The following is a 230686-nucleotide window of genomic DNA, read 5'->3' on the forward strand; positions in this document are numbered from 1 at the left end:
GGGACGGCAGCAAGGTCGTCGGTATGCAGCAGGTCCGCGCGTCGAACAGCAGCGTCGTCGTCATCCCGGTCAAAAAGGCCAAGCTCTGGAGTCCCGAAGACCCGTTCCTCTACGACCTGACCTATGAAGTGATCGCCCCCGACGGGAAGGTGCTCGACGCAGTGAAATCCTATGCCGGGATGCGCAAGGTCCACGTTGAAGGCAACAAGGTCTACCTGAATAACGAACCGTATTACCAGCGGCTGGTGCTCGACCAGGGATTTTACCCCGACGGCATCTGGACCGCACCGTCGGACGATGCCCTGCGCCGTGACATCGAACTGGGACTGGCTGCCGGATTCAACGGCGCTCGCCTGCACCAGAAGGTTTTCGAGGAGCGTTACTATTATTGGGCCGACAAACTCGGTTACATCACCTGGGGCGAAAGTCCCAGTTGGGGAATGGATGCCAACGATGTGGAGACGGCCCGTAACTTCCTCGCCGAATGGGCCGAGTGTGTAGTCCGCGACCGGAACCACCCCTCGCTGCTGACCTGGACCCCGATGAACGAAGAGTGGTGGCCCGACAACACGCAGTACCCGCGCTTCGCCGCCGATGTCTACGACCTGACCAAACGCCTCGATCCGACGCGTCCGGTCAACACCGCCAGCGGAGGCTCAGTCGTCAAGACCGACATCTGGGCCGTGCATAACTACGAACAGGACCCTGTCAAACTGAAAGAGAAAATCTACAATGAAGGATCGTTCTTCCATCCCCGTCTGCGGACTACCAAGGATCAGACACGCAACATCGGGTTCAACGATGTGAAAGCGACCGCAAATTACACTTGGCCGCAGTACGACGGTTCGTGCCCTTACCTGCTCGACGAATTCGGCGGCATCAAGTGGGTGAAGGATCAGGAGAAGCAGACCACCGACTCCCGGACCGAATCGTGGGGCTACGGACAGGCGCCCCGCACGCTCGAAGAGTTCTACACCCGGCTCGAAGGTCAGGTGGATGCGCTACTCTCGTTGTCTGAGCAGGTCTGGGGCTATTGCTACACCCAACTTACGGATGTGGAACAGGAGCAGAACGGTATCTATTTCTACGACCGTTCGGCCAAGTTCGACATGGACAGAATCAAGGCGATTTTCAGCAAACAGCCCGGGAATTCCGATAGATAAAATGACAACGATTCCTTTACTATAATCTACACCCCGGAACCAGCAAAAAGTTTCGGGGTGTATTCCAATTTAAAACAGGGATTTATCAGGGATTTGGAATACAATACATTTTGGGCTATAAATCAAGTTGTTGGTTTTGTTAAATCTGCATATGGCAACTTTGTATTACAACAGAAGGGGTTGCTTTTCTAATCTATTCCGTCCTGCCGAGACTCAATACCATACCGGAGCGCCGTCCTCATAAAGGAACACACGGTCCTGCTCTCCCCGGGAGAGTCCCTTTATATAATACAGGCCGCCAAGGGGAACCTGGTCGAAGTCGATGTAAATTCGTTCGGCCCTTTTACGCTCAAGCAGTTTCCAACCGCCATCCTGCCAATAATACAACCCATATTCGTCGCCGGGACAAATCGCATTGCCGTCGCCGCGCCTGATATAGGCAATCTTTTCCAGGGCAACCGGCTTCCTGAAATCAAAGCCTACCCATCTTGTCGAATCCTGTACCGCAAAATAGGTCAGCGGATCGTTATCGTTGATGTGCCCGGGGGTATCGTAATTCGGATTACGGATCGGCACAGAGGGAGAAAAGAGCGCACCGGTTATCCGTTGCCCGGTCTCTTTTTCGTAAAAATACAGTTCGGCAAAATCGGTCGATTTGTTCGAAGACGACATAAGCCGCCAATAACGGCGAGGCAACGTGTCGGACGGGGCTATTTCGCCCGAGAGGAGATTCCATTCGGGGAGTTCCGCGACCGTTTCAGCCCGCCTGAAACCGGGGTTATCAGCCGCCTGTATCCGCCCCTTCTGCAAATACCGTTTAATGGAATAGATGTGGGAAAACGCCGGAAACTTGCGATCCAGCCGAATGGTCCCCAACCGGGTCGTATCCGCATGCGGGAAAGCGATGTCGCCGCGCGAATCGACGATAAACGGTTCCGATATCGGGATAATCGTCCCGTCACGGAATCCGACGACCAGGTAGAGGATATCCCGCCCGACGCTGGTAAACGACGCCCGGTTGCGCCGGATTCGGCCGATATCGACAGGAACCCACTGGCTGTTGTCGAAGACGGCGAGGTAAGCATATTTCGTCCCGGCACGCTTGCCGGACAACGGAACGGAGATATCAACGGTCCGGCCGTATTCATCGGTAACATCTTTCATAAACAGGCGGGACAGCGACTTCGGGATGCTGCCTTCGCGTTCGAGCGCCTCCAGAAGAAGCGGATGCGGGGCGTATGTCTCGCGGAAGACCTTCGCCAGCCCGTTATCGGTATAATGATAACTCCCGGGATAGGATCGGAACGGTTCGTAATCGATATTCCGCCGTTTGGTAGCGAGGATATTGTTCCAGTAATGCCCGCCCGAACGGTCGGGCCAGTTCGGCGTGAAGTCGAACGCCACCGGAATCCCCTTGCTCCGGCAATTCAGCAGCCCGAAACGGGAACGGTCGAAGCAATCGCCATAGGGTTGTTTGGCCAGGGTGTTCAGACGCAGGACTTCGATAAGTTTTACGTCCTTCACCCGCTGCATTTTCACGCTATCTTCAAAATGCGCATTGACGGCCTCTGCGGCACGCCGCGCATTGAATTTGTAGTCCTTGATCTGGCCGATATAATCCAACTCTCCGCGTCCGAAATCGACCCAGTCCCGTTTCCAGGTGTCGAGCGGTTGTTTCTCCGCGCATTTATACGGCAGTATGTATTCGCAGAAATCCTCAAACCGGAGATGCCGCAGGTAATCCAACGTCTGCCACTGGGTAAACGAATAGTCGATGTTCCAGATCAGGTAATCGGCTTCGATTACCTGTATATCGAAGGACAGGTTGAGCAAAGGCTTGAACTCTGCGGCAATCGCGTTCGTTTTCGCCAGGAGTTCATCGCCGTCGGTATCGCTTGAAAACAGGGAATCCAACGCATCGCAATAGGCATAATAGGATTCCGCAGAATAGGATGTATGATAAGGCATGTGACGGATCAGGTATTCCGCGGCACGGTATTTCTGGCTGTCGGCCGGATTCTGCCGGTAATGGTCCAGTACTTTCTCCAGCTCCGCACGGTTATCGCCGGCGTAACGCAGTGCCTTGTCGACAGACGCACCGTAGCGACTGCAGGCGCAGACCGCCGCAACGGACAGGACGGCGAGGGTCCGCCGGAATGCTAATCTCAACATCTCGGTTTTTTTAATGCCAGTGTACACGGTCGTTTTCCCAGGTAAAAATCCGCTGCGAATAACCCCGGTCACCGCGGATAAAATAGAGGCCGTCGGCAGGCAGCCGGTCTGTTTCGAGCATCACATCGGCAGCCGTCTGCGTATCGGAAAGCACCCATTTGCGGTTATCCCAATAGTAAATGTCATACCTGTCGCCGACACAGATCGCATTGCCGTCCCCGCGGCGTATGTAGGAAATCCGGTCCAGGCCGACCGGCTCGCCGAAGTCGAATCCGACCCAGTAATCCGTCCCTTTCACCCGGCAATAGGTCTCCGGATCGTTATCGGCGATATGCTCCACCCGGTGCTCCCGGTCGAGCGATTTGCCGGAGTCGATCAGGCGTCCCTTTACGGGCTGTTCGTCCCCTTTCCTGTAAAAATAAATCTCGGCCATGTTGTATTCATCCTTGCCGACAGTCCTCAGCCGCCAGTAACGATAGGGACGGCAGGACAAGGATTCCGTTCCCGAGGTCATCTTCCAACGGGAAATCGAAGCCACGATGTCGGCATCGCGGAAATCCGGACGATCCGAGGCCTCGATCAATCCGTTGCCGAGGTATTCCGTTTTGTAGAATACATGCTGGTACATCGGGTTTTTCCGGTCCAGCACGACCCGCTGCCGGCGGGTCGTATCGGCCTCGATATATCGGGTTTCACCCAGGGCGCTGAGCGTAAAAGGCAGGCTGGCCGGTTCCAGGTTCTTGTTGCGGTACACCATAGCCATATACGTTATATCACGCCCCATGTTCCTGAACAAGGCATATCCCCGGCGAACTTCGCCCCAGTAGACCGGAACCCACTTATTGTTGTCGAAGGTGGCGATGTAGGCCAGTTTCTCATGCTTGTATTCCGGGAACAGGCGGATTTTCAGATCCGAAGTCCGCTCGTATTCGTGCGTTACATCCTCCGCACACAGGTGGATTACCGACTCGGGCATCTCGACGCCCTGCGACAGCAAACGATACAACTCCCCGTTGACTTTATACGTCTGGCGGAAAATTTTCGAATACCGGGCATAGACGTAATGCGGATAGTTCGGATTACTGGCGAACGGATTGAACATCAGGTTGATTCCGCGCGTCGTATGGACCGAGCACCAACCGTGCCCGTAAATCCGGTCGGGCCACTGGGGCGTGAAGTCGATAGCCACGGGCAGGCCCTTGCTGCGCATGAGCTGGATGGCCGAGGTCGCATAGTCCCAGCAGGTCCCGCCGCTCATCTTCATAAAGGTCGTAGGCCGGGTTATCGGCATGAATTTCAGGTCATGGAGCCAGATTTGCGGAGAAATGCCCGACTTCATCGTACCGTTCACCCGGGAAACGGGCGCAAGCGGATTGAACTCATAATCGTAATTCTGCTGTATCTGGTCGTAAGATTCCGACCGGCAGACGTTTTTCATCGCTTCGCGCCAATTGTCCAAAGGCTGCGTGTCGATACATTTGTAGGGCAGCAGGTATTCGCAGAACTGATCGAAGTTCAGGTGACCGGCCCATCCGGTATGCTTCCAGTCCTCGAAAGCCGCTTCGATATTGCGGATCAGATAATCGGCAGAGACCACCTGGATATCCCGCTGGGTGTAGACCTGCGGTTTGAGCGAGTCCGACACCCGTTCTATCTGTTTCATCACCCCCGTCCGGTCGGGAAGCGACAACAACGAATCCACTATATCATAATAGGCTTCGTACGCCCCGCCGACGGAGGTATGGAACGGCATGTAACGAATCAGGTATTCCGCCGCGCGGTATTTCTGGCTGTCGGCCGGATTCTGCCGGTAATGGTCCAATACTTTCTCCAGTTCCGCACGGTTCTCCCCGGCTTGCTGCAAAGCCTGGTCCAACGTCGGCGCATTATGCCGGCAGGAAACAGATAATAACAGGATCAGGCTGAAAAAACGGATAAATCTTGTCATACGCTTGAAATTTTATTTACTCTACCCTCTTCCACCAGCGGCCCGAGCGCCGATTGCGGGTATAGGGGTCCTCGGAATAGCTGATGCGGCGGACTACGCCGATGATAAATTCCTCAGGGACAAATCCCAGGTAGCGGCTGTCCTTCGAATCGGAGACGTTATCGCCGCAAAAGAAGTAATAGTTATTGCAGAACGTATACGCCGGAAGGGGCTGGCCGTCGAGCAACGCCCGGTCTTCGGTGTATTTCAACTGCCCGCCGGTTTCATATTCGATCACCGGTTTATAGAGTTTGCAGTTACGCCAATCGAGGTCGATACGGGTCCCTGCCTGCGGAACATACAGCGGACCGAAATTCTTGATCGTCCAGCCGAAACGACGGTCGTCGTAGGGCATCGCCCGGAGTACTTTGGGATGGATCAGCGAATCGGGCGTTTCAGCGAGACGGCGCTGCTGTTCGAGATTCCCGATCGGATGAGGATAACGGTTGTTGCAGAAATAGCTGTCCCGGACAGATACGGAGTCCCCCGGGGTCCCGATACACCGTTTGGAATAGACGTAATTGATCCGGAACTCGATCCGGTTACGGTCGTACCCGCGCGGAGCGTTGAACACGACCACATCGTTGACCCGGACCTCCCTGATCCCGGGTATCCGGAAGGAGCGGAGCGGAATATCCTTCCCGAATTCGAACTTTTTGTAGATGCGCGCCCCGGCGATCAGTTTGTCGACCAGGATGCGGTCCCCGACGATCAGCGTCGGCGTCATCGAATCGGAAGGGACGACGAACTGGTCGCAAACGAAAATCCGCAACAACAGCCAGCCTGCAAACAACAGACATCCCACACTGAGGGTCCAGAACAGGTATTTCAGAATTCGCTGCATATTAATCCTTTATTTCGGAAGAATCCGGACAATCCGACAACTCACGCAATTCGGCCTGCATCTCCCGCGTTTGAACGGACTCGACCTTGGGCTTATAAGCGGCCGCGCGGCAGGCGGTCACCCGGGCTTTCTCCGTTTGTCCGGTCGAGAAGTAGAGTTTTGCGAGGAGGTATAACGGATAGACACGATCCGGAATCATAGAATGGGCATGCAGATATGCTTGCTCCGCCGCCCCCTGGTTTCCCAGGACTTCGTAGTTCTTACCCGCTATATTCCAGAACATCGGATCGCTGCTGATCTGCATGCCGAGTCCGAGGATTTCGTTGCTCCGCCAGTAATCGCCCGCCTTGTGCAACGCATAGCCATAGTCGTAAAGAAACCGGAAATCCCACTGCATGGCGGTCAGGAAACGGGCTCCGTCCTCAACGATATAATCATACCGTCCGGAAGAGGCCCAGATGCGGACATCGCTCCATTGCCGGCTGGCATTCACCCGCAACTTGCTGCGGCCGTACAACCCCGGCCAGCAGGCAAAGCATCCCGCAAACAACAGCACGCCGAGTGCAAACAGCGCCCCTTTCCGGAAATGGAATACCGGCTTGCCGCCAACAGCTGCCAGCAGCAGAACGAAAAGCAGGCGCAGGGGCAGCACGCTCCACGGATAGGAGAAGCAGGCAAACAGCGCAGCCGTCAGCAGTCCGTAGCCGAGCGGATTCCCCTGCCGGATCAGGTTCAGAAAGGCCGTTAGCGTCAACAGGATCAGCAGAATAAACCCGCCGACTCCGGTCTCGGCCCCGAACTGGAGGTATTCATTGAATCCCGATTCGGGACATCCCGCAACCTGTATCTCTTTTTCAGAGCGTTCTTCTGCGGCAAAATAGGCGGCCTGTTCCTCACCGAACGCCCCGGCAAAGTTCCCGAGTCCGACGCCGCAAAGCGGATGGCGAAGCATAATACGGGTGTCGATCTTCCACATCAGCAGACGCCCGTCCGCCGAAGGGCGTTTCAGCAGGTATGCCCCCGTGGCGCCCCCTCCCAGCAGAAGCAGTCCGAGCCCCGAAAACAGGGCCACACGCAGCGGATTCGCCTGCCAGGCCCGGCGGAAACGGCCGATAAACCCGAGTTCGCAGAGGATCAGCGCCACACATCCGACCGCCGCGGCGATAAGTCCGGCCCGGCTCATCGTGGCCGGGAGCACGACCACTGCCAGAATCGCCGCTCCCCAACCCAGCAGGTAAGGGGCGACGCCCAGGATCAGGACGGCCGGACGCTGTCGGCGGAACCGGGCCCACGAACTGAATACGCGGGTTGCAAGACGTTGCCAACGGGCGACACAGGCGATACCGCAGACACCGGCGACAGCGACAAATCCGGCATAAGGACCCGGATTGAAGAACGTGCCGGTGATTTTGAACAGGCCGTGGTTCGAATAGGCAAAACCGTAAATCTGGCGTATGCCGATCCATGCCTCGTACATTCCGAAACCGCACAGCAACATCAGCAGCACGGTCATGGTCCGCCGCTCGGCCATATAAACGATGCGCAATGCAATGTAGAGCATCGCAAGCTGCAACAGGTCGTCGTACTTCACGGGGGCCGACAGCCCGGCACAGCAAAACCGGCTGATCGTGACCCCGGCAAAAAGGAGGGCGGCCAAAAGGTCCGTGCGGTTGAGCCGCAGGGCCGGGCGGAAAATCGGGCAGAAACAAACGGCCAGCACCAACAAAGCGAGCGTCGCATGGAGCGTCGAAAGCACATTGTCCTGCAAATCCTGGGTCGGCACGTCGATGGCCGCAGCCAGCAGACACCAACAGACGGCTCCGAAAAGGAACAGCGCCAAGTAACGGGGCAACCTATTTACATGCTTGATCATCGTGTTTTTCGGGTTTTATTCGTACGCATCGGAAGGAAAATCGGCAGGTAGACGACCAGCGCCACTATCGAAAACAGCGTTCCGCTGATGGCGGCGACGGCGAATGCGAACCAGAAAACTTCCTCGGGACCATCGTAAAGGAACGGAACCAGCCCCAACACGGTAGAAACGACGGTCAGCATAATGGGGACGATTTTGTGGTTGTAAGCTTTCAGGTAGAGCGGGATTCCCCGTTTCAGGGAGGTTTCGGCCCAGTTGTCTTCCTCGTTGATCAGGTAGATACCGGCATTGACGACAATGCCGCACAGCAGGACGAAGGCGGCGAATCCACCCTGATCGAACACGAAATCCGACCAGCCGAACGTCAGGAAAACCCCGATGAACGAGATCGGGATCATCAGAATGATGACGACCGGTTTGCGCAGCGATTCGAAGATGACGGCGCACATCGTATAGATGATGGCGATAACCAACAAGATCAGCCACACCTGCTGTTGTTTCTGCTTCTGCCCGAAGTTGTGCGAGGGAGAATCCGCGCGGAATCCGATCGGCAGCACCTCCTCGTTGAGTCGTTTCACCGTGCGTTCGATCAGGCGCTTCCCGAGTTCGTAAGAACCGATGAAGTCGAATCCGACAAGGATTTCGTAGGATTGTTTGTAACGGCGGATTGAAACGCCTGTACGTTGTTTCTCGATCGTCCCGACAGCCGAGAGCTTCGTGCGCAGCGAGTCGATCCGTACCTGCGCATTGGTTATGTGCCAGCGGTCGAAACGATCTCGGTCGCCCGATTCGAGCACGACCTGTTGCAGTTCGTGGCCGTCGTAAACCGGCGTCAGGCGCGATTTATAGAGCATCGTACTGAGAATGCGGTAATAATCGGTCACATCGAGCCCGGCCACGGCGATGCGTTCATCGTCATAGCGGATGTTAAACTCGTTGTGAGGCAGCGTCCAGGCATTGCCGTCCATGATCTCGGGCTCCGCGACACGGCGGTTGAGCGACAGGGAGTCAATCAACGCATCGGCATAGGCCGACAGTTGGTCGTAATTGTAACCCCGGAGCCGGATCTGGTTGGGACGGTAACTGCTTACGACGTTGTTGTTGAACGAATTATCGTCGATGCCCCAGACGCGCCACGTCGCACCGCCGAAATTGATCGCCGCCGCCGTGAGTTCCTGCTTGAGCATCAGGGGAAAAGACGTATAGACAAATTCGGGTTTAAACGTAATTTCTATCCGGGCGTTGTCGTACGAATAGACGCGCGTGCGAAACATCTCCACCTCGTCGAAACGGCTGATGTAATTTTCCATATGCCGCACGACTTCGTTGAGTTGCTGCACGGTGCACCCTTCGGCCATGCCGGCATTGACATACAACACCTTCTGTTCCGGTTCGCGGAAATTGTTGTAACGTCCCGTCGCGGTATTGAACAGGTGGAGCGACGAGCCGAAAACCTTGTCGATGGTCGAGCGATGGTCCGACACGAACCGGCTCTGCATGACGCTGTTATACCATTCGGAGCGTTTCGGGAGCGGTTTTCCGCCCTTCGCTTCGATCTTGTCGGGCAACAGGAAAACGGGGATGCCGAAGCCCCAGACCAGGATTACGATGAAAATCCAGCGGTGGCGGCGTCCCCAGGCGATAAAGCGTCCGTAGAGGTGCGAAAACCGCACGGCGAACCGTCTCCGGCGAACGGAGGAAACCGTCATGCTACGCCCCAGCGGGAATTTGTCGAGCAATGCGGGGATGAAGAGCAGCGCCACGAGCAGGGAAACGACAAGGTTGATAACGATCACCAGCGAGAAATCGGTCAGATTGGCCTGTTGTTTCTCGGGCAGCAGCCAGACGATTCCCAGCGCCCCGATCGTGGTAAGCAGGGCTCCGAGGATCGAGACGAAAACCCGCCGGTCGCGGTAGTAGCTGTAATGATCGACCATGATGATCGACGTATCGATGATGATGCCGAGCGATACGGTGATGCCTGCCAGCGTATAGATGTGAATGTCCAGCCGGAACAGGTTGTAGAAGACCACGGCCACGAGGATATTCACGACGAGCGTCGCCGTGATGATCAGCAGGTAGCGCAGATCGCGGCTGACAAGGTAAACGAACAACAGCAGGATGGCCACGCACAGCAGCGTACGGAGGTATATCTTCTGCAACTCCCCCGTTACATATTCGGAAGCGTCGTAGGTCAGCGTCGCCGAAAGTTCCGGCGGGAAAGCCGCCTGCAGGCGGTCCATCTCCTCCCTTACCGCCGCAGCGACGCGCAGCATGTTCGTATGGCCTTCGCAGGAGATGGCAAGGTTGATGGTGTTCAGTCCGTTGATCCGGAAATAACTCGTCGGCAAGGCTTCGCTCCAGCGCACCGACGCAAAATCGCGCAGGTAGTAAATCCGGTCGCTGCGGCGCAGGATGGGGATTTCCCCGAAATCGAGCGACGCGCGGTTACGCAGCTTCAGGACGATACTGTGATCGCTCCCGTCCTCCCCGGGAAGGGTCGTGAGGCCGACTACCTCGCTGCGGAAATAGTCCCTGAAAGCGGATGCGAGGTTCGAGGCCGTGATCCCGGTCGCCTCCATGGCCTTGGGATCGAAGGTTATCACCCATTCGAAGGGCGTAACTCCCGAAAGGGAGACCTTCCCGACCCCTTCGATCCGCGAAAGCGGTGCGGAAACATAATTGGAAACATACTCCTCGATGCGTTCGGACGGAAGGTCGGCCTTGATGGTGTAGATCAGGGTTTCGGACTCCCGACTGCCCGACGTAGCAAGCGAAATAGCGGGATAGCTGACCTCTTCGGGGAGCTTGGCGTAGAGGTTACGGATTGCCGAAGCCACCTCGAAACGAGCCGCCGACATATCCGTACCTTTGCGGAACCACACCGTGACGCTTCCCCGCCCTTTCGACGAACGCGACGAAACGCTTTCACAGCCGGCGACCGTCGAAAGCGTCCCCTCGATGCGCGAAGTGGCGCCCTGCTCGACCAGCCGCGCCGAGGCGTCGGGCCACGAGAACGAGACATCGATCTTCCGTTCGGAAACAGTCGGCGTGTACTGGATATTGAGCATAGGAAGCATCGCGACGCCGATAACCGTCAGCGCCGCCATGATCAGCAGCACCGAGAAGGCCGGAATTCCGCGGCGCGGGGAGGATATGTTCCGCGGGGCATTCATCGGCGGGGTCTGTAAATCTCGTAGTAAGCCAGCGGAATGAAGAAGACACTGACCAGCGTACCGACGATCATACCGCCGATAATGACCAGCGACATCGGGAATTGCAGGTCGGAGCCCATGTCTCCCCGGGAAAGGAAGGGCACTTCGGCCAAAATCGTCGTAAGCGATGTCATCACGATCGCCTTCAGACGCCGTTTACCGGCCTCCATGATGGCATGTTTGAGTTCCAACCCCTGCCGCCGCAGCGTATTGATCGTATCGATCTTGAGGATCGAGTCGTTGATGACGATACCCGACACCACGATAAGGCCAATCATCGACATCAGGTTGAGCGTCTGGCCGAACAGCCACAATATGACCAACGCCCCGAACAGGTCGATGATGATCTCCGAGAGGATGACCCACGGCTGCACCAGCGACTCGAACTGCGCTGCCAAAATAAAAAACAGCAACAGCAGGGCTACGACCAGCACGCCGACGAGTTGCCCGACCATGCCGCGGTTGGAGAAATAACTGCCGCTGAAACTCACTTCGAAATGCTCGTCCCCGGCAACGCACTGCCGGATTGCGGCGATGACGGCCGGCACATCCTTGGCCCGGGGCGCCAGATCCAACGGATAATAGTTGCCCTCAGCCCCTGCGACGACACTTTTCAGGTCACGGGTCATCGTCTGCCGCATCAGGATGCTCACCGGGATTTCAGCCTTGGAGGTATGGATAAAAGTGTTGCCGAGCAGGTCGTCGAGATTGCGCAGGTTGTTGCCGATCACGACCGGAAGCGACTCGTCGCCCGTCGTCACCGTGAAGAGCATATTCTCGTTCAGGGCGTTACGCAGCGTCGTGAGCAAATCCCCGAACGAAACCCCGTAAAGCGCCATCTGCTCGGGCTGTGCGACATAGAGAATGTCTTCCTGCATCGGAACGGGAGGTATCTCCAGGCCGGGCAATGCGTCCCGGATGCGGTCGATCAGCCGCTGCAACTGGTCCGGATCGGCGCTGCGGCCCGTCGTCGAGCGTAGCCGCGCCGTGAGGACAGCCTCCCTGTCGGCAAAGATCATGTCGAAGATATTACCCGACACCCCGAACGAACAGCGGGCTTCGGGCGCATGGGCCGCAAGGTAATCGCTCACCGACTGCTGCACGGGTTTCACATCGGCGGCATCGTGGCATTTCAGATAAATGGTAGCCTCGGCCACTCCGTTCTCCTCGGTGTGCGAAAGAATGAACTGCTGGATACCGGCCATGGTCGTGGATTGCAGAATCCGGTCGCCCAGCGACGCGACGAGCGCCTGTGTGCGCCGGCCGTTCTCCTCGGCCGAAATCCGGTCGTTCCAGTCGATGCGCACCAGCATATCGCTGTAAGTCATCTGCGGCAGGCGCTCCTTGTCGATGTCCCAGAAAAGGGCCGCCAGTCCCACGATGGAAACGGCGTAGATCGCCCACATCAGCCAGCGGCGGCGGAAGAACCATTTAAGCCCGGTCTCGTAATATCCGACGATCCGGTCGAACGAAAAACGCTGGAGCCACGGGGTAGGCCGGAATGTCTCCTGGCGGTTGTACCACCAGCGGTAATAGACCGGCAGCAAGGTGATGGCGACCCCGTAGGCCACGAAAAGCGTGATAGCGACGGCCATCGCCTGGTCGTAGAAAAGCGCCCCGGCCATACCGTTGATGAAAATCAGCGGAACAAACACCGCACAGGTCGTGAGTACGGACGAAAGCATCGGGGCGACGACCTCTTTCGTTCCCCGGGTAACGGCCCGGGTCAGCCCTTCGCCCCGCTGCCACCGGGCGGTAATATTGTCGATGACGACGATCGAGTTGTCGACCATCATACCGATTCCGAGGATGAGCCCCGAAAGTGAAACGATGTTGATCGAAATGCCCAGCAGGTAGAAGACCAGCAGCGAAACGATCAGCGTCACGGGGATGGTCAGCACCACGAGCGTCGGCGACTTGAGGTCGCACATGAAAAAAAAGATGATCAGACAGGCGAGCAGCGTTCCGAAGAGGATGTTGTTCACCAGGTTCGAGATCGAATAGTCGAGCAGTTCGGTCTGGTCGCGCGTAACCGTAAATTCGATATTCGGATAATCGCGGCGGAACTGCCTCAACTGCTTGTTCAACTCCTCCTTGAGCTTCGACATCCGGGCGTCGGCCTGTTTGATGACTGCCAGGGAAACCGCATCCCGGCCGTCGGAGAGGACCATCCCCTGCCGTTTGCGGGAATGTTCGACAACGTCGGCCAGTTCCTTGAGACGGAACAGGCGTCCGTTGATCTTCAGAAAGATGTTCTCAATGTCGCCGCGACCGCTCACTACCGAACGAAACTTCACGCTGTACTGGTACTCGCCGTCGCGGATCGTGAGGCTGCCCAGCGTCACGTCGGCCTTCTTAAGGGCGCTTTCGATCGTCCCCATCGTAATCCCCGCCTGCCGCAGTTTTGCTTCGTCGGGGATAATCAGCAGTTCGGGGGCCACCGTGCCGCTCAGGTCCACCATCGCCACTTCGGGCAGTTGCTCGATGCGCTTGGTGATCACCTGCGAGGCAAAACGGCTCAGGGCCGAAAATTCGTCCGACACCGGATGCAGTTCATCCCTCGCTCCGGCCGGACGCTCGCCCCGCACCGTCAGGTTGATATAGAAGGCCGGAATGTCCGTAACGCTGGCCTTGATCACCTTGGGGCGTTCCAGATCGCGCGGCAGGGAGGAGACCGAACGGTCGATCTTTTCGTTGACCTCGATAAACAGGTAGTCGATATCCGCCCCCTGCTCGAACGTGAGGCGGATGATGCCGCTGCCTTCGCGGGCCTCGCTGCGAAGATCGGTCAGTTGCGAGAGCTGGATCAACTGCTGGCGCAGCGGCGTGATGACCGTCTCGTCCAACTGCCGCGCCGGAGTACCCTGCGCCGGAATCTGGATCGTGATATAGGGCGCGTCGACATCCGGGACGAGGGAAACCGGCAGCAGACGGGTGCTCACGACGCCCAGGATGATCAGGACAACGGTGATCATCGTTACGGCAATGGGCCGGTCGAGAAGTTTGCGCAACATAAGCGTTCCCGTTTAGCGATTGCCGCCGAGCGTGACTTCCGAACCGTCGGCCAGATTCAGGTTTCCCGAAACGATCACCAGGTCGCCCGGATTGAGTTCGGCCCCGCGATCGGTATTTGCCTCGACGACGTATTCGCGGCTGTTGGCCAGCGAGGTGTGGACGTAGGTCCACTGCGCCTTACCGTCCTTATAGCGGAACAGGACTTCCAGGTTGTCGCGGATGACCACCGCGTTCTTCGGCACGACCAACCGGCCGGGAACGCGCTGCCGCACGGCGACACGCACGTTCATACCGTCGGCCAGCGTCCCGTCGTTGCCGACCTCGGCGTCGACCTGCACCTGTCCGTGTTCGTCGATCGAGGGATTGACGGCCAGAATGCGGCCCCGAACCTCTTTGCGCAGATCGGCGAACGGACTCACGGCGACCTCCATGCCCGGACGCAGCAATCCGTATTCGGATTCGAGTACCGTAAACCGAACGTTGAAACGACTGTCGTCGAGCAGGGTGCAGAACTCCCCTTTCGATTTTTCATAGACCTGCTGTTCCACGTCGGCTACTTTCCCCGCAAAAGGAGCCCGCAGCGAACACTGCTCCAGACTCCGGAGGGCGCTCCGGAGCGAAGCCGTAGCATCGGCGTAGCCCGAGCGGATACGCGCCAACTGTACGACTTCGGCCGGAGGAGTGATGGTGTCGCCGAGCGGATAGCCCTGCCCCACGAGCACGTCGAAAAATCCCAGCCGGGCTTTGTCCAGGGCCAGTTGCGCCTTGTGCAACTGAAGGGCGTATTCCGTCGTATCGAGCCGGGCGATCAAACTGCCCTGCCCCACCCGGGCGCCGTTTTTCGCATCGATAACGGCGATAACTCCCGAAACCGGAAACGACAGCGTACTGCGCCGCGAGGCGATCAGGCGACCGTTGCTGATCAACTCGCGCTGGAAATCGCGCCGCTGCAACGTGTCGACCGTCACCTGGTTGTATTCGATCCGGTGCTGCATCCGGTCGACCGAAGCATCCGTTTTCTCTTTTTTCGTCTTGCCGCAGCTCCCGAGGAGCGCGGCACAGAGCATCCACAGCGTGTATTGTTTCATAGCAGGGGTTATTCTTTGATGAGTTTGTCGAATTCAGCGTTGATGTCGGTATGCGACAGGAAGTCGTAGAGTGTCTTGCGTCGCAGCGAATAGTAGTAACTCCAGAAATCGGCCAGCGCCGAAACATAAGTCTGATTGGCCTGATCCTTCTCGGTCTGGGCCGTATTCATCTCCGTCACGGAAACCGTTCCCCGGCGGAAATTCTCCATCGCGATCGTATAGCGGCGTTCGGCAACCTCCCGGGCCCGGGCGGCCACAGCACACTGGTTGCGCTGGTTGTGGAATTGCTCGATCAGCGTATAAACCGTATGCCGGAAGTCGATTTCGTTCTGCTCGATCTGGTTGCGGACCATCTCGGCCTTGGCTTTGGCCATACGGACACGGCCTTTGCCCATACCCCAGTCGAAAATCGGGATCGAGAATTGCAGCCCGACGACCTCCTGGTCCAGCAGGTTCGAATAAGCCGTCCGGAACGTCTCCCCGGTCTGCGACAGGCCGAAGCGGGCGTTTATCGTCGCCGACGCACCCCGTTCGGCCTTGGCCTGGGCCACACCGGCCTCGGCATTGAGCGACTTGATCTCATTGCTGATATCGAACGATGAATTTTCGAGCGCCTTGTTCAGGACGAGGACGTAATCGATCTCGATAGCCGGAATCCGGTCGTCGAGCACAGGATCGACATCGACATTCTCGTTATAACGCAGGTAAGAGTTGAGTTTCATCTGCTGCTCGCGGACTGCCAGCGCCGTGTCGTTGATCGACAGGCTGTCGTTGAGCATGCGCAGTTGGAGTTGCAACAGCTCGTCCTGCGTAATGCTGCCCAACCGGAGCCGCTGTTCGGCAATCGCATGCAGCGCCGTGGTGTTGGCGTAGTTCTTAACGGCAATGGCGTGCTTGGTTTTGGTGAGCAGCAGGTTGAAATAATAGTTCACGGCCTGGGTCGTGACATCTTCCATCGACTCGATGTAAGTACGCTTCGCCAGTTCGTACTCCTTCGGGGCGATTTTCTTGTTCCATTTGAATTTGTTGTAGGCAAAAAGCGGCTGCGTATAGGAAAGCGTGATCGGTTGGGAATAGTAGGACTTGGTTTCTTTGGGGGCAAACTGGTCCAGCCGGTTCAGCGACGAATAGAGTTGCAGGGTTCCGCCCGTCAGTGCGATGTTCTGACGGATGGAGATTCCCAGCGTATTTTGCAGGTTGTAGTTGTCCAGATAACGCAATTCGCCCGTATCGTAATCCTGCAACAGGCGCAGCGAACGGTCGAAACTCAGCACTTCGCCCGACAGGTTCAGCGACGGAAGCCGGCTGGCCTGAAACGACCGAAACGACCAATAGGACGAAAGGAACGTATATTTGGCGACCATCGCCGCAATGGACTGGTTCTGGGCGGCATAGATCGCTTCGTCGAGCGTCAGCCGGACGCGGATCGCCTCCGGCTGCGAAGGACGCGCTGCCGAAGAAAGCGGTTGCTGAGCCACAACCGACAAACTAATCCCTATTCCAATCACCAAGGCAGCCGCCTTTCGCAAATGACTTGTTTTCATAAGTGTCCAATTAATACCAAACAATTATTCCATTCTGATAAAGAAAAGGTCGGCTTTCTCTCCCCTTTGCATCACAAGCCAAATATAACAAGGCATCCTCCGGAACATTTTTAAAGTCTATCCAGGTGTGAAGGCCTGCACATTGGCGTCCGATAACCGTCCAATCCCGGTTGCTCCAATAATATAGCGTATAATCATATCCCGGATAAATGTCATTGCCGTCGCCTCGGCGGACCCAGATAATTTTCGACACATTAACCGGGCGATGGAAATCGAACCAGATATAATTATCAGGGCCCCGTAACGAAGCATAGGTCAAGGCATCGTCATCATCGATCCGGCCGACAACAGAACAGGATTTTTCATCTACTGCCGTTGTAAACAGTTCTGCATCGAGCTTTTGGTCTCCATCATAAAAATGCAATTCTGCCATATCCAGCAATCCTCCATTCGTAGAACGAATCCGCCAATAGCGGAAAGCATCGGTACACGTTACCATTTCCGTTCCTGCAAAAACGAGTGTGTCCTTTGGTAATTCCAGAATTGTCCTGACGTTCCGAAATTCAGGATCGGCGGCAGCTTCTATAGCACCCCCAGAAAGATTCGGCTTAATATCAGCAAAATATTCATATATAGGATATTTACGATTCATTCGAATTGCCCGTCGATGAAGTGTATCGGGATGCATATACTTCACCTCACCATTATTTTGCAGAAAAAATGGCTCTCCGACAGGATGCATAGATCGCCACTCATCATATGCAATCGGCATATATAACGCATCCCGGCCCACCCGTTCAAAGCATACCGTATTACCTTTACGCGTTCCCCAGCATACAGGAACCCAATTCTGATCGTCAAATACGGCAAGATATATCGTCCCGTCCAGATCAAGGTCGTCATACAGCCGGCAAGACACGTCGTCAGTCCTCAGATAGGTTTCAGTCACATCCCGTGTAAAAAGACACGGCAATGCGTCTGGCATCCACCGATCCTTCTTTAGAATACGAACCACCTCTGGATTCGGAGAATAGGTTACCCGGAAAACTTTACTGACAGCCCGATCAATACAATGCGGAATACCGGGATTCGACCCATAAGCAGAAAATACCTCGTGTTGATGCCGATGGTTAACGACAGTCATCCAATAATGATTTTTAGACCGGGCGGCCCAATTAGGTGTAAAGTCAATACAAACAGGAATACCTTTACTGCGCATAACCTGGACTGCGGCAATACAAGTTTCAGGACAAAGTCCCGTAGGCAGGTTCGTCACCGTAGAAGCTCGAAAAATCGGGCATGGATTTGGTTGGGCATAAAAATAAGGTTTACTGGCCTGCAGCACCGTGTTAACATCAGATGCTGCTATACGAGGGTTATCCTGCCACAACACACACTCATGTGTCCCCAACTTTCCGTCATAACGATCAGCCAAATCCGAACGCCAGTCAGTCAAAGGCTGCATGTCATAACATTTATACGGGAGGAGATATTCGCAGAACTCGTCGAAATCAAGCAATCCGGCCCAAGGTTTATTCCTCCATAAATCAAACGCCTGCTCAATATTACGGATCAAATAATCCGAGGAAACAGTTTGTATATCGAAATGAGTTCCGATCTGCGATTTGACCCGTAAATATTCGTCGGCAATAGCTGCTGTTAACGAATCGGGATCTCCATAGCAGGGAATCATCGAATCGATGCGGTCGTACATCGCTTCGATCGCTGCGTCGTAGGACCTGTGCAGCGGCATGTACCGAATCAGGTATTTCGCCGCACGCAGTTTCAGGGAATCCGCGCCGCTTCGATAATGGTCCAGCACTGCCTCCAATTCCGGTCGGTTATCCCCGGCAGCCCGGAGCGCCAGTCTCAACTCCCGCCGCTCGGTGTCGCAGGCGACAAAAAGTAGGATCCAACAGAAACAAGGCAAAAGACGGCGCATCGTCCGGGATGGGTTAAGGGTTTCTAATTTTCGGTTCGGGGGCTGTTCGCGACAACACCCTGGATGGCAAAAGTTACGGGATTGGGATTGGCGCTGTGACGCACGGCGATTTTTTTGAAGAACGTTCCCGGCTGCTCGGCGGAAAACTGGATTTTGAATACGGTTTTTCCGCCGGGCGGAACGGGCTTTTTATCCCACACGACCTTAGTGCAATGGCACGACGTATAAGCGTCGAGCAGCACGAGCGGCTTGTCCGACCGGTTCACGGCTTCCAGCGACAACTCGCGGCTTTCGCCGACAGGAATCTCGCCCAGGTCGACGACCGACTGACCGAATTTCAGCACATCGTCCGTTTCGACCGTGTTATTCTCCATATCCACAGTCTGCTCCAATGCAGCCATATTGGCTGCCGCCAACGTATCGGAAGGCTTCGGGGCGGTTCCGCAGGAGACGATGAAAAGCAAAGGTGCAAAAGTGCAGAAATGTTTCATTTTGCAATTATTTTTCGGGAACATAGACTCCGTCGTGAGCCAGCATGTTGTCTAAAGTCGATTTAAACAAGGACCACATCGCATTGCTGGCCAAAGGATTGCCGACTAAAACGATATGATTATCTTTATCCAATAAAAAAATATGGTAACGCGTATCTTCCGGTAGCTTCGTATTTAACTGCTGAAATTCATCGTGCTTATCGATGTATATGGGATATGGCAAAGATTGAAGTTTCAAGTCTGTAATCAATGCCTTGTATTCCTGCGCTCTATCCCTAGGAGAGAAAATAATTATTGGTGAAAACTGATTTTCTACTTTTAACGCAAAGATTTTGTCATAATCTCGAAGTCCCTTTATAACACACGATGTACATCTGTTTGCGGAAAAATACAATATCAACTTAACCGGATTCGTCAAGGTCTGTTTAAGAGAATCCGGCAATACAACACCATCCTGCACTATTTCCAAATCAGTTGGCAGACGTATAGCCTCTTTGCTAAAAGATTCTATTTCATTTTTTATTCGCCATTGCGAACAACTGGCAATCAATATTACGAAGTTCAGTAATAGTATTTTTCGATATATAGGCTCAAATAATTTATGCATATATCTAACCGTTATTTAAATATCCCCGCTATTTTTCGGACCCATATAGTATCTTCCAATACTGGATTTTTTAAGATCAACAGCAAACAAAATATTATCATATATACAAATACTAGAATATAGGCTACCAGGTAATTGTAATATATTACAAAATACAATATCGCTGTTTATAAAAGAAAAAACGGCGACTTTATTTACAGTATATTTTACATTATTATTTTTTTCTGCTAATAATATATATATATAATTGTCATATATATATACATCTTTTACCATTATAAAGAAACTCTTTTCTTTATTAATTTTTTCTTCTGCATATTTAAATTGGCGACCTACAAAATCAATATAACTATAATTTAACTCATTAACTTTTTCTAAGTTTCTATTGTATACCGATATTGTCGGATCGTTATTTGATACTGATATTATTTTATTCTTATAATTGAAATTAAAATAACTATTCCTATGCATCGTTTGAAGTATCGAACCATATTCTTTCTGAGCACCTTTCTGGATAAAATAACCTTTGCGATTATCCATATATAATATGGCAAATAAACTATCGCGAGAACAATCTATTATGGAGTTATTACAATACGCAAATTTGTCAGATACTCCGATAGGGCATTTACTGTAAGGTAATGTATGTATTGCGTGCCCGAACTTATTATACATTAAGAATCGTTCTTTTCCAGAATCTTTAATAACAATCGTATCGTTATTAATCACAAATGATGATGGGAATAAGAATTCATTATAAGCTTTTCCTGATCGCCCAATGGTTTTAAGGTATTTTAAGTTTAAATCACTGACAATAATAGTCCCGTGATGATTTTCTAAGATATATAAACTGTCATTATCGATATTCATATCTAAAACATCTGAAAAGAATAAACTATCATTATAGTTATCTATTGAAATGTCTTCTATTAAATTTACGATCTCATATTTTGATATTTTTCCACAACTAAAATTTAGGAAAAATATACTTATCAATATAATCAAATTAGACTTTTTCATACATATTTCCTTAAGTAATTTGGTTAAAGCCATAACTATCAAGCCTTAGATCAACCCCATTACATCTATTTAATTATCAATACATTACAATACAAAAGATGAACTTAAAGGGAGATGTTTCACGAGAATCTCTGATTTAAAATCCCTTTAAGCCCATCTTCAGTACGAATTAACGAGTATTAGCAATAAGATTTTGTCCCATCACACTCAACCCATCTTTCAGCCGCATTTCTACGGCATGATGACGACCCTGTACAACTAATATAATTCTGTGCAGGGCTTGCCATTGAACAAGCTAATGAAGCCGTGCAGCTATAGCCATCACCCTCAAACATCGCCAATGCCTCGACATTGGCACTCAGCAAATCAGATACATTTGTTTTGCTGTAAGCCGAATACCCGGTTACAGCAACGGCGGCCATCAATGCGACAGCCCCCGCGAGAAGAATTTTTTTCTTCATTTTTGTAAATTTTAAAAGGTTAACTAATAAATAAGGCCATGCGTTATGGCTTCTCTATCCCAAACCGTAGTCACCGGTTCAAATCCAACCTGTAAATTAAAGAACGAGACGGGGTATGCGCCAATCCATACAACAGACCTTGACTGTTGTCGAACCGAATCGCACTAAGGGCCTGCGAAACGTGGAAAGCTTCGATATAGTTGCCCGACCAATCGAAAGTGACCAGATAGTCACAACTTTCCAACCCTAACCCCGCCTCGTTATATGTTTTTCCCGAGTAAATCGTATATATATATTCATCGCTGCACGTCACACCAAAGAACCCGTTGACATTCGATTTCCGGATTGCCGCGACATGCATTTTCCCATCTGTCACTGGTGCAATATCCGGATAATGATATGCGATTCGGGCAATGCCAGCGATCGAATCCCCCTCTATCGCATTAATCTCGATAACCCCACAGTTGCTATTTACGCAGACAAAACGGGAACAATCCGGCTTCATAACTAATTTGCTATTGATATATGCCGTAGGCAATAATTCGTTCTCGATCTTGCGGTCCCCCTGCGGATACTCCCCGAAAAAACCTACCTGTCCGGATTTGAGGTTTACAAGCCGGTAGCGTCCTTCGGGATAAATTCCGGTAGAGATAACCCGGTCTCCATCGGTAATGCAGGTAACCAATCCTCCGGAAGGAAGTTGCCGCTGCGAAATGACATCCTGAACTACCGCCACCATCATATTCGTGTTACAATCCGCAACTACGATATGTCCGTTATCATCCAAAGCCGTAGCCGTAATCATTTCCCCGGGGCCCCGGCCACGCTTTATAATACTGGTGTAAGAATCGTCGTTCAATCCGTAACGAACCAGCAGGTCTTCGCTGCCAGGACGCTGGGACAAAAGCCACAGGATACTGTCGGTCACGGCAAAGTCGGTTACACCGAATGCTTCAATCGAATCGAGGCACAAGAACTCCTCCATTGCGGCTTCGGGAGCCTTATCCAGATTCGCCAATGGATTTTCATCCGAAGAGCCTCCTCTGCATGCTACAAAACACAACAATATTATAAATAGGCTGGATTTCATAGAGGATTACTCAAAATATCTCATCCCGACGTGTATATAGCCATTTTTTGGACAAAACCCCGGAGCATACACACACTCTAAACGTCCCGATTCATCTTGCCCTAAAGCATCTACATTCAAAAGTAGTAATTCCGATGTAGATTTTTTTTGCGTTACAATCAGATAACTCAATACAGATAATCCAATCAACAAACCACAAAATAAAATTTTAATCTTCTTCATAGTATCGCCCATGTTTGGTTTGATGAGTCCAAAGTTACCTGCTCCCCGCGAAAGTTATGTTATTTATAAGTTATAAATATTTTTTTCAGTCGTTTTTTTGCTACTTTTGAAAGCGCTTTCCCCATGCAAAATGAATAAACGAGTAAGAATAGCCATTCTGATAGCCCTTATTGGGATAATTGCCATCCTTGCATTGCAGGTACTATGGGTATCAACATCATACAAGCAGGAACAAAAGAAACTCGTCCAACGAACAATGCCCTTGACCAAAGATGTAAGAGATGAAGTTGTCTTGAGAAATTCAACTCTTTGGTATAAATTTATTCAAGACAAATTTGGAAATGATATTATACCATACATAGGTGGAGCCGGTTATGACGATAGTTTAGCCGTAATAAAAGTCTATAATCCGGAAACAGGGCTCTACAATAGATATGAGAAAAAATGTAAAAACGGAATGGAGCTTCTCAAATGCGCGACAGATATGCTTTATCATGTATGCGGATTAGATATGAACCAATTCAATCAACAGTTGGACAGTATATTTCGGGCAAACGACATCCAAATTCCTTATATCATCGAAAAAGTAAATACCCAGACCGGACGGGTTGAAAAAAGTACGAACGACGAGTTGGACGATGGCGTTTTTACGGTTGTCTGCGACACTCTGCACCTGGGGATAACTCAAACGGACGGCGTGGTTGTGAAATTCGACGGCTCCTATTCGGGAATGTTCGCCCAGATTCGTTTTATCCTTCTGTCGTCGTTTGCCATCACGCTGTTGGTGGCAGTGATTCTGTTCGGCATTATCCGGATCATCGTTTACCAACAAAAGCTGTCGGATTTTCGCGAAAATTTCGTCCGGCATATGATTCACGAAATAAGGAATCCGATCGGTTACCTGAAACGGGTTCTGAATCTTTCCTCCCGGACCAACGATGACAAGAACCTGCAAACGGCATCGAAAAAGATCGGCCATATCAACCTGCTGATCGAAAAGCTGCTTTCGACAACCTCGAACAGCCTGAAAATCCAAACCCAGAAGATCGACATCCGATCCGTTCTGGAAAACATCCGGGAATCCTATCCCGATGCCGATATAAGATTGGAAATCGCACCGGACATCTCAACGTTCAAAGCCGATCCCTTACACTACGGCAACGCTTTGCTGAACCTGGTCGACAACGCCATTAAGTATTCGCCCGACGAAAAACGGGTTCTGATCCATTGCTATAAAGAAAAAAGGAGTGTCTGCGTCCTGGTTCAGGACTGGGGAATAGGCATCCCTCTGGAATTCCAGTTGATGATTTTCGACCGGTATTTCCGGGTTCCACTCAAAAAATCGGTCAATGTCTCGGGATTCGGCCTGGGGCTCGGCTATGTCAAAATGGTCGCCGAGGCGCATGGCGGAACGATCGCTTTTTCAAGCATCTATAAACAAGGCAGCGAATTTATAATATGTATTCCGTATGACAGCGAATAAATGTACCATTTTATACGTCGAGGACGATGTCGATTTTGCAGAACTCAACATCCGATGGTTCGAACAGCAGGGATACGAAATAGTATATGCCCCGAACGGAGCCGAAGCGATCAAAGCATTCAAAGAAACGGCTCCGGACATCGTCCTGCTGGACATCATGCTTCCCGATATGATGGGATTCGAAGTATGCAAACAAATACAGGAGATCGACGAAAATATCCCGGTCATTTTCCTGACATCGTTATCCGACACCAAGAATGCAATCAAGGGGCTTGAGTCAGGGGCTTACGATTATATTCGCAAGGACACGGACCTGGAGGAAATAGAGGTGCGCATCAAGGCGATCCTGGCCCGTACAGGATACAACAACATAGTTCCCATTACGGACACCTGCCACATCGACAACCGAAAACTGGCGGTTGTCATCCAGGGCAACGAGTATCCCCTCAACAATCGAAGCATCCGGCTGCTGCAACTGCTCCTGCAACAGAAAAACCACATCTGCGAACGGGACTTCCTGACGGCGAAGATATGGGGCGACAACAAGATCAACGCTGATATTTACCTCAATCAGTCGATAGGTACTTTGCGGCGTATATTATCCGCCGACAACCGGATAACGTTGAAGTCGTTCCGGAATACCGGCGTCATGCTGGAAATCGACAAATAAACGGGACCCGCCGTCCTGAATGCGAAACGACGCGGCGACCTCCCGCAAAGCCCGGTTCGCCGGAAAGGAAATCCGGACGGCGGAAACGAAATAATTTACGCTATTTTTGCGTTATCAGACGTACGCCCCGATGTCCCAACGCAAGATTATCCATATCGACATGGATGCTTTCTACGCATCCGTAGAACAGCGCGACTGCCCCCGATACCGGGGCCGTCCGATTGCGGTCGGACACGACGGGCCGCGCGGAGTCGTCGCCACGGCAAGCTACGAAGCCCGTCCCTATGGAGTACACTCGGCCCTCTCTTCCGCATTGGCCAGGCGGCTATGCCCGGAACTGATCTTCGTCCCGGCACGGTTCGATGTCTACAAAGCCGTTTCGCAGCAGATTCGCGCCATCTTCCGTGAATATACCGAACTCGTAGAACCCCTTTCGCTCGACGAAGCGTTCCTGGACGTAACCCATGCCCGCTCGGCGACGCTGGTCGCCCGCGAGATCAAAACGCGAATCCTCGCTGAAACCGGATTGACGGCTTCGGCCGGGATCTCGGTCAACAAGATGCTGGCAAAGATCGCCTCCGACTACCGGAAACCCGACGGATTGTTTACGATTCCGCCGGACCGGATCGAGGAATTCGTAGCCGGGCTGCCCATCGAGCGCTTCTTCGGCATCGGCGAGGTAACGGCCGAGAAGATGCACCGGCTCGGCATCCGTACCGGAGCCGACCTGCGTCTCTGGAACGAGGCGGCACTCGTGCAGCATTTCGGGAAAGCCGGACACAGCTATTACGGCTATGCCCGGGGTATCGACGAACGGGAAGTTACGCCGAACCGCATCCGCAAATCGCTCGGCGCAGAAACGACCTTCGAGGAGGACACGGACGACCGGGAACAGTTGCGCCTCGATCTGTCGGCCGTACGCGAGGAGGTCTGGAACCGCTTGATGCGGCATGAATTCAAGGGTAAGACCGTGGTCCTGAAAATCAAGTTCGACAATTTCAGGCAGATAACCCGCTCGAAAACCCTTTTCGCACCGGTCGATTCTTCCGAAACGCTCCGGCAGGTATCGGAAGAACTGCTGGCGGCGGTGGATTTTCACGGGCGCAAAATCCGGCTGATAGGCCTTACCGTCGGCAATTCACCGGAAGCCTGCGCAGAGTGCGTGCAACTCCGTTTCGACTTCGATAATCCGGAACCGTAACAAGCCCTGTCATCATCGGAAACGGTACGACCTTTGCACCGCTTCGGCCAAAACGAAACGATGAAACATACCGACGACCAAAAAGCAAAACGACGTGCGGCCGACCTGCCGCAGGAAACCACCGTAACGCAAATCACCCCCGATGACATACTCGCCGACGGCGGCCCGATTGCGCCCGTAACCGACGACGGCACTCCGACCGAACGGCAGTTGGAGGAGGACGTGGTAACGGTCAACCCCTCTATCGACAGCATGGAAAGCCGGGGATAGGCCGCAAAAGGGACCAAACGCCCAACAAAAAATAACAGGCAGAGAGCCTATTGCAGTTTCAATCCGACATCCGCCCTCCATAAACAATCCGCGGGGAACAGCCGAAATTGTCTGTCCCCCGCGGAAGAATTAAGCTCTGGTCCTTACTTATTATATCGGATACAGAGATAGTTGATCGCATTGTTCTGCCCCGGAACGATCTCCCCGCCGCTATAAGCGGTCGCGGTTCCGGCATTGTTCTCCACAGCCTTCAACCGAATATACACCTTCTCTATTCCCAGCATATCGAGCGGCAGCGGCATGGAAAGATTTTTCCAACCCGGCAGTTGTGTCAGCAGCGTATTGCCCCAAACCGGCAGGTCCGGAACTGTGTAACGGCCGATTTCGGTCCATGCACCCAACATGTCGCCGTGCGTCGACCATTCCGCCACCCAATAACGGGGAGCACCGGGACTCCAACAGTTCATAACCCCCAACTGCATGGATAGCTGCGTAGTTTGCACATCGGCCGTCGAGAAGGAGATAATCCACGCCTGGCTACGGTCGTTATCCTCATCCCACCATTTGGAAGCGACCAACGCCGCATTCGCCAGCGCACCTTTATTATCCGCATTGGGATCGTCTTTCTCGATGCCTGTAATGGGACCGAGGAGCGAATACGAGGTGGTCTTTCCGATCGTATTCGCACCATTCTCACCCTGTAAAGAATAAGTCAACGAACCTTCGCCTACGGTAGGCGCTACGGCATTGTTCTCGATTTTGGCCTCAGGCATGTTCGACCACTCGGCGATCACGGCCGAGAACCCGTTTTCGAACAAGGGATCGACCGCAATATCCTCCCGCACGAGTGGACGGATCTGGTAACGGCCGATATTCCCGTCCTCTTCGAAACGCAGGAATTCATCGTGTACGACGACACCCGATATATCACCCGAGCCATGGGGAATTTCGCTGCCGTCGCGGCGCCACGGACAGCTCAGGTTAACCATCATGTAGAGACTGTTTCCATGGATATCGCGAACCACCTGCGGGTAGGTGTCGATGCGCTGCTGGTTATAGGCGGAACCATAGCCCTCATTGAGCGGCGTGAACGAACCCGCGCCGATAGGCAGCTCGCACTGCCGGAGCGTAACAAAAGTATATATATCTTCGTCGGTAAGTTCGGCGATGGTCTTCTCTTTTTTCGGAAGGACATCGGCCGTTCCCGCAACGGAAGTCAGTACCTTAGCGGAGGTTACGCCCGTAATCTTATAGCGGGCCGGACCGGGTACGATATCGTCGGTATGTTCGCTGTTTACGGTCGTACCTTTCAGCAATACCTGTACTTTGCTGTAACGGGCGAAAATATTGTCCTCCTTGGTCGAAGTAACGAGTTTGATTCCATATCGACCGTCAAGACTTTCGATGTACACCGTTTTTTCATTGACGCTGTAATCGATCTTGGTCGTGGTCGTCTGCGGATTGGATGCGATATTGGGATTTCCCTTATCGCTGACGACATAACCTTCCAGGATGATATCGTCATAAATCACGCTGCCCGACATACCGTAAAGTTCCGGAATCGAAACCTTCTGACCGAGTTCATTCAAGGCATTGGCCTGCGTCAGATAGAGGGTAGACGCAATTTTCTGATCCCAGCCGTCGACGTACGAAAGCGTAATCCGGGCGTTACGAAGTTTGGTTTCGGACAGATTTCCCTGGGCTTCGAAAACGAATTTACCGTCGACAATATCCATCTGCGAAATCCATTCAACACCCTCTTCGCTGGTATACTCGATGGCTACGGCCATCTCTTCGAAATCGATGTTCGTTTGGATATCGGCCTCAACCATGCCTCCCTCCCCTTTTACAATGATGTTCTGATTGGGGAATTTCAACTCAGGAGTCGTCAGGCCGCGCTGTTTCAGATAGACGGTATCGGCATTGCCCGGTCCCTGGATAAAGATGGTAGCCATACGGGGAAATCCGGGGTTGGCATCATAGTCCACATCGAAAGAGCCGTCCCCGCTCATGCGGAAGGCTTTCAGTGTGGCCCAGTCGACCGTATTCGCAAAACTCAAATCATAGGATTTGTTGGAGAGCACCTCGACCGAAATCACTCCGGCTTCGGTATCTACGATGTACGTATTCTCTTTCGCACCGAGCTCTTCCAGGGAGAAATAATCCCCTTTTTCGGTACATGACGCAAAGCAGACAGCAACGGCCGCCAGCATTCCGGCCAGAAGCGCCCTGCTGCGGGCTATTGATTTTAACTGTTTCATAATTGCACGATTGAGTAAATTTATTGCTTGTTATAGCGCACGGAAACACATCCCAGCCGAACATTCATGTTGCCTGTCGACGGTGTGACGTTACCCCCTTCGGGATCGGACGCTCCGGCGTTGGCGCAAACCGTACTTTGGGCGACCATCCGGATATAGACTTTCGGCTGTCCGAGCAGGGAAACCGGCAGGTTGAACGCGTAGTCGATATTTCCGGGGCAAACCCAGGTAGGCAGGGAGTTGTTCCACCACACCAGCGGACGGACCACGAACGTCGAATTGGGAAGGGTTGTAAAGTTCGATCCGTCCACCGAATACTGCACTTCCCAGTAGGCCGGGGCCAGTGAAGAGGCTGCACTGCCCGATCCCGAACCGATCGAGAACATCAGAGCGAGGTTATCGCTGCTGATTCCCGCCGTAGAGAATTCGATCTGGAAGCCCTCGCCGCGATTTTCATCGAAATTCCACCAACGCGAACCGGCGTAGATCGCGCAGTTGCCGGCCAATCCTTTGGTTGCAGTGGTATTATCCTTGTTGTTGAAGTCGTTCGTACCGCCCATATTCTTGTTTTCGGTCTGTCTCAGCACACCATCGCCAATCTCGGAAACCAGGGCCGTTCCGCTAACACCGACACCTGCATTCCAGGTCCACTCGACCAGCACTTCGCTGAAACCATTGGCACGATTCTTTTCCAAAGCAACGTCACCCTCTTCCAAAGGCCGAATCGAGTAAGTTCCTATCTGCCCATCCTTGCCGTAACGCGGCAGTTCGGTATGCACCAGGATACCCGAGAAAGTGCCCGAACCCCTCGGAACACCGGCATTCTTCACCCGGCGCCATTTCACCATACCATTGAACAGCGCATACATCGAATTTCCCCGTTTGTCGCGGATATTCAGCGGATAGCAATCGAAGAACGACGGATTGACGCCATTGGGATTCCAGTCCGACTTGATCTGATAGCCGTCGTTCACGTTACTGTACGCGCCATCGGATATACTGATCTCCACATTACGCAGTTTGACGTAGGTATATACGTCGTCGTCGGTCAGCTCGTCCATGTATTTGCGCTTATTGGCCAAATTGCCGAGGCTTCCGTCCACAACTTCCATTACGTGATCCGCCGTCAGGCCCTTCAGCGTATAGCGGGTAGGATTGGCCTCTTTTACCAGGGTCAGTCCATTGAGCGAAAGCGTGACCGCACTGTAACGTTTCAGTATATTATCGCTTTCTGCGACCGTATTGATCCGAAGCCCGTATTTTCCGTCGGCGCTCTGAATATAAGCAGTCCGGTTATTGACGGTAAAATCGATCTTACGCGTTTCTGTATTGGGATTGGTCTCCATGTTGGGATTATCCTTGTCGCTGATGACGATACCTTCGAGCACGATCACCGGATCGTCGATCGTTTTTTCACCCGCAGCTTCGGTAATCATGGCACGCACGTCTCCGAATGTCACGCGGCGAATATCCGCATTCGCCTGTACCAGATCGACGGACGCCGAAGCGACCTGATCGAGCCCGTCGGTAAAAGAGAGCTGCACTTTGACCGAACGAGAGATTCCCGTATCGTTGGTAAGCGGCGTAAAGAACAGCGAATCGGCGGTCAATTCGAGCTCAGTCAGCCACTCTTCGGCATATTCGTCTTCATAGATACATTCGACCGAGATTTCACCAAGATTGTGTTTCAGGTTAGTCCGGACAGGAATACCGATTCGTTCGCCGGTCTTGTTCAACGTCACCGAAGAACTCGAAAAGGCCAGCGACGGATTGACACCCAACTGAACCATCTTCACCGTGTCGACCTGACTGCCCCGCGAGACGAGAACATTCGCACGGCGGGCCGCACCATAGTTCTGCGAATAGGCAAAATTGAAATCGCCGTTACCCTCACCCGCAATCCGGCTCAAAGAGGCCCAATTAACAGGATATTCCAACTTTACATGCCACTTCCCGGTCGAATAGACCATGACATTGGTGTTGCCCCCGATCGCATCGAGCTGGTAACCTCCGGCATTGAGCGCCAGCGGCAGGTCCAGGTCCGAATCGATTTCGCATCCGGAAAGCGCCAGTGCGGAAAAGGCCAATACGACTGACAGCCTCCGGCAAACACTTTTCAAAATATTATTTTTCAATTTCATAAACTATCTTCTTAATGATTAGTTACTCATAAATCTCCGGGAACGTCGCCCCGACAGCAGCCGGAACAGCTATAACCCCCATTCCGCATAAGCGTCATTGTCGAGCGCATTACCCGAATAGGTCACCTCCTGGTCGGGAATAGGATAATATTCATGACAGGGAAGAATATTATCCTGCAGAGACTTGTAATCCGTATAGTCAAACGTCTGCCGATACCAACTGCCCCAGCGTACCAAGTCGTACTTACGCTGGAATTCACCGAAGAGTTCGCGGGCGCGCTCGCGCTCGATCTCTTCATGCAGGTGATCGTAGTTCTTGAAAGTCTCGTAACGGGCTATCTGAGCCCGATCCTTAACCATATTGAGGTATTTCATCGCATTGTCCGTATCATCCAGTTCGAGATAGCACTCGGCCATCATTAGAATAGCGTCGGCATAACGGAACACTTTCGTATTGTTATGGTCGGCAATGTTCACCATATCAGGACACCAGAATTTCGGCCCCATCCAGGGACGCGCCCCGGCCGCAGCAGTCGAGTTGAACGGCAAACCGTCATACTCCCACGCCAGGTTGTATTTGGTGCGGATGTCTGTTCCGTCCTTGGGTTGAAGCGACGCAAAATAATAGGTATTCGGCCGCAGCGAAGTCCATGTCGTCGCCTGCTTACCCAATTCCGGGATCCGGAGCCCATCGTAGATATCGTCCTTATCGCGTTTAGGCATGCAAATGGCGGCAATGGAACTCGTATACTTGAGTCCCGTGACAGAATAGGTGTGCTGAATCTCGAAGATCGACTCCGGAGTATTCTTGTTGCGGAACATCACGTCGGCGTAATCGTACTGCGAAAGGTCTCCGTAAATCTTCTCCAGTTCGAGAATGGCGTCACGGGCCGTCTCCCACTGTTTGTTCCACATGGCCATCTTCGCGATCAGCATCCATCCCATCGCAGCCCCGCAACGATTGTTTTCAACGTCGCAGGACCGAATCTGGGCCATACGGGGTACATACTCCTGCAATTCCCGGATCAGATAGTCCCGGGTATCTTTAGCCGGCATGCGCCCCAGGCGGGAAACGCGTTCGAGGACAACTTCGTCCTCCACATCGTCGGTATAAAACGGCACATCGCCGAACGTCGAGGTGAGGAAATAATAGTAAAAGGCCCGCATCACCATTCCTTCGGCCAGCATCGGCAGCTTCACGCCGTCTTCCAGCGGAGCGCGCTGAATGCCGGCGATGACGGAATTCGCATACATCACGCCCTTATAACCCTGGGTCCACATCGTCGAACCGAAAAGCGGATTGGCGGGAGAGATCGCCAACTGGGCGTCGTGTGTACCGCTGGCCACGTACATCAAATCGGTACAACCCTCCATCGCAATCAGATAGGTATAGTTGAAGATGGGATTCAAGGGAATATAGCAGGCATTCAAACCGGCTTCACACTGTTCTTTCGACTGATAATAGTCTTTCGGCTCAACAAATGAGGTAGGAATCTCGTTCAAGTCGCACGACGGCGCCAGGAGCGACATAAACAATACGGTCAGCAACAAATAGCTGGATTTCAATTTTATCGTTTTCATAGTACCCAGGTCTTAGATTAATAGCGAAGTTGAAGGCTGAAAATAATCGTCCTCGGTTTGGGGTACGCACCCACATCCAGACGCCGCAGCGCAGAATTGCTGCTCTCAGAAGAAACTTCGGGATCGAAACCGTTGTATTTTTTCCACAGACAGAGGTTGTCGCCGCTGGCGCTGAGCGTAAGGGATTTCAGCACATTGTTCGTCGCCTTCCTCAAATCGAACGTATAGGATATCGAAACGTTTTTCAGGCGAAGGAAGGTCGCATCGTGAACCAACCGGTCGCTGGCCAGGCCGTCACCGGAATATGCGCGGGGAATATCCGAATCGGGATTGCGGAGCGGATGCCATGCTTTGAGCATGTAACGATACTGGTTGGTCGACGGCGAGTTGTTACCCATCCACTGCTCCGAAACATTGTAAATCTTACCGCCGATCGAGTAGTTGAGATAGACCCCGATGGTGAATCCATGAATCTTAAACGTGTTCTGCAAGCCTCCGTAAATATCGGGATCGGCCTGGCCCAGATAAACCAGATCCTGCTTATTCAGGATACCGTCGTGGTTGATGTCCAAATAGCGCGGAGCGCCGGGAGAATAGAAGTTATTACCGGCCGAGACATAACCTTTGGCGGTCTTGTTACGTTCGATTTCAGCATTGTTTTTCCATGTACCGGCATACTTGAAGCCCCACAGTGCGTTAAGCGGATAATTGGATACATATCCATACATCATGTACTTCGGATTGTAGGATTCGTAGGTCACCACGAAATCCTCCGATCCGATATTATCCACCATCTGGGAGTTGTGCGACAGGGTGAAACTCGTCGACCACGTAAACTTGGGCTTGGAGATGTTGTAGCTTTCGATCGCAATCTCAATACCTTTATTGCTCGTTTTGCCAACATTCATAAACCGATTGGAATAACCGCTCTGCGTAGGACGCTGTACGGTCAGCAGCAGGTCCTTCGTTTTGGACATATAAGCCTCGACGGTGAATTTGATCCGGTTGTCGAGCACCGCGAAATCGAGCGCGGCATTGTACATGTCGGTAGTTTCCCAGGTAAGTTTAGGACTTCCGATCCGCGACGGGAAGAATGCCACGGGCTGCGATCCGCCGAAGAGGTAGCCCGTCGTCGAGGAGCCCATCGAGGGCAGCGAACGGTAGGCGCTGATAGCATCGTTACCCGTCCGTCCTGCGCTCAGGCGAATCGCCATTTCACTGATCCACGAAACGGATTTCACAAAGGGTTCGTTATGAATGTTCCATTTAAATGCCCCCGAGGGGAAGAAACCCCATTTATGGTCGGAAGCGAAGTTGGAGGAGCCGTCGGCACGCGCCGTGAAGGTCAGGTAGTATTTCTGCCGATAGTTGTAGTTGGCACGGAACAACCCGGACATACGGACCTTTCTCGTATTGGATGTACCGACCGACAGATTCTCCTTATCGGGAATAGCCCCCATATTGTTCCACAGCAACGGATCGAGCAGGTAACCGTTACCGCCCGTAGTCATGTTGTTCGATTCCCACGTCTGTGCCGTAAAACCGACCATTGCATCGAAATGGTGGCGTTTGTCGAAATCTTTATTATAAGTCAGCGTATTTTCGCTCAGGATACTGGTTTCGTTATACTCGCCCCGATAGGCGTAGGCTCCCTGTCCTTCAACTTTGGCCGGCAACGTACTGGGCTGAAACTTGTAGGAATGGTGCACATAGGAATAATAGGAGGCCTGACTACGCAGTTTCAGCCCCTTGACCAGTTCCGCTTCACCGTAGATAGCGGCATTGAAGGTCTGGCGGGTAATATCGTCCGTATTGAGGTAAACAGTCGCCAACGGAGAGTTGAACTTCTGACCGGATCCCCACAGGTCGTTGAAATCGCTGTTCGCCTTAATCAGCGGAGACAGATAGATACCACCCTGCCACCAACTGGTTCCGCCCAGATTGGCCAGGTTGTTATTGTTGTCGCGGTGGGTGAAGGTGAGGCGCATGCCCACTTTCAGCCAGTCGGTAAACTGGTTGTCGATATTGAACCGGGCCGTATAGCGCCGCATACCGCTGTTCTTAATAATACCTCGCGTATCGTTGAAGCTGACAGACCCGAAATAGGTGGTCTTCTTGGTTCCCCCGTTAACCGAAAGGCTGTAATTCTGGTAAGGAGCCGTCCGCGTGAGTTCACCGAGCCAGTCAGTCCCTTTGCCCAGCGAATAGGGATCAGGGAAAGGATATTTGGAAATCGGGGTTCCGTCGACGATCTCACCGTACTCGTCGTCCGTCGAAAAATAGGCCAAGTCATTGCGGTAGAGGGCGAATTGAGTGGCGTCCATCAGGTCCAGCTTCTTGGGCAGTTGCGAGAAACCGAGATCGGTGCGGAATTGCAGGCTGAGCCGGCCGGCTTCTCCTTTTTTCGTTGTTACGATAATAACGCCGTTGCTGCCGCGCGCACCGTAGATAGCAGTCGACGAGGCATCCTTGAGCACATTGATCGACTCGATATCGCCGGGGCTGATATCGTTCAGGTCGTGCACGGCATCGATCATGCCGTCGACCACAATCAACGGCTCGTTACTGGCCGAAATGGAGCGCGTACCCCGGATACGGATCGAAGTCGTAGCGCCCGGCTCTCCGGTGGTAGACATAATGTCGGCTCCGGCAATACGGCCCTGCAACGCCTGGTCGACACTGATGACCGGGACATTTTCGATATCGGCCATCTTCACGTTGGCCACCGATCCGGTAAGGTCATTTTTCTTCACGGCTCCATAGCCGATCACGACCACTTCGTCCATTTCCTGCTGATTCTCGTTCAGCACCATGTCAATGACCGTACGCGACCCGACCGTAATGTTCTGGGTAATAAATCCCAGGTAGCTGTAAACAAGGACACTGTTGGCAGAAGGCACTTCGAGCCGGTACTTGCCGTCGGCATCGGCGATCGCCCCCTTCACACCGCCCTTCACATACACGGTAGCGCCGGGAAGCGGAAGGCCCTTTTTGTCCCGGATCACTCCCTGTACGACAATCCCGGAGCTGCTGACCGCCGGGCCTGTTCTTTTCAGCGTAACCGTCCTATCGGCATCGGAAATCGTATAGGACAACCCGGCCGCTTTGGCAATGGTCGCCACGACATCCCGCAAGCCGACGTTGGCAGCCTGCAACGTGATTTTCTTGTTATTCACATCACCCGGCTCATACGCAAACTTATAGCCGGATTGACTTTCGATCTGTTTCAGCACGGCAGTCAATGGTTCACCCTTTGCGTTCAGCGAGATTTTCCCGAATTGGGCATACGCAGGGATGACCATCAGACACACAACCAACATTACAACGATCTGCCGCAGGCAGCGGAATGCCGGGAAGTCCTTATTCGTCAATTTTTCTTTCATTTGGATTCAGTAATTTTAGATTCAACACCATTTCGTCAAGCCCGGAGCCACAGTTCTTTTCCGGAGACGGGCCGTTCTGCAACGGACGGGCGCAGTTTTCGCCCATGCGTTTTTTTCTGTTTCGGGTCGTTCATAAAATTCGGGGTTTAAGGGTTTTATATCAAAATCAATGAAATTATTCGGTTGTATACACCCGGAATTCCGTCATCAGCGGATAATGATCGGAACGGGTATCGGTAAAGTCGTCCCGGAGCGTCTCCACGCAGGTCATGTCGGAAAGCATCGCGCTACTGCCGTAAATGAAATCGATACGGGTATCGTTCCCTCCGGCAAATGCTGCGGTGGGACACGACGGAATAAAATATCCGCGGTAGGAACGCATCAGGTCATGATAGCCGCTACCCAGTATCTTGTTGTGCACGTCGTAGTTGAGCCCAACGCCTCCGGGCAGGTCATCGACATCCAGCGGGGAAACCGAATTAAAGTCTCCCATCATCAGCCACCGGGTCTCCCCGGGATGAGCCTTCAGCGTACCGTCGAGAAAAGCCGTTATCTCACCCATCCGGTAGGAATTGCCGTCGGGATAGCCGTTCGAACCGGTCGCATGAGGCCAGAGGTGCAGCACCACGATATTCACGCCTTTGATTCGGACGTGGATAGCTCCATGAGACACGCCTTCGGTTATTTTTGCGACCACTTCGACCGGATATTTCGAAGTCAGCGCCACCGGATAGTTGTCGCCTTTCTTGATATTGGTAACGACATAGGAATGGCCGTAACTTGCAGCAAGCCGTTCCAACGACTCCTGCGTGAATTTGTTTGCCTCCTGCAACGCCAAAATATCGGGATTCATCGAACGCACCCAGGCTGCCAGTTCGGTCTTTCCGGCTGTCTGGTCCAACTTCATCCCTTCCAGAATATTGTAACTGACCAGACGCAGCGTATCGACCGCAAGGTTCTCCTCGGGTTCGGCGGACAGGTATTCGCCCTGTCCCCCGTCATCTGCGCAGGAAGCTGCTATGCAGACCGCCAGCACCAACCACGACAAGCGAAGGAAGCATATGGAATTTCGGTAAAAATTCATGGTTTCGTTTTTTATGGATTCGTTCGCACGTTGTCGTACCGGACCGCCAGATAGGAGAGCGTATTGGCCGCTCCGTTCACAATGGTACTGCCGTCATAGGAACTAGCGGTTCCTGCGCTGTTGCGCGCAGCCCGCAGACGCACATAAACCGCATCCTTGCCGAGCATCTCCGACGGCAAGTCAATATTCACGTTCTTATGTCCCGGAAGCTGAGTCAAAAGCGTATTGGACCACTGTGCAATATCGGGAACCGTATACTCCCGGACAGCGTTCCACACGCCCGATTTCGAACCGTGATCCGACCATTCGGCCACCCAGTAGCGCGGGGCGCCGACGGACAGGTTAACCGTCGCGAACTGCAGCGACAACCGACCGGCCGTAATACCGCGGGTGGAAAAACCGATCACCCAGCCTTCACCGCAGTCGTTGACCCGATCCCACCAGTTCGCATTAGAGAAACCGCCTTCCGGGACACTGCCCTTGTTATCAAGCTCTACTTTCCCCGTGATCGGGCCGGGCAGGCTGTAATCCGACGACGCATAAACAGCCTTTCCCGACGTGTGGGAAATCGTTCCCGCACCGAAAACCGGGGAAACGACATTGTTCGTAATCCGGGGAACGCTCCATTCGGCGATCAACTGTGAAAACCCGTCGCCAGAATTGCCGCTCAACGCAATGTCATCCCGTTCGAGCGGGCGTATCTGGTAGCGGCCGATATTGCCGTCCTTCTCAAACCGGCAGAACTTCTCGTGCACGATGACACCGGAAATAGTCCCCGAACCTGCGGGCAGGCCGACGCCGTCGCGGCGGAATCCGCAGCCCACATTAGTCATCAGGAACATACTGCCGCCTTTTTCGTCCCGGATCAGGCGCGGATAACAATCGATACGGCCTGCGCCGTACACGGAAGCATATCCTTCGTTGATCGGAGTCAGTCCTCCTTCGCGGACGGGAATTTCGCACGCCTTCAGCGTGACATACGTGTAAAGGTCCGCATCGGTCAAATCGGCAATGGCACGCTCTTTCCGCACAGCGTCGGAAGCGCTGCCCCCGGTTACCTCCATCAAATGGCTGTAACCGACACCGGTCAGCGTATATCGCTCGGGATCGGACTCTTTCCGGAGCGTCAACCCCTTGAGCCAGAGTTCCAGACGGTCGTACCGCCGCAGCGTATTAACCTCTTCCGATTTGGTTTTCAAGCAAATGCCGCATGCGCCATCCTCGCTTTGGAGGTAAGCCGTCCTTGCATTCTCTCCATAATCGATCTTTATAGCCGTCAGGTTCGGATTGGCGGCGACATTGGCGCTGCCACAGTCGCTTACAACGACACCTTCCAGCGCAATATCCTCCTCGATAAGGAGCGAGCCCTCAGCGCCGGCAAGCATTCCCCTCAAATCGGCAAAGGTAATCTTCCGGGTCCGGGAACTTCCCCCAATGCCGGCCTGCGAAATAAGGCATTCAGAATCGTAGACCGCGCCCCAATCGTCTGTGAACGAGATAGCGAGGGTCGCCTGACGGGGCGCTTCGGAACAGGATTCACCAATGTGGCAACTCAACGTTTTCAGGTCGTTTTCGATTTTGCAGTCCGTAATCCAGTCTGCCGGTTTTCCGTTTTCCGTCATCGAGAATTTCACCTTTCCGGCAAGCGACAACGGCAGGTTAGTGGTGATTGCCAGCTCTTTCCGTCCTTCGATTCCTGCGACTTCAGTTTCTGCCGTCACGAATTCGAGTACAGGGGTCTTCCCGTATTGTTTCAGAAAGATCGTATCGCGGAGCGATCCCGAGCTTATTACGAGCGCGGCCATCCGGGGGAAAACACCGTTTGCCTTATATCCGACCGTGATTCGGCCCTCGCCCTGCCCCGAATCGGGACCATCGATCCAGATCCATTTCGAATCGGGGGAGACAAAGGCCGACCAACTGTCGCCGGCGGCAACGCGGATCGTTCTGACGCCCTTGTCTATACCCAACAATACTTCCCGGTTTCCACATGACCCGACAGGTTCGGCCGCATCATCCTTGCCGCACCCGCACCAAAGAGTCAGAATTACCAGCATCGCAAGCAATTGCGTCCACGACCCGATATATCGGCAAATCCGTTCCATGAAGTTCATTCCGGTCTGTTTTATGATCATCATTGTCAGCACGGCTCGGAACTACGGGCGTTCTTTCGGTTTCTCTTCCGGGTTGAGCAGGTAATACGTCTCCGCATCCAGTGCGTACAACTGGACATTATCGAGGAAGACACGGTTCTTCCGGCCTCCTGTCAACTCGGCATCACCCCCGGCGAACCGGATCTGCGTATGGCCGGTAAAAGGATTGGTTTCGGTATTGACCAGGTAAAGCACATAATCGGAATCGTCCCACATCGAAGAGACGACATCGGGATCAGCCGGATCGTAATAGCCCAGTTCGAGCACCTGGGTCGTTTTGCCGCCCTTGAAAGCGCCGCCGCCGATCACACTCACCTGCAACTGATTGGCATCTTTCGTTCCGTCTTTCTCGCAGAAACCTACGGCCCGGAAGCGCAGCATGACGAGCGAATCGACGATGATGCTCGTCACGTTGGGAGTTATCAGGTCGCCGCCGTTTTTCGTATCGCCGAGTTTTACGCAGCCGATGCGTCCATACAGCGCCGGATACCCGGTGCTTTCGAGTTCGGTGGAGGTCCATCCGTAATTCTTCTGCGTGGTGGTCCAGTTGTCGATACGGCGTTCGTCCTCGGCATCCCAAGGATAGTCGTAGCCGTAGTTCAGCCAATTAAACTCTTCGCACAGCAGCGTTCCGAACCCCTGGCTGACCGTCACAAATGCACCCAGATACTTATCCGACGAGGTAAAACTCAACGTCCCGGAACGGCGCTTGTAAAATTCCCCCATCGGCTTATAGTGAAGGACGATCATATCGGCCTGGGCCTCAGCATCGAATCCCTTGTTTTCATACCTGAGCCAGTCGGACTCCTCGTCCGCAGTCTGGAAAAAAATCTCATAAGGGACATTGGAATGGACATAGAGCGTGTCCCGGCCCTCGTCGACCCGGCAGTTGACGGCGGAAACCGCCTCCCTGGTCAGCGAATCCGACACGATCAGAAAATCCTTACGGAGCAAGTCGTCGTCGTCCTTGCAGGACGGCACGGCCGTAAGCACAGCGCAGAACAGCAAAAGCCACAAGCCTTTGACATTCCACAGCGGAAAATTCAATCGGATAATTTTTCGATCCATAACAATAAAATTAGCAGTTGGTATTTTGATTTGATGGCTATTTCATAAAGACCTTGACGAACATGATTTCACGGCCGGAAGTGTTAATCACCCGGTAGGAGCCGGCCGCCGCCGATACGACCAACGTTTCGGCATAGTGAAGATGGAAACACGAGCCTCCGGCGGTCTGCACATCGGCGGATTCGCCTTCAACCAGATTCAGCACATGGCATTTCCCCTCCGTACACACCTCCACCGTCGATTGCAGTTTGTATCGATAGACATCATACGAATGGTCCGGATGTGTCTGCAAATGCCACTCTTCCCAATCCGGGCCCGATTCAACCAGGCGGGGATGCGCGACAAGATCCCGCTCCACAGCATCGCCTTTTCGGTCAAAACAAAGATTCTCCATCGCCCGGCGAATATTGAGCGGACGCGGGCGGCCATCGAGATCAAGGGACAACCAGTCGTACATTTTGAAGGTGAAAATATAAGGCGTGGTACTGATCTCCAACACCAGGTTGTTACGGCCCGAACTGTGGAGCGTTCCCGGAGGAATCAGATACAGGGCATGCTGTGCGGACGGCTCGGCATGGACGTAGCGCGCCACATCGAGTTCGGTCCCCGAGCGGTGACTCTCGGTTAGCGCCTGCTCGAACGCTTCCGGATCGACATCGTCCTGAAAACCAAGGTAAACCACAGCATCGTCCTTCTTATCAAGGATGTAATAGGTCTCTTCCTGGGTCAGGACCTCTCCGAAGTTTTTCCGGATATATTCCCGTCGGGGATGACACTGGATGGAGAGGTTTCGCCCGTCGAAATTATCCAGGTAATCCATCCGGATCGGGAACTCATCGCCGTACAACGCATGGCATTCGGCTCCGACCACATCACGCCCCGCCCAGAACATCAGCATATCGAACGACACTTCGAGCATCTTACCGTCGCTGCTGAAGATAATTCCGTTTTCAGGAACGATGAGTTCGAATGACCAGGCATAATTCGGCACATCGTGCGGCAGCATATGGATATGCTCCCGGATCCACTGTCCGCCCCATACCCCCGGCTCAAACCAGGGCCGCACACGAAAAGCGTTGCACGCAAGGCGGTCAAGCCCGGCACGCAGTTCATCGCCCGTAGTCCAGGTTATCTCGCCGTCCCGCTGCCCGTCCACGATCACATCGATCCGGGGAAGGATACTCCGCTTATGACGGCCCAGAACGACCCAGTCTACAAAATAGAACCGTTTGTACATTTTTTTGGGCGCGTCTGGAGCCTGTGCGCCGAAATTCGTAACACTGCCGGCACGAGCGCGAAACTGGATTTCGTTCTTCGGGATGTCGATGTAGATGAGCGTACCGTCCCAACCGGCCAGCGAAGCTCCTATTCCTGTCAGGATATTCATTTCCGCTTCGTCGTCGGGCACGATTCGGCCGAGTTTCTCCGGGTCCAGAAAATCGGAAAGTTCCAGCGACGTACGAAATCCGAAAACCGGGTCGTCTCCGCCCAAAAAAGGAGCCACCAACGCTTCGATCTCCCCGGGCGAACGCATGGCAGCGCTCATGCTCCACCAGTTGGCGTGCACGCCGATAGCCACAAGGGCCTTGTTCAGCTCGCGGGCAAAGCAGGCGAAGTCAACTCCGACGAATCCGTCCACTGCCACCCGCTTCGCCCCGGCAATCTTCCGTGCCAGCGATGCGTAATCGCAATATATTTTTCCCGGAGCCAAATCATGGACCGGATAAATGTCATAACCCTCCTCTGCTACCCCGGGTTTCTCGACGGGAAGCAGGCGTTGCATAGTTTGTCTCAACTCGTTCATATCAAATTCAATTCCCAGAAAACAATGATGCGGCTCCGACCATGGCCGCCCGGTCCAACAACGATGACAGCCGGATATCGAGCTTTCGCCCTTCATCGGCCAACCGCCCCTCGAGAGCCGGACCGAAAAGCGGATATGCCCGGGCAATATTGCCACCCAATACAAGCACATCGCCTCGGAAACGGTCGAAGACAGGAAGGATAAATTCACCCAACCGCCGACCGTATTCTTCGAAAACCTGCCGGGCTTCGGTCTCCGTACCGGCACGCCCAGCCACTTCCTTGACCCCGGCGACTTCCCGGCCAGTCAAGGCCTTATAGCGACGGCAGAACCAACGTGTAGAAAAAGCATCGTCGGCAATCCCGCCCTCAAACGGCAGGCAATAGACCCATCCGTCGGCGGGAACCTCGGGCGCATCTGTCAAAAGCCGGCCCGCAGCCACGAACCCAGAGCCGAAGCCCGTCCCCAGCGTCAGGGCCATCACGCGGCCGGCTCCGCTTGCCGCCCCGCAGAAACACTCCCCGAGGGCAAACGCGGCCGCATCGTTGACGTAAAGACACTTTTCGACTCCCGTCCCGTCCAAACGGGCCAATAGCGATTCCGTAACATCGAGACCATAAAGCCGATCGAACTTGCGGACTCCCTGGATCAGGGAAACACCTCGTCCATAATCGAACGGTCCCGGGAAAGCCAGCCCCACGTTGCGCACCGTCCCCAGCCCGCTCGCATCGATCGCCCGGCGGATATTCTCCGCCCAGGCCGCCAGGACGGCCGAAGCGCCGGCCCTGCAATCGACAGGGGTCTCTATCGCCGGATATTCACTGCCGTTCGGGACAGTCAGATCGACAACACGCGAACACACATGGCTGCCTCCAATGTCCACACCCACGGCATAATTGGCTATCATATTCATAATCGGTTAGAGATTTTCCTTACAATTGGATCCGGACAAACCGGTTTCCGTACGGTTCGAATGCGAGCTGCGAAACACGCTCCCCGGTTCCTTCTTCGACGACGTTCACGACCTCGAACGGGATCGGCCTGCCGTCTTCCCCCGTCAGGATCAACCGGGCCGGAACACCATTCACCTCCCGGATATTCAACAATACGGAACCGTCCGCTGCTGCCGGAGAACACGAGGTCATAACCAGATTCGGGTCCTCGATCCGGAAATTCGACCGTTCCCACGACTTTCCGTTCTCCTTGCCGGCCGGGACGACACGGGCATACAGCGGCACACGTCCACCCATTCCGAAGCGCAGAGCGGTGGAATTGGAAACATCCTCCCCGGAGGTCATGTAATAACTCCATCGGAATTCGCCTTCCTGGGAAGCGCGGAAATTCGTAGTCCAGTAGTTATTCATTACCCAGGAGAAAACATGGGGTTTATCGTAGGTTTTGTGAATCTGATAGGGATCGTCGAGCAGGCTTCCGAGCTGGAAAAGCGGAACCTGATCGCACCCCACCAGGAACTGCGCCTTACCGTTACGCGCCGCAACGACATGTTGTACCGTATTCCAGCCGGCCGAAGTCCCCGGAATCTGGTTTTCACCCGAGCTGACCATTCCGCCCGGAACGTCAAACAGCAGTTTCGCACCCTCCAACCGAAACGGGAAAGCAACGTAGATGCCCGACGGCTCGGTTTCCGGGAGCCGCCTCATCGAATAGGCCAGCTCGATCCGCTTGGTATGGTTATATAACCGGAGTTCCGTCTTGACCCCGGATTTCGTTTCGCACCCGAGCGACTTCCCGACAAAACTAACGGATTGATAAATCGGGCCGGCAGTCGCCGAGACGAACCGGACATCAGTCAGTCCGGAACGCTTGCAATGCTCAAAACGATGGCGCTCCATCTGCTTGCGATCATTCTCCAGCGACTCGTAAACGAATGCCCCCAGTTGCCACGGCGATTCGGGATCGACCATTTCGAGTTCCAAATCCTTATCCACCAGGCTGCTTATGGCTCCGGTCCGGGGATCGAACGTAATCCGATAATAATCGTTCTCAACGACATGGTCCGTCCTGTCGATCCGCCCGGGTTCGGGCGCTGTCCCTTCGTCCAGCACGATCTCATAAGTGCGATAGCCCAGTGCCGGAATGTCCTCGGCATAAATGGCATAATAACGACCCTCACGGCGCGAGCGCACCGGCTGAACATCCAACGCCTGCCCGTGCTCGTCGACGATCCGGAAAGCCCGGTCGATCGGTACGATCTCGTAATCGATATAGACCTGAACCAGTCCCGAACGCTGCCAGCCGAGCGAATTGAAAAAAGTGATCGTCGGACGTGCCGAGCGACGCAACTCGGGTTGCAGCAACCCGACGGACGCCTCGTAAAGCATCTGCGCGCTTTTCAGCCCCTCCCAGGCATAGGAGCCTTTCTGCGCCCACTGCACCTGGCTGTTCTCCGACATCGGATCGCGAATACTCTCCGACGCGCCAAACGTATGTTCATCATAAAACAGCAGGTTTTCATGAATGCGCCGAACCTCCTCTTTCACGCCGGAGAAAAGCTTCCGGCCCTGGAATACCGCCATCGAAAGCATGCCTTCGATGGTAAGCAGATCGGACTGGGTACGGCGGGAAACACCGGTCTCCCGGGCAGCCGACCCGAAACCGTCCGTCCACCAATCGGGATAGGCGGCACGGTACACGGGCAGATCATCGGCATAACGCGAAGCAACATCGTCAAGGAACTCCCGGATCAGGGCGCTCCGCAGTTTCGGCCATGCATATTTTTCATTCCAGGCACGAATCAGTTCGCACTCCTTGGCCGAAGGGGGCGAGTTGTCGGTAAAATAGCCCGAATACTGCACAGAAACGACATCGAAAGGATATCGCTGACGTTTCAGTTTGGCGATATAACCAAACACGCCTTCGGAAAAAGTTCCCATATCGCCACGTTCGATTCCCCAGTGGTTGCCGGTATTGTAATGGTCGGAACGATAGGAAATCAACGACTTGCCCGACGGCGACTCCCATTTGTAGACGGTCGGGCCCTCGAACGGAATAAGCGCCCGATGGTTGTTCGAACCCATGGTCAGGTAACGAACGCCTAAATCGGGCAGGTAATCGGCCAGACACCACGCCACCCCGTTCACATCGTTCTGCATAGCCGTTGAAACGGGAAGACCATGCTGTTTGAACATGCCCACCGGGGCGAGAAAGGTCTTATAAGCATTTTCACCGGAGAGCTCCGACATATTGAAAAACATGGCCGTCACTTCGATCTGTCCATTCTGTACGTATTTCATGAACTTGCGCACCTGCTCCTCCGGACGGATCCGCAGCCACTCCTTTACAGCCCATGCGGTTTCGCATGTCCACCGGAATTTCGAGTCGTCGGGATAGTTTTCCGTCATTTCACAATATTCGACAGCATAGTCGATATACCTGAGGTGTTCCGTCAGAATCTCCGTCTGCGGTTTGGTATATCCGATATCGGTATGGGTATGCTGCACAAGGTAAATAGTCCATTTGCCGACCGTATCCAACAAGACGGGGACGGAGCCGGCCGGTTTGTTTCCAGCCTGCACGGCCACGGTTACCTCCCGGCCCGAGAAACTTTCGGGAATTCCGGCTTCAACCTGGTTCAGGCCGCGTTTCAGGCGGATCGCCCCGCCTTTCCGGCCATCGAAACTCCACTCAGCCTCACGAGCCGCACCCCAGTTGGCAATCTGCATGCGCACCGGCTGCAACAGTTCCCGGTCCTTTCCGTACATCAGGGCAGGGGAAGATTTCACCCCGAGCAATTCCACCCTGTCACGCAATTTCACGGTAGTCACATTCGCATTTGCCGTGAGGGTCAGGGCATCCCAGACGACCCAACTCCCCGACTCGTTGCGGATCGACAGCCTGTTTTCTCCGGCCTGCAACGTACCTTCCGGCAGTTCCACACTGACTGCGAGGTTCTGCGAATCGGTAGTCCAACTCTGGAAATAGCTGGAATTTTTTCCGGCAGGAGTTTCAACTTTCGTCCGAAACCCGTTTACCGATATCTCCAGCACGGGAGGCGAATAGGGATGCACCTCCACAAAATCCAGCATCAGCCGCACCCGGGTCTGCGGGGCGATCCGGCCGACGCCGAAACGAATCAGCAATTCACCGCCCTGCCTTCCGGCCCACACGTCTTTCGGCCCGGGAAACGCACAAGGAATACTCCGGCTGTCATCCGCACCGATTTGGCAGATCGTAGTTACACATGCATAACGTTTCGAGAAATCCGAATAGGCAACATCACTCAAGGCGAATTCCCGGCAGGAAGCATCTTTCCCGCCAAGTCGCCACACGACGTAATCCTTCGAAAAAGCAATATGCAAGCAACTGAATACAAACACAATGCACAACAGAAAATGCCGGTAGGAAATCTTCATTTTTTAACTGTTTTCGTTTTACACCTGAAATGGATGCGACACTCCGCCTCAATTGCGGCGCAATATCCGCCATACATATAGCAATATGTTCATACAAAGATATGCATATAATTTTTAATAACAAAAAAAAGAGCCGGTTTGTGATTATTTTTTTACCATTAAAAGGACAAAATATTTTATCACAGATCAATAACAGCCTCAAAAGTTGCATTTAGACAGCAAAGGCCCGGTTGGAGTTTCCTCCAACCGGGCCTTTGTATATACATATATTAATATATCAGCGAACCGGCTTCAGCAACAGGGAACAGAAAATCAAGTAAATAACACACCCTAAAATCACGGCCAGCGATCCGACCTGGCTGCCAACAGCATCTGCGACGGCCCCCATCAGCGGCGGAATCACGGCGCCGCCAAAAACCCCGGTAATCATCAGACCTGAAATCTCATTAGCCTTATCAGGCCGAATACGCAGGGCCACCGAATAGATAACCGGAAAAATACTCGAACAGGCAAACCCAATCAAGCCGACCAGCGACAGAATCGCCACCGTTCCCTCCATAAAAGAAAGCACAATCATGGCGACAAATGCCAAGAGGATGTTAATCCGGTAATAAGCGATATCCGACAGTCGGGCCAGCAACACCGATCCAATCAGCGCACCGGCAGTCCTGCAAAGAAAATAGACACTCGAACCGTATCCGGCATCCTGCACGGCAAAACCACAGCGCTCGATCAGCAGTTTGGGCGCCACGGTATTCATCCCGACATCGGTCCCCACAATAAAGACAATACCCAGAAAAAGCAAAAAAACGGTGCGGTCTTTCAGCAGGCCGAATGTCTCTCCGAAAGTGGAAGCCTTTCCGGCCATAGGCCCCTCATCGATGGATGTCACCTGAAGCCACAGTGCAGACAGCAGGGTGATTCCTGCGAAAATCGGAAATAAATACTGCCAGTTCCCGAGCACCGAAGCAGAGAACGCCGCAATGAAGGGCCCTAAAAACGAAGATACGGCCTTGACAACCTGCCCCACAGTCAGCGAACTGGTAAGGGCATCGCCCCTGACGACGTTGGCCAGCAGCGGATTGAGCGCAACCTGAATGATCGTATTGCCGATTCCCAACAGCGCGAAAGCCACCATACAGGTAACCAGTCCATACGATACAAACGGAATGAGCATACCTACGATCGTTATTACATTACTGATCTGCACCATAACCTTCTGCCCCAGACGATTCATCACCATAGCCGTCGGCACGGAAAGCAACAGGAACCACAGGAATACCATGGACGGGATAAACCCGGCCAGCGTTTCACTAAGGCCGAAATCCGCTTTGACATAACTGGTAGAGATACCTACCACGTCACAGAAACCCATCACGAAAAAGCCGAAAAGTACGGGCAGTACTTTTCCGATCGATTTATTCATTGGAACTATTTTAAGCTAATGAAATGAAACTACTCCTTGGTAAATTCGATGGAATAGGTAAAACTGTCGGCACGGTAATACCCCACATTATATTCCACAGGCACATCATACATATCGAATACATATCGTTCGCGTACCAGAATGGGATCACCTTCCTGAATATCGAGTTTCCGGGCGATATCAGCATTCGCGCTGCGGGCACTGATCATTTCGCGCGAAGTTTTCACCACGACACCGTAACTCTTTTCCAGCGTTTCATACAGCGGCCGGGACATATCCTCGTCCCCGCTAAGGCCAATGCCGGGATTGAAAAACGAAACAAAATAGACGAAGGCCAAGTCAGTCCGCCCACGCAGACGTTCCAAACACAGCAATTTCTGCTCTTCGCCCGATTTGAAAAATTCGCAAACCCGTCCGGGAGGCAACTGCCAACTGACATGCAACTCGAAATTCTTGACAGTCATTCCCATAGAATACATTTCCTGCGAAAAACTCAGCCAATTGCGGCCATTGCTCATCACATTCTGGGGTGCAACCGTCGTCCCATAACCTTTTTTGCGAACAAGCAGCCCCTCAAAAACCAACTTATTGATAGCCTGCCGAAGCGTATTGCGCGATATATTCATCTCGCGCGAAAGTTCAACTTCATTGGGAAGCAATTTCCCGTTCCGGTATTCCTCCTGTGAAATTAATTTCCGCAATAACTCCTCAGCCTGCAAATGGAGCGGCTTGGACGACGTGGGATCGAGTTGCAGTTTCATCTTGTCGAGCATCCTTCTGTTTATTACAAATATAGTAAAAAAATCACGGACGGCAATTCTTATCGTTCCGGCCGCGCCTTTTTCAGATAAAACACGATCTCAGCACCCCGGGCTATGTCGGCATGGCGCAGCCAGGGATGCTCCAGCCTCCGGCCGTCGAGCGTGATATAATCCACTTCGTTGCGCTCCGCGGACAAACCGGGAGCTTTCACGATCAGTTTTTTCCCATTTTCCATCGTCAAGACCGCCTCGGGAATACCGGGTGTGAAGAGGTAATAGAAATCCTGACCGGCATTCGGGAAAAGCCCCATCGAAGTAAATACATACCACGCCCCCATGGCTCCGCTATCTTCGTTATCGGGATAACCCCGCGTCAGCGAAAAATCCTTTTCACGCAGCCGGTGCACGTAACGGGCCGTCAAGTCAGGACGCCCGCAATGATGGAAAATGAAAGGCGACAAAAAGCCCGGCTCGTTCGTCAGGTTAATCAAGCGGTTGTCAAACCCGCAGCAAAGCCGCTTCACCATCCGCTCACGACCGCCGCACAGCGAAACAAGGCGTTCGAAATCATGCGGGACGAAAAGCGTATAGATCCAAGAGTTTCCCTCATAGATATATTCCAGCCAGGAACCATAGTGTTTCGCGGGGTCGATATCGATCCATTCGCCGTTTTCACGCCTCGGAGCGATAAACCCCTTGAAGCCCCGGCTTTCCAGTTCCGGATTGAAAATCTTATCCCAGTTACGCGAACGCTTCCGAAGCAATTCCGCACGCTCGGTATCGCCGATTATCGCCGCTACTTCCGCTGCGCAGAAATCATTATAAGCATATTCCATTTCGTAGCTGCAGCTCATAATCGCCCCTGTCTCGGGCTGCCAGCCCAAACGCAGGTAATCATCGCTCCGTTCTTCGAAAGCATGGTATTTGATCAGTTCATATGCCTGAAGCGGATCGAACCCCTTCACTCCTTTAACCATCGCATCGGCGATAATATTGTCCACGTCATCACCACCCTGTTTTTTCGGACCATCCCACGAACTGGTGAACGTCGGCTGACACATTCCGTTATGCGCGTAACGGTCGATGAACGAATTGATCGTACGAGCCACATAACTCTCTTCGAGGAGGATCATCAGCGGATATTTGGTCCGCCAGGTATCCCAAACGCAGTAATGGTCATCCAGATGAGGCATATCGCTCTCCCAACGGGGATTATCCCCCGTTCGGTCGCGCGGCATGACATGGCTGTGGTAAAGGGCCGTATAAAACAACGCCTCCTGCTCGGGGGAAGCGCCTTTGATGCGTATCTTTCCAAGCGTGCGGTTCCAACTGTTTTCAGCGTCGGTACGAATCGCATCGAAACTGCGGCCATCGGTCTCTTTTTCCAGAAAAGCAAGCGCATTATCGGTGCTTTTAAGCGAAATCCCGACATCCAACCGAACGCGCTTCTCTCCATCAGGCAGACTGATCTGTGCATACAACGACTTCGCCCCGTCGTCAAAAATCTTCACCTCCCGCGGCGCGACATCCAGTTTTACGGCAAAATAGACCTCGTAAGGAAGTTTGCTGCCGAATCCGCCGTAATAGCGGCCGAATCCCGTCAACAGGGATTTTCCGGCATCATAGCGAATCTCCCCGCCCTGGAAACGCCCGCCGACAAAAGGCACGATATGCTGGGTAAGATTATGGGCGATATCGAGCAAAATATGCTGGTCGTCCCGTCCCGGAAAAGTCATGCGATAAACCGCGCAATGATGGGTCGGGGTAATTTCGGTCCGGATTCCATACCGGTCGAGCGTTACGCCGTAATAATAAGGTGTCGCCTTTTCGTCCGACTTCGGAGAATCGTGCCCCTCTTCCGAGGGGTCGAATCCCACCTGGGGAGAAATAAACACCTGCCCATAACGCCCCCAACCGGTTCCCGAAACATGCAATTGTCCGAATCCCCGGACCGGTTGCGCAGGATCGTAACCATCATGCCCGCCTTTCGGGGTCTGCGGGGAGGGGTTTACCGACCCGTGGGGAAGCTGCGGCCCGATCACGCAACTACTCCGCCCGTACACACCCATAAACATATCGACCCGGTCCGCCGGAGCGACTGCATAACACAACGTATTGAAACAGAATAAAAAGAATACCAGACAAGATACTTTAATCAGCGTTCGTAAAAATCCCATTGCACTAATATGTATTGATAAACTCCAATATGTTCATGCAAATAAACGCAAAATATTCGAAAAATCAAACGATATGTTCAAAATATAAAAAAATAAGACTTAAGAACACACCTAAACTTTTCCCGGAAAAAATTGCCGGACAAGCCCGCGTCCCGGGCGGCAAGGTCGCAGACAATCATACGGCATGCAACTCGCTTCTCGCTGGGCAATAATGCCATCCGAATAAAAAAACTACCCGGCTGCTCCTGCGAGCAGCCGGGTAGTTTTACTGTTGAAAACGATTATTCGACCAACTGGAAGGGAGCATCTGCATCGCCGGTCCACCGATAAAGGCAGACGGTGCTGCTCTGCTGTTTGGTCTCCTTCGACCGGGCGTTCTGCGAGATGTAGAAATAACCTCCCCCGAGCGGACACAGGCCGGTCGTTCCCCATTTGAAATCCCAGCCGTAGATGCCGTCGACCGATTTTCCGGCAGGAAGCAACGAGAGCACCTCGCCTTCGGTAGGCGTATCGAAACCCTGCAAAAGTTCCTTTCGGGCAGGTTTGCCGCCGTCGATCACAAAGAGCGAATAATTGGGGTATTGGGATTTTTTACCTTTGTAAACCGCGGCATAGCAGTTTCCCGACGCCGGATCGTAAGCCAGGTTCTGGATTCCCCACGAGGTGTTGCCCGTGCGGACGAAATACTTGCGGTCGGGCGTCGCAGGACCGCTTTTATGGAGATTGTTCTGCGAAAGCGGCTGCTCGAAGCGCTTCCAATCCTTCGTATCGTAAGCGAGCAGCACCTGGTAATCGTTGTCCGTACGCAGCGTGTCGCCGTAAACGCCGTAAGCCACATAAAGATAATCGCCGCCCTCCTTGCTGCCGAAGCGGGGTGCGAACGTCACGCCGTCGATACCCGAGCAGCCGAACCGGTGCTCGACCGTCCGACCGCCGTTCTCCGCCGTTGCGAAATAATCGTCTACGGCCTCCTTGATATAGACGGTCGTCATCACGTGATCCTTCTCGGCATCCATATCGGGACGATCGATGCGGTCTACATCGAAAATAGCAACGTAGAAACCCGTCTGGTCCTTTTCATCTTCCGGAGCGACCTGGCCGGCGTCGAGCGTCCTGCGGATACCCTTGCCGATCACATCGTCCTTGTATTCGAGCGAACCGTAAACACGTCCGTCGGCAGGATTCATCGTCAAACAGCCCAAATGGCCCGTCACACCGTCCACACTGCCGATCAAATTACCTTCGAGGTCCATCTTCAGCAGTTTGGTCGTAAAAGAGAAATAAATGTAGCCGCGTTCGAGGTCGACGGCAATGCCCTGCACATGGAACGGACCTTGCTCGCCCGAGCGGATTTCACGCGGAAGTTTACTCAGGTCGGGGGCGTTTTTCGCACGATTAGCGCCGGACGGGCAGGCCGTCAGCAACAACGGAACGATCAGCAACGGAAGCAGACGTTTGAAGTTCATCGGAAGTTTTTTTACGTTAGGAAACAGTTTGTTTGCTTTTTCGCAACAAATATAAACAAAAGCAACCTAAAATACAACCCGAAACGAAATAAAAAGAAAGAACCCCCGACTTGAAGAAGTCGGGGGTTCTTTCTTCTCAGACGTTTGCAACGAACTCCTCGAGGGCGGCAAGGTCGACCGCCAGCGGTTCGGAGGACTGGGGCCGTTGCGTGAGTCGTTCCAACCGCTCCGGAAGCGGAACCCGGGTTCCGGTCACCGACTCGATGACCTCGCCGAACTTGGCGGGATGCGCCGTAGAAAGGTAGAAACCCGGCTTATTCAAAGCCATCGAGGCCGCATAGCCGACAGCGCTGTGCGGGTCGGAGAAATAGCCGTAACGCTCGTACAACTCGTCGATCGTGCGGCGGATGCACGCATCGTCGCAGCGGAATCCCGCCAGTTCGGCGCGCAGCATCTCCGGATCTCCGGCGCAGAGCCACAGCATCCGTTCGAAATTGCTCGGCGCACCGACATCCATCGCATTGGCCGGGGTCCGCACCGAAGGCCGCGGGCGGTAGATACCCGTGCGGATAAACTCGGGTACGACATCGTTGACGTTCGACGCGGCGACGAAGCCCCCGACAGGCAGCCCCATGCGCTGGGCCAGCATACCTGCGGCGAGGTTGCCGTAGTTGCCGCTCGGCACTACGACAACAGGGCGGTCGCCGCCCGTGGCCTGCCGCCACTGGCAATAACCGTAGAAATAGTAAAACGCCTGCGGAATCCAGCGCAGCAGGTTGATCGAATTGGCCGACGTTACCCGCCGCCGGGAGCGGAACGCCGCATCGGCGAAGAGTTCCTTCACGAGCCGCTGGCAGTCGTCGAACGTTCCGGCGACGCGCAGCGGATGGATGTTGCCGCCGAGTGCGGTCATCTGGCACTCCTGCAGGCGGCTGATTTTCCCTTCGGGATAGAGCACCACGACCTCGACGCCCGGCACGTTGTAGAATCCGTGCGCCACGGCACTGCCCGTATCGCCCGACGTGGCGGTGAGGATCACCAGTTTTTCATCGGCGGCGCCCAGCAGACCGATCATCCGGCCCATAAACCCGGCGCCGAAATCCTTGAAAGCACAGGTCGGACCGTGGAACAGTTCCAGCGTATAACGCCCCCGCCCGACTACGCGCAGGGGTACGGGAAAGTCGTAAAGGCCATCCAGTTCCCGCTGCATGACCTGCGAATCGAAATCGTCGCCGAAGAACAGCCCGGCCAGATAGCCCGCCAATGCGGGATACGATTCAGCGGCCAGACGCTCCACCTCCGCCATGTCGGCCTGTGGAATCCGTTCCGGAACAAACAGTCCTCCGTCGGGAGCCAGTCCCATCAGCGCGGCCTCGCGCAGCGAACAGCCGTGTGCATATTCGGTATCTCTCGTACTGTAAAATTTCATCGTCGTCCGTTTTTGTTATACGATAACCCGCGCCCCGGCATTCGACACACGGCCCGCATAGATATTACAACCGATTCCCTGCCCTTCGAAATGCCGCTTCATCGCTTCGGAAATCCGCACGGCGATCTCGTAATTGGATGCCAGGGCAAAAACCGAGGGACCCGATCCGGCGATATTCATGGCCAGCGCGCCTCCGGCCAGCACCTGCTCCTTCAACGCATCGTAACCGGGAATGAATCCCTTGCGGTAAGGCTCCGCAACGACATCGTGCATCGAACGGCCGATCAGCGCCACGTCCCTCAATGCAAACCCGGCGACCAGTCCGCCGACGTTGCCCCACTGCGTAATGGCATTCGACAGGGGGATCTGCTTGGGCAGAACCTCGCGCGCGTCCTTGGTGCTGACCACGATGCCGGGATGCGCCACGGCATAGAAGAAGTTATCGGGCACAGGCAGTCTTACGATGTCGAAAGGTTCGTAACCGCGGACCAGCACCACACCGCCCAACAGGGCCGGACCGACATTGTCGGCATGGGGCGTGCCGCCGTTCAGCGCTTCGCCCATCATGGCGAACTCCACCAACTGCTTGCCCGAAAACGGACGGCCCAGCAGTTCGTTGATACCATAGACCGCCGCAGCCGACGACGCGGCGCTCGACCCGATACCGCTGCCGGGAGCGATCTTCTCGACCAGTTCGATTTCGACACGCACGGGACGGCCGTACGCTTCGAGCATGGCCCGCACCGCGGGCGTAATGACGTTACTCTCGATATCCTCGGGGAGCTCCACCCCACTGCGGTTGCGGATTTCAAATCCTTCGGCATTCTCCTCGACACCTACTTCCAGCACATCGCCCACTCCGTCGAGCGTAAGGCCCATTACGTCGAAACCGCATCCCAGATTCGCAACCGTTCCCGGCGCGAAAACCTTAATATATTTCATAACATTTTTTTTGATGAATTAAACTACCGTTGTCTGATTTCCTGCTTCCGCTCCCGGCAGCCTCGGCCGGAATATGCATACATGTATGCGACGGATATTGACTACTGAACCCCCACGGGGGTCGTGGTAGTCGTCGTGGTAGTTGTGGTGGTCGTGAAGATACCGGTATAAACACAGCCTACGGGATTGCCGATAAATCCGCAACCTCGTCCTGTCGTCGTTATATGCCGTTTGGTAACCATCATCGGCAAATATAAAACAAATATTTTAATAATCCAAATCATTGTAACAATTTGTAAGCACCACGCGACCGCACAGACGGCCCTTTATATATATAGGAGTAGCACAAAAGGGCCGTAAAAGACGCTTCGGGAACAAAAAATGAAAGCCATTCAGTGCGTCCCAGCCGGAATAGATCGCAAAAAGCCCCTAAAACCGCACTCGGAGGCCAAAAACCAGCTTTCGGATTGTAAGTAAATACGATATATCACAGACAGTTACAAACCCAAGGAAACGATATGCTTCCGGACTGTTACAATATTAAATTTTTTTAGGAAATTATTTGTTCAAATAATTTAATATCCATACCTTTGGTCCAGACAAAGAAGAAAAACCGGCAATGAACGCCCTGAATCATTCGAATATTATCGTCATTACCCTGCTGCTCGTCGTCCTTAGAAGATAACGGGAGAAAGGTGGCGTATATATTTGATCGACAAAATAAAGCCTTTCTCCCAACCGGGGAAAGGCTTTTTTATTACAGGGCCGCAGTCCGGCGGGAGACTGAAACGAAAACGGAAAGATGAAACACACACTCAGAAGCGCCGTCACGACGACGGGCCGCCGGATGGCGGGAGCCAGGAGCCTCTGGCGCGCCAACGGCATGCGCGAAGAACAATTCGGCCGGCCGGTCATCGGCATCGCCAATTCGTTCACCCAGCTCGTACCGGGGCATGTGCACCTGCACGAGATCGGACAATATGTCAAACAACGCATCGAAGCCCTCGGGTGCTTCGCTGCGGAGTTCAACACCATCGCCATCGACGACGGCATCGCCATGGGCCACGACGGTATGCTCTACTCGCTGCCTTCGCGCGAAATCATCGCCGACAGCGTCGAATACATGGCCAATGCCCACAAGGTCGATGCACTGGTCTGCATCTCCAACTGCGACAAAATCACGCCCGGCATGCTGATGGCCGCCATGCGGCTCAACATCCCCACGGTCTTCGTCTCGGGAGGACCGATGGAGGCCGGAAAATTCGGCGACCGCAGCGTCGACCTGATCGACGCCATGGTGATGGGCGCCGACGACACGTGCAGCGACGAGGACATCGCGCGCATCGAACGCTGCGCCTGCCCCGGCTGCGGATCGTGCTCGGGCATGTTCACCGCCAACTCGATGAACTGCCTCACCGAAGCGCTGGGACTTTCGCTGCCGGGCAACGGCACGATCGTCGCCACACATGCTTCCCGCCGCCGCCTGTTCGAGGACGCCGCGGCGCTCATCGTCCGCAATGCCGAACGTTACTACTTCAACGACGACGATTCGGTGCTCCCGCGCTCGATCGCCACAAAGGCGGCTTTCAACAACGCCATGTCGCTCGACATCGCCATGGGCGGTTCGACCAACACGGTCCTGCACCTGCTGGCCGTGGCCCACGAAGCCGGAGTGGATTTCACGATGCAGGACATCGACCGCCTCTCGCGCCGGGTTCCCGTGCTCTGCAAGGTCGCACCCAACTCGCACTACCACATCCAGGATGTCAACCGTGCCGGAGGCATTTTCGCCATCCTGGGCGAACTCGACCGCGCCGGACTGCTCGACACCTCGGCGCAGCGCGTCGACGGGCGCACGCTCGGCGAGGCCATAGCGGCCTGCGACATCCTCAGCCCCACGGCTTCCGATGCAGCCCGGCGCCGTTCGCTGAGCGCCCCGGCAGGTCATTACAGCCGCGAACTGGGCGTCCAGCACTCCTATTACGAAGAGCCGGACACCGACCGCACGGCGGGCTGTATCCGCGATGCAGAGCACGCCTATTTCCGCGACGGAGGACTGGCCGTACTGACGGGCAACATCGCCCGTTCGGGCTGCGTGGTCAAAACCGCAGGCGTCGACGAAAAACTGTTCGTCTTCCGCGGACCGGCACGCGTCTACGAGTCGCAGGAACAGGCCATGAACGGCATCCTCGCCGACGAGGTGCAGGCCGGCGAAGTGGTCGTCATCCGTTACGAAGGCCCCAAAGGCGGGCCGGGCATGCAGGAGATGCTCTACCCCACGTCGTACCTCAAATCGAAGAAACTCGACAAGGCCTGCGCACTGATCACCGACGGGCGTTTTTCGGGCGGCACGTCGGGCCTTTCGATCGGCCACGTCTCGCCGGAAGCCGCCTCGGGCGGGGAGATCGCCATCCTGCGTACGGGCGACGAGATCGAGATCGACATCCCCGCCCGCACGATCCGCCTCGTAGCGGACGACGCAGAGATAGCCGCCCGCATGGCCGCACAGAAACAGTTCCGCCCCGTAAACCGCAACCGCCACGTACCGACCTCGCTGCGCGCCTATGCGCAACTGGTCAGCTCGGCCGACAAAGGCGCAGTACGCATCATCGACGAAGACGAAGAATAAAACCGCATCGACTATGAATACTCCCCAATCCTCCCGCCCCGAAGAGCGACGCACGGCCTCCGACCCCGTGATCACAGGATCGAAGGCCCTGATCGAATCCTTTTTACACGAAGGTGTAGACATTCTCTTCGGCTACCCCGGAGGCGCGATCATCCCCGTTTACGACGCGCTTTACGACTACCGCGACCAGTTGCGGCACATCCTCGTCCGCCACGAGCAGGGCGCCGTCCACGCCGCACAGGGCTATGCCCGCGTCAGCGGCCGCGTCGGGGTCTGCCTCGTAACCTCCGGCCCCGGGGCCACGAACACCGTGACAGGACTCGCCGACGCGCTGATGGACTCCACGCCGCTGGTGCTCGTCACCGGGCAGGTAGGCTCGTCACTGCTGGGAACCGACGCTTTCCAGGAGACCAATTTCGTCGGCATCACGCAGGCCGTTACCAAATGGAACTGCCAGGTCAAGCGCACCGAGGATATTCCGGCGGCCATCGCCAAAGCCTTCTACATCGCCCGTTCGGGCCGTCCGGGTCCCGTCGTGGTCGACATCACCAAAGACGCGCAGTGCGGAACGGCCCCCTTCCGCTACGAAAAAATCACGTCGATACGCAGTTACATCCCTTCGCCCGAGCCCGACGCAGAGCGTATCGCCGAGGCTGCGCGGCTGATCGACCAAGCCCGCCGCCCGCTGGTAATGGTGGGCCAAGGTGTCGTCCTGGGCAATGCCGAAGCCGAATTGCAGGCACTGCTCGACAAGAGCGGCATGCCTGCCGCCTCGACCCTGCTGGGGCTCTCGGCCCTGCCGACCGGCCACCCGCAGAATGTAGGCATGCTGGGCATGCACGGCAACTACGGCCCCAACATCAAGAACCAGGAGTGCGACCTGCTGATCGCCGTAGGCATGCGTTTCGACGACCGCGTGACGGGAAGCCCCGCGCATTTCGGCGCCAATGCCAAGGTGGTCCACCTGGAGATCGACCCCGCGGAGATCGACAAGATCATCCATGCCGACGTTCCTGTCGTGGGCGACGTGAAACGGTCGCTGCCGCTCATCACCGAACGCATCCGCAAACGCGACCACAGCGAATGGATCGCCGGATTCCGGACCTGCGACAAGATAGAATACGAAGCGGTGATCCGCAAAGCGGTGCATCCCGCCGAAGGGCGTATCCGCATGGGCGAAACGGTCGACGCCGTGAGCCGGGCCTACGGCAACGACGCGGTGCTGGTCACCGATGTCGGCCAGCAACAGATGAACGCGGCCCGTTATTTCGGATTCCGCCGCAGCCGCAGCATCGTCACCTCGGGCGGCCTGGGAACAATGGGATTCGGGCTTCCGGCGGCCATCGGGGCCAAACTCGGCGCTCCCGACCGCGAAGTGGTGCTCTTCGTCGGCGACGGCGGCCTGCAAATGACCATCCAGGAGCTGGGCACGATCTTCCAGTCGCACGTTCCCGTGAAAATCGTCCTGCTGAACAACTCGTTCCTCGGGATGGTCCGCCAATGGCAGGAACTCTTCTACGACCGCCGCTACTCTTTCACCGAGATGGTCAACCCCGATTTCGGGCTGATCGCCCGCGGCAACGGCCTAAGCTACCGCTGCGTCGAACGGCGCGAGGAACTCGGCGAAGCGATCGCCGCCATGAAAGCCTCCGAAGACGCCTTCCTGCTGGAAGTACGCGTCGAAGGCGAAGAAAACATTTTCCCGATGGTCCCGGCAGGCGCCCCCGTATCGGAAATCCGGTTCGAGTAAAATGCAGAAACCTATGGAACAAGAGTACATCATCACCGTATTTTCGGAAAACAAAGTGGGCCTGCTGAGCCAGATCACCACCGTCTTCACCTGCCGCGACGTGAATATCGAGAGCCTCACGACCTCGGAATCGGCGCTTCAGGGCATCCACAAATTCACCATCGTGGTCCGCACCACGCCCGACCAGGTCGACAAACTCGTACGGCAGGTCGAGAAGAAGATCGACGTGCTGAAAACCTTCGTCTACACCTCCGACGAGGTGGTACAGCAGGAGATAGCCCTCTACAAGGTCACCCGCAGCCGGAATGTCGAACAACTGGTGCGCAAGCACAACGTCCGCATCCTGGAGATCGACGAGGACTACATCGTCGTCGAAAAAACCGGACACAAGGCCGACACGCAGGCGCTGTTCAAGCTGCTGCAACCCCACGGCGTACAGCAATTCGTGCGCAGCGGCACGGTGGCCATCATCAAATCGCGGCGCGAACTGCTGAACGAATACCTCGAAGAGATCGAACGACTCAACAACAAACAACATAATTAATCAATCTTAAATCACAAAAAACTATGGCACAGATCAATTTCGGCGGCGTTGAAGAGAACGTCGTAACCCGCGAGGAGTTCCCCCTGAAAAAAGCGCTCGAAGTCCTCAAGGACGAAACCATCGCCATCATCGGCTACGGCGTACAGGGCCCCGGACAGTCGCTCAACCTGCGCGATAACGGATTCAACGTCATCGTAGGCCAGCGCGAAGGATCGAAGAGCTGGGACAAGGCCGTTGCCGACGGCTGGGTTCCGGGCGAGACGCTCTTCGGGATCGAAGAGGCCGCCGAGCGCGCCACGATCATCCAGTACCTGCTCTCCGACGCCGGACAGATCGCCGTATGGCCGACCATCAAGAAGCACCTCACGCCGGGCAAGGCGCTCTATTTCTCCCACGGTTTCGGCATCACCTACAAGGAGCGCACAGGCATCGTGCCCCCGGCCGACGTGGACGTGATCCTGATCGCCCCGAAGGGTTCGGGAACCTCGCTGCGCCGCATGTTCCTCCAGGGCCGCGGACTCAACTCCAGCTATGCGGTATTCCAGGATGCGACGGGCCGTGCTTTCGAGCGCGTCGTGGCGCTGGGTATCGGCGTGGGTTCGGGCTACCTGTTCGAAACCGATTTCAAGCGCGAGGTTTACTCCGACCTGACGGGCGAACGCGGAACGCTGATGGGCGCCATCCAGGGCATCTTCGCGGCCCAGTACGACACGCTGCGCGCCAACGGCCACACCCCCTCGGAGGCCTTCAACGAGACGGTCGAGGAGCTGACGCAGTCGCTCATGCCGCTCGTCGCCGAAAACGGCATGGACTGGATGTACGCCAACTGTTCGACCACGGCCCAGCGCGGCGCGCTCGACTGGTGGAAGAAGTTCCGCGACGCCACGAAGCCCGTTTTCGAAGAGCTCTACAAAGAGGTGGCCGCCGGCAACGAGGCCCAGCGTTCGATCGACCTGAACAGCAAGCCCGATTACCGCGAGAAACTCAACGAGGAGCTGCGCGACATGCGCGAAAGCGAGATGTGGCAGACCGGCGCCGTTGTACGCAAGCTGAGGCCCGAGAACAACTAATCGCATCTGCGACCCGGTTCTTTTTGATTCAAAATCTTGGCCGGACGGAATTTTATACGTAATTTTGTACCTGCAAATGAAGCAGGTCCCTGAACGGGAGACGAGTTGGGAAAGCAATTTGCCAACTCGTCTTTTTTTAGATGAACTAACCATAAAACCGCGATAAAATGTATAGTTACGACAACCGGGTGGTCATCACCCTCGACGCAGGCGGCACGAATCTCGTGTTCGGCGCCATGCAGGCCAATAAATTCATTGTGGAGCCCATCACGCTGCCTTCGAACGCCAACAGCCTGGACAAATGCCTCGCTACGATGGTAGAAGGCTTTCAGCAGATTATCGCCCGCCTGCCCGAGAAACCCGTGGCTATCAGTTTCGCGTTCCCCGGCCCGGCCGACTATCCCAACGGCATCATCGGCGGTTACCTCCCGAACTTCCCTTCGTTCCGCGAAGGCGTGGCGCTCGGACCGTTCCTCGAAGCCAAATTCGGTATCCCGGTTTTCATCAACAACGACGGCGACCTGTTCGCCTACGGCGAGGCGCTGGGAGGCGCACTGCCCGAGGTCAATGCCCGGCTGGAGGCGCTGAACAGCCCCAAACGCTATAAAAACCTCGTCGGCTACACCTTCGGCACGGGTCTGGGCGTCGGCATCGTGGTCGACAACCAGCTTAACCGGGGCGACAACTCGTGCGTCGAAACTTTCTGCCTCAAGCACAAGAAGATGCCCGAAATCATCGTCGAGGACGGAGCGTCCATCCGGGCCGTGAAACGGGTCTACGGCGAACTGACGGGCAACCCCGACCACGGGCTGGAGCCGAAGGATATCTGTGAAATAGCCGACGGAACGCGCGAAGGCAATGCCGAGGCCGCCCGCAAGGCTTTCGCCGAAATGGGCGAAATCGCCGGCGACGCCATGGCTACGGCCGTGACGCTGATCGACGGTCTGATCGTTATCGGCGGCGGCATCACGGCAGCCCGCAAGTGGATCATGCCGAGTCTGTTGAAGGAACTGCGTTCAAAGATGCACACACTCACCGGCGACGAACTCAACCGGGTGCAAATGAAGGTTTACGACCTGGACGACGAAGCCGAATTCAAGGAGTTCGCAACGGGTGCACAGCGGCCGTTGCAGGTCTACGGAACGGACCGTTACGTAACCTACGACCCGCAGAAACGCATCGGCGTGACGATCTCGAAGCTGGGGGCCAGCCAGGCCATCTCGGTCGGCGCATATGCTTTCGCCCTGAGCCAACTGGATGCAGAAAACGCATAAATACAAAGTCATGTACAAGTTTCAACCGATTTTAAAATCCCTGATCTGGGGCGGCGAGAAGATCGCCCCCTACAAAGGAATCAGCACCGACCAGCGCAACATCGGCGAGAGTTGGGAACTTTCCGGCGTAAAGGACAACGAATCCGTCGTCGCCGAAGGCCCCGAAGCCGGGACGACACTCCCGGGTCTGATCGCCCGCCACGGCGCGGCGCTGCTCGGCAAAGAGAACTACGAACGTTTCGGCGAGGAGTTCCCGCTGCTGATCAAATTCATCGACGCCCGGCAGGACCTCTCGATCCAGGTACATCCGAATGACGAACTGGCGTGGGAGCGCCACAAATCGAAGGGCAAGACCGAAATGTGGTACGTAGTATCGGCAGACAAGGATGCGCACCTGCGTTCGGGATTCTCGAAGCAGGTGACCCCGGCCCAATACGAGGCCAGCGTGGCCGACAACACGATCACCGACATCCTGGCCGACTACAAGATTCATCCGGGCGACGTTTTCTTCCTGCCCGCAGGCCGCGTGCACTCGATCGGAGCCGGTTCGTTCATCGCCGAGATCCAGCAGACCTCGAACATCACCTACCGCATCTACGACTTCAACCGCCGCGACGCCGGCGGCAACACCCGTGAACTGCACACCGAGCAGGCGAAGGACGCCATCGACTACACCGTGCTGCCCGACTACCGTACGCACTATGAAGCGGCGCAGGACGCCCGCGTGGAACTGGTGTCGTGCCCCTATTTCACCACGTCGCTCTACGACATGACCCGTCCGCAGACGCTCGATCTCGCGGCGCTCGATTCGTTCGTCGTGGCGATCTGCATCGAGGGACGCGGAACGCTCACCGACGACAGCGGTGTGACGGTGACGGTACACCAGGGTGAAACGGTCCTGATCCCGGCCTCGGCCCGGTCACTTACCTTCACGCCCGACGGGGGCATGAAAGTCCTGACGAGCTGGATCGGCTGATTCCTCCCATCCCAATAAAAAACTCCGGCCTGCTTTTCGCAGGCCGGAGTTTTTTCGTCGCGGCAGGCCGGAATTACTCCGCCTTGAACCACGCCTTCGTGTCGTAGGTCGCTCCCGCACCCGTCTTCACCACCGAAGCATCGACCGGGAAATACCCTTTCGCCGCATTCATCGACGAGAACGGCACTTGCACCCCTTCGCCCATCTGGTTGTTCTCAGGAGTGTAGTTTCCGGTATGCTTCACCGACCAGAAATTAACATTGGTCTCAACAGGCGTCGTATAGAGGTAGTTATACGACACGTCCGCCTTATCATTGGTGAAATCCGCCGTATTGTAGACCGCTGTCAGGTAGTTCTTGGCGCTGACCCCGGTGTAGTAACCCACATTCTTGGTCACGGTCAGCCCGGCAAGAATATACGCGCGGACCAGGATATTGGGCTGGTAAATGTCATAGAGCGTATTCTCCGTAATCTCAATCCGGAGGTTCTTCGTATCGTACTGCGCATTGTTTCCGCATTGCAGGATATAGGCCTGCGTCGGCGCGGTTGCATAAAGCACGTTATTTGTCAGCTTGATGCTCTGCATCGGATAGCCCCCGGCCTTGGCGGTCGTCGTGATCGCATACAGCGCCGGCTGGTCCCCTGCGCCCGCAGGATACATGACGAACGAATTGTCGACCAGAATGTCGTTGAAACTCCAGTTCGCATTATTGTCGTAGATGAAGTAACGCTTTATGTCGAGCGTACAATCCACCAGCAGCAGATCGGGGTTCAAGTTCTGCGCATTAGTCGTCGTGAAGGTGTTGGAGGTGTTTCCGATCAGGTGGAGGTTCATTACGGCCACATTCCGGTTGCAACGCATCTCAGGCAGGGTCAGCGCCGCCTGTTCGCGCTCCTTGTAACGGCCTACCAGCACGAGATCGGCCGTTCGTCCGGCATTTACCGAACCTCCGTCGACCGTATGAGCCAGCGCCGACTCATCCGAGTTGTCGACAAAGATCAGGCCGCCCGTCTGGAGAATGGTAGCGGTCAGGTCCGCCGGTTTGAGCAGTTGCGCATCGGGATAAGCCGTCTTGTTGATCGTCAGGCTGCCCAGCGTGATGTCTTTCCCGTCCTGATAATCCTGATAATAGTCCGTCTCGGTGGAAACGGGAGGCGCCGCCGTCGTATTCTGCACGCTTGCGACCTCGCTCGTCAGTTCACCGGCATAGGCAACCACATAGATCGTGTAGGCCGTATTCGCCTCCAGATTTTCGACCGTCACACTCGTACCCACGCCGGCCGTACCGTCGGCAAGGACCTTGGCAGCGTCGGGGGCCGCCTCCGTTGATTTCTGGCAGATGTATTTCCAACCGTCGGCATTGGCCGAAGGAGCGATGTCGAAGGTCAGCGCCGACTGCGTAGGCTCTACCGTTACGGAGGCAGTCACCGCAACCGTCGGGGCGACAGGCGCCGTCCCGGAACTCTCAACCTGAATCTTGGCGACCGTCGAAAGTCCGTTGGCCGCAAATGCTTCGATAGCCACGTCTTTCGACGTATCGGCCGTAGCACGGGTCGTGGCGGCAGGCGCCGTCACGATCAGTTCGGCCTTCTCGCCGACAGCATCGGTAAGGCGTGCCGTCCAGCCTTCGGGGGCCGACAGCTTCGTCTGCTCGACACCCTTGATCTCTACGTCGAAACGCTTGGTAGCCCCGGCGTCGAACGTCTGCACGCCCGGGGTCGGCGTAACGATCCGGCAGAAGAAATCGCTCAGGATCGGGATGCGCAGTTCTGTACCGTCGAGCAGTTTGATGTAAAAATCGCCGCCGTCGACCTTCACCGTATCGAAAAACTTGTCGGTCACCGTGCCCGAACCGATGGCCTCGACCGGTTTTTTATTGGTGTCGAGCACATTCTCGAAGGTCTTACCGCCGTCGTAGCTCACCTGCCAGTAGCCGGTAGCCTCGTCAATGCGGAACTGGGGCGTCGTGCCGTCCTCGGCCACAGCCTTGACACCGAGCGATGTAAAGGTCGCACCGTTGTCGGTCGAGACCTGCCATTCGCCCTTGTCGTTGATCGAAATGATCGGAATCACGGCCTCGGCCTCGCTGCCCTGCACCAGTTCGATAATCTCACCGTTGGTCAGCGTGATGGTGTATTTGCCGCCGGAGTTCTCGACCTTGGAGATCGTGGCTCCGCCGTAGAGTTTCTGCAACGCCTCGATGTTGCCGTTAAGCGCGTCGACCTGCGTCTCCAACGCCTGCACGCGGCTCTTCAGGTCGTCGATCGCATCCCACAGATCGTCGTTGTTGTCGCACGACTGGAATACCGCAGCCACCGCGACGAAGAACAGGATCAGATACTTTTTCATAATTTATCGTGTGTTTTATTTATTTTAAAGAATTGAGCCATGCGGGAACATATCCCAGCCGTTCGCGCAACTGCGCTTCGTAGAGCGACAGCGGTTCGACGGCTGCACCGTTGCTTTCGAGGTATTTCACCTGTTCGACGCTTTCGTCGAAAGCGACCGACGCACCGTGGAAACCGACGATGATCGGCGGCATGGTTTTCCACCACTTGTCCGAAGAGAGCCACCACTTGAACGGACCGGCTCCGAAATCGTGTGCGGCACGCGTAGCATTCAGGTTCCAGATCGTCAGGTCGCCCAGGTGGTTGGGTACGTTGGTCTCGTCGCCGCCGAAACGCCATTGCACGAATCCGCCCGTACAACGGTCGACAAGCGTAGCGCGCGGCTGTTTGGAATGCGATTCGAAGAAGGCGTCGTCGCCCCACGTGTTGTTCCACAGTACGGCCCCCAGCGAGGTGTTCGAGACGCCCGAAGCGTGATACTGTCCGGCATTCTCAAAATACCCCGTACTCGTATAGGGAGGCGACACGGCCTGCCCGCGGCTGTGGTCGTAAACCTTGCCGATAAAGATACGCGAGGACGACTGCGAACGTACGCCCGAATGGCCGCGATTCCCGCTGATCTCGATGTCGTAAGCCGAGCAGTTGGCGCTCGACACGATCGAAAGCGCTTCGCTGACGCCCTTGAAATCGACGCGGCGGATCCACGAATTCGTCAGCCGCATCATGTTGAGCGGCTTGTAAGCCCCGTCGTCCTGCCACGAGGCGTGATGTCCGAAATTCTCCTTCGAGCGGCCCTCGAAGGTCACGTCCTCGACGCCGACGTTCTCGTAATGCGGAAATTTGCGGATTTTCCAGTTCCATTTGGCTTCCACAGCGTACATGATCGGCTCGGCGAAGGTCAGGCGGTTGCCGCTCACGGATGCCACCTGGTGGTAATCCTCGACCGTAACGGTCAGGATATCGGTCATGTTGCCCTCGACCCGGTGCGGTGCAAGCTCCTGGGCTACCAGCACCGGATCGTTGTTCGAAAGCGAGAGGCACACCCAATCGCCCGACGAAATGCCGGCCGCTGAGGCCACCTCCACCGAGAACGCGCCGCGGGGCGCATCGCCCGTCACGGCCGTAAGGTCCGAAAGCCCCGAATTGTGCTTGATATTGATCATCACGGGCGACGACCACATGTTCTGCGGATTGGCCGGAAGATTCGGCGTGTCCATTACCAGCGTCGTCTTGCCGCGGCCTGCGCCCTTGAGCACGAAGTTGCCGCCGCGGATGAAAATCTCCTCGCTGACGTTGTTGCCCTTCGAGTCCTTCTCCGACTGGTTTACCGCCGAAGCATCGTAGCTGTTGTCATCGTCGTCGTGGAGGATGAAACGCCCCTCGGGAAAATAGATCACCGCCCGGGCATTGGCGTTGGCCAGATTGGCCCCCGCATCGCTCTGTCCCGAGAGTTTCAGTTCCTTGAGCAGCTTCACGAACGCTCCGCGCGACGACTTCACTCCCGTGGGATCGGCGCCGTAATCGACGACATTGTAAATTTTATAGCCCAGTCCCCAGGCATCGGCCGGAGCCTCTTCGCCGTGTTTATAACCGGCATACGAATAATCCAGCAGAACGTTATCCGCAGTTCCGGCCTTAAAATTTTTCCACGCCTCGGCGGCGTTGGCATCCATCTGCTCATTGAGCAGCGTCACTTTCAGCGTTACGAGTTTCCGGTATTTCCGGTCCGAATAGATCGTCACCGAAACAGCCGCCTCCTGCGAAGCGGCGTTGAACGTCGCAGGGGCCGTGACGGTCAGCGTCGTCTCGCCGAGCACCGCCGACCACCCCGCAGGGGCGTCGATCACCGCTTCGGCGACACCCGTCTGCACGACCTCGAACGCCCGGGTCTCCCCGAGGAAGAACGTCTCGTTGTCGGAAGCCGTCACCGTCAAGGAAAACTCGTCGAGGACAGGAAGCGTGAGCTTCTCACCGCCGAGCAACTCGACGGAGAGCAGGCCGGTCTTCGTATCGTACACCACCGACTTGAAAGCCGAACTGTAACTGACGACAACCTTGTCACCCACGGCATTGACAGGCTTGTTATCCTGCAAAAGCAGTGTATAGGTCACTCCGCCGTCGAGGCTCACGAGCCACTCGCCGTCGGCCGAAACTTTCAGTTGCGGGGTAATTCCTTCGGCGCCGGGTTCGTGCTCGCCGCCGGCGACAGGCCATGCCGAAACATATTCACCGTCGACTTCCAATCGCTTGGGGTTCGCACCGCCTTCGAGGCTTACAGTCCAGTAGCCCTCGGCGTCGATCCCCATAACGGGAACCAGCGCCTCGATCTTCTCGCCGAGGATGACGGGCAACCTGGTCCCGTCGCTCAGTTCGATCTCGTAGCCCGTGGCATTGGACTTGACGCCGACGATAATCGTCGATTCGTCCATCAGGCGATGGAGCGCCTCGATCGAGGTATTCACGCTGCCGATCTTCGATTCCAGCGCGGCCACGCGGTCGCGCAGGTTTTCGATCTCGTCGCGGATACCGTCGGTATTTTCACACGATTGCAGAACCAAGGCCGAAACCGCTGCAATCCACAAAAACAATTTGTTCATATCCGATAATTATTAGTTACTCGTATCATAAGGAACCACGTCGGCCAGCACGCGTTCGCGGAACCACACATCGTCGTTATCGCGCAGCAGCACGGCCAGTTCGCGGCACAGCGAGGCGAACAGTTCGGGGTTCTCCTCCGGCGCGAGGTTGTGCAACTGGTAGGGATCGGCGGCATCGTCGAACAGCAATACGCGTTCGAGCCGGCCGTCGCGCCCGATGCGCAGCTCCATCGTATGCGTCGAAGTCTTTACGCCGCGCGCCTGGGCGAAGAAGTCGCGGACCATTCCGTCGGCATCGCGTTCGCCGTCGAGGTTACGCATGTAAAGCGCTGCGCGCGGACGCCGAGGCTGCACGGCGTCCTGCCGCAGCAGGGCCGAGTAGTCACGCCCCTCGACGCTCGCGGGAATCCGTTCGCCGAGGCCCGCCAGTCCCAGCAGCGTGGGCATGATGTCGGGCGTCGACAACAGCATGTCGTCCACACGGTGGGGAACCCGCCCGGGATAGCGCACCAGGAAGGGAATGTTCAGCGATTCGCGCCAGATCGAATTCTTGGGGTCGGCGGTCGAATGGCTGGTCATCGTTTCGCCGTGGTCCGAGGCGAAGACGACGATCGTATTCTTCGTGAGTCCGGCTTTGTCCAGCGCTTCCATGAGGCGGCCGAACTCCCGGTCGATACCGCTCACGTTGGCAAAATAGTAACGCGCGGCGGCAGCCTTGTCCATCGTCGTATCGGCGTTGTCGCGCACGAGCAGTTCGGTCAGCGACTTATCCTTGTAAAGTTCATACCCCTCCAGGTCGCAGTCGTCGGTCGAGGCATAGGGCGAATGCGGCGGATTCATGCCGATCATCATCAGGAACGGCTTTTTAGGATCGCGGACGCCGCCCTTGTTTTCGATATATTCGATGGCTTTGGAGACCTCGTGCTGCGGCGACCACTCGTCGATGTCGTGGCGGTTGCCCGCGGTGTCCCAGTAATGGGGATGCTTGTGCACGTCGTACGTGCCGTAGGAATACCAGTAGTTGAAGCCGTGGCGGCGTTCGGGCGGGGTGTAGGCGTCCCACTCGGGAACGTCGTCACTGACATAGGTCCCCGGACGCTGGGGGTTGTTCCTGGTCGGGAAATCGGCGTGCAGTTTGCCGATGTAGGCGCAGTCGTAACCCGCCGCCGAGAAGACATCGCCGATACACTCGGCATCCTCGCGCAGCGAACTCTCGGGCCGCTCCGACATGCAATTCAGCACTACGCCGCTCCGCTCGGGATACATGCCCGTCAGCAGCATGCCCCGGTGGGGACTGCTCACGGGGAAGTTACTCACCGCCTCGGTCAGCACCGTGGCTTCGCGGGCAAAACGATCGAGGTTGGGCGTCACAACCGGATCGCCCTTCCACCCCACCTCGGCGGCAAACTCCGGATCGCTCCAGAAGCCCAGCGAGGAGTTGCGGTACTGGTCGGGAAAGACATAGATCACGTTGGGACGCTCGGCCGCCGACTGCCCGCAGGCCGTCAGGGCAAGGCCCGCAAACGGAATTACAGTTTTTACTTTCAACATTTTATCGTATTTCAATCAGATTCACTTCGCGCGTCGCGCCTTCGCGGCACGTGAAGGTCAATCGGGTGTTTTTGCCTTCGGCCTCGGCCCGGCATCCCGGCGTATCGCTGTCCGGCTGCCAGCGGCCGCGGATCACGACCGCCAGTTCCGATGCCTCCGAGGGATTATCGATCCACGTGCGGGAGTAGATGCTCCGCTCGACGCGTTTGCCGCCGGCATCGAACACTTCGTCGCTCGGTCCCTCGTAAAACCGCAGGTCGGGGTCCGCGACGCTCACCGTCAACCCGCCTTTGCCGCCGCCGATCATTACCAGCGAAGGCAGCGACACGCTTTCCAGCACACCCACACCCACCTTACCGGCGGCAAAGAGCGCATAGCCCGTAATACCCGACGGCCTGTCGCGCAGGATGTGCGCCGAAGCGTCACGGCGCAACACCTCGTAGGGCAGTTCCCGGCCGTAACGCGCCACGTCGTCGTCCGACGCGTGCACGACCAGCATGTATTCGTACCCGCCGCCGCTGACCACGCCGCCGTGGTCGATCCATGCCGTTGCGAAATTATTATCGGTCGGAGCATCGGTCTCTTCGTCGAGCGAGTGCTGAAGCGTCTTTTGGATATGCACCCGGCCCTGCGGCACGAAGTAAGCGTTGCGCAGGTTGTCGCGCAGGACCGCACCGCCCGAAAGTTCGGCCCGGTAGGGGAATTCCGTCGCCGCAACGCCGTTCACGATGACCGGATCGGCCTCATTCTCCAGAAAATTCTGGAACAGCGTCGTGTGCAGGCCGCCCTCGGACTTGTTTTCGATGTTCGAACCGAGGCATATAACCCGGTCGTCGAACAGGAAAACCGATTTGAGCGCCCGGAGCGAACCGTTGTATTTGTCGTGCTCGTGCAGTTTCATCGCGAACATTCCGTCGCGGCCCCGGTGGCTCACACCTCCGGCAAATGCTTCGTCCGAAAGGAGCATCTCCTCGTAGCCCGAGCAGGTGTCGACATTCAGGATGTCGGCCTTCATTCGCTCTATCGGGATTTCGAGCGCCGTCGTCCCGGGAATGTGGCGCCAGTCCCAGCCCTCCTGGCGGAATCCGCTGCCCAAAGCACTCACGGGATCACCGTCGGCAAGCAGTTGCACGCTGCCGTGCGTCAAATAGCGGCCATAGTGGTTGGCGCCCTGATAAATCTCCGCCGCCCAGAGGTAGCGGCTGTGTCCCGCAACCGTAACGAGCCAATCGCCGCGGCGGTGCGACACCGAGGCGTTATATCCGTAAACGCGGGTTCCGACGGGCGAAGGCTCGGGGACAATACCTTTTTCGGCGAACAACCGCGTATAAGCATCTTTTCCTTTGGCCACACGCAGGTAGGCCGCGGCCAGTTCCGCGTCAACCGCCTCTCGGCCATCGGGCGACCCGGCGAGGGCCAGCCGGGCATAGTGCCACGGAATCAAGGCTCCCTTTCCGTCGGGATGGCGGCCCGAGAGGGCCAGCGGGAACGACCGCAGGTTGCAGTAGAAACGCATTTCGAGCAGCGCGCGTTTCAGGTTTTCATGGCTTTCGGCACTCACCGCGAACTGCGTGTTGGAGAGCAGCCACACGGCATTGACCGCCCCGCCGCTGAACCCGTCCACGGCATAGGCCGGATAGTGGCGGCGGTGGTGGAAAACCGTACCGTCGCTCTTGAAGCAGGGCCCGGTTCCCTCGGTAACCTTATAGCCGTTGTCGACCCAGCGGGAGAAGGCTTCCAGATAGGCCGCCTTGACCGGAGTGTCGGGCAGCATCACGATGCTCGCCAGACGGCCGATGAGCGACGTATTGAAGGCGTCGATGTCCATGCCCGGCTCCGCAGGCGGAAGTTTCACCTCGCCTACGCCCGAGAACCACTCCATTGCCTGCTGCACGTCGTGCTCCAGCCCCGCACGGCGCAGTACGTCGCGCATGATGACCGGAGCCGTATAGAAATTGCGCATGCTGTAACCCAGATGGTGCAGGGTTCCCAAAGCACTTCCCGCGGCAAAACCCTGATCCAAAAGATGCCGCGTCAGCAGCACGTACATCCGTTCCAGCTCGGCCCGTTCGGCGGCGTTGGCAGCGGCATCGTGGGCCACGGCGACCTGAAACATGAAATCGTTGTATTTGCGCAGCGTCTGGTCGTTGTCGTTGAACAGTTTGCCGATACCGGGGTGTCCGAGGTTGATGTAGGTTTCGGCATAACGTACGAACCAGATCGGTTTGCCTTTAACCGTCCCGTCGGGATTCTCCGTAATGCCGTAACCGGCGAAGCGTTTACGCAGGGCATTCATTGCCGCCGGCTTTTTGTCTTCGAGCAGCAGTTCGCGCAGACGCCGCTCGACGGTCGCCATATCGCGCTTTTCAGCCTCGCCGATCGAGGCTGGAGCCGCGGGCATCGGGTTGCGCCACGATCGCAGCAGCGTGAGCCAGTGGCTCGTGGTCGCAGCGTTGATGAACGGAGCCTGGAAATCGGCCGTATGGTGTCGCACGTCCTGGAACGACGAGAGGATCAGGTGGTCGAAGAACAACTCGCCTTTTTTGACGCCTTCCGCCCTGATCACCAGTTCGTCCATGCCCTCCTCGGGGCGGCCCTGCATGTCTCGGTCGAAAGCCACCCATGCGCCGCGCCAGCCCGAGAACTCCAGTCCGTAGTCGAACCACGCGCAGGTGCGCCCCGCCTTGCGGAACTCGAAGTGCAGTTTGCCCGTCAAAGCCTTCGGGGCATAGACCCAGAAAACGAAGGTCGAGACGGAAGTCTCCTTGGGATTGGGATTTTCCGACAGGTAACCCACCGGGGATTCGATACGCACCCCGGCCCCCTCCCGCGACCATTGCCAGCGGACCGAACGGGCGCCGTGCTTGTAATGGTCGCCCGAAACGCTCAGCGACGAGCCTTTCGATGCCGTAAAAGGCGCCGCAGACTCTTCGAACGAGAGAATCCGTGCATCGGCGACCTCCCGCACCGACTGAGCCGGTGCGGCCAGCGACCACACCGACGCAGCGGCGAGAAATAACAGTTTACGCATGGGCATCGGGTTTAAAACAAGGGCTCACCCGCCTCCACGCGGCCTTTGCGGATCAGCGCTTCGAGGAAATAGTAATCGGCATAGTTCAGCGGCACGTCGACGTTGCTGCCATGCGGAATGCTGCCCACGGAGTGCATCAGCAGAAAACCGCCGTTCCCGCCCACCGGGGCGCGGTAGGCCGGCGACGAAAGCGACTCGACGATTTTGTCGGCCTTCTGTTTGTAAAGGTCGTTACCCGTATAGGTGTATATTTCATAGAATACCGATGCGATAATGGCAGCCGTCGAAACGTCGCGCGGTTCGTCGGGGATGTTCGGCGCATCGTAGTCCCAGTAGGGAACCAGGTCGGCAGGCATATTCTTGTCGTTGAGCATGAAGTTCGCCACCTTCTCCGCATGGTCGAGGTAGCGCTTGTCGCCCGTGTAGCGGTAGCAGGTCGCATAACCGTAAACGGCCCACGCCTGCCCGCGCGCCCATGCCGAATCGTCGGCATAACCCTGCGCCGTGCAGCGTCCGCGCACATCGCCCGTCGTCAGGTCGTAGTCTACGACATGGTAGCAACTGAAATCATCGCGGAAATGCTCCTTCATCGTCCGGTCGGCATGCTTCACCGCGATATTATAATAGGTGCTGTCGCCCGAGAACTCCGTAGCCTTGAACATCAGTTCGAGGTTCATCATGTTATCGATGATCACCGGGACCTGCCAGCCGCGCTCGCCCTGCCAGCCCCGGTCGGAATCCCACGACTGGATAACGCCCGGAACGGGGCGGAAACGCGTAGCGAGCGATTTGGCCGTCTGGACGATCACGTCCTTGTAGCCGGGAACGTTTTTCAGGCGCAGCCCGTTGCCGTAGCTGTCGTAGATCATGAAGCCCACGTCGTGATGCCACTGGAGGTATTGCACCGAGTCGAGGATTTCGGTGTGCTTCTGCGCACGCGCAGCCCACTGTTCGTCGCCCGTCAGTTCGTACATATACCACAGCGTTCCGGCGAAGAAACCGCTCACCCAGTCGTCGACGGGCACGTAGTCGATCCGGCCGTTCTTCCAGGTCGAAGGAATGCGGATCACACCGCCCGTTTCGCTCGAATCGGCCAGCATGCCGATCTGCTTTTCGGCGATGGCAATATTCTCGCCAATAATCGACGCGCGCTTCCCGGGCTGCGAGCAGGCTACGGCTCCTGCGAGGAGGAGTGCGGCGGTCGTGTATTTAAATACAGTCTTCATAAATAGGTAATTAACGTTTTATTTTGGTAAACCAAATCAACTTTCCGGACAAAGATAAAGTTTTTTCCAGACTTTCAACATATTTTAATAACTTTTTCTGATGAAAATAAAATTTTTATTATTTTCTATCGTTAAAATTTTGGTTATCCAATTTCTTTATCTACATTTGGCCAAATAAGATTCTATGAAAAAAGTATTAAATTACGGAGTGTCAGCGATTTTAGGGTTATTCGCCACTCTTTGGAGTCAAAACGCCGCAGCAGCGATAGATGCTAAAATCAGCTTTGAAACGGAAATTCCCAAAGCTTTCGTATGCGGCGAAAACAGCACAGCCGAACTCAGCGGCCTCCGCTACAAGGACGGAACCCATTCGCTGCGCTGGTCGTGGAGCGCCCCTTCGACGCTTCGTTACAACGATTTCGGACAACTGATGCGCTCGATGCGCGTCAAAGGCGCAGGCGTCATGCTCTGGATCTACAACCCCAAAGCCGTCGACGCCGACATGCGTTTCTCGTTCGAGACGCCCACCGGCGAAGTCCCCTACTGGTTCGATTTCCACATGGACTTCACGGGCTGGCGCGCCTGCTGGATCAAGTACAACGACATGCCGGGCGACCACGCCTCGCAGCAGGTTTCGCGGCTCATCGTTTCGACGCCCGCCGGAGTCGAAAGCGGGGAGCTGTTCCTCGACCGCCTGACCTTCTCCGAAGTCAAACTCCACGACCAAATCACCCCCGACAAGCAGATTCCCGACAACAACTGCAACCTCAAGCGCGAATTGTGGCACTGGGCCCGCCTCTGGGAATGGGAACAGTATGCCTACGAAGAGCCGTTGCGCGAGATCACCCCTGCGGAGAAATCCCAGCTCGACGCCGTGAAGTCGCGCATCGAAAGCATCGTCGCGGCCAACATGTCGAGCACCAACTACATCAACGGCACGATCATCCCGCGCGCACTGGCGACCTATGAGAAAGCAGAAATCCGCCGCACCGCCGACGGAGGCGTACTCGGCGCACCGCTGCTCTCGAACGACGAGTGCAACCGCCCGAAAGGCGAACTGCGCCTCGACGACATCGAAAACATGCTCAACGCCTTTGCGCTGAACAGCTACATCAACAAGGATTCGAAATACGACGACGACTTCTTCCTGGTGATGGACCACGCTATCGACCAGGGCTTCGCCTTCGGCCACGGCAACGGAACCAACCACCACTACGGCTACAACGTGCGCAAGATTTACGACGCCATGTGGCTCATGCGCGACAAGATCGCCGCCCGCGGCAAAACCGACGAATACGTCAAGGTCCTGGCCTACTGGAGCGGCCTTGCGGAGACGCGCAAACCCTATGTCTACGGGCGCGACGAGTTGCTGGACTCGTGGCACACGCTGCTCATCCCCAAGATCATCAGCGCCCTGATGCTTCCCTCCGAAGCCGAACAGTACCGCGCCATGAAGGGCCTCGGAGTGTGGCTCTCGGGCAGCCTCGACTTCACGCCGGGCACGATCGGCGGCATCAAACCCGACGGCACGACCTTCCACCACGGCGGCTTCTACCCGGCCTACTCGACCGGAGCGTTCGCCATGATCGGCTACTACTGCAAAGCCACGGCCGGGACCGATTTCATCCTCTCCGAACCGGCTCGCCGCAACTTCAAACTGGCCCTGATGACCATGGCCAACTACACCGACCTGCGCGACTGGGGCCTCGGCCTCGCCGGCCGCCATCCCTTCGGCAAAAACGGCCGCATTCCCGACGCCGATGTCAACGCCTTCGGCTATCTGGCCACGCAGGGCGATCTGACGGGCAGCGGCAAGGGCGCGGACCCCGAACTGGCGGGCGCCTACCTGCGTCTGAAAGGCACGGATAAGGAGCTGAACAACCTTTTCAAGAAAGAGGGCATATCGGCAGGACCTACGCCGTCGGGCTTCTTCGTCTATAATTACGGCGCTGCGGGCATTCACCGCCGCGACAACTGGATGGTGACGCTCAAAGCCTACAATTCGGATGTCTGGGGCTCGGAAATATACACCAAAGACAACCGCTACGGACGTTACCAGAGCTACGGCTCGGCGCCGATCATCGGCTCGGGCAATCCCGTGACGGCCGCCGCGAGCGGATTCGTACAGGACGGCTGGGACTGGAACCGCGTACCGGGCGCCACGACCATCCACCTGCCCTACCCCGAACTGGAAAGCCCGCTGCCGGGAACGCTCATGGAGCGCAATCCCGAACGCTTCTCGGGGGCTTCGTCGCTCGAAGGCCGCAACGGCGTACTGGCCTTCCAGTTCGTCGAGAAGGACCGCAAGAACTTCACCCCGGGCGCTACTGCCCATAAGTCGGTCTTCTGCTTCGACAACCGGATGGTCTTCCTCGGCAGCGGCATCGACAACGACAACTCCGCTTATCCCACCGAAACGACGCTCTTCCAACTGCAATTGGACAGCCCGGGCGAACAGATGGAAGTCGACGGACAAGTCTACGACGCCTTCCCGCTCAACCTCACGAAGGGCGGCGAACGGCTGGCACTCTCCGACACAAAGGGCAACTTCTACGTGGTGAAGAACGCCGGGGCGGTGAACATCGTCAAGCAGGAGCAGACCTCGCCCAACGACAAGACCCGCGCACTCCAGACAGGCAACTTCGCCTCGGCCTGGATCGACCACGGCCGCGCGCCCAAGCAGGCCGAATACGAATATGCGGTCTACATCCAGCCCTCGAACAAGGAAATTACACGCTTCATCAAAAAAGACGGCTACGAGGTGCTGCGCAAGGACAACACGGCCCATGTCGTAAAGGACTTCGCCACAGGCATCACGGGCTACATCTGTTTCGGGGAGTACACGGGCGAAGGCCTTGTGCGCAAGGCGGCTGAAGAGACGATCTTAATGGAGCGCACCGACGCGGACGGGCAGGTCGTGATGAGCGTCTGCACACCCGATCTCGGCCTCACGGAGAAGACCTACACCACGCGCCAGGAGAGCCAGCCCCTCGAAAAAGAGGTGCTCCTCGACGGCGCATGGGAACTCGCCGCACAATATCCGGGCGTCACGGCCGTTTCCCACGATACCGGAACACTGCTGAAGATAACCTGCCGCCACGGACAGCCCGTGGAGTTCCGGCTTAAGAAGAAATAACCATTTTTATCCCACAACCTATCTATTTTTATGAAAAAAGCACTTAAACGCATGGCTGCGGCAGCGCTGCTGACCCTGTCGGTATTCCGGGCAGGGGAAGCATTCGCTCAGAGCACCGTGGACGGACGCGTGGTCGACGCCAACGGTGCACCGCTGGTGGGCGTAACCGTACTGATCAAGGGGACGCAGTCGGGAACGGCCACGGGCGCCAACGGCAGTTACTCGATCAAGGCGAAGGAGACCGAAACACTCGTCTTCTCCTACCTCGGTTACACGACCGTCGAGGAATATGTCGGCAAACGCACCGCGATCAACGTCAAAATGACCGAAGAAGCTTCGCAAATCGGCGCCGTCGAGATCGTCAACATCGGTTACGGAACCACCACGCGCCGCGACCTCACCGGATCGGTGGCCAAAGCCGACCTGGGAACGATGATGAAGGCCAACGTCACCAACTTCGACCAGGCGCTGGGCGGACGCATCGCCGGCGTGGTAGTCACCACGGGCGACGGCTCGCTGGGCTCCGAGGCCAATATCACCATTCGCGGCAACAACTCGCTTACGCAGAGCAACGCCCCGCTCTACATCATCGACGGATTCCCGTCCGAAGGTTCGTTCGCCGCGTCGATCAACCCCGCGGACATCGAGTCGATCGACGTACTGAAAGACGCTTCGGCGACCGCCATCTACGGTGCGCGCGGCGCCAACGGCGTCATCGTGATCAACACCAAGCGCGGCAACGAGGGCAAGCCCACGGTGAACTTCAGCGCCGCATTCTCGCTCAACAAGATCGCCAACAAAATGGACCTGCTCGACTCCTACGAGTTTGTGAAATTACAGCAGGACTGGGGCGTCGACATGGACAAAACCTATTTCAGCGAAGGCCTGACGCTGGACGACTACCGCAACATCAAAGGCATCGACTGGCAGGACCGGCTCTACCGCACGGCTTTCCAGCAGAACTACAACGTCTCGCTCTCGGGCGGCAACAAGGAGGGCATGCGCTACAACGTGGGCTTCTCGGCACTCGACCAGGACGGCATCATCATCCGGTCGAACTTCCAACGTTACCAGGGCAAGGCCAATTTCACGCTGCCCATCTCGAAGAAACTGTCGCTGAACGTGAACACCAACTATTCGCGCACGGTAACCAACGGCGTGACCCCCACCACGGCACAGACGACCTCGTCTTCGTCGGGCTGGCTCATGTTCTCGGTCTGGGGTTACCGTCCGGTGACCTCCCCGGGGCAGGACATCCTCGACTCGATGCTCGACGCGGACGTAGCCGGATCGGACGACTATCGTTTCAACCCGGTGAAGACCGCTAAAAACGAGTACCGCAAAACGCTCGTGGACTACCTCAACGCCAACGCGGCGCTGACGTGGAAGATCACCCCCGAACTGACGTTCAAGACGACGGGCGGCTACGTGCTCAACAAGCGCCGCCGCGAGGAGTTCAACGGCAGCCAAACCTACACCGGATACGCCGGATCGCCCAGCGGCAAGGGCGTCAACGGCGCTATCTACTGGACCGACCAGACGAGCTGGTCGAACGAAAATACGCTCAACTACAAGAAACGCGTGGGCCGCGACCACAACCTCGACCTGCTGGCCGGACTTTCGCTCCAGGGACAGAAGAACACCTACGACGGCGTTTCGTCGACACAGATCACCTCCGAGGAACTGGGCATCGCGGGTATTTACACGGGTAACTACCAGAAGGTCCAGAGCAACTATTACGACTGGCGGATGATGTCGGCTTTCCTGCGTGCCAACTACAACTTCCGTTACAAATACTACTTCACTTTCTCGTTCCGCGCCGACGGTTCGTCGAAATTCCCCTCCGACAACCGCTGGGGTTACTTCCCCTCGGCCGGTCTTTCGTGGAACTTCAACCGCGAGAACCTGCTGAAAAAGAGCGAATGGATGAGCAACGGCAAGCTGCGCCTCTCGTGGGGCCTCACAGGTAACAACCGCACGCAGACCCCCTACGACTTTTATTCGCAGATCACCGTCAACCCCGGCTCGGGCAGCTCGCTCGACTACGTGTTCAGCGGCGAGCGCGTGCCGGGCTACTACGTTTCGAACATGGCCAACGAAAAGCTCAAGTGGGAAACCACCGAGCAGTGGAACGCCGGCCTCGACCTCGGATTCTTCGAGGACCGCATCAAACTGACGGCCGACTGGTACGACAAGGTGACGCGCGACCTGCTGCTCTACGCCCTGCTGCCCGCCTCGTCGGGCTTCGAACAGGGAATGCTCAACATCGGCAAAATCCGCAACCGCGGGTTCGAACTGACGCTCGAAACGGTCAACGTCAAGAACCGGCAGTTCCAGTGGTCCACCTCGTTCAACATCGCTTTCAACCGCAACAAAATCCTCGGACTGGTCGACGGGCAGAACACGCTCCAAAGCTCCGTGTCGTGGGAGACGCGTTTCAACTCGCAGTTCCCCTACATCTCGCAGGTGGGCAAGCCCACGGGCATGATGTACGGTTTCATCTACGACGGAACCTACAAGGCCGAAGATTTCGACGACAAGGGCAACCTCGTCGGTGGCGTTCCCTCGTTCAAGGGCAACACGATGCAGCCGGGCGACATGAAATACCGAGACATGAACGGCGACGGCGTCATCGACGACTACGACCGCACGATCATCGGATGCGGACAGCCCCTCAACACGGGCGGTTTCGGCAACAACTTCAACTGGAAGAATTTCGACCTGAATATCTTCTTCGCATGGAGTTACGGCAACGACGTGCTGAATGCCAACCGCCTCGTCTTCGAATCGGGCTGGAAGAGCCAGACCAACCAGTTGGCCTCCTACGCCAACCGCTGGTCGCCGGAGAATCCCTCGTCGAACATCCCGCGCGTCGGCGCCACGGGCCGCGAGGAGTACTCGTCGCGCGTGATCGAGGACGGTTCGTTCCTGCGCCTGAAGAACATATCGCTGGGCTACACGCTGCCGAGCCGTTCGCTCCGCAAAGCGGGCATCAGCCAGATGCGCGTCTACGTCTCGGCCGACAACGTCTGGACGCTGACGGGTTACAGCGGCCCCGACCCCGAGGTTTCGACCCGCAATTCGGTATTGACCCCCGGATTCGACTGGTCGGCATATCCCCGCGCATTCGGCTTCACGGCCGGCGTAAACCTCACTTTCTAACGGTTTAAACGCAACATTACGCTATGAAAATCAAACGCATATACAGACTGGGAACACTGGCGCTGCTCGCAGCGGCCTTCTCGGCATGCAGCTTCCTCGACACCGATCCGCAGATCATTCCCGACGAAGGCTACTACAACAGCGAGAAGAAGCTGATCTACGGCCTTGCCGGCGTCTACGGCGTGCTGAACAGCGAGGCGCTCTACGGCCACTACTACTCGCTGCAAATCGCCAACGCCGACGACCTCTGCTATTTCAACAACTACAACAACGGCGAATCGCGTCCGGACCGGTACAACCACAGCGCCGGTACGACGGTCATCTACGACGCCTGGTCGAAGCTCTACGAGGGTATCAAGAACGCGAACCGCTACATCGAAGCCGTCGAGAAGACGAACATCGATCCCGAAGAACTTTCGGTCGACATCGGGCTTTACATCGCCGAAGCTCGCTTCCTGCGGGCCTACTACCACTTCCTGCTGGCACAGGCGTGGGGCGACGTGCCCCTGCGGGTCAAGGCGACCACCTCGCCCAACCCCAACGACGTGCAGATGGCGGCAACGCCGCAGGAGCAAATCCTCAAATGGTGCGCCGACGAGATCGAAGCCACGATTCCCGACCTCTACGAGACTGTCGAAAACACCCCGTCGCGCGTCAGCCAGACCGTCGCCCAAGGCATCCTGGCCCGCGTCTACCTCTTCATGGCCGGGGAGACGGTGAAAGAGATCGAAGGGCTGAGCAAGAAGGAGATGTACAACCGGGCAGCCTACTGGGCAAACCAGGTGATCATCTCCAACAAACACGACCTGAACGACAGCTACGAAGAGGTCTTCATCAACATGATCCGCGACCAGTACGACACGCAGTACCACGAGTCGATGTGGGAAGCCGAATTCCTCGGCGACCGCACCAGCGCTACGAACTGGACGAACGGGCGTATCGGCGATCTGATCGGCCTGCGTTCGCAGTCGGGACTGACCAACTATTCGGAGTGGGCCTGCAACTACTCCTACGGTTACTACAACGGCTCCTACACCCTGTGGCAGCTCTACTGGACCGAAGATCGTACGGCCGACGAAGCGTCGGACGCCACGAAGATCACCGACGTACGCCAGGAATGGAACCTGCCGGGCTACAACTTCCGCGGTCTGAACAACCAGAAGATCACCTACAAGAACAAGGAAGGCGTAAGCGTGACACGTTACCTGAAGCAGGCGCAGAGCATGTACAAGACGCCGTGGCTCTACAACAACGGCTTCGCGACGCCCGACATCGAAGGCCTCGACCAGACCATCACCGATGCGTTCGACCCCGCCGACCTCGTATACGATCCGACAATCATGTGCGCGATCCGCAACGCCGGCAAATGGCGCCGCGAGACGGTTTACGAAAAGCAGATGTCGGCCAAGAGCCTCTATACGACGATCAATTTCCCGATCCTGCGTTACGCCGACGTGCTGCTGATGTATGCCGAAGCGATCAACGAATACGCCGGGGCGCCGGACGACCAGGCCAAGGAGGCCATCCGGAAAATCCGCCGCCGTGCAGGCATCAAGACCGACGAGAGCCAACTCAGCGACTATCGCTCGTTCCGCGATCTGGTGCGCAACGAACGCGGACGCGAACTGGCTTTCGAGGGGCTCCGCAAATGGGACCTGATCCGCTGGGGCATCTTCGTCGAGAAGATGCACAACGCCGGGACCAACGCCCCGACGGAGAACAAGTACCACAACGTCAGCTACACGAACTACCTGGCCGCGAACTACGCCAACGTCGCCGCCCGCCACATCTACCTCCCGATCCCGACCAAGGAACTGGCGGTGAACCATGCGCTCAAACAGAACTCTTTATGGTAAAACGCATAATTGCAGAGCATACGATGAATACGAAACGAATCACATACCTCGCAGCGGCGCTGGCCTTCGCCTCCGTGGCAGCCTCGTGCGAGCACGATGAAATCTACGAGCCGCTGGAATTCTCGGTACAACTGGCGCCGACGAACACCTACCTCACGGGCGACCCCGTCGCCTTCAATTTCAGCGGCAACGCCGATTTTATCACCGTCTGGACCGGCGACACGGGACACGAATACAAGCACAAGGACCGCACGACGGTCGACGTTGCGGACATCGAGTCGTGCGAACTGGAGATCGAGATCAGCCAACAGTACGGCACGCTGAACAACCTCGACCTGTTCGCAGGCAACAAGTTCGCAGGACTCAACGGCAGCGACGCCGCCACCGACCGCCCCGTGGTCGAAGCCATCGCGGCAAGCAGTTACGCCGACTGGAAGCAACTGGCTTTCACACCGAACAGCGCCAACAAGTTCGAGACCTACACCTTCGACATCACAGAGTTTGCCGACAATTTCTCATGGGGCATGCACCTCTATTATCCGGACCCCAAGACAACGATGCGTACCTACCGTATCAACCCGAAAATTACGGTGCGGTTCAAGGGTTACGACACGCAGGTATACAACTACCTGGACATGGAGTTCGTGCCCTTCTCGCTCGCCGCACAGCACGCCGACGACCCCTACATCCACAATGTTTCGGGCAACGGCAACCTGAAATTCCAGGGCCAGCCTGGAGCGAACAATACAGCGAACATCGTCTTCCAGGGCTTCAGCGCCGGGGCTTTCCCCGAGATCGAACAGTGGGCCTTCATGCAGCCGATCGCGCTCAACACGATTTCGCCCGACACCGGACAGAACATCAAGGGCGTGACCGACGACCTGCCCAGCTACGAGTACACCTACACCAAGCCGGGAACCTATACGGCGACCTTCATCGTCGCCAACGGCAACTACCAGGGACAGTCGGCCCCGACCCGGTACGAAGTGACGTTCACGGTAATCGACCGAATCGAATAACCCGGCCGAAAGCTTTCGAAAGCCCGCCCTTCCACAAGAAAGGCGGGCTTTTTCATAACATCCGGTTGCATTTCTGCGTTCTTTTCAGTAACTTTGGAGGTGCAACGTAACCTTAAACAACCAAAACCGAAACAACCTGATCGTATGAAGGCTGAATTACAGGAAATAGCATCGCAGTTCGCGCTGGAAGGCGCCATCACGGCAATCGACTCGCTGGGCGAGGGTTTCATCAACGACACGTTTATCGTCCGCACGGCGGGCAACGCGCCGGATTATATCCTCCAGCGTAAAAACAAGAACATCTTTCCCGATGTCCCGGCCATGATGGAAAACATCCGCAAAGTGACGGACCATATCCGCCGCGGCGTCGAAGCCGCCGGAGGCGATCCCAAGCGCGAGGCGATGACGGTCGTAGCCACACACGACGGGAAACTCTACCATGTAGACGCCAAAGGCGATTACTGGGCCGTTTCGGTTTTCATCAGCGACACGATCGCTTACAACAAGGCCGACTCCCCGGCGCTGGCCCGCAAGGGCGGCGAGGGCATCGGTAAGTTTCAGGCCCAACTGGCGGACTTCACCGAGCCGCTGGCCGAAACGATCAAGGGCTTTCACAACATCCGCCACCGTTTCGTGCAGTGGGACGAAGCCTTGAAGCGCGACGCCGCCGGCCGCGTGAAAGACCTCCAGGAGGAGATCGGCTGGATCGAATCGCGCCGCGGCGAGATGCTCGCCTTCTGGTCGAAGGTCGAGGACGGCACGATTCCCACGCGCGTGACACACAACGACACGAAGATCAACAACATCCTCTTCGACAAAAACGGCGAGGTATTGTGCGCCATCGACCTCGACACGGTGATGAACTCCACGTCGCTCAACGACTTCGGCGACGCCATCCGTTCCTACACCAACACGGGCGACGAGGACGACCGCGACCTTCAACGCGTCGGCATGTCCCTCGACATGTTCCGCGCCTACACCGAAGGATTCCTTTCGCAGCGGGCCAAACAGCTCAACCAGACCGAAATCGACCACCTGGCATTCTCGGCGCGTTACATCACCTTCGAACAGGTGCTGCGCTTTTTGATGGACTACATCGACGGCGACACCTATTATAAGATAAAATACCCCGAACACAACCTCGTGCGCACGCACGCCCAGTATAAACTGCTGCAAAGCATGGAAGAGCAGTACGGCACGATGTGTGAAATCGTACGGGAAACCGTAGCCAAATACAAATAAACAATGGACATTCGCAAGATAGCGGGAATCGCGCCCGATGACCGGGCGGCCGTGGAAGAGGCGTTCGCCGGCATCGACTCCCAGCCGATCGCATGCTGCAACTGGCCCGCCGAATTTCCCTATGCACCGGAAGTAAGTTTCCGGATGTTCCATACGGGCGACTACCTGATGCTGCGCTTCGACGTTGCGGAACGCTACACCGCTGCGCTCGTCACGGAGGACAACGGCGAGGTTTGGACCGATTCGTGCGTGGAGTTCTTCATCGCCCCCGACGACGGGATGTACTACAACTTCGAAACCACCTGCATCGGACGCATGCTTCTCGGAGCGCACAAATCGCGGACCGAAGCCGAACACGCCTCCCCCGAGGTACTGGCGAGCGTAAAGCGCTACACGACGCTGCCCGGCGAGCCTTTCGCCGAACGCGAAGGCGACAACCGCTGGTCACTCACGCTGGCCATTCCCCCGCAGGCGCTTTTCCGCCACGGATTCACCGACTGGAGCGGCGCGGAGGCCCGCATAAACCTTTACAAATGCGGCGACAAGCTCTCGCACCCCCATTTCCTGTCGTGGCGGCCGATCCGGACCGGGAAACCCGATTTCCACCGTCCCGAGTTTTTCGAACGGGGCGTATTTGAAAAGTAAAACGCATAGAACCGAGCCGGCGAATAATCCGGCCGCGATGCGCCCCTTCCGAGGAAGAAACACAGGGCCGGGCCGAAACCATGGAAACGACCGGAAATGATGCTAAAACAGAGAAAAGATTAAATAATATCAAGCAATGAACAACAAGTATTCACTCCCCAAAGACGGAGGCCTGATTTCGGAATCGGCTCCCCGTGACATCATCCACCGTTACGAGAAAATCCACACCAAAGTCTACGAAAACGAGTACGAAGGCGTGCAGTACGTTGCCGACAACATCGTCAAGGCAATCCGCACCTACAACGAAATCCACTGCTCGAACGAAGTTTACGAGGAGTCGCAGCCCTTCGTGCTGGGCCTCACGACGGGGCGCACCCCGCTGGGACTCTACCGCGAACTGGTAAAACGCCACAACGAAGGCCAGATCAGTTTCCAGAACGTCGCCGTTTACAGTCTCGACGAGTTCTACCCGATCAAATCGACCGAACAGCAGAGCCGCAACTACCGCATTCACGAGGAGTTCCTCAACCACATCGACATTCTGCCCGAGAACGTCCACATTCCCGACGGTACGATTCCTGAAGACCGGATTTCGGAGTACTGCGCATCGTACGACCACGCTGTGCGGCACATCGACCTGATGATCATCGGCGTCGGCGAGGACGGCCAGATCGGCTTCAACGAACCTGGGTCGTACTCCCGTTCGCGCACACGGCTGGTGCAGTTGACCTACAACACCCGCAAAATCCAGTCGGGCGCCTTCTTCGGCCTGGAGAATACGCCCAAGATGGCGATCACGATGGGTATCGACACGATCATGCGCGCCAACCGCATCATCCTGATGGCCTGGGGCGAGGAGAAAGCCCGCATCGTCCAGCGGGTCGTCGAGGGCGAAATCACGGACCAGGTTCCGGCCTCCTACCTGCAGGCACACCCCAACATCGAGGTGGTTATCGACGATAACGCCGCACAACTCCTGACCCGCGAGCAGACGCCGTGGATGGTAGGCCCCTGCGACTGGACGCCGAAGTTCGTCCGCAAAGCCGTGGTGTGGCTCTGCGGCGTAGTAAAGAAGCCCATCCTGAAGCTCACCTATAAAGATTACATCGAAAACTCGCTGGGCGAACTGCTCGAGCAGGGCCGTGCCTACGACCAGATCAACATCGACGTGTTCAACGACCTCCAGCACACGATCACGGGCTGGCCGGGCGGCAAACCCAATGCCGACGACTCGACGCGTCCCGTCTCCTCGTCACCCTTCCCCAAACGGGTGATCGTTTTCTCGCCGCACCCCGACGACGACGTGATCTCGATGGGCGGTACGTTCATCCGCCTCGTGCAGCAGGGCCACGACGTGCATGTAGCCTACGAAACCTCGGGCAACGTAGCCGTACACGACGACGTGGTGCTGCAAAACATCGACACGGCCCGCGAACTGGGCTATGGCAACCACTACGCCGAGGTCGAGAAGATCATCGCCGGCAAGAAAAAGGGCGAACCCGAGCCGCGTCCGCTGCTCGACCTGAAGGGCGCCATCCGCCGCGCTGAGGCACGGGCCGCAGTCCGCTCGTTCGGCCTGAATCCCGACACCAACGCCCACTTCCTCAACCTGCCGTTCTACGAAACAGGCGGCATCAAGAAGGGCCTGCTCACGGAGAAGGACATCGAAATCATCGTCAAACTGCTGCGCGAAATCAAGCCTCACCAGATCTACGCCGCCGGCGACCTGGCCGATCCCCACGGCACGCACCGCACCGCCATGGAGGCCATCCTGGGCGCCCTCGAAGTCGTGAAAGACGACGAATGGCTCAAGGAGTGCCACCTGTGGCTCTACCGCGGCGCCTGGATGGAATGGGACCTCGGCATGGTGGACATGGCCGTGCCCCTGTCGCCCGACGAACTGATCATGAAGCGCCACGCCATCTACCGCCACCTCTCGCAGAAGGACATCATGCCGTTCCCGGGCAGCGACCCCCGCGAATTCTGGCAGCGGGCCGAGGAGCGTACGCAGAACACCGCAAAGCTTTACGACCAGCTCGGCATGGCCGAATACCAGGCTATCGAGGTTTTCGTGAAGATGTTCTAAGCCTCTTCGCAAAAACGAATGAACATATAACCAAAACAATTACCCCATGCGCTTAATTATCGAAAATACCCCGCAGCAGGTGGCCCAGTGGGCAGCCAACTACATCATCGCCCAGATCAAGAACAAGGAGCAGTATACCTCCTCCCCCTTCGTGCTGGGACTCCCGACGGGTTCGACCCCACTGGAAACCTACAAGGAACTGATCCGCCGCCATAAGACAGGCGAAGTGTCGTTCAAAAATGTCATCACGTTCAACATGGACGAGTATGTGGGCCTTCCCGAGGAGCACCCCGAGAGCTACCACTCGTTCATGTGGAACAACTTCTTCAAGCATATCGACATCAAGCCCGAGAACGTCAACATCCTCGACGGCAATGCCGAGGACCTGGTGAAGGAGTGTGCCGACTACGAGGCCCGCATCGTCGAGGCCGGAGGCATCGACCTCTTCATGGGCGGCGTAGGCGAAGACGGCCATATCGCGTTCAACGAACCGTTCTCGTCGCTCAACTCCCGCACACGCCTCAAGACCCTGACGCAGGACACCATCCAGGTCAACGCCCGTTTCTTCGGCGGCGACATCAACCTCGTGCCGAAAACCGCCCTGACGGTAGGCGTGGGCACGGTGCTGTCGGCCAAGAAGGTGCTGATTCTCGCCACAGGCCACAAGAAAGCCCGCGCAGTGCGCCACGGCGTCGAAGGTTCCTACAACCACCAGTGGACCATTTCGGCCCTGCAGGTGCATCCCAACGGAATCCTCGTGTGCGACGACCCGGCTGCCGAGGAGTTGCGCGTAGCCACCTACCGCTACTTCAAGGACATCGAACGGGAGAACCTGATCTCGAAATAAGCGCATTTTCGAATACGACGAATCCCGCAGGGCAAAAACCCTGCGGGATTTTTTTCGATGCCCCGAACCGGAAAACGGAACATCCGGCTGCATTTCAGGGCCTGATAATTTGTTAATTGCGGGAAAAATTTTATCTTTGTAAAGCATTGCTTATATGGTGAAATCGTGGGAGTATCGCTCAAAGACATAGCCTGCAAGCTCAATCTCTCGAAGACGACCGTCTCGTGGGTCCTCTCGGGTCAGGGTGCAAAGAAAGGAATCAGCGCGGAGACCCAGAACCGCGTATTCGCCTGCGCCCGCGAACTCGCCTACGAACCCAACCTGCTGGCCCGGAGCCTCAACACGGGCGCCTCGAAAACCATCGGGCTGATCCTGCCCTCGATCTCGGACACCTTCTTCGCGCACATCGCCGACCGGATCGAATCGGAGGCCGAAAAGGAGGGCTATTCGCTGATGATCGCGGGCTCAGGCTCCGAAGCCGAACGCGAAAACGCCCTGATACGCCTTTTCCGTTCGAAACAGGTCGATGGCATTATCATCGCCCCGGCAGACGCTTCGGGAGGCGAAATCGACAATCTCGTGGCGAGCAATTTCCCCGTGGTGCTGTTCGACCGCTGCCTTGCTAAAACAGAGGCCAGTTGCGTCGTTATCGACAACGAACTGAGCAGCTACGCGTTGGTCAGCCACCTGACCGCCCGGGGATTCCGCCGGATCGCCATCATCACGACCGTTCCTCACCTCCCGACCATGCAACTACGGCGCGAAGGCTACCTCCGGGCACTGGCGGAAGCAGGCCTTCCGGCCGATCCCCGCCTCTACGGGGAAGTCGCCTATGCCGGTTACCGGGAAAACACCCGCGACACGCTCGACCGCATCCTCCGCGCAGCGCCCGATACGGACGGCTTTTTCTTCACCACGCACATTCTCGCCACCGAAGCCCTGCGCTATTTCCACGACCGCAGCCTCAGCATCGACGACGGCAGCCGGGGACTCGCCTGCATGCACGCGGACCCGCTCTTCCGCCTGGCGGCTCCGCGAATGAACGTCGCCCGCTTCCCGGTCGAGGAGATCAGCGCGAACGCCGTGCGCCTGCTGCTGCGGCAAATCCGCGAAAGCCAATCGCCCGGCTCCGCCCGCCCGGCTCCCGAATCGGTGGTGCTGCCCTGCCGCATGGAATTCCGGGACGAATAGGCCGAATACGAAGAACCCGCAAGACTTGTCTGTCCTGCGGGTTCTCACCGGAAACCAATCTCTAAATAATCCGGTTCCCAATTATTCCTTAGCGGCCAATATGATCCTGTCGACAGCAAAATAGGCCGGAGCAAGTAATCCGAACTCATTTACCTCGTTCGAATCAGGCGAGAAGGTCAGGCAGTCCACTTCACCCAAAGCCGAAAGATCGACCATTTTCCAGTCCGACACTTTTTTCGCACCCTCGATCAGCGTACACTCCACACGACCGGTCTCATCCCCATTGAGCGAACCGGTAATTTTCACCTTATAATAATAGGAGGCGGCATCCACCTGCATCGGTTCGTAAGGGTACGTAATCGCAGTGTTGGCCATATAGAGGTAGCGCACCTGACGCGGCTCCACAAATTCGATCGTCGGAATTGCATAGCTTTCCGTATAACCGTCGAAAAAACCGATCATGCAGTTCGAAGAACCCTTTGCACCCTTATCTGCCCATACCATGAACTGATTCGCGTAATCAACGCTGGTTGCGGTTTTCCCATAATTGGCGGTGACCACGAAACCAGCCCAGTAATCCCCGTAACCGGTGTCAGCCGAAAAATGGGTCCCGAACCAGACATTCTGGTCCGAAGTCGAGCAAAGATACCCGTTATAAACGCCGCCTTCAGCCAATTCGTCGTAATAACCGCCCTTCGCCCAGAAAACATGATGGTGGTTACCTGCCGCAGAACCGCCGCTAACGGTAACATCACCGAGCTGCACGGGTTCGCCGTCGATAGCGAGCATGCCCTCTTCGGACTCAAACGAGATCACATCGTCAGTCTCGGGAGCGGGGCCGGGTTCAGGTTCGGTTACATGCACAGTGCAGGTTGCCGACACCGAACCGTATGTCGCCGAGATTTTGGCGGTTCCGGCAGCCACCGCCGTTACAAGGCCTGCCTCCGAAACCGACGCGACCGTCTTGTCGTCCGAGGCCCAGACCACTTTGTCGTCCGTATCGGCCGGCGTCGGCGTAGCGGAGAGTTGCAGGGTTTCGCCGACGACGAGGTCCTTTTCCGTGCAGTCCAGTACGACCGCAGTCGCCGGAACCCACGTCTTGTTGTCATCATCCGAACAGGCGGCCAAAGTAAAGGTCGCCAATGCCAAAAGCAAGAGTTTTTTCATCTTTCGTTTAATTTTAAGTATGTTCGTAAAAAATAAAAATCCGGTTCCGGAACCTCCCGGAATCGAACCTTTTTCACGCCCATACCCGCATTTCGATAATGAAATACAGAGACTTATGACGGTCCGTTCTCCGCAGACACATCCGAAAAAAAGATTCTTCCCCTCGGGAAGTCACAAGGCAGGTCTTCTGGCTCGTTCCTGCCGCAACGCCTTCCCGGTTCTGGAACCAGTGGCTTAAAGCGTGTTGCGGCAACTCTCGGAACTTACAGCAGCGGGAACTGCTGCCGATTTTCACGGCATTCCCTTTTAATCACACGGGGCCTTGCCCGGCCCTTTGTGAACCATTGCGGTGCAAATTTAGGAAATTAATTTATATCTTTGCCCCCGCAAACATATAATTCGTGAAAATTATGAAGCACGCATACGTATTCCCGGGCCAGGGAGCCCAGGCTGTCGGAATGGGTAAAGACCTCTACGACAACGTTCCCGCAGCAAAGGAACTCTTTGAGAAAGCCAATGAAATCCTCGGCTTCCGTATCACCGACATCATGTTCGCCGGTACGGACGAGCAGCTCAAGCAGACCAAAGTCACCCAGCCTGCCGTATTCCTCCACTCGGTCATCATGGCCAAGGCGCTGGGCGTAAAGCCCGACGCAGCAGCCGGACACTCGCTCGGCGAATTCTCGGCGCTCGTCGTTGCCGGAGCCCTTTCGTTCGAGGACGGCCTGAAGCTCGTTTCAAAGCGTGCAATGGCCATGCAGGCAGCTTGCGAGGCCCGGCCGGGCACGATGGCCGCTATTCTCGGCCTGGAGGACAGCGTGGTCGAGGAGATTTGCGCATCGACCGACGGAGTCGTCGTAGCCGCCAACTACAACTGCCCGGGCCAGTTGGTCATTTCGGGAGCCGTAGAGGCCGTAGAGGCTGCCTGCGAGAAGGCCAAGGCCGCCGGAGCACGCCGCGCGCTGCGCCTGCCCGTAGGCGGGGCATTCCACTCGCCGCTGATGGAGCCCGCCAAGCAGGAACTTGAAAAAGCGATTGCCGAGGCGCCGTTCCAGACCCCCGTATGCCCGATTTACCAGAACGTAGACGCCAAACCGTATACCGATCCCGTCGCCATCAAAGCGAACCTGATCGCCCAGTTGACGGCCCCCGTGCGCTGGACCTACATCGTGAAGAACATGCTGGCCGACGGTGTTACGGAATTCACCGAACTCGGTCCGGGTAATGTGCTCCAGGGCCTCATTCGTAAGGTAGACGCCAACGCAGTTGTGGAATCGAAATCGACTTTATAAAACAAAAAGTCGCGCTTAAAAAATAACGTCCTGAAAATCAGGGCGTTATTTTTTATTATCTCATTTTAAAACAAAATTTATTAAATTTTATTAATAACTTGTTGCATTTATTAAATATACTTATTATATTTGCAGAGTTAGTTAAAAATGAGACTGGAAGGATGACATCACTGACCGAGTTTTTCAACAAGCACGAAGACGATGCCCTGAAGGGCATTACGCACAAGAACAGCATTATCAAGCGCAACATTATTGCGCACATGGCCGTCAACGGCGAATGCACGCTCTCGGAGCTGACGAAGGAGCTTCACATCAGCGTTCCGACGATCACCAAGCTGGTCCAGGAACTGGTCGACGAGAACATCGTCACCGACCTGGGCAAGGTGGAGACCCCGGGCGGACGACGCCCCAACATCTTCGGCCTGGCCAACTCGGCCATCTATTTTGCCGGAGTGAACGTCGGCCGTGACAACATGCGGTTCATGATCACCGACCTGCAAAACAACATCATCAAGGAGGAGAACGATTTTACGTTCGAACTCCTGGACCGTCCGCAGTGCTTCGAGCGCATCTGCTCGGGAATCGAGAATTTCATCGGCACGTGCGGTATCGACCGCGGCAAGATTCTCGGACTGGGCGTCTGCATGTCGGGCCGTGTGAATCCCGAAACGGGGCGAAGCTATAAATATTTCACATCGAGCGAGCAATCGCTGCGCGACGTGCTCGAAGAGCGTGTCGGCATCCGCGTACTGCTCGAAAACGACACCCGGGCACGCTGCTACGCCGAGTACACCTGCGGCAAATCCAAAGACGAGAGCAACGTGCTCTACCTCCACATGGGCCGCGGCGTCGCCATCGGCATCGTAGTCGACGGACAGCTCTACTACGGCAAGAGCGGCTTCGCGGGCGAGTTCGGCCACATCCCCTTCTTCGACAACGAAATCATCTGCTCGTGCGGCAAGAAAGGCTGTCTCGAAACCGAGGTTTCGGGTATCGCCATCGAGGACAAGATGTGCCACCTGATTCAGAAAGGCGTGAACACCATCCTCAAAGAGAAATACGACCAGCAGAAAACCATCCACATCGACGACATCATCGCAGCGGCCAAGAACGACGACAACCTTTCGATCGAACTGATCGAGGAGGCCGGTGAGAAGGTCGGCAAAGCGGTGGCGTTCCTGATCAACACGTTCAATCCCGAGACCGTTATCGTGGGCGGTAACCTCGCGGCGGCGGGCGACTACATCATGCTGCCCCTCAAGTCGGCCACCAACAAGTATTCGCTCAACCTGGTGTACAAGGACACCAAGTTCCGCGTATCGAAGATGACCGAAAACGCCAACGCCTGGGGCGTAGCGATGCTTATCCGCAACAAGATCATCGGACTGTAATGAACATCGAAGGCCGCACCATACGGCTGCGGGCCGTAGAACCGGGAGACGCCGACCTGATGTACGAGTGGGAGAACGACTACGACATCTGGGCGGTCAGCGGCACGACGGAGCCTTTTTCGCACTACCAGATGCAGCGTTTCGTCGAGCGACACCAGAACATCATCGGGGTTCTCTGCGACGGACAGTTGCGGCTGATCGTCGAAACACTGCTGAGTGCCAAGCCGGTCGGGGCGATCGACCTGTTCGAATACGACCCGATCCATCGCCGGGCGGGCGTCGGCATCCTCATCTACGAGCAGAGCGACCGGGGCCGGGGCTACGCCTCCGACGCTTTGGAAACCCTCTGCCGTTATACGCACGACACGCTGCGCGTTCACCAGCTTTGGTGCAACGTCGGAGCCGACAACGAAGCGAGTCTGCGGCTGTTCCGCGGCGCGGGATTCATCGAAGTCGGCGTCAAACGCGATTGGATGTGGCGGCCCGACGGCTATCACGACGAGGTGATGCTGCAAAAAATACTGGACTAACACCCCTTATGTAAAAACCCCGGCGCTCGAAAGAGTGCCGGGGTTTTCGTTTCGGTTTGCCGGAGTTTACTCCAGCCGCCGCGAGCCGTCGGAGATCACCACGTCGTAGACCTTCGGTTCGTGGCCGTACTTCGCGTTGAACTTCTCTTTTGCCGTAGCGATGAACTTATCGTAGAGGGAGTCCTTCACCAGGTTGATCGTGCAGCCGCCGAAACCGCCGCCCATGATACGAGAACCCGTCACGCCGCACTCCTCGGCAACCGTAGCCAGGAAATCCAACTCCTCGCACGACACTTCGTAGTCCTTCGACATGCCCCAGTGGGTTTCGTACATGCGCTTGCCGACCGTTTCATAGTCGCCCTTCTCGAGCGCGTCGCACACATCCAGCACTCGTTTTTCCTCGCCGATCACATAACGCGCGCGCTTGTAATCCTCCTCCGAAATCTGGTCCTTGACGGCATCCAACTGTGCCATCGTAGCGCCGCGCAGGAACTCCTGGCCCAGCACCTTCGCAACGCGCTCGCACGAAGCACGGCGGTCGTTGTAAGGAGAACCTACCAGTTCGTGCTTCACGCGCGAATCCAGCAGCACCAGCTTATAGCCCTTCGGATCGAACGGGAAATAGGCATACTCCAGCGAACGGCAGTCCAGGCGGATCAGGTTGCCTTTCTTGCCGAATACCGAGGCGAACTGGTCCATGATGCCGCAGTTCACGCCGCAATAGTTGTGCTCGGTCGACTGGCCGATCTTGGCGAGTTCGAACTTGTCTATACCGCAGTTATAAAGGTCGTTGAGTGCAAAAGCGTAAGTCGACTCCAAAGCCGCGGACGACGACATGCCAGCGCCCAGCGGAACGTCGCCGGCAAATACCGTGTCGAAACCGCCGATCTTACCGCCGCGCTTCTGCACCTCACGGCACACGCCGAAAATATAACGAGCCCAGCTTTCGGCCGGTTTGTCCGCCTCGTTCAGCCCGAATTCCGAGCTTTCGCCCAGGTCAAGCGCATAGGCGCGAACTTTATCCGTGCCGTTGAGTTTGATCGCAGCGACGATGCCTTTGTCGACAGCGCCCGGGAAAACGAAGCCCCCGTTGTAGTCCGTGTGCTCACCGATCAGGTTGATGCGGCCCGGGGATGCGAACAGAATGGCGCCTTCACCGTAAAGTTCCGAAAATTTCTTGCTGACTTTTTCTTTCATTATCGAGAGGTTTTAAGTTATGATTAGCTGATAAATCATACGAAGATAGAAAAAAATCCGCTTATCGCCGCATTTTCCGCCCGAAAATTGCATATCCGAAACCAATAAAAACCCATATCAACAGGATGAAAGTAATAGTTTCGGCCGCCTTTCGACTTGTAAATCCGGAAATGTTTACTAACTTTGTAATGCTTTCGTTTCAGAAGCTACCAACTAACATTTCAAACGATATGACAAAAAACCTTATTCTGGCCGCCGCCATGTTGCTCGCAGGAGGCGCCGTTGTCGCACAACCCAAAGTAATTTCGCACCGCGGTTACTGGACTGCACCCGAATCGGCGCAAAACTCGATCGCCTCGTTCACCAAGGCTGACGCCATCGGCGTTTTCGGTTCGGAGATCGACGTATGGCTCACTGCCGACAACAAACTGATCGTCAACCACGACCGCGTTTACAAAGGCACGAATGTCGACATGGAGAAATCCACCGCCAAGGAGATCACGGCCATCAAGCTGCCCAACGGCGAAAACATTCCCACCTTCGACGCCTACCTCAAACTCGTGGCCTCGAAACCCAACACGCGCCTGATCCTCGAAATGAAATCTCTTTCGGATTACAACCGCGAGGACCTCGCAGCCGCGAAGATCGTCAAGCAGCTCAAAAAGTACGGCGTACTGGACCAGACGGATATCATCGCCTTCTCGATCAACGCCTGCATGGCTTTCAAGAAGCTTATTCCCGACACCAAAATCTACTACCTCAACGGCGACCTGGCCCCCAAGAGCATCAAGAAACTGGGACTGGCCGGCATCGACTACTCGATGAAAGTGCTCCGCAATAACCCCGAATGGGTGAAGCAGGCCCACGACCTGGGACTCGAAGTCAACGTCTGGACCGTGGACGAAGAGGAGGATATGAAATACTTCATCGACCTGGGTGTAGACTACATCACCACCGACTACCCCGAACGCCTGCAGGCTCTGCTGAAGAAATAAAGGCTTCGAATCATAAAAAAGAGCGGCAAAATAATTTGCGCTCTTTTTTATATTATAGGTATGTCTCAGACATCCACCACCGTCACCTCGATGCCGCGCTCACGCAGGCGGTCCAGGTAAAGTGGCTGCACGCCGCTGTCGGTGATGATGCGGTCCACCGCCTCCAGGTCGCAGATCTTGCTGAATCCGCGGCGGCCGAATTTCGAAGAGTCGGCCAACACCACGACCTTCTGCGCGGCATTGATCATCGCATCGTTCAGCGAGGCTTCCAGCATGTTGGTCGTCGTCAGTCCGAACTCGGTGTCGATGCCGTCTACACCGACGAACAGTTTGCTGCAGTTGAAGTTGCGCAGCATTGACTCGGCGAAGGGTCCTACGACCGACACCGAACTGCTGCGGGTGATACCGCCCAGTTGGAGGACATCCACATCGGCGTGCTGCGAAAGGATCTGGGTCACGGGGACTGCCGCCGTGATGACCGTCAGGTGGCCGATAGGCTTGATCTCGCGGGCCAGGAAAGCCATCGTCGTTCCCGAAGCAATGATGATCGAATCGTCCTGCGAGATGAGCGCAGCGGCAGCAGCACCGATGGCACGCTTCTCGGCCACATTCTTCTTCTCCTTCTCATTGACGTGACGGTCGCTGATATAGGGACTTATGAGGATGGCACTGCCATGGGTACGGTAGAGCTTCTTCTGCTGTTCGAGGTACGACAGGTCCTTGCGGATGGTCACTTCCGAAACCTTGAAGAGTTCGGAGAGTTGCGTCACCGAAATCGAACCGTTCTGCTGTAACAGCGCCAGAATGCGGCTGTGCCGCTCCGGAAGGCTCAAAAGGGGTTCTTCGCCTGATTTATTCATGCGCAATTTAAATTTTAGTGTTTAGAAGTACTAATATACGAAAATTATTCGGAATACACACATTTCACCGCGATAATTTTCCTTCCCGGAAGAAATAATCCAGACCATCAGAATATTTCAAAATAAAAGCTATTTTATTTTGAAATAGCCAAAATCATTTGTACTTTTGTTCCGAAACGAAATAAATCAACAAACAGATACTATGGAAAGAGCGTCACAAATCAAAAAATTGTCCGAGAAGGGCAAAATCTGGGACATGGTAGTCGTAGGCGGCGGTGCAACCGGACTCGGCGTTGCTGTCGATGCAGCCACACGCGGAATGAGCGTAGCGTGTCTGGAGAAAACCGACTTCGCAAAGTGCACGTCGAGCCGTTCGACCAAGCTCGTGCACGGCGGTGTACGCTACCTGCAGAAAGGCGACGTGATGCTGGTGCTCGAAGCGCTGCGCGAGCGCGGCCGCATGAAGGCCAACGCCCCGCACCTGGTGAAGGACCAGGCGTTCGTCATTTCGAACTACCGCTACTGGGACAATTTCCTCTACTTCTGCGGCCTTACCTTCTATGATATGCTTTCGTTCGGCTTCGGCTACGGACGTTCGAAATACATCTCCGCCAAGAAGGTGATGAAATACATTCCCACCTCGGTCGAAAAGGGACTCAAAGGCGGTGTCGTTTACCACGACGGCCAGTTCGACGACTCGCGTATGGCCATCAACCTCGCCCAGACCTGTGTCGAGAACGGAGGCACGGTCGTGAACGAGGCCACCGTGACAGCCATCGTACACGATGAGGCGGGCAAAGTCGCCGGCGTGAAGTTCGTCGACAACACCACCGGCGAAGAGTATACCCTCAAGGCGCGCAGCGTCGTGAACGCCGCCGGCTGCTTCGTCGACGACATCATGCACATGGACAGCCCCGACCACAGCAAGATGGTCACCCCGAGCCAGGGTGTACACATCGTCCTGGACATGAAATTCCTCCAGAGCGACTATGCGATCATGGTCCCCAAGACCTCGGACGGCCGCGTGCTGTTCGCCGTGCCCTGGCACGACAAAGTCGTCGTCGGAACCACCGACATCGTGCGTCCCACGCCCGAAGAGGAACCCCGCCCGCTGAAGGAGGAGATCGACTTCATCCTCGGCACGGCCAGCCTTTACATGAACCCGGCTCCCACCTATAAGGACATTCTTTCGGTATTCGCAGGCCAGCGCCCGCTGGCTGCACCCAAGAAAGAGGGCAAGAGCACGAAGGAGATTTCACGCAGCCACAAGATCATCACCTCGGACAACAACCTGGTAACGATCACCGGCGGCAAATGGACCTCCTACCGCCTGATGGCTGAGGACACCGTAGACAAGGCTATCGAGATCAACGGCCTTCCCAAGCGGAAATGCGTGACCAAGAAACTGCACATCCACGGCTACCGCAAGAACCCCGACCTGGCCGACCACATGTACGTTTACGGTTCGGACGAGCCGAAGATCCTGAACATGATCAAGGACAACCCGGCGCTGGGTGAAAAGCTTTCGCCGAAATACGGCTACACGCTGGCCGAGGTGGTTTGGGCCGTACGCGAAGAGATGGCCCTCTCGGTCGAGGACGTGCTGGCACGCCGCGTGCGACTGCTGTTCGTCGATGCCCGCGAAGCGATGGCCGCAGCCCCGAAAGTTGCCGAAACGATGGCACGCGAACTGGGACACGACCAAGCCTGGATCGACGCGCAGGTCGAAAGTTTCACCAATCTGGCAAAAAATTATATCTTTGCAGGAGACAAGTAGGCGCACCGGTTGCCTATCCTGAATAAAATGAAAACCGCCTAATCCCCGAAATCCGAATATCCCCGAAGCCCCGTCCCGACAAGGAGGGGCTTTGGGGTAAAGTCGGAGCCGCAGCAGCGGACACGGCGGAAAGGCCCTAAAACTATCAACCTAAATCTATGTGGAAATTGCTACAACCCCCTGCGTATAAACCGGAAATGGAGGCCGACAAAGTAGACGCGAAATACAAACGCATGCGCCTGCAAGTGTTCCTCGGCATCTTCATCGGGTATGCCGGATTCTACATCGTCCGAAAGAATTTCTCGATGGCGATTCCGGAGCTTACGCTCCTCGGCTTCGACCAGAGCGAACTGAGCATCGTTCTCTCGATGAACGCCATCGCCTATGCCCTGTCCAAATTCCTGATGGGAAGTGTCTCGGACCGCAGCAATGCGCGGGTGTTCCTGCCGCTGGGACTGGTGCTGGCCGCCGTGTCGATGATGTTCATGATCGTTCCGGTCACGCTGCTCGGCCCCGAGCACAAGCGGCTGGCCATCATCCTCATGGCAGTCCTCAACTTCCTGGTGGGCTGGTTCAACGGAATGGGCTGGCCTCCGTGCGGCCGCGTCATGACCCACTGGTTCTCGATCAAGGAACGCGGTACGAAGATGTCGATCTGGAACTGCGCCCACAACGTGGGCGGCGCGCTGGTAGGTCCGATGGCCGTCTACGGCGCCATCTGGTTCGGCTCCTGGTTCTACGGCAACCACTCGGAGTTCTACTTCCTGATAGGTACTTATCTCTTCCCGGCGGTCGTCGCCATCTTCGTCGCGATCCTGGCCTACGTGCTGATCCGCGACACACCGCAGTCGTGCAGCCTTCCGTCGGTGGAAAAATGGCGCAACGACTACCCGAAAAATTACAGCGCCAAGCAGGAAGAAGTGCTTTCGACCCGCGAAATTTTCTTCAAGTATGTCCTCAATAACAAACTGCTGTGGTTTATCGCCATTGCCAACGCTTTCGTCTATATGGTACGTTACGGATGCCTCGACTGGGCTCCGACCTACCTCCGGGATGCACAGGGTTATGACATCAAGCAGGCAGGCTGGGCTTACTTCGCGTATGAGTTCGCGGCCATTCCCGGCACGCTGATCTGCGGCTGGCTGAGCGACAAGGTATTCCACGGACGGCGCGCCATCCCTACGATTCTCTTCATGGCGATCGTCGCGGTATTCATTTTCCTCTACTGGCAGTTCTCGTCGAATTACGTCATCGTCACCATGTCGCTGATCGCCATCGGGTTCTTCATCTACGGCCCGGTAATGCTCATCGGCGTACAGGCTCTCGACCTGGCCCCGAAAAACGCTGCCGGAACGGCTGCCGGACTGACCGGATTCTTCGGCTACTTCCTCGGCACGGCTATCCTGGCAAATATCGTGATCGGCTCGGTGGCCGACGCGGCAGGCTGGGACTGGACGTTCATCCTGCTCATCGCAGCCTGCTTCCTCTCGATCGTCTTCATGGCGTTCACCTACAAGGACGAAAAGGAGATGCTCGGCCAAAAATAGCACGGCCGTCCGAAGCGACTCAACGGATTACGAAACCCCTTAACTCCCGGTTAAGGGGTTTTTCGCGTCCTCCGACCAACTGGTCGACAAGTGCATGGAAACGGGGCGAGTGGTTGTGGTGAACCGTGTGGCAGAGTTCATGGACGATCACATAGTCGCGCAGATGCTCCGGGAGCGTCATCAAAAAGAGGCTCAGCGAGATATGGTTCTGCCCCGAACAACTCCCCCACTTGGTGCGCGAGGCGCGGATAGTCAGTTTGGCGTATTTCAGTCCCGTCTGGGCGGCAATACGTTCGATACGCGCAGGGAGGTCGGCTTTGGCGGCGCGGCGCAACTCCTCGATGCGGGCCTTCGCTTCGGCAGGCGGCAACTGCTCAGGCAGCGCGGCGCGCTTGCGGGACAACCGTTCGCGTGCCGCCTCGATCCACCCGGCTTTCTGTTCGAGAAAAGCCAAAGCCCGCTTCTGCGACACTCCATAGGGGAATGACAGCCGCACGACGCCCGTCGCGCGTACGCTGATCGAAATCCGGCGGGCACGCAGCGTCTGCGAGAGCGTCACCTCGCCCAACCGGGGATGCACATAGACCGATGTCATCGCATCCAGAGGGAATGTACCGACAAGCGGGACAACGTCGCGAGCGAATCCCCGCGATCGATAGTCAACTGTTCGAACACGATCCGGCAATACTGGCTGCGGTAATCGAGCAGTTGCAGTGTCTGTTCGCTGCTCGGAACAGCGTCCTCCGCAGGCACGAACCCGCTTTTTTGCAACTGGGCGTTCAGCAGCTCCGTCCCCGGAATCTCCAGCACCGGCTGTTCTTCACCCAGCCAAAGACTCAATGTATCGTTATCGAAGCGATAACCACCCTCGTCCCAGTAATTGAAATTCGTATAATAACGCGAATAGCCTCCAATGGCTTCGAACGAAGCATTGGCAGGCAGCGAAATGCTGACGCTCCGGTCGGTATCGTACGAATAGGAGTATTCATAACCCCACTTCACATAATCGCGCATCCCGTCAGGGAAGATTGCGGCAAAATCGTCGAGGTCTTTCACGCCGAAACGGGCGAAAGCCACACTGTCGTGCCGGATGTAGTCGAGCGACTCGTAGAGACGATGGTATTCCCTCCTATGAACCGTATCGGCCAACGGCATCGGGGCCAGTACCAGCCGCCCTTCGGCATCGAGGCGGTCGAGCGACCGGGCGATCCGCTCCGCACGCAGCGACTGCGACCGCACGGCGACGCGCCCCGGTTCGAACACCGGGACATAAGCCAACGCCGCAAAACTCACCCACGCCGCAAGGCATACCCACAGGTAGCGGCCCGTGCGCTGCGACAGGAACAGCAGCACACAGAGGGTCATCAGAGAGCCGCATACCAGAAGGTAGACACGCGGTTCGGTCAGTCCGTATTCGTTCGTACGGCGTACCGCGCCGATCCAGAACAGCACCAGCACCGGCAGCGACACGAGGCTGAAACGGTCGAAAAACCAGTCGTACATCCGCTTTTCGGAGAGTTGCTGCAACGCCTTGACCGCGAGGGCCGTCATCGTGAACCCGAAAACCATGTAGGCCACGCCGCCCTCGGGCAGCGACCACGTAAAGAGGATTTTGGCCATGTAGAGGTAGAGGATCGCGGCATAGATCAGCAGCGCAGGCGTCACAATGTAGTTCAGCAATACTTCGAGAATGCGGCTGCCCCGGCATTCGGCGCCGCGCCAGCGATCGGCCATCATCAAAAAAAGCAGGGGTACACCAACCGTCTCGCAGATCGAAGCGGCCCAGACTGCTACATGCTCGATCCACTTGCCGTCAAGTCCGAAAATATAGGTCGTCGAATAGAGTATCGCATAGAAAAGCCCCAGTGCGACACCGACAAACACAAAGGCCAACAGTCCCGAGCGCAGCCAGATGATCGCCCCGCTGACGAAACGGTCGTTCCGTACCGCGCGAAGGCTCAGCAGGAGCAACAACGGCGCCAGGATGCCGACCGAAATAAAGTAAGGAGCGCTTTCCACCCAGGCTCCGAGCCCGCTCCAGAACGTCAGCGGCACAATCGGCGTCCAGCAAACCCAGTAGACCCGCCGCCAGGGGCCGCGACCCGCCAGGACGTTGAGCGCCAGCGCCAATGCAAAAAACAGCGGCACGAGGGCCAGTTTTTCGAACAGGTCGTTCCCGCTCCAATCCAGTTCGTAGGTCAGCAGACACCATACGCAGGCATAGAGCGCAAGGAGCATTTCGACCGGATACGACCGCACGACCCGCACAGCCCCTTCGCGGAGCCAATGCAGGTATAATTCCAATTTCGCTTTCATCGCTTTGTAAGAATCTATATGGTTATCGGATTCCGAAGGTTTCATTCGCGGCCTTTCGGCCCCTGTTCGCTGATCCGGGCTTCCAAAGGGTTACCCGATGCGCTGGCGAACCACCTCGAAAAGCATCACCGCGGCAGCAGCCGACACGTTCAGCGACTCGATATGTCCGATCAGCGGGATGGCCAGCTGCTCGTCGCAGAGTTTCAGCACCTCTTTCGAGATACCCGTATCCTCAGCGCCCATCACGATCACGGTAGGCTTGCGGAAATCGGCGTCGTAAAGCAGTTTACGGCTCTTTTCCGTAGCGCCGACGATCTGGTATCCTTCGGACTGCAACTGTTTGAGCGTATTGCGGACCGACCCCACACGGCACACCGGGATCGTCGTCAGCGCCCCGGCCGACGAACGGATCGCCTCGGCATTCACAGGAGCCGAATTTTTCAGCGGCGTGATCAGCCCGTGTACCCCGGCACACTCGGCCGAACGGGCGATAGCTCCGAAATTGCGAACGTCGGTCACCCCGTCGAACAACACGATGAGCGGTGTCTCGTCCTCGGGCACGCGTTCCAGAATGTCCTCCAACTGGACATACTCAATGGCCGCCGTCTGCGCCACGACTCCCTGGTGGTTGCCGCGTGTCAGGCGGTTGAGTTTTTCGACCGGAACCTCCTGGTAACGGAGGCGGTGGCGCATGCAAAGGTCTTTCAGCTCCTGCATCAGCTGCCCTTCGGCCCCTTTGCGGACGTAGAGTTTCTCGATCTGGCGTCCAGCCTCGATGGCTTCGGCCACGGGACGAATCCCGAAAATAAGGTTTGTATCCATCGTTGTATATTTGAATTTTAGGGTTCGAATGTCTCGACCTTCACACTGTCGAAAATACGAAGAAAGTCGTCCTTGTAACTAAAAAAATCAATATCGCCGTTCTTTCCCAGCCGGTTGTGGATTTTGTGATTGATATAGTTACTCAAAGTCGTGAACAAAAGTTCGCGGGGATCATTCCGATCCACAACCCAGTCGACGGACGAAAATGTCGACTCCAACTCCTGCGCGTCATAAACAAGGCTGTAGCGGACCACCCTCTCTGCATACTCGGCCGCGGCAATCTCTTTTTTCAGCCGGCGCACAGCCTCCCGGTCCACCCCGTCATTTCGGAGAATATCCGCACACCGGATCAGCACCGAATCCGTTTCGCTGCAATCGCAGAGAAAAGCCGGATCGCGTTTTGCCATGTAAACGATCCACTGACGCTCCAACTCCTGTTCCCACCACTCCTCATGCAGGCGCCGCATCGAGGGCCATGGTTCGGAATCAGGCCATTCGACAGACCGCACGCTGTCGAGTATAATCGCACGGCCGCCGTCGATACATGCCGGGCTGAGGTCCGGATCGTATTCTTCATAGGACGGTCCCCTGGTTCCCTGAATAACATCCCGGATATATTCCAACGCCTTTTTGTTCCGTGTCCCCTCGGCGAAATAGCAGGTGTACCAGTCACATCCTTCGGATAATTCGATCGAATCCAGGCGAGGTTGGGCGGCAGTTCGTGCCAGGCCGTCCGCCTCGTCCGCACAGGTGATTTCAGCCGCAGAACCCGCGGCACAAGCCGTTTCCGCAGCGGAAGTCTCCTGTTGCGGAGGGCTCTGCACACCGGACGGACATCCCGTGCAGAGGGCGGCGACGCCTGATAACAGCAAAAAAATCAATCCTTTCATACAATGTCGTGGTTTGTGAAAAGTACGGTATGCCGGGAATCACTCGTTTTCGACGATTTCCAGTTCATACGAAGCCTTCTCCCACTCGTGCATCAGGTGTTCGTAGCGGGCTTTCAGGTCGTTGTAAGCCTTGTAGTCGGCTTCGTTGTATTCGACCGCGGCGGCAAACCGGGCATCGTACTCCGCAATCTGCTTCTCGACGGCCCCCAGATCGGCCTCCACAGCCTCCACGGCCTTCCTGAGCTTGCGAAGCTGCTTCTCCTGCTCTTTTTTCTGCTCGTAGGAGAGTTTGCCCGATGCGACCGGTTCTTCGCCCTTCGGAGCCGCAGTTTTGGCGGGAACGTCCTTTCGTTCGATCTCCTGCAACGACTCCAGCTTGCGCTTTTCGAGGAAGTAATAAATGCCGCCCAGGTACTCCTTCACCCCGCCGTCGCGGAACTCGTAGACCTTCTGCACCATACCGTCGAGAAATTCGCGGTCGTGCGATACGATAACCACCGTACCGTCGTATTTCATGATGGCGTTCTTGAGGATATCCTTCGAACGCATGTCCATGTGGTTCGTCGGCTCGTCGAGCACCAGCAGGTTCCGCGGCTCCAGCATCATGCGGGCCATCGACAGACGCGCCCGTTCGCCGCCCGAGAGGACTTTGACCTTCTTATCGATGTCCTCCCCGCGAAACAGGAATGCACCCAGAATATCGCGCAAACGGGTCCGGATGTCGCCCACAGCTACGCGGTCCAACGTATCGTAAACCGTAAATTCGCCGTCCATCAGGTCGTCCTGATTCTGGGCGTAGTAACCGATATTGACATTCGCCCCGAGGCGGACCGACCCTTCGGTCGGCGCCAGTTGCCCGACCAGCATGCGCGCAAGGGTCGTCTTGCCTTCGCCGTTGCGGCCCACCAATGCAATTTTGTCGCCCTTTTCGATCACGAAATTCGCGCCGCTGAAGACGTGCTTCGCGCCGAACGACATCCCGACCTCGTTGATCTCGGCCACAATCTGGCCCGAACGGGGCGCAGGCGGGAACTTGATATTGAGCGTCGCCAAATCCTCCTCTTCGATTTCGAGGCGGTCCAGCCGCTCCAACTGCTTGATGCGCGACTGCACCTGGTTCGACTTGGTGGGCTTGTAGCGGAACTTCTCGATGAACTCCTCGGTTTTCTCGATCATCCGCTGCTGGTTTTCGTAGGCCGCCATCTGCTGCGCCCGGCGCTCGGCGCGCAGGACGACATATTTCGAGTAGGAAACCTTATAGTCGGTGATCTTACCCAACGACAACTCCACCGTGCGGTTGGTCACGTTATCCAGGAAAGCACGGTCGTGCGAGATGAGCAGCACCGCGCCGTTGTAATTCTTCAGATACTCCTCCAGCCACTGGATCGACTCGATGTCGAGGTGGTTCGTCGGCTCGTCGAGCAGAAAGATCGACGGACGCCGCAACAGCAGTTTCGCCAACTCGATACGCATGCGCCAACCGCCCGAAAACTCGCTCGTGGCGCGTCCGAAATCCGACCGTTTGAATCCGAGGCCCAACAAGGTCTTTTCGATGTCCGCGTCGCGGGTCTCACCGCCGAGGATATGGTAATGATCCTGCGCATCGTTCAGCCGGTGCAGGAGCTGCTCGTATTCGGGACTTTCATAATCGGTGCGCTCGGCGATCTCACGCGTCAGGGCCGCAATCTCGGCCTCCAGCCGGAGCACTTCCTCGAAGGCCTTGGCGGTCTCCTCCACGAGCGTCGTGGTATCCGCAACGCGCATCGTCTGCGGCAGGTAACCGATCGTGCAGTCGCCGTTGGGCGTCACGGTTCCCGACGTGGGCTGCTGCTCGCCCATGATGATGCGCAGCAGCGTGGTTTTGCCCGCGCCGTTCTTACCCACCAGACCGATGCGGTCCTTCGGATTGATCAGCAGCGAAATATTGTCGAAGAGGGTCCAGCCCCCATAACTTACGGTAAGGTTATCGAGTGAAATCATAACGAATCTAAAATCACGGCAAAGTTAGCGATTTAATCCGACATATCGTATCTTTGCGACCTGAAACAGATCCCTGTTATGGAAAAGTTGGAGCGCTACCTGCGGTTCATCCGCGAAGCCGAACGGCTGAAAAACACCCTGCGTTCGGCCCACACTTCGGACGGACGCCACGAGAGCACCGCCGAACATACGTGGCGGCTGGCCCTGCTGGCCCTTGTCCTTGCGGACGAGAAACCGGAACTCGACCTTTCGAAGGTGCTGTCGATGTGTCTGGTCCACGACCTCGGAGAGGCCTATGAAGGGGATATTCCGGCCGTCGTACAATGCGATCCCGCCGCCAAAGCCACGGCGGAACAGTCGGCCGTGGACCGCCTGAGCGTCCTGCTGCCCGACGCCGCAGGAATCCGCATCCGGGAAATATGGGAAGAGTACGAAGCGTGCACCACACCCGAAGCCCGCTGGGTCAAGGCGCTCGACAAGGCCGAGACTATCCTCCAGCACAACCAGGGTGCGAACCCCGCCGGATTCGACTACGAGTTCAACCTAAGCTACGGCGCGGAATGGTTCCGCGACGACGACCTGCTATGCAAACTGCGCCGCCTGCTCGATGCAGAAACGGCGCAGCATGTCGAACGCTAAACGTCTTATTTTCCAGGAACAAACTCTTCGGCACGGCTCCGGACGAACCCGGCAAGAAGCGCCTGGAACCGGTTCTTCTCCACTGCCGCGTAATAGGCCGCATCGAAGCGGTCGAACAACTTCTCTTTATAACTGGCCGAGAAGCCCTTCATCGTCCCGTCCCACAACTCCGCAAGCCGCTCCCGACTGGCGTCATAACAGTCGTTAGCCTGCCGGACGATCTCCGCCAGGTCCGCGGCTCCGGTCCTGCCAAACGCCTGCTCGGCTCTGCGGCCCTCGTCGCCCATATTGTAATAATACTGGTTGAACCCGCCGTTGCGCACCTCGCCGTCGAGCATCACCATGCTGACGAAATCGCGCTGCGCGTCGTTCGCCTCCTCCGCATCGGGAAGGCTGTAAAGCACCCGTCTGTACAACTTTTTGGGAGGCAGCGTCCCGATCTCTTCCCGTGTCAGGGCGGAGCTGCCGCCCCCGAAAAAACTTTTCAGGAACCCGAACATGACCGTCAGGCGCTGAGTATCTTCACGATTTCGGCCTGCGGGTCCGCAGCGCCGAAAACGGCATTGCCGGCCACCAGCACATCGGCCCCGGCCCCGTAAACCTCACCGGCATTGTGCGACGAGAGGCCGCCGTCGACCTCGATAATCGTTTCGAGACCCATTTCGCGGGCCATGGCGCGCAGTTCCCGTATCTTCCCGAGCGACCCCGGAATGAACGACTGTCCGCCGAATCCCGGCTCGACGCTCATCACCAGCACAAGGTCCACGAGCGGCAGCACGCCGCGCAAGGCCTCGACCGGCGTCGCGGGCTTGATCGAAATGCCCGCCTTGGCCCCGGCCTGGCGGATCATCGCAACGCATCCCGCGGGATCATCCGTCGCCTCGAGGTGGAAAGTCACCAGGTCGGCGCCCGCCTCGGCGAAGCGTGCAACGTATTTCTCCGGCTCGACGATCATCAGGTGCACATCGAGGAACTTCGGAGTGACCTTGCGAATGGCTTTCAGCACCGGGAAGCCGAACGAAATATTGGGGACGAAAACACCGTCCATCACGTCGATATGAACCCATTCGGCCGCACTGGCGTCGACCATCCGGGTATCGCGCTCCAAATGGCCGAAGTCGGCCGAGAGCATTGAAGGAGCTACTATTCTGTTCATTGTGCAGTTCTCTTTTTCCTACCTACAAAGATAGGCATTTTTCGCGGAATCCCGCATATCCGGACGGGGTTTCAACACACAATCCGCTCGTACGGGCCCCTGCTCCGGCGACCCGTCAGTGTTTTCCGCAGCCGAGACTGGCGATCTTCCGGCGGATCGCCAACCCGTTCAGCAGCGAAAGCAGCAGTGCAAGTCCGATGCCGCACAGCAGCGTGACGCCCATGCCTGCCGGGCGATACCCCTCCTGCAACGCCTCCAGCGACGGCAGGTAACTCAAACGCACCAGCCACACGGCCAGCAACGCGGCGAACAGCACTCCGAAATTCAGCCCGAACGTCAGCGTCCGGTAAGGCTTCGCCACACGCGCCGGGGCATATCCCAGCAACAGCAGGGTTTCGAGTTTGTCGCTGTTTTTCTGCAAGAGCAGGAAAATGCTCAGCAGCAGGATGTAGAACGACATCGCGCTGAACGCCAGCCCCACCCCGGCCACGCCGCTTGCCGCGAGTTGCAAAAAACGGGTCGCCTTGCCGTCGTCGCGGCGGTCGCCCTCAGCCTCGTACCCCTTGCGGGCGAGATAATCCGAGATGGCGGCATCGACCGGACGGTCGGTTTCGACAATGACCCGCGCCGGAAGTTTTTTCCCGGCCCCCGTTCCGAACCGTTCGTTCGACCAGCGGATGAACGCATCGGGCACGAGGATCGTATTCAGGCGGTTCGACAGCCCGACGATACGGCCCCGGAACTGCTCCGCGCGACCGTTCCCGGCAATGTCGATACCGAGGCTTACCCGGCGGAAGATACCTTCCGAAATCTGCGGCAACCCCTGCGACCGGGCAAAACCATAGTTATAGAGGTTCACATAGTTTCGCGGAATGATGATGGGAATATCCCGGCTGCCGGGCTCATAGTTCCATTCGGCGGGCTCCACGTCGAGAAACCGGTCGGGAACCGATTCGAAAAACAGGTAGGTCGAAAGGTTGATGCCTCCCACACCGACCGACCCCGTTATCCGGTAATCCGCCGCAGTCAGCGCCCCGACCTCCCGGACAAACGACTGTGCCCTAAGGTCGTCCACTTCTTCTGCCGTAAAATCGCTGTTACCCAATCCGAGCGTATTGAACGCACTGACACGCTTCGAAAGCACCAGGTAGTCGCCGCGCAGGAACGAATCGGGCTGGTCCAGAATCGGCACGATATCGCGGTAAGCCTGCAAGGCCCCCAGCACGACGGTCATCCCCACCAGCCCGGCGAGGGCGAAACCGACCATTTGGGCCGTACTCAGATGACAGCGGAGCAGTTTCCAGAGCAGTCTCATAACGTCAGGATTTTATGGTACGGCAGCCCGAGCCGACTGCCGACCGAGGTTACGATTACACCCGCACCCCGGGCCTGCACCTCCTCCAGCAGCAAGCCGGCGAGTATCTTGCCGTTTGCAGCATCGAGATGGCTCACGGGTTCATCGAGCAGGATGAAATCGAACGGCTGGCACAAACAGCGCACGAATGCGACGCGCTGCTGCTGCCCGAAGGAGAGTTTCCCGGCAGGCGTATCCTTCTTATCGGCAATCCCGGCCGTTTCGAGCAGGCGTCCGATCTGTTCGGGTGTCTTAAACGAAGTCAGCTCGTTTTTCAGGCCGAGGTTCTCGGACACGGTCAACTCCCCGAACAATCGCAGGTCCTGGAAAAGCAGGCTCAGCGACCGCCTCCGCAGGTCGCCCCACCGGGCTGCGGAAAAGGCCCGGCAATCCGCATCGCCGAACAAGATACGGCCCGCATAATCGTTCCGCGAACCGTACAGGAAACTGCACAGCGAAGATTTTCCGGTTCCCGAAGCGGCTTCGACCAGATAATACTCCCCCTTGCGGAACGTCACATCGCGTCCCCACACGTCCGACTCCCGGGAAACCGGATCGTCCGCAAACGCATCGGGCACTACCTGCTGCAAAGTTATCGACTCCATAAACTCTATATTTCGAAGAAGCGGCCGTTCGATTCCGGACGGCCGCTTCTCGGTATTACCACCGGTATTTTTTACAAATCACCCGCTTCCGGGACGTACTGGCGAATCAGTTCGCCGGTTTTGTCGCAAATGGTCTTGAACGCATTCTGCTCCTTGTCGGTCATGTTGACGACGAACGTTCCGCCCTCCATCGTACCATAGGCTTCCATGTTATCGAAGATGCCGAGAATCGAGAACACTACTTCCACCTGCGGCGTATCGTTCGCTCCGGCGAACTGGGCCACCAGAGCATTCACGCCCTTGAAATCGAGGTAGAACGTACCGGATTTACCTTTCACGATGCGGTCCAGCGATGCCAGCGACTCGAAATCGACGCCGTCCAGCGCCGATTTCACGGCAGCATCCGTCGTACAATAGAACACGTTGCCCTTCACGCCGAACAGCACCGAAATATCGCCCATGCTGAACAGGTATTCGCCCTCGGCAGTCTGCTGGATAGGCATGCCTGCCAGGCTCGTAACGATCGTCTGCAACACGACCGGGTCCTTGACCTGAGCCAGCACCGAACCGATCGGATAGCGTCCGTCAGCGGTTATCCCCGAGAACGAAATCACACAATCGCCGTTGAAAGCATCCATTACCTGCTTGATCATCGGGTTGGTCAGCATCATGCCGTAACCGGGCATTGCAGCCACCATCGCATAGAGTTTTTCGCCGTCGAGTCCGTAGGAAACCGTGCCGATGGTGTTGGCAGGCACATAACGCAGCAGGTCGCCGGTCTGGGGTTTCACGTATGCGTAATACTCCATCGCCTTCTTCTCGCTCTCCTTGTCTTTATACGACATCGTAGCGTTGCAAACGACACTGCCCTTCTCGAAATTGAGGGAGCCGATCATTGCCGATCCTTTCAGTATATCCATCATGGGCATCGTGCTCAGCATCGGATTATTCGTCAGGAACGATGCATTGGCATACGACATTACGACGTTAACGTCGTTCTGCCCGGCCAGTTGCGCCGCGATGGCCTTGTTCCCCATCAGGCTTTGATCCTGCTTCTGGGCAAACAGTTCCCGGACCTTCGCCTCGATGCCGCCGCAGGGGTTCGTCCTAAAAAAGAGCATGCAGGCAATGTCATTATAGGCACAGACTCCGCTTTCAGCCGACTCCTCGCCGATCTTAACGACGGAAACGCCGTTCTCGGTCACCGTCTCGGTTCCGCTCTTTTCGTTGACCCGGGCGATCAGGGCGTCCAGCTTGGCCTTATCGCCGACCGGGAACAGCACACCGCCGCTCACTTCGGGATTATTGATGTCGGCGCCGCCCATCGACATGAACAAGAAAAGGTCTTTTTTCAGGTCGAGGCCCGATTCTGCAGGATTCTCCAGCAGTGAAAGCAGGTATTCCGTCTCTTCGGCGGACAGGTTCTCCGCTTTGTCCAGTTCCGCCTTGAGACGGTTGAAAAGCGGATTTTGGGCGGCATCGCACGAGCCGCTCTTCTCCATGAGCGATGCGGCGTTGACCGACACTGTCATGAACGAATCGGCAGGCAGGACGTTCCGGTAATCGGCCCCGCCGCCGCAGGAGACGATCAACACGGCCACCGCCGCAAGGCAGGCCGACTTGATGATGGGTAAAAGGTTCTTCATAAACGAAAAAATTAAGGGTATATTCTATTCAGCAGCAAAGGTATAAAATTCGGGAAACGATATGCCGTTCCGGGGCAAATAAAATTGCACATTACCCCGAAAATTCCGATCCGCCGCCCGAGCGTGTCGTTTTCCGGGAATAATTTGTTATTTTTGTAGGAAATACACGACCGAACAACCATGACCCTTTCCCTGCTTTTCATACTGGCAACCTGCTGCCTCGCGGCAATCCTCGTCATCGTCCTGCTCCTGTGGCGCCGGGAATCGCGCAAACTCGCCGACTCGGAAACGCGCGAACGTGACGCCGTAACCCGCCTTTCGGCGGCCGAAGCGCGGCTGGCCGCCGCCGAACAGGCCGCCTCGGCCGAAAAAGAGTTCCGCCTGCGGTACGAGGAACAGGTACAGTCGCTGACCGAACAGCGTACTCGCACCGAAGCCGAACTGGCCGCACTGCGCGCCGCATCCGACACGGAACTCACGGCCCTGCGGGCACGGAACGCCGAGGAGCGCGCCGCCGAAAAAGCCGAACGCGAACAACTCGAAGAACGCTTCCGCCAGCAGTTCAAGAACCTCGCGACGGAAATCCTGGGCGAGCAGTCGCAGCGGTTCAAAGAGACGAACAAGGAGTCGATCGACATCCTCCTCAAACCGTTCCGGGAAAACATCGTCGACTTTCGCAAACGCGTCGAGGAGATTTACACCACGCAGACTTCCCAGCGCGGCGAACTGAAATCGGAACTCAAACGCCTGATGGAACTCAACCAGACGATTTCTGCCGAAGCCCAGAACCTGACCAACGCCCTGAAAGGCAATTCGAAGGTCCAGGGCGACTGGGGCGAGATGCTGCTCGAAACCATCCTCGACAGTTCGGCGCTCTCGAAAGGCATCCACTACGAGACGCAATACAACATCAAGGACGAAGAGGGACGCAACCTGCGCCCCGACGTGGTGCTGCACCTGCCTGAAAAAAAGGACATCGTCATCGACTCGAAAGTCTCGCTCACGGCCTTCGTGGGTTACTCCTCGGCCGACAGCGACGAAGAACGGCGGCGCCATCTCGCGGCGCACGTCGCCTCGGTGCGCCAGCACGTCACCGAACTGGGCCGCAAGGAGTACCAGCGGCGGCTCAATTCGCCCGACTTCGTCATCATGTTCATCCCCAACGAACCGGCGTTCCTCGCGGCGTTGCAGAACGACACGGCCATCTGGTCCGACGCCTACGACAAAAAGGTGATCATTTCGTCGCCGACGAACCTTTTCGCGCTGCTCAAACTCGTCGCCGACCTCTGGAAATACAACGACCAGGACAAAAACACCAAGGAGATCGCCGCCTGCGGGCTGAAACTCTACGAACAGCTCGTGGCCTTCACCTCCTCGCTCGAAGGGGTCGGCACGGCGCTCGACAAGGCCCGCGACGCTTACGAGGATGCCCACAAACGCCTCTGCTCGGGCAACGACAACATCATCCGCGTCGGCGAACGCCTGCGCAAGACCGCCCGCCTGCAAACCAAGCGGCAGCACGCCGCGCGGACACTCGAAATCGCCGGCAGCGAATCGGACGGGGACGATCTTCCCGAAGAACCCACGGCACTGCCCGGCGGCGAGGCATAGTTCCTCTGCTAAAAAATACGTCCGCAGGCTCATCGTTTTGCCTGCGGGGCGTGTCTATTATGCAAACTAACCTTTCTAAAAATATGAAAAGAGCTACAATTCTTTTTACGGCGTTGTGCCTGACGCTGGGCGCGGCAGCAGCCGGCAACCCCAAAGCCGACCCCAAGGCGGTCGTCGAAGCGGGGAACGCCCGTTTCACGGTGCTCACGCCGCAACTGATCCGCATGGAGTGGAGCGAAGACGGACGTTTCGAGGACCGCGCCACGCTGACGTTCGTCAACCGCGAAACCCCGGTCCCGGCCTTCAGGGTCCGCGACACGAAATCGAAAGTGACCATCACCACCCCGGCCCTCACGCTCACCTACATTAAAGACGGTAAATTCACCGATAGGAACCTGAAAGCCGTCTTCCGGCTCAACGGTAAAGAGGTCGTCTGGACCCCCGGCCTGGAAAACCCGCAGAACCTGATGGGCACGACCCGTACGCTCGACGGCTGCGACGGCCGCAATCTGGGCCGCGAACCGATGGAGCAGGGACTCCTGTCGCGCGCAGGCTGGTCCGTGGTAGACGACAGCCGGCGGCACGTGCTGACGCCCGACGGTTCGAAATGGAAGGAGTGGGTGGAAACCCGCCCCGAGGGCGACCGCCAGGACCTCTACCTCTTCGCCTATGGCCACGACTACAAACAGGCGCTCGCCGACTTCCAACTCGTCGCAGGCCGCGCGCCGCTGCCCCCGAAGTACACGTTCGGCTACTGGTGGAGCCGCTACTGGCAGTACTCCGACAACGAATTCGTCGACCTGGTCGGGAAACTCAAATCGATCGACATCCCGATCGACGTACTGATCGTCGACATGGACTGGCACGAGACCTGGGGACTCCGGAAGAAGAATCCCGCCAAGGACGAATACGGACAGCGCATCGGCTGGACTGGCTACACCTGGCAGAAGGAGCTGTTCCCCTCACCGGCGAATTTCCTGAAATGGACCGAGACCGAAGACCTCAAAGTGGCGCTCAACCTCCACCCCGCTTCGGGCATCCAGCCTTATGAGGCTGTTTACGAACCCTTTACCAAAGAGTACGGATGGACCGAGAAGGGCAAACCCGTGCCGTTCCACATCGACGAGCAGAAGTGGGCCGACGCCTATTTCAAGACCGTGCTGAACCCCATGGAGCGCCAAGGCGTCGATTTCTGGTGGCTCGACTGGCAGCAGTGGATGGAGTCGAAATTCACTCCGGGCCTCTCGAACACCTTCTGGCTCAACTACACCTTCTTCCACCACGCCGAACAGCAGAACCCTGCCCTGCGTCCCTTCATCTACCACCGCTGGGGCGGACTCGGCTCGCACCGTTATCCGCTGGCCTTCTCGGGCGACACCTACGCCAAATGGGAGACCCTGGCCTTCCTGCCCTACTTCACGGCCACCTCGTCGAATGTCAACTACGGCTATTGGGGCCACGACATCGGCGGGCACATGTTCAAAAAAGAGACGAAGGAAACCGATCCCGAACTCTATACCCGCTGGCTGCAGTACGGCGTCTTTACCCCCATCTTCAAAACCCACTCCACGAAAGACCCGCGCATCGAGCGCTACCTCTGGTTCTTCCCCGACCACCTGTTCGTCATGCGCGACGCCATCCGCCTGCGCTACACGCTCGCACCTTATATCTACGCCGCAGCACGCACCAATTATGACACGGGCGTCGGCATGTGCCGCCCGATGTACTACGACCACCCCGAGCAGGACGAAGCCTACAACGTTCCCGAGCAGTTCATGTTCGGCGACGACATTCTCGCCACGGCTATCGTCGAGCCGGTCGACAGCGTCACGGGACTCGCTGCACGCAAAATATGGTTCCCCGAAGGCAACTGGTACGACTGCGCCACGGGGGCGATGTACCAAGGAGGCCGCACCGAAACCCTGCATTATACCCTTTCGGAAAATCCCTGGTACGCCCGGGCCGGAGCCATCCTCCCGATGAATCCCGCGAACGTGAAAAACCTCCAGCAGCCGTGCGACACGCTGGTGCTGACCTTCATCCCGGGAGCTGACGGCGAGTTGAACCATTACGAGGACGACGGCGTCAGCCAGCAGTACACGACCGCCTACGCCGTCACGAAAGTCACGAAACACCAGGAAGGCAACACCGTCCGCGCCGTCATCGCACCCCGCAAAGGCTCTTACGAAGGAGCTCCGGCCAAACGCAGTTATGAACTGCGATTCCCCGCCACCTTCCCGCCCGAATCGGTGACGGTCAACGGCCGGGAGATTCCCTACGCCCGCTTCCCGAAGGCCGGCCAGTGGACTTACGACGCCTACACGCTGGCCCCGGTCGTCTACACAGGCGAAGCGGCCTGCGACCGTCCGCTGGAGGTCGTGCTGACTTTCAGCGAGCATGCCGTGACGCATCAGGCCGATCTCTACGGCAAGAGCGGCGTTTTCAAACGCTGCGTCGACCTGACCGTCGAATTCAAAACCGAACAGGGCAAGGTGGAGCCCTACCTGATGCTGCCCGTCGAATACCTCAACGTATCGCAGTGTCCGAACTTCATCCTCGAAGACCCGTTCCGCATCGCCGACTACCTCGCAGCCTACGAGAAAAACAAGTCGGTGCTGTTCGACACCACCGACAGGATGACGATCATTGGCGACAATTTCAAAAAACACCTGCGCGAAGTGATCGGAAGCGTAAAATAACCGCGCACCTGCATAGAAAATCCCCGGAAGTTCATTCCGGGGATTTTTTATTTGAAGGTGAGATGAACCGCTACACGAAGAACGCAATCGCCGAAAGCAGTTTGCGCAATTCGGCCAGCGCTCCCGAGATATGATACTGCACGGTCTTGGGGCTGATATTAAGCGCCTCGGCAATATCGTTGTAAGACATATTTTCGTAACGGCTCATGCAGAACACCTTACGCCGCTGCTCAGGCATATTGCTCACCGCCAGGTCGATCATCTCCATCAGGTCGTTCGTCGATACGCGGTCGTCGGTATCGGCAGGCGCTTCCGTCCCGTCCGCCACAGCCTGGGCCTGGTATTTCGACTCCACCTGCCGGTGTTTGAAGGCATTGAAAATGGCGTTGCGCGTCATCCGGAAAAGATACCCCTTGAACGACATGACGTTGCCCACGGTCTTGCGCTGTTCCCACACCCTGAGAAAAATATCGTGTGTAATATCCTCTGCCTCAATGCTATCTCCGAGCAGCCGGAACGCAAAGTCCCGTACCTTCGCGGCATAACGCAGGTAAAGGATATCGAGAGCCTCGGTATCCCCTTCCCGCAGTTTCCGCAACAGGATATGTTCGTCGCTATTCATGGTCCGTTTATGCAAATATAGATTTAACTCCAAAGAATCAAAAACCTTTTCGAATTATTTTTTATTTATTCACGACTATTTTATAAAATATTCACGGTTTCCACCCCGTCCACCATGGCTCCGAACGGCTCCAACGCGCAAAACAGCGGCCATGCAAAAAAAATGTAAAAAATATCGCCGGACAGACTGGCATCCTGCCGCCGAAAGTTGTCTTATTAATAGAAACGGATCCGAAAAAATCGTTTAACCCGAAAAAACCTAACATGAAAAAACATCTACTACTCCTACTGACACTCGTATGCGTGTGCCTGGCAAGCAGTTGTAAGGACGAAGATGAGGCGGCTCCCGACAGTGTGTACATGTACAGCACGACGGGAACGGTGGATGCCGCCGCCGGCACGCACTCCGTGACGATCTTCACCACCTGCGCCTGGACGGCCTCCGCAGACACCTGGATCACCGTCGACCCCGTCGCCGGCGGCGAAAAAGGCATCCATGTCGTGAAACTCGGCTACACGGCCAATCCGTCAGCCGGTCCGCGTACCGGAACCGTCACGTTCAAGGCCGGAACCTATACGGAGACCTTCACGCTGACACAGAAACAGTAACTGTCCGCAGGCAGCATAAACCCCAACACGCCCGGCTACCATGAGCAAACAGCAGCGCAAACAAATCATCAACTACATTTTCAACAATCCGAATGTTCCCGCAGAAATCCGCCGGGCATTCGAAGAGTGGATGCTCACCCGTGAAAACGAGGCCGAGATCGACGAAATCCTGTTGGAAATGTGGAACAGGCATACGGCCGACGCCACGATCGAAGAGACCCGGCTGGGTCTCCAGCGGCTCCATGCCGCGATCAAACCCGGACGGGTCCGCATGCTGGGACGCCGCATACTGCGCTACGCCGGCATAGCCGCCGCTGTCCTGCTCATCTTTGCCGGAGGTTACTACTTCGCCGCACGGACCGTCCGGCCCGCCGAGGAGATTACCCTGCTGACGGCCAAAGGCAATGTCGGCGAATTCACGCTGCCCGACGGCTCCCGTGTCTGGCTCAACAGCGAAAGCCGGCTGAAATACTCGGCGGAGTTCTCCGGCCCGACGCGTGAAGTCGCCCTCTCGGGCGAAGCCTTCTTCGAAGTCCGCAAAGACTCCCTGCGGCCGTTCCACGTCAACATGGACAACCTGCAGGTCGAGGTCCTGGGAACGTCGTTCGACGCCATCGGTTACTCGTTCGGGTCCCACCAGGAAATTATCCTCAAAACCGGATCGGTCAAAGTCTCCGGCGCTGACCTCGGCAAACCCGTCCTGCTGCGGCCCGACGAAAAATTATCGCTGGACACCCGCACCCGGCAGGTCACCGTCCGGCAGGTCGACGCCCGGAACTATTGCAGCTGGTTCGAGTCCCGCCTGATCTTCGACAACACGCCGCTCGCAGATATCATCACCAATCTCGAACGCAGGTACAACGTCGAAATAGCGCTCTCTTCACACATCCGCGTCGACAAACGGCTTTCGTTGGTCGTCTACCACGAACCGTTGGAAGACATTTTGGATGTCATGGCCACACTCATCCCGATCCGTTACCGGATCGACGGCAACCAAGTGCTGATAACCAAGAAGTAAATTCCTGAAACAACGAGCTGCCATCCCAGCCGGCGCCTCCCCGAAGAGGTTCCGGAATACCCTTCATTTGAACTGAAAAACCGAAAAACACCCAATTACCATGAATGAACCCAACGTTTTAAAACGGATTTGCCGACGCCTCTGCGCCGTCATCATCCTGTGTGCGGTGTCGGCCGTCCCGGCTTCAGCCCAGGTGCCGAACGTCACCCTCGAGGCGAAAAACGTCACCGTCAAAGAGCTCCTGCGGCTCATCGAAGCCAACAGTCCCTACACGTTCGCCTATGCCGACGCCGACATCACCCCCGGGAAACGGGTCTCGGTAAAGGCCGAGAACCGGAGCATCGAATCGATCATCGCCGAAGTCCTGCCCGAGGTGAATGTCGAGATTAAGGGACTGAAGATACTACTTACGACCCGTTCGGGGGGGGGTAAACCCGCCGCCCGCAATGCCAGCGCCAGCCGGACAATCACGGGCCGCATAACCGACGACGAGGGCGCCCCGGTAGTCGGAGCGACCGTCATCCTCAAGGGCACAACGACCGGAACGGCGTCGGGTCTCGACGGCAACTATTCACTCAATATCCGGCAGAGCAACGCCGTACTCGAAATTTCACTCATCGGATACAACAAAGTCGAACTGGCCCTCGCCGACAACCAGACGCGGGCCGATGTCCGGCTGACCGCCGATGCCATCGCCATGGACAACGTCGTGGTCGTAGGCTACGGCGTCCAGAACAAACGCGACGTGACGACCGCCATCTCGTCGATCAAAGCCGAGGATTTCGCCGGCGTCCCCAGCTCCGATTTCCGCGACGCCATGGCAGCCAAAATGCCGGGCGTGCAGGTGCTCCAGCTGGGCGGCCAGCCCGAAGGCAACGTTTCGGTCCGCATCCGCGGCATCCAGTCCGCCACGTCGGGTAACGACCCGCTGTATGTCATCGACGGCATTCCGTGCGACGCCCGGGCCTTCGCCAACCTCGACGGCAGCGACATCGAGAGCCTCGAAGTGCTCAAAGACGCCTCGGCGGCAGCTATCTACGGTTCGCGCGGTTCATGCGGCGTGATCCTCATCACCACCAAACGCGGCCAGAGCGAACACCCCGTCGTCAGCTACGACGGACAGTTCAGCGTTTCGAACGTCACCAAAACGATGGAAATGCTCGACGCCTACGAATTCGCCCAAATCTTCAAGGAAGCCCGCGACGGCGCCTACCTGTTCAACGTTCCGACGGGTTCGATCGACGATCCCTACGAGAGCCGCCCGCAAACCTACCACCGCGTCGACCCGCTCATCACGGCCTACCTGCAGGACAAGACCGGCACGATGGTCAACACCGACTGGCAGGACGCCATCTTCCGCACGGCCTACTCGACCAAACATTCGCTCTCGATATCGGGCCGCACCAAGAGCATCAACTATTTCGTCGGCGCCAACTACCTCTACCGCGAAGGCACGATCATCGGTTCGGACTTCGAACGCTACGGGCTGCGCGTCAACCTCGACGGCAAGCGCAACCGCCTGAAATACGGAGTCAGCTTCTCGCCCTCCTATTCGAAGTCGAACTACGTGGACGCCGACGCCCAGTACGGCGGCGACGGCGTGATCGCCTCGGCGCTGATGGCGCCCCCGGTTTTCCCGGTCTACAACTCCGACGGCTCCTACAACTGGGATATGAACGGCTTCCTGCGCATCAATACGTGGGACACCCAGACCAACGAGGTGCTCAACCCCGTGGCGCTGGCGCTCGAAATCGACGACATCCGCGAAAAACTCAACATCCTGGGCAACGTCTTCGCTTCCTACGAGTTCATCAAGGGCCTCGAATACAAAATCACGGCCGGCGGCGACTACTACTCTTACATCCGCAACTACTACCGCCCCTCCTCGCTCCCCTTGCGCGGTTACAAATACCTCGACGCGCAGTCGACCCCGTCGGCTAACTATTACAACAACAACTATTTCCACTGGACCCTCTCGAACCAGCTCTCCTTCAACCGCTCGTTCGGCGACCATACGATCAATGCCGTAGCCGTCTACGAAGCCGATAAATACACCACCCAGACGGCACAGATCGTCTCCACGGGCACGATCGGCGACGACAAGATCCGGTCCACCAAAGGCAAAACCATCGACCAGGACAACACCTACAACAACAAGTACGCCTATACGTTCGCCTCGTGGCTTCTGCGTGCGCAGTACTCCTACAAGGGGCGTTACATGGCTTCGGTCTCGGTCCGCGGCGACGGCTCGTCGCGCTTCGCCCCCAACACCCGCTGGGGTTACTTCCCTGCGGCAAGCATCGGCTGGCGCATCAGCGATGAAAACTTCATGCGCGGCATCAAGTGGATCGACGACATGAAATTCCGCGCCAGCGTCGGCCAGACGGGCAACGCCCAGATCGGCAACTCGGAATACCTGGCGCTCTACGGCACGACGAACATCGACCTGGGCAACGGGCTCACCTCGCAGGTCTACCCCAAACAGATAGCCAACAACGACCTGGGCTGGGAGAAGAATACCCAGTACAATGTCGGTGTAGACATCAGCCTTTGGCGCGGACTGCTCGGGCTGAACGCCGACTACTACTATTCGAAGACCACCGACATGCTTTTCGACGTTCCCGTCTCGTCGGTATCGGGCCTCACGACCTCGAACATGAACATCGGTTCGATGCAAAACAGAGGTGTCGAGTTATCGCTCTCCTCGCGCCGCACGTTCGGCGACTTCTCCTACGCCGTTTCGGCCAACTGGTCGCTCAACCGCAACAAGGTGCTGAGCCTCGGCGACGAAAACGCCGACATCATCAAGGAGTCCTCCTACGCCGGCGGCTACTACATCACCCGCGTCGGACAGCCCGTCGGCTGTTATTACCTGATGGTCCAGGACGGCATCTTCCACAACCAGGAGGAGCTGGACTCCTACCCGCATTTCGACACGGCGCAGGTGGGCGACTTCCGTTTCGTCGACGCCAACGGCAACGGCATTCTCGAAAAAGACGCCGACCGGGTGATCGTAGGCAACTACATGCCCGATTTCTACTACGGATTCTCGGTGAACCTCTCCTGGAAAGGCTTCGACCTCGCCGCAGCGTTCCAGGGGGTCTACGGCAACGAAATCCTCAACCTCGAACGACGCTACCTGCTCAACATGGAGGCTTCGTCGAACATGATGCGCGAATCGCTCCAGCGCTACCCCTACGGCGAACTGAACCGCGCGACCCGCAAATCGAGCGGTAACAACGGCGCCTGCACCTCGACCTTCCACCTGGAGGACGGCTCCTACCTGCGCCTGCAAAACCTCTCGCTGGGCTACACCTTCCCCGACAAATGGACCCGCCGGGCCGGAATTTCGAAACTGCGTATCTATGTGCAGGGCAGCAACCTCTTCACCTGGACCAACTATTCGGGCTACAACCCCGAGGTCAACAAGCGCGCGGCAGACGCCCTGCGCCCCGGCGAGGACTACTGTTCCTACCCGCTTTCGCGCACGTTCAGCGTCGGCATCAACTTTAACCTGTAATTTCAAAGACGAAGATTATGAAACTGAAATACTACCTCGTTTTCACCGCTTTCGCGCTGAGTTCGTGCGGCGAAGGCTTCTTCGAACAGTACCCCAGCAATGACATCACCGAAGGCAACTTCTATAAAACCGACGATGATTTCAACCAGGGCGTCGTCTCCTGCTACGCCAAACTCAAGACAATGATGAGTTTCCACCTCACGGAGATCGGTTACCGCAGCGACGAGAACATCCTCGAATCGATGGCCGTTTCGACGCAGGACCGCTACGACATAGACAATTTCATCGAGACGGCGAGCAACGGCATCCTGAGCGACATCTGGGATGCCTGGTACAACGGCATCTACCGCTGCAACGACGTACTCGACCACATGCACGGCGTGCAGATTCCCAACTACGACAAATACCGCGGCGAATGCCTCTTCATGCGCTCCTGGTGGTACTTCAACCTCTATCGCACGTTCGGCGTGGTTCCGATCGCCCGCACGGTCGTACCCCCGGCTGCGGCCAAACTCATCCCGCGCTGCACCGAGGCGGAGATGTACAGCCTGCTGACCGAAGACCTCGCCGAGGCCGCACGCCTGCTGCCCGCGACCCGCGGCGCCGAGACGGCCCGTGTGACCGGTATCGCGGCCTACACGCTGCTGGCGAAAGTATATCTCACGTTCGGCAAGCACGCCGAAGCCAAGACCGCACTCGAAGAGGCGATGAAGGCCACGGGCTACGGACTGGAATCCACGACGAAACGGGTCTTCGACATCAACAACAAGATGAACAAGGAGGTCATCTTCGCGCTCTACTACAACAAGACCAACGACAACGGACACGGTTACTGGTACAGTACCAATACCGATGTAATGGCCGACATCCGCAACCCGACCCCCGAATTCAAGGCGATTTACGACGAGACCGACAACCGGCTGGCGCTGATCAGCACCTACACGAAGATACAGAGCAACCTCTTCGCCATGACCAAGTGGTACGACACCTACGACGCTACCTACAATACGCAGGTAGGCAACGACTTCCCGCACCTGCGCTATGCAGACATCACGCTGATGTACGCCGAAGCGCTCGCCGAAACGGACCTGCCGACGGCGCTGACATGGCTCAACAAAACCCGCACCCGGGCCGGACTCGACGAACTGACCTCGGACGACGTGAAGACCAAAGCCGAGTTTATTCGCGAACTGGCCGCCGAGCGCGGACGCGAATTCGCCCTGGAAGGCCACCGCTGGTTCGACCTCGTGCGGCTGGGGCTGGCCGTGGAGCATTTCCGCAACCTGGGTTACACGCTCGACGCCCACAACCTGATCTTCCCCATCCCGCAGAACCAGATCGAGATCGTGAACAACCCCTCGATCCTGTGGCAAAACCCCGGTTTCTAATTCATCAACCCTTAAAGTCAAAACAAGCATGAAAAAGATAATCAACCTGTTGCTGGGCACAGTCCTCACGGCGAACCTCGCAGCGTGCTGGACCGAGGACATTCCCGAGGCGGGTGCGGCACGTCACCAGGTCACCGGCCTCACGGCTACGCCGGGCGATGAAGAGGTACTGCTCTCGTGGAGCATGCCCGAAGGCTGGAACCCGACGGACTTTATCGTCTACTACACCGACTCCGATTCGAAAACCGTGACCCGGCGTACGGGCGGCCCGATGAACTGCACGGTAAACGGGCTTACCAACGGTACGCAATACACATTCTACGTGCAGGCCGTATACGGCGAAAACATCTCGAACTACGTGGGCATTACGGGCAAACCGTCGACCACGCGGTTCCCGGTCACCGACCTCGCGGCCGAAGCGGGCAACGCCTACGTCACGCTCACGTGGTCGAAACCCGCAACGACGGTGCTCTCCTATACGCTCTCCTACTACAACGAAGACGCTACCGGCGACGTGACGGAACAGCCCATCGACAAGGATGCGACCACCATCACGCTGGACAACCTGGTCAACGACAAGAACTACTACTTCTCGCTGGTGGCCAACTATGCCAAGGGAACCTCTGAAGCGGCCACCATCAAGGCCATGCCGACCCAGGCCGTCCCCTACACCCTCGACCGCGACAAGGCAGCCAAGAATCAGCCCATCACCTTCACGTTCAACACGGCGGATTACCCGACGGCCACCGATGTCAAATGGACTTTCCCGGGCGATGTCGTAAAGCAGGGCACGGTCGTCAAATACGGACTCGGATCGATCGGCACGCAGACCGTGAAACTGAGCGCGACCATCAACGGCAGCGTACGGAGCTGGAACCTCGAAGTCGAGATTCGCGAATACGTCGTTTACAGCACCGACTGGGCGCAGGACGGCTCGAACTACAACGGTTTCAAAGGCACTTGTCCGGTATTCTCGCCCGACGGGAAAACCGTCTACATCATCACGTTCAACAAGGTGGCGGGCCTGTACGCCTTCGACCTGGCCACAGGCAGCGAGAAGTGGCGTTACGTCCCGGCAGCCAAGTCGAACAGCTACAACATGCTCACCGTGAACCCTGTCACCGGCGACATCTATTACGGAACGACCACCGCCGGGCAATTCTATGCCGTGACCGCCGAAGGTCAATTGAAGTGGACCTTCACCGAGGCCGGCTCCATGCAAAGCTGCTCTCCGGCCGTCAATGCCTCCGGAAGTGTCGTTTACATCAGCGACGCCACGGGCAACACGTTCGGGATCGACGCTTCGTCGGGATCGAAAATCTGGTCCTATGCAGCCGGCGCCAAAGGCTGCGGCCTGCTGGTCTTCGCGAACGAACTGCTCGTCGGCACGACCTCCAACGCCATCTTCCTCAATGCCGAAACCGGAGCGGAGATCGCCAAAGTCGCACTGGGCTGCACGATGGTCGACAATACGGGTTTTGCCGTCAGCAACGACAAGACACTGGCCTATTTCGGCGCTAAATCCGGCTACATCGGGGCCGTCAACCTGACTTCGCGCACCATCCACGGCCGTCTCCTGGCCGGAGGCGGCAATGCCACGGCCAACGACATCTACGAACCCGTCGTAGCCCCCAACGGCTCGGTCTTCGCCGGATCGAAAAGCGGCGAGGTGTTCAACGTGAAGGGCGACCTTTCGGCCAAAAACTGGGAATATGCGCATACCCCCAGCGGAACCCCGCTCACCAACGCATTCAACTTCGCGCACCCCTGCGTCGACTCCGAAAACCGGTTCTACATCACGGCAGGACAGGCTTCCAACGTCTCCTACATTTTCGATGCGAACGGCAACGTCCTCGACTCGTGGAGCTACGAGGGCAGCGATACCAACCAGAAACAGATGGGCGGCAACAACTACCTCGACGGCGTTCTCTATTCGGCGTTCATCGGCAGTTCCTCGAAAAACGGAATCTTCGTTGGCAAATACGTCGGAGGCGAGCGGGCTTCGAGCTGGAGCACCCACGGCGGGGACCTCTGCGGCTCGTGCTGCGTAAAATAACCGATTCGGGAGGCGCCGGCTGCACCGGAGCCTCCCTTTACATCCCTAATCCGTAACCGCAATGAAAAAACTTATAATCCTCAGCATGGCCTTTCTGCTGATAGGCTCTGTTTCACAAGCCAAATATCCGGTCGGCATCTCCCTCAGCATGCTGAAAACACCCTCCGCGGAGGGACTCGCGCAAATCAAGGCCTCCGGGGTCGATCACGTCGAAGTCGTCTTCAACTACTTCTGGCGCAATGCCCCCGAGAACGAATGTTACACCCGGGCCTACCGGGTCAAGGCGCTGCTCGAAGAAGCCGGACTCAAAGTCTGGTCCTGCCACCTGCCGTTCAGCCGCCAGCTCGATATTTCGGTGCTCGATCCGGCGCTGCGCGAGCAGAACGTCGTGCTCATGGAGCGGATGATCCGCCTCGCGTCGATCTTCGGCCCGCAGCGTCTCGTGCTCCATCCCAGTTCGGAGCCGATCACCGACGAAGAACGGGAGACCCGCCTGCAAAACTCGGCCAACTCCATCGGCCGCCTCGCGCTGGCCGCCAAAGAAATCGGCGCAGTGCTCTGCATCGAGAACCTGCCCCGCACGTGCCTGGGCCGCGACTCGGGCGAACTCATGCGGCTCATCGCCGACTACCCCGAAGTCATGGTCTGCTTCGATTCGAACCACCTGCTCAAAGAGGAGCATGCACACTTCTTCGAGACCGTCGGCAACCGCATCGGCACGGTCCACGCTTCGGACTACGACCGCAAGGACGAACGGCACTGGCTGCCGGGCGAAGGCGTCATCGACTGGCCCGATTTCCTCCGCCGCCTGCAGGCTTCGGGCTACAAGGGAGTCTTCATGCACGAAGTCCGTGCCGGGGAGGCCGCCACGCCCGAAAACATCGTCAAAACCTATAACGAGGTAATACTCGGCAACAAGAAAAAATAACCGACAAAATACACTGCCATGAAATACGGACTGCTGAATAAAATCCGGCCGATGCTGTGGCTCGGCCTCTGCGCCGCCAGCCTCGGTGCGGGGTGCTCGAACGACGACTCGGACGAAACCTCGGAACTGGCCGCCAAAGTCACCCTGACACTTTCGAAATACTACAACGACCAGGGTGCGACATCGCTCGTCACGTGGAAAAGCTCCGACCGGGGAGCCGTCTTTGCCGTCAAACACGGCGTGGCGGAGCCCGCCTACGCGGCGCCGATCCTCCCCGGATCCCAGAAGTCGCTCTTCCTCTTCACGGTCGACGCTCCGGCGCATGCCGATGCGACGCTCGTGGGCTTCTACCCTTCCGACGCGGCCCTCGCGTGCGAAGACAACACCCTGAAGGCGAGCATTCCCGCTACCCAGAGCGGCAGCATCACGCCCTGCCTCGTCGGCAAAGCTACGGCCCGCGCCAACAGTTACGAAGGCTACGACATCGAACTCAAACAGCTTTTCTGCACGATGTACGTCAGCGTCAAAAAGGGAAATTACTCGATCAGCAAGGCCGTCGTCAAAGCCAACGGCGGCGAAACGATTGCCGGGGATATTTCGATCGGCATCGACGACGGGTCGGTCAGCGCATCGGCGCAGACGATCACCGTGACGCCGCCTTCGCCCATAGACTGCACCGGCGAAGCCCGGCTGATTCCGGTAATGATAGCCCCCGTAACTCTCTCACAAGGGTATACCGTGACCCTCACCGACACCGACGGCCATTCGTTTTCGGTCGGTTCGACCGATCCCGTGACGCTCACGGCCGGTGACAAGATCGAGACCGACGACGCCCGTTCGACAGAGGTAACCGAACTGATCTTCTGCGGCGACAACATGGTCTACATGATCGATGCGGGATTGGCCGACGAAACGGGCTACAAAAATGCCGTCACGTGGAGTTGGGACGCCACCACCGCAGCAGAGACGCTCGGGCTGGCCGCGTCGCGCTGCAACCACCTCGACGACTGCAAGCCCGTCGACAACGGCAAAAAGCTCCTGGTCACGAGTTCCTACAACTGGTGCGCGCTGCTCGACATCGCAACCGGGGAGGTGCTCTTCCACACCACGGCAGCCCCCAACGCCCATTCGGCGGAGATGCTCCCGGACAACCGCATTGCCGTAGCCTGCTCCGAAGGCAGCGGCTCCAACAACAACAAAGTCCAGGTCTACGACATCGCGCGCCCGAACCTCGTTTTGTTCCAGTCGGAACTCGGTTCGGCACACGGCGTAGTCTGGAACGAAACGACCCAGCGGCTTTACGCCATCGGGGGCCAGAGCCTCCAGATTTACAAGCTGAAAGACTGGACGAGCGCAACGCCTTCGCTCGAACTGGAGAAAACCGTACAGACGCCTTACGGCGGCCTGCACGACATGTCGCTGGTCAACTCCAACACACTCTGCATCGGCGGACGCCGGGCATACCTCTACGACATCGGCGCCAACCAGTTTACCGAAATGACGCTCTTCGCCAGCTCCACCGCCATCAAGTCGATCAACTACAACGACGACACGGGCGAATTGTGGTACACCGATTCGACGATTCCGGAAGGTTCGCAGTCCTGGTCGACACAGACCATCCGCTATGCCGCCGACCGAAACGGCTCCGCCGCGACGCGTACGATCAAAGTCCCCGACCTGGATATGTACAAGGTCCGCGTCATGAGCTGGTAAGCCTCACCCAAAGCCCCCACCCGGCTAACGGAAACGCCGCCCGAACGTTACAACGTTTCGGACGGCGTTTCTCAATTCGGGTACTCTGTTATCGCTTTGTTTTCCAACTCTTGCGCATCCGCGATTCGATGCCCGGCGTCGCGTCGAGCGCAAGGGCCTCCACGAGGTCGTCCCACGACTCCGCGACCCAGCCGACACGCTCCCGGCAATGTTTCAGCACCTCCACGGCCCAGACCTTCACCGCGACTTTCGCCTCCGGATCGACCGCCCATTCGGCAGCCGTCTCCGCAATCCTTTCGAGAGCGTCGCCATCCGGTTCATAACGTTCCAGCAGGTCGGCCATGATCTTCCCGAAATGACGCCGCGCGCTGGCATTGCCGCACGCCGGGAAATCGGTCCGGCAAAAGGCATCGGCATACGGCAGAAACGAACCGGGCGAAGCGAAGTAGATGCGTTCGAGCACATAAGCACCCCGGAACAACACTTTCCGGCGTACGGGCTTCGGCAACTCCGGGTGCGGCGAAGTGGCCGTCTCATACAGCAACGCAACAGCATCCGCATCACGGACCAGCCGGGCCGTTTCATCGGCAAAATTGCCGTAAAACCGCTCCGACAGGAGTTTTATCAGGGCTTCGCGCGTCATAAAGATTCCGATTTGCCGTCAGAACAGGTGCGGTTCCGGGCTTCGGGAAGCAGGCCGCCGCTCCAACCGCGATTTATCGTCACGACAAATCTCAGAAGAGTTTTTTCCTGGAAGTGGTCACCACAAAATCTTTCAGGTAGAAAGGCTCGAAATAAGCGATGTCCACCGTGCGGCCTTCGTCGAGCGCCTGCTGGGCCAGCCGCGCAAGTCCGCGGGCCGACGGGGTCACCTCGACCAGCGTCGCATCGGGCAGCACATCGGCACACTTGCGGGCTCCGCTGCCGAAAATCACGAACGGGCGTCCCTGCCCGCGAAACGCCGCAAAGCTCTCCGTATCGATCACTTCGGCCGAAACCTCGCTCTGCGGTCGGCCGTCGGCGTCGAACACCTGCGCATAGACCTCCATGCGCCGCGCATCGACCATCGGGCACAGATAAGCATTCTCCCAGCCTTCGACCGAAAGAATCCCCGCCTCATAATCTTCGCGGGCCACCTCGGCCAGTGCGTCGAGCGACCCTACGGCCACCAGCGGCTTCTGCAAACCGTAACAAAGCCCTTTGGCGAACGATACGCCGATACGCAATCCCGTGTACGACCCGGGCCCCTTACCCACAGCCACGGCATCGAGGTCTTCGGGAGCAATCCCCGTCTCGCGCAGCAATTCGTCGACGAACACGCCGACCTTGCGGGCATGGTCACGCCCCTCGTCGCTCTCGCGCAGCGACAGCAGTTCGCCGTCCTTGGCGATCCCCACGGAACAAACGTCCGTTCCGGTTTCAATGCAAAGAATCAAAGACATATTTTTATTGTTTATCTATAATCCCAAAGTGCTCCAGCGCCTTCCGGATGCCGTCGTCGTCGACCGATGCGGTAATGTAATCCGCGGCATTCAGCGCCTCGTCGCAGGCATTGCCCATCGCGACGCCCACACCTGCGGCCCGGAGCATCGCAACGTCGTTGCCGCCGTCGCCGAAAGCCATCGTTTCGTCGTGTGCAAACCCGAAATGGGCCGCAAACTCCGCCATGCCGGTTCCCTTGTCGACACCCCGCACATTGATATCCGCGAAAACCGGACACCAGCGCGTCGCCACGAGCGACGGCAGTTCGGCCATTACCCTGCGCTCGGTCTCCGGGTCGAAGAAGAAACACATCTGGCAGCACTCGCAGTTTTCGAACAACTCGTAGAGGTTCGTTTCGACCGGCATGGGATGGGCCACCATCCGCGACCACTCCTCGGCGCCGGGCGACAGGCGATTGACGAACAATCCCTCGTTCAACTCGAAGGCCAGCGAGAATCCGTACCGGTCGGAGAGTTGCATGGCACGTTCGAAATCGGCCCGCGGAATCGGATGCCGGGCCACGACCCGCCCGTCGCACATCAGGCAGTCGGCTCCGTTCAGAGCCGCCACCCCGTCGTAGGGAATCTCCCCCAACTCCCCGAGGTCGCCGGCTGCGCGTCCCGTAGCGATGAAGAGTTGCACACCGCGCGCATGGGCCTGCCACAGCGCTTCCAGCGCCGAAACAGGTACTTCGTGGGTCTTGAAACTGATCAGCGTTCCGTCCACATCCAAAAATATCGCTTTCGTCATAAGTGTCTATCGGTTTCTCTATCCGCCGTCTTCGCAACGAATTATTTCCTATACGTTTTCATCGCCTTGTCCATCTCCCGTTTGGCGTCGTTCTCCTTCAGGTATTCACGCTTGTCGTACGACTTACGGCCACGGGCCAGCCCCACGACGACCTTCGCCAGACCGCGCTCGTTCAGGAACAGGCGCAGGCCCACGATCGTGAGCCCCTTGTCCTGTGAAACGCGCTGGAGTTTGTCCAGTTCGCGCGCCGTAAGCAGCAGCTTGCGGTCGCGGCGCGGAACGTGGTTGTTGCAGGTTCCCCAGGCATATTCGGAGATATTGATGCCGCGCACCCACAGTTCTCCCCGGTCGAAATAGCAGAACGTATCGACCATCGAAGCCTTGCCCGCACGGATGGATTTTATTTCCGTTCCGACGAGCACAATGCCCGCAACGTACTCTTCCAGAATCTCATAGTCGAACGTCGCGCGCTTGTTCCGGATATTTATCTTTTTCTGTTCACTCATAATACTCAAAAACGGCACACAAATTGCAATTTTAACAGCAGGGGTGGGAATCGGTCAAGGTAACTAATTCTTTTATCTTTGATATGTTTTACACATCTTTCTGTTTATTTTCTGTTTGCACACGGTATGCGCAGTGATGCGTGTACGACCCGAGACCCGCCCCTTTTTTTAATAAAAATTCCTTATCCCGAGTCCTCCTTTGACAAAGGGAGATTTAGAGGGAATATTAATATAAATCCGGCATTTTCAATGCCGTAACCCGCATTTGACGGGCAAAACAACCAAAACCATCCTATAAATCCAGCTCAGCCCGCCGAATGCGGGTTATAAAATCAGTCGTTGTATTTTCTTTGCAATGGATACTTTCACCTTGTTGTAATTGGACAGGCGCTGCACCACGTCGCGCATCTCCTCGTCGGTGATCTCCTCGTCGCCGAGCCGGCTCTGCAACTCCTTGATCAGCGCATCGACCACCTTCGACTTGTAGAGCGTCACGGCCTTCGGAACACCCACGGCCAACATCTCGGCATCGCTGTCGATGTGTATCTCCTTGCGACGCCACAATTCGCTTGCCACATAGTTGTCGTCCGAGGTGAGGATGTCCACCGACATGTTGCACACCTCGGGATCGATGTGGTTCAGGAAGACATGCGCCGGAACCTCCGTCCCGGTCCCCAACTGCGCCCACTGCTCACGGTAGGCGGCCATGATCTTGTTGTAGACGGGATTGCGGAAGACGATATTGTCGTCGTTCAACTCCGCGAAAATCACCTCCGCGACGTTGCACGCCACCATCGTGCGTCCCTCCTTGAAATCGAACGAGCAGTGTCCGTATTTGAGCAGGTATTTCACGATCTCGCGTTCCAGCGTCTCGAAACTGCTCCCCGCCTCGACCTGCTTGACAAACTCCACTTCGGGCTGCTTCGCCTCCCGTTGTTTGAGCGTCGTCTGGCGCCGCAGGAATTCATCCGCCTCGCGGTCGCCCGACGTGGTCATACGCTTGCGCGCCACCTCCGAGATCAGAATCTGCTCGTCGATGTCCATGATCCGCGCGCACTCCTTGATGTAGACCGAACGCTGGATCGGGTCGGGAATCTGCGACACCGACTGCACCATGTCGGCGATCAGGGCCGCCTTTCGGATCGGATCGCCCTCGGCATCCTTCAACAGCAGTTTAGCCTTGAATTCGAGAAAGTCCTGCTCGTTGGCGCGGATGTACTCCTGCACTTCGGTCGCCGTATGGCTGCGGGCGAACGAGTCGGGGTCCTCGGGCTCGGGCAGCAGCACCACGCGCACGTTCATACCCTCCTTGAGGATCATGTCGATGCCGCGCAGCGAAGCGTGAATACCCGCCGAGTCGCCGTCGTAGATCACCGTGATGTTCTTCGTAAAGCGGTTCAGCAGGCGGATCTGCTCCGTCGTGAGCGACGTGCCCGACGACGACACGACGTTCTCGACTCCCGCCTGGTGCATCGAAATCACGTCGGTGTAACCCTCCACCATGATAGCGAAGTCCTGCTGCTGAATGGCCTTCTTGGCGAAATAAAGGCCGTACAACTCGCGTTTTTTGCTGTATATCTCGCTCTCCGGGGAGTTCTGGTATTTGGCTACCTGCTTGTCCGTGCGCAGCGTACGGCCGCCGAACGCCACGATGCGGCCCGAAATATTGTGCACGGGGAAGATCACGCGGTCGCGGAAGCGGTCGTAGAGCGAACCGTCGCTCTCGCGCTGCAGCGAAAGGCCCGTCGAAACGAGGAACTCCGCCTTGTAACCCGCAGCCATCGCATCCTTCGACATCCGGTCGCCCTTGGCCGGGCAGAACCCGAGGCCGAATTTCTGGATCGTGGCGTCGGTCATCCCGCGCTTCTGGCGAAAATAGGCCAGTCCCACGCTCTGGCCCTCGGTCTCGCGTTGGAGGTAGTTGGCAAAATACTCCGCGGCCCAGCCGTTCAGGGCGAACATCGACTCACGGTCGTCGTTGCGGCGCACCTCTTCGTCGGTCATCTCCTTCTCCTTGACCTCGATGCCGTAACGTTTGGCCACCATCTTCAGCGCCTCGGGATAGGTGATGTTCTCGTGCTCCATCAGGAACGTCACGGCGTTGCCGCCCTTCCCGCATCCGAAACATTTGTACACTCCCTTCGAAGGCGAGACGACGAACGACGGGGTTTTCTCGTTGTGGAACGGACAGCAGGCCTGGTAGTTCACGCCCTTGCGTTTGAGCGTGACGTATTCGCCGACGATATCCACGATATCTGCGGCGGCGTAAATGCGGTCTACTGTTTCCCTGTCGATCATAGCGTACAAAGATACGGAAAAATATCAAGAATGTTATCGGACATACGCCACAGCCTGCGATTTCCGTTCTATATCCGAAAAAATATGTAACTTTGTCCTATGGATTTCAAACTCGTATCGGACTACGCCCCGATGGGCGACCAGCCGGAGGCTATCGAACAACTCGTGAGTTCGATCGAACACGGTTCGAAGCACAACACGCTGCTGGGCGTGACGGGCTCCGGAAAGACGTTCACGGTGGCCAACGTCATCGCACAGTTGAACCGTCCGACGCTGGTCCTGAGCCATAACAAGACCCTCGCGGCACAGTTGTACGGGGAGTTCCGCAACTTCTTCCCGGAGAACGCCGTGGAGTATTTCGTATCGTATTACGACTATTACCAGCCGGAGGCCTACCTGCCTTCGTCGGACACCTATATCGAGAAAGACCTTTCGATCAACGCTGAAATCGAAAAGATGCGTCTGGGCACGGTAGCCACGCTGCTGTCGGGCCGCCGCGACGTGATCGTCGTGTCGAGCGTCTCGTGCCTCTACGGCGCGGGCAACCCGGCGGATTTCCACGCCACGGCCATCAACATCAAGGTCGGGCAGGTCGTGAGCTACAAACATTTCCTCTACAAACTGGTCGAAGCGCTATACACCCGCACCGAACGCGACCTGGAGCCGGCGACGTTCCGCGTGAACGGCGACACGGTGGACATCATGGCGGCATTCGGCGAGTTCGGCAACCAGTGTTTCCGCGTGATGTTCTTCGACAACGAGGTCGAAGCCATCCAGTCGATCGATCCCGTCACGGGACAGCGCATCGCCTCGCTCGACAGCATCACGCTCTACGCCACAAATCTTTTCGTGACGACCAAGGAGCGCATCAACGCCGCCGTGCAGCAGATTTACCTCGACTTGGGCAAACAGATCGAGTTCTTCGAGCGCGCCGGACGCCCGATGGAGGCGCAGCGCATCAAACAGCGCGTGGAATACGACCTGGAAATGATCAAGGAACTGGGCTACTGCCCCGGCATCGAAAACTATTCGCGCTATTTCGACGGCCGCGCCGCCGGAACGCGCCCCTTCTGCCTGATCGACTACTTCCCGAAGGACTACATGATGGTCGTGGACGAGAGCCACGTCACCCTGCCGCAGGTCCACGCCATGTTCGGCGGCGACCGCGCCCGCAAAGAGAACCTCGTGGAATACGGCTTCCGCCTTCCGGCCGCCAAGGACAACCGCCCGGTGACCTTCTCGGAGTTCGAGCAGTTGCAAGGCACGTCGATCTACGTGAGCGCCACGCCCGCCGACTACGAACTGATGAAGAGCGAAGGTGTGATCGTCGAGCAGTTGATCCGCCCCACGGGCCTCGTGGACCCGCCGCTGGAGGTACGCGTGACGCTGAACCAGATCGACAACCTGATCGAAGAGATCGACAAACGCGTGAAAAACGACGACAAGGTGCTCGTGACGACCATCACCAAACGCATGGCCGAGGAACTTTCGAAATACTTCGACCGCGTGGGCGTGCGCAACCGCTACATCCACTCGGATGTCGACACGCTGGAACGCATCCAGATTCTGGAAGACCTGCGGGCCGGAATGTTCGACGTGTTGGTGGGCGTGAACCTGCTGCGCGAGGGCCTCGACCTCCCCGAGGTGGCGCTCGTCGCGATCCTCGACGCCGACAAGGAAGGGTTCCTGCGTAACGTCCGCTCGCTCACGCAGATCGCCGGACGCGCCGCACGCCACTCGCAGGGCAATGTGATCCTCTACGCCGACACCTGCACCGATTCGATGCGCTACGCCATCGAACAGAGCAACCGCCGCCGCGAAAAGCAGGTGCGCTACAACATGGAGCACGAAATGCTGCCGCGGCAGGCGCAGAAGAGCGGCTCGGGACAGAGCGCCCTGCTGGCAGGCCGCATCGACACCTCGGAGATCGACATGACGGCCTACCCCATTGCCGAAGACCACTACGCCACGGCGGCCGACGTGCAGAAGAACTACACCGCCAGCCAGAATATCGACGCACTGATCGACAAGGCACGCGAGGACATGGAACGTGCCGCCAAGTCGCTGGACTTCCTCGCTGCGGCGAAATTCCGTGACCGGATGTACGAACTCCAGAAACTTCGGGAGGAGAACCGCAAGAAATAAAAAAGGACCGGAATCCGGTCCTTTTTTATTCCAGTTTTTCAGCGTGCCGGAAGGTGAAATATTTCGCGGCGAAGAAGCTGTACACCGTAGTGACGCACGTCGCCAGCATCTGCGAGGGCGTAGCCCAGACACCGCAAACCTCGACAAAGAATTTCAGGCAAAAGTAGTTGACCACAACCGAACCCGCAACCGACAGGAGGTAGCGGAACAACTGGGTTCCGGAAGGAATCGGCGAACGGCGGAACGCCACATTGCGGTTGAGCCAGAATCCCGCGAAAAAGGTCAGCGGAAAGGTAATCAGCATCGCTGCGACATGCGGCGAAATAGCTATGAACCCGAAATCGAGCAATTCCTGATCCAGTACGAAATTGTAAACGAAGAAGTAGCAGACCCAACTGAAAACGACGTTCATACCGCCGCAGACCGCATAGCGGAATACCCGCCGGGGCAGAATCGCAGCGACGGGGCGAATATAAAACCAGTCGATCGCCTTGGCTATCAGCTCCGCAACAGTCATCAACGGGCAGTATAGGTCCACATGCCGGAGAAAACGTCACCCTGTTCACGGATAAAATTCGTGCACATCGCGGCTTCGTCCGACGAGAAAGGGGAAACCATGTATTTTTTCCCGAAATAGTAAATCCGGCAGCGGAATACAGGGTCTTTGGCCACGGCTTCCTGCGCGGCTCGAACCGCATTTTCCGGGGTGCTGAAAACCCCCAGCACCACATAATGACGGCCCGGAAGCAATGCCATCGGCGTTTCCGACACCTCGTATTTCTGTTCCGGCATCGTCCCCGAAACAGCGTCCGCCGGTAAAACAGGTTCTTCGGCCTCCGGCAGTTCCACAGCCGGGGTCTCAGCCAGGGCATCGGTCACTCCTCCGGCAACCGGCAGGCTGTCGGGAGCAGCCGGGACCTCCGCCACAGCCGCCGTCTCCGTCTCTTCGGGATAAAGCAGCAGGAATTCCCGTCCGCCGTAAACGACCGCGACCAGGATCGCCGCGACGCCCACCCACAACGGCCAGTCGAAACGGCGCTGCACACGAATCCGCACAGGTTCGTGCCCCTGCGGATTCAACCTCAGGTCGAATGCCTCGTCGAGGATGAAATTCTTGAATTTCAACTCCCCGACGCCTTCGACAGTCAGCAGGTTGACTTGATGGACCCGCTCGATCCAACGCTCGTAAACGGCTTGCGCCTCGGCTTCGGGATCCTCGTATTCACCGCTTTCGAGCAGGGCACGGGCAATCTCGTCGACCAGCGACACGCCCCGCTGCTGCGAGGTGAACGCCACGGTGCGACACGGCGGCAACACGGTGCGCCGGCTGAGCCGTTTCGCACCCTGACGCTCGGTGTAGAGCGACCCCACGCCGGGAAAGTAAACCTCCCCTACGCCGGCCAGCAGGTTGCCGACAAGCCTGCCTATCTGCTCTTCCATCGGATTACCATTCATTTTTTCTTCTTTTTTGACGTTGCAGCCGGGGCTTTCGGAGCCGGAGCCGGAACCGTCTCGGGCTGTGTAACGCCCCGCCAGATCATATAAATTCCCAACAGGATGAACGGAATGCTGAGCCACTGCCCCATGTCGAGGGTCCAGCCCAGTTCGAAAGGCTCCTGCTCGGTCTTGATGTATTCGATGAAGAAACGCGTGAGGAACGTACCGATCAGGCCGATTCCGAACAGGATGCCCGGACGGCGGCGCGCAGTGTCTTTCCTGTAGTACAACCAGCAAAGGATGCCAAAAGTCACCAGGTAGCAGATCGCCTCGTAAATCTGCGTCGGGTGCACCGCCGCGGGAGCGAACTCGCTCACCCATTTATGCGAACGGACAAACTCGAAGCCCCACGGCAGGGTCGTCGCCTGGCCGAAAATCTCCGAGTTGAAAAGATTGCCCAGCCGCACGATCGCGCCGCCGATGCCCACCGGAATCATAATACGGTCCAGCGACCAGATGTAAGGCAGCTTGTTGCGCCGCGAAAAGAGCCACAGGCCGATCAGCAGGCCGATAGCAGCACCGTGGCTGGCCATGCCGCCGTCGCGGAATCCCGTGATGATGGTCCACGGCTTCGAAAGATACTCCATCGTGTCGTAGAACAGACAGTGGCCCAATCGCGCCCCGAGGATCGTGGCAAGCGTTCCGTAAATGAAAATCGACTCCGAGACCTTTGCAGGCAAACCTTCGCGTTTGACGAAATTATCGAAGAATTTCGCACCTATCAGGATGGCCAGCGCCCACATCAGGCCATAGTAACGAATGTCGAGCGACCCGATGCTGAACAGCACCGGATCGAAATCCCAGACAATACTTAACGGTTGTAGTATCATTTATATAAGTTTATCCATTTTTTCGGCCCCAAGACCGCTCCGGGCCGCCGTAGTCGCGGCAGGATGCCGCATATTCAATTCCGCCCGCCCCAAAACCCTCAAAGGGCTCGTCGCAACGCAGCCAAGTCCTCAGACAGCAGGCTGACGGGCAGGCCTTTATTTATTTATATCCTGCAAATTCACCTTTTTCAGCGTAAAGGAGAATGTACTGCCTACACCTACTTCGCTGCGAACCGTGATCCGCTCGCCGTGGGCCTCGACGATGTGCTTGACGATGGCCAGTCCGAGGCCCGTGCCGCCCTGTTCCCTCGACCGCCCCTTATCCGTCCGGTAGAAGCGTTCGAACACGCGCGGCAGGTCCTCCTTGGAGATTCCCGAACCGTTGTCCTCGACCTCGACCAGAATCTTATCCAGCATGTCACGGAAACGGATGCGCGTCTGGCCTCCCTCCTTGCCGTAACGGATCGAGTTGATAATCAGGTTGACGAACACCTGCCCGATGTAATGCTTGTCGGCCGACACCCAGAAGGGCGAGGGCAGGTTGTCGGCTCCTTTGACCGAAATCCGGATCTCCTTTTTGTCGGCTTCCATCTCCGCCTGTTCGGCGATCTCCTTGGCCAGCGCCACCACATCGAACCGCTCCATATTCAGGCGGTTCATGCTGCTTTCGAGTTTCGAAATAGTGTCGAGGTCGTTGACGATATTGATCAGGCGGTCGATGCTCTTCTCGGCGCGTTCGAGGTACTTGCGGTTGATCAGTTCGTCCTCCAGCCCGCCGTCGAGCAGCGTCGAGATATAACCCTGGATATTGAAAATCGGGGTTTTCAGTTCATGGGCCACGTTACCAAGATACTGCTTGCGGAAACACTCGGCCTCCTTCAGGCGGGCGATCTCCTTGTCGTTGGTATCGGCCCAGGCCGTCAGTTCCTCGCCGATATTCTCGACGCGCTTGTCTTTCAGTTCCGAGAAAATCTCGTTGGTGTGCACGTCGCGCGAAAGGACGATCGAATAAATAGGCTTGAGTTTGTAAGCCACATACTTACGGATGATGAACAGCGCCGCGAGCGCCACCACGATAAACGCGCCTGCCGATGCGCAGAGCGTAATCCACCACACGACGTGGAGCAGCATCATGCCCACGGCGACGATAACTGCGGCGAGCAGGGCGATCCACAGCGACGCCCCCTCTTTTGTCTTGATGTGTACCATAGGCTTACTTCATGTAATTTTGCATCAGCCGGGCGATATACTTGCCCACGATGTCGAATTCGAGGTTCACGACCGACCCGACCTCGATGCGGCAGAAGTTCGTATGCTCGAAAGTGTAGGGAATGATCGCCACCCGGAAACTGTTCTCTTTCGAGTCGCAGACCGTGAGGCTCACGCCGTTGACCGTCACCGAACCTTTCTCTACCGTACAGAGTCCGCCGCCCTGCGGCTCGTACTCGAAGGTGAAGTACCAGCTTCCGTCGGCATCCTCTTTGGCCGTGCAGACCGCCGTCTGGTCGACGTGGCCCTGCACGATATGTCCGTCGAGCAGCGCATCGGGCTTCATCGACCGTTCGAGGTTGACCAGGTCGTCTTCGCGGAGCAGCCCGAGGTTGCTCCGGTCGAGCGTCTCTTTCATGGCCGTCACGGTATAGGTATCCTCCGTGATGTCCACAACTGTCAAACATACGCCGTTATGTGCTATGCTCTGGTCGATCTTCAACTCCTTGCAGAAATCCGCACGGAGCGTAAAATCCTTGTTCTGACGGTCGGTACGGATCGAAACCACTTCCGCCGTACGTTCCACGATGCCTGAAAACATATTCGTCAACTGTTTATGATCAATTTGCCTTTTACGTTGTAGACCGACACTATATCACTGACATTCAAAACGATGTCGTCATAGTTTTCCCGATCTCCGGCCACCAGGCGGACTTTGCCCTCCTCATCGGCGGCCCTAACTATCCGCAAAGTTACAATTTTTCGGCAGACAATCACATATTCACCCCCGGGAATAATTGCATCCCGGTCCACGGCCTTCAGCAGCACGACCGTTCCCGGCGGCACGGTGGCTCCCATCGCCCGCCCGGTATAGCACATCGCCAGATCGCACGCACCCAGCGGGGGCACGACGAGGTTGCTCTCGGGTTCGAGGTGTTCGAGGTGTGCGATGCCCTGTTCGACATCCACGTTATAAAAAGGTATCTGCGCGCCGCGTATTTTCTCTTCCGAGAACATCTGTCCTTCGCCGGTCAGCAGCCACAGTTTGTCCACCTGGGGGAATTTCGCGACGATCCTGTCGGCAACGTCGAGCGAAATACCGTTGTTGCCGCGCTTGATCTGATAGAGGTTTTCACCGCGCGCAAGGCCGATATATCGCGCAAAATAGTTGGTCGACATATTTGCCCACTTGATTACGGCTTCAATTCTTTGCCAATTATTCTGTTTTTCTCGCATTTCTTTCGAATATTAAAAATTTTTTCGCATCTTTGCACACCCGGTCCCGTAGTTCAATGGATAGAATATAAGATTCCGGTTCTTACGATATGGGTTCGATTCCCGTCGGGACTACCATGACACAAGTGTGCGACAAGCGCACTTGTGTTTTTTTATCGTATTTGGGCGAATGCAAGGTCGGGCGTCACTTATATTTGTTCAACAAAAATAGTAACAAATTTCGATCATACAATAAAAAATAACATTTTTAGACCTGCAAATAGCAGTTTAGGGCACACCTATGTATATATGAAAGGAGGAATCCGCACACCCGGGGTGCGAACTCCTCTTATACAATAAATGTGCGATTTAAAAAATCAGACTTTAAAAAGAGAGGCGCACGCCCAGTCTCAAGGTTAGCGTCAAGGGTGAATCCGTACGGGCTGTACGCAATTCCGTTTCTGTAAAGTAATACGAACCTTCGGGTTCGAAATAGAGCCCTACCATACTGCCTACGCGGTATTGCGCTCCCACGGCGGCAAGCGCCGACCACTGTACTCCCGGTTCGTCCATGGTCTTGGAGCCGAGTTTTGCCGAGACACACTTCTCGACCATTCCGCCCGCACCCATATACAACGAGAAGCGGCCGCGTTCAAGGAACTGCCAGTTCACCCGGAGGGGAACCCCTATGAAATGGAGCTTTTGGCCCACATCGTCCGAAGAGTACTGCATCCTCACATCCGAACGCAGCAGGGTGTAGTTCACACCGCTTTCCAGCGACAATCCATGTGCGAACTCCTTGCGCACGGAGAGACCGAAACTCAGCGGTTGGTGGTGGCGGAACGAACTCTCGCCATATTCATTCCGGCGCAGGGGCGCTATTTTATCACCGTTGCCGACCACCGACGAAGCATCGCTTGTCGTCGAGGAATAGAGCAGCCGCGGGGCCAGGGTTCCGCCGGCGCCGCCCGACACGCCGCCGCCGGCAAAGAGCGAGAACGACGCTGTTTTGCGCGGCTTGGTGTAAGCCACGAACGGCTCGTCGGAGAACGCCGAGCGGCGGGCCGTACCGGTTGCCGCCGACCGCGCAGCGGACTGTCCGGACGCCTGTTTCGATGCCGGTTTGGCCTTTTCGCCGGACACGTCTTTCGCTTTTTCCCCGGAAACTTCCGGCGCCGCATCCGCTTCGACCCTCGCTGCGGCCGCATCGTCGGCCTCCGAAACCGCAGACTTTAGCATTGCTTCCGCAGGCTGCGCAGCGGTCAATGCCAGAAGCGTTTGCCGGGCCGGAACGGAGGTGGTTTCGGCGATTCGCTCCCGGGGCAGCCCGACAACCTGTGCAAGGGCGTCCTGCACGGATTCGGGTTCCGCCTGCTGCGGTATGGCAACCGCGGCTGCGCCGTCCTCCGCTGCCGATGCGATAACAGTCCCATCGTTTTCCAACGCCTTGTCCGGCCGGAGCAGGAATTCACCTGCAACGACGCAGATCAGCACCGCAGCGGCTGCGGCGGCAAACCGCGGCCAATAGATCCGCCACACGGACCCGCGGGGTTTGGTCTCGGGAGCCACCGGCTCCTGAGCCGCACCGCCCAGCTCGCGTTGCAGACGCTCCCAGCCCCCCGCCGGGGGCGGGAGCTCGGCGTCGCGAAGCGCGCTCCGCATGGCATCGGTCCAATCTTTGTTTTGTTTCATAGTTCTATGTGAGTCCGGCAGCACCGGATGATCCACCTTGTTTTAAACATTCCCGGAATTGCATCCTGTCAATGCGTCTCCAGATAAGCCCTGATCCTGCGGGCCAGCAGGGCCCGGGCGCGAAATAATTGCGAAGAGGAGCTTTTCTCGTTGATTCCCAGCATCCGGGCGATGTCGCGGTGGGAATACTCTTCGATGCAGTAGAGGTTGAAGACCGCCCGGTAGCCTTCGGGCAACTCGCCGACGAACTGCATCAGCACGTCGCGCGGAACACGGGCCATCTCCGAAACATCGGGCTCCGCCACCTCCGCTGCGGCTTTGCCTTCATCGAGCGCCACGCTTCCCAGTTTATTGCGGTTGCGAATCCATTCGAGCGCCACATTCACCGTCACCCGCTCGATCCAGGCACGCAGCGAACCGGGTCCCCGGTAGGTGAAGCGGTCGAACGCCCCGTAGATTTTCAGGAAAGCGTCGTGGAGCAGATCCTCGGCCGTTGCACGGTCGCCGGCGTAACGCATACATATCGCCAACAGACGGCCTGCATAGCGGTCGTACAGCTCTTTCCGGGCCGTATCGTCCCCGTTCCTGCACCCTTCGGCCAGTATCTGTTCCTCCATCTGCATTACTCAATACACTCTATAAATGCGGCGGAAGGCAAAAGACTGCATGCCGTGAAAAAAAATAATTTTTCATGCAGTATTCCGCCCTGCCGGACGTTTTAAGAGCGAAAGGTAACATAAAATACGGATATTATGAAAAAATTTGGTTTATTCCTTATCGCGGCCCTGGCCGGCACAGCGTTTACTTCCTGTAACGACGACGACGGCGATTACCCGAAATATTCGCCGCTCATCACCACCGTCCACTCGCTCGACGGCGGAGACTACTATTTTCAACGCGACAACGGCGAGACGCTCTACCCGGGCGACAAGAGCCGCGTCCCGGGCTACAAACCCGATCCCGACAAAACGCAGCGGACCATCATCTGGTTCAACCTGCTCTCGGGCATTGAAGGCTACGACTATAACATCGCCCTCTACAACGTCGAAAACATCTTCACCGGCACTTCGATGATCGTGGACACGCAGGAGCAGCTGGACGAACTGGGCAGTGAGAAGACCGGCTTCCAGAACAACACGTTCAACCTCACCAAAGAGTGGCTCACCTTCTACGCGCTCTATCCCGTGTCAGACAACTCGAAACACGACTTCACGGTGATCGTCAACAACGTGGAGAGCGGCAGCGAACCCGCGCCCGCACAGGAGGCCGACGACAATTACCTGAACCTGGAACTGCGCCACAGCGCAGGCGGCGACACGGAGGGCTACACCAAGGGGTACTACCTCTCGTTCGACCTCACACCGCTCGCCGGGCAGCTCGAGGGTAAGAAAGGTGTCATCCTGCACATCGAGACCCGCGAGAACGGCCTCCAGGAGATCAAGCTCGACCTGCCGCAGGAGAAGTAGCCACTCCTCAATCGGCAGCTGTTCCGGTCCGCCACTCTGCGGGCCGGATTTTTTATGCCCTGCCCCAGCACTCCGCAAGCCCCCGCAGCAAACCGCCTTCCGCCGGATTGTTTTTTCGTCCAAACGGCACAGATTTGCCGAAAATCGCTATCTTTGCATTATGTCAATCGTACGCAATACCGAAAGCGATCTCGAATTCGAAAACAAGATCCGCCCGCAGGAGTTGGAAACCTTCTCCGGGCAGGACAAGATCGTCGAGAACCTCCATATCTTCATCAAAGCGGCGCTCATGCGCGGCGACTCGCTCGACCACGTCCTGCTGCACGGCCCTCCGGGTCTGGGCAAAACAACCCTCGCCAACATCATCTCCAACGAAATGGGGGCGCAGCTTCGCGTCACGTCGGGCCCCGTGCTCGACAAGCCGGGTGATCTGGCGGGCCTGTTGACCAACCTCAATCCGGGCGACGTGCTTTTCATCGACGAAATCCACCGCCTCAGCCCGATCGTCGAGGAGTATCTCTACTCGGCGATGGAGGACTATAAAATCGACATCGTGCTGGACAAAGGCCCATCGGCCCGCTCGATCCAGATCGAACTGGCGCCCTTTACGCTGATCGGCGCCACGACGCGCAGCGGCCTGCTGACTTCGCCCCTGCGCGCACGTTTCGGCATCCAGTGCCACCTCGAATACTACGACGCCCCGGTGCTCGCGGGTATTGTGAAACGCTCGGCACGCATCCTCGACGTTTCGATCGACGACGATGCGGCTCATGAAGTGGCCCTGCGCTCACGCGGCACGCCGCGTATCGCCAACGCCCTGCTGCGCCGCGTCCGCGACTTCGCGATGGTCAAGGGCGAAGGACACATCGACCTCGAAATCACCCGCATAGCCCTCACGGCCCTGAACATCGACTCACGCGGACTGGACCAGATGGACAACAAAATCCTGGGCACGATCATCGAGAAATTCAACGGCGGTCCCGTAGGCCTGAACACCGTGGCTACGGCCGTAGGCGAAGAGGCCGGGACAATCGAGGAGGTCTACGAGCCGTTCCTGATCAAGGAAGGCTTCCTCAAACGCACCCCGCGCGGCCGCGAAGCGACTCCGCTGGCTTATGAACACCTCGGATTCTCATCCCCCCGGGACAGGGAAGCCTCGCTTTTCTGACCGAGGGGAGGCAACTTACCCATCTAACCCAAACTACATGCAAAACGTTCACCTCCTCCCCTGCTTGTTGCGCCTCCTGATCGCCGCGCTGCTCTTCCCGAGCGTCGGCTGTGCACCCAAAATCTACTCCAGCTTCCAGAAAAGCTACCCGGCACGGCCCGAAGGGTCCACCGTGCTGGTCTACAACCTCACCGACACCCTGCCCTCCCAGGCCGAGGTGCTCGGCAGCGTCGAGGTCCGTGACAACGGCCTCTCATCCAACTGCGGCTTCCGGCAGGTCCTGCAACGGGCCAAGGACGCCACGAACAACGCCGGCGGCAACGGACTGATCCTCACCTGGCACAAGGAACCCTCGGCATTCGGCAGTTCGTGCCACCAGATCGCCGCCAACGTCCTGCTGCTGCCCGACTCCATTTACACGGCTTCTTATTTCGACAATATCGCACTCCAGAACTACCGCACGAACTTACTGGACATCCCGGCCAATACGGCCCAGAAAGCGACCCTCCCGGCCAGCTCTGAACGCAAACCCTGCGCAATTATGATCAACGCGGGCGCGGCCTTCGTCCTCTCCAAGACCAAAACGGCCGAAGGCGTCACCGGAAACCCGCGCCGCGGGCTCGACATCAACGGCGCTTTCCAGTGGACGGCACGCAGCGGACTGGGTTTCGGGCTGCGCTATTCGGGCTATTTCACCTCGGCAAAATTAGACGATACGAAATTCGACATCCGCCTGCATTACGTAGGCGCAGAGTTCGTCATGCGCCAAAACCTCGGGCGCAAATGGGCCTTCCACGAATCGATCGGCCTGGGCTATGCCCAATACAGCGAAACCATCTACAAACTCTCCATGAACCAGGCCGGTCTGGGCAGCCACGTCGACCTCGGCGTCGAATACAAACTTTCACGGAGCGTCGGCCTGGGCTTCAGCATCGGGGCTTACAGCGTCAGTTTCAATACGTCGAACTATGCAGACTCGGAATCCGCTTCGTACAAAAACGACGGTATCGCCCGCCTGTCGCTCGACGGAGGCCTGCGATTCTATTTCTGACCCTTCGTCCTGCCGTATCATCCGACAAGACCGGGCCGGAATCAACAGAGACTGCCGTTTTATTTCTAAAATATTTTCGAAAAATTCTAAAAATTGTTAAGATCGGGACAATAATTGTACTATATTTGCCGTTAGAGTTATTAGGTTACTAACGGAAAATGAGATGAGTACAAAAACGCAACTTGACGATGCGGCGCTGCGCTATCACAGCGAGGGTCGTCCCGGAAAGATCGGGATCGTACCGACCAAACCCTATCACACGCAATACGACCTGTCGCTGGCCTATTCGCCCGGCGTAGCGGCTCCTTCGCGGGCCATTGCCGAGGAACCGGACGACGTTTACAAGTACACGGACAAAGGTAACCTCATCGCCGTGATTTCGAACGGCACGGCCGTACTCGGACTGGGCAACATCGGCCCCCTGGCGGCCAAACCCGTCATGGAGGGCAAGGGCATGCTCTTCAAGACCTATGCAGGTATCGACGCCTTCGACATCGAAGTCGACGCCACCGATCCCGAGGAGTTCATCCGCACGGTGAAAGCCATTGCACCCACCTTCGGAGGCATCAACCTCGAGGACATCAAGGCTCCGGAGTGCTTTGAAATCGAAACCCGCCTGCGTGAAGAGCTCGACATCCCGCTGATGCACGACGACCAGCACGGCACGGCGATCATCTCCTCGGCAGCGCTGCTCAACGGCGCGAAGATCGCCGGCAAGGAACTCGACAAGATGCGCGTCGTGGTCAACGGCGCAGGAGCCGCCGCCATCGCCTGCGCAAAACTGTTCATCGAACTCGGCATCCGCCGTGAAAACGTGGTGCTCTGCGACAGCCAGGGAGCCGTCACCGTCTACCGCGAGGACATCAACCCCATGAAGCGCGAACTCGCCACTACGCGGCGCATCTCGACGCTCGCCGAGGCGCTGCACGGCGCCGACGTATTCCTGGGCGTTTCGAAAGCCGACACGCTGACGCCGGAGATGCTGCACACGATGGCCGAAAACCCGATCGTCATGGCCCTCGCCAACCCCGATCCCGAAATCGCCTACGACACCGCAATGCTCTCGCGCCCGGACATCATCTTCGCAACGGGCCGTTCGGACTACCCGAACCAGGTCAACAACGTGTTGGGCTTCCCCTACATCTTCCGCGGCGCACTCGACGTGCGGGCTACGAAGATCAACGAGCCGATGAAACTCGCTGCGGCGCATGCGCTGGCCGAACTGACCCGCGAGCCGGTTCCGGCGATGGTCCTGCGCGCCTATGGAGTCGAAAAGCTCGAATTCGGCCGCAATTACCTGATCCCAAAGCCAATGGACCCGCGCTTGCTGTGCACTGTCACCACGGCCGTAGCCAAAGCCGCCATCGAATCGGGCGTCGCAAAAAAACCGATCACAGACTGGGACGCCTATGCCGAGAAACTCCGGAAACAAGTAGAATAAAGCCATACTCCATACACAAGTAAAAAATCGCGGAAATCCGCGATTTTTTTTATTCCCGTCATTTCTGCCTTCCTGGCTCTACGCGGAAACCGTTTGGATAATACCTCTTCGGAACCCTGGACCCTTAATCTGGTGTAAATCAAAAGCACAGAATCGACAATCCAGATGGAATAAATCATCCAATTCATGAGGCGCGCCCTCTGCTGCACCCGAACCGAATAACGAAAAATTCCGCGGCCCCACAAAGGTCACGGAATTTTCGTTTAAAGGCCGCGATACCGCTCCTTTCAATCGTGTACCGGACGCACGGTGAACCCGTAAGCGTTGTTCGTACTGACGTTGATGTGAATACTACCGCTCTTTCGATTATCCAGATAAAACAGCATGGACTGGTAGTTTCCCTGCGAGGGCGCAAAACCAGTCGTCGTCACGAACGTCACATCTGCGAATGCAGGCCATGTCGTATCTTCCTGCATATCCTTGGGAAAGGGCGGATTCTGGCTTGACTCGATATTGAGTCCCATGTCGCGCAGGCCGGTCGCCGGAAAGAAAATCTTGGGACCTCCGGCGGTCTCGTTCAGGGAAAGCTTCCAGCCAATGCGAAGCCCCGTATCAGGATCGGTAATATGTTCTATTCCGTAGACTGTATTAATGTCACTCGTCCCCATCACGGTCCCGAATGCCGCAAAAGCATTGGGTGCGGGAACGTGATAGCCGACGGGGCACGGATCATAAATGGTTTTCGTAACCGTAAATCCATTCGGAGCCTCGCCCGTTCCCACATTGGAAATCTGATCGAGCTGCGAATTCCAATAGTTCATGATCGTTTTAAGATTGTTGGGCGTCCTCCCCTCGCCACTGTGCCAATGACGTCGGAAATATCCTTCTTCTCCATCACTTGACTTCATGTTGTGCTTGAAAAAGACATGGGGCAGCCGGATCGCTTCGCCGATCGTCGCTCCAATCGGTGTCCCGGAAGCATTCTTATTATCCTGTTGCCGGAACTTATACTCTTCGTGATCGACGTAATAAGGCTTGTCGATCATATTGAACTGCGTATCGCTGCGCCCGGCCGCCGCGTCCCGAACTTCCTTGTTATAAATGCCCGGCAGCATGGGCTCCTTGCGTCCCCACTGATAGTAGGTGTTGTCGCCCGCCACCGAGGCGACGATCTCCGGCTGGGTGAACGGCCCGCATTCGACGGCTTTCGTCGTATTCTTCCCGTCAGGAAGCGTAAAGACGAAGCGGACGCGGAACGTGCGCGCGGGGTTGCCCTTGCGCGGTTCGCAGAATCCCAGGTTGCAGGGGGCAAAAGCGACGCTCTTCGGTCCGTCGATCTCTTTGGCAGTCGTCGCCGTCAGATCCTCCGTCCCGTCCCACATATAATGAGTGGCCCAAATGTGCCAGCTCCAAAGGATGGTTTTCGAGGCGTCGCGCACGGCGACAACGGCATTTCCCTGCGTCAGCCGCTCCTCGGCCACCCGGAACCGGACCATGCCGTTCTCGTATTTCACGTCGGTCACCAGGCCGGGAGCGTCCTGCCACACGAGCACTGCATCTGCCACACCCGGAATATCGGGCCCCGAAATCGACTGGTCGTTATGATCGACGAATCGGCGCAGGATGAAATTCTTTGTATTTTCGGGAATATCCGCCTCTGAACCAATATACGAATAGGACGCCGCTCCTCCTGTGCGGGCGTTGCCGTAGACCGGGGGCAGACAATAGTAGCCGGGGGTGTGCACGAGGTAGCAGTTCGCGGTCTCGCCGCCTCCCGACAGATCGTGGGGAGCGGCCTCCGACCCGTAATGCTCCGCAAGCTGCCGCTCCGAAAAATAAGATCGCTGGTCCGTAAAGGAGGGCTGCGGCTCCAGCTTCAGGCGTCCCGCGACCTTCGCTGCGGGACCGGCGCCTTCCGACGGCGTCTTGTCAGGCATCCACCCGCCCTTGGTCCAGGTCTTGCCGTCGTCGGTGGAATACTCCACGACGTAGGGCAGCGCCACGAAGGCTTCCGGATGGTCCTTCTGCACCACACGGGCATAGGCTGCCAACTCCACACCGGAGAGATAGCCGTTGATATGCACCTCCGGTTCGGAGGTTTCAATTTTCACGGTGGGTTCGATGACGATTCCCGTCGACGAAACCGAATAGGAGACCCGGCGTCCCACGGGCCACACCTTGCCCCCGAGCGAGGCGGTCAGCGTGCGCTTCGTGCCGGTCAGGTCGTCGGTAAAATAGACTTTCAGCTTGGCGTCGGCAGGCAGCGTCTGCGGAATCATCAGCAGGGTCAGTTCTCCCTCCACAAGGGAGGTCCCGGGCTTTGTGTAGGCATTATCCGTGTTCTCGTCCGACTGATCCGGCAGTTCGACCTCGTTTTCCACGGTGAACGTTCCCGTATCGCGGTGTCCGGACCAACTGCCGCTGCCGATAACGTGCGTACCGGTGCGATAGACGCCCGAAAACTCCACCTTCGTCACCGTGCCGCCGAGCATCGCCTCACCGGTCTTAACGGTGACGGAAGTCAGCACATGGCCGAACTTCAACTCCACGGGAGCGCTCCCGCTGCCCGCACAATCGGCCGTAGCGGCCATGATGTCGAGCTGATTCTCAGTCTTTAAGGGAACGGTATAGACGATGCGGGGCAGCCCACCCTCGCCCTGCTGCACCTGCCGGAGAGCTCCGCCGAGCCGCTCGTCGGACGAATGGGGCGCATAGGCAAAGAACCGCAGGCGTCCCGAGCCGGGGCGGTAGAGTTTCTTCCCGTCCCACCCCGAAGCGGTGCGGACCATCTCGATGTCGTGGGCGAAATTGGTGGTCAGGCCGTCGGCCTCCCCGTCCGCGGGAAAACTCCCCGTATAACAGACGGCCGACAGTCCGAATGAATCGTGGAACTCGCCCGCCGAACCGATCTGCACCCCGCGGGTCGCGGCGTCGCGCCCGTCCTGCGGCTCCTCGGCAACGGCAGGTTCCGATACCTCCGTCACGAGGTAGAGCGGCTGCATGCCGTCGGGACACGTCAGTTCATCGACGGCGATCGTCTCTGCACGGGCCGGGCGAACGGGCGTACCGTCGATCCAGGAGTCGGGAACGGCTACGCCAAACGTCATGGGGGCGTTCGGATCGGCGTCCTGCCCGTCGAGCGCATCTTGCGCACACGACGTCGCCGCACACGCCACGCAGGCCGCGAGGACCCGGCACGCCATACGGGAAACAAATCGGAGATCGTGTGAATGTCGTATCTGCATGATCGGTAAAATATTCGTTACAAACTGATTACAACGCCGTCCGGACACTCCCGAAGGAGCATCCGGACCGGAGCGTCGTTCCCGGTTTCCGGGAAAGGTATTTCGGCGGATTTACATCGAAGGGGTCTCCTCCTCCGTCACACCGGCATCGGTCCACTCTTCCAACACAACCTTGAACGAAATCGGATCGTCCAGCACCGTATCGCCGACCTCCTTACCTTCCGGTCTGTCAGGGATGACATTCTCCCCGGAGGGGAACTCCTCGGGAAGAGCCGGAGGATAGATACCCGCACCACTCTCGGCGCCGCAGAATTCGAGGTTGTAAACATATTTCTTGCCCGGCAGCCACTCGGTGTCGATGGGCACGCAGGTATAGCCGTAAGCATTTGCGTTGTACGTTCCACTGACGGGGAAGAGCTGGTGGTAATGGTATTCCCCGTCGGAGATTACGGGATCGTTGCTGGTATCGCCGTCGGGATGCAGCGCTCCGGCGTGTTTGATCTCAATACGGCACAGAAGCAGGATGTAGGCTCCGTTCTTGCTGTTCGACTTGTCCGTTTCCAAGTCCCACTTGTCCAGTTTCTGGGGAACGAGCATAAGGCTGGAATTGTCCTTGTCGGCGCCGATCAGCGAAACGTATGCATGCGAAAGCGAAACCTCCTGGTTATCGGCGTACGACAGACCGTAATACGTCTTTTCGCCCTTCGCAACCCACGACATATAGTTGTTGGACACGGCATCCTCCGTAAAGACAAGATCGCCCGTCGGCTTCACGTTGACGATCCACGCACCCTTGATCTTGATCGTTTTCGAATCGTCATCCGACGCACCTCCGTTTTTGGCTTTTACGACAATCTGCGTAAAGGCATGGTGGAAAGCGAGTTTGACATTCGAACCGCTCACGTTTTCGTCATTGTGACGATTGGCCGAAGTGTAGGCCACGACAAGGTCCTTGTGCTCCTTGCCGGGATTGTTGACGCCCGACAGCGGCGTGCAGTCGGTGAACTGCTGCGATCTCGCGTCGATCTTCACATGGTTCTTTATCTCCTGCTCGGTGAAGATGTCGGCAGGTCCGTAGGACCAGAAACGGATGGTGTTCACATCGTTCGGCCAATAGTAGTTCTTAGAGAACTTGAAATATCCGTTGTTATCCTTTTTCTCGGCCACGTCGCCGTTGATAAACATCGTCGGATAATTCAGTGCATCGGCGTAAACCCTGATCTTGGTCAGCGTCGAGGTCGTCGTCTCGGTGGCCCGCGTCACGCGGGTATTGAAGACGATCTCATCGCCCGGATAACTTGCCACCACTTCATCTTTCGAACAGGAAACCAACATGAGTGACATCATGCCAGTCAGTCCCAACAATTTCATTTTTGCATTCATGATTGGATAATTTATTATGATAGTCATTCGTTTCAGAATCGTTCCGCCGCGTCAGTTCATATTGATATCGGTATCGATCACGCTGTCGTCCCAGTCCGAAACCGACGTATCCATGCCGCCCGACGAATCGGGCAGCCGCAGACCGTCGATCACGATATGCACGTTCTGCGGATCGGGGGCTCCGTGCACCTGCTCCGTCACGTTGAAATGGCTGAACCACTTCTCGGCCGTATATATCGACAGGGTATGTTTCTCCGTCCCGACGGGGCAGTGCCCGAACGTCGCGAAGCGGGTTGAAAGCGTCCGGTCGTCGATGCGGGTCAGGTCGAGCGGTATCGTCACGGACTCCCCTCCCGGAACCCCGTGACACGGGCGGCAGGAACCGGCGAGGCCGGTGACGGCGGCGCCGATATCGGACGTGGAACCAAGGTTTTCGATATGGAGGAAATCCACCGTATAGACAGCCGTAGCCCGTTCGGGAACGAGTGTCACCGACAACTCCCCTTCCTCGGGAACGGCCGACCAGTCCACGGGGCCGAACCGGCCGCACCAAACCGGTTCGGGAGCATGGCGCACGGGCTGTTCCTGCGCGTCGTCGGGACGGGGAGGGGCCTGTTCTCCGCCGCGTCCGATGGGAGCGAGCAGCGCACGGGCGGCCGTAGTCACCTCGTAATCGTCGTAACAGGTTCCCCGCTCGACGACGTTCTCCATGTCGCCGTTGTGAAACAGCATCCGATAGGAGCCGGCCTGGACGCGGATAACACCGCCTTTCGGAGAGCCGAACTCATAACGGTCGCAGTGGCTGCCGTCGGGGGTGAACAATTGCAGAACCATCGTGCGCGGCGCGGCATCGGGACACTTCGACCAATCGAAATTCACCCTCACCTCCACGACGTGGCTGTGGTCATAACACAGCTCCTTGTGCTGGCAGGAGACCAATGCCGCCGAAACGAGCCAGACGAGCCCGGCGCAACACAGCCTGCTGATCGTCTTTCTCATCGCACGCCTCCTTTCCCGCTGCGGCGCTCGCCGCCTAAAATCCACACCAGAGAGATCTGCGCCCGGGTAGGTCCGAACCAATGCCGGCGCCGGGTGGACTGCCACACATAACAGTCGTCCATCGGGACATACTCCTTGTAACGGCCACCGAAATATCCGACGCCGATTGAAAAGTCGATATTGAGACGGCGCGCCACCGGAAGCGAATAGCCGTATTCCAGGCCGCCGCCGTAGCTGAATCCGTCGCTCTGCCATCCTTTTTCCGAAAATTCGAAATCGTAGGTGAGCATCGTTCCGTAGATGCCGACGTGGTGTCCGGTGAAAGGCGTCCCGCCGAAATAACGGCGCAGCGTCACTTCACCGCCGTAACAGCGCCAGTAGCGGTGTTTTCTGTCGTTGCTCCACCATGCGTGCATATAGTCGGCTCCCGCCGACCATCGGTCGGCGAAGCGAAACTCGATTCCTGCATTGGGAACTAGAAGCGCATCGTACAGCAAATTGGTTTTGAGAGCCACCCACGGCTCGCGCGTCGAACGCACGGCAGGTTCGGGATCGGAAACAGACCGGACTACGGATTCGGATTCGGGAGCACTGCCGGATTCGGACACCTGCACAGGATTCCCTTCCGGCATATTTCCTGCCGGAAGCGATACCACAGCAACAGCATGTTCCGCTGCCGCAGGCCGGCACGAATCCGCAGGAACATCGGCAGGGTGTCCCTCATCGTCGGAATATGTTTCAACGGAATGTTTAGAGGAAGAGGGGGGGGGTAATTGCGAACCTCCGCTTACGACCGCACGGATGTCGGCACGCCGCAAAGCGGGAAAAGCCCCCTTATACAGATATTTATAAGGTATTCCACCCTGCAACATCCTCAGACGTCGTTTGCGGCCGTCCACTACCCGGCCGTCACGAACCTCCCGAACGGGCGTATTTTCAAGAATGCGCAACACCTCTTCTTTGTCCGGAAGCTCCGGGCATGCGGAAGCCTCTTCTGCAAGATGCCGCCAATCCACACCGCCGCCTTCGGCCGCAAGCAACGTGTCGGGAAGCACCGCACGATCGGCCAGATACCGCCCCACCTTGCGGGCCCGGTTCACGGAAAGACGTTCGTTCAGCAGGTCTTCACCTTCAGGAGAAGCCCACCCTTTTATCAAAATACCGGAGATTCGGCCGTCTGCTGCGGCACGCAGGGATTGTAGCCGATCTGCAAGACTGTCGAGTTTGCACAGTTCGGATTCGGAAGTAACGGATGAAAAACCCGGAGTGAAATAGACCGATATGTGCAAGGTATCCCTGCGCACCTCCTGCGCAGAAACAGTTTGGACAGCTATCGCTAATATCCCTATCAAACTATATACAACCCACATAGCTTTCTTTGTGAAAAAGCATGTACATAATATTGATTGCTCCCGAAAGCAGTACGAAACGCAGTCATACCTGCCGGGCGCGAGGAGATTTAGTACATATTTACCAAATGCGGCGACAAATTTAAAAACTTTTTTTCCGACCTTACACAATACGGGCGAATAAATCCACTGAAAAAACGAATATGTTTACACAACTGTTTCCGCCCCGAAAAGAGAATAACGCCCCAATCAAAAACAACGCCCCGGCCAGCACATCCGGCGAGAACCAGGTTACGGGCGCGGTCATGTAAGTAATATCACTCGGATTCCAAAGGTTCTGTGTCCATATCCAGCTCTGGCGCAGATGCACCAGTTGAATATGTTTGAGAAGATCCATTCCGTCGGCGCAGAATCCGGCCTGAATGCCGGCCAGCCCGTATGGCTCTAAAATAACGCCGCAAAGGCATCCACCGTCATCGGCCGCACCTCGCAGTCGCCGATACCGACCGGCAGGACGATGCGCAGCATGCCGTCCTCGTTCTTCTTGTCCTTGCCGACCTCTTTTAAAAGGCGTCTCACCTCCACGGGCGGCGTCAGATCGAAGCCCAGATTCGTCAAGAGATTCACGATCCGGTCACGGTCGGTCGGCGTCAGTACGCCCAGCTTCACGGCGGCTCCGGCGATCAGCACCGTACCTACCGCCACCGCTTCGCCGTGGTTCATGCGGTTCGAACACTTCTCGATGGCATGCGCCAGCGTATGCCCGAGGTTGAGTTTGCGGCGGTCCCCCGACTCACGCTCGTCGCGCTCGACGATGTCGGCCTTGACGCGAATCGCGGCCGAAACGGCGTCCGACAACAGATCGGTATCCGTGCGCAGCGCCTCGAAGGTCGTCTGCTCGATACGTCCGAACAGGTCGGCGTCGGCGATAATCGCCGCCTTGACTACTTCGGCCAGTCCGGCCCGAAACTCCCTGTCTGGAAGCGAACGCAGCAATTCCGGGTCGCAGATGACAAACTGCGGCTGCGTAAAAGTCCCGGCCATATTCTTGTATCCGTCGACGTTCACACCGTTCTTGCCGCCCACCGAAGCGTCGACCTGCCCCAGCAGCGTCGTCGATATGAATCCGAATTTCAGACCGCGCATATAGGTCGACGCAGCGAATCCCGCCACGTCGGTGACGATACCGCCCCCGACCGCCAACACGAACGTCGAACGGTCGACACCCAGTTCGATGAAACGGCGGTAGATCGTCTCGACGGTCTGCATCGTTTTGATGCTCTCGCCCAGGCCGATCAGCACGGTGTCGTAGTTGGCCAGTACAGGATGATACAACCTGTCGATCGTGGAGTCGGAAACGACCACCACACGCCCCTCGGGAAGTACTCCGGAGAGAATATCCGCTGTCGGTCCGATAAAAATTTCGCTCTGCTGGCGAACGTTGAAGGCAGGTTTCATTATTTAACTTTTTTAAGAAACAAGCAAAATTAGTATAATTTCCCGAGAATTTGTTACCTTTGCACCACAAAATATACTTTTATGCAAAAACTGCGCAATATTGCGATTATTGCCCACGTCGACCACGGCAAGACGACACTCGTCGACAAACTGATTCTGGCGGGACACATTCTCCGCGACAACGCCAAACCGACCGGCGAACTCATACTGGACAACAACGACCTGGAACGAGAACGAGGCATCACGATCCTTTCGAAAAACGTTTCGGTCATCTACAAGGACTATAAGATCAACATTATCGACACCCCGGGCCACGCCGACTTCGGCGGCGAGGTCGAGCGCGTGCTGAACATGTGCGACGGCGTGCTGCTGCTCGTCGACGCCTTCGAGGGCACGATGCCCCAAACGCGTTTCGTGCTGCAAAAAGCCCTCGCGCTGGGCAAAAAGCCCATCGTGGTCGTCAACAAAGTCGACAAACCCAACTGCCGCCCCGAAATCGTCAACGAGCAGGTTTTCGACCTGATGTTCTCGCTCGACGCCACCGAGGAACAGCTCGACTACAAGACCATCTACGGCTCGGCCAAGCAGGGCTGGATGTCGCACAAATGGAACGAACCGACCGATTCGATCGTCCCGCTGCTCGACGCCATCGTCGACGAGATTCCCGAACCGACGATCGTCGAGGGTACGCCCCAGATGCTCGTCACGTCGCTCGAATATTCGGCCTACACGGGCCGTATCGCCGTGGGTAAGGTTACGCGCGGTTCGCTCAAGGCGGGCCAAATGGTCACCCTCGCCAAGCGCGACGGCGTGACGATGCAGAAAACCCGCATCAAGGAACTGATGGTCTTCGAGGGCCTCGGCAAGAAGAAGGTCGAAGAGGTCCCCTGCGGCGAAATCTGCGCTATCACGGGCATCGAAGGCTTCGAGATCGGCGACACGATCTGCGACTACGAGAATCCTGAACCGCTGCCTCCCATCGCCATCGACGAACCCACGATGTCGATGCTCTTTACGATCAACAACTCGCCCTTCTTCGGCAAGGACGGCAAATACGTCACCTCGCGCCACATCAAGGAGCGCCTCGACCGCGAGCTGGAGAAAAACCTCGCCCTGCGCGTAACGCCCGGCCCTTCGGCCGATTCGTTCAACGTCTTCGGGCGCGGCGTGCTGCACCTGTCGGTGCTCATCGAGACCATGCGCCGCGAAGGTTACGAACTCCAGGTGGGCCAGCCCCACGTCATCATCAAGGAGATTGACGGCAAAAAATGCGAGCCGATCGAGGAGATGACCGTCGACTGCCCCGAAGAATATGCAGGCACGGTGATCGACCTTACGACGCGCCGCAAGGGCACGCTGACGAACATGGCTTCCGACGGCGAGCGCACGCGCCTGGAATTCGATATTCCCTCGCGCGGTATTATCGGTCTTCGCTCGAACATGCTGACCGCCACGGCCGGCGAAGCGATCATGACCCACCGCCTGAAAGGTTTCGAACCGTGGGTCGGCGAAATCGAGATGCGTACCAACGGCTCGATCATTTCGGGCGAGACCGGCACGGCCTTCGCCTACTCGATCGACAAACTGCAGGACCGCGGCCGCTTCTTCATCAGCCCGATGGAGCAGGTTTACGCCGGTCAGGTCATCGGCGAGCACACGCGCCAGAACGACATCACGGTGAACGTCACCAAAGCCAAGCAGTTGACCAACATGCGCGCTTCGGGTTCGGACGACAAAACGTCGATCGCTCCGCCGAAGGTCTTCTCGCTCGAAGAGGCCCTCGAATACATCCAAGGCGACGAATACGTGGAGGTTACTCCCAACGCCATGCGCCTTCGTAAGATCCTGCTCGACGAAAACGACCGCAAACGCGCAGCGAAATAACAATGGACCATTTCACCCTTTCGCTCGCCGTAGGCGCCGTCGTCGGAGCGCTGGATGTCATCCCCATGTTTTTCCAGAGGCTTCCGGCCCGCTCGTGTTTCTCGGCGTTCTTCATTTTTTTCTTCGCTGCAGTGATCGTCTTTTACAGCGACCTGCCCTACCTCCCCTGGTGGGCCGACGGCATGGGCGTCACACTGATGCTGATGATCCCCGTGCTGTTCACCTTCTCCGGCAAAGAGCGCAAGGCAATTCCGGTCGTGCTGTTTAACGCACTGCTGTTCGGCTTCCTGATCAGCGTCGCAGAACGTTACCTGGCATAACCCGAAAAACGGACTCCGGTCCGTTTTTTTTTGTGCCAGTCCGTGCAGTATCAGGGCATTGGCCCCGTTTTTAGGGAAACTTCCGACCTCTATGAAAAAATACTTCGCCCTGCTTTTGCTGCTGCCGCTCGTCTTCGGCGGCTGCGACGACGACAAGTCGTACACCGAAACCTGGACCGTCGCCCCTGAAAAAGGCGTTACGGGTGTCTTCATGGGTTTTGGTTATGTCCCGGCCTATATCGTAAAAAAAGGGTCGGATGCCGACTGGGAAATCGCCCCGGGCCCGATTGAGGGATTCGCCTTCGAAAAGGGATACCAAACCGACATGCTCGTCCGCATCGACCATGTCCCCAACCCTCCCGCCGACGGTTCTTCGTTACGGTATACCATGATCCGGCAACTTTCGCGCATACCCGCCGAACCGTCCGTCGATCCGAAGACATTCAGCCCGGAACTCGAAATCGTCATCGCCTCCGAGCGTGCCGACAACCATATGGCCGCCTACTGGTTCAAGGACACGCGCTACCCCGAACCCCGCTGGCAGGCGTTTCCCTGGGAGATCGAAGGCTTCGACTTCAAACCCGGTTACGAAGCGCACGTACGCATCCAGCCCGTCGCCGAATACGACAAGGCGCAGGAGCACCTGATCGACAACGACTCGTGGACCGTAAAATACAACCTGAAGGAGTTGATTTCGAGCGAGAAAAAAGATTCAGAAGGACTGCCCGGCTTTTAATATTTCCGCCCACACCGTCTTTCAGCAGCAAAACTGCCGTCAAAACCATCCGCATACCATATTCAGCAGAAGCCGTACTCTGCCCTGTCTTTATCGCTCCGCATTCACGCCGTTCTTTTTCTGCAACAAGCGATAATACGGAAATCCACCGCCAACAACAACGGCCTTGCTTGGTAAAATAACGTAGGGGGGGGGTATCCAACGATAAAAACGGGTCCTGTATGGGCCCGTTTTTTTCCGAAACAAGCTGTCTCAGAATTTCCGCGTATACATATGACTCTAGTTTTATGGATGAAAAATTACATGCTATGAATTATTATCATATCTTAGCATTCAAAATAACTCACCTGAAAACACCGGACTTGTAAAAAACTTTATTCGATCAGCCATCGCTATTCTATTTTAGCAAGCGGATTCACGCGTTATCAATCCTACAGCAACAACTCTCTGTCCGATTTAATCGAAGCCAATATCGAGGCATTATCTCGCGACAAAGGTTCTTGTGACAATTTCAACGGATCGAAGATTATTATAAACATATATGCGACTCAGAAAAAACCGGCAGGGGAAAAGAAGATTGCAAACGATGGTAAACAGGTTGTCCAAACCGGGAATCGTCGTATGGCTGCTCCTGCTGGCAACCTTGACAGGCTGTGTAAAAAAAAGCGGAGACGGGATCGTTTTCCGCAAAAAGGCAGACCTTCCGCCTGTCGTCTGCAAGGCAGATTCAATTGCCCTGCCGTTCCTGTTCTACTCCGAACGCTGGTTTCTTTCGCATGGAGACCTCTATGTACTCAATAGCCGGGCAACGCCGTTTCTGACCATATATTCCCTTCCCGAACAGCGGGTGCGGACACAATGGGGAAATAGCGGACGCGGGCCGCATGAGTTTCCGATACCTTCGCTCGGCGAAATGCACGAAAAAAACCGGGTAGCGGTCTATTCGAACAGCCTGAACCGAATGGAAATGTTCGAACTGCGCGCGGACAGCCTGGTTTACCTGTCGGCCTTCCGGTTCCCGATCTGGATGAAAAGGCAACGCAATCTGCCCAAACCTTACACCCGTCTCGTGCAGTACAACGATACGCTGTTCGTCGGTACGAGTTTTCTGCCGCGCCAAATAGCCGTGGAGTTACTCGATATGCGAAACGAACAGATCGTCGACGCCGTCGATTTTCCGCTACGGCCGGCCGATGGCGGCTACTCCGCCCCCTTCGAATGTAAAGCCGCCCTCTGCGCAGGCCGTATGGCAATAGCATACCGCTATATAGACCGTATCGAATTGTACGACCTCACTCCCAAGGGATTCTGCCTGACGCACGTATTGGGAAGCGACTCCACCCAAGAAGAACTTTGCGCCCAAGACCGCGACGATGAAATGTATTTTTACTATTCGGATGTTGTCTGCTGCGAACGATATGTCTATGCGCTTTGGCAAGGGGTACTGACCGGCAATCTCGGAAAAAGGGAATCCCGCATCGAAATCATCGACGCCGAAAACGGCGAAACGCTCCGCATTTTGTCGTCCGACCATTATCTGACCGATATCGTCGTCGATGAAAAGGCCGGAATCATCTATGGCCACGATCCTTTGAACGAAGACTGCCTGTACGTTTTCCGAATCCCGGCATAACGCCGCTTCAACAAATTCCCCACTGCCGGATATGATGTCCGGCATTTTTTTATTTGCGGAGCGTAGCGAACGAGAGGATATGCCACGTGACGCCGACGGCCACCGCCAGCAGCGCGATCTGGGCCCACCACCACTGCGTGAGCAGCGCGCAGACGCAGTAAAGCATCGTGCCCCACATCAGGGCGATGGAAATGATTTTGGCGCGCATGGGTATGGCGCGGTTTTCGCGGAAATTGCGGATGTATTCGCCGAAGTAACGGTGCGTGATCAGCCATTCGTAAAGCCGCGGCGACGAGCGGACCCAGAGGGCCGCCGCCAGCAACAGAAACGGCGTCGTGGGCAGCAGCGGGACAAAGATGCCGACGATACCCAGCACGAGCGCAACGCACCCCAATATGGCGAGGAAAATTTTCACGGCACAAAAATAGCATAAATTCGGGGCCCCACCGCACGGCAAAACGGGATTTTTACCTATCTTTGATGTCGCAACGGCACTTTTACGAACCGGAAGGCCGTCCCGAACGGGATACGCCCCGGTTTGACAACAGTCCGGCTTTTTATATCTTTGTAATAGAGAACACAAATAAACCGAAATACGATGAAAAAAATAGGCATCGCCAGCGACCACGCCGGCTACGAAATGAAAGAATTCCTGGTAGGTTATCTCAGCGCCATGGGTTACGAGGTGCTCGATTTCGGGACCAACTCGCCCGAGAGCGTCGATTACGCCGACTACGCGCACCCGCTGGCCGCGGCGATCGAAAGCGGCGAACTGGAACAGGGCATTGCACTCTGCGGCTCAGGCGAAGGGATGGCCATGACGCTCAACAAGCACCAGGGCATCCGTGCCGGGCTGAGCTGGGAGCCCGAAATCGCTTCGCTGATCCGCCGTCACAACAACGCCAACATCATCGTTTTCCCGGCGCGTTTCGTCACCAACGACGAAGCCGTCAAGATGCTCGACGCCTACTTTGCCGCCGAGTTCGAAGGCGGACGCCACGAAGCGCGCCTGGCCAAGATGCCCGTAGCGGGCTGCAAATAAGGCCCGCTCGTCCGAAGAACCTCCCCGAATGTCCAAACACCAGCTTTGCCGCAACTGCGGTCACATTGTCGACAACAACTACTGCCCGGCCTGCGGACAGCGCACTTCGACACGGCGCCTGGGCTGGGCGGCACTCGTGGAGAGCGTCACCTCGACCTTCATCGGCGACGAGGCCTACGGGCTGCGGGGTATGAACATGCGCAAGGGAGCCGTGATGACATGGCTCTCGATTCTGTTCCGCCCCCACCGGGTCATTCCCGAATTCATCGCGGGCTGCCGCCGCAAATACTTCAACCCGGTTGCTATCCTGCTGTTGCTGTCGACCTTTTACGCCGTGGTCTTCCTGCTTGTGGGCAAGGATCACACGCCGATTGCCGCCGATGACCAGCCCCTGTTCCAGTGGCTCGTAAGCACCTACATCGACTACGCCTCGCTCCACCCGGCGGGCTACCTGCTGTTGATGCTGCCGTTTTTTGCACTGGCCATGAAGACGGTTTTCCGGCGAAAAACCGATCTACGTTATGTCGAGTACCTATACATCGGCATTTTCCTCTCGATCTTCGAAATCACGCTGATGATCGCGGCGCTCCCGGCCGAACTGCTGATTCCATGGTACAGCAGTTTCTACATGCTGACACTGCCGCTGTTCCTCTATACGACATTCGTTTTCCTGAAAATCTTCGGGCTGAAAAAGAAACGATCGGCCCTGCTGCGCACGCTGCTCGCCAACCTGCTGCAATACGTTTACATTTTCGTTGCAACATTGGTCCTCTGCTCGGCAGCCGTCGGAGGCTTTTACCTGATTTCACCCGAGAAGTGCCGCGAAACATTCACCTTCAACCGCAGTTTGCACGCCGGGCAACAGGAAGGCGAGACGCAGAATCTCCTCCGCGACACCATCCAGGGAATCGTCGAAGCCCTCAGCGAACCGGACGACGACGAGACGCAGACCGTGCAGTCTCCGACGGATTCGCTCCCGGCAAGATAAGTATGGATTCAGGCCGCTCCGGGAAAACTCCCGGCCCCGGCAGAAAATTACAGTTCGAATACGAAAGGCGAAAGGTTTTCCAATCTTTTGTTTTTCGGGTTCCGACCGCCGTCAAAAAGTCCGAAGACCGCCGAACCGCTGCCCGACATCGAGGCATAAACAGCCCCCCGGGCCAGCAGGCACTCCTTTGCGGCGCGAATAGCCGGATGCGCGGCGAGAATATGTTCTTCGAAATCGTTGGTAACCAGGCCTTGCCACTCGGCCACAGGCCGCCTGAGACGTTCCGCGAGCGGCGTTTCCGGAATCCGGGGCTGCACCCCGGCATAGGCTTCACGCGTCGAAACCCCCTCGTCGGGTTTGATAATAACCAGCGTCATTCCGCTCAGGTCCAGCGCGAAAGGCTCCATCACTTCACCTCTTCCTTTACATAACTGCGGCGTATTGCGCACGAAGAAAGCCGTATCGCTGCCCAGTTCGGCGGCACGGGCGATCAGCTCAGACTCGGAAAGTCCCAGTGCAAACAACTCGTTGACAGCGATCAGCACAGCCGTACCGTCAGCCGATCCCCCGCCCAGCCCCGCGCCGAACGGCACGCGCTTGTCGAGGCGGATCGACACGCCGTCCACGCCGTAATGCCGCTGCATCAGCCGGAACGCCTTGAGGCAGATGTTTTCTTCGGGGGCGCAGTCCACAGCCAGCCCTTCGGCCCGGAACGCCGCGCCGGGTGTACCGGTCGCCTCGTACACACTCCCGGACGCGCCGGTGCGCACCACCTCCACCTCGTCGTAGAGGTCTGCGACGGGGAACATGACCGTTTCCAAATCATGAAAACCGTCCGCGCGGCGGCGCAGAATGTCGAGGCCCAGATTTATTTTGCAGTTTGCTCGCAGGATCATGGAACAAAGATAAGAATTTTCTATTTTTGTCGTATGAAATTCCGCACCGAAATCGAAATGGCGCCCCTCGGGGTGAAAATCGGCTATGAAAACCGGACACTGACGCTCGGTTCGTGCTTCGCGGCACACATCGCCGAAAAGCTCACGGAAGCCAAATTCCGGGTCGTAAAAAACCCTTCGGGCATCCTGTTCAACCCGCTTTCGATCGCTGCGGCGATCCGCAGTTACGCTGCTCCTGCGCCCGTGGTACACAGCGAACTGGAATTCGGGGAGGGTTTGTGGCATCATTTCGGATTCCACGGCGATTTCTCGGCCCCGACAGCCGACGAGGCACTACAAAAGATGAACGCCGCGCGACAGGCCGGGACCGAAGCGCTCCGCGCGGCCGACCGCGTGATCCTCACCTTCGGCACGGCATGGGTCTACGAGCATGCAGGAGAGGTAGTTGCCAACTGCCACCGCCGGCCCGCCGCGGAATTTACCAGAAGGCGGCTTTCGGTAGATGAAATCGTGGAAACATTTGCAGAACTGATCGAAGGGCCGCTCAACGGAAAACAGATCATCCTGACGGTCAGCCCCGTACGACATATCGGCGACGGATTGTCCGGCAACGCCGCAAGCAAAGCGACGCTGCGGCTGGCCGCCGAGCAGTTGACCGAAAGGTTTAAGTGCGCCGTCTATTTCCCTGCATTCGAAATACTTACCGACGACTTGCGCGACTATCGTTTTTATGCCGACGACCTGGTACACCCCGCGCCGCAGGCCATTGCCTACATTTGGGAGAAATTCGCCCCGGCAGCCCTGACGGACGAAGCCCTGCGGCTGCTTCCGGAGGTCGAAGCGATCGTTGCGGCGGCCGCCCACCGTCCCCGCAATCCGCAGGGCGAAGCCCACCGCGCCTTCTGCCGCCGCCAGCTGGAGCGGATCGCCGCACTTTCCGACATCGATTTTCGGGCGGAAACGGCGTATTTCCGCCGATGTCTCGAAATAAATTCGTAAATTTGCGGCCAATTCATCGCACAATGACAAAAAAACTATTCGTATATGCCATAGCCGCCCTGGCGGCACTCCAGAGCGCCGCGGCGCAGCCCCGGCTGATCGTCCAGATCGTCGTCGGCTCGATGCGCGGCGAAGACCTCGACCGCTACGCCGAAAACTTCGGCGAAGGCGGTTTCCGGCGTCTCACGGAGGGCGGCACGGTCTACGCCGACAGCCGCTACGACTACTTGCAAACCACCACGCCCGTCTCGCTCGCCACGCTCACCACGGGGGCTATGCCCTCGACGCACGGCGTGATCGGTTCGCGCTGGGTCGACTACACCACCAACAAGGTCGTCGAACTGACCGCAGGCCGCAAAGGCCCCGGCGCCTACCACCTGATCGCCCCGACGCTCTCGGAAACGCTGTTGCAGCACGCCCCGGGCAGCCGTTCGGTCACGATCGCCCCGGAAGCCGTCTCGGCGGTGGTGATGGCCGGGCACTGCGGAGAGGTGTTCTGGCTCGATTCCGCGCGCTGCGACTGGGTGACTTCGCCCTACTACGCCGCAGAGGTTCCCGAATGGATCGCCCGCAGCAACCGCGAACGCTACAACCTTTCGTACATCGCCAACGAGTGGCGCACGCTCCTCGAGCGGGGGCGCTACCTCAATACCCGCAATTACGACATCGCACTGGCCGGAAAGAACAAAAAAGAGCAGGACCGGAACGGCGCGGGACGCCTCAAAATGCAGAGCGACTTCGAACGCCTGCTCTACACCCCGGCAGGCAACACGGCGGTGCTGGGACTGGCCAAACAAGCCATCGCCCAATATAAACTCGGAGACGACAAAATCCCCGACCTGCTGAACATCTGCCTCGACACGCCGCGCCGCATCAGCGAAGCCTACGGACCGGAATCGGTCGAAGTCGAGGACATGTATTACCGGCTGGACCGCGACCTGGCCGACTTTCTGACCTTCGTATTCGCACAGGTCAAGGACGGGAACGCGATGGTGGTGCTCACCTCCGACCACGGAACCAGCCCCTCGTTCGACGCCGGGGCCGCCGAGGCCGACCGCTTCAACCCGCGGCAGTTCGAAGTGATCGTCAACGGATTCCTCAACGTCCGTTACGGCATGGGCGACTGGGTGGTGGAATACAACGACAAATGCGTGTGGCTCAACCACAACCTGATCTACGAGCGGGGCCTCAACCTCGCCGAAGTACAGAACGAAGTGGCCATCTTCGCCATGCAGTTCAGCGGCATTTCCCACGCGCTGGCCGCAACGGCCATGCGGACGAGTTATTTCGGCAGCGGCTATGCGCGGCGGATGCAGAACAGCTTCTATCCCCGCCGTTCGGGCGACGTGATCCTGAACCTCATGCCGGGCTGGATCGAGGAGCAGGAGCGCTGCTGGTCGATGTCGGGATCGATGTACGGTTACGACACCGAAGTGCCGCTGGTATTCTACGGCAAAGGCGCAGGTCCGCAGCGGGTGAAACGCCGCGTGGACATGACGGCGGTGGCCCCGACGCTGGCACGCCTTGCCGGCGTGCGCGAACCGGCGGCTTCGGAGGGCGGAGTTTTGGAGGAAATTGCAGAATGAACGAGGAGTAATTTCGACCGAAACCCGGTCGCATGCGATAAGGCCCTCCCGAGGGAGGGGTTTGGGGTGGGGTCAGACTTGCAAACGACGCCACGGGCGGCGACAACGACGCACGGAAGAGAAACGACCATAAAAAACGTTATACCATGGATAGCATACAAGAGGAGATCATCGAAGAGTTTTCCGTATTCGACGACTGGCTCGACAAATACGACTACCTGATCGGCCTGAGCGAGACGCTTCCGGCCATCGCGGCGGAGCACCGCACGGAGCAATACCTGATCCAGGGCTGCCAGTCGCGCGTCTGGGTCGACGCCAGACTGGAGGACGGCCGGGTTTATTACGCCGCCGACAGCGACGCCATAATAACCAAAGGCATTATCGCGTTATTGATTCGCGTACTGAACGGGCGCACGCCGCAGGAGATTCTCGACACGGAACTCTACTTCATCGACGCCATCGGCCTCGCGGCCAACCTCTCGCCCACGCGGGCCAACGGACTGGTGGCGATGGTCAAGCAGATGCGGTTGTACGCTTTGGCATTCGCAAGCAAAAACAAGTAAGACATGACACCCGAAGAGATATTGCAGGTCGAAAAAGACATCGTCGCGACCCTCAAGAACATATACGATCCGGAAATCCCGGTCAACATCTACGACCTGGGGCTGATCTACGAAATCGACTACACGCCCGACGGCGTGGCCACCATCCGCATGACGCTCACGGCCCCCAACTGCCCGATGGCCGACATGCTCGTCGAAGACGTGAACATTCAGGTCGGAAAGGTCAAAGGCGTGAAATCGGTGAACGTCATCCTCACGTTCGACCCCGTGTGGGACAAGAGCATGATGTCCGAAGAGGCGCTGCTGGAACTCAACCTGTTCTGACATGGCGGATGCGGAGGCACGGACGATCGAACGGCTCAAGGCCGGGGCCGGGGCTTACGCCTGCGGCGGATACCTGGCCGCGCTCGACGAACTGCAACGCACCGAAATCGGCACGGCACTGATCTTCGACCGCCTGCAGCGGAAAATGCACACGGTCGAAGCGCTCCGCAGCGAAGCCTCCGAGAACTGGAACCAGACCTTTTACCTGCTCTATTTCCGCACACTGGGCGACCGGCAGAACCAGGAGGCCTACCTGCGACTGGCACGGAAGGTCCCCTACAAAATCGTACTGCGCGAACGACTGGCGCCGCACGCCGTCGAAGCGATGCTCTTCGGAGCTTCGGGACTTCTGGAACTCTACCGCAACGACACCTATACGCTCGACCTGAGGCGCAGTTTCGAATACCTCGCGGCAAAGTACGACATCGAACCGATGGACGCCTCGGAGTGGGCGCTCACGGAGATTCGCCCGGCCAACCATCCCGTGCTGCGGCTGGCGCAGGCCGCGGAGTTCTTCGCGCAGGACGAATTCGTGATGGAACGCGCCATGGCCTGCCGCACGGAGGAGGAAATACGCCGCCTTTTCTCGATCGAAGCATCGCCTTACTGGCGTACGCACCATATTCCCGGTGCAGAGAGCGACGAAAGCCCCAAGCGCATCGGGGCGTTCAAAGCCAACATCATCGGAATCAACCTCGTCGTGGTCCTGCAATTCGCCTACGGCAGCTACACCGGCAACGAGCGGCTGCGCGACAGCGCCCTCACGCTGCTGGAACGCCTGCCGGCCGAGGACAACCGTTACATGCGCGCGTGGCAGGCGGCGGGGATACGCCCGCGCAACGCCTTCGAATCGCAGGCCCTGCTGCAGTTGGCGACCGAATACTGCGCGGCGAAACGCTGCGCAGAATGCTTTGTCGGACGGCGAATCGCACAATACCCGAACAACCTGAAATAACCGCCTGCCATGAACGCCATCAACTACATCCTGGAACACAAAGAGTTCATCTCCTGGAAATCGGACATCGGGAAACTGGCCGCTCCCCGACCGCAGGATCAGCATGCAAAAAGCCCGGCGGAAGATTGACAAATTGCAAAAAATAAGTATCTTTGTAGGATTTACAACCCGAACCCGAATAACAACAAACGCATTATGGATATAGTTGCAAGTATCATCAAAGCCCTCTTCGGCTCGAAAGCCGACAAGGACCGCAAACAGATCGAGCCTTACCTGGAGAAGATCAAGGCCATCTATCCCTCGATCGAGAAACTCTCGAACGACGAATTACGCGCCCGCAGCGAGGACCTGAAAAAACAGATCGCCGATTTCATCGCCGCAGATGAAGCCCACATCGTCGAGCTGAAGGCCCTGCTCGAAAAGCCCGAAACGCAACTCGAAGAGAAAGAGAAGATTTCGAAAGAGATCGACGAGACCACCAAACGCATCGACGAGAAGATCGAAGAGGTGCTCGACCGGATACTGCCCGAGGCTTTCGCCATCATGAAGGACACGGCACGCCGTTTCGCCCAGAACGAAACGGTCGTAGTGACTGCCAACGCATTCGACCGCGACCTGGCGGCGACAAAGGATTTCGTCACCATCGAGGGCGACAAGGCCATCTATGCCAATCACTGGCTGGCCGGCGGCAACGACATGAAGTGGGACATGGTCCACTACGACGTGCAGCTGTTCGGCGGCGTGGTGCTCCACCAGGGCAAGATCGCCGAGATGGCGACGGGTGAAGGAAAAACCCTCGTGGCGACGCTCCCCGTATTCCTCAACGCACTGGCCAAGAAGGGTGTGCACATGGTGACGGTGAACAACTACCTGGCCAAGCGTGACTCCGAGTGGATGGGTCCGATGTACCAGTTCCACGGCCTGTCGGTGGCTTGTATCGACGATACGCAGCCCAACTCCGACGAACGCCGCAAGGCTTACATGGCCGACATCACATTCGGAACCAACAACGAATACGGCTTCGACTACCTGCGCGACAACATGGCTTCATCGCCCAAGGACCTCGTACAGCGTAAACACCATTTCGCCATCGTCGATGAGGTCGACTCCGTATTGATCGACGACGCCCGTACGCCGCTCATCATCTCGGGTCCCGTGCCCAAGGGCGACGACCAGATGTTCGAGCAGTACCGTCCGGCGATCGAGAACCTCTACAACCTCCAGAAAAACCTCGTGACGGGGCTGCTCGCCGAAGCGCGTCAGTTGATCTCGGAGGGCAAGAACGACGAGGGCGGCGTGAAACTCTACCGGACGCACAAAGGTCTGCCCAAATACAAGCCGCTGATCAAGTACCTTTCGGAGCAGGGCGTCAAGGCGCTGATGCAGAAGACCGAAAACACCTACATGCAGGACAACAACCGTCGCATGCCCGAAATCACCGACGAGTTGTATTTCGTCATCGACGAGAAACTCAACTCGGTGGAACTGACGGACAAGGGCCATGAGGTGCTGTCGAAATACTTCAACGAAGACGGATTCTTCGTGATGCCCGACATCGGGGCCGAAGTCGCCGAACTGGAGAAAAGCAATCTGACCGCCGAAGAGAAAGCGCAGAAGCGCGACGAGGTGATCAACGACTATTCGATCAAATCGGAGCGCGTGCACACGGTGATCCAGCTTCTGAAAGCCTTCGCTATGTTCGAGAAAGACATCGAATATGTGGTGATGGACAACAAGGTGAAAATCGTCGACGAGCAGACCGGCCGTATCCTCGAAGGACGCCGCTATTCGGACGGACTGCACCAGGCCATCGAGGCCAAGGAGCACGTGAAGGTCGAGGCCGCAACGCAGACCTTCGCCACGATTACGCTGCAGAACTACTTCCGTATGTACCACAAGCTGGGCGGTATGACCGGTACGGCCGAAACGGAGGCATCGGAGTTCTGGAGCATCTATAAACTCGACGTGGTGGTGATCCCGACCAACCGCAAGGTGGTTCGCGACGACCGCCAGGATTTGATCTACAAAACCAAGCGCGAGAAATACAACGCCGTGATCGAAGAGATCGTGAAGCTCGTCGAGGCGGGCCGTCCGGTACTGGTCGGCACAACGTCGGTCGAGATTTCGGAGTTGCTGAGCCGCATGCTCAAACTCCGCGGCATCAAGCACAACGTCCTGAACGCCAAGCAGCATGCACTGGAGGCGCAGGTCGTAGCCGAAGCCGGTCGCTCGGGGCAGGTGACCATCGCGACCAACATGGCCGGCCGAGGAACCGACATCAAACTGACGCCCGAGGTGAAGGCCGCGGGAGGTCTGGCGATCATCGGAACCGAACGCCATGAAAGCCGCCGCGTCGACCGCCAGTTGCGCGGACGTGCCGGCCGTCAGGGCGACCCCGGATCGTCGCAGTTCTTCGTATCGCTCGAAGACGACCTGATGCGTCTGTTCGGTTCGGGCCGCATCGCCGCGATGATGGACCGCATGGGCCTGAAAGAGGGCGAGGTAATCCAGGCGGGCATGATGACCAAGGCCATCGAGCGCGCCCAGAAGAAGGTCGAGGAGAACAACTTCGGCATTCGTAAGCGCCTGCTGGAATACGACGACGTGATGAACTCGCAGCGCGAGGTGATCTACACCCGCCGCCGCCACGCACTCTACGGAGAGCGGATCGAGATCGACCTGAACAACATCATGTACGACTACGCCGAGAACTTCGTCGAGGAAAACCGCGGCATCGAATTCGAGGACTTCCGCATGGAGCTGATCCGCGACGTGGCCGTCGAGCCGGAGATCGACGAGGCGACCTACAAGGATGCCAAGCCCGGCGAACTGGTCGAGGCGATCGTCAAAGCGCTCAAGGAGGCTTACGCACGCCGTGCGAAAGCCGTAGCCGATACGGTGCGTCCGGTCATGGAACGCATCTACGAGGACCGCAAGGATCAGTTGGATTCGAACATCTACTTCCCGCTGACCGACGGACACCTGGGCTACAACGTGCCGGTCAACCTGCTGAAATGCCAGAATACGGACGGGGCGGAAATCTACAAGGTATTCTCGAAAGTGGTGATGTTCACCACCATCGACGACGCATGGCGTGAGCACCTGCGCGAGATGGACGACCTGCGCCAAAGCGTGCAGAACGCCACCTACGAGCAGAAAGACCCGCTGCTGATCTACAAGTTCGAATCGTTCGGACTGTTCTCGAAAATGATCATAAAGGTCAACCGCGACGTGCTGGCTATCCTGAACAAGGCCTACATCCCCGTGCGCGACCAGAATGCCGAGGCTGTACAGCGCCAGCAGCAGGAGCGCGCCAAGGTCGATGTCAACAAGTTGCAGGCCTCGCGCATGCAGGCCGCGGCGCAGGCCGGACAGCAGGAGCAGCAGAAACCGATGCCCATGCACGTCGAGAAAAAAGCCGGACGCAACGATCCGTGTCCCTGCGGCTCGGGTAAGAAATACAAGAACTGCCACGGCAAAGGCATGTAACAAGGCACGCCTTTGAGGGGAGTTCGCGGATAAAGAATACGGAATATGGCTTACAACGAGGAGAAACAATACCAGTTGGACCTGCGCTACCTGCGCATGGCAAGCATCTGGGCTGAAAATTCATACTGCGTACGCCGCAAGGTAGGAGCGCTGATCGTCAAGGACCAGATGATTATTTCAGACGGTTACAACGGCACTCCGTCGGGCTTCGAGAATATCTGCGAGGACGAAGAGGGCCGCACAAAGCCCTATGTGCTCCATGCCGAGGCCAATGCCATCACGAAGGTCGCCAAGTCGGCCAACAACTGCAACGGCTCGACGCTCTACATCACGGCAGCGCCCTGCATCGAATGTTCGAAACTGATTATCCAGGCGGGCATCAAGCGGGTGGTCTATTCGGACGATTACCGTTCGGAAGAGGGTTTGAACCTGCTGCGCCGCGTAGGCATCGAATGCGTGCAGTGCGAACTGGGGCAAAAGGAGTAAGCCAATGAAAAAGGCGCTCTTTTTCTTCGCGGCCCTGGCATGCGCGGGATTCGGTTCGGCGCAGGAGATCGCGGCGGATACCGTGCGGGCAACGCCGCCCTATTACTACTGCGAGATTATCGCCGGGCATCTGCCGACTCATCGCAGCAACGGCGTGCTGTTCGATTTCGGACAAAAGACCGGGGTGTGGAAATACAATTACCTGACGGATGCCGCTGGGAACAAACTGCTTTTCAGTTCGGGCATGGATGCCGTGAATTACATGGGCAGCCTCGGCTGGGAGTTCGTACAGGCTTATGCCTCGGGCAAAGACAACAATATCAGCCACTATGTATTGCGCATCACTCCGGCCCGGTTGGCAACAACACAGCGGGAGGCGCTGCTCGCGCCGCCGGAGCGGGAAAAGCCGCGCAAAGAGAAGTGAAGCCAGTAAAACGGAGCATCGGAAACGGCGCTCCGTTTTTTTATGGGTCCGTGGCGAAAATTTGCATATCCCGCATACATATTGTATATTTAGGTAGGCAAAAACCGAAAAACAAAGCGCTATGAAACGAATCGTCATCGTAGGCGCCACGTCGGGCATCGGGCTCGAAGTGGCACGGCTATCGATCCGCGCAGGATGGCGGGTCGGAGCGGCAGGGCGCCGTACGGAAGCCCTCGAAGCGCTCCGCGCCGAAGCGCCTGCACAAGTGGAAATCCAGTCGATGGACATCACCCGCGACGATGCTCCCGAGCTTCTCGCCCGGCTGACCGAACGCCTGGGCGGCATGGACATCTATTTCCATGCGTCGGGCATCGGCAGCCGCAATACCGAGTTACGGCCCGACATCGAAATCGCAACCCTGCGCACCAACGGCGAAGGATTCGTGCGGATGGTCACGGCAGCCTTCGGCTATTTCCGCGGACACGGAGGCGGGCGCATAGCCGTCATCAGTTCGATTGCCGGAACAAAGGGGCTCGGAACGGCCCCGGCCTATTCGGCGACCAAACGGATGCAGAACACCTATATCGACGCGCTGGCGCAGCTCTCCCGCATGGAGGGATACGGCATCCGGTTTACGGACATCCGTCCGGGATTCGTCGCAACACCGTTGCTGGCCGGAGACGGACACTACCCGATGCTGATGCACACGGAAAAAGTCGCAGCGCGCATCATGCACGTCCTGCGGCATCCGCGCCGCCGCGTGGTCATCGACCGCCGCTACGCCGTGCTGGTCTTCTTCTGGAAACTGATCCCGGAGTGGCTCTGGGAACGGCTGAAAATACGCAAAAACGACTGAGTAAAACCCCGCAGGAAGATTTCCGCGGGGTTTTTCGCAACAGGGCCGAAAAAATCATTACATTTGTTCCGCATGGCACGACGGCGACACACACCCAAAGGGCGGCTTCTGGTGACGGGAACGATTCTGTTGTTCCTGCTCGTGGCGGGCATCGTAGTCACCGGGCGCATCATCAACGGCATGGCCGTGCAGATGAGCGACCGCATCGTCATGCAGATCAGCGAATACCATTGCAGGCTGCTGCAAGTCGAATTCAAACGTTCGGAAGAGGTGTTGGACGCCTCGGTGCAATTCATGCGTGCGCACACCGCACCGACGGAGGCCGAGTTACGCGTACTCGCGGCGACACTGATGCAGCTCGATCCGAAAGCGGGATGCGTCTGGTTCACGGAGCCGGGGAGCCGTACGATCCGCAGCTATCCACGCAGCGATGAGCCCCGGACCACGGAGGCCGCCACGGATTTCAGGCAGCAACTCATCGCCGGGGCAGGCGGCGACTCGATCCGCAGCCACGTCAGCGGCTCGGGGGAGGTCCAGGTCTGGAGCATGGCCTGCCGCGTGACGGACCAGTCGGGCCGCAAGCACATTTGCGGCGTCGATTTCCCGTTGCCGGAGATCTATGCCTACATGACGCAGAGCCCGGCCAGCAGCAGTTATGCCACCCTGTTCAATCCCGAAGGAGTGATCGTCTACCACCCCGACAGCCTGAAACTGGGCCTCCCGGCGAGCGATTCGACCGGACTGACGGCATTCCGGGAGGTTATAGCCACCGGAAAGCGGGTCTCCGTCTACGCGGTTTCGGACTACCTCAGCGTCGACGAGGAACGCATCTACTACCCCATTCAGATAAGCGGCCGCCGTTGGGTGGCCGGCATCGGCATCCCGCGGCTGGTCATCGAGCAGGAGGTCGACGATTTCCATTTCTACACGATTCTCACAGCCGTGATCTCGGTGCTGTTCTTCGCCGTGCTGCTCGCCGTGGCTCAGCGTCGCTGGCGCCGCGAATACGACCTGCGCCGCCTTTCGGAACGGGAGTCCGAGCAGTTACACCTGCAACAGGTATTGGAGCAGATCGATCCGCACTTCCTGTTCAACTCGCTCAATTCGCTCTATGCGCTGATCCGCTGCAACCCCGACCAGGCCCGGGAGTTCACGCTCACCCTTTCGCGCGTCTACCGCCGGGTATTGGAACGCCGCAAGCAGATACTTTCGACACTCTCCGAAGAGATCGATTTCACGTGGCAGTATTACACGCTGCAAAAAATCCGTTTCGACAACCGTATCGAACTTACCACGGCCATCGACCCCGCGCTGCGCAACTGGCGGATTCCCTCGATGAGCCTCCAGACGCTGGTTGAAAACGCCGTCAAGCACAACAGCATCACGGGCAACAATCCGCTGCATGTCCGCATCCGCACCGAAGGAGAAAGCCTCGTGATCGAGAACAACTACACCCCGCGTAACGACCGCAATGCGGAATCGCTGGGCGTGGGGCTGGAGCGCATCCGTTCGGTCTACCGGTTCTACACCGAGGAAAACATCACGATTTCGGCCGGCGAAGGGACCTTCAGTTGTCGGTTACCGCTGTTGCCGCCCGAAAAGTAATCCGCCTAATCGCGGCATTCACTCCCCCAATCGGGGCATTCGCCCCCGATCACTTTTCTTTAAAAAAATTAAATTCTATTATTGCATCCTGCGGATTTTGTATATCCGTAACAAAAACTGCAATAATAAATGATGAATAAAAGACGATTGACCGGAACGATCCTTGCACTCGCGGCGCTCTTCCTGCTGACGGCCTCGCCGGCCGAAGCGAAGGGCAAACCGGGCCGCAAGTCGAAGAAAACCGAAGCCGCAGCCGAGAAAGCCGACACGACCAAAAAGGACAAGAAGGGTTACGAAGCACTGCTGAAAGGCGCCGTGACCGATAAGGGTATGTTCGACGTACATCGCAAAGGCACGGATTTCTGGTTCGAGATTCCCGACTCGCTGATGGGACGTGAAATATTGATCGTCAACAAGATATCGGGCGTCCCCTACGTCCTGAACGACGCAGGCGTCAACAAAGGGATGGGTTACGGCGAGAAGATCGTGCGTTTCCGCAAAGACACCCTTTATAAAAAGGTATGGGTCATGACCTACGACCCGCGCATCACGTCGCCCGAAGGCGACCGCATCACCCGTTCGGTGAAAGACAACTACCGCGAAACGGCGATCGAACAGTTTCCGATCGAGGCCTATAACCCGGACTCCACGACGGTGGTCATCAAGGTAAACAAGGTCTTCGACGGCAGCGAGAAGAGTTTCAACAACGTTTTCGGCGCGATCGGACTGCCCGGCTCGCCCAAGAAGGAGCTTTCGAAGATCGAATCCGTCAAGTCTTTTCCCGAAAACATCATCGTCAAGTCGCTCCTCTCGACCTCGCATACCGAAGAGGGAACCACGATACCACTGACCGTGGACATCACCTCGAACCTCGTGCTGCTGGACAAGGAGCCGATGCGCCCCCGTTTCTCGGACGACCGGGTAGGATATTTCGAAATCGGACACCTCTATTTCAACGACAAACAGCAGAAGGCCGAAGAGCGGGCGTTCATCAACCGCTGGCGGCTGGAGCCGAAACCCGAAGACGTAGCACGCTACAAGCAGGGAGAATTGGTGGAACCTAAAAAACCGATCGTGCTCTGGATCGACCCGGCGACCCCGCCCGTATGGGTTCCCTACATCAAGAAAGGTATCGTCGAGTGGCAGGAGGCCTTCGAGGCCGCAGGCTTCAAGAATGCCATCGTAGCCAAAGAGGTCGATCCCAATGACAAGGAGTTCGACATCGACGACGTGCGCTACTCGGTGGTGACTTACGCCGCATCGGAGATGGCCAACGCCATGGGTCCCTCGGTGATCGACCCGCGCAGCGGCGAGATCATCGAAGCCGACATTATCTGGTGGCACAACGTAATGAGCATCCTCCAGGCCTGGATCCGATTGCAGACCGGCGCCGTAGACCCTGCGGCGCGCGGCAACACGCTGCCGACGGAGCTGATGGGCAACGCCGTGCGTTTCGTCTCGTCGCACGAGCTGGGCCACAGCCTCGGACTGAAGCACAACTTCGGGGCTTCGTACGCCGTGCCGGTGGATTCGCTCCGCTCGAAGACCTACACCGCAGCGAACGGCACGGCCAGTTCGATCATGGACTACGCCCGTTTCAACTACGTGGCGCAGCCCGAGGACGGAATCACGCAACTGACGCCCAAGATCGGAACCTACGACAAGCATGCCATCAACTGGGGTTACCGCTGGCTCGACGTAAAGGACCCGCACGAGGAACTGCCGACGCTCAACGCCTGGCTGCGCGAGCACGAAAACGATCCCGAATACTGGTACGGCGAACAGTCGCGCGAGGGCATCGATCCCCGCTCGCAGTCGGAAGACCTGAGCAACGACGCCGTCGAGGCCAGCACATACGGTATAAAGAACCTCCGGCGCATCATCCCCCATGTGACGGACTGGAGCTCGGAGGACGGCAAACTGCAATACGAAGGCGGCCGGTTCCTGATGGCCATTGTTTTCCAATGGCTGACCTATGCCGACCACGTGAAGACCAACGTAGGCGGATTTTACCTCAACAACGTCGTTGCGGGGCACGACATCGACCGCTATGTACCGGTTCCGGCCGACTACCAGCGCAAGAGCGTCAAATACCTGATCGACGAGGTGTTCATCACTCCCGAATGGCTGTTCAACGCCAAAGCGTGGGATAAGGCCTATGCGCAGCGTATGTCGCCCGTGGGACAGATGGAATACGCGCCCTACAATTTTGCGCGCGAACTCCAGTATAAGACCTATTACGAACTGCTGGCCGACCAGCGGCTGGTACGCATGTACGAAGTCGAGGCACGGCAGGGACGCGGGGCGAAGACCTACACGCCCGAGCAGATGCTGGACGACATCACACGCGCCGTCTTCATCCGTCCCGGCGGCCGTACGCTCTCGCTCTACGAGCGGATGAGCCAGAAGAACTACGTCGACGCACTGATCGTCTCGTCGAACCTGACGATGGTGAAGACCACCAAATTGGGATCGACGCTCCACGACCACGCACACGACGGGCGCGGATGCACATGCTCGCTGATGCAGGACGCTCCCGAACTGGCCCTCGAACCGCTGCCGAGACCCGAGGAACTGGAATTGCGGACGGCGCGCAACTACGACATGATGCAGCGTGTGAGCGAGACGACATCGGCCAAGCGGGCTGAAATGCGGAGGTTGCTGACAATTGTCCGGGGCCGCTTCGAAAGCGGCGACCAGGCGACCCGCAACCATTACCGGGATTTGGAATTAAGGCTGAAAGAAGCCTTGCGAATGTTATAAACCTCAGAGCTTCAAAGCCGTCTTCCATCCGGAAAGACGGCTTTGAAGCAACTAAGGGGAGACTTAAGCAGGTTACAATTCCAAACAAATACACAGAAAACAACTTCGATTTAATAGATAAACAACTCAAACACATCTATATTTGTAATATGAAAAAATTCCTTACGCTATTCGTTCTGGTCTGTCCGCTGTTCGCTCTCGCACAGCAAACCCGGCAGATTTCGGGCCAGGTGCTCGACCGCGCCGACGGAGCGCCGCTCGTGGGCGCTACTGTCTTCATCGCGCCCGAGGAGACCCAGGCCAAAGACTACAACCCGCAGGGAACCATCGCGTACGAGCAGGGGCGTTTCGCCTTCAAACTGCCCGTGAGCGTCAAGAAAGTCGTAGTCAGCTACCTCGGATACGAGGCACAGACACTCGATATTTCGGGTAAGAACAACTTTACGATCTATCTCTCGGCATCGGAAAACAAGGTGGATGCCGTAGTGGTGACCGGATACCAGCGCATCGAAAAGCGCAAGCTGACCTCGTCGATCTCGAACGTCAAGATGTCGGACATCTCGCGCGACGGCGTGGCGAGCGTCGACGAGATGCTCTCGGGTTCGATCGCCGGTCTCGTATCGACCCCCACCACGGGCGGTCCCGGTGCGGCCAGCAAAATCAAAATCCGAAGCACCGTAACGCTGAACGGCAACACCGACCCGTTGTGGGTATTGGACGGCATGCCCCTCGAAGGCAACGACATCCCGTCGGACTGGTCGTCGAAGGAGAACATCGACAACCTCTACAACATGTCGATCGCGGGCCTCAACCCGTCGGACATCGAAGACATCACCATCCTGAAAGACGCCGCGGCAACGGCCATTTACGGAGCGCGCGCGGCCAACGGCGTCATCATCATCACCACCAAGAAAGGAGCCCGCAACCAGGCGACGCGCGTCAACGTTTCGGCATCGCTGTTTGTAACGGACCGTCCCAACCTGGAGAAACTCAACCTGATGAACGCTTCGCAGAAGGTAGACCTGGAACTGGGGCTGGCGGCGAACGGCACGCTGGACTACATGAAAAACATGGGCGGCGTGGCCCGCATCCTGGACAAGGCGGGCGAAAGAGGCCTGCTCATCAACGGCGGATCGTTCTCTTCGCTCTCGCCCGAGACACAAGCGCAGATCAACGCCCTGCGCAAGAACGGAACCGACTGGGGTAAGGAGATTTACCGCGTGGCCCTCAACCAACAGTACAGCATCAGCCTCTCGGGCGGCGGCAACAAGGCCAGCTACTACTTCTCGGGCGGTTACTACAACGAGCAGGGAACGACCGTCGGGACGGGCTTCGAGCGTCTGAACCTCACGCTGAAGACCGACTACGACCTGCTGAAGAACCTGCGTTTCGGCGCTTCGGTGTTCGTGGGACAGAACAAGAACGATTCGTACCTCTCCGATACGGACGTATTCACCAACCCTTCGCGTTACACGCGTTCGGTAAACCCCTACCTGAATGCCTACAACGCCGACGGCAGTTACATCTACGACCCGGACATGACCTACAACCTCGGCAACGAGGAGACCATTCTGGACTTCAACTACCTCGAAGAGCGCGCCCGCACGGAGTACACGCTCAAAACCCGGTCGATCAAAACGATTTTCGACCTCGATTACACGCCGGTAAAAGGACTTAAACTCTACACGCAGTTCGGTTTGCAGGTCGACAATTCGATGACCGAGAAGATGGCGCAGGAGAACACCTATTTCACACGCAAATACAACCACAAATCGCGTTACGACGGGGAGTCGTTCCTGCCCCAGGGCGGCATCATCCAGAATTGGAACGGCGACCTGTCGCAGTACAACTGGAAGGCACAGGCCGAGTATTCGGGCACGTACGGCGGAAAGCACGAGCTGGACCTGATGGCCGGTCTGGAGATGCGCGGCGTAACGAGTACGACCATACACACCAAAGGCTTCGGTTACGACCATAAAACCATGACCTCCAAGCCGGTGAATTTCCCCGACGGGAGCAAATACGTCGACGACAAAAACTACCAGCAATACCTCAAATCGTTCTACGAAAACCGCTACCTGTCCTACTTCTTCACCGGATCGTACACCTACGACAGCCGATACACCTTCTTCGGCTCGATGCGTTACGACGGTACGAACCTCTTCGGCGTGGACCCCAAGTACAAGTTCAACCCCATGTGGTCCGTTTCGGGAGCCTGGAGCATCAACCGCGAGAAGTTCCTGCGCGACGCCCGGTGGCTCGACAACCTGCGCCTGAGGGCCTCTTACGGCGTTCAGGGCAATATCGACCGTACGACATCGCCTTACATCCTCGGCACGTGGGCCAATACGACCATCGGCAACGTGAACGAGGACCGCATCGACGTAACCTCGCCGCCCAACCAGAACCTGCGCTGGGAGACGACCTATTCGTGGAACACGGCGCTCGACTTCTCGGCTTTCGAAAATCGCCTCGGCTTCACGTTCGAACTCTACGGCCGGAGCAGCGAGAACCTGATCACCACGCGCACGATTCCCTCGGAAACGGGGTTCACATCCACGTCGAGCAACTACGGCGAAATATCGAGCCGCGGCGTCGAATTCACCCTCAATACCGTGAATATCCGCACGCAGAATTTCCGGTGGGAGACCCAGATCAACCTCGCCCACAACACCGACAAGGTGGAGAAAATCCGCATCGACGACGACAGTTGGACCCCCTCGGTGCAGGGATATTCGTCGAGTGCGCTGTTCACGATCAAAACCGCCGGACTCGACGAGTACGGCATCCCGATGTTCTGGAAGGACGGAGAGAAGGTCTCGCTCCAGGAGTTCGTGAACTTCCGCCTCGAAGACCCCTATGGCATCGCCTGGTATTCGCCCGCAATGGACATATCGCAGAAGGATGTCCGCTCGCGGCTGACCTACTCGGGTTCGATGAACCCGTCGGTAACGGGAGGCTTTAACAACCGGTTCTATTTCCACAACTTCGACCTGGCGATTTCGTGTAATTTCGTCTTCGGACAGAACGTCATGCGTTCGCCCTTCTACAATCCCACGGCAGTCAACCCGGGGCAGAACTACACGACCGACATGCTGCAGGTGTGGTCGCCCTCGAACCCTTCGGGCCGGTATCCCGCCATTGTCGGCAACATGCAGGCCGACGGTTCGGAATGGAGCGAATGGGCCGAGAATCCCGATCCCTACCGTGTCATGAGGTGGATCATGGCGAACTATCCTCCCAGCGAGACGTCGTTCTTCAACCACCTCGACATCTGGCAGAAAAAGATGAACTACTTCCGTGTGAACAGCATCCGCCTGGGCTACGCCTTCCCGGAAAAAATCACCCGCAAACTCCACATGTCGGGGCTGCGCATTCATTTCGAGGCCCGCAACCCGTTTGTAATCGCGACCAATTACGACGGCTATTTCGACCCCGAGACCTATGGCAACATCTACGCACAGCCGATAGCACGCACCTACTCGGTAGGCCTCAACATCACTTTCTAACACTTGGCAATTATGAAAAAAACAGCATATATCCTACTCCTCGCACTGGGTCTTGCCTCCTGCAATTACCTCGAAATAGAGCCTGTGGGCAAAGTCATACCCCACAAGACATCCGAATTCCGGGCCCTGCTCACTGAGGGCTATTTCCGCTTTCCCTATTTCGACTCGAAAACTTACACGGGACTGCTCTCCGACGAGGCCGGATATTTTTACGAAGGAACCATCTGGGAGGCCAACGTAGGCATGGCACTCTCCTACAACTACCGCTGGGACTACGGCCGCCAGATGAAAGAGTATCCTTACAGGGACTACTACCGGGCCATTTTCCAGGCCCAGGCCGTGATCGACGATATACTGGACGCCGACAAGGATTCCGAGGAATCGAACGAACAGATCATGGCTGAAGCCTACGCACTGCGTGCCTATTCGTATTTCGACCTGGTGAACCTCTACGGTGCGCCCTACAACCCGGAAACGGCTGCCACGGACCGCACCGTGCCGCTGGCCCCGGAGATCGACATCGAACAGAAATACCGTCCTTCGAACGTCGCCGCCGTCTACGGGCAGATACTCGACGACATCACCGCTTCCGAACGGCTGATGGAGGTCGAAAAACAGGAAACGAACTACAACTACCGGTTCTCGAAGCATGCACTCACGGCTTTCAAGGCGCGCGTAAAGCTCTACATGCGCGACTGGCAGGAGGCATACGACCTGTCGGCGTCGCTGCTGCCCGAATACGAACTCGTGGACCTGAACAATCCGCCGAAGGCCGACAGCCTGCCGTGGAAAGCCCCGTCGAAAGAGATGATCATGGCCTGGGAACGGCCTTTCAGCGGAGCAGCCGGCGACCTGCGCAATGCCGGGTTCCTCTCGGAACACCTGCTCGCACTGTTCGACGAGGCGAACGACAATCGCCGTGCGTACCTCAAAAAAGTGACCGATTACAACACCTCCACCGTCGGCTACGTTCCCGACCGTTCGTCGTCGGACCGCGTGTCGATCCGCATTGCCGAGATGTACCTGATCGCCGCCGAAGCGGGTTCGTATCTCCCGGCGGAACTGGAGAACGCCAAGACGTACCTGCTCACCCTGAAAGCCAACCGGCTGAAGCCCGAAGCGATGGACGCCGAGCGCACGAAGGTCGAAGCGATGAACGCCGAGCAGTTACGTGCGGAAATCGCCGACGAGCGTGCCCGCGAACTGGTCGGAGAGGGACACCGCTGGATGGACCTGCGCCGCACGACCCGGCCGGCCATCGTCCACAAGTACGGAGACCAGACCGTATCGCTGGTCGAGAACGACTCGCGCTATACGCTGCCCTTCCCGCAGTCGGCCATCGACAGCAATCCCGAGCTGAACAATTAGCAACGGTGAATCGGGCGGCCCTGCGGGGGCGCGATGAAAAAACAGTCCGGTTTTTGCACCGGACTGTTTTTTTTGTAATTTTACGCGTCATGAAAGCCATTATCATAGAGGACGAGCCGCTGTCGGTCGCCGAATTGCGCACGACGCTCGCGGAAGTTGCGCCGCAAATCGAGATCGTCGCTACGGCCGCATCGGTGGCGGAAGCTGCCAAAGTCATCGCCGGCGTCAGTCACGACTTGATTTTCATGGACATACATCTCGAAGACGGCAGCGGATTCGACATCTTCGAACGCACGGACATCACCGTACCCGTCATTTTCATCACGGCCTACGACTCCTACGCCCTGAAAGCCTTCGAGAACAAGGGCATCGACTACCTGCTGAAACCCTTCGGACGCGACGATTTGCAACGCGCGATCGATAAGCTGGGACTACTATCGGGGGGGGGAAGCCCGTCTGCGGAGCCTGACGGCCCGGCACAGGCATCTCCGGTTTATCAGGAACGCTTCCTGGTACACATGGGCGCCCGGATGAAATCGGTCACCACGGCCGAGATCGCCTACTTCATGGCCGACGGCAAATACCTTCACCTCGTGACGCACGACGGAAAGGACTACATCGTCGACCGCACGCTGACCGAGGTGGGTGAAAAACTGCCGCCGAACCTCTTTTTCCGCATCAACCGCCGCTTTATCATCGCATTCGACTCGATCCGGGAGATGATCCGCTACTCGGGCAGCCGGATCAAGGTGGTGCTCAATCCACCCCTCGCCGAAGGAGAGGAGGCGTTCGTCAGCACCGACCGGGCACAGGATTTCCGGCAATGGCTCAACCGGTAACGCTCCGGACCATACGATCATAGGCCGTCCGAGAACGGATTTTTCGGATTATCCCTGCAATTTTTGATTTTAAGCGAGTGAGTTTCGCGCATCGTGAAGAACGGGGCGGATGGATAGTACTTGAGGTACATTCCATTCGCCCCGTTCGAGGGATGTGCGGAAATAGCCGCTTACAAATCGAAAATTAAAAAGGCAAATCGTCGGGATCGTCCGCCGGAACCGAAGGAGCCGCGGGCTGCGGCTGCGGGGCTGCGGCCGGACGGGGAGCCGGCTGTTGGTAGCCGCCCTGCTGCGGTGCGCCGTAGGCCGGAGCGGGAGCGCCTTCCGAAGCGGGATTGTCCGAGCGGCGGCCCAGCAGGTTCATCGTATCGGCCAGGATTTCGGTCGTATAGCGTTTGTTATTGTCCTTGTCCATCCATTCGCGGGTGCGCAGGCGCCCCTCGACATAGATTTGGGAACCCTTCTTCACGTAGCGGTCCACCACGTCGGCCAGACCGCGCCAGAGCGTGATCGTATGCCATTCGGTATGCTCCTTCGTTTCGTTCGCGGCACGGTCGAACAGGCGCTCGGTCGTAGCCAGGCGGACACGGGCGACCTTCACGCCGCTCTCGGTAGTACGCACTTCGGGATCGATGCCCACATTGCCAATCAAGATAACCTTATTTACCATTTGCTTACAGGTTTTTAATCATTTTACGAAAAACGACCTCCATGCGTACACCGGCTTTCTTGCCCTGGCGCTGCACGTCCTCGTGGTCGCCCACCTCGTCGGACAGGCCGCAGTTGGTGATGACCGAGACGCCGAAAACAGGGATCGACATATGGCGCGCCACGATTACCTCGGGAACGGTCGACATGCCCGCGGCATCGCCGCCGATGGCTTTGAAATAGCGGTATTCGGCCTGCGTCTCGAACGTGGGACCCGTGCCGCCGACATAGACGCCGTACTGGAGTTTGATGTTCTCCTCCTCGGCGATCTTCGTGGCCGCAGCGATCAGGGATTTGTCGTAACAGTTGTGCATATCCGGGAACCGGGGGCCGAGTTCTGCCATGTTGGGGCCGATCAGCGGGTTGGGCATCAGGTTGATGTGGTCGGTGATGACCATCAGGTCGCCCACGCGGAACGAGGTGTTGATGCCGCCCGAAGCGTTCGACACGAAAAGGTATTTGATGCCGATCTGCTGCATCACGCGCACGGGGAAGGTCACCTGCTGCATCGTGTAACCCTCGTAGAAGTGGAAGCGTCCCTGCATGGCGACGACTTTGCGTCCCTCGATCAGGCCGAAAATCATGCGGCCTTTGTGCCCCTCGACGGTCGAAACGGGGAATCCGGGGACATCCTTATATTCGATGACGAATTTAGCGTCGATCTTATCGGCGAAATCGCCCAGACCGGTCCCGAGGATGATGCCCACTTCGGGGGCGAAATCTCCGGTCTCAGCTTTGACAAAAGCGGCGGTTTTCTTAATTTCCTCTAACATCTTCTTCTAGTTTTTGCAGAAAATCCGTTGCCGAATCCTCTATGAATGAAATATTTATCGGTAAATAGTATAGCTTACGGCGAATCTCCGCAGGGATTTTCGCCCGGTTGGTCATCTTGACGGCATCCTTCTCCGTGGTAACAATTACCGCGCCCGGATGCTTCGCGAGCAACGCCGTCAGCGCGTTCATGTCGCGGACCTTATAGACGTGATGGTCGTCGAGCGTCATTTCGGCCGCGACTTCGTAGCGTCCGCGAAGCGTTTGCAGGAAAGGCTTCGGGTTGCCGATACCCGAGAGGGCGATTACCCGCTGTCCCTGCACCAACGGCGCGTCCGAGGCTTCCTCGGCATAGAGCGGCTGGGGCATGAAACTCTCGAAACGGGTGAAATAGACCCGCTGGTAGGCCACCTGGATCAGCACCTTGCGCAGGATGCGGCGGTCGATCGGAGCCATCCGTTCGGGGCACTTCGTAACCACGAAATAATGGGCACGGTGCAACTCTTCGGGCAGGTCGCGCAGCGTCCCCACGGGCAGCATCCTGTCGTGCTGGACGGGACGCGTAGCGTCGATCATCACGATGTTGATCTTCGGCTCCACATAGCGGTGCTGGAAACCGTCGTCCATAATGATCAGGTCGACCTCGGGGTGCTCGGCGCGGATGCGGCGAATCCCCTCGGTGCGCTTTTCGCACACGGCGACCACCGTATCGGGGAATTTGAGTTTGATTTGCAGCGGCTCGTCGCCCGAATCGCGGTAATGCGAATCGCATTTGACCTCCAGATAACCTTTCGTACGGCGGCCGTAGCCGCGCGACAGCAGCGCTACATTGTGCATCTGGGTCATGTAGGAGATTACCATTTCGGCCATCGGGGTTTTACCCGTACCGCCGACGGTGATGTTACCGATACAGATGATCGGGATGTCGAATTTCTCGCTCTTGAGAATGCCCCAGTCGAAGAGGCGGTGACGAAACGTCACCCCCGCTTTATAGAGGAAGGCCGCAGGCGCGAGCAGGAATTTGAGCATCTTTCTACCGGTTTGAACGGATAACTTTCAAAGGTAGCAATTTTTCCCGGGACCTCCAAACCTAAAACCGCAAATCTGGCTGCAACAGCGCAAATCGCATACTAAACACAATAGAGTGTGCGTTTTTCAAAACGGGTCAGACAAATGGCGTCCCGGCAATCCTCAAAAAAAATTTGGGATTGCGCCCGGCTTGTACTATCTTTGCTCTCATCTATGAATTATCTGAAAATATCGATATGCGCCCTGCTGCTCGCAGCGGCAGGCGCCTGCAACCGGACCCAGGGGCCGGTGGTGGAAGTGGAGAGCGCAGAAGAGCCCCACAACATGCTTTACGGCATCAATGCCGACGATTACCGTACCGAAGCCGGGGAAGTCGGAAGCGGCGAAACGCTGGGGAAAATCCTCAACGGATTCGGTGTGTCGGCCCTCACGGTCGACCGGCTGGACAAGGCCTCGAAAGAGATTTTCCCGCTGCGCAACATCCGCGCCGGGCATAAGTATACGGCTTTCATTCACGAAGATTCGCTCTACGCACCGCATCTCGACTACCTCGCCTACGAAATATCGGTCACCGATTACGTAGTCTTCGGATTCCACGGCGACTCGGTATCCGTGCGCAAGGATGCCAAATCCTACACCCTGCGCCGCACGAAAAAGAGCGCCGTGATCAACTCCTCGCTCTGGGGTGCGATCATGGAACAGGACCTCCCCTACGCGCTGGCCGCCGAATTGGAGGACATTTACCAATGGACGGTCGACTTTTTCGGCATCCAGAAGGGCGACAGCTTCACGGTGATCTACGACGAGCGGTTCATCGACGACTCGGTGTCAGTGGGCATCGGACGCGTCTGGGGCGCGAAATTCTCGCAGGGCGGCAAGGAGTATTACGCCATTCCGTTCCGCCAGGGCGGCAAAATCCAGTACTGGGAATCGGATGGCGCAAGCCTCAGGAAGCAGATGCTCAAGGCTCCGCTGAAATACTCGCGCATCAGTTCGAAATTCACCTACGCCCGCAAACATCCGATTTACAAGGTTTACCGCCCGCACACGGGAGTCGACTACGCCGCGCCGAAAGGCACGCCCGTACACGCCGTAGCCGACGGCACGGTGATCTTCAAGGGTTGGGCCGGAGGCGGAGGCAACACGCTTAAGATCAAGCATCCGGGCAGTCTGCAAACAGGTTACATGCACCTGAGCGGCTATGCCAAGGGCATTTCGAAGGGTTCGCGCGTGTCGCAGGGGCAGTTGATCGGTTATGTCGGTTCGACGGGAGCCTCGACCGGCCCGCACCTCGATTACCGCGTCTGGAAAAACGGAACGCCGATCGATCCGCTGAAGATTCCGTCGGAACCGGCGGAACCGATCTCGAAGGAGAACCGCGCACTGTTCGAATTTGTCCGCGACCGCATCTCGGCCGAACTCAACGGCGAAATAAAACCCGAGGAACAGATTACGCAGCTCGATTCGCTCGTACTGCCCGCAGCAGTCGCACAAACACCCGCAAAACAATAAGCCAATGGAACGCACGGGAGTCATCATCGTAGCAGGAGGCAGCGGACACCGCGCAGGCGGCGCACGGCCCAAGCAATTCCAGTTTCTGGGCGGCATGCCCGTACTGGCGCGCACGATCAACAATTTCGCCGCGGCACTGCCCGGGGCTGAGATCGTGGTGGTGCTCCCCGAGCAGCATATCGACTTCTGGAAGAACCTCGCAGCCCGTTTCGACGTGGCGAAACACGAAGTCGCCGCAGGAGGCCCCGAGCGGTTCGACTCGGTGAAGAACGGGCTGGCGGCACTCGCCTCCGATCCCTGTCTGATTGCCGTGCAGGACGGCGTACGTCCATTGGGAACCACCGCGATGATCCGCCGTGTGGCCGAAGCCGCCGCAAAGCACGGGGCGGCGATTCCGGTCGTAGAGCCCGTCGACTCGTTCCGCGAAACGGACGGGGAGCCCGACGCCGCGGGCAATATCCCGTCGCACATTGTCGATCGCCGCTGCCTGCGCATCGTACAGACCCCGCAGGTCTTCCGCGCCGACATCCTGCGCCGGGCCTATAACGCCGGATACCGTGTGGAATTTACCGACGACGCGTCGGTGGTCGAGGCCGCCGGGCACGAAATCTGCCTGGCAGAGGGCGAGCGCGAAAACCTCAAACTCACGACTCCCGAGGATTTCACCGTCGCCGAAGCTCTGATTGCCGCACGCGAAGAGGCCGAAACCGAAGAAGAGACAAACGATGCCGAGCACGTATAAATACCGTTTCGATCACAACACGATCTACTGGACGTTGGTTTACATCATCGTCTTCGTCCTGTTGGGCGGGTTGCTGTACCATCTTTACGAAGGTGGCTACCTCTCGGCATGGTTCACCTCGTTCATCGTGGCGCTGGTGGCCCTGATGTCGCTGTCGATTCCCCGCAAGATCGTGGTGACGGACGAGACGGTAGAAGTGCGCTGCCTGCTGGACATCACCGAGATACGCCGCGACGAAATCGCCTCGGTACGCCGCGTGGACCCGCAGCACATGAAATGGTTCCTGCCGATCTTCGGCGGATGCGGATTCTTCGGCTATTACGGCCACTTCATCGACCTCCGCAGGCTCGACCGTGTGCGGCTCTACGCTTCGGAATGGCGGAATTTCGTCGAGATCACAGATATCTACGAAGACCGTCTCTATGTCTCGTGTTCGGACGCCGACCGCCTGGTGGCCGAACTTACTCCGCCGGGCGGCAACCGCCCCGACGAAGAAGAGGATGCCTGAAAAGGCGGCAATGAATTTGCATAGCATTTATTCACCTTATAAAAAACAGCAAGAGATGAAAAAGTATCGTTGTGTAGTCTGCGAGTGGATTTACGACCCCGCAGTCGGCGATCCCGACGGAGGCATCGCCCCCGGAACGCCGTTCGAAGAGATTCCCGACGACTGGGCTTGCCCGGTTTGCGGAGTCGACAAGAGCAATTTCGAAGAGGTCGAAGAGTAAGACCCGCTTTCGGAAGAACAGCAGATGCGTCCCAGACCGGGGCGCATCTTTTTTGGAGACACCGCAGCTGAAATTTCCCCGTGCGGAAATTCGGGCTATGTGCGGCAGGCGGATCGGAATCAGATTGTGGTTAAACGAAAAACGGCACGGATGGGGAGTATTGAATACATCCCATCCGTGCCGTCCGGAGGCAGGGCAAAAGGCCCTGCAAAATCGAAAATCTAATTGATGTTGGGCAGGAAGGAGTAATCCTTCGCATAGCCGAGCATCTGCTCCACGTAGTTGGCGGGGTAAGAAATCTTCACGTCGACGATCTTGCCGTCCTTCTCCACCAATTCGTATTCGGGATTGACGAAACCGCCGTAAGGCTCGATATTGAGCGCATAGTAACGGTCGCGAACCTCCTTGTGCAGTTGGGGATCGACCGTCACGGCATACTGCTCGACCAGTTTATGGCCGGCCTCGTAGTCGCCCTCGGACTTGATGCGCTGCACCTCGCGGAGCATCTCGCCGAAAAGTTCGCGGAGTTTGTCGAAATCGTTGACCACAGCGTAGGTCTTGCCGTTTTCCTTCACCATCTCGATCACGTTGTCGGCTTTGCCGCGCTCGTAACACCACTCGCAGATCAGTTTGCGGTTGCGCATGTGCGACTCCTCGACGTTCTTGCCCGGCTCGATGCGCGCCAACTGGGTCATCATGCCGTTCAGGATATACTTGGCATAGCCCGCCTTGGCAACGTCGAGCGAAGGAATCAGTCCCAGTTCGACCAGCTTGGGATCGCCCAGGTAGTAGAGTCCGAACAGGTCGGCGCGGGCCTCTTCGAGCGTCGAGCCGTAACTCTTCAACTCGCCGCCCTTGACGCCCGGAGCCAACTGCCCCGAGCCGTGACCCAGGCACTCGTGAAGGTCGGTATGCAGGTCGTCGGCCAGTTTGCCGTATTTGTCCATCCGCTCGCGGTCCTCGGCGCGGAGCACGAACTCCTCGTTGAAGCCGTTGCCGTGGGCGGCCATATCATAAGCATAGGTGATGTTATCGATCGTGACCGACTTCGAGCCGTATTCCTTGCGAATCCAGTCGGCGTTGGGCAGGTTGATGCCGATAGGCGTTGCGGGATAGCAGTCACCGCCCAGCATCGCCACGGTGATGACCTTGGCCGAAACGCCTTTCACCACCGGCTTGCGGTAAGCCTCGGCCACGGGCGAGTGGTCCTCGAACCACTGGGCATTGTCGGAGATAATCTCCGTACGGTGGCAGGCTTCGGTATCCATAAAGTTGACGTTGGCCTCCCACGAAGCCTTGCGGCCCAGCGGATCGCCGTAGTCCTCGATGAAGCCGTTGACGAAATCGACGTTCGAAACCGTATCCTTCACCCAGCCGATGTTGTAGCGGTCGAACTCCTTCAGGTCGCCCGTCTTATAATAGCTAATAAGCGCTTCGATGTTGGTTTTCTGGGGTTCGGCAGCGACAGCCTGCGCTTTTTCGAGCCAGTAGACGATCTTCTCGATGGCCGGCGAGTACATGCCGCCCAACTTCCAGACACGCTCGTAGATGCGTCCCGTGTCGTCCTTCACCAACTGCGAGTTCAGCCCGTAGGAAACCGGCTCGGGATTGCCCGCATCGGCAGCGGCAACGCCGGCATAGAACGCTTCGGCCTCGGCCTGGCTGACGTTGTGGTAGTAGTTGCTCGACGAGGTAAGCAGCAGGTCGTCGCCCGCCTTCTGGTTGAGACGTGTCTTGTAGAGCGCAGGATCGAAGATCGCCCGGCAAACGTCGCCGCGCAGGGGATTCAGGGAGCCGAATTTCTCTTCGGGGATGGTCTCGATCACGTCGAGCAGGTAGCCTTCGGTAAATTCGGGTACGAACTTGTCGTTCGAATAGTGGTGGTGGATGCCGTTGGCGAACCAGACCTTTTTGAGGTACTTCTCCAACGCCAGCCATTCGGCCGAAGTACGGTCGCCCTGGTAGTTTTCGTAAACGACCTCAAGCGTGCGGCGCACGGGAAGGTTCACCGGGCAGTTCTGGTCGAAAAGAATGTCGCGGCCGCACTTGGCGGCTTCGGAGAGGTAATAGATCAGCTCTTTCTCTTCGAGCGGAAGCTGCTCGAAGCCGGGAACTTCGTAACGGATGACCTTGATATCGTCGAAACGGTCGACGATCCACGGCGCTTCGCCCTTGGAGCCGCCGCACGAGGTCAAAGCGGGAATAATAAATGTCATGGATGCAATAGCAAAAAACTTTTTCATAATGTAATTACAGCATTGGGGTTCGTCAAAAACAGTGCAAATCGGGTTATGGGGATTGCGGAGCGCGGTTTTACATCTCCCGGATCCAGATATTGCGGAAACTGATCGGGGCGCTCTTGTCGCCGTGCGACTGGAGTCGGATCGGACCTGCGCCGTGGGGGATGACTTTCGGGAAACCGATATATTCCGTAGTTCCGAGGATCGTCGTGTTGTCCTGGAGCACCACGCCGTTCTGGATGACCGTTACGCGCGGCGGCACGCGGTAGGTTCCGTCCTCCTTGAAAACCGGGGCGGAATAGATGATGTCGTACACGTTCCACTCGCCCGGCTTGCGCATGGCGTTCGCCAGCGGGGGCGTCTGTTTGTAAACACTGCCCGCCTGTCCGTTCACGTAGGTCTCGTTCCCGTAGTTGTCCAAAATCTGGATCTCGTACATATTCTGTAAGAAAACACCGCTGTTTCCGCGGGCCTGGCTCGTTCCGGTTATACCTTCCGGCACGCACCACTCCAGGTGCAACTGGAAATTTCCGAACTCCTGCCGGGTCACGATGTCGCCCTTTTTCTTATCGACCGTAAAAACGCCGTCATGGACGGTCCACTCGGCAGGGCCGTCCGTCTTTGCGCTTTTCCAGGCCGAAAGGTCGCGGCCATCGAACAGGACGATGGCGTCGGAAGGAGCGCTGTTCGTCCGGATATCGCCCGGGGTAACCACCTTGGGCTGCGGCGTCCAGTATTCGGACATGCCGGGACGCATGGGCTCCGGTTCGGGGTATTGATTCTGCGCCGTTGCGCCGGCACAAGCCGCACTGGCCCAGAGGAGCACGGCGGTTTTCAGGGAGAGACACCTGTTCATAATCAGAATTTTAGTCGGTTCAAGGATTTATATCGCATACAAAGATAACATAAACCTTCCGGAATAGCTTCCGGTCCTTTTATAATTTTTCATTTTTCATTTTCCATTCTTAATTATCTTTCCTACCTTTGCCCCGCAACTCGTTTCAAGCAAAGAGATGAAAGTATTTACAAGCGTCAAGGAACTTCGCGCCGAACTGGACCGGGCGGACCAGTCGGAAATCGGCTTCGTACCCACGATGGGCGCCCTGCATGCAGGACACCGTTCGCTTGTGGAGCGTGCCCGCAGGGAGAATGCCACGGTCGTCGTGAGCATCTTCGTGAACCCGACGCAATTCAACGACAAGAACGACCTGAAGCACTACCCCCGCACCCCGGAGGCAGATGCGCGCCTGCTCGAAGAGGCCGGTGCGGACTTTGTGCTGATGCCCGCGGTCGAGGAGATATATCCCGAGCAGGACACCCGGATTTTCGATTTCGGGCAGATCGACAAAGTGATGGAGGGCGCAACGCGTCCCGGGCACTTCAACGGCGTGGCGCAGGTCGTCAGCCGCCTGTTCGACATCGTGCGTCCGGCGCGGGCCTACTTCGGGGAGAAGGATTTCCAGCAGATCGCCGTCATCCGGGCGATGGTGGCCCAGTTGCAACTGCCCGTACAGATCGTCGAATGCAAGATCGTCCGCGGAGAGGACGGGCTGGCGCTCTCGTCGCGCAACACGCTGCTCGACACCGAACACCGCGCTGCCGCACCGCACATTTATGCCACGCTGAAAGCCGCCGTCGCCAAATCGCAGGAGCTGACGCCCGCCGAACTCAAGGCATGGGTCACGGCCGAAGTGGAGCGCAACCCGCTGCTCAAGGTCATCTATTACCAGTCGGTCGACGCGCTGACGATGCAGGAAGTCGCCGCATGGAGCGATTCGCCCCGCATTCAGGGCTGCATCGCCGTCCAGGCCGGCAACATTCGTTTAATCGACAACATCCGAATCCGATAATGAAATTCCAGATTGAAGTCATCAAATCGAAGATTCACCGCGTAACGGTCACGCAGGCTGACCTGAACTACGTGGGGAGCATCACCATCGACGAGGCGCTCATGGAGGCGGCCAACATGATCGAAGGCGAGAAGGTCCAGATCATGGACATCGACAACGGAGAGCGTTTCGAGACCTACATCATCAAGGGCGAACGCGGAAGCGGCTGTATCTGCCTCAACGGAGCCGCCGCACGCAAGGTGCAGGTGGGCGACGTGATCATCATCGCATCGTATGCGCTGATGGATTTCGAGGACGCCAAGCAGTTCCGCCCGTGGATCGTTTTCCCCGACACGGCGACCAACCGGCTCGTGAAATAACCGAACGCCGGCACGGCCGCAGGCCGAACAGACACAAAATCTCCCCGAAAAGGGAGATTTTTTCGTATAAACCGTTATCTTTGCAAGAGATAACTACTGCAAAGACAGGCGGCCCGGTGTATTTCCCCCGGTTTACGTCCTGCGTTTTCTTTGCAGGGTCAAGCACTCTCCGATGGATATAACCCTTTCCATAGCCGCGTTCCTGCTCTCGATACTGGGCATCATCGGCTGTATCGTACCCGCCCTGCCGGGCGTGGTGCTGAGCTACGCGGGCCTTCTCTGCGCCTGGTTCACCTCCTACTCCCACATGACGACCGGGGCGCTCTGGATATGGCTTGCAGTGACGGTCGCCGTAAGCGTCGCCGATTATTTCCTGCCCGCCTGGATGACGCGCCGCTTCGGGGGATCGCGCTCGGGAGCCATCGGCGCCACGGTGGGCGTCTTCGCCGGATTTTTCCTCTTCCCGCCCATCGGCATCATCGTCGGGCCCTTTCTGGGCGCCGTGCTGGGCGAACTCTTGAACGACCGCGGTGACGTTCCGAAAGCTTTCCTGGTGGGATTCGGGTCGTTCCTCGCCTTTATCGTCGGCACGGGAATCAAGCTGGCCGCTTCGGTGGGCATGCTCATTCACGTCGCTACCGACACCTACCCCGCACTCCGGGAGTGGTTTGTAACAACTTTCTAAAACATATGCGTATGAAAAGGTTTCTACTACTAACGGCGGTCGTCCTCGCAATGCTCGCCTCGTCTTGCAGCAAATACAAGTACGAAACGGTTGCGGGAGATCCGCTGAAGACCCGGATTTACACGCTCCCCAACGGCCTGAAGGTCTACATGAGCGTCATGAAGGAGCAGCCCCGCATCCAGACGGCCATCGCCGTAAAGGTCGGCGGCAAGAACGACCCGGCCGAGACGACGGGCCTCGCCCACTACTTCGAACACCTGATGTTCAAGGGAACCCAGCAATTCGGAACCGCCGACTACGCCGCGGAGAAACCGATGCTCGACCAGATCGAATCGCTGTTCGAAGTCTACCGCAAAATCTCGGACGAAGCCGAACGCGCGGCGATCTACCACCGCATCGACTCGATCAGCTACGAGGCTTCGAAAATTGCCATTCCGAACGAATACGACAAACTGATGGCTGCCATCGGCGCCAACGGGACCAACGCCTTCACGTCGCAGGACATGACCGTATACGTCGAGGACATCCCCTCGAACCAGATCGACAACTGGGCGAAAATCCAGGCCGACCGGTTCCTCAACCCGGTGATCCGCGGGTTCCACACCGAGTTGGAAACCATTTATGAGGAGAAGAACATGTCGCTGACGCAGGACAGCCGCAAGTTGTGGGAGACGATGGACGCCGCCCTGTTCCCCAACCACCCCTACGGAACGCAGACCGTGCTGGGAACACAGGAGAGCCTGAAAAACCCCTCGATCACCAACGTCAAGAACTACCACAAGACCTACTACGTGCCCAACAACATGGCGGTCTGCGTCTCGGGGGATTTCAATCCCGACGAGATGATCGCGACGATCGACAAGTATTTCGGCGGCATGCAGCCCAACCCCGAACTGCCGAAACTGGAGTTCGAGCCCGAGAAGCCGATCACCACGCCCGTGGTCAAGGAGGTATTCGGCCTCGAAGCCGCACGGGTCATGATGGGCTGGCGCCTGCCCGCCGCAGTGGACCAGTCGAACGACGTGGCTGACATCGTAGGCTCGATACTCTACAACGGGCAGGCGGGTCTCGTCGACCTCGCCCTGAACCAGCAGCAGAAGGTCCTCTCGGCCTACGCCTATGCCTCGTCGCAACCCGACTACGGAACGTTCATCATGGCGGGCAGTCCGAAAACCGGACAGTCGCTGGACGAGGTGCGCGACCTGCTGCTCGCCGAAGTGGCAAAGGTTCGTGCCGGAGAGTTCGACGAAGGGCTGATCAAAGCCTCGATCAACAACTACAAGATGCAGTTGATGAACGAATTCGACAAATACGACCAGCGCGCCATGTTCTACGTCTACTCGTTCATCTACGGCAAGGAGTGGGCGGACGACATCAAACAGTTGGACCGCATGGAGAAGATCACCAAACAGGATGTCGTGGACTGGGCCAACAAATTCCTCGGCCCCGAGAACTACGCCATCGTCTACAAGCGCGAAGGCAAAGATCCCAACGAGCAGAAGATCGCAGCCCCGAAGATCACGCCCATCGCCACCAACCGCGACGCCCAGAGCGCTTTCCTGGCCGAGATACAGGGTTCGGAAGTGAAGCCTATCGAACCGGTATTCGTCGATTACAAGAAGGACATGGCGCAGTTCGAAGCCCGCAAAGGCATCGAAGTGCTCTACAAGAAAAACGAGAGCAACGACATCTTCACGCTGACCTACGTGTTCGACACCGGCACGGAGAACGATCCGGCGCTCAACCTGGCCTTCGACTACCTGGGCTACCTGGGGACCGACTCGCTGACGGCCAAGCAGATCGCATCGAAGATGTACGACATCGCCTGCTCGTTCTCGATGCGCGCAGGGGCCAACCAATGTTCGATCTCGATTACGGGTCTGAGCGAGAACATGGACGAAGCAATGGAAATCGTCGGGGGACTGCTGACCGGAGCCAGGCCTGACGAGGCGATCCTCGCGAACCTCAAGACCGATATGATGAAGAGCCGCGCCGACGCCAAACTCAACCAAAGCCGCTGCTTCCGCGCCCTGCAACAGTATATGCTTTACGGCGGCGATTTCATCCGCCGTACGACGCTGACGAATCCGGCACTCGAAACGACGACTTCGGAGGCACTGCTGGCCAAGATCCAGGACCTGCTGGGCAAACAGCACGAAGTGTTGTACTACGGTCCGCAATCGGAAAAGGAGGTGACCGAGGCTTTGGCCGCACACCACAAAACACCGGCGGAACTCCAGCCTCTCGAAAAGAAACACGTGCAGTTGCTCCCAACGAACGAAAGCCGGGTGCTGATGGCCCAGTACGACGCCAAGCAACTCTACTACATGCAGTTCTCGAACCTCGGCAAGCAGTTCGACGTTACAGCCGACCCCGAAATCACGCTTTACAACGAGTATTTCGGCGGCGGCATGAACTCCATCGTGTTCCAGGAGATGCGCGAAGCCCGCGGCCTGGCCTACTCCGCAGCGGCACGCATCATGCAGCCGGGCTATGCCGACAGGAATTACGGTTACATGGCTTTCATCGCCACGCAGAACGACAAGATGCAGACGGCAATCGAAGCCTTCGACGAAATCATCAACAATATGCCCGAATCGGAAGCGGCGTTCAACATCGCCAAGGACGGGTTGATTTCACGCCTGCGCACCGACCGTACGGTAAAGGACCAGGTGCTGTGGAGCTATATCGACCAGCGCGACATGGGCCTGACGGAGGACCGTAACAAGCAGATTTTCGAGAAGGTTCAGTCGATGACGCTCGCCGATGTAAAAGCAGCACAGGAAAAGTGGGTCAAGGACCGCAAATACGTTTACGGTATCCTGGGCGATATTCAGGATCTCAATCTCAATTACCTCAAGACACTCGGTCCCATCCAGACCGTCTCGCAGGAGGAGATATTCGGGTATTAATTCCCCGCAACGAAACGAAAAGGAACAACTTCGGCCATAAGGTCGGAGTTGTTCTTTTTTACAGAACGATCGGGCTGCTTCCGCCGGCAGGACCTGGGTATCGCGGCATCCGCTTAACCGTCAGGCTCCTTTGAAAAATGCCTCTCAGCGGCTTCAGTCCCGGAATATATCCTTTTTTTTCATGAAAATTTATTTTTCGGGAAAGACGATACAATCGACAAAATTATTACTACATTTGGCGCATTAAGGGCGATATAACCCAAAGCAAACTACACGAATTCGTCATTTTAGCCTCTTGTCCTCCATGGAAGAATGCCTTTCTCCCAACGACATCCTCACCCGTCTTGCGTTCGACGGGCAGTCGGACACCATTCTGGATTCTTTACCCGTAGGTGTAGAAATCTACGCCCCGGACGGTAAACTGCTCTATATGAGCAAAACCGATGCACGCATCTTCGGAACCGACCGCAATGAGATCATGGCTGCCGGAATCAACCTCTTCGAAAACCCGAACATTCCCGAAGAGGTCAAATACGCACTCCAGAACAAAATCGAGATACACAAACGTATCCCGTACGATTTCGACCTCGCCATCCGGCAGGGATACTTCCCGACCGACAACCGGAATACCATCCAGATCGAATACAACGGACGCCCGATCCTCAAAGCCGACGGAACGATCGACGGTTATGTCTTCATCATCGAAGATGTTACCGAAACGGCCCGCAAAGAGGAAGAACTCCACCAGAGCAAACTCAAGACCGAGCTGGCGATCCGCGAATCGAACATCATGCTCTGGGAATTCGACGTGGCGCAAAGGGTCTTTTACAGCGACAACGAGCCGCTGAACGCCTATGACCGTTCGAAAGCCATTTCGATACAGCTTTACACGGAGACCGTGCACCCCGAAGACCGGGAAGACCTCGACACCATCATGGAAAAACTGGTCGGGGGAGCCGATTTCAACTTCTCGATCGACGTGCGCATCCTGCTGCCGGACAACCCCGAATGGCAATACTGCACCATCAGCGGATCGCCCTTCGAACGCGACCGGAACGGACGCGTCACACGGTTCGTCGGGACCCGCAAGAACAACACCGATCTCCAGAAACGCCAGCTCCTCCAGGACAAGATACTAAACAGCATCCCGCTGCCGATCCACATCAAGGACATCGACTCGCGTTACGTCTTCTGCAACGACGAGAGCAAGCGGATGTTCGGGACCAGCATCGAAAAATCGACCTACGACGTGATGGACGCCGAACAGGTCGCACGTATCGAAAAAACCGACAAGGAGGTATTCGCCACCGGGACACCCTACCTGGGACTGGAACGCATCTCACTTAAGGACGGGCGCAGCTACGATACGATCGTCCGCAAAAGCATCTTCCACGACGCAGGCCGGGACCTGCTGCTTAACATCCGCTGGGACCAGAGCCTGCAAAACGAACTCGAACGGCGGGCCAAAATGCTGACACTCACGCTGGAGGTGATGGACGCCTACACGTGGTTCTACGAACCGGAGAAAAAGGCGTTGAGTTTCGGCGAGGGTTTCGACCGCCCGGGACGCGACCGGTCGAAGCTCAATTCCCTCGACAAATTCCTGGAAGCGATCCATCCCGACGACCGGCAGCAATTCGCCGACGCCATCGACGAGGTGGTCGCACAGGAAAACGCCCAGTGGAACACCGAAGCACGCGTGGATTTCGACGGTTCGGGCAAATACGAATGGTGGCGCGCCCGCGGATTGCTCGAAACGACACGGCGCGACGAGGTTACGTACAAATACATGTACGGCATGTCAATCAATATCGACACGATGAAGCAAACCGAATTGAAGCTGCGCCGCAACAAAGAGGAACTCGACAATCTTATCCGGCAGAACGAACTGGTGCTCAACAACACCAACTCGGGACTCGCTTATATCACGACGGACTATATCGTGCAATGGGAGAATATCTCGGTATGCTCGAAAAGCCTGTCGTACGAAGCCTACAAGAAGGGCGAACCCTGCTACAAAACTTCACACGGACGGACCTCGCCCTGCGAAGACTGCGTCATGCAGCGGGCCATGGCGTCGGGACAGCTCGAACAGATCAAATTCAAGCTCGACGACACGCATACGGTCGAAATATTTGCGACGCCCGTCATCAACGACGGCAAGACCGATGGTATCGTCATCCGCCTGGACGACGTATCGGAGCGCGAACGGATAATCGAAGAGTTACAACAGGCCAAAGCGCAGGCCGAGCAGTCAGACAAACTCAAATCGGCGTTCCTGGCCAACATGAGCCACGAAATCCGCACGCCGCTCAACGCCATCGTAGGATTCTCGGAATTGCTGCTCAGCGATCCCGATTCGGAGGACAAGGACGAGTACATCCGGATTATCAACAACAACAACGAACTGCTACTCAAACTGATAAACGACATACTCGATCTGTCGAAGATCGAAGCCGGATCGGTCGAACTGAAATACGAGGAGTTCGACCTTTCGGCGTATTTCAACGGCATGGCGGCTTCGATGCGACAGCGTATCAAGAATCCGAACGTCAGGCTGATCGCAATAAATCCCCACGCAGTTTGCTGCGTGCGCCTCGACAAGAACCGGATTGCGCAGATACTCACCAACTACGTCACCAACGCCATCAAATACACTCCCAAAGGCTATATTGAAATGGGGTACGAAAGTTCCCCGAAAGGCATTCGGTTTTACGTCCGCGACAGCGGAATCGGAATCAGCAACGAGAAGAAAAGCAAGGTATTCATGCGCTTCGAGAAACTCGACGAATTTGCACAGGGCACGGGACTCGGGCTTTCGATCTGCAAAGCCATCGCAGAATCCATGGGAGGCAGCGTAGGTTTCGAATCGGAGTACGGACAGGGATCGTATTTCTGGGCGTTTCTTCCCTGCTCGCCCGAAACGGAAGAAGGCTCGAAATACGAACCGACTGCCGCAAAGCCCGGAATTGACGATGCAACGACCGCTGGAACTCCGGTTCCGGTCGTGAAATCCGCACCGGCAAACCCGGCAAAGAAATACCGGGTACTCATCGCCGAGGACATTCCGAGCAACTTCCTGTTGGTATCGTCGCTGCTCAAGAGCCGCTACGAACTGCTTCACGCGGAGAACGGACAGGAAGCAGTCGAGATGGCGCAGGAGGACCAGCCCGACCTGATCCTGATGGACATGAAGATGCCCGTGATGAACGGGATGATCGCTACGACGGAAATCCGCAAATTCGACCGGCAGGTTCCCATCGTAGCGCTCACGGCACACGCTTTCGATGCCGACAGGCAGGCCGCGCTGGCGGCCGGCTGCAACGACTACCTGGTCAAGCCGGTAACCAAGATGCAGTTGACGGATATTCTGGACAAATATTTCAGCCCGCCCACGACATCCCGATAAGGGATCGTAAAACGAATCACCCCGGTTTTGGTCGATCCAAAACCGGGGTGATTCGTTATCGGGGCAGGAATTAATAGCGGTAATGCTCCGCTTTATAGGGACCGTCCTCGGGAACGCCGATGTAGTCGGCCTGGTGCTTCGTCAGGCGGGTCAGTTCGACGCCGAGGTTATCCAGGTGCAGGCGTGCAACCTCCTCGTCGAGGTGTTTCGGCAGGCGGTAAACGCCCACTTCGAGGTTCTTCTGCCACAACTCCATCTGCGCGAGGCACTGGTTGGTAAAGGAGTTCGACATCACGAACGAAGGGTGTCCCGTGGCACAGCCGAGGTTTACCAGGCGGCCTTCGGCCAGGATAAAGATCGAATGGCCGTCGGGGAAGGTGAATTTATCGACCTGCGGCTTGATATTCAGTTTCACGGCTCCGGATTTTTCGAGGCGTGCCATCTGGATTTCGTTGTCGAAATGGCCGATGTTGCAGACGATGGCCTGGTCGCGCATTTTTTCCATGTGCTCCAGCGTGATGATGTCGCAGTTACCGGTACAGGTAACGTAGATATTACCCTCGGCCAGTGCGCTTTCGACGGTCTTCACCTCGAAGCCTTCCATCGCGGCCTGCAGGGCGCAGATGGGGTCGATCTCCGTGACGATCACACGCGCACCGTAAGAGCGCATCGAGTGGGCGCAGCCTTTACCTACGTCGCCGTAGCCGCAGACCACGACCACCTTGCCGGCGATCATCACGTCCGTAGCGCGTTTGATACCGTCGGCCAGCGATTCGCGGCAGCCGTAGAGGTTGTCGAACTTCGACTTGGTACACGAGTCGTTGACGTTGATGGCCGGAACGAGCAGTTCGCCGGCCTCCTGCATCTGGTAGAGGCGGTGTACGCCCGTGGTGGTCTCCTCGCTCACACCCTTCCATTCGGCGACCGTACGATGCCACCGCTGCGAATCCTCGGCCAGAATCCGCTTCAGCGTATCGAGGATGACTTCTTCCTCATACGAAGAAGGCGCGTAGTCGAGCGTCGAGGCGTCGTTCTCGGCCTTATAGCCTTTGTGGATCAGCAGCGTGGCGTCACCGCCGTCGTCGACGATCAACTGCGGGCCTTTGCCGCCGGGGAACGAGAGGGCCATGGCGGTACACCACCAGTATTCGGGCAGCGTCTCGCCCTTCCAGGCGAAGACCGGAACGCCTGCGGCGGCGATTGCAGCCGCGGCATGGTCCTGCGTCGAGAAAATGTTGCACGAGCACCAGCGCACGTCGGCGCCCAGTTCCACGAGGGTTTCGATCAGCACGGCCGTCTGGATAGTCATGTGCAGCGAACCCATCACGCGTACGCCCTTGAGCGGTTTTTCGGGACCGTATTTGCGGCGCACAGCCATCAGGCCCGGCATTTCGTGCTCGGAAATTTCGATCTCCTTGCGTCCCCACTCGGCCAGCGACATGTCGGCAACTTTGTAGGGCATGGTCAAATCCAAATACATAGTATTCCAGTTTAATTTCAAAATATATTCCTTATCCTTTTCGATCTGTGCGCGTAGCTCCTCCACGGTGGCGAACTTGCGTTCGTCGCGGATTTTTTCGAGCAGTTCGACGCGCAGCAGGCGGCCGTACAACTCGCCGCTAAAGCCGAAAATATGCGTCTCGAGCCTCCGTTCGACACCTCCGACCGAAGGATTGCGCCCCAGATTCGACATGGCGTCGTAGGTTTTGCCGTCGACCTCCGCACGCGAACGGTAGACCCCGTCCGCAGCAGCTATGTCTGCCGGAACAGCCAGGTTGGCCGTCGGAAAACCCAACTCACGTCCGAGTCGGCGTCCGTGTTTCACAACGCCTTCGATCACCGTCCGTTCCATCAGATTTTTTCAGTCAGTTTACGCACCAGCCGGAACTGCGAGAAGAACTCCTTAGCGAAGACGCGCAGCACCGTATAGGAGGGTATCGCCAGCAGCATGCCCAGGATTCCGGCCAGCGAGCCGGCAATAAGAATCACCAGGAAGATTTCGAGCGGATGCGCCTTCACGCGCTCGGAATAGAGCGTCGGCTGAAGGATAAAATCGTCCATTCCCTTGAGGATCAGCAGCGACCCGGCGATCACAAAGGCCGTATGGCCCACGGACATGCCTTCGATCGGCGTAACGATCCCCACGAAAACCGAAACCACGCCCCCGATCAGCGGTCCGGCATAGGGCACGACATTCATCACACCCATGACCAGGCCGATGAACGCCGCGTCGGCGGCCTTCATCCCGAAGGCCATCATCACCAGCGTTGCGGCGATCGTAAGCAGAAGGCTTTCCGAGAGGATGCCCGTAAAGTAACGTGCCAACAGGAGCGTCACCGAATCAAGCGCACGGGTGATATTGTCGTGGTAATGTTCCGGAAAAATCGACGTGACCATCGCATAGAACAGCCCGTCCTCCTTAAGGAAAAAGAAAGTAATGAACGAGATGGAGAAAATGGCGATCACCGACGAAAGCACAAGGTTGATGACCGACGAGAAAATCAGGTTGAGCGAATTGATGTCGATGATCTGCTTGAGGGCCGAGGTCAACTCGTCGGAGAGCGAGAATGTACTCTCGGGCAACGAGAAGAGCGTTTGCAGGTCGTGCTGCATCCGGGCAATGGGTTCGCCGATGCTACCTACGACTGCGGCGAAGTCGACATGGGCAAACTGGTTTATCTTGTTGAAAACCAGCGGCACGAACAACGAACACAGGGTAGCGATTACGCCCCAGATCACCACGAGCGTCACCAGGGCCGCAAGCCAGCGGGGAACCTGCCATCCCTTGATATGCAGTCCCGAAAGAAACTTCACCAACGGGCTGCCCATGACGGCCAGCACGGCCGAAATGAGGATGTAGACAACGATCGACGAAAAATACCAGACCAAAAACAGCACGGCCGCAGCAATCGCCGCACCCGCGATGAATCTCAGGAAGGTCTGGGGAGTCGCCTTCATGCCGTTACTCGGTTTCGAGGTTCTTATGCAGGCGGGCGATCGGGGTTTGTGAACCCACGACGGGATCGCCGATCTCTACCAACAGTTCGCTGTCCTTCGGCACGAGCACATCGACGCGCGAGCCGAACTTGATAAATCCGCAGACGCTGTTCTGCTCGACCGTCTCACCCACCTTCATATAGGAGATGATGCGGCGCGCAATCAGTCCCGCGATCTGGCGGAAGAGCACCTTCTGCCCCGCAGGCATGGCGACTACGGTAGTCGTACGTTCGTTTTCGGTCGACGACTTGGGATGCCAGGCCACGAGGAAACGCCCCGGATGGTATTTGAAATATTCGACCGTACCGCCCACGGGAACCCAGTTCATGTGGACATTGGTAACGGACATAAAAATCGAGATTTGCAGCATTTCCTGCTTGAGGTACTCGTTTTCGACGACAACCTCGGTAACGACTACGCGACCGTCGCAGGGGGAGAAAACCAAATCGGCATCGTGGATACGGACCCGGCGGGGTTCGCGGAAGAAGGCTACGATGAAGAACCAGAACAACAACAGCACAAGGGTACTGAACCACAGCAGCGAAACATTCGCATCGTGGACCAGCAGGTGGTAAAACAGCCACCAGAGAAGCACGCAGACAGCGCCCGAAATGCCGATGATTTTGTATCCTTCCTTATTAATTCTCATAACAAAATTGAGTTTGCAGTTACATCACAAAAAGCATATACACAAAGACGAACGGCGCCGAAAGCAGCATGGCATCGAAGCGGTCGAGCACCCCGCCATGGCCGGGAATCAGCGTTCCCGAATCCTTGACGCCGGCAGCGCGTTTGAACATCGACTCCACCAGATCGCCCAGCACGCCGGTGACGGCCGCGACGAGCGCCAGTCCGGCCCACACCCAGTAGTTGCCATCCTGTACATAAGCAGCAACGAGTCCCATCGCCACGGCCCCGATGATCCCGCCGAAGAACCCTTCCCACGATTTCTTGGGCGAGAGACGTTCGCAGAGGCGGTGTTTACCGATGGACATGCCCACCAGGTAGGCGAAAACATCGTTGGCCCAGATAATGAAGACATAGAAAAGCATCACCCAGGGACTCCACGTTTCGCTGCCGATGATCGGGATGTAGCACATCAGCGAAAAAGGCAGCGCCACATAGACGACGCCCATAAAAGTTATGCCGATATTGGCGGCGGGATTTTCACGCCGGCGGTAGAGTTCGCAGATAAACATCGCGGGCAGCAGCAACAGCAGGAAAGCCATCCCGCAGGCAAAAGCCTGCCGGGCGCTGCCGAGAATCTCGATGTCATCCGAAACGAATGCAAAGTTCAGTGCAAAAAGAACGAGTCCCGCAACCAGTCCGACGACCCGCTGGGGTTTGTTGCCCTGCTCTTCGGCCAGCGAATAGAACTCCGTCATGCCGACGGCCAGCAACGCCGCCAGCAGCAGGCCGAAACTCCATTGCGACCATGCGATAGCCCCCAGCATCACCACGGCGAGGATAGCCCCGCTCATCGTGCGCACCCAGAGGTTCTTCATTTTTTCACTCATCAGTTTTTAAGGGTGTAGTGGGTTTCAGACGGGTTATTTGGGTTCGGGAGCGGCGACGGACGGTGCTACGGGAGCCGGCTGGGTCGCAGCGGCATCGGCCTTGGCCGGTTCTCCGGCGACAGCCGCGGCCTGCTTTCCGGCCTTCGGCTCCTCTTCGGCCGACTGGCCTCCCCCGGCCTTGGCTTTCGCCTCGGCTTCCCGGCGTTCACGTTCGATATCTTTCTTGCGCTTGCCGAAAATGCGCTCCACATCCTCGGTGAAGACCACCTCGCGGGACAACAGCAGTTCGGCCAGTTCTTTCAGGCCGTCAGCATGCTCACGGAGCACCTTCTCGGCCATCTTATAGGCCTTCTCGATCACCTGTTTGGCCTCGGCGTCGATCTGCTGGGCCGTCTGTTCCGAATAAGGTTTCGTGAAGGTCATGTCGCTCTGGCCCGTGGAGTCGTAGTAAGACAGCGTACCCACGTTTTCACTCATGCCGTAGTAAGCTACCATGGCATAAGCCTGCTTGGTGACGCGCTCCAGGTCGTTGAGAGCCCCGGTCGAAATTTCGCCGAAGGTCAGTTGTTCCGAGACGCGGCCGCCCAGCGTCGCGGCCAGTTCGTCCATCATCTGCTCGCGCGTGGTGATTTGACGCTCTTCGGGCAGATACCATGCTGCGCCGAGCGCTTTGCCGCGCGGGATAATCGTCACCTTGATTAGCGGACTGGCATTTTCCAGAATCCAGCTTACCGTGGCGTGGCCCGCCTCGTGGAAAGCGATCACGCGCTTCTCCTCGTCGGTGATGATCTTATTCTTGCGCTCCAAGCCACCCACGATACGGTCGATGGCAGCGAGGAAATCCTCTTTCGAGATGAATTTCTTGTTGTGGCGGGCGGCGATCAGCGCGGCCTCGTTGCAGACATTGGCGATGTCGGCGCCCGAGAAGCCCGGGGTCTGGCGCGCCAGGAACGAACGGTCGAGCTGCGGATCGAGCTTCAGCGGACGCAGGTGGACGTTGAAAATCTCCTCGCGCTCCTTCACGTCGGGAAGTCCCACCTCGATCTGGCGGTCGAAACGCCCGGCGCGCATCAGCGCCTTGTCGAGGATGTCGGCGCGGTTCGTAGCCGCGAGCACGATGACACCCGTATTGGTCTGGAAGCCGTCCATCTCGGTAAGAAGCTGGTTCAGCGTATTTTCACGTTCGTCGTTGCCCGAGAATCCGGCGTTCTTGCCGCGGGCGCGGCCGATGGCATCGATCTCGTCGATGAAGACGATGCACGGAGCCTTCTGCTTGGCCTGTTCGAAAAGGTCCCGCACACGCGAAGCGCCCACGCCGACGAACATTTCGACGAAATCGGAACCCGAAATCGAAAGGAACGGCACGTTGGCCTCCCCTGCGACAGCCTTGGCCAGCAGGGTTTTACCCGTTCCCGGAGGGCCTACGAGCAGCGCGCCCTTGGGAATCTTGGCGCCCAGTTCCTTGTATTTGTCAGCCTTCTTGAGGAAATCGACGATCTCCATGATCTCGACCTTCGCTTCCTCCAGACCCGCTACGTCCTTGAACGTCACGCGCTTGGAGTTGTCCTTATCGAAGACCTGCGCTTTGGCTTTGCCGACGTTCATAATGCCTCCTCCGCCGCCGGCTCCCGCGCCGCGCGACATCGAGCGCATGACGAAAAACCAGGCGCCGATGATTACGACCCACGGCAACAGGTTGATAAGCAGCGAAGTCCAATCGTTGGCCTTGTTTTCATAAATCACCGGGACAACCTGCCCCGACTGCTCCTCGGCGGCTTTGAGGTCCTCGCGGAACGAGTCCACCGAACCGATGGTGAAAATCAGTTGCGCTCCCGACTCGGGAAGGCGTTTAAAACGCTTGTCCACCGAGTCGTTGCGGTACTTGTCGCCGGCCTCTTTCTTGAGGAATACCTGAGCCTGGTCGCGGTTTACAACCTGGATTTTCTCCACGTCGCCCTTCTCCACCATCTCCTGCACGGTAGCCCAGTCACTGGGCAGCGGCGTGTCGTTGACATCGCCGAAAACATACCAGCCGATGATGAAAGCGGCAATCAGGCCGTAAATCCACAACATCGAGGGCCGCGGCATGTTCATATTCATTTTATTGTTGTTCTTGCTTTTCTGTGCCATAATTCGGATTACTCTTCGTATTCATACTTCACCAACGGCGCATCGGCCCACAGCTCTTCGAGCTTGTAGAAGCCGCGCAACTCGGTCTGGAAGATGTGAACGACCACGTCCACATAGTCCATGGCGATCCATACGCCGTTCTGCTGGCCTTCGATGCGCCAGACCTTTTCGCCCAGCGTTTCGAGTACCTTCTCTTCGATTCCGGAGGCGATGGCGCACACCTGTGTCGTGGAGTCGGCGTTGCAGACCACGAAATGCGAACAGATTGCCCCGTCGAATCCCGAGAGGTCCAACGATACAATATTCTTACCTTTTTTATCTTCAATCGCGCTGACGATCGTTTCGATCAGTTTATTCATAAATGTTCAATAGATATCTATAACCTTACAAAGGTATGAAAAGAGAATGAGATTTGAAAATAACCGATTAAAAATCGCGCCGCACAAGCCATATTGTTTCGGGATTATTCCGATTATTCGTTCCCTGCGGCCCCGATTTAGTTTTTTTCACTACATTTGAACACTCACAAACTCACTCCAATGCAAATTTATGAAAAGAATCTTCATGCTCTGCCTGGCCGGCGCACTCGCCCTGGCCGCCACATCCTGTAAGGACGACAACGAAACCGTCACCATGCAGACGATCACCGTCAACGGTCTGATCAACGAGGTCAAAAGCGCCTTCTACAGAGAAAATCCGGCCGAACACGGGGACGAGGCCTCGTTCACTCTCATCCTGCTCAAGGATGCATTTTCACAAATTCCGGAAGACCAACCCTCTTTCTTCGTCGGAATCGAGCTGTCGGAATCGCTTTACGGCAAGACCATCGACCTGACCAAACCCGTCGTAAAGAGCGGAACGCTCGAACCCTACCTCGACATCATAGCAACAATCGACGGTTCGTCGTTCGAAATCGACAACTCCGAAGGATCGATCGACATCTCCGTCGAAGGGAAAGACACACCGTTCACCATTACATCGGGAACCCTGAAGGCGACCAAAAACGGCGGAGAGTTTTCCGTCAAACTCTCCGTAAACCTCTCCAACGGCAGTTCGGCCTCGGCCGACTGGACGGGAAAGGCGACGAAAATGAAAACGAATAACCCCGAATAAAACCAAACGCGCCCGGCAGGAAGCTGCCGGGCGCATTCGTTATTGATGGAAGCGAGGGGCTATGCCTTCGCACCCGGAACATTGGCCAGGATGGTCTCGGTCAGGGCCCGGATAATCGAGTTCTTGACATACGTGCGGCGCACGGCAACGGCGATCTTGCGCGAAGTGGCTCCCTTCGAAAGGGTTTTCAGGCGGTCGCGGCGGTCGGCGGGGATGTATTCGACAGCCATTTCGGGGATGATCGTCAGACACGACGTACAGTCGACGATGCGCATCAGCGTATCCAGCGACCCCGATTCGAACGAATAGTGCGACGGCATCGAGCGCCGGGCCTGGCACAGTTCGATGATCTGGTCGCGCATGCAGTTGCCGGGGCTCAGGATCACCAGGTCTTTCAGGTCGATCTCCTCGATGCGGATATTCTGCCGCTCGTAAAGCGGATTTTCGGGCGACACGTACGCATAGAACCGGTCGTTGAAAAGTTCCTGTTCGAGGATGCCCTCGCCGCAGGTTCCGCTGGCGACCAGCGCCGCGTCGATGCGGTCGCGCTTGAGCGCCTCGACAATGTCCGAAGTGATCATCTCGGATATTTCCAGTTCGACCTTCGGGTAGTCGTGCACGAAAGCCGGAATGAATTTATGCAGCAGGTAGGGTGCAATGGTCGGGATGACGCCCAGCCGCAGCTTGCCGGCAGTTTCGCCCTTGAGTTCCGCAACGGCCTCGCGGATGTAGTTGTAGGCCTTGATCGTCTCGCGGGCCTGCTCCAGCACGACCTCGCCCGCTTCGGTGGGAATAACAGGCTTTTTCGAGCGGTCGAGAAGCACCACGCCCAACTCCTCTTCGAGAGCCTTAACCTGCATGCTCAAAGACGGTTGTGTCACAAAACAATGTTCGGCGGCAAGCGAAAAACTGCCACAGTTGGCTACGGCCAGCAAATATTCAAGTTGGATAATCGTCATAACAGGCGTCTATTTCAGCAAGCGAAGATATAAAAAAAATCTATACTCGACAACTTTTTTAGGCTCCCCGCATGGTTTTTCGTATGTTTGCGGGAAATAAGTCCGCCGCAGAGACGGGCGGCATTGCGGTAGCATCAAATAATTTGCCGCTTCCCCGGGTTTGCATTATCTTTGCCTCGGAAATGGACACCCGGCTCAGATAGGCTGCGGCCCGGCAAAACTCAAACTGCGTTTGGTTCTGCCCTCGCCTTGCACTATCTTTGTCAGCAAAATAAACGTTTAAAAATAAATATGGCAAAAATCATCCTTACCGGCGACCGTCCTACGGGCCGGCTCCATCTGGGCCACTTCGTAGGTTCGCTTCGCCGCCGCGTCGAGTTGCAGAACTCGGGCGAGTTCGAAAAGATATTCATCATGATCGCCGATGCGCAGGCACTCACCGACAACGCCGACAACCCGGAAAAGGTGCGTCAGAACATTATCGAAGTGGCGCTGGACTACCTTTCGGTAGGCCTCGATCCCGCGAAATCGACGCTCTTCATCCAGTCGCAGGTCGCCGAACTGTGCGAACTGGCGTTCTATTACATGAACCTCGTCACCGTGCAGCGGCTCCAGCGCAACCCGACCGTAAAGGCCGAGATCACGCTCCGCGGATTTGCCGAAGGCGCCGCCGAGGGCGACACGACCCAGCGCCAGGGTATTCCCGTGGGATTCTTCACCTACCCCATCAGCCAGGCGTCGGACATCACGGCTTTCAAGGCCACGACCGTGCCTGTCGGCGAAGACCAGGAGCCGATGATCGAGCAGACACGCGAAATCGTCCATAAATTCAACGCCGTATACGGCGAAACGCTCGTCGAGCCGGAAATTCTGCTGCCCGACAATGCGGCCTGCATGCGCCTGCCGGGAACCGACGGTAAAGCCAAGATGTCGAAATCGCTGAACAACTGCATCTACCTTTCGGACACGGCCGACGAGGTCAAGAAAAAGGTGATGGGCATGTATACCGATCCCGACCACCTGCGCGTGGAGGACCCGGGCAAGGTCGAGGGCAACACGGTATTCACCTACCTCGACGCTTTCAGCCGTCCCGAACATTTTTCCCGGTATTTGCCCGAATATCCCTCTTTGGATGAACTGAAGGCGCACTACCGCCGCGGCGGACTGGGCGATGTCAAGGTGAAACGCCTGCTGATCGCCATCCTCAACGAAGTGCTCGACCCGATCCGCGAACGCCGCCACTATTACGAGGCGCGCATCGGCGAGGTGTACGAGATTCTCCGTGAAGGCTCGGAAAAAGCCCGCGCTGCGGCAGCCGAAACCCTCGCAGACGTTCGTGCCGCCATGAAGATCAACTATTTCGACGACAAAGAACTGATCGCCGGGCAAGCCGAGCATTTCGCCCAAAACCAATAGCACATGTCCTTCCGCACCGACCGCATCTACCTCGAATTCCTCCGGCTGACCCGGAGGCTGTCGAACAGCCAGATCATGATGCTTCTGGCCGTGGTGGTCGGTGTGCTCGCAGGGCTGGGCACTTACCTGTTCGAGATATTGCTGCACGGCATCAAGAGCGGACTGATACGCTGGTTCCCGGTGGACAGCGCCCATGTCCTCTTTCTGATCTACCCCGCCATCGGCATCATCCTGGCGACGCTGTTTGTCAAATATATCGTTCGAGACAACATCTCCGAAGGCGTGACACGCGTCCTGTACGCCATGTCGAGCCGCAACTCGCGCATCGCCCGCCACAACTGCTGGACTTCGATCGTAGGCGGTGCGACGACCATCGGATTCGGCGGATCGGTGGGTCCCGAGGCCCCGATCGTGCTCACGGGTGCGGCTATCGGCTCGAACATCGGACGACTGGCGCGCCTCAACTACAAGCACACGACGCTGCTGCTCTGCTGCGGCGCGGGAGCCGCTCTGGCGGCGATCTTCAAAGCCCCGATCACGGGCGTGGTCTTCGTGCTGGAGATCCTGATGCTGGACATCACCGCCGGGTCGGTCATCCCGCTGCTGATCGCCTCGATCACCGCGACGACGATGGCCTTCATGCTGCGCGGCTTCGACCCGATACTGGCCATCACGCTGGCTCCGGCCGACGCGTTCGAACTGTGGCAGATACCGCTGTTCATCCTGCTGGGCGGGCTGAGCGGATTGATGTCGTGGTATTTCACGTCGATGAATTCGCGCGTGGGAAACTTCTTCAAGGGCATCGACAAGCAGTACAAAAAATGGCTCTGGGGCGGCGCGATCCTCGGTATCCTGATCTTCGTCTTCCCGCCGCTCTACGGCGAAGGTTACGAGGGATTCACCTCCCTGATGCACGGCAACGCGCAGGAGCTGTTCAACAACTCGCTCTTCTACCGCTTCCGCGAAATCGACTGGGTCGTCATCCTCTTCGTCATCGCCACGATGTTTTTCAAGGTCATCGCCATGGCTTCGACCAATGCCGCGGGCGGCGTGGGCGGAACATTCGCCCCGTCGCTGTTCGTCGGAGCCTTCACGGGCGCTTCGCTGGCGCTGGTCTGCAACACGCTGTTCGGATGGGAGGTGTCGATCGTTTCGTTTACGCTGGTCGGCATGGCAGGCGTCATGTCGGGAGTCATGAAAGCCCCGCTGACCTCGATCTTCCTCATCGCCGAGCTCTCGAACGGCTACGGACTGTTCATCCCGCTGATGATTACGGCCTGCATCTCGTTCGCCGTGGGCTACTACCTCGACCCCGATTCGATCTACACCAAGCAACTGCGCCTGAACGGCGAACTGCTGACCCACGACAAAGACCAGTCGGTATTCGTCTTCCTGAAACTCGACGAACTGATGGAGACCGACTTCCTGCGCATCAAGGAGAACATGACCCTGGGCGACATCGTGCACATCATCTCGACGGCGCGCCGCAACATCTTCCCCGTGATCGACAACTTCGGCCGCCTGATCGGCGTGGTACAGTTGGACGACCTGCGCGAGGACATGTTCAAGCACGAGAAATACGGACACCCGATCTCGGATTACATGATTCCGCCCCCGGACCGGATCATGGAGCACGAAGCGATCCTGAGCGTCATGGAGAAATTCGAGGACAAAAGAGCCTGGATGCTGCCCGTCGTGGACAAGCAGGGCCGCTACCTGGGATTCATCTCCAAATCGCGCATCCTGAACGCTTACCGCGAACAACTGGTAAAAATACAGCAATAAATGAAAAGCTCCTTTCCCTGGGCCGAAGAGGTCGACTGCGCCGTCACGGTGTGCGACACCGAGGGCGTGATCCTCTACATGAACGAAAAGGCGCGCGCGACCTACGCCAAACACGGCGATTTGATCGGCAGCAACCTGTTCGGCTGTCACGGAGAACGCTCGGGCGAAATCATCCGCCGGCTGCTCGCGACGAACGGCACGAACGCCTATACGATCGAGAAGCAGGGCGTCCGCAAGATGATTTACCAGACAGCATGGAAGGAGGGCGGAGAAGTCCGCGGGCTGGTGGAAATCTCGATGGAGATACCGGCCGAAATGCCGCACTACATACGGAAATGAAAAAGGAGGTCTGGGGACCTCCTTTTTGTTTTAGAGAAAAGCCTCGAACCCGGGCAGGTGCTTCGTGGGCGAGAATTCGACGACCTCGTAGTCGGCGACGCCGTGGATGCGGAACGGATCTTCACACGTCAGGGCCTCGACGGCTGCGCGGTCCGCGGCACGGCAGAGGATGACGCCTCCCGTGCGGGGATTCTGCGGCCCCGAGCAGAGGAACACCCCTTCAGCATAATGCCGGTCAAGGTATTCACGATGCGCCGCGAGGTATCTCTCCACTTCGGCAAGCGGTTTCTTATAGGAAAGCAGGATAACAAACATTACGCATCACAATTTAATGTCGTAAATCTGGATCACTCCGGAGAGTTTGCCGCCTTCGTCCGTAACGAGCAGCGAGGTGACCTTGTTGCGGGTCATCATCTTCTCGGCCTCGATAAGTTTTTCGCCCGGAGAGATGGTTTTGGGATTACGCGTGGCAATGTCGGCGGCCGTGATGTTGAAGAACTCCCCGCGCAGGCGTTCCATCGCGCGGCGCACGTCGCCGTCGGTGACGATGCCTTCGATCCGCTCGCCGTCGCAGATCACGATCAGACCCAGCCCGCCCTTCGAAATGGCGTGGATCATCTCCGCAGCCGGGCAGTCAGGCGCGACGACAGGCAGGTCGTGGTCGCGCATGACGTTGCCCACGGTCATCAGCAGACGCCGCCCGAGGCTTCCGCCCGGGTGCAGGCGCGCGAAATCGACGCTCGTAAAGCCCCGCATCTGCATCAGCGACACGGCCAGCGCATCGCCCATGGCGATCTGCGCCGTGGTCGACGAAGTGGGCGCAAGGTGCAGGATGCAGGCCTCCTCCTTCACCCCTACGTCGAGGTGCACATCGGAGTTCTTGGCCAGCGCCGAGTCGGGATTTCCGGTCATCGAGACGATCTTATTGCCGTTGGAATGGATGAAAGGAACGATTTTAAGGATTTCGTCGGTCTCGCCCGAATAGGAGAGGGCCACGACGATATCTTCCTTCGAAATCATGCCCAGATCGCCGTGGAAGGCTTCACCGGGGTGGAGGAAAAAACTCGGGGTTCCGGTCGAAGCGAGCGTCGCGGCGATCTTGCGCCCCACGAGACCCGACTTGCCCATGCCCGTGATGATGCATTTGCCGCGGCTTTCGAGAATCAGTTCCACAGCCGTCGCGAACGCGTCGCCGAGGGTGTCTTCCATGCGCTTGAGCGTCAGCATCTCAGTATGGATCGCCTTGCGGGCAACTTCCAGAATCTGCGCCTTCGTAGTATCGGTCATTTACAGCAAAGATTTAATTAACGGTTCCAGTTCATTGAGCGGCAGCATGTTGGCAGCATCGCTCAGGCCGCGGTCAGGATCGGGGTGCACCTCGAAGAAGAAGCCGTTGGCTCCGAACGCCCCGGCGGCCCGCGCCATGGCGGGAACGAACTCGCGGTTGCCGCCGGTCTTACCGCCCGCAGCGCCGGGACGCTGCACCGAATGGGTGCAGTCCATGATCACCGTAGGGGCGATTTTGAGCATGTCGGGGATATTCCGGAAATCGACAACGAGGTTATTGTAGCCGAACGAATTGCCGCGCTCGGTAAGCCAGATTTCACCGGCTCCGGCCTCGCGGGCCTTTTCGTAGGGATAGAGCATGTCGGCGCCCGAAAGGAACTGGGCTTTTTTGATGTTCACCGTCTTTCCGGTCTTCGCCGCGGCGACCAGCAAATCGGTCTGGCGGCAGAGGAAGGCCGGAATCTGGATCACGTCGACGACCTCGCCGACGGGTACGGCCTGCCACGATTCGTGGATGTCGGTGAGCAGCCGCAGCCCCCACTTCGCCCGCACGTCGGCAAGCATCTGCAACCCCTTTTCGAGTCCCGGGCCGCGGAACGACGAAACCGAGGTGCGGTTGGCCTTGTCGAACGAGGCTTTGAAGATGATTTCCGTGCCGAGGGTCCGGTTGATCGCCGTGAGCTTTTCGGCTACGGTATCGAGCAGTTCGGCCGATTCGATGACGCAGGGTCCTGCGATGAACTTTAGTGACATGGGATTCAATTTACCTTAAACATTAATTTTGCGACGAAAGCCGGGCGATTTCGGCATTCAGGTGTTCGACGAACCCGTCGAATACCACGGGGGCGTTCTGCTCGAGATACCTGACGATACATGCGGACCTCGACCGCTCCCAGATGACATTGAAATGGCCTTCCAACTGGCCGGACAGCGCACTGTCGCCCTTTTTCGACCTGAAAGCGGCGGAATTGACGCCCCGTTTCTCGGCGGTATACAGCCCCCAGACGATTTCGTCGTCGGCCCGGAAGATGGTCAGGTAAGGGCAGCCGTCGTACAGCCGCACCTCGAAACTGCCTTCGTCCGCTTCGTTCAGTAGTTTATTTTTCTTGAGTTCAGTGTAACGGGCCTTGAGTTTCTCGCCGATCTCCACAGCTAGGGCGATGGAGGCGGACAACTCTTTATACACGTCCGCGACCGTCATCTGGTCCTCGGCGGCCCGCTGGCGGACAAAACCGGAAAGGGGATTGAGGAACAGCAGCCGGACCTTCAGCCGGTCACGCAGGATGCGGTCCAACAGGTGATCGTCTTTAGAAATATCCTTGAGCGCCCCGGCGACGGCAATCGACAGCAGGTCGTGATGGTGGCGGACCTGGGAGCGGCTCTTCCGGTAGAATTTAGTCAGGTCGATCCGTTCGTTCGTCAGCAGTTTCATGGGTTCTTCCGGCTCCTTCTCCTTGCATACCTGCAGGATGATATTGACGAAGCAGGCCGCGAAAAGGCCTGTGCCCAACGCCATCAGCAGGCTGCTGACAAACTCGTTGACAAATGAAAGGTTTGCGAACAATATAAATATGACACCCGCCAGGATTCCGATGATATTTATAGTCCTGTTCATACCCCGCCGATTTGCTATTTCCGGTTTTTCAACAAAAACGCTTCGGCCCTTTCGAGGTCCTCGGGGGTATCGATCCCGATCGTCTCGACCTCCGAAATACCCACGCCGATCTTATAGCCGTTCTCCAGCCAGCGCAGTTGTTCCAGCGACTCGGCTTTTTCGAGCGCCGACTGCGGCAGCGCCGTGACAGCCCGCATCACCTCCGCGCGGAAAGCGTAGAGGCCGATATGCTTGTAGTACGTATGGCGCGACAACCACTCTTCGCGCGGCACGCCCTTGAGGTAGGGAATCACCGAACGGGAAAAATAGATGGCCCTCGACTGCGCGTCGAGGACCACTTTCGGGGAATTGGGGTTTTCCAGCGCTTCGAGTCCGTCGGCCTCCGAAAAAGGCTTCACGAGCGTGGCGATGTCGGTCGACGCATCGTCGAAGCAGCGCTTCACGGTCTCCAGCTGCGAAGGCTGGATAAAGGGCTCGTCGCCCTGCACGTTGAAGATCACGTCGTACTCGACACCCTGCTTGCAGTAAGCCTCCCAGCAACGGTCTGTACCGCTTTTATGGTCCGGAGAGGTCATTTCGACCTTTCCGCCGAAAGCCTTCACGGCATCGTAGATTCGCCGGTCGTCGGTGGCGACCACAACGTCGTCCAACACGCCCGCGACCTGCTCGTAGACCCGCTCAATGACGGGCTTGCCGCCCAGCCGGGCCAGCAGTTTAGCCGGGAAACGCGTCGCCGCATAGCGGGCGGGAATAATTGCAATGCATTTCATTGTATAAAAATACCTTTTTTAATCCAAATAACCGCCGCCGGCCTCGTTTTTTTGTCAGGGCGGATAAAATCCGCGGTTTCGGGAAGCCGGCGAGGCAAGAGCATACACGCGGCATGCGGCTGCCCAAACCGGCGAGGGAAACGCCGAAGTTCGCCGCCGTCACGAAAAAACTACACCAAGGCCAGTTTCAGCACCTCTTCGTTGGTCTTCACGTAGTGGAACGTGAGGCCCGCAATATACTCGGGTTTGATCTCGGCGATGTCCTTGCGGTTCTCCTCCGAAAGGATCAGTTCCGTGATGCCGGCACGCTTGGCGGCCAGGATCTTCTCCTTCACGCCGCCCACGGGCATCACCCGGCCACGGAGGGTCGTCTCGCCCGTCATGGCGATGCGCTCCCTGACCTTGCGGCCCGTGTAGCTCGACACGATCGAGGTGACCATCGTAATACCGGCCGATGGACCGTCCTTCGGGATCGCGCCTTCGGGAACGTGGATGTTGATATCGTTCTTCTCGAACATCGCGGGGTCGATACCCAGTTCCTTGTAGTGGGCCATCGTCCACTCGTGGGCGATGGTGGCCGACTCCTTCATCACGTCGCCCAGGTTGCCCGTAAGGCTCACCTTGCCCTTGCCGGGCGTCAGCACCGACTCGATGTAGAGGATGTCGCCGCCGACCTCGGTCCATGCAAGGCCCGTCACGACGCCCGTCATGCCGCCCACTTCGTACTCCTCCCGGAGGAATTTGGGCATGCCGAGGATTTTCTCGATATCTTTCAGCGAAATTTCGGGAGCGAAAGCCTCGTCGAAGGCGATCTGCTTGGCGCGGGCACGGGCGATCTTCGCCAGGTTCTTGTCCAGCGAACGCACGCCGGCTTCACGCGTATAGCAGGCGATGACGTTTTCAACGACCTCCGGGGTCATGGTCATCTCCTGTTCCTTGATGCCGTGGGCCTCGCGCTGCTTGGGCAGCAGGTGGTCCAGGGCGATGCGTATCTTCTCCTCCACGAGGTAACCGGCGATGTTGATCATCTCCATACGGTCGCGCAGCGCCGGGGCGATGTTGGCGATGTTGTTGGCCGTAGCGATGAACAGCACCTTCGACAGGTCGTACTCCATGTCGAGGTAGTTGTCGTGGAAAGTGGTGTTCTGTTCCGGGTCGAGAACCTCCAGCAGGGCGCTCGACGGATCACCGTGGTTCGAAACGGTCACCTTGTCGACCTCGTCGAGGATGATGACGGGGTTCGACGAACCGCAGCGTTTGATGGTCTGGATAATCCGGCCCGGCATGGCGCCGATGTAGGTGCGGCGGTGTCCGCGAATCTCCGACTCGTCGTGCAGGCCGCCCAGCGAGATGCGGCCGAACTTGCGGCCCAGCGCCGCGGCGACCGACTTGCCGAGCGAGGTCTTACCTACTCCCGGAGGGCCGTAGAGGCAGAGGATCGGGGATTTGAGGTCGCCCTTGAGTTTGATGACGGCCAGGTGCTCCAGCAGACGCTCCTTCACCTCTTCCAGACCGAAATGGTCGTGGTCGAGTTGTTCGCGGGCGCACTTGAGGTCGAGGTTGTCCTTCGTCACCTCGTTCCACGGAAGCTCCAGCAGCAGATTGAGGTAGGTCATCTGCACCGAATATTCGGCTACGGCGGGGTTCAGCCGCTCGACCTTCTGCAACTCCTTCTCGAAGGTTTCGCCAACCTCCTCGGGCCAGTTCTTCTTGGACGCCTGCTCGCGCATCTTCTCGATGTCTGCATCGGCGCCGTCGCCCAGTTCGTCCTGGATCGTGCGCATCTGCTGCTGCAGGTAGTAGTCGCGCTGCTGCTTGTCGATCTCCTGCTTGACGCGCTCCTGAATCTGGTTTTTCAGTTCGGCCAGCTGCTGCTCGCGGATCAGGATTTCGAGCAACTTGCGGGCACGGGCCAGCAGGCCGGGAGCCTCCAGCAGCGACTGGCGGTCCTCGTCCGTGAGCTCCATGTTGGAGCAGATGAAATTGATGATGCCGCGCTTCGAGTCGATGTTCTTAATGGCGAAAGCCGCCTCCTTAGGCATCGACGGCGAAACGTTGATGATGTTCAGCGCCACGTCGCGGATCGAGTCCACGAGCGCCTCGAACTCGATGCTCTTCAGGTCGGGGGTCGAATCGCGCAGAGCGGTCACCCGGGCCTTGAAATAGGGCTCGGTGGTGATGTATTCCGTGATCTCGACCTTCTCCAAACCGTTCAGGATCACCGTGAGGTTGCCGTTGGGCATCTCCAGGATCTTGATGATACGCGCAGCGGTTCCGACCTTGTACATGTCGTCCGGCGCAGGGTCTTCGACATCGCTTTCGCGCTGCAGCACGGCGCCCAGGATGCCGCCTTCGGCATTGACGGCGCGCACGAGGTTGATGCTCTTGTCGCGCCCCACCGTAATGGGGGTGATAGCGCCGGGGAAAAGCACCGACGAACGCAGCGTAAGGATGGGTATGATTTCGGGAACTTCGACCTCCTCCACAGGCTCGTCACCGCCGGTCACGATAGGGATCACGCGGTGATTGCCGTCGAGCAGTTCGGGGAGGAGATTCACGTCGTCTACTTCGATGGTTTCGATCTTATCTTTTTTACTCATAGGATATACAGATATATAATGTTGCAAAGATAACGATTTTTTAGAAATTTTATTTTATCTTTGACAGAATGTTAATAACTTTGCATCCCTATAAAACAAAGTTAAACTGAAAGCGCCATGCAAATCGCAGACAAATACGCACCGCAGCAGATCGAATCCAAATGGTACGACTTCTGGATCGACCGGGGGATTTTCCACTCGGAACCCGACCAGCGCGAACCTTACACGATCGTCATCCCGCCCCCCAATGTGACGGGCATGCTCCACATGGGCCACATGCTCAACAACACGCTGCAGGACGTGCTCGTCCGCCGCGCCCGCATGTCGGGAAAGAACGCCTGCTGGGTTCCGGGCATGGACCACGCGTCGATCGCCACGGAGGCCAAAGTCGTAGCAATGCTGCGCGAAAAAGGCATTGAGAAAACGTCGCTCACGCGGGAGAAATTCCTCGAATACGCCTGGGAATGGAAAGAGAAATACGGCGGCGTGATCCTCAAGCAGCTGCGCAAACTGGGCGCTTCGTGCGACTGGGACCGCACGTGCTTCACGATGGACGAACCCCGCACGGAGAGCGTCCTGCGCGTCTTCTGCGACCTCTACGAAAAAGGCAAGATTTACCGCGGCGTGAGGATGGTCAACTGGGACCCCGCAGCGCAGACGGCGCTTTCGGACGAAGAGGTGGTTTTCAAGGAGTCGCACGGCAAACTCTACTACCTGCGTTACCTGGTCGAAGGAACCGATAAGGCGATCATCGTCGCGACGACCCGTCCGGAGACGATCCTGGGCGACACGGCGTTGTGCGTCAATCCCAACGACGAACGTTACGCATGGCTGGCGAAGGACGCCCGCGTCATCGTGCCGCTGGTAGGCCGCTCGATTCCGGTGATCCGCGACGAATACGTGGACATCGAGTTCGGAACGGGAGCACTGAAGGTGACCCCGGCGCACGACGTGAACGACTACATGCTGGGCGAGAAATACGGACTCGAAACCATCGATATTTTCAACGACAACGGCACGATCAACGACAAGGTGGGCCTCTACGTGGGACAGGACCGTTTCGACGTGCGCAGGCAGATCGAAAAGGACCTCGCGGCAGCGGGCCTGCTGGAGAAGACCGAAGACTACACCAACAACGTGGGTTATTCGGAGCGCACGGGCGTAGCCATCGAGCCCAAACTCTCGATGCAGTGGTTCCTCTCGATGCAGGAACTGGCACAGCCCGCGACAAAGGCCGTGATGGAGGACGCGATCCGGTTCGTGCCCGAGAAATACAAGAACACCTACCGTTACTGGATGGAGAACATCAAGGATTGGTGCATTTCGCGCCAGTTGTGGTGGGGCCAGCGCATTCCGGCCTACTACCTCCCGAAAGGCGGTTTCGTGGTCGCCCTGACGGCCGAGGAGGCACTGGAGAAGGCCCGCGCGAAAAGCGGCGACGCATCGCTGCAACTGAGCGATCTGAGGCAGGACGAAGACGTATTGGACACGTGGTTCTCGTCGTGGCTGTGGCCGATTTCGGTATTCGACGGCATCCGCTTCCCGGACAACGAAGAGATCAATTATTACTACCCCACCAACGACCTGGTAACGGCCCCCGACATCATCTTCTTCTGGGTGGCCCGCATGATCATAACCGGTTACGAGTACCGCCACGAAAAGCCCTTCTCGAACGTCTACTTCACAGGTATCGTGCGCGACAAGATCGGCCGCAAGATGTCGAAGCAGTTGGGCAACTCGCCCGACCCGCTGGACCTGATCGCCCAATACGGCGCCGACGGCGTGCGTATGGCCATGCTGATCTCCTCGTCGGCCGGCAACGACGTGATGTTCGACGAAGCGTTGTGCGAACAGGGCCGCAACTTCGGCAACAAGATATGGAACGCCTACCGCCTCGTAAACGGCTGGACGGTGGACGCCGCGGCGGCACAGAGCGAGAACAACCGCCTTGCCGTCGAGTGGTTCGAGCAGGCGTTGGGCCGCTCGCTCCGGCAGATCGCCGACGATTTCAAGACCTACCGCATCTCGGAAGCCTTCAAGGAGGCCTACCGGCTGTTCTGGGACGACTTCAGCGGCCTGTACCTCGAAATGGTGAAGCCCGCCTACGGGCAGCCGATCGACGCCGGGACGATGGAGGCGACCAAAGGGTATTTCGACGCCCTGATGCGCGTACTGCACCCCTTCATGCCGTTCGTCACGGAAGAGATCTGGCAGGACCTCGCACCGCGGGCCGAAGGCGACTCGATCTGCGTGGCGCAGATGCCCCGACCCGCGGCCGAAGACGCCGCGATGCTGGCGCGCTTCGAACTGGCGAAGGAAGTTATCACCTCGGTACGCAACGTCCGCAACCAGAAGAACCTGCCGCAGAAGGAGGCGCTGACACTCCGGGTCATCGCCGACGAGAACTACCCCGCCGAATTCGCCCCCGTATTGGAGAAAATGGCCAACCTCACGGCCATCGAGACCGTCGCGGAGAAGGATCCGGCCGATGCGGCGTTCATCGTCAAGACGACGCAGTATTTCGTGCCGATGGCGGGCAAGATCGACGTGGAGGCTGAAATCGAGAAACTGACGGCGGAACTCAGCTATCAGGAGGGATTCCTCGCCTCGGTGATGAAGAAACTATCGAACGAACGGTTCGTCGCCTCGGCGCCCGAAAAGGTAGTCGCCAACGAGCGCGCCAAACAGGCCGACGCCGAAGCCAAAATCACGGCCATCCGCGAGCAACTGAAAGCACTTAACTAAAAATCCAACCGCACCTGGAACCCCCGCCTCGGCGGGGGCCGGGGAGTGGATCGGACCTGCAAACACGGCGGTATGCCGTAAATTATCAACGTCCGGAAACAGCAGAACGGACTTATCGCACGACACGATTTGCCAGCAATTACAATTTACACCGACGGTTCGGCCCTCGGAAACCCCGGTCCGGGCGGTTACGGCGCGGTGCTTCTCTCGGGGCAGCACCGCAAGGAGTTGTCGCAGGGATTCCGCCTGACGACCAACAACCGCATGGAACTGATGGCCGTGTGCGTCGCTCTCGAAACGCTCAAGTTCGAGGGTTCGGACGTGGTGGTTTACTCCGACTCGAAATACGTCGTCGACGCCGTCACGAAGGGATGGGTCTTCGGATGGGTCCGCAAAGGATTCGCGGGCAAGAAAAATCCCGATCTCTGGATGCGCTTCCTGCGCGCATACAACCGCCACAACGTCCGCTTCGTCTGGGTCAAGGGACACGCCGAGACGGTGGAGAACAACCGCTGCGACTTTCTGGCCGTTGCGGCGGCCAACGACAAGGCACACTGGCTGGAAGATACGGGTTACGACCCCGCAGAGCGGTAGACGGCAAAATCTCCGCTCTTTTTTTGGAACATAGGGAGCCATAGTTCGACGAATTTTCACACTTTTTTCGCTTTTCGGGTTATTATTCCTATCTTTACACCGTTTATTGCGTAACTAAAACCATACGCTCCGAATGTTCAAGATATACATGCGGCTGTTGGGTTTTGCCCGGCCGATCCGAAAATACGCGATCCCCTACTTCTTCTACTCGCTGTTTTACGCGTTGTTCAACTCGCTGACGTTCATGCTGATCATCCCGATCCTGAACACCATGTTCGACGCCAGCTACTCCTTCGAATACGTGGAGACGCTGCCGCCCGTAGAGTTCAACCAGGATTACCTCGCCACGCTCTTCAACTTCACCTATTCGCACATCTTCGAAGAGTACGACCGCCAGAACGTCCTGGTATTGCTGGCCGTTGTAGCCATCTGCATCAGCTTGATGAGCAACCTGTTCCGCTACCTGGGCGCCTGGACCATGGAGAACATGCGCACCCGGACCCTCCAGCGCATGCGCAACGACATGTTCTCGCGCGTGATGGACATGAACGTAGGTTACTTCAGCGACCAGCGCAAGGGCGATGTCATCTCGAAGATCACCTCCGACGTGGGCGTGGTGCAGTTCTGCATCACCAATACCCTCCAGGTATCCTTCCGCGAGCCGTTTCTGATCATCGGCTACATCGCGATGATGCTGGCCATTTCGTGGGAACTGGCGATCTTCTCGATCCTGTTCCTCCCGGTGGTGGCCCTGCTGATCGGCAGCATCGTAAAGAAACTCCGCCACCCGGCCCGCACCAACCAGCAGCGCATGGGCGAGATGGTCTCGACGCTCGACGAATCGCTATCGGGCATCAAGGTCATCAAGAGTTACAATGCCACGGAATACATCAAACAGAAATACTACGCCATCAGCGCCGACCTGGCGCGCCTCACGCTTTCGATGGCCCGCCGGCAGCAGTTGGCCTCGCCCATGAGCGAATTCCTCGGCATCACGGCCGTGGGCGTGATCCTCGTCTTCGGAGGCTCGCTCGTAGCCAAAGGCTCGCTCGACCCCGGCGGATTCATCGCCTTTGTGGCCATCTTCTCGCAGATCACGCGCCCCGTGCGCACCTTTATCGACCAGTTCGCCAACATCAACCAGGGTATTGCCGCCGGCGAGCGCATCTTCACGATCATCGACACGAAACCCGAAATCCAGGACAGCCCCGACGCAAAAGAACTTACGGGACTGAAAGAGAAGATCGAGTTCCGCGACGTGCACTTCTCCTACGACGGGCAGCGCGAAGTGATCGACGGCATTTCGTTCGAAATACGCCGCGGGCAGACCGTAGCGCTGGTAGGTCCCTCGGGCGGCGGCAAGTCGACCCTGAGCGAATTGCTGCCCCGTTTCTACGATCCTACGGCGGGTGAAATCCTGATCGACGGCGTTTCGCTGCGCGACTACACCCAGGAGAGCGTACGCGCGCACATGAGCGTCGTGGCACAGGATACCGTACTTTTCAACGACACGATCGAAGGCAACATCGGAATGGGCAAGCGCGGTGCAACGCACGAAGAGATCGTCGAGGCGGCGAAGGTAGCCAACGCCGACTGCTTCATCCGCGAATGCACCTCGGGTTACGACACCAACATCGGCGACCGGGGCGTAAAACTCTCCGGCGGCCAGCGCCAGCGGCTTTCGATCGCCCGCGCAGTGCTCAAGAATCCCGACATCCTGATTCTCGACGAAGCCACCTCGGCACTTGACACCGAGAGCGAAAAGCTCGTGCAGGACGCCCTCAACAACCTGCTCAAAGGCCGTACGTCGGTGGTCATCGCCCACCGGTTGTCGACCATTCACAATGCCGACCTGATCGTCGTCGTGGACCACGGGCGTGTCGCCGAATGCGGCACGCACAACGAACTGATGGAGCGCAACGGCATCTATGCCAAACTGATCGAAATGCAATCCTTCGACTAGGAAATGACGGAACGGGAAAAGATGCTCAGCGGCGAATGGTTCGATCCCCGGGATGCGGAACTCACCGCCATCCGGGACAACGCCACACGCCTGATGCACCGCCTGAACGCCGAACTATGCGGCCACGACGAGGCCTACCGCGCCACGCTGCGCGAGTTATGCCCCGGCTGCGAAGGCTTCATCCGCGAACCGTTCTACTGCGATTACGGGAATAATATCTCGATCGGCGAACATACGTTCATCAACTTCGGCTGCACGTTCCTCGACCTGGCTCCGATCCGCATCGGCCGTCACACGCTGATCGGCCCCAAAGTGCAACTGCTCACGGCCCTGCATCCGTTCGACGCGGCGGAGCGCCGTGCAGGCCTCGAAGCGGGCCGCCCAATCTCCATCGGCGACGACTGCTGGCTGGGCGGAGGGGTGATCGTCTGCCCAGGCGTCAGGATCGGCGACCGCTCGGTTATCGGCGCCGGGGCCGTCGTCACACGCGACATTCCCGCCGATTCGGTGGCCGCGGGAAACCCGGCACGCGTAATTCGCACGCTGGCTCCGCAGGACAAAACCCAATAGCCCGAAGTCCGGTAAAATCATTCGGGGAAAATTCTTTTTCTTCCGAAATTAGCTATTTTTGCATAACCATCGAAATTTCGGCTTTTCCGTCATGCACACTGAACGACAAATCCCGCCTGAATTGCTGCAAAAATCACTCGATGCTTCCGGCATCGGATGGTGGCTGCTCGATTTCAGCCGACATGAGATGATCTGCTCCCGACGGGCCGCAGAACTCTTCGGCACGGATCGCACCCGCATATCGTTCGAGGACGTTTACTCGCTGCCCGGAGAGGAGCACCGGGCGCGGATTTATACCCGTTGCGCCGCACTCAAGGTCGTCGACACGCTCGACGAAACATTCGTCACGGCGAACGGAGGCAAATGTGTGCAGACCAAATGCATCGAAGTTAGCAACGATCCGCGGACCGGCGACCGCACCGCCTTCGGAACCGTGCGCAGCGTCGCGGACGGCACGCCCGAAAACGAAGAATCAGCTTCCATCAAAGAAAGCTACAAGGCCATACAACGCAATTACAGCCACCTTGCACAACTGATCGAGCACCTGCCCATCGGTTATGTACGCGTCAACATCCTGCGCGACAAACAGGGCGAAGCGGTCGATTATCTGATCTCCTACATCAACCAGCAGGCTGGCAAGATATTGGGTATCCGTACGCAGGATTACGCCGGAAAAACGGCCCGCGAAACGGGAGCAGACCCCTACGAACACCTTCCGACATTCATGCGGATTCCCTCCCGGGCCTTTTGGGACTACACCTGGAAAAGCCCGGACGGAGGACGTATCTGCCGTTGTTTGATCTACAACACCCCCGGCGACGACGACGAACTGGTCATCCTGCTCGAAGATATTACCGACGCCACGCAAAGCCGCGAACGGCTGGCAGATTTCGAAAACCTGTTCAACATCGTCTCGGACTTCGCCCGTGTCGGCTGCGTCAGCTACAACCCCTGCACGGGCGAAGGCTACGTCAAAGGCCCCTGGGTGGTGAACTACGGAGAACCCGCAGACACGCCCGTTTCACAAATCATCGGGACCTGGCGCAACGTCCATCCCGACGACCGCGCACACCTGAAACAACTGCTCGAACGGCTCGAGCGCGGGGAGATTTCGTCGTGCGCCGAAGAGGTGCGCGTTATCATCCCGAACAAGCCGGTGCGCTGGCTTATGGTCCATGTTCTCTGCCGCGACTACCGTCCGGCAGAGGGCGTAATCGACCTGGCATGCGTCAATTACGACATCACCGAACTCAAACGCACCGAAGAGGAACTGCGCAAAGCGAAGGTGCGCGCCGAGGAGTCCAACAATCTCAAATCGGCATTCCTGGCCAACATGAGCCACGAAATCCGCACTCCGCTGAACGCCATCATCGGGTTCTCGGAACTGCTGGCGAGCGAACGCAACGAAGAGACCTGCAAGGAATACGCCGACATCATCCTGCGCAACAACACCCTGCTGTTGCAGATCATCTCCGATGTGCTGGACCTGGCACGCATCGAATCGGAACGCATGGATGTCGTGCGCATGACATTCGACGCGCGGGATTTCTGCCTGGAAATCGCCGACCTGCTCCGCAGCCAGTGCCATCCCGATGTGGAACTGCGGGTGGAAGAAGGTTTGCCGGAACTCCTGGTTACGGAACACAGGCACGGCCTCAGCCAGATCGTCGGCAACTTCGTGCGCAACGCGTTAAAATTCACAAAAAAAGGCTCGGTGACGATCGGATACCGCCGCCTTTCCGGGGATGTTCGTTTCTACGTCCGCGACACGGGCATCGGTATCGCCCCCAAAGATCAGGAACGCATCTTCGAACGTTTTGTCAAACTCGACACCTTCACCCAGGGGACCGGACTCGGGCTTTCGATCTGCAAGTCGATCGCCGAACAGCTCGGCGGTTGCGTCGGGCTCGATTCCGCCGTAGGGGAAGGTTCCTGCTTCTGGATCGACCTCCCGGCCAGGGGGTAATCCGCGCCCCACACCGGAAACAAGGCTCGCAGCAGGACAAGCGCCCGTTTGCGCACATAATACGGCAATCGGACCTCGAAGCCGGACAGGAAGCGCGGCAGCGGTCAGGCGCCCCATAAGCGGGCGTCCGTTCCGGCATTCTATAAAACGGGGCTAAAAAACCTATTTTTTAAATCTTTTTTATATCTTTGCAAATTGTCATAAAACAGCAAAGAAATTTCTTACCGATATGAAGTTCAAGGAGTATAAAGGCCTCGACCTGGCCGGCGTAGCCGCCGATGTGCTCGGCGAGTGGGACGCACGCGACACGTTCCACAAAAGCATCACGACCCGTGAGGGACACCCCACGTTCGTATTCTACGAGGGTCCCCCCTCGGCAAACGGCATGCCCGGCATCCACCACGTCATGGCCCGTACGATCAAGGACGTTTTCTGCCGCTACAAGACGCAGCAGGGCTATCTCGTGCACCGCAAGGCGGGCTGGGACACCCACGGGCTGCCCGTGGAACTGGGCGTCGAGAAGAAGCTCGGCATCACGAAGGAGGACATCGGCAAGAAAATCACCATCGAAGAATATAACCGGACGTGCCGGGAGGCTGTGATGGAGTTCACAGGCGCCTGGGAGAACCTGACGCGCAAGATGGGCTACTGGGTGAACATGGACGATCCGTATATCACCTACGACAACAAATACATCGAAACGCTGTGGTGGCTGCTCAAGCAACTCTTCGACAAGGGCCTGCTCTACAAGGGCTACACCATTCAGCCCTATTCGCCGGCCGCCGGAACGGGACTTTCGACCCACGAACTGAACCAGCCGGGCTGCTACCGCGACGTGAAGGACACGACGTGTACGTCGCAGTTCAAGGTAGTGCGCGATGCCAAGAGCGAGAAACTCTTCGCGGGAGTCGAAGGCGACCTCTACTTCCTGGCCTGGACCACTACGCCGTGGACCCTGCCGTCGAACACGGCGCTGGCCGTAGGCCCTGCCATCGAATACGTGAAGGTCAAGTGCCGCAACCCCTATACCGACCAGCCGCAGACCGTCATCTTGGCCAAAGAACTCCTGGGTTCCTACTTCACCAAGAAGATGGAGGGAACCTATGAGATCATGGAAGGCGTATGGAAAGGCCCCGAACTGGAAGGCATCCACTACGAGCAGTTGATTCCGTGGGTGAAACCCATGGGCGACGCGTTCCGCGTTATCGTCGGCGACTACGTGACCACTTCGGACGGTACGGGTATCGTGCACATCGCTCCGACGTTCGGTGCGGACGACGACCGCGTAGCCAAAGTCGCAGGCATCGCACCGCTCTTCATGGTCGACTGCGCCGGCAAGAACCAGCCGATGGTCGACAAGCAGGGCAAATTCTTCCGGATCGAAGACCTCGACCCGGAGTTCGTGAAGACGAACGTGGATACCGAAAAATACGGGGAGTATGCAGGCCGTTACGTGAAGAACGTTTACGACGAAAGGCTGTGCGATACCGATCCGACGCTCGATATCGACATTTCGGTGATGCTGAAAGCCGAGAACAAGGCTTTCAAGATCGAGAAACACACCCACTCCTACCCCCACTGCTGGCGCACGGACAAACCGGTGCTCTACTACCCGCTCGACTCGTGGTTCATCCGCACCACGGCGCTGCGTGACAAGATGATCGAACTGAACAAGACGATCCGCTGGAAACCCGAATCGACCGGAACCGGCCGCTTCGGCAAGTGGCTCGAAGGATTGGTGGACTGGAACCTCTCGCGCTCGCGCTTCTGGGGAACTCCGCTGCCCGTATGGGCCACGGAGGACTACTCGGAGGTGAAGTGCATCGGTTCGGTGGAGGAACTGATGGCCGAGATCGAAAAGTCGATCGCCGCGGGTGTGATGAAGGAGAATCCCTACAAGAATTTCAAGGTCGGGGACATGTCGCCGGAGAACTATTCGACGGCGAACATCGACCTGCACCGCCCCTATGTGGATTCGATCGTGCTCGTCTCTTCGAAGGGCGAGCCGATGAAACGCGAATCGGACCTGATCGACGTATGGTTCGACTCGGGCGCCATGCCCTATGCGCAGGTGCACTATCCGTTCGAGAACAAAGCCGGATTCAACCGGGTTTATCCGGCCGACTTCATCGCCGAGGGCGTCGACCAGACGCGCGGATGGTTCTTCACGCTGCACGCCATCGCCTCGATGCTGTTCGACTCGGTGGCCTTCAAGAACATCATTTCGAACGGTCTGGTACTCGACAAGAACGGCAACAAGATGTCGAAACGCCTGGGCAACGCCGTCGATCCGTTCGAAGTGCTCGACACCTACGGAGCCGATGCGACGCGCTGGTATATGATCTCCAATTCGCAGCCGTGGGACAACCTGAAATTCGACAAGGACGGCGTCGACGAAGTACGCCGCAAGTTCTTCGGAACGCTCTACAACACCTACTCGTTCTTCGCCCTCTACGCCAACGTGGACTCTTTCACGGGCCGCGAACCGGAGGTTCCGATGGAGAAACGTCCTGAAATCGACCGCTGGATCATTTCGCTGCTGAACACCCTGGTGAAGGAGGTGACCGAATCGCTCGAAGGCTACGACCCGACCCCGGCGGCCCGCGCCATCCAGGAGTTTGTGGGCGAGAACCTCTCGAACTGGTACGTGCGCCTCAACCGCAAACGTTTCTGGGGCGGCGGCATGTCCGAAGACAAACTGGCGGCCTACCAGACCCTCTACACCTGCCTGGAGACCGTCACGATGCTCGCAGCGCCGTTCGCTCCGTTCATCTCCGACCGCATCTTCACGGACCTCAACGCCGTGAGCGGCCGCCACAAGGACGAATCGGTACACCTCTCGACCTTCCCGAAGGCCGACGAGAAGCTGATCGACGCACGCCTCGAAGACATGATGTCGCTGGCACAGAAAGTATCGTCGATGGTATTGGCCCTGCGCCGCAAGGTATCGATCAAGGTGCGCCAGCCGTTGACCAAGATTATCATTCCGGTGCTCGACCCCTCGACGGCAGAACATATCTCGGCCGTGAAGAACCTCATCATGGGCGAGGTGAACGTCAAGGAGGTGGAACTGATCGAAAAAACGACCGGGCTGATCACCAAACGCATCAAGCCCAACTTCAAAACCTTAGGGCCGCGTTTCGGCCAGTACATGAAGCAGATCGCCGCCCTGACCGCAACCTTCTCGCAGGAGCGCATCGCCGAGATAGAGGCCGCGCCCGAAACGGTGCTCGACCTCGGAACTGCACAGATCACCGTGACGCCCGCCGATTTCGAGATCACCTCGGAGGACATGCCCGGATGGCTCGTCGCATCGGAGGGAAAATTGACCGTAGCGCTCGACATTACCGTCACGGAGGAGCTGAAAGCGGAAGGTGTGGCACGCGAGTTGATAAACCGCATCCAGAATATCCGCAAGGATTCCGGATTCGAGGTCACGGACAAAATCCGCGTCGAGATCGAACAGAAGCCCGTCGTGGCCGACGGAATCGCAAAATTCGCCGGTTACATCGCTTCGCAGACCCTTGCCGTGGAGGTACGCCCTGCCGCCGAACCGGCAGGCGAGGTGGTCGTCGAGACCGATGTGGATGACCAGCCGCTGCGTATCGCGGTGACCCGGATATAAATCCGATTATACAGAGTAAAATTTGGTATATTCGGAAATATTGCTTAATTTTACTTAAACCTTAAAGAGAGTAGACGACTATGGCAGACGAAAGAACCAGATACAGCGATGCCGAACTCGAAGAGTTCAAGCAGCTTATCCTGAAAAAGCTTGAGAACGCACGCGCGGACTACGAGCTGCTGCGCGCCACGATTACCCATACGGCCGACAACGATACGGAAGATACGTCCCCGACGTTCAAGGTCCTGGAAGAAGGCGCTGCAACCCTTTCCAAAGAGGAAAGCGGTCGTTTGGCTGCCCATCAGATGAAATTCATCCGCAACCTCGAAATGGCGCTCGTGCGCATCGAGAATAAAACCTACGGCATCTGCAAAACGACCGGAAAACTCATTCCCAAGGAGCGCCTGATGAAGGTTCCCCATGCAACGGAATGTATCGAGGCCAAAGAGGGCCGCAGATAAACGGAACGAAGAGGAGGCTTAGAGGCCTCCGAATCGGACAGCAAGTGAAAAAGACGACCTTCGGGCCGTCTTTTTTTGTGCCGTACGGGAGGGAAAACGGAGTGCAGAGAAACAAGGCGGTTATAACAGCAGTTGCGGCAATAAAAGAGGACAACGCGGCCATGAAGGGCGGAAAAGATCACAGCGCGAGCAACAGCCGGAATCGCGGCAAGACAAAAAAAGGACCGCCCTTTGCAGGGGCGGTCCCGGTATCACGGCATCGAAGCCTTATTCGGTAAAATGAAGATACCAGTCGGTATTCTCCTTGCCTTCGGACTCCACCCATTTGGTAAAGCCGAGGTAGTGCTTGTAGATGGGCTTCGACTCCTGGGTTACCCGGAAGCCATCCATAGCCTCCACACTGTCGTAGGCGATCTTAACGGCCCACGGAAGCTGCATCCCGCGGTCTTCCCCCTCTTTGGCCGTAATGTTCTCGAACGTGATGTAGAAGAGGCCCAGTTCCGGGTTCGACCGGTCGTGCGTACGCTTTTCGAACCACTCCATGTTAACTTCGGGCGAAGGCTTATACTCGGTGAGGTGCACCTCTTTGCCCGATTCGCCGCCGGCAAGGATAAACGGATTGAACGGAGCGTCGACGTAGGAAGCTGCCGGAATCGGGGTCCGGTAGGTATAGTTGGCCGTGAAGGTCACCTTTTCGGCCTTATTGGCATAATTCAGCAGTTTGTCGGCGACATAGACGATGTTGTTCGTGCGGTCGATCATCGGAGCGGGAGCGCCCGTACCGCCGGTAAAGGTCACATCGGCATTTGCAACGTTGTCGTCGACATAGGCAAACGTGTTGTTCAGCGAAGCGCCCGAGTGGAAAATCGTAAAGTCGACCTTAGCGGAGACGATCTCGTTCTTCGAATTTTTGGTCTTCCCGGCAGCGTATTTGACCACCACGTCGTTCATGTCGAAGTCCCCCTGGAAGGGCCAGATGTCCTCAAAGAGCAGCACTCCCTGATTGGTCACGGTTACAGGCTGGGGATCTTCGGGATCGACATCGGGAACAGGGTCCGTGATGGCGCTCGGCACGGATGCCTGCACATTGAACACCAGGTCGAGGTAATCGCGTTTGGTTTTGTCGCCCGTTCCGTCGTCAAAACCGATGACTACGAAATCGCCGACTTTCAGCACAGCCGTATTCGGATACTGCGTAAGACCCGGGGTCGAATAGTTCGCTCCGTAACCGGTAGCCGGATAACGCACGAGTTTCTGTGTTTCGGGATCGACAGCCAGATTTTTCCTCATGTCGAAACCGTCGCGGTAAAGCACCCAGCCCACCGAAACACCGGCCGGAAATTTATCGTGCATCGCTCCGTCGGCATCCACATATTTCAGTTTTACGCCTTCACCCTTATACATCGAACCGATGTCGTACATATACGAAACCTCGATTTCGAACTTCTGCTCGATAGCGTTGGCGATTGCGATCGTCTGGAACTTGATGTCACCGACGCTTTTCGGCGGGTTGGCCGTGTCATAGCAGTAATAGGCCAATACATTGTGGTAAGCGCCCCAGTTCTGGATAAAGATCAGGTCCAACTCGGTCTCCTTCGAAACATGGATATCGCCCGAAGAGAGGAACTTATCGTCGACGATTCCCATACCGTCGCCGGGCAGGGCCGTGCGAATGGCGTTCATGACATCGCCCGATATTTTCAGTGCATCCTTGCCTGCGGCATCGCTCCCGAACCGTGACTTGTCGACATAACTCATATCAGCCGGCCGGCCGAAAAACTTGACCTGCTCACCGTTCGCAAGCGTCGTGACAGCGCCGTCGATACTCATGTGCCACTTGCCCAGCGTCAGGGTCCGGGACGTATACGCTTCGGGCTTGAAATAAGCAGTCTGAACCGTATTCATCGGAACGGATACGGCCCGCG

172 protein-coding genes, 1 tRNA gene, 1 pseudogene and 1 riboswitch (2 of these 175 running past the window's edge) are annotated in these 230686 nt (G+C 57.2%); of the genes and pseudogenes, 82 read left to right on the forward strand and 92 right to left on the reverse strand.

Going from position 1 to position 230686, the window contains the following annotated elements:
- Positions 1-1163 carry the 3' portion of a glycoside hydrolase family 2 protein gene (locus tag KG007_RS01855; RefSeq protein ID WP_213347142.1) on the forward strand. 703 nt of this gene lie to the left of the window's left edge, so only the last 1163 of its 1866 coding nucleotides appear in the window; its start codon lies beyond the left edge, outside the window; the stop codon is at positions 1161-1163.
- A gap of 213 nt (positions 1164-1376) precedes the next feature.
- Here KG007_RS01855 and KG007_RS01860 read toward each other — a convergent pair whose 3' ends face one another.
- The 15 genes from KG007_RS01860 to KG007_RS01930 form a co-directional block, all read right to left on the reverse strand.
- A complete protein-coding gene (locus tag KG007_RS01860; RefSeq protein ID WP_213347143.1) occupies positions 1377-3335 on the reverse strand; it encodes a hypothetical protein in 1959 nt (652 codons plus the stop codon).
- A gap of 10 nt (positions 3336-3345) precedes the next feature.
- Positions 3346-5283: a discoidin domain-containing protein gene (locus tag KG007_RS01865; RefSeq protein ID WP_213347144.1), complete on the reverse strand. Its 1938-nt coding sequence runs from the start codon at positions 5281-5283 to the stop codon at positions 3346-3348.
- A gap of 16 nt (positions 5284-5299) precedes the next feature.
- Complete coding sequence (lepB, locus tag KG007_RS01870) at positions 5300-6166, reverse strand: signal peptidase I (protein ID WP_213347145.1); 867 nt, start codon at positions 6164-6166, stop codon at positions 5300-5302.
- Position 6167: 1 nt separating this feature from the next.
- The gene (locus tag KG007_RS01875; protein WP_213347146.1) at positions 6168-8039 is read right to left on the reverse strand and encodes an O-antigen ligase family protein; all 1872 of its coding nucleotides are present in this window, start codon (positions 8037-8039) and stop codon (positions 6168-6170) included.
- Positions 8036-11215, reverse strand: coding sequence for an efflux RND transporter permease subunit (locus KG007_RS01880; RefSeq protein ID WP_213347147.1), 3180 nt, complete (start codon positions 11213-11215; stop codon positions 8036-8038). Before KG007_RS01880 ends, KG007_RS01875 begins: the two co-directional genes overlap by 4 nt.
- Positions 11212-14268, reverse strand: coding sequence for an efflux RND transporter permease subunit (locus KG007_RS01885; RefSeq protein WP_213347148.1), 3057 nt, complete (start codon positions 14266-14268; stop codon positions 11212-11214). The genes KG007_RS01880 and KG007_RS01885 overlap by 4 nt, the downstream gene beginning before the upstream one ends.
- Positions 14269-14280: 12 nt before the next feature.
- Positions 14281-15357, reverse strand: a complete 1077-nt coding sequence (locus tag KG007_RS01890; protein WP_213347149.1) for an efflux RND transporter periplasmic adaptor subunit — start codon at positions 15355-15357, stop codon at positions 14281-14283.
- A gap of 8 nt (positions 15358-15365) precedes the next feature.
- Entirely contained in the window at positions 15366-16835 is a 1470-nt protein-coding gene (locus tag KG007_RS01895) for a TolC family protein (protein ID WP_213347150.1), read from the reverse strand.
- Positions 16836-16911: 76 nt separating this feature from the next.
- Positions 16912-18843: a hypothetical protein gene (locus tag KG007_RS01900; RefSeq protein ID WP_213347151.1), complete on the reverse strand. Its 1932-nt coding sequence runs from the start codon at positions 18841-18843 to the stop codon at positions 16912-16914.
- Between the two features lie 23 nt (positions 18844-18866).
- Positions 18867-19334, reverse strand: coding sequence for a DUF1573 domain-containing protein (locus tag KG007_RS01905; protein ID WP_213347152.1), 468 nt, complete (start codon positions 19332-19334; stop codon positions 18867-18869).
- A 7-nt stretch (positions 19335-19341) separates the two neighbouring features.
- Positions 19342-19941 (reverse strand): hypothetical protein, encoded by a 600-nt coding sequence (locus KG007_RS01910; RefSeq protein WP_213347153.1) that lies wholly within the window; start codon positions 19939-19941, stop codon positions 19342-19344.
- A gap of 15 nt (positions 19942-19956) precedes the next feature.
- Complete coding sequence (locus KG007_RS01915) at positions 19957-20994, reverse strand: 6-bladed beta-propeller (protein WP_213347154.1); 1038 nt, start codon at positions 20992-20994, stop codon at positions 19957-19959.
- 146 nt (positions 20995-21140) lie between these two features.
- Positions 21141-21422, reverse strand: coding sequence for an NVEALA domain-containing protein (locus KG007_RS01920; RefSeq protein ID WP_213347155.1), 282 nt, complete (start codon positions 21420-21422; stop codon positions 21141-21143).
- 70 nt (positions 21423-21492) lie between these two features.
- On the reverse strand, positions 21493-22512 hold the full coding sequence (locus KG007_RS01925; RefSeq protein ID WP_213347156.1) for a BF3164 family lipoprotein: 1020 nt from the start codon (positions 22510-22512) through the stop codon (positions 21493-21495).
- Positions 22513-22518: 6 nt separating this feature from the next.
- Positions 22519-22734 carry a hypothetical protein gene (locus tag KG007_RS01930; RefSeq protein ID WP_213347157.1) on the reverse strand — a complete coding sequence of 72 codons (216 nt, stop codon included), beginning with the start codon at positions 22732-22734 and terminating at the stop codon, positions 22519-22521.
- A 256-nt stretch (positions 22735-22990) separates the two neighbouring features.
- On the opposite strand from KG007_RS01930, the gene KG007_RS01935 reads away from it, so the two are divergent.
- From KG007_RS01935 to KG007_RS01950, 4 genes are all read left to right on the forward strand, one after another.
- Positions 22991-24217, forward strand: coding sequence for a sensor histidine kinase (locus tag KG007_RS01935; protein WP_213347158.1), 1227 nt, complete (start codon positions 22991-22993; stop codon positions 24215-24217).
- Positions 24204-24887, forward strand: coding sequence for a response regulator transcription factor (locus KG007_RS01940; protein WP_213347159.1), 684 nt, complete (start codon positions 24204-24206; stop codon positions 24885-24887). Before KG007_RS01935 ends, KG007_RS01940 begins: the two co-directional genes overlap by 14 nt.
- Before the next feature lie 130 nt (positions 24888-25017).
- Positions 25018-26088: a DNA polymerase IV gene (gene dinB / locus KG007_RS01945; RefSeq protein ID WP_213347345.1), complete on the forward strand. Its 1071-nt coding sequence runs from the start codon at positions 25018-25020 to the stop codon at positions 26086-26088.
- Positions 26089-26148: 60 nt separating this feature from the next.
- Positions 26149-26358 carry a hypothetical protein gene (locus tag KG007_RS01950; protein WP_213347160.1) on the forward strand — a complete coding sequence of 70 codons (210 nt, stop codon included), beginning with the start codon at positions 26149-26151 and terminating at the stop codon, positions 26356-26358.
- A 143-nt stretch (positions 26359-26501) separates the two neighbouring features.
- Here KG007_RS01950 and KG007_RS01955 read toward each other — a convergent pair whose 3' ends face one another.
- The 17 genes from KG007_RS01955 to KG007_RS02035 all read right to left on the reverse strand — a co-directional run bounded on the left by KG007_RS01955 (position 26502) and on the right by KG007_RS02035 (position 54652).
- Positions 26502-28619 (reverse strand): DUF5689 domain-containing protein, encoded by a 2118-nt coding sequence (locus KG007_RS01955; protein WP_213347161.1) that lies wholly within the window; start codon positions 28617-28619, stop codon positions 26502-26504.
- Positions 28620-28639: 20 nt separating this feature from the next.
- Positions 28640-30739 (reverse strand): BACON domain-containing protein, encoded by a 2100-nt coding sequence (locus tag KG007_RS01960; RefSeq protein ID WP_213347162.1) that lies wholly within the window; start codon positions 30737-30739, stop codon positions 28640-28642.
- A gap of 90 nt (positions 30740-30829) precedes the next feature.
- Positions 30830-32341: a RagB/SusD family nutrient uptake outer membrane protein gene (locus KG007_RS01965; RefSeq protein ID WP_213347163.1), complete on the reverse strand. Its 1512-nt coding sequence runs from the start codon at positions 32339-32341 to the stop codon at positions 30830-30832.
- A gap of 17 nt (positions 32342-32358) precedes the next feature.
- A complete protein-coding gene (locus KG007_RS01970; protein ID WP_249413217.1) occupies positions 32359-35724 on the reverse strand; it encodes a SusC/RagA family TonB-linked outer membrane protein in 3366 nt (1121 codons plus the stop codon).
- Between the two features lie 175 nt (positions 35725-35899).
- Positions 35900-36808: an endonuclease/exonuclease/phosphatase family protein gene (locus KG007_RS01975; RefSeq protein ID WP_213347164.1), complete on the reverse strand. Its 909-nt coding sequence runs from the start codon at positions 36806-36808 to the stop codon at positions 35900-35902.
- 11 nt (positions 36809-36819) lie between these two features.
- A complete protein-coding gene (locus tag KG007_RS01980; protein ID WP_213347165.1) occupies positions 36820-38922 on the reverse strand; it encodes a DUF5689 domain-containing protein in 2103 nt (700 codons plus the stop codon).
- 42 nt (positions 38923-38964) lie between these two features.
- Complete coding sequence (locus KG007_RS01985; protein WP_213347166.1) at positions 38965-40029, reverse strand: hypothetical protein; 1065 nt, start codon at positions 40027-40029, stop codon at positions 38965-38967.
- 37 nt (positions 40030-40066) lie between these two features.
- Entirely contained in the window at positions 40067-41812 is a 1746-nt protein-coding gene (locus KG007_RS01990) for a class I mannose-6-phosphate isomerase (protein WP_249413218.1), read from the reverse strand.
- 28 nt (positions 41813-41840) lie between these two features.
- Positions 41841-42746 carry an ROK family protein gene (locus KG007_RS01995; RefSeq protein ID WP_213347168.1) on the reverse strand — a complete coding sequence of 302 codons (906 nt, stop codon included), beginning with the start codon at positions 42744-42746 and terminating at the stop codon, positions 41841-41843.
- A 19-nt stretch (positions 42747-42765) separates the two neighbouring features.
- A complete protein-coding gene (locus KG007_RS02000) occupies positions 42766-46206 on the reverse strand; it encodes a glycoside hydrolase family 38 N-terminal domain-containing protein (protein ID WP_213347169.1) in 3441 nt (1146 codons plus the stop codon).
- Between the two features lie 277 nt (positions 46207-46483).
- Positions 46484-47632, reverse strand: coding sequence for an MFS transporter (locus KG007_RS02005; RefSeq protein WP_213347170.1), 1149 nt, complete (start codon positions 47630-47632; stop codon positions 46484-46486).
- Between the two features lie 29 nt (positions 47633-47661).
- Positions 47662-48387, reverse strand: coding sequence for a GntR family transcriptional regulator (locus tag KG007_RS02010; protein WP_213347347.1), 726 nt, complete (start codon positions 48385-48387; stop codon positions 47662-47664).
- A gap of 65 nt (positions 48388-48452) precedes the next feature.
- Positions 48453-50570: a GH92 family glycosyl hydrolase gene (locus tag KG007_RS02015; protein ID WP_213347171.1), complete on the reverse strand. Its 2118-nt coding sequence runs from the start codon at positions 50568-50570 to the stop codon at positions 48453-48455.
- Positions 50571-50851: 281 nt separating this feature from the next.
- A complete protein-coding gene (locus KG007_RS02020) occupies positions 50852-52036 on the reverse strand; it encodes a hypothetical protein (protein WP_213347172.1) in 1185 nt (394 codons plus the stop codon).
- A gap of 136 nt (positions 52037-52172) precedes the next feature.
- Positions 52173-53465 carry a threonine synthase gene (gene thrC, locus KG007_RS02025; protein ID WP_213347173.1) on the reverse strand — a complete coding sequence of 431 codons (1293 nt, stop codon included), beginning with the start codon at positions 53463-53465 and terminating at the stop codon, positions 52173-52175.
- 15 nt (positions 53466-53480) lie between these two features.
- Entirely contained in the window at positions 53481-54407 is a 927-nt protein-coding gene (locus KG007_RS02030) for a homoserine kinase (RefSeq protein ID WP_213347174.1), read from the reverse strand.
- A 101-nt stretch (positions 54408-54508) separates the two neighbouring features.
- Positions 54509-54652 carry a hypothetical protein gene (locus KG007_RS02035; RefSeq protein WP_213347175.1) on the reverse strand — a complete coding sequence of 48 codons (144 nt, stop codon included), beginning with the start codon at positions 54650-54652 and terminating at the stop codon, positions 54509-54511.
- A gap of 557 nt (positions 54653-55209) precedes the next feature.
- Here KG007_RS02035 and ilvD point away from each other — a divergent pair.
- The 6 genes from ilvD (at position 55210) to KG007_RS02065 (ending at position 62650) form a co-directional block, all read left to right on the forward strand.
- A complete protein-coding gene (ilvD, locus tag KG007_RS02040) occupies positions 55210-57036 on the forward strand; it encodes a dihydroxy-acid dehydratase (RefSeq protein WP_213347176.1) in 1827 nt (608 codons plus the stop codon).
- Positions 57037-57049: 13 nt separating this feature from the next.
- Positions 57050-58786, forward strand: coding sequence for a biosynthetic-type acetolactate synthase large subunit (gene ilvB / locus KG007_RS02045; RefSeq protein ID WP_213347177.1), 1737 nt, complete (start codon positions 57050-57052; stop codon positions 58784-58786).
- Positions 58787-58799: 13 nt separating this feature from the next.
- Entirely contained in the window at positions 58800-59330 is a 531-nt protein-coding gene (ilvN, locus tag KG007_RS02050; RefSeq protein ID WP_195458343.1) for an acetolactate synthase small subunit, read from the forward strand.
- A 23-nt stretch (positions 59331-59353) separates the two neighbouring features.
- Positions 59354-60400, forward strand: a complete 1047-nt coding sequence (gene ilvC, locus KG007_RS02055; RefSeq protein ID WP_195458344.1) for a ketol-acid reductoisomerase — start codon at positions 59354-59356, stop codon at positions 60398-60400.
- Positions 60401-60567: 167 nt separating this feature from the next.
- Positions 60568-61674: an ROK family protein gene (locus KG007_RS02060; RefSeq protein WP_213347178.1), complete on the forward strand. Its 1107-nt coding sequence runs from the start codon at positions 60568-60570 to the stop codon at positions 61672-61674.
- Positions 61675-61684: 10 nt separating this feature from the next.
- Positions 61685-62650: a type I phosphomannose isomerase catalytic subunit gene (locus tag KG007_RS02065; protein ID WP_213347179.1), complete on the forward strand. Its 966-nt coding sequence runs from the start codon at positions 61685-61687 to the stop codon at positions 62648-62650.
- Positions 62651-62723: 73 nt separating this feature from the next.
- On the opposite strand, the gene KG007_RS02070 is transcribed toward KG007_RS02065, so the two are convergent.
- Genes KG007_RS02070 through KG007_RS02090 form a run of 5 tightly spaced genes read right to left on the reverse strand, consistent with a single transcriptional unit; the run spans position 62724 to position 73404 of the window.
- The gene (locus KG007_RS02070) at positions 62724-65000 is read right to left on the reverse strand and encodes a PL29 family lyase N-terminal domain-containing protein (protein WP_213347180.1); all 2277 of its coding nucleotides are present in this window, start codon (positions 64998-65000) and stop codon (positions 62724-62726) included.
- 19 nt (positions 65001-65019) lie between these two features.
- A complete protein-coding gene (locus tag KG007_RS02075; protein WP_213347181.1) occupies positions 65020-67596 on the reverse strand; it encodes a DUF4955 domain-containing protein in 2577 nt (858 codons plus the stop codon).
- A 12-nt stretch (positions 67597-67608) separates the two neighbouring features.
- Positions 67609-69147, reverse strand: a complete 1539-nt coding sequence (locus KG007_RS02080) for a sulfatase family protein (protein WP_213347182.1) — start codon at positions 69145-69147, stop codon at positions 67609-67611.
- Between the two features lies 1 nt (position 69148).
- Entirely contained in the window at positions 69149-72178 is a 3030-nt protein-coding gene (locus tag KG007_RS02085; RefSeq protein WP_213347183.1) for a chondroitinase family polysaccharide lyase, read from the reverse strand.
- Between the two features lie 11 nt (positions 72179-72189).
- Complete coding sequence (locus KG007_RS02090; RefSeq protein WP_213347184.1) at positions 72190-73404, reverse strand: glycoside hydrolase family 88 protein; 1215 nt, start codon at positions 73402-73404, stop codon at positions 72190-72192.
- A gap of 184 nt (positions 73405-73588) precedes the next feature.
- Here KG007_RS02090 and KG007_RS02095 point away from each other — a divergent pair, with 184 nt between their 5' ends.
- From KG007_RS02095 to KG007_RS02135, 9 genes are all read left to right on the forward strand, one after another.
- The gene (locus KG007_RS02095; RefSeq protein ID WP_213347185.1) at positions 73589-76540 is read left to right on the forward strand and encodes a chondroitinase family polysaccharide lyase; all 2952 of its coding nucleotides are present in this window, start codon (positions 73589-73591) and stop codon (positions 76538-76540) included.
- A 30-nt stretch (positions 76541-76570) separates the two neighbouring features.
- Complete coding sequence (locus KG007_RS02100) at positions 76571-79702, forward strand: SusC/RagA family TonB-linked outer membrane protein (protein WP_213347186.1); 3132 nt, start codon at positions 76571-76573, stop codon at positions 79700-79702.
- Between the two features lie 23 nt (positions 79703-79725).
- Entirely contained in the window at positions 79726-81558 is a 1833-nt protein-coding gene (locus tag KG007_RS02105; RefSeq protein WP_213347187.1) for a RagB/SusD family nutrient uptake outer membrane protein, read from the forward strand.
- Positions 81552-82577 carry a DUF5017 domain-containing protein gene (locus KG007_RS02110; protein ID WP_213347188.1) on the forward strand — a complete coding sequence of 342 codons (1026 nt, stop codon included), beginning with the start codon at positions 81552-81554 and terminating at the stop codon, positions 82575-82577. The genes KG007_RS02105 and KG007_RS02110 overlap by 7 nt, the downstream gene beginning before the upstream one ends.
- 144 nt (positions 82578-82721) lie before the next feature.
- On the forward strand, positions 82722-83819 hold the full coding sequence (locus KG007_RS02115) for a phosphotransferase enzyme family protein (RefSeq protein ID WP_213347189.1): 1098 nt from the start codon (positions 82722-82724) through the stop codon (positions 83817-83819).
- A 3-nt stretch (positions 83820-83822) separates the two neighbouring features.
- The gene (locus KG007_RS02120; protein ID WP_213347190.1) at positions 83823-84464 is read left to right on the forward strand and encodes a carbohydrate-binding family 9-like protein; all 642 of its coding nucleotides are present in this window, start codon (positions 83823-83825) and stop codon (positions 84462-84464) included.
- A 136-nt stretch (positions 84465-84600) separates the two neighbouring features.
- The gene (locus KG007_RS02125) at positions 84601-86550 is read left to right on the forward strand and encodes a 6-phosphogluconolactonase (RefSeq protein ID WP_213347191.1); all 1950 of its coding nucleotides are present in this window, start codon (positions 84601-84603) and stop codon (positions 86548-86550) included.
- Between the two features lie 46 nt (positions 86551-86596).
- Entirely contained in the window at positions 86597-87397 is an 801-nt protein-coding gene (nagB, locus tag KG007_RS02130; protein WP_195458359.1) for a glucosamine-6-phosphate deaminase, read from the forward strand.
- A gap of 165 nt (positions 87398-87562) precedes the next feature.
- A complete protein-coding gene (locus KG007_RS02135; protein ID WP_213347192.1) occupies positions 87563-88588 on the forward strand; it encodes a LacI family DNA-binding transcriptional regulator in 1026 nt (341 codons plus the stop codon).
- An 81-nt stretch (positions 88589-88669) separates the two neighbouring features.
- Here the strand turns inward: KG007_RS02135 and KG007_RS02140 are convergent, their stop codons facing one another.
- The gene (locus KG007_RS02140) at positions 88670-89755 is read right to left on the reverse strand and encodes a DUF4465 domain-containing protein (RefSeq protein ID WP_213347193.1); all 1086 of its coding nucleotides are present in this window, start codon (positions 89753-89755) and stop codon (positions 88670-88672) included.
- Positions 89756-89915: 160 nt separating this feature from the next.
- A riboswitch (cobalamin riboswitch) is annotated at positions 89916-90116 on the reverse strand.
- Positions 90117-90165: 49 nt separating this feature from the next.
- Here KG007_RS02140 and fabD point away from each other — a divergent pair.
- The 3 genes from fabD (at position 90166) to KG007_RS02155 (ending at position 92968) form a co-directional block, all read left to right on the forward strand.
- The gene (gene fabD / locus KG007_RS02145) at positions 90166-91047 is read left to right on the forward strand and encodes an ACP S-malonyltransferase (RefSeq protein ID WP_213347194.1); all 882 of its coding nucleotides are present in this window, start codon (positions 90166-90168) and stop codon (positions 91045-91047) included.
- A 161-nt stretch (positions 91048-91208) separates the two neighbouring features.
- On the forward strand, positions 91209-92438 hold the full coding sequence (locus KG007_RS02150) for an ROK family transcriptional regulator (protein ID WP_195458364.1): 1230 nt from the start codon (positions 91209-91211) through the stop codon (positions 92436-92438).
- A complete protein-coding gene (locus KG007_RS02155) occupies positions 92438-92968 on the forward strand; it encodes a GNAT family N-acetyltransferase (protein ID WP_213347195.1) in 531 nt (176 codons plus the stop codon). Before KG007_RS02150 ends, KG007_RS02155 begins: the two co-directional genes overlap by 1 nt.
- 66 nt (positions 92969-93034) lie before the next feature.
- On the opposite strand, the gene galK is transcribed toward KG007_RS02155, so the two are convergent.
- Positions 93035-94165, reverse strand: coding sequence for a galactokinase (gene galK / locus KG007_RS02160; RefSeq protein ID WP_195458367.1), 1131 nt, complete (start codon positions 94163-94165; stop codon positions 93035-93037).
- Positions 94166-94395: 230 nt separating this feature from the next.
- Here galK and KG007_RS02165 point away from each other — a divergent pair, with 230 nt between their 5' ends.
- Entirely contained in the window at positions 94396-95160 is a 765-nt protein-coding gene (locus KG007_RS02165; protein WP_195458368.1) for a glycerophosphodiester phosphodiesterase family protein, read from the forward strand.
- Positions 95161-95225: 65 nt separating this feature from the next.
- On the opposite strand, the gene KG007_RS02170 is transcribed toward KG007_RS02165, so the two are convergent.
- Positions 95226-96020: a DeoR/GlpR family DNA-binding transcription regulator gene (locus KG007_RS02170; RefSeq protein WP_195458369.1), complete on the reverse strand. Its 795-nt coding sequence runs from the start codon at positions 96018-96020 to the stop codon at positions 95226-95228.
- Positions 96021-96222: 202 nt separating this feature from the next.
- On the opposite strand from KG007_RS02170, the gene KG007_RS02175 reads away from it, so the two are divergent.
- Positions 96223-97797: a glycerol-3-phosphate dehydrogenase/oxidase gene (locus tag KG007_RS02175; RefSeq protein ID WP_195458370.1), complete on the forward strand. Its 1575-nt coding sequence runs from the start codon at positions 96223-96225 to the stop codon at positions 97795-97797.
- A gap of 158 nt (positions 97798-97955) precedes the next feature.
- A complete protein-coding gene (gene pgtP, locus KG007_RS02180; protein WP_195458371.1) occupies positions 97956-99344 on the forward strand; it encodes a phosphoglycerate transporter protein PgtP in 1389 nt (462 codons plus the stop codon).
- A 19-nt stretch (positions 99345-99363) separates the two neighbouring features.
- Here the strand turns inward: pgtP and KG007_RS02185 are convergent, their stop codons facing one another.
- From KG007_RS02185 to abc-f, 5 genes are all read right to left on the reverse strand, one after another.
- Positions 99364-99939: a M48 family metallopeptidase gene (locus tag KG007_RS02185; RefSeq protein WP_213347196.1), complete on the reverse strand. Its 576-nt coding sequence runs from the start codon at positions 99937-99939 to the stop codon at positions 99364-99366.
- Positions 99936-101660: a DUF4153 domain-containing protein gene (locus KG007_RS02190; protein WP_213347197.1), complete on the reverse strand. Its 1725-nt coding sequence runs from the start codon at positions 101658-101660 to the stop codon at positions 99936-99938. Before KG007_RS02190 ends, KG007_RS02185 begins: the two co-directional genes overlap by 4 nt.
- Before the next feature lie 90 nt (positions 101661-101750).
- Positions 101751-102482, reverse strand: coding sequence for a 23S rRNA (guanosine(2251)-2'-O)-methyltransferase RlmB (gene rlmB, locus KG007_RS02195; RefSeq protein WP_213347198.1), 732 nt, complete (start codon positions 102480-102482; stop codon positions 101751-101753).
- 17 nt (positions 102483-102499) lie between these two features.
- Positions 102500-103372, reverse strand: a complete 873-nt coding sequence (locus KG007_RS02200; RefSeq protein ID WP_213347199.1) for a hypothetical protein — start codon at positions 103370-103372, stop codon at positions 102500-102502.
- Between the two features lie 39 nt (positions 103373-103411).
- Positions 103412-105352, reverse strand: coding sequence for a ribosomal protection-like ABC-F family protein (abc-f, locus tag KG007_RS02205; RefSeq protein ID WP_213347200.1), 1941 nt, complete (start codon positions 105350-105352; stop codon positions 103412-103414).
- A gap of 78 nt (positions 105353-105430) precedes the next feature.
- Here abc-f and KG007_RS02210 point away from each other — a divergent pair, with 78 nt between their 5' ends.
- Positions 105431-105991 carry an HD domain-containing protein gene (locus KG007_RS02210; RefSeq protein WP_213347201.1) on the forward strand — a complete coding sequence of 187 codons (561 nt, stop codon included), beginning with the start codon at positions 105431-105433 and terminating at the stop codon, positions 105989-105991.
- Between the two features lie 5 nt (positions 105992-105996).
- Here KG007_RS02210 and KG007_RS02215 read toward each other — a convergent pair whose 3' ends face one another.
- From KG007_RS02215 to KG007_RS02235, 5 genes are all read right to left on the reverse strand, one after another.
- Positions 105997-106491 (reverse strand): DMP19 family protein, encoded by a 495-nt coding sequence (locus KG007_RS02215; protein WP_213347202.1) that lies wholly within the window; start codon positions 106489-106491, stop codon positions 105997-105999.
- 5 nt (positions 106492-106496) lie between these two features.
- Complete coding sequence (gene rpe, locus KG007_RS02220) at positions 106497-107147, reverse strand: ribulose-phosphate 3-epimerase (protein ID WP_213347203.1); 651 nt, start codon at positions 107145-107147, stop codon at positions 106497-106499.
- 115 nt (positions 107148-107262) lie between these two features.
- Positions 107263-108462, reverse strand: coding sequence for an ABC transporter permease (locus KG007_RS02225; protein ID WP_213347204.1), 1200 nt, complete (start codon positions 108460-108462; stop codon positions 107263-107265).
- Complete coding sequence (locus KG007_RS02230) at positions 108459-109106, reverse strand: ATP-binding cassette domain-containing protein (protein ID WP_213347205.1); 648 nt, start codon at positions 109104-109106, stop codon at positions 108459-108461. Before KG007_RS02230 ends, KG007_RS02225 begins: the two co-directional genes overlap by 4 nt.
- Positions 109107-109177: 71 nt before the next feature.
- Complete coding sequence (locus KG007_RS02235) at positions 109178-110752, reverse strand: DUF4836 family protein (protein WP_213347206.1); 1575 nt, start codon at positions 110750-110752, stop codon at positions 109178-109180.
- Positions 110753-110932: 180 nt separating this feature from the next.
- Between KG007_RS02235 and KG007_RS02240 the strand changes: the two genes are divergently transcribed.
- Entirely contained in the window at positions 110933-112363 is a 1431-nt protein-coding gene (locus KG007_RS02240) for a DNA recombination protein RmuC (RefSeq protein ID WP_213347207.1), read from the forward strand.
- Between the two features lie 83 nt (positions 112364-112446).
- Positions 112447-115062 (forward strand): glycoside hydrolase family 31 protein, encoded by a 2616-nt coding sequence (locus tag KG007_RS02245; RefSeq protein WP_213347208.1) that lies wholly within the window; start codon positions 112447-112449, stop codon positions 115060-115062.
- Between the two features lie 70 nt (positions 115063-115132).
- On the opposite strand, the gene KG007_RS02250 is transcribed toward KG007_RS02245, so the two are convergent.
- On the reverse strand, positions 115133-115684 hold the full coding sequence (locus KG007_RS02250) for an RNA polymerase sigma-70 factor (protein WP_213347209.1): 552 nt from the start codon (positions 115682-115684) through the stop codon (positions 115133-115135).
- A 263-nt stretch (positions 115685-115947) separates the two neighbouring features.
- On the opposite strand from KG007_RS02250, the gene KG007_RS02255 reads away from it, so the two are divergent.
- The 7 genes from KG007_RS02255 to KG007_RS02285 all read left to right on the forward strand — a co-directional run bounded on the left by KG007_RS02255 (position 115948) and on the right by KG007_RS02285 (position 126915).
- Positions 115948-116292 (forward strand): BACON domain-containing protein, encoded by a 345-nt coding sequence (locus KG007_RS02255; protein WP_195458385.1) that lies wholly within the window; start codon positions 115948-115950, stop codon positions 116290-116292.
- A gap of 40 nt (positions 116293-116332) precedes the next feature.
- Complete coding sequence (locus KG007_RS02260; RefSeq protein WP_213347210.1) at positions 116333-117310, forward strand: FecR family protein; 978 nt, start codon at positions 116333-116335, stop codon at positions 117308-117310.
- 100 nt (positions 117311-117410) lie between these two features.
- Positions 117411-120830: a SusC/RagA family TonB-linked outer membrane protein gene (locus KG007_RS02265; RefSeq protein WP_249413219.1), complete on the forward strand. Its 3420-nt coding sequence runs from the start codon at positions 117411-117413 to the stop codon at positions 120828-120830.
- 17 nt (positions 120831-120847) lie between these two features.
- Positions 120848-122218, forward strand: coding sequence for a RagB/SusD family nutrient uptake outer membrane protein (locus KG007_RS02270; RefSeq protein ID WP_213347211.1), 1371 nt, complete (start codon positions 120848-120850; stop codon positions 122216-122218).
- A gap of 28 nt (positions 122219-122246) precedes the next feature.
- A complete protein-coding gene (locus KG007_RS02275; protein ID WP_213347212.1) occupies positions 122247-124274 on the forward strand; it encodes a fibronectin type III domain-containing protein in 2028 nt (675 codons plus the stop codon).
- 61 nt (positions 124275-124335) lie between these two features.
- Positions 124336-125202 carry a sugar phosphate isomerase/epimerase family protein gene (locus tag KG007_RS02280; protein ID WP_213347213.1) on the forward strand — a complete coding sequence of 289 codons (867 nt, stop codon included), beginning with the start codon at positions 124336-124338 and terminating at the stop codon, positions 125200-125202.
- A gap of 18 nt (positions 125203-125220) precedes the next feature.
- Positions 125221-126915 (forward strand): DUF6528 family protein, encoded by a 1695-nt coding sequence (locus tag KG007_RS02285; protein WP_213347214.1) that lies wholly within the window; start codon positions 125221-125223, stop codon positions 126913-126915.
- 88 nt (positions 126916-127003) lie between these two features.
- On the opposite strand, the gene KG007_RS02290 is transcribed toward KG007_RS02285, so the two are convergent.
- The 5 genes from KG007_RS02290 to dnaG form a co-directional block, all read right to left on the reverse strand.
- Positions 127004-127558 carry a hypothetical protein gene (locus tag KG007_RS02290; protein ID WP_195458391.1) on the reverse strand — a complete coding sequence of 185 codons (555 nt, stop codon included), beginning with the start codon at positions 127556-127558 and terminating at the stop codon, positions 127004-127006.
- A 91-nt stretch (positions 127559-127649) separates the two neighbouring features.
- Positions 127650-128357: a tRNA (adenosine(37)-N6)-threonylcarbamoyltransferase complex dimerization subunit type 1 TsaB gene (gene tsaB, locus KG007_RS02295; protein WP_213347215.1), complete on the reverse strand. Its 708-nt coding sequence runs from the start codon at positions 128355-128357 to the stop codon at positions 127650-127652.
- Between the two features lie 4 nt (positions 128358-128361).
- Positions 128362-129147, reverse strand: coding sequence for a Cof-type HAD-IIB family hydrolase (locus tag KG007_RS02300; protein ID WP_213347216.1), 786 nt, complete (start codon positions 129145-129147; stop codon positions 128362-128364).
- 41 nt (positions 129148-129188) lie between these two features.
- The gene (gene smpB / locus KG007_RS02305; RefSeq protein WP_213347217.1) at positions 129189-129653 is read right to left on the reverse strand and encodes an SsrA-binding protein SmpB; all 465 of its coding nucleotides are present in this window, start codon (positions 129651-129653) and stop codon (positions 129189-129191) included.
- 324 nt (positions 129654-129977) lie between these two features.
- Entirely contained in the window at positions 129978-131951 is a 1974-nt protein-coding gene (gene dnaG, locus KG007_RS02310) for a DNA primase (RefSeq protein ID WP_195458395.1), read from the reverse strand.
- 99 nt (positions 131952-132050) lie between these two features.
- Here dnaG and uvrB point away from each other — a divergent pair, with 99 nt between their 5' ends.
- Positions 132051-134096: an excinuclease ABC subunit UvrB gene (gene uvrB / locus KG007_RS02315; RefSeq protein WP_213347218.1), complete on the forward strand. Its 2046-nt coding sequence runs from the start codon at positions 132051-132053 to the stop codon at positions 134094-134096.
- A 25-nt stretch (positions 134097-134121) separates the two neighbouring features.
- Here the strand turns inward: uvrB and KG007_RS02320 are convergent, their stop codons facing one another.
- From KG007_RS02320 to KG007_RS02345, 6 genes are all read right to left on the reverse strand, one after another.
- The gene (locus tag KG007_RS02320) at positions 134122-134613 is read right to left on the reverse strand and encodes a GtrA family protein (protein ID WP_195458397.1); all 492 of its coding nucleotides are present in this window, start codon (positions 134611-134613) and stop codon (positions 134122-134124) included.
- Positions 134613-135536, reverse strand: coding sequence for an SPOR domain-containing protein (locus tag KG007_RS02325; RefSeq protein ID WP_249413220.1), 924 nt, complete (start codon positions 135534-135536; stop codon positions 134613-134615). The genes KG007_RS02320 and KG007_RS02325 overlap by 1 nt, the downstream gene beginning before the upstream one ends.
- An 11-nt stretch (positions 135537-135547) precedes the next feature.
- Complete coding sequence (gene lgt, locus KG007_RS02330) at positions 135548-136420, reverse strand: prolipoprotein diacylglyceryl transferase (RefSeq protein ID WP_195458764.1); 873 nt, start codon at positions 136418-136420, stop codon at positions 135548-135550.
- A 159-nt stretch (positions 136421-136579) separates the two neighbouring features.
- Positions 136580-137632 carry a sensor histidine kinase gene (locus KG007_RS02335; RefSeq protein WP_213347220.1) on the reverse strand — a complete coding sequence of 351 codons (1053 nt, stop codon included), beginning with the start codon at positions 137630-137632 and terminating at the stop codon, positions 136580-136582.
- Between the two features lie 4 nt (positions 137633-137636).
- Positions 137637-138233: a riboflavin synthase gene (locus KG007_RS02340; RefSeq protein ID WP_213347221.1), complete on the reverse strand. Its 597-nt coding sequence runs from the start codon at positions 138231-138233 to the stop codon at positions 137637-137639.
- Positions 138234-138238: 5 nt separating this feature from the next.
- On the reverse strand, positions 138239-138868 hold the full coding sequence (locus tag KG007_RS02345; RefSeq protein ID WP_213347222.1) for a hypothetical protein: 630 nt from the start codon (positions 138866-138868) through the stop codon (positions 138239-138241).
- A gap of 42 nt (positions 138869-138910) precedes the next feature.
- On the opposite strand from KG007_RS02345, the gene KG007_RS02350 reads away from it, so the two are divergent.
- Positions 138911-138985 (forward strand) — tRNA-Arg (locus KG007_RS02350).
- 246 nt (positions 138986-139231) lie between these two features.
- Here the strand turns inward: KG007_RS02350 and KG007_RS02355 are convergent.
- Together KG007_RS02355 and KG007_RS02360 are read right to left on the reverse strand one after the other, a co-directional pair.
- Positions 139232-140539: a porin family protein gene (locus KG007_RS02355; RefSeq protein WP_213347223.1), complete on the reverse strand. Its 1308-nt coding sequence runs from the start codon at positions 140537-140539 to the stop codon at positions 139232-139234.
- Between the two features lie 68 nt (positions 140540-140607).
- On the reverse strand, positions 140608-141156 hold the full coding sequence (locus KG007_RS02360; protein WP_195458403.1) for an RNA polymerase sigma factor: 549 nt from the start codon (positions 141154-141156) through the stop codon (positions 140608-140610).
- A 135-nt stretch (positions 141157-141291) separates the two neighbouring features.
- Between KG007_RS02360 and KG007_RS02365 the strand changes: the two genes are divergently transcribed.
- The 4 genes from KG007_RS02365 (at position 141292) to KG007_RS02380 (ending at position 145665) form a co-directional block, all read left to right on the forward strand.
- Positions 141292-142005 (forward strand): NigD1/NigD2 family lipoprotein, encoded by a 714-nt coding sequence (locus KG007_RS02365; RefSeq protein ID WP_195458404.1) that lies wholly within the window; start codon positions 141292-141294, stop codon positions 142003-142005.
- A gap of 160 nt (positions 142006-142165) precedes the next feature.
- Positions 142166-143173, forward strand: coding sequence for a Holliday junction branch migration DNA helicase RuvB (gene ruvB, locus KG007_RS02370; protein ID WP_213347224.1), 1008 nt, complete (start codon positions 142166-142168; stop codon positions 143171-143173).
- Between the two features lie 37 nt (positions 143174-143210).
- Entirely contained in the window at positions 143211-144224 is a 1014-nt protein-coding gene (locus KG007_RS02375) for a hypothetical protein (protein ID WP_213347225.1), read from the forward strand.
- Between the two features lie 163 nt (positions 144225-144387).
- Positions 144388-145665 (forward strand): malic enzyme-like NAD(P)-binding protein, encoded by a 1278-nt coding sequence (locus tag KG007_RS02380; RefSeq protein WP_213347226.1) that lies wholly within the window; start codon positions 144388-144390, stop codon positions 145663-145665.
- Positions 145666-145952: 287 nt separating this feature from the next.
- Here KG007_RS02380 and KG007_RS02385 read toward each other — a convergent pair whose 3' ends face one another.
- The 6 genes from KG007_RS02385 to aroB form a co-directional block, all read right to left on the reverse strand.
- Positions 145953-148868, reverse strand: a complete 2916-nt coding sequence (locus KG007_RS02385; RefSeq protein ID WP_213347227.1) for a fimbrillin family protein — start codon at positions 148866-148868, stop codon at positions 145953-145955.
- 153 nt (positions 148869-149021) lie between these two features.
- On the reverse strand, positions 149022-150293 hold the full coding sequence (locus tag KG007_RS02390) for a fimbrillin family protein (RefSeq protein ID WP_213347228.1): 1272 nt from the start codon (positions 150291-150293) through the stop codon (positions 149022-149024).
- A 51-nt stretch (positions 150294-150344) separates the two neighbouring features.
- Positions 150345-151292 carry a DUF5119 domain-containing protein gene (locus tag KG007_RS02395; RefSeq protein ID WP_213347229.1) on the reverse strand — a complete coding sequence of 316 codons (948 nt, stop codon included), beginning with the start codon at positions 151290-151292 and terminating at the stop codon, positions 150345-150347.
- Positions 151289-152449, reverse strand: a complete 1161-nt coding sequence (locus KG007_RS13920) for a DUF3575 domain-containing protein (RefSeq protein WP_249413222.1) — start codon at positions 152447-152449, stop codon at positions 151289-151291. Before KG007_RS13920 ends, KG007_RS02395 begins: the two co-directional genes overlap by 4 nt.
- Positions 152450-152804: 355 nt before the next feature.
- Positions 152805-153038 carry a hypothetical protein gene (locus KG007_RS02405; protein ID WP_213347230.1) on the reverse strand — a complete coding sequence of 78 codons (234 nt, stop codon included), beginning with the start codon at positions 153036-153038 and terminating at the stop codon, positions 152805-152807.
- Positions 153039-153085: 47 nt separating this feature from the next.
- Positions 153086-154099 carry a 3-dehydroquinate synthase gene (gene aroB / locus KG007_RS02410; RefSeq protein WP_195458409.1) on the reverse strand — a complete coding sequence of 338 codons (1014 nt, stop codon included), beginning with the start codon at positions 154097-154099 and terminating at the stop codon, positions 153086-153088.
- An 81-nt stretch (positions 154100-154180) separates the two neighbouring features.
- On the opposite strand from aroB, the gene typA reads away from it, so the two are divergent.
- The 4 genes from typA (at position 154181) to KG007_RS02430 (ending at position 158672) form a co-directional block, all read left to right on the forward strand.
- Positions 154181-155983 (forward strand): translational GTPase TypA, encoded by a 1803-nt coding sequence (gene typA, locus KG007_RS02415; protein ID WP_195458410.1) that lies wholly within the window; start codon positions 154181-154183, stop codon positions 155981-155983.
- A 2-nt stretch (positions 155984-155985) separates the two neighbouring features.
- Positions 155986-156303, forward strand: coding sequence for a hypothetical protein (locus KG007_RS02420; RefSeq protein WP_213347231.1), 318 nt, complete (start codon positions 155986-155988; stop codon positions 156301-156303).
- 91 nt (positions 156304-156394) lie between these two features.
- On the forward strand, positions 156395-157039 hold the full coding sequence (locus KG007_RS02425) for a DUF4377 domain-containing protein (RefSeq protein ID WP_213347232.1): 645 nt from the start codon (positions 156395-156397) through the stop codon (positions 157037-157039).
- Between the two features lie 913 nt (positions 157040-157952).
- Positions 157953-158672, forward strand: coding sequence for a TolB-like 6-bladed beta-propeller domain-containing protein (locus tag KG007_RS02430; RefSeq protein ID WP_213347233.1), 720 nt, complete (start codon positions 157953-157955; stop codon positions 158670-158672).
- 49 nt (positions 158673-158721) lie between these two features.
- Here KG007_RS02430 and KG007_RS02435 read toward each other — a convergent pair whose 3' ends face one another.
- The gene (locus KG007_RS02435; protein WP_213347234.1) at positions 158722-159087 is read right to left on the reverse strand and encodes a YbaN family protein; all 366 of its coding nucleotides are present in this window, start codon (positions 159085-159087) and stop codon (positions 158722-158724) included.
- Positions 159088-159270: 183 nt separating this feature from the next.
- Here KG007_RS02435 and KG007_RS02440 point away from each other — a divergent pair, with 183 nt between their 5' ends.
- Positions 159271-159714, forward strand: a complete 444-nt coding sequence (locus KG007_RS02440) for an RpiB/LacA/LacB family sugar-phosphate isomerase (protein ID WP_213347235.1) — start codon at positions 159271-159273, stop codon at positions 159712-159714.
- Between the two features lie 28 nt (positions 159715-159742).
- A complete protein-coding gene (locus KG007_RS02445; RefSeq protein ID WP_213347236.1) occupies positions 159743-160702 on the forward strand; it encodes a DUF3667 domain-containing protein in 960 nt (319 codons plus the stop codon).
- A 47-nt stretch (positions 160703-160749) separates the two neighbouring features.
- Here the strand turns inward: KG007_RS02445 and ispE are convergent, their stop codons facing one another.
- Positions 160750-161598: a 4-(cytidine 5'-diphospho)-2-C-methyl-D-erythritol kinase gene (ispE, locus tag KG007_RS02450; RefSeq protein ID WP_213347237.1), complete on the reverse strand. Its 849-nt coding sequence runs from the start codon at positions 161596-161598 to the stop codon at positions 160750-160752.
- A gap of 33 nt (positions 161599-161631) precedes the next feature.
- Here ispE and KG007_RS02455 point away from each other — a divergent pair, with 33 nt between their 5' ends.
- The 14 genes from KG007_RS02455 (at position 161632) to KG007_RS02520 (ending at position 181364) form a co-directional block, all read left to right on the forward strand.
- The gene (locus KG007_RS02455; RefSeq protein WP_213347238.1) at positions 161632-162597 is read left to right on the forward strand and encodes a GSCFA domain-containing protein; all 966 of its coding nucleotides are present in this window, start codon (positions 161632-161634) and stop codon (positions 162595-162597) included.
- Positions 162598-162620: 23 nt separating this feature from the next.
- Entirely contained in the window at positions 162621-164183 is a 1563-nt protein-coding gene (locus KG007_RS02460; RefSeq protein WP_213347239.1) for an alkaline phosphatase family protein, read from the forward strand.
- Positions 164184-164329: 146 nt separating this feature from the next.
- The gene (locus tag KG007_RS02465; protein ID WP_195458421.1) at positions 164330-164746 is read left to right on the forward strand and encodes a SufE family protein; all 417 of its coding nucleotides are present in this window, start codon (positions 164330-164332) and stop codon (positions 164744-164746) included.
- Positions 164747-164749: 3 nt separating this feature from the next.
- Positions 164750-165070, forward strand: a complete 321-nt coding sequence (locus KG007_RS02470) for a metal-sulfur cluster assembly factor (protein ID WP_195458422.1) — start codon at positions 164750-164752, stop codon at positions 165068-165070.
- A 1-nt stretch (position 165071) separates the two neighbouring features.
- Positions 165072-166025, forward strand: coding sequence for a DUF2851 family protein (locus KG007_RS02475; RefSeq protein WP_213347240.1), 954 nt, complete (start codon positions 165072-165074; stop codon positions 166023-166025).
- A gap of 195 nt (positions 166026-166220) precedes the next feature.
- Positions 166221-169514 carry a preprotein translocase subunit SecA gene (secA, locus tag KG007_RS02480; protein ID WP_195458424.1) on the forward strand — a complete coding sequence of 1098 codons (3294 nt, stop codon included), beginning with the start codon at positions 166221-166223 and terminating at the stop codon, positions 169512-169514.
- Positions 169515-169559: 45 nt separating this feature from the next.
- A complete protein-coding gene (locus tag KG007_RS02485; protein ID WP_213347241.1) occupies positions 169560-170000 on the forward strand; it encodes a dCMP deaminase family protein in 441 nt (146 codons plus the stop codon).
- 4 nt (positions 170001-170004) lie between these two features.
- Positions 170005-170424 (forward strand): hypothetical protein, encoded by a 420-nt coding sequence (locus KG007_RS02490; protein WP_213347242.1) that lies wholly within the window; start codon positions 170005-170007, stop codon positions 170422-170424.
- Positions 170425-170545: 121 nt separating this feature from the next.
- The gene (locus tag KG007_RS02495) at positions 170546-171280 is read left to right on the forward strand and encodes an SDR family NAD(P)-dependent oxidoreductase (protein WP_213347243.1); all 735 of its coding nucleotides are present in this window, start codon (positions 170546-170548) and stop codon (positions 171278-171280) included.
- 72 nt (positions 171281-171352) lie between these two features.
- Positions 171353-172885 (forward strand): histidine kinase, encoded by a 1533-nt coding sequence (locus KG007_RS02500; RefSeq protein WP_213347244.1) that lies wholly within the window; start codon positions 171353-171355, stop codon positions 172883-172885.
- Positions 172886-173014: 129 nt separating this feature from the next.
- Positions 173015-175648, forward strand: coding sequence for a zinc-dependent metalloprotease (locus tag KG007_RS02505; RefSeq protein WP_249413223.1), 2634 nt, complete (start codon positions 173015-173017; stop codon positions 175646-175648).
- Positions 175649-175797: 149 nt separating this feature from the next.
- Positions 175798-179157, forward strand: a complete 3360-nt coding sequence (locus tag KG007_RS02510; RefSeq protein WP_213347245.1) for a SusC/RagA family TonB-linked outer membrane protein — start codon at positions 175798-175800, stop codon at positions 179155-179157.
- A 12-nt stretch (positions 179158-179169) separates the two neighbouring features.
- Positions 179170-180525 (forward strand): RagB/SusD family nutrient uptake outer membrane protein, encoded by a 1356-nt coding sequence (locus tag KG007_RS02515; RefSeq protein ID WP_213347246.1) that lies wholly within the window; start codon positions 179170-179172, stop codon positions 180523-180525.
- 89 nt (positions 180526-180614) lie between these two features.
- Positions 180615-181364, forward strand: a complete 750-nt coding sequence (locus KG007_RS02520; protein ID WP_213347247.1) for a LytR/AlgR family response regulator transcription factor — start codon at positions 180615-180617, stop codon at positions 181362-181364.
- 184 nt (positions 181365-181548) lie between these two features.
- Here KG007_RS02520 and KG007_RS02525 read toward each other — a convergent pair whose 3' ends face one another.
- The 3 genes from KG007_RS02525 to lpxK are packed head-to-tail and all read right to left on the reverse strand — an operon-like array spanning position 181549 to position 183872.
- On the reverse strand, positions 181549-182034 hold the full coding sequence (locus KG007_RS02525; RefSeq protein ID WP_195458431.1) for a single-stranded DNA-binding protein: 486 nt from the start codon (positions 182032-182034) through the stop codon (positions 181549-181551).
- A gap of 4 nt (positions 182035-182038) precedes the next feature.
- The gene (locus KG007_RS02530) at positions 182039-182845 is read right to left on the reverse strand and encodes a purine-nucleoside phosphorylase (protein WP_195458432.1); all 807 of its coding nucleotides are present in this window, start codon (positions 182843-182845) and stop codon (positions 182039-182041) included.
- Positions 182829-183872 carry a tetraacyldisaccharide 4'-kinase gene (lpxK, locus tag KG007_RS02535; RefSeq protein ID WP_195458433.1) on the reverse strand — a complete coding sequence of 348 codons (1044 nt, stop codon included), beginning with the start codon at positions 183870-183872 and terminating at the stop codon, positions 182829-182831. The genes KG007_RS02530 and lpxK overlap by 17 nt, the downstream gene beginning before the upstream one ends.
- A 213-nt stretch (positions 183873-184085) precedes the next feature.
- Between lpxK and KG007_RS02540 the strand changes: the two genes are divergently transcribed.
- Genes KG007_RS02540 through rd form a run of 4 tightly spaced genes read left to right on the forward strand, consistent with a single transcriptional unit; the run spans position 184086 to position 186854 of the window.
- Entirely contained in the window at positions 184086-185384 is a 1299-nt protein-coding gene (locus KG007_RS02540) for a peptidoglycan DD-metalloendopeptidase family protein (RefSeq protein ID WP_195458434.1), read from the forward strand.
- Between the two features lie 4 nt (positions 185385-185388).
- The gene (gene ispD, locus KG007_RS02545; RefSeq protein WP_213347248.1) at positions 185389-186126 is read left to right on the forward strand and encodes a 2-C-methyl-D-erythritol 4-phosphate cytidylyltransferase; all 738 of its coding nucleotides are present in this window, start codon (positions 185389-185391) and stop codon (positions 186124-186126) included.
- Complete coding sequence (locus tag KG007_RS02550) at positions 186110-186634, forward strand: PH domain-containing protein (RefSeq protein ID WP_213347249.1); 525 nt, start codon at positions 186110-186112, stop codon at positions 186632-186634. The genes ispD and KG007_RS02550 overlap by 17 nt, the downstream gene beginning before the upstream one ends.
- A gap of 55 nt (positions 186635-186689) precedes the next feature.
- Positions 186690-186854: a rubredoxin gene (gene rd, locus KG007_RS02555; RefSeq protein ID WP_015547243.1), complete on the forward strand. Its 165-nt coding sequence runs from the start codon at positions 186690-186692 to the stop codon at positions 186852-186854.
- Positions 186855-187075: 221 nt separating this feature from the next.
- Here rd and KG007_RS02560 read toward each other — a convergent pair whose 3' ends face one another.
- The gene (locus tag KG007_RS02560) at positions 187076-189097 is read right to left on the reverse strand and encodes a dipeptidyl-peptidase 3 family protein (protein WP_449500913.1); all 2022 of its coding nucleotides are present in this window, start codon (positions 189095-189097) and stop codon (positions 187076-187078) included.
- 70 nt (positions 189098-189167) lie between these two features.
- A complete protein-coding gene (locus tag KG007_RS02565) occupies positions 189168-189950 on the reverse strand; it encodes a 3-keto-disaccharide hydrolase (protein WP_195458437.1) in 783 nt (260 codons plus the stop codon).
- Positions 189951-190107: 157 nt separating this feature from the next.
- Between KG007_RS02565 and panC the strand changes: the two genes are divergently transcribed.
- The 5 genes from panC (at position 190108) to KG007_RS02590 (ending at position 198309) form a co-directional block, all read left to right on the forward strand.
- Entirely contained in the window at positions 190108-190944 is an 837-nt protein-coding gene (gene panC / locus KG007_RS02570) for a pantoate--beta-alanine ligase (protein WP_213347250.1), read from the forward strand.
- A complete protein-coding gene (gene panD, locus KG007_RS02575; RefSeq protein WP_195458439.1) occupies positions 190944-191303 on the forward strand; it encodes an aspartate 1-decarboxylase in 360 nt (119 codons plus the stop codon). Before panC ends, panD begins: the two co-directional genes overlap by 1 nt.
- A 172-nt stretch (positions 191304-191475) precedes the next feature.
- Entirely contained in the window at positions 191476-191988 is a 513-nt protein-coding gene (locus KG007_RS02580) for a DUF456 domain-containing protein (RefSeq protein ID WP_213347251.1), read from the forward strand.
- 11 nt (positions 191989-191999) lie between these two features.
- Entirely contained in the window at positions 192000-194900 is a 2901-nt protein-coding gene (locus KG007_RS02585; RefSeq protein ID WP_394369639.1) for a M16 family metallopeptidase, read from the forward strand.
- 304 nt (positions 194901-195204) lie between these two features.
- Positions 195205-198309, forward strand: a complete 3105-nt coding sequence (locus KG007_RS02590; protein WP_213347252.1) for a response regulator — start codon at positions 195205-195207, stop codon at positions 198307-198309.
- A 70-nt stretch (positions 198310-198379) separates the two neighbouring features.
- Here the strand turns inward: KG007_RS02590 and ahcY are convergent, their stop codons facing one another.
- The 7 genes and pseudogenes from ahcY to rsfS form a co-directional block, all read right to left on the reverse strand.
- Positions 198380-199789, reverse strand: a complete 1410-nt coding sequence (ahcY, locus tag KG007_RS02595; RefSeq protein ID WP_249413235.1) for an adenosylhomocysteinase — start codon at positions 199787-199789, stop codon at positions 198380-198382.
- A 78-nt stretch (positions 199790-199867) separates the two neighbouring features.
- Positions 199868-200161: pseudogene (locus tag KG007_RS13925) on the reverse strand (riboflavin kinase); the annotation flags it as partial.
- Entirely contained in the window at positions 200161-201267 is a 1107-nt protein-coding gene (locus tag KG007_RS02600) for an AI-2E family transporter (protein ID WP_195458444.1), read from the reverse strand. The gene KG007_RS02600 and the pseudogene KG007_RS13925, both read right to left, overlap by 1 nt.
- 4 nt (positions 201268-201271) lie before the next feature.
- Positions 201272-201955, reverse strand: a complete 684-nt coding sequence (locus KG007_RS02605; protein ID WP_195458445.1) for a phosphatidylserine decarboxylase family protein — start codon at positions 201953-201955, stop codon at positions 201272-201274.
- A 19-nt stretch (positions 201956-201974) separates the two neighbouring features.
- On the reverse strand, positions 201975-202811 hold the full coding sequence (locus KG007_RS02610) for a phosphatidate cytidylyltransferase (protein WP_195458446.1): 837 nt from the start codon (positions 202809-202811) through the stop codon (positions 201975-201977).
- 45 nt (positions 202812-202856) lie between these two features.
- On the reverse strand, positions 202857-204953 hold the full coding sequence (gene ftsH / locus KG007_RS02615; protein WP_195458447.1) for an ATP-dependent zinc metalloprotease FtsH: 2097 nt from the start codon (positions 204951-204953) through the stop codon (positions 202857-202859).
- An 8-nt stretch (positions 204954-204961) separates the two neighbouring features.
- The gene (gene rsfS / locus KG007_RS02620) at positions 204962-205312 is read right to left on the reverse strand and encodes a ribosome silencing factor (protein ID WP_195458448.1); all 351 of its coding nucleotides are present in this window, start codon (positions 205310-205312) and stop codon (positions 204962-204964) included.
- A 190-nt stretch (positions 205313-205502) separates the two neighbouring features.
- Here rsfS and KG007_RS02625 point away from each other — a divergent pair, with 190 nt between their 5' ends.
- Positions 205503-206066, forward strand: a complete 564-nt coding sequence (locus tag KG007_RS02625; protein ID WP_249413224.1) for a hypothetical protein — start codon at positions 205503-205505, stop codon at positions 206064-206066.
- A 59-nt stretch (positions 206067-206125) separates the two neighbouring features.
- Here the strand turns inward: KG007_RS02625 and KG007_RS02630 are convergent, their stop codons facing one another.
- Complete coding sequence (locus KG007_RS02630) at positions 206126-207025, reverse strand: hydrogen peroxide-inducible genes activator (RefSeq protein WP_213347254.1); 900 nt, start codon at positions 207023-207025, stop codon at positions 206126-206128.
- A gap of 291 nt (positions 207026-207316) precedes the next feature.
- Here KG007_RS02630 and trpS point away from each other — a divergent pair, with 291 nt between their 5' ends.
- The 3 genes from trpS to KG007_RS02645 are packed head-to-tail and all read left to right on the forward strand — an operon-like array spanning position 207317 to position 210565.
- Positions 207317-208441, forward strand: coding sequence for a tryptophan--tRNA ligase (gene trpS, locus KG007_RS02635; RefSeq protein ID WP_195458466.1), 1125 nt, complete (start codon positions 207317-207319; stop codon positions 208439-208441).
- Positions 208442-208444: 3 nt separating this feature from the next.
- Positions 208445-210226, forward strand: coding sequence for a chloride channel protein (locus KG007_RS02640; protein ID WP_213347255.1), 1782 nt, complete (start codon positions 208445-208447; stop codon positions 210224-210226).
- Positions 210227-210565: a PAS domain-containing protein gene (locus tag KG007_RS02645; RefSeq protein ID WP_195458468.1), complete on the forward strand. Its 339-nt coding sequence runs from the start codon at positions 210227-210229 to the stop codon at positions 210563-210565.
- A 30-nt stretch (positions 210566-210595) separates the two neighbouring features.
- Here the strand turns inward: KG007_RS02645 and KG007_RS02650 are convergent, their stop codons facing one another.
- The 6 genes from KG007_RS02650 to lon form a co-directional block, all read right to left on the reverse strand.
- Positions 210596-210880, reverse strand: coding sequence for a YciI family protein (locus KG007_RS02650; RefSeq protein WP_213347256.1), 285 nt, complete (start codon positions 210878-210880; stop codon positions 210596-210598).
- Between the two features lie 6 nt (positions 210881-210886).
- Positions 210887-211852 carry a KpsF/GutQ family sugar-phosphate isomerase gene (locus KG007_RS02655; RefSeq protein ID WP_213347257.1) on the reverse strand — a complete coding sequence of 322 codons (966 nt, stop codon included), beginning with the start codon at positions 211850-211852 and terminating at the stop codon, positions 210887-210889.
- The gene (kdsA, locus tag KG007_RS02660; protein WP_213347258.1) at positions 211853-212605 is read right to left on the reverse strand and encodes a 3-deoxy-8-phosphooctulonate synthase; all 753 of its coding nucleotides are present in this window, start codon (positions 212603-212605) and stop codon (positions 211853-211855) included. It lies immediately after the preceding gene.
- Positions 212606-212627: 22 nt separating this feature from the next.
- The gene (locus KG007_RS02665; protein WP_213347259.1) at positions 212628-213467 is read right to left on the reverse strand and encodes a DUF5919 domain-containing protein; all 840 of its coding nucleotides are present in this window, start codon (positions 213465-213467) and stop codon (positions 212628-212630) included.
- Positions 213468-213481: 14 nt separating this feature from the next.
- Complete coding sequence (gene kdsB, locus KG007_RS02670) at positions 213482-214237, reverse strand: 3-deoxy-manno-octulosonate cytidylyltransferase (RefSeq protein WP_195458473.1); 756 nt, start codon at positions 214235-214237, stop codon at positions 213482-213484.
- A gap of 170 nt (positions 214238-214407) precedes the next feature.
- Positions 214408-216837: an endopeptidase La gene (gene lon, locus KG007_RS02675; RefSeq protein WP_213347260.1), complete on the reverse strand. Its 2430-nt coding sequence runs from the start codon at positions 216835-216837 to the stop codon at positions 214408-214410.
- Between the two features lie 117 nt (positions 216838-216954).
- Between lon and KG007_RS02680 the strand changes: the two genes are divergently transcribed.
- The 7 genes from KG007_RS02680 to KG007_RS02710 all read left to right on the forward strand — a co-directional run bounded on the left by KG007_RS02680 (position 216955) and on the right by KG007_RS02710 (position 228761).
- Positions 216955-219582, forward strand: a complete 2628-nt coding sequence (locus KG007_RS02680; RefSeq protein ID WP_213347261.1) for a valine--tRNA ligase — start codon at positions 216955-216957, stop codon at positions 219580-219582.
- Positions 219583-219711: 129 nt separating this feature from the next.
- Positions 219712-220176 (forward strand): ribonuclease HI, encoded by a 465-nt coding sequence (gene rnhA, locus KG007_RS02685; protein WP_195458476.1) that lies wholly within the window; start codon positions 219712-219714, stop codon positions 220174-220176.
- A gap of 133 nt (positions 220177-220309) precedes the next feature.
- Positions 220310-222139: an ABC transporter ATP-binding protein gene (locus KG007_RS02690; RefSeq protein WP_195458477.1), complete on the forward strand. Its 1830-nt coding sequence runs from the start codon at positions 220310-220312 to the stop codon at positions 222137-222139.
- Positions 222140-222142: 3 nt separating this feature from the next.
- Complete coding sequence (locus tag KG007_RS02695) at positions 222143-222709, forward strand: sugar O-acetyltransferase (RefSeq protein ID WP_195458478.1); 567 nt, start codon at positions 222143-222145, stop codon at positions 222707-222709.
- Between the two features lie 121 nt (positions 222710-222830).
- Positions 222831-224675 carry a PAS domain-containing sensor histidine kinase gene (locus KG007_RS02700; RefSeq protein WP_249413225.1) on the forward strand — a complete coding sequence of 615 codons (1845 nt, stop codon included), beginning with the start codon at positions 222831-222833 and terminating at the stop codon, positions 224673-224675.
- 229 nt (positions 224676-224904) lie between these two features.
- Complete coding sequence (ileS, locus tag KG007_RS02705) at positions 224905-228300, forward strand: isoleucine--tRNA ligase (protein WP_213347263.1); 3396 nt, start codon at positions 224905-224907, stop codon at positions 228298-228300.
- Between the two features lie 80 nt (positions 228301-228380).
- Positions 228381-228761, forward strand: a complete 381-nt coding sequence (locus tag KG007_RS02710) for a TraR/DksA family transcriptional regulator (RefSeq protein WP_009598700.1) — start codon at positions 228381-228383, stop codon at positions 228759-228761.
- Positions 228762-229028: 267 nt separating this feature from the next.
- On the opposite strand, the gene KG007_RS02715 is transcribed toward KG007_RS02710, so the two are convergent.
- Positions 229029-230686 carry the 3' portion of an LruC domain-containing protein gene (locus tag KG007_RS02715; RefSeq protein ID WP_213347264.1) on the reverse strand. It continues 466 nt past the right edge of the window, so the window shows 1658 of its 2124 coding nt (coding positions 467-2124); its start codon lies beyond the right edge, outside the window; its stop codon occupies positions 229029-229031.

This window comes from Alistipes montrealensis, assembly GCF_018362775.1.
GTDB lineage: Bacteria > Bacteroidota > Bacteroidia > Bacteroidales > Rikenellaceae > Alistipes > Alistipes montrealensis.

Bases quoted from the DNA above. Each gene is read 5' to 3' on its own strand.
- KG007_RS02500 (WP_213347244.1), top strand. From the start codon at position 171,353: ATGGCACGACGGCGACACACACCCAAAGGGCGGCTTCTGGTGACGGGA.
- KG007_RS02240 (WP_213347207.1), top strand. From the start codon at position 110,933: ATGACCCTTTCCCTGCTTTTCATACTGGCAACCTGCTGCCTCGCGGCA.
- KG007_RS01935 (WP_213347158.1), top strand. From the start codon at position 22,991: ATGCCCTTGACCAAAGATGTAAGAGATGAAGTTGTCTTGAGAAATTCA.
- KG007_RS02260 (WP_213347210.1), top strand. From the start codon at position 116,333: ATGAGCAAACAGCAGCGCAAACAAATCATCAACTACATTTTCAACAAT.
- kdsB (WP_195458473.1), bottom strand. From the start codon at position 214,237: ATGAAATGCATTGCAATTATTCCCGCCCGCTATGCGGCGACGCGTTTC.
- KG007_RS02005 (WP_213347170.1), bottom strand. From the start codon at position 47,632: ATGAATAAATCGATCGGAAAAGTACTGCCCGTACTTTTCGGCTTTTTC.
- galK (WP_195458367.1), bottom strand. From the start codon at position 94,165: ATGAAAGAAAAAGTCAGCAAGAAATTTTCGGAACTTTACGGTGAAGGC.
- ispD (WP_213347248.1), top strand. From the start codon at position 185,389: ATGGAACGCACGGGAGTCATCATCGTAGCAGGAGGCAGCGGACACCGC.
- KG007_RS01985 (WP_213347166.1), bottom strand. From the start codon at position 40,029: ATGGATCGAAAAATTATCCGATTGAATTTTCCGCTGTGGAATGTCAAA.
- KG007_RS02565 (WP_195458437.1), bottom strand. From the start codon at position 189,950: ATGAACAGGTGTCTCTCCCTGAAAACCGCCGTGCTCCTCTGGGCCAGT.
- KG007_RS02035 (WP_213347175.1), bottom strand. From the start codon at position 54,652: ATGATGGTTACCAAACGGCATATAACGACGACAGGACGAGGTTGCGGA.
- KG007_RS01865 (WP_213347144.1), bottom strand. From the start codon at position 5,283: ATGACAAGATTTATCCGTTTTTTCAGCCTGATCCTGTTATTATCTGTT.
- KG007_RS02475 (WP_213347240.1), top strand. From the start codon at position 165,072: ATGGCGGATGCGGAGGCACGGACGATCGAACGGCTCAAGGCCGGGGCC.
- KG007_RS01980 (WP_213347165.1), bottom strand. From the start codon at position 38,922: ATGAACTTCATGGAACGGATTTGCCGATATATCGGGTCGTGGACGCAA.
- KG007_RS01890 (WP_213347149.1), bottom strand. From the start codon at position 15,357: ATGAAACAATACACGCTGTGGATGCTCTGTGCCGCGCTCCTCGGGAGC.
- ispE (WP_213347237.1), bottom strand. From the start codon at position 161,598: ATGATCCTGCGAGCAAACTGCAAAATAAATCTGGGCCTCGACATTCTG.
- KG007_RS01940 (WP_213347159.1), top strand. From the start codon at position 24,204: ATGACAGCGAATAAATGTACCATTTTATACGTCGAGGACGATGTCGAT.
- KG007_RS02530 (WP_195458432.1), bottom strand. From the start codon at position 182,845: ATGTTAGAGGAAATTAAGAAAACCGCCGCTTTTGTCAAAGCTGAGACC.
- KG007_RS02580 (WP_213347251.1), top strand. From the start codon at position 191,476: ATGGATATAACCCTTTCCATAGCCGCGTTCCTGCTCTCGATACTGGGC.
- thrC (WP_213347173.1), bottom strand. From the start codon at position 53,465: ATGAAATTTTACAGTACGAGAGATACCGAATATGCACACGGCTGTTCG.
- KG007_RS02030 (WP_213347174.1), bottom strand. From the start codon at position 54,407: ATGAAATATATTAAGGTTTTCGCGCCGGGAACGGTTGCGAATCTGGGA.
- KG007_RS02275 (WP_213347212.1), top strand. From the start codon at position 122,247: ATGAAAAAGATAATCAACCTGTTGCTGGGCACAGTCCTCACGGCGAAC.
- KG007_RS01925 (WP_213347156.1), bottom strand. From the start codon at position 22,512: ATGAAATCCAGCCTATTTATAATATTGTTGTGTTTTGTAGCATGCAGA.
- ftsH (WP_195458447.1), bottom strand. From the start codon at position 204,953: ATGGCACAGAAAAGCAAGAACAACAATAAAATGAATATGAACATGCCG.
- KG007_RS02460 (WP_213347239.1), top strand. From the start codon at position 162,621: ATGACAAAAAAACTATTCGTATATGCCATAGCCGCCCTGGCGGCACTC.
- KG007_RS02405 (WP_213347230.1), bottom strand. From the start codon at position 153,038: ATGGATCTTCTCAAACATATTCAACTGGTGCATCTGCGCCAGAGCTGG.
- KG007_RS02610 (WP_195458446.1), bottom strand. From the start codon at position 202,811: ATGAAGAACCTCTGGGTGCGCACGATGAGCGGGGCTATCCTCGCCGTG.
- KG007_RS01905 (WP_213347152.1), bottom strand. From the start codon at position 19,334: ATGAAACATTTCTGCACTTTTGCACCTTTGCTTTTCATCGTCTCCTGC.
- KG007_RS02210 (WP_213347201.1), top strand. From the start codon at position 105,431: ATGGAAAAGTTGGAGCGCTACCTGCGGTTCATCCGCGAAGCCGAACGG.
- KG007_RS02285 (WP_213347214.1), top strand. From the start codon at position 125,221: ATGAAATACGGACTGCTGAATAAAATCCGGCCGATGCTGTGGCTCGGC.
- KG007_RS02680 (WP_213347261.1), top strand. From the start codon at position 216,955: ATGCAAATCGCAGACAAATACGCACCGCAGCAGATCGAATCCAAATGG.
- KG007_RS01930 (WP_213347157.1), bottom strand. From the start codon at position 22,734: ATGAAGAAGATTAAAATTTTATTTTGTGGTTTGTTGATTGGATTATCT.
- KG007_RS01965 (WP_213347163.1), bottom strand. From the start codon at position 32,341: ATGAAAACGATAAAATTGAAATCCAGCTATTTGTTGCTGACCGTATTG.
- KG007_RS01970 (WP_249413217.1), bottom strand. From the start codon at position 35,724: ATGAAAGAAAAATTGACGAATAAGGACTTCCCGGCATTCCGCTGCCTG.
- KG007_RS02365 (WP_195458404.1), top strand. From the start codon at position 141,292: ATGAAAAAATTTGGTTTATTCCTTATCGCGGCCCTGGCCGGCACAGCG.
- KG007_RS01990 (WP_249413218.1), bottom strand. From the start codon at position 41,812: ATGCAACGCCTGCTTCCCGTCGAGAAACCCGGGGTAGCAGAGGAGGGT.
- lepB (WP_213347145.1), bottom strand. From the start codon at position 6,166: ATGCAGCGAATTCTGAAATACCTGTTCTGGACCCTCAGTGTGGGATGT.
- KG007_RS02495 (WP_213347243.1), top strand. From the start codon at position 170,546: ATGAAACGAATCGTCATCGTAGGCGCCACGTCGGGCATCGGGCTCGAA.
- KG007_RS02470 (WP_195458422.1), top strand. From the start codon at position 164,750: ATGACACCCGAAGAGATATTGCAGGTCGAAAAAGACATCGTCGCGACC.
- KG007_RS02360 (WP_195458403.1), bottom strand. From the start codon at position 141,156: ATGGAGGAACAGATACTGGCCGAAGGGTGCAGGAACGGGGACGATACG.
- KG007_RS02540 (WP_195458434.1), top strand. From the start codon at position 184,086: ATGAATTATCTGAAAATATCGATATGCGCCCTGCTGCTCGCAGCGGCA.
- ilvN (WP_195458343.1), top strand. From the start codon at position 58,800: ATGGAACAAGAGTACATCATCACCGTATTTTCGGAAAACAAAGTGGGC.
- KG007_RS02395 (WP_213347229.1), bottom strand. From the start codon at position 151,292: ATGAGAAAGACGATCAGCAGGCTGTGTTGCGCCGGGCTCGTCTGGCTC.
- kdsA (WP_213347258.1), bottom strand. From the start codon at position 212,605: ATGTCACTAAAGTTCATCGCAGGACCCTGCGTCATCGAATCGGCCGAA.
- KG007_RS02105 (WP_213347187.1), top strand. From the start codon at position 79,726: ATGAAAATCAAACGCATATACAGACTGGGAACACTGGCGCTGCTCGCA.
- KG007_RS02200 (WP_213347199.1), bottom strand. From the start codon at position 103,372: ATGAAAGGATTGATTTTTTTGCTGTTATCAGGCGTCGCCGCCCTCTGC.
- KG007_RS02625 (WP_249413224.1), top strand. From the start codon at position 205,503: ATGAAAAGAATCTTCATGCTCTGCCTGGCCGGCGCACTCGCCCTGGCC.
- KG007_RS02345 (WP_213347222.1), bottom strand. From the start codon at position 138,868: ATGCGAGAAAAACAGAATAATTGGCAAAGAATTGAAGCCGTAATCAAG.
- KG007_RS02115 (WP_213347189.1), top strand. From the start codon at position 82,722: ATGAAGGCTGAATTACAGGAAATAGCATCGCAGTTCGCGCTGGAAGGC.
- KG007_RS01860 (WP_213347143.1), bottom strand. From the start codon at position 3,335: ATGTTGAGATTAGCATTCCGGCGGACCCTCGCCGTCCTGTCCGTTGCG.
- KG007_RS02255 (WP_195458385.1), top strand. From the start codon at position 115,948: ATGAAAAAACATCTACTACTCCTACTGACACTCGTATGCGTGTGCCTG.
- KG007_RS02075 (WP_213347181.1), bottom strand. From the start codon at position 67,596: ATGAACAAATTGTTTTTGTGGATTGCAGCGGTTTCGGCCTTGGTTCTG.
- KG007_RS01915 (WP_213347154.1), bottom strand. From the start codon at position 20,994: ATGGCTTTAACCAAATTACTTAAGGAAATATGTATGAAAAAGTCTAAT.
- dinB (WP_213347345.1), top strand. From the start codon at position 25,018: ATGTCCCAACGCAAGATTATCCATATCGACATGGATGCTTTCTACGCA.
- KG007_RS02090 (WP_213347184.1), bottom strand. From the start codon at position 73,404: ATGAAGACTGTATTTAAATACACGACCGCCGCACTCCTCCTCGCAGGA.
- KG007_RS02630 (WP_213347254.1), bottom strand. From the start codon at position 207,025: ATGACGATTATCCAACTTGAATATTTGCTGGCCGTAGCCAACTGTGGC.
- KG007_RS02280 (WP_213347213.1), top strand. From the start codon at position 124,336: ATGAAAAAACTTATAATCCTCAGCATGGCCTTTCTGCTGATAGGCTCT.
- KG007_RS02600 (WP_195458444.1), bottom strand. From the start codon at position 201,267: ATGAAGGCGACTCCCCAGACCTTCCTGAGATTCATCGCGGGTGCGGCG.
- KG007_RS01885 (WP_213347148.1), bottom strand. From the start codon at position 14,268: ATGTTGCGCAAACTTCTCGACCGGCCCATTGCCGTAACGATGATCACC.
- rlmB (WP_213347198.1), bottom strand. From the start codon at position 102,482: ATGGATACAAACCTTATTTTCGGGATTCGTCCCGTGGCCGAAGCCATC.
- KG007_RS02230 (WP_213347205.1), bottom strand. From the start codon at position 109,106: ATGGAGTCGATAACTTTGCAGCAGGTAGTGCCCGATGCGTTTGCGGAC.
- KG007_RS02465 (WP_195458421.1), top strand. From the start codon at position 164,330: ATGGATAGCATACAAGAGGAGATCATCGAAGAGTTTTCCGTATTCGAC.
- KG007_RS02235 (WP_213347206.1), bottom strand. From the start codon at position 110,752: ATGAAGAACCTTTTACCCATCATCAAGTCGGCCTGCCTTGCGGCGGTG.
- KG007_RS02375 (WP_213347225.1), top strand. From the start codon at position 143,211: ATGCAAAACGTTCACCTCCTCCCCTGCTTGTTGCGCCTCCTGATCGCC.
- KG007_RS02710 (WP_009598700.1), top strand. From the start codon at position 228,381: ATGGCAGACGAAAGAACCAGATACAGCGATGCCGAACTCGAAGAGTTC.
- rpe (WP_213347203.1), bottom strand. From the start codon at position 107,147: ATGAACAGAATAGTAGCTCCTTCAATGCTCTCGGCCGACTTCGGCCAT.
- KG007_RS02335 (WP_213347220.1), bottom strand. From the start codon at position 137,632: ATGGTACACATCAAGACAAAAGAGGGGGCGTCGCTGTGGATCGCCCTG.
- KG007_RS02640 (WP_213347255.1), top strand. From the start codon at position 208,445: ATGTCCTTCCGCACCGACCGCATCTACCTCGAATTCCTCCGGCTGACC.
- ilvC (WP_195458344.1), top strand. From the start codon at position 59,354: ATGGCACAGATCAATTTCGGCGGCGTTGAAGAGAACGTCGTAACCCGC.
- KG007_RS02165 (WP_195458368.1), top strand. From the start codon at position 94,396: ATGACAAAAAACCTTATTCTGGCCGCCGCCATGTTGCTCGCAGGAGGC.
- KG007_RS02215 (WP_213347202.1), bottom strand. From the start codon at position 106,491: ATGTTCGGGTTCCTGAAAAGTTTTTTCGGGGGCGGCAGCTCCGCCCTG.
- KG007_RS01995 (WP_213347168.1), bottom strand. From the start codon at position 42,746: ATGAATATGATAGCCAATTATGCCGTGGGTGTGGACATTGGAGGCAGC.
- KG007_RS02250 (WP_213347209.1), bottom strand. From the start codon at position 115,684: ATGAATAGCGACGAACATATCCTGTTGCGGAAACTGCGGGAAGGGGAT.
- KG007_RS02150 (WP_195458364.1), top strand. From the start codon at position 91,209: ATGACATCACTGACCGAGTTTTTCAACAAGCACGAAGACGATGCCCTG.
- KG007_RS02605 (WP_195458445.1), bottom strand. From the start codon at position 201,955: ATGAGAATTAATAAGGAAGGATACAAAATCATCGGCATTTCGGGCGCT.
- ilvD (WP_213347176.1), top strand. From the start codon at position 55,210: ATGAAACACACACTCAGAAGCGCCGTCACGACGACGGGCCGCCGGATG.
- KG007_RS02120 (WP_213347190.1), top strand. From the start codon at position 83,823: ATGGACATTCGCAAGATAGCGGGAATCGCGCCCGATGACCGGGCGGCC.
- KG007_RS02420 (WP_213347231.1), top strand. From the start codon at position 155,986: ATGGACCATTTCACCCTTTCGCTCGCCGTAGGCGCCGTCGTCGGAGCG.
- KG007_RS02000 (WP_213347169.1), bottom strand. From the start codon at position 46,206: ATGAAGATTTCCTACCGGCATTTTCTGTTGTGCATTGTGTTTGTATTC.
- KG007_RS02125 (WP_213347191.1), top strand. From the start codon at position 84,601: ATGAACAACAAGTATTCACTCCCCAAAGACGGAGGCCTGATTTCGGAA.
- KG007_RS02070 (WP_213347180.1), bottom strand. From the start codon at position 65,000: ATGAAAAAGTATCTGATCCTGTTCTTCGTCGCGGTGGCTGCGGTATTC.
- KG007_RS02515 (WP_213347246.1), top strand. From the start codon at position 179,170: ATGAAAAAAACAGCATATATCCTACTCCTCGCACTGGGTCTTGCCTCC.
- KG007_RS02490 (WP_213347242.1), top strand. From the start codon at position 170,005: ATGAAAAAGGCGCTCTTTTTCTTCGCGGCCCTGGCATGCGCGGGATTC.
- KG007_RS02270 (WP_213347211.1), top strand. From the start codon at position 120,848: ATGAAACTGAAATACTACCTCGTTTTCACCGCTTTCGCGCTGAGTTCG.
- KG007_RS02300 (WP_213347216.1), bottom strand. From the start codon at position 129,147: ATGACGAAAGCGATATTTTTGGATGTGGACGGAACGCTGATCAGTTTC.
- KG007_RS02320 (WP_195458397.1), bottom strand. From the start codon at position 134,613: ATGACTGTTGCGGAGCTGATAGCCAAGGCGATCGACTGGTTTTATATT.
- KG007_RS02185 (WP_213347196.1), bottom strand. From the start codon at position 99,939: ATGACATCGGTCTATGTGCATCCCCGGTTGGGCGAGGTGACGCTCTCG.
- KG007_RS02265 (WP_249413219.1), top strand. From the start codon at position 117,411: ATGAATGAACCCAACGTTTTAAAACGGATTTGCCGACGCCTCTGCGCC.
- KG007_RS01950 (WP_213347160.1), top strand. From the start codon at position 26,149: ATGAAACATACCGACGACCAAAAAGCAAAACGACGTGCGGCCGACCTG.
- KG007_RS02385 (WP_213347227.1), bottom strand. From the start codon at position 148,868: ATGGCGTGCCGGGTCCTCGCGGCCTGCGTGGCGTGTGCGGCGACGTCG.
- nagB (WP_195458359.1), top strand. From the start codon at position 86,597: ATGCGCTTAATTATCGAAAATACCCCGCAGCAGGTGGCCCAGTGGGCA.
- ilvB (WP_213347177.1), top strand. From the start codon at position 57,050: ATGAATACTCCCCAATCCTCCCGCCCCGAAGAGCGACGCACGGCCTCC.
- typA (WP_195458410.1), top strand. From the start codon at position 154,181: ATGCAAAAACTGCGCAATATTGCGATTATTGCCCACGTCGACCACGGC.
- KG007_RS02425 (WP_213347232.1), top strand. From the start codon at position 156,395: ATGAAAAAATACTTCGCCCTGCTTTTGCTGCTGCCGCTCGTCTTCGGC.
- KG007_RS02455 (WP_213347238.1), top strand. From the start codon at position 161,632: ATGAAATTCCGCACCGAAATCGAAATGGCGCCCCTCGGGGTGAAAATC.
- KG007_RS02190 (WP_213347197.1), bottom strand. From the start codon at position 101,660: ATGAAAGCGAAATTGGAATTATACCTGCATTGGCTCCGCGAAGGGGCT.
- panD (WP_195458439.1), top strand. From the start codon at position 190,944: ATGAAATTCCAGATTGAAGTCATCAAATCGAAGATTCACCGCGTAACG.
- KG007_RS02065 (WP_213347179.1), top strand. From the start codon at position 61,685: ATGTACAAGTTTCAACCGATTTTAAAATCCCTGATCTGGGGCGGCGAG.
- KG007_RS02015 (WP_213347171.1), bottom strand. From the start codon at position 50,570: ATGGGATTTTTACGAACGCTGATTAAAGTATCTTGTCTGGTATTCTTT.
- KG007_RS02110 (WP_213347188.1), top strand. From the start codon at position 81,552: ATGGTAAAACGCATAATTGCAGAGCATACGATGAATACGAAACGAATC.
- fabD (WP_213347194.1), top strand. From the start codon at position 90,166: ATGAAGCACGCATACGTATTCCCGGGCCAGGGAGCCCAGGCTGTCGGA.
- KG007_RS02290 (WP_195458391.1), bottom strand. From the start codon at position 127,558: ATGACGCGCGAAGCCCTGATAAAACTCCTGTCGGAGCGGTTTTACGGC.
- KG007_RS01975 (WP_213347164.1), bottom strand. From the start codon at position 36,808: ATGAATTTTTACCGAAATTCCATATGCTTCCTTCGCTTGTCGTGGTTG.
- KG007_RS02655 (WP_213347257.1), bottom strand. From the start codon at position 211,852: ATGACCGATACTACGAAGGCGCAGATTCTGGAAGTTGCCCGCAAGGCG.
- KG007_RS02140 (WP_213347193.1), bottom strand. From the start codon at position 89,755: ATGAAAAAACTCTTGCTTTTGGCATTGGCGACCTTTACTTTGGCCGCC.
- KG007_RS02525 (WP_195458431.1), bottom strand. From the start codon at position 182,034: ATGGTAAATAAGGTTATCTTGATTGGCAATGTGGGCATCGATCCCGAA.
- dnaG (WP_195458395.1), bottom strand. From the start codon at position 131,951: ATGATCGACAGGGAAACAGTAGACCGCATTTACGCCGCCGCAGATATC.
- ruvB (WP_213347224.1), top strand. From the start codon at position 142,166: ATGTCAATCGTACGCAATACCGAAAGCGATCTCGAATTCGAAAACAAG.
- KG007_RS02080 (WP_213347182.1), bottom strand. From the start codon at position 69,147: ATGTTGAAAGTAAAAACTGTAATTCCGTTTGCGGGCCTTGCCCTGACG.
- ahcY (WP_249413235.1), bottom strand. From the start codon at position 199,789: ATGTATTTGGATTTGACCATGCCCTACAAAGTTGCCGACATGTCGCTG.
- KG007_RS02430 (WP_213347233.1), top strand. From the start codon at position 157,953: ATGCACGAAAAAAACCGGGTAGCGGTCTATTCGAACAGCCTGAACCGA.
- KG007_RS02440 (WP_213347235.1), top strand. From the start codon at position 159,271: ATGAAAAAAATAGGCATCGCCAGCGACCACGCCGGCTACGAAATGAAA.
- KG007_RS01900 (WP_213347151.1), bottom strand. From the start codon at position 18,843: ATGCGCCGTCTTTTGCCTTGTTTCTGTTGGATCCTACTTTTTGTCGCC.
- KG007_RS02695 (WP_195458478.1), top strand. From the start codon at position 222,143: ATGACGGAACGGGAAAAGATGCTCAGCGGCGAATGGTTCGATCCCCGG.
- KG007_RS02520 (WP_213347247.1), top strand. From the start codon at position 180,615: ATGAAAGCCATTATCATAGAGGACGAGCCGCTGTCGGTCGCCGAATTG.
- KG007_RS02645 (WP_195458468.1), top strand. From the start codon at position 210,227: ATGAAAAGCTCCTTTCCCTGGGCCGAAGAGGTCGACTGCGCCGTCACG.
- lpxK (WP_195458433.1), bottom strand. From the start codon at position 183,872: ATGCTCAAATTCCTGCTCGCGCCTGCGGCCTTCCTCTATAAAGCGGGG.
- KG007_RS02390 (WP_213347228.1), bottom strand. From the start codon at position 150,293: ATGAATGCAAAAATGAAATTGTTGGGACTGACTGGCATGATGTCACTC.
- KG007_RS02060 (WP_213347178.1), top strand. From the start codon at position 60,568: ATGTATAGTTACGACAACCGGGTGGTCATCACCCTCGACGCAGGCGGC.
- KG007_RS02510 (WP_213347245.1), top strand. From the start codon at position 175,798: ATGAAAAAATTCCTTACGCTATTCGTTCTGGTCTGTCCGCTGTTCGCT.
- KG007_RS02340 (WP_213347221.1), bottom strand. From the start codon at position 138,233: ATGTTTTCAGGCATCGTGGAACGTACGGCGGAAGTGGTTTCGATCCGT.
- tsaB (WP_213347215.1), bottom strand. From the start codon at position 128,357: ATGTCTTTGATTCTTTGCATTGAAACCGGAACGGACGTTTGTTCCGTG.
- KG007_RS02590 (WP_213347252.1), top strand. From the start codon at position 195,205: ATGGAAGAATGCCTTTCTCCCAACGACATCCTCACCCGTCTTGCGTTC.
- secA (WP_195458424.1), top strand. From the start codon at position 166,221: ATGGATATAGTTGCAAGTATCATCAAAGCCCTCTTCGGCTCGAAAGCC.
- KG007_RS01920 (WP_213347155.1), bottom strand. From the start codon at position 21,422: ATGAAGAAAAAAATTCTTCTCGCGGGGGCTGTCGCATTGATGGCCGCC.
- aroB (WP_195458409.1), bottom strand. From the start codon at position 154,099: ATGAAACCTGCCTTCAACGTTCGCCAGCAGAGCGAAATTTTTATCGGA.
- KG007_RS02550 (WP_213347249.1), top strand. From the start codon at position 186,110: ATGCCGAGCACGTATAAATACCGTTTCGATCACAACACGATCTACTGG.
- ileS (WP_213347263.1), top strand. From the start codon at position 224,905: ATGAAGTTCAAGGAGTATAAAGGCCTCGACCTGGCCGGCGTAGCCGCC.
- panC (WP_213347250.1), top strand. From the start codon at position 190,108: ATGAAAGTATTTACAAGCGTCAAGGAACTTCGCGCCGAACTGGACCGG.
- KG007_RS02690 (WP_195458477.1), top strand. From the start codon at position 220,310: ATGTTCAAGATATACATGCGGCTGTTGGGTTTTGCCCGGCCGATCCGA.
- abc-f (WP_213347200.1), bottom strand. From the start codon at position 105,352: ATGATTTCACTCGATAACCTTACCGTAAGTTATGGGGGCTGGACCCTC.
- KG007_RS01880 (WP_213347147.1), bottom strand. From the start codon at position 11,215: ATGAATGCCCCGCGGAACATATCCTCCCCGCGCCGCGGAATTCCGGCC.
- trpS (WP_195458466.1), top strand. From the start codon at position 207,317: ATGGCAAAAATCATCCTTACCGGCGACCGTCCTACGGGCCGGCTCCAT.
- KG007_RS02085 (WP_213347183.1), bottom strand. From the start codon at position 72,178: ATGCGTAAACTGTTATTTCTCGCCGCTGCGTCGGTGTGGTCGCTGGCC.
- KG007_RS02020 (WP_213347172.1), bottom strand. From the start codon at position 52,036: ATGAACTTCAAACGTCTGCTTCCGTTGCTGATCGTTCCGTTGTTGCTG.
- KG007_RS02225 (WP_213347204.1), bottom strand. From the start codon at position 108,462: ATGAGACTGCTCTGGAAACTGCTCCGCTGTCATCTGAGTACGGCCCAA.
- KG007_RS02355 (WP_213347223.1), bottom strand. From the start codon at position 140,539: ATGAAACAAAACAAAGATTGGACCGATGCCATGCGGAGCGCGCTTCGC.
- rsfS (WP_195458448.1), bottom strand. From the start codon at position 205,312: ATGAATAAACTGATCGAAACGATCGTCAGCGCGATTGAAGATAAAAAA.
- smpB (WP_213347217.1), bottom strand. From the start codon at position 129,653: ATGAGTGAACAGAAAAAGATAAATATCCGGAACAAGCGCGCGACGTTC.
- KG007_RS02665 (WP_213347259.1), bottom strand. From the start codon at position 213,467: ATGAACAGGACTATAAATATCATCGGAATCCTGGCGGGTGTCATATTT.
- KG007_RS01875 (WP_213347146.1), bottom strand. From the start codon at position 8,039: ATGATCAAGCATGTAAATAGGTTGCCCCGTTACTTGGCGCTGTTCCTT.
- lon (WP_213347260.1), bottom strand. From the start codon at position 216,837: ATGAGTAAAAAAGATAAGATCGAAACCATCGAAGTAGACGACGTGAAT.
- KG007_RS01910 (WP_213347153.1), bottom strand. From the start codon at position 19,941: ATGCATAAATTATTTGAGCCTATATATCGAAAAATACTATTACTGAAC.
- KG007_RS02560 (WP_449500913.1), bottom strand. From the start codon at position 189,097: ATGAAAAAGTTTTTTGCTATTGCATCCATGACATTTATTATTCCCGCT.
- KG007_RS02380 (WP_213347226.1), top strand. From the start codon at position 144,388: ATGAGTACAAAAACGCAACTTGACGATGCGGCGCTGCGCTATCACAGC.
- KG007_RS02245 (WP_213347208.1), top strand. From the start codon at position 112,447: ATGAAAAGAGCTACAATTCTTTTTACGGCGTTGTGCCTGACGCTGGGC.
- KG007_RS02100 (WP_213347186.1), top strand. From the start codon at position 76,571: ATGAAAAAAGCACTTAAACGCATGGCTGCGGCAGCGCTGCTGACCCTG.
- KG007_RS02650 (WP_213347256.1), bottom strand. From the start codon at position 210,880: ATGTTTGTTATCCTGCTTTCCTATAAGAAACCGCTTGCCGAAGTGGAG.
- KG007_RS02155 (WP_213347195.1), top strand. From the start codon at position 92,438: ATGAACATCGAAGGCCGCACCATACGGCTGCGGGCCGTAGAACCGGGA.
- rd (WP_015547243.1), top strand. From the start codon at position 186,690: ATGAAAAAGTATCGTTGTGTAGTCTGCGAGTGGATTTACGACCCCGCA.
- uvrB (WP_213347218.1), top strand. From the start codon at position 132,051: ATGGATTTCAAACTCGTATCGGACTACGCCCCGATGGGCGACCAGCCG.
- pgtP (WP_195458371.1), top strand. From the start codon at position 97,956: ATGTGGAAATTGCTACAACCCCCTGCGTATAAACCGGAAATGGAGGCC.
- KG007_RS02325 (WP_249413220.1), bottom strand. From the start codon at position 135,536: ATGGAAGAGCAGATAGGCAGGCTTGTCGGCAACCTGCTGGCCGGCGTA.
- KG007_RS02170 (WP_195458369.1), bottom strand. From the start codon at position 96,020: ATGAATAAATCAGGCGAAGAACCCCTTTTGAGCCTTCCGGAGCGGCAC.
- KG007_RS02175 (WP_195458370.1), top strand. From the start codon at position 96,223: ATGGAAAGAGCGTCACAAATCAAAAAATTGTCCGAGAAGGGCAAAATC.
- KG007_RS02485 (WP_213347241.1), top strand. From the start codon at position 169,560: ATGGCTTACAACGAGGAGAAACAATACCAGTTGGACCTGCGCTACCTG.
- KG007_RS01955 (WP_213347161.1), bottom strand. From the start codon at position 28,619: ATGAAACAGTTAAAATCAATAGCCCGCAGCAGGGCGCTTCTGGCCGGA.
- KG007_RS02445 (WP_213347236.1), top strand. From the start codon at position 159,743: ATGTCCAAACACCAGCTTTGCCGCAACTGCGGTCACATTGTCGACAAC.
- KG007_RS02585 (WP_394369639.1), top strand. From the start codon at position 192,000: ATGAAAAGGTTTCTACTACTAACGGCGGTCGTCCTCGCAATGCTCGCC.
- KG007_RS02505 (WP_249413223.1), top strand. From the start codon at position 173,015: ATGATGAATAAAAGACGATTGACCGGAACGATCCTTGCACTCGCGGCG.
- KG007_RS02095 (WP_213347185.1), top strand. From the start codon at position 73,589: ATGAAAAAAGTATTAAATTACGGAGTGTCAGCGATTTTAGGGTTATTC.